Source organism: Synechococcus sp. BO 8801 (assembly GCF_002252675.1).
Lineage (GTDB): Bacteria > Cyanobacteriota > Cyanobacteriia > PCC-6307 > Cyanobiaceae > Cyanobium.
The window spans coordinates 1-165117 of the sequence record NZ_NQKY01000006.1; the positions used below are offsets into that span (position 1 = coordinate 1).

The window sequence follows — 165117 nt, forward strand, 5'->3', positions numbered from 1 at the left end:
CGCGGGGCTGGCGGCCGCCGCGGGGCTGAGCCTGTGCCAGGCGGCCGTGGCGGCGCACTGCAGGCGGATCGGGGCCGATGCGGCGGCCCCGGGAGCGGCGGGCTCCTCCAGGCTCTGACGGGGCAGCGGTTCCTGCAGATGGCGGCGGAAGAAGGCCAGCAGCTCGCGGTCGAGTCCTCCGCGCCAGTCGAGATGGCTCCAGGCGCCGATGACCAGCCGGGGGTCGCCGCCGGCGCTGCGGGCCCGCAGCCAGAGGTCGAGGACCCCACGCAGATGGGGATCGTGCCAGCCGCCGATCAGCAGCAGGGGCCGCCGCAGCAGGGCCGCCGCCACGGGGTGCACCGTCCAGCCCTCCGGGCGGGCGGGGTCGCGCCGCAGCCAGCCCAGGCCCATGCCGCCGGGATCGTGGCGTTCCAGCAGGGACAGCCCCTCCTCGGTGAAGTCCCCGTGCTGGAGGCTGAGGCGGATCTGGCGCCAGCCGGCCGCGTCGCCCCGGCGCCGGCAGCCCTCCGCCGCCAGCTGCAGGGCCCAGCCCAGCCCCAGGGCCCACCAGTGGGCTCCCCCCTCGCTGGCCCAGTGGAGCCGCTCATCGAGGCCGCACATGGCCGGGGCGAGGCAGTCCGGCAGGGACGGGTCGTCGTTCGCCCCACCGTTTGCCTCGGCTTCGGCCTCGCCGCCTGTGTTGAGCAGCTGGGTCAGGCCCTGGTAGGAGAAGCCGTAGGTGCCCACCCGGCCGTTGCTGCCCGCCAGGGCCCGGGCCCAGCGGATCGTGGCGGCCCCATCGGCCGCCTCCTGGGCGAAGCCGCCGAAGTCGCCCTCCGATCCACCGCGGCCCCGCACGTCCTGAACCACCACCAGAAACCCATGGCCGGCGTACCAGCTGGGATGGGCGTAGGTGACGGTGGAGGCGATCGCCCGCCCGTAGGGCTGGCGCATCACCAGAACCGGCCAGGGGCCCTCCCCGTCGGGTTGCCAGACGCGGCTCACCAGCCGGACCCCATCCGCCAGCTGCAGGGTGGCGTCCCGGGCCCGGACCACGGGGATCAGAACACCGTGGAGCAGTGCAGGCCGATCACATAGGTGGCCAGCACCTCCGCATCCATGGGGCTCAGGCCGCGGCTGCTGGCCAGGCTGGCGATCGACGCCTTGGAGGTGGCCGAGACGCCCTGGGCGTTCAGCTGCTGGAACTGCTGGCAGAGGCTCTGGGCCAGGGCCGGGTTCTGCTTCACCGATTCCAGCAGCGCGGACTGGGCCCGTGCGGTGGGCACCGCCACGGCGCCCAGGCAGGCGGCGCAGACGAGGGCGGTGAGGAAGGGGCGCAGTCGGGTGCTCAGGGGGTGGCGGCGGTCGTCGCGAAGGGGGTGGTTCGTGGCTCTGGGGGGAGAAAGTCGGGTTGTTCGGGGCATCACTGCCTCCGTCCGTTTCCCCTATTCCAGTCACCCCCGCCGGGGCAGCGCAGGAGCGGAGGGTCAGTTCGGGGAGCGACCGGAGGCCGCCCGGGCCCGGCGGATCCAGGACAGGACGAGGGGCAGGTCGACCGGGGGGACGGCCGAGCCGGTGAGACGCCGCTGCAGGCGGCCCAGCTGCAGCAGCAATTGCTGCGGATCGGCGGCGGCGAGTCCGGCGGGGCTGGCGATGCCCCCATGGAGCAGCAGGGCCGCCTCCTCCGGGGCGAGGCCCACCGCGCTCACCAGCCGGGCCTGGCCGCGCAGGCGGATCAGGCGGGCCTCGCTGGCCTCGCCCGAAGCGGCCAGGTCACGCAGGCGGGCGTCATCCAGGCCGGCCACCTCCTCCCAGCTCGCGATGCCCTCCCGGCGCAGGCGCTGCTGCTCCCTTTTCAGGTGGGCCGCTGGCCGGAAGGGGTGGGCCACCGGGGTTCAGGCGGCGTCGCCGGGGCTGCGGGCCGCCAGATCCCGGGTGGTTTCGGCCAGCACCACGGGCCGTGCCAGCCCGGGCTCGACGGCTTCGACCCGGCGCAGCCGCACCCGCACTTCGCCGCCGCTGCCACGGCCGCCGCCGCGCAGGTTGCGGGCCACCTGGTCGAGGGTGGGGGCCACCGCCTCGGCCTCAAGGCTCGTCGGTGCGGCGGCGATGACCAGATCGGTGCCGTTGTCGAACACGACCGGCACCTGGATCGCCCCCGGCACGCTCACCCGCGGGTTGTAGCTGATCGAGAAGGCGAGGCAGGAGAGCGCCAGCAGGGCCGTGAAGCTGGTGATCCCCACCAGGCGGAAGCGGATGCCCCAGCGGGCGAGGAATCCGGCGATGGTGAGCACCGCCAGCACCCCGCTGGCGGCACCCAGCCAGGTACCGGCCACGAGCAGGATCGGATCAGCGGCCATGGGGCTGGGGAAGGCGTGACAAGCCCCCTATATTGCGGCCGCCCATGGACGGCGACCGACCCCGGTGGATGCGATGGAAGCCTGACAGTCGGCCCTGGCCTGCCCGCCGGCGTGTGTGGAAGGGGCTTCTCGCCGTCGGTTTCCTGGGGGCGGGCCTGGGGGTCGGGGTCTTCTGGTTCGATCGCATGGTCGCCGGCCTCTACGGCCGCTTCCGGCCCACCCTGGAGCGTCAGATCGGCACGGCCATGGGCCGTCCCATGGTCCTTGGTCCCTACCGGGGCCTGAAGGCCGACGGTCTCTGGGTCGGTCCCAGCCGCTTCCTGCCCGGTCCCCGGGACGCCTCCACCGTCAGGGTGGAGGGCGTGCGGGTGCGTCTCGACCCGCTGGCCAGCCTGGGGCTGCGCGGGCTGGTGCTGGATGTGGGGCTGGAACGGGCCCGGGCCGAGCTGCGCCGCAACGCCACCGGCCAGTTCTGGGTGCTGGGCTCCGTCCCCCCGGGGCGTGAGCCGCCGCGGATCGACCTGCGCCTGGGCCTGCTCCAGCCCGCCGACCTTCGGGTGCGGGGCGCCGGAGCCACGGCCCTGCCCCTCGACCTGAAGCTGTCCGGCCAGGTGGCTGTGCGCCTGCACCGCCGCGAGATCGATCTGGGCCTGCGCCTGGCGCCCCCCGCCGGCCAGGGCGGCGGCTCGCTGCGGCTGGACGGTGAGGGCCAGTGGCAGAAGCAGACGTGGCAGGGCCGGCTGACGGCCCGCCGCCTGCCGCTGGCCCTGCTGCGGCCGCTGCTGCCGGCGGGGGATCGGGCCGGGGGCAGCCTCGCCGGGGAGGCCGATGGACGGGTGGGGCTGCGGATCCAGCGGGGCCTGGCCCGCTGCGAGGGGGGCCTGGAGCTGCGGGACGTCCGCTGGCGGCTGGGGACCGGCGCCACGCCCCTGACGGCCCAGCGGCTGCCCCTGAGCTGCCGTGACCGGGCCCTGATCCTGCCCGCCAGCGCCTGGCGGTTCGGCCCCTGGGGCGGCCGCCTGACGGCCAGGGCCGACGCCGATCGCCGCCTGGCCGTGCAGCTGGAAGCCCAGCCGCCGCCACGCCATCCGCTCGGTCGCCAGCCCATCAAGGCCGATCTGCAGGGGAGCTGGGGACAGGGTCTGCTGCGCCTCACCCGGCTCGATGGCCGGCTGGGGAGCTCCAGCGTGCGGGCCAGCGGCAGCGTCGGCCGCTCCCTGGCCCTGGAGGCCCGCTGGCTCCTCGATCCCGACGACGTTGCCGCCGCCTCCCGCCTGCCGGTCTGGGCGCGGCAGCCCCTGGCCGGTCGCCTGCGGGTGGACGGCCCGCTGGCGACGCCGCGCCTGCGGCTGGAGACGGGCCAAGCGTCCCAGCGGCTGCTCGGCCCCTGGCAGGCGGCGCTGGTGTGGAGCGACCGGCTGCTGCGGCTGGAGCGCTTTCGGGCCGACCGCCTCGCGGCCACGGCCCAGCTGCCCCTGTCCTTCCAGCCGGGCAAGGGACTGGTGGCCGGTACGCTGCTGGCCCGGGTGGATGTGCGCAACTACCCACTGGCCCGCCTCGACCCCCTGCTGGGCACCACCCTCCAGGGCCAGCTGGATGCGGAGGGGACGATCGCCGGGCCCCTGGCGGAGCTGCGCCCCGACCTGCAGCTGCGTCTGCAGCAACCCGGCGCCGGCCCCCTGCTGCTGCGGGAAACCTGGCGTGGCCGCCTGCGGGACCGTTCCCTGGATCTGACCACGGTGGCGCCGACGCCGAACGGACGCCTCACGGCCCTGCTCGACCGCCGCTGGCAGCCGGTGCGGGCCGCCATCGAACGGGACGGCGGTGTGCTGACCCTCGAGGGCCGGCCGGCGGACTACCGCTGGCTGGCCCGGGCCTTCCCCCTGCGGGGTCTTGCGGTGGCCACCGGCCCGCAACGCCGCCTGCGTTCCCTGCAGGGGGACCTCAGCGGCAGCGGCCGGCTGGGGCTGCAGCCGCTCGGTTTCGACGGCCGGGTGGAGCTGCTCTCGCCCGAGTTCCTGGGGGTGGGGGGCCGGCGCATCCAGGCCGACGTCCAGTACGACGACCGCCGCTACCAGGTCAAGGGCGTGATCGAGCCCCTGGGCGAGGGCACAATCGCCGCCACGGTGTCGGGACGCTGGCGGGGCCCCTTCCGGGCCCGCTTCGAAGCGCGCCAGCTCTCCACCCTGCTGTTCCGCCAGTTCACCGACGCCTGGCCCATCTGGCGCGGGGCGCCGCCGCCGGCCCGCGGCCGGGCCAGTGATCTGGGCAGCCTGGTGATCGACACCATGGCCGGCACGGTCACCGACCAGCTGGTGGCCCTGGCCCGGGCCGAGGTGCGCGTCGCCGCCCGGGAGCAGGCGGCCAGTCGGGCCAGCCGGGCGGAACGGCTGGACCGGTTGCAGGCCCGGATCGATGCCGATCTGCTGCTCAGCGGCCCGGACTTCGCCCGCACCCGGGCCGACCTCAAGGCCACCGGCCACCTCTGGTTCAACCAGGGCGACCGGGCCCAGTCCCTGGCCGGCAAGCCGTTCGAGGTGCGCCTGGAGGGACCCCTCAGCGGCGGCAGCGGCCGCTTCAGCCTCGCCGACCTGCCCCTCTCCCTGCTGGCCCTGCTCACCCCGCTGCCGGACAACCTGCGCGGCAGCCTGGCCGCCAAGGGGCGTTACCGGCTGGGGGGGGCCCGCCCCGAGCTCAGCCTCGACCTGGCCCTGGTGGAGGGGCGCCTCGGGGAGCAGGCGCTGGAGCTGGAGCGGGGGAGGGTGGAGCTGAAGGACGAAGGGATCGGCCTGGATCTGGCCCTGCGGGCCGAGGGGGCTTCCCGCAGCGTCGACCTGGCGGGCACCATCCCGCTGGTGGCCTCCCAGCAGGGGCTGGAGCTGCGCCTGGCCACCCGGGGCGATGGCCTGCGCTTCCTCACCCGCCTGGGGGGTCAGGCCTTCGAGTGGCAGGAGGGCGGCGCCGACCTGCAGCTGCTGGTGCGCGGCAGCCTCGACGACCCCATCGCCAACGGCTTCCTGCGGCTGCGGGAGCTCCGCTGCCGCTTCATCGGCCAGGAGGTGCGGGAGGTGGACGCCACGATCCTGTTCGACTTCGAGCAGCTGGTGGTGCAGGAGTTCCGGGCCCGGGTGGGGCCCCAGGGGCTGGTGGGCGGCGAGGGCCGTCTGGGGCTGTTCCGGCCCCTCGCCCAGGACCGGACCCTGGTGATGAAGCTGGAGCAGGTGCCCTTCAAGGTGCCGCGCCTGGCGGCGGTGGGGGACGGCCAGCTGCATCTGAGCGGCAGCCTGCTGGCCCCCGTGCTCGGCGGCGACGTGGCGATCAGCCGCGGCACCATCAACGTCCAGCCGGGTCAGCTGGCGGCCAGCGAGCCGGTGTCCGACCAGCCGGTCCAGCCGCGCACCATGCCCGAGCTGCTGGAGTCGAAGTGGAACTTCCAGCAGCCCCTGGTGCTACTGGGCCCCGATGTGGAGTCCACCACCGCCGAAGCCCTGCGGGCCTCGGTGCCCCGCTTCCCCTACCTGGCCTTCGAGGACATGATCCTGCGGCTGGGGCCGGATCTGCGGGTGGTGATCCCCAACATCGCCAACTTCACCACGGCCGGCCAGCTGCGCATCGCCGGTCGGCTGGATCCCTCCCTGCGGGCCTCCGGGGTGGTGCGGCTGCTGGGGGGACGGCTGAACCTGTTCACCACCAGCTTCAGCCTCGACCCCGACGCCCCCAACGTGGCGGTCTTCACCCCTTCCCTGGGGCTGGTGCCCTACCTCGACATCGCCCTGCGCACCCGCATCTCCGACAGCCTCAGCGTGCTCTCCCCGTCCGGGGTGGGCGACCTGGGTCCCTCGGTGCAGAACGCCCCCAACCAGGCCGGCCTCTCGGCCCTGAACCAGCTCAACCTGATTCTGGTGGTGGTGTCGGTGAGCGGTCCCGCCGACCGCATCGCCGAGAACCTCAAGCTGCGCAGCAGCCCGCCCCTGCCCCAGGAGCGGCTGGTGGCCCTGATCGGCGGCAACTCCCTGGCGGGCCTGAGCGGCGGCGGGGCCGGAGCGGCCCTGGCCACGGTGGTGGGCCAGACCCTTCTCTCGCCGCTGCTGTCGTCGCTGAGCGATGCCTTCGGCCAGCGGGTGAGCCTGGCCCTCTATCCCACCTACGTGAACCAGGCGATCGACACCCAGCAGGAAGGCGCCCCCCGGCGGCGGGTGCCGCCCCAGCTGGTGCTCGGCGCCGAGGTGGGTGTGGACATCACCAACCGCTTCAGCATGTCGGTGCTGGCCGCCCCGAACCGCTCCGATGTGCCCCCCCAGGTGACCCTCACCTACAAGGCCTCCGACACCTTCAACCTGCAGACCTCCGTCGACACCGAGGGGGCCTGGCAGTCGCTGCTGCAGGTGTTCCTGCGCTTCTGAGGGACGGCGCCCCCACGCTGCTGGCGCCCCCCCGCTGGGTAGGGTGCGCCGATGGCGTCGTCCCGCGAACGACCTCCCGGTGAGGCCCAGCTGATCGGCATCGATCTGGGCGGCACGGCCATCAAGCTGGCCCGCTGCGACCAGCAGGGCACCGTGCTTGCCGAGGCCGAGGTGCCCACGCCCCAGCCGGCGGTGCCGGGAGCGGTGTTCATGGCCCTGGCCGAGGCGGTTGAAGCCATCGACCCCGACCGCCTCGCCGACCGGGTCGGCATCGGCCTGCCGGGGCCCTGCGACGCGGCGGGTCGGGTGGCGCGGATCTCCATCAACCTGCCGGGGTGGCGGGATGTGCCCCTGGCGGCCTGGCTCGAAGCCCGGCTGGAGCGGCGGGTGGTCATGGGCAACGATGCCAACGGCGCCCTGCTGGGTGAGGCCTGGCTGGGGGCGGCCCGGGGTGTGGGCGACGTGCTGCTGCTCACCCTGGGCACCGGCGTGGGCGGGGCGGTGATGCTGGAGGGCCGCCTGTTCACCGGCCACGGCGGCGCGGCTGCTGAGCCTGGGCTGATCGGCGTGGATCCTGAGGGGCCCCCCTGCCGCAGCGGCAACCGGGGCTCCCTGGAGCAGTTCTGCAGCATCGGCGGCCTGGCGCGCCTCAGCCCGCTTGATCCGCGCGAGCTCTGCCGCCGCGCCGACGCCGGTGACACCGAAGCCCTGGCGGTGTGGGAGGCCTACGGGCGGCTGCTTGGGGTGGGGCTCAGCTCCCTGCTCTACGTGCTCACCCCGGAGCTGGTGTTGATCGGCGGTGGCCTCAGTGCCGCCAGCCACCACTTCCTGCCGGCGGTCTGGCGGGAGGTGGAGGAGCGGGTGCTGGCGGTGAGCCGGGAGGGGCTGGCGATCCGCCGCTGTGAGCTGGGCAACGGTGCCGGTCGGCTGGGGGCGGTGCGGCTGGCCCTGGACCGCTTGGGATGATGGGGGCCATGAGCCAGACCATCACTTCTCCTGCCAGCGTCGTGCCGGAGCCCGACCCCCAGCTGCTGCAGCGGGCCGCGGCGGTGCGCCGGGCCGCCATGGCCCTGGGCCAGGCCAGCGACGCCGAACGCACCGGCGCCGTGGCGGCGATGGCCGACGCCCTCGAGGCCGCCAGCGACGGGATCCTGGAGGCCAACCGCGCCGACCTGGCCGCCGCCGATGCCGAGGGGCTGGCGCCGGCCCTGGTGGCGCGCCTGAAGCTGGATGGCCCCAAGCTGGCGGGGGCGATCGCCGGGGTGCGCCAGGTGGCGGCCCTGGAAGATCCTGTGGGCCGACGTCAGCTGCACACCGAACTCGATGACGGGCTGGTGCTGGAGCGGCTGAGCGTGCCCCTGGGGGTGCTGGGGGTGATCTTCGAGGCCCGGCCCGATGCGGTGATGCAGATCGCTTCGCTGGCGATCCGCTCCGGCAACGGCGCCCTGCTCAAGGGGGGCCGGGAGGCCAGCCGCAGCTGCCAGGCGATCGTGGCGGCCCTGCAGCGGGGCCTGGCCGGCAGTGCCGTCGACCCCGGCTGCCTGGAGCTGCTCACCAGTCGCGAGGAGAGCCTGGGGCTGCTGCGGCTAGACGGCCTGGTGGACCTGATCATTCCCCGGGGCTCCAACGCCTTGGTGCGTTTCATTCAGGACAACACCCGCATCCCCGTGCTCGGCCACGCCGACGGCATCTGCCATCTGTTTGTGGATCGGGCCGCCGACCCGGCCCTGGCCCTGCGCATCGCCCTCGACAGCAAGACCCAGTACCCGGCGGCCTGCAACGCCATCGAGACCCTGCTGGTGCACCAGACCATCGCCCCCGCCTTCCTGGAGGCGGCGCTGCCGGCCTTCGCCGCGGCGGGGGTGGAGCTGCGCGGCGATGCCGGCGCCTGCGCCCTGGGGGTGGCTCAGGCCGCCGGGCCCGGCGCCTGGGACACGGAGTATTCGGATCTGATCCTGAATGTGAAGGTGGTGGAGGACCTGGAGGCGGCCCTGGAGCACATCCGCCGTCACGGCTCCCGCCACACCGATGCCATCGCCAGCACCGACCCGGTGGCGGCTGAGCGGTTCCTGCGGGCGGTGGACAGCGCCGGGGTGTTCCTCAACTGCTCCACCCGCTTCGCCGACGGCAACCGCTACGGCTTCGGCGCCGAGGTGGGCATCAGCACCCAGACCCTGCCGCCGCGGGGTCCGGTGGGGCTCGAGGGGCTGGTCACCTACCGCTACCGGCTGCGGGGCGAGGGCCACATCGCCGCCGACTACGCCGACGGCACGCGGAGCTTCAGCCACCGCCCCCTGCCCCTGTGACCGAGGCGATCCACGTGCGCGGCCTGCGGGTGTGGGCCCATGTGGGGGTCTACGAGCAGGAGCGGCGCCACGGCCAGTGGTTCGAGCTGGCCTTCTCCCTGGGGGCGGATCTGGCCGCCACGGCCCGCAGCGACGACCTCAGCCAGGGCTACGACTACGGCCGCGGCATCGCGGCGCTGCAGCAGCAGGCCCGCACCGTCCGCTGCCTCACCCTGGAGCACTACAGCGAGCAGATCCTCGACGCCCTAGAGGCCTGCTACGGGCCGATCCCCCTGGCGGTGGAGGTCAGCAAGTGCCAGGTGCCGGTTCCCGGCTTCGATGGCAGCGTGGCGGTGAGCCGCAAGCGTCGCTGGGAGTGAGGGGTCGGGGGCTGGACGGCGGTGTCGCCATGGTGCCCATGGCTGCTTTCTGCGGGCAGTTCAGGATTCCCTGGCCAGCATGCTTCCACTTGCTGGACGCAGCTGTTCTGAGCGTCCAGGACCAACGGCCGCCCATGATTGAGGGGTCAGGCGCCGGCACCCTTTCCGTCGGCCTCCGGATGCGCCAGGTTGGTGACAGCGTTCTCCACGCTCCTCAATCTGGGCTCGGGTCTGAGCGGGCAGCTGCGGCCGATCGCATGTGCCAGGTCAGGTTGCAACGCCCTGTCGGGATCCCTTTACCGAATCTTAGCCATTTCTATACCTGGAACGATGTGATCGGAAACGATGTATCCCTCCTTACGCCATGCCGTTGACACGGCAGAATTGTTCACCTAGTCTTAAGTAAAATTCAGTGTTGGACTGGATTCATGCTTCTAGAGCCGAGCGCCGACCACGTGCAGTTCGACCAGCAGGTCAAGGATCGACGGGGTTCCTTGCGACAAGTTCTGCCTTCGGGAGTTCCTGCCAGTATTCACCTGCCCTCGGGTCGTTCAGGCTTTGTCACGCTAGGTGATATCAGCAGAGCTGGAGCCTGCATTGTACGTTCCGGATCGCTGGAAGTTCAGCCCAACGACCAGATCTTCCTCAGCATCAGCGATCACGGACTTTTCCGAAACGTTTACCTGTCGGCTTGCGTGAAGTGGATGACCGTCTTGAACCAGAAGATTCGTATGGGTCTCGCCTTCACGGAGGGTCCATTGTTGCCAGGAACCATCCTGGATCAATACTTTGATAAAGCTCTCCTGGCTCCCGGATCCTTTGATGTCTGAAGTGCCCTGCACGGATTGATCGGCTCGTCTGTGGCATCCGTATCCCTGCAGGTTTCGCCGGGCCTTGGGTCACTGCATGGTGCTGTTCCACTCGGTCGCGGTTGTGTTCCCGGGACTCGTAGGCTCGATCCCTGTTCTGTCGGCCGGACCATGGACTAAAGTCATGGGGACGGGGCGTGGCGCAGCTTGGTAGCGCGGGTGCTTTGGGAGCACTAGGTCGCAGGTTCGAATCCTGTCGCCCCGATTGGGTTTTCAGGGATTGGCCTCATCTCCCGGTTGGACAGAGGTTGGACAGAAGCCTTGTCAGGCTGGAGCAACGCCCACTACCTGATGGGCTACGCAGCATCCCCATCTGAGCCAAACAGTTGAGCAGTGGAAGAAGCTTCAGAAGGAGGGGTGGAGTCACGTCGAATTGCGGTAGTTGATCAGATGACCCCATTGGGGCTGCTGCGGTCCAAGACCTCCAGCAGCTCTGCCATCACCAGCCGCAAGTCCTGTACCTTCTCAGGGTCGAACTCGTATTCCATGAGAACGGCGCCCGACACGGGCGCCCTTGGGCCGGTTGCAGGGTCTGGGCTCGCGCTGCCCTGGTCGTGGCCTCAGATTCATGAATAGATCCGCCTGCCTGCTTCTTAGTACGGCAAGCCGATCCAACCTCGGTGCCTCATCGAAAGGCTGCCGGATCAGGTGTTCTGGATCAATTGGAGTCAGCTGGAAAAGCCTGATGGCAGGCCGCAGTCAGGCCGCAGTCAGGCCGCAGCGGCCTTGATGATCGCCGTGGTGGAGGCTTCCACCGCTCGGGCCACCTCCCGCAGGGAGGGATCGGCCGAGAGGCCAGCAAGCATCGCCTCGGGGCGGATCATGCCCAAGCGGGTCTGGCCGGCTTCGGTGTAGACGGAGATCCGGCAGGGCAGAGCCATGTTTAGCGCCATCGTGGTGCTGAGCACCGCGGCGGCCTGCTGGGGGTTACACACCTCGAAGATGCGGCACTGCTCCGGGAACGGCAGGCCCTTGCTGCGCAGGGTGTTGCCCAGATCATGGACGGCCAGCACCCCGAAGCCCTGGTCCACCACCGCCTCCTGGAGGGCGCTACTGGCCTCCTCGAAGGATTTCGGCGTGTCGCGAATGAAGAACGGATCCATGGCTGACATCAGGACGTTCCGTACCAGCTGCGATACCACTGCGCCATCTGCTCGATCTCCTGGCTCTGCACCCGAACCATGGCCTGCTGCAGCTCCCGCAGCTGCGGATGCTGGCTGTTGGTCTGGGCCATCGAGGCCATCATCACGCCCATGCGGTGGTGGGGAATCATCTGTTCGATGAAGGCGCGATCGAAGTCGGCGGAGTTCTTCAGGGCGGCCAGGCTGGTGCCCATCATTCCCATTCCGCTGCAGCAGCCCATGCCCATGCCAGGACCCATGCCACCACCCATACCCATGCCCATCCCCATACCGCCCATGCCCATGGCTCCTCCGCTCGTCCAGCTGGGAACGTCCACGCCGAACCACTGCCGGTACCAGGTCCGCATCTGAGTGTTTTCACTCGTCTGACTGGCTTTGATGCTCTTGGCCAGCTCTTTGATCTCGGGTCGCTTCGCGCGTGTGAGGGCGAGATCTGCCATGGCAATCGCCCCGTCATGGTGAGGAATCATCATCACGATGAAATGCTGATCCATCGACTGGGAGCCCATCCGCCCCGGACCCATTTGACCAGCTCCCATTCCGCCTGCAGGGGCCGCCACCTGGGGAGCCTGAGACAGAGCAGGAGCTCCAAGCCAAAGGACGAGCGCCCCAAGTCCTGCTGTCGTCGCGAGTCGGTGCTGGATCATCAGCGTTGCTCCTTGGCGTCTGCCTGTCATCAGCATGGGGAGGGAGCAGGACGCTGGACGCAACTCCGGGTCATTGCTTCACCTGGCCGCGGTCACACATGAAGATTGGGGCAGATCACTTCGTCGTCCTTGGCGGGATCGCTTTGCCAGCCGGCCAGCAGCTCCTTCAGTTCCGTTCTGAGTTGCCGCAGTTCCTTGATCTGGCCATCGATCCGCTCGATCTGCCGCCCCAGCTGGATCTCGATGTCGCCGCAGGGCAGATCACCGGCATCATGGACCGCCAAGCAGCCCTGGATCTCCTCCAGGCTGAGCCCAAGGGTCTTGAGGCGGCGGATGAACTCCAGACGGCGCAGGCTTTCCTCTGCAAAGAGGCGGTAGCCGCCTTCGCTGCGGCCGATCGCCGGCAGCAGGCCCAGGTCCTCGTAGTAGCGCAGGGTCTTGACCGGCAGGCCACTGCGCGACGCCAGCATGCCGATCTTCATTCCAGCAGTGATGCCGATGGACGCCATGACCTTGACTCTCCAGTTATGGGGAGACTCTAAGCTGCTCATCTGCTCTGCCTCGGGTCTCCCGTGAACCGCCTTTCCTTCTCATTCCTGCTTCTCTCAGGCATTGTCCTTGCTCCCATGGCCGCCAGCGCCCAGGACTACGACATGTTCCCGAGCAAAGCCGCTGCGGAACAGCGTGCCAAGGAGTTGAAGTGCAGCGGTGTCTTTGCGATGGGCAAGGACTGGATGCCATGTCAGAACTTCGATGCGTATCAGAAGGCCGTCTCCAAGGAGAAATGACCCGCTCTCGCGCCCGTTTCCTTGACCCCCGCAGCATCCACCCGATGAGCCAGCGCCACACCGGTCGCCTGTTGCCCTGCTACCGGTGGGCCCTTCTGGCGTCCTTGGCAGCGGCAGCCTTCTGCCCGCTTCTCACCATCCCACCGGCTGCGGCCCATATGAAGGGCATGTTCAAGACCAAGCAGGAAGCCGAAAAGCGCGCTGCTGAGCTCAAGTGCAAGGGTGCTTTTGCGATGGGCTCCCTGTGGATGCCTTGTGCCAATGAGCAGATGCTGCACAAAGCGCTTCAGAACGAATGAACCGCCGACACTTGCTACGACGGGTGCATCGCAGCCTCGTGCCCATGGCCGCTCTACCACTGCTGATCACGGCCCTGTCCGGTTCGCTCTATGGTGCCCTTTCGGCCCGCGACATCGAAGCCTTCTGGTTGATGAAGCTGCATACGGGCAACTTCGGGGTCATCAATCTTCAGCCCTATTACTCCACAGTTCTCGGAGTGCTCACCCTGTTCGTCGCTTGCTCAGGGATTGGTTTGTTGCTGGCTCCCTGGACTCGAAGGACGTCGGCATCGCCGCCGCCCAACTGAATCAGGCCGACCGAAGGGAATCAAGGAGACTCATGAAAGCTACACGAACAAGAAGGTTGCAGTTGTGAACTTGCGGCCGCTGTCAGAGGCGAAAAATTGCCATACGCTTCGGCATGTCCAGGCCCACGGTTAGGCCCGCCTTGGACAAAGCGAACCGTACCTGCTGAGCGCATTCAGAGAACAAACAGGGCGTCGTAGCGGTTATACTCCGGCTTGCGCAGGCCTTCGGTGGCCAGCATTCGTCGCAGTTCGATGATCTCGGCCCGCTGGGCCACGATCACGCCGTGAGCAAAGCGCCGAATCGTGCTGTTGGTGCTCTTGGCCAGGGCGTCGTGGGCCATGATCAGCGCCCCGCCGTGGTGCTCGAGCATCCCCTCCAGGAACCAGACCACCCGGTTGTCCTTGGTGGGTATCTCACCCATCATCCGCATGCCATCGATCTGGGCCTGGCTCATGCGGGTGAGGCCGGCGAGGCTGTCGGGATCGCCGCCGCTGGCTAGGGCCACGGGATACACGGGCGCCTGGGGATACCAGGCCTTGCGCCAGAGCCCCATGGCCCGGATCTCGCCCGCCTGATCGCGCCAGATCGTCTTGCCGAGGGCTCCCACGCCAGGTGCACCGATGCCGAAGACGAATTCACTCATCCGCAGCGCGCCGGTGTGGTGCTGCACCATCCCATCGATGAAGCGCAGGTCGTAGGTGGCACCGGCGGGACCCACGTCATGGGCGTGGCCGGCATGGGCCGGGGCGGATCCGGCAGGGGCAGACATTCCAGGCCTGTTCATCATCCCTGGCATGCCTTGGTGCCCTTCATGATTCATGCCGCCTGGCATCTGGGCCAGGGCAGGAGCCGCCAGGCTGAGGGCAGAGGCGAGCCCAATCAAGGTGGCGGTGAAGCGTGGTGGGCGCATGGCGGCAGGGTCACAGCAACTCACCGTATGGTCTCCCCTTGGCGGGAGAGTCAAGGACCAGGGCCACAGCAAATCTGCGCCGGCCTATGCCAGCCCTCCAGGGCTTGACTCTCCTCCTGACTGGAGACCTTAAGGTAATGGCAAGCCTCATCGTCATTCCATGAACACCGATCACTTGTTTCGGTCTTCGCCTCTCTTTGGCTTGCTGGCCGGCATCAGCGCGCTCACAGCTGTCACCACAGGAGTTGGCTCAACCCTGCCAGTGGCGGCGGCCACCGCTCCGGTGCCCATCACCTCGTATCGCTCAGCCAGTTGTGGGTGCTGCAAGGGATGGATCCAGCACATGCGCGACAACGGCTTCCAGGTGCGAGATGTCGTCATCGCCGATTCCGACAGTGTCAAACGTCGACTGGGAGTCCCCAGTCAGCTGGCGTCCTGCCATTCCGCCCAGGTCGCTGGATATGTCCTCGAGGGCCACGTTCCGGCCGCCGATGTCAAGAGGTTGCTTCGGAGTCGCCCCTCGGTGGTGGGCCTTGCCGTACCGGGAATGGTGTTGGGTTCTCCTGGGATGGAATCGGCCAAAGCAACAGAGTCTTACAGCGTTCTGGCCTTCTCCTCCACCGGGCGCACCAGTGTTTTCTCGCGTCATTTCCCCTGAGGTCTCCCAAAGACCTTCTGCCGCAACCGGAGCACATGCCCCGCTTCTCCCAGCCCCATGCCATCGTGATGGGCTTGGGGCTGGGGGGCGTGATCAATTTCCAGCCCTTCGATCCCGATCGGATGGATACCCGAGATGGCCGCGACCAATCCCAGCGCCGCTGAAAAGACACGGTGCTGGTGCGCTCGGGGGAGAAGGTGCGCCTTCAGGTGAGCTTTCTCGATTTCGCAAGTCGCACTCTCTCTCACTGCCACAAGCTCGATCAGGTTGATCCGTTCATGCGCCACGTCCTGACCCTGTCGCTGGCCTTTTGGTGGCTGGCGGCTCCGGCGATGGCGGCGGATATGGAGGTGTGTCGGAACCTGCTGGAGCAACGCCATGCCCTGGCCGAGCAGGCCATGAAGGCCGAAATCGCCCTGGTTCGCACCACCCGCGAACGGATCTGCCCGGTCCTCAGCCAGCAGGCCGATGGGGCCAATGCCAACGACCGCAACGAGACGACCATCGACTACCAGGCCCTGATCGAGTGCCGCCACAAGGCGGAAGAACAGCTGCTGCGCAGCCGGCGGGTTCTCTACGTCAACATCCAGCAGTTCAGGTTCTACACGGCGGCTGGAGCCAAGCTGGCCCGGCAAGCCGATGGGCTGATGCAGCCGTTGCGGGATCAGGAGTGTCCCCAGCTGCGTTGATCAACAGCCTGTGGACACACAGCCCCAACCCACCCTTGACCCTGGAGTGACTACAGGCTGTTTGCTGGGGCCTGGATGACCTGACCATGGCGGAACATTGCTGCAACACCGGAACCAGCGGGCAGAACGCTGGAGCCACCATGGAGCCGCAGCCGGAGCTGGCATGCGCCAGAGAAGCGCGGTTTCGGATCAGCGCCATGGATTGCGCCACCGAAGAAACCGAGATCCGCCATGCCCTCGCAGGTGTCGACGGCATCCGCGGCCTGAGGTTCCTGCTGGCCGAGCGCGTTCTGGCGATCGATGCCGAAGCCGCAGGGCTCAACTCCGCCCTTGCTGCGATCCGCCGGCTGGGATTCAACCCGGAGCCGATCAGCTCCGATCACCGGCCTTCTGCCGCCCAGACCCGCGCCGAACGGCGCCTTGAACGGCTCCGCCTGGCGGGCTCCCTGGCACTGGCGCTCACGGCGGAGCTGCTGCATCTGGTCGTTCCCGCCTACCCGGGCCATGAGCTGGTGGAGATCGGGATCGCCATCACCGCGATCGCCCTGGCGGGCTTCTCCGTGTTTCGCAAGGGCCTGGCCGCCCTGCGCCAGGGCCGGCTCAACATCAATGCGTTGATGAGCGTGGCGGTCACGGGCGCCTTCCTGATCGGCCGCTTCCCGGAGGCCGCCATGGTGATGGCGCTCTATGCCGTGGCTGAGGCGATTGAAGCGCGGGCCGTGCAGCGGGCCCGCCAGGCGATCACCAGCCTGATGGCCCTGGCCCCCGATGAGGCGGAGATCCGCCAGAGCGATGGCCGCTGGCAGCGCGTGGCCGCCAGTGCTGTGGCCATCGGAGATGTGGCGCGGGTCCGCCCGGGGGAACGGCTGCCGCTTGATGGCACGGTGCTCAGCGGCGAGAGTGCGATCAACCAGGCCCCGATCACCGGCGAAAGCCTGCCGGTTGACAAAGGCCCTGGTGATGAAGTGTTTGCGGGCACGATCAACCAGGGCGGCGCACTCGAGATCCAGGTGACGGCACCTGCCTCGCTCAGCACCCTGGCGCGCATCATCCAGGCCGTGGAGGAAGCCCAGGCCTCCCGTGCCCCGATCCAGCGCTTCGTCGATCGCTTCGCGGCCCGCTACACCCCGGCGGTGTTTGTGGTGGCCCTGGCCGTTGCCCTGCTGGCGCCGCCCTTGCTGGGATTCACCCCCATGCAGGCGATCTACAAGGCCCTGGTGCTGTTGGTGATCGCCTGTCCCTGTGCGCTGGTGATCGCCACACCGGTCACGGTGGTGAGCGGCCTGGCCACCGCCGCCCGCCGCGGCATCATCATCAAAGGCGGCCTGTACATCGAGGAGGCCCGCAAGATCAAGGTGCTGGCCCTCGACAAGACCGGCACGATCACCCTGGGCCAGCCCCAGCTGGTGGCCTTCTCCCCACGGCAAGAAGGGGCAGACGCTGGAACTCTCAAACAGTGGGCCAGCAGCCTGGCGGAGCGCTCCGACCATCCGGTGTCGCGGGCCATGGCGTCAGGCCTTGATGGCGAGCGGCTGGCCGTGGAGGCCTTCGAGGCCCTCCCCGGAAGGGGGGTGCGCGGCGTGATCGCGGGGCGGCCGCTGATGCTGGCCAACCACCGCTGGATCGAGGAGCTGGGACTCTGCTCCAGCGCACTGGAAGCATCGATGCAGGTCCACGAGCGCCAGGGCCGCTCCCTCAGCCTGCTGGCGGATGACAGCGGCGTGCTCGCCCTGATCGCCGTCGCCGACACCGTTCGGCCCAGCTCGGCGGCGGCCATGGCCGCCCTGCGGGCCCTCGGCGTCACCCCGGTGATGCTCACGGGTGACAACGCAGCCACCGCCGGTGCGATCGCGGCCGTGGCCGGCATCGAGCAGGTGAAGAGCAACCTGCTGCCGCAGGAGAAGCTCGAGGCGGTGGCCGATCTGCAGGCCCGCTATGGATTCGCGGCCATGGCCGGCGATGGCATCAACGATGCCCCGGCCCTGGCCCAGGCGGACATCGGTTTCGCGATGGGGGCCGCGGGCACCCACATCGCCATCGAAGCGGCCGATGTGGTGATCATGAACGACGATCTGATGCGCGTACCGGAAACGATCGCCCTCTCTCGCCGCACCTTCGGAATCCTGCGCCAGAACATCGAGCTGGCCCTGGGAATCAAGGCCATGTTTCTTGTGCTCACCGTGGCCGGAAATGCCACGATGTGGATGGCGGTCTTCGCGGACATGGGCACCAGCCTGATCGTGATCGCCAATGGACTTCGACTGCTTCGCACTCCCACGCTTGGCAAGACCAAGGGTTGAGCCTGGTCGGAAGCGATCAGATCTGAGCCTTATCGATTCCAGCCGAACGGTTCAACTCCATGAGGATGCCACAGGTCTTCACCTCATCCGGCTGCTGACAAAACCCTCTGAGCTGCCGTAGCTGATCCTGGAGTTTGTGCAACTCATTCACGCGGGCATCGACCTCGGCGATCTTCTCGTCCAGCAGGGCATTCACCGTCAGACAGCTTCCGGACGGTGTGTCGAGCACCCCGATCAGGAGGCGCACCTCCTCCAGGCTCATGTCAAGGCTGCGGCAGTAGCAGATGAAGCGCAACTGCTCCACATCCCGCGGCGAATAGAGGCGATAGTTGCCATCGGTGCGCTGCGGCACCGGCAACAACTGCTCGCGTTCGTAATAGCGGATGGTTTCGATCTTGACCCCGGTGGACCGTGCCAGCTCGCCGATCTGCATGGATTCATCCCCCTGGGTTGGCAACTCGGGCGGACAAGCCTCCCTGGCGCAACGCTAGGCCCTTGACCCTGAAGCCACTTCAGGCTTTTCAATGACCGCATCTCCAGCCTTCCCCCCCCCCCTTGTGAGCAGCGCCACACCATCCAAGCTCCTGTCCAGTCGTCGGGCCGCCCAGGAGCCAGGCCGGCCCTGGGTGCGCCTCACCATGGCCGTGCTCGCCACGATCGGCATGATCGACACCGGCTCGATCACCGCCAAGCGGTGGGGTTGGATCGGCAGCCTGTCCTGTCCGGGAGGTAGCGATGGCTGCGACAAGGTGCTCGGCAGCGCCTGGGGCACGCTGCTGGGCCAGCCGCTTTCTCTCTTTGGATTCCTGGCCTACGCCACGGTCCTCCTGCTGGCCCTGATGCCGTTGCTGCGAGGGGGTCGGCGGGCCCCTGCCTCGGAGGGCAACTGGTGGGCTCTGTTCCTCGTCAGCTGCGGCATGGCCGTCTTCAGCCTGGTGCTCATGGGGCTCCTGGTCTTCGAGATCAAGGCCTTCTGCACCTTCTGTGTGGTGTCAGCCGCCCTCAGCCTGGCGCTGTTCCTGTTGAGCCTTGTTGGAGGTCGCTGGATCGACCTGGGCCAGCTGATCTTTCGCGGAGTGATGACAGCCCTCCTTGTCGGTCTGATGGGGCTGGGCTGGGCAGCCTCGGCGGACCAGCCTGTCGCCGCAGGCGGACGGGCGGCTCCCGCTGTGGTCAGCGCCAGTTCACCCGCCAAGATTGCCCTGGCGGAGCATCTGAGCAGCGTCGGTGCCCGGGTGTTCACGGCGTACTGGTGCCCTCACTGCCATGACCAGAAGGAGGCCTTCGGCAAGGAGGCCGCCGCCAAGCTCCAGGTGATCGAATGTGCCGAAGACGGTGCCAACACCCAGGCGCAGCTGTGCAAGCAGCAGGGGGTTCAGGGCTATCCCAGCTGGCAGATCAAGGGCGTTATGGATTCGGGCGTCAAGCCGCTGAACACCCTCGCCGATCTCAGTGGCTACACGGGTCCTCGCGACTTCTGAGCAGGCAATCACCCTGCCAGGCCAGCCATTCCCCGATAAGGGACCAACGCCACCCTCGCCCTAACCTCCAGCTCCGCTGGCATCGCTTCATGCCTGATGCACCCCTCGGCACCGCCGCCCGCATCGACACGCAGGCCGTGGAGGTGCCTGCCGGCCTGGGCACGCTGCGCACGTTCCTACGGGTGCTCGGTCCCGGCTACCTGGTGGCCGTGGGCTACATGGATCCGGGCAACTGGGCCACGGATCTGGCGGCCGGCTCCCAGTTCGGCTACCGCCTGCTGTGGGTGATCGGACTCTCCAGCCTGATGGCGATGGTGCTCCAGTCGCTCTGCTGCCGGCTGGGGATCGCCACCCGGCTCGACCTGGCCCAGGCCTGCAGCCGCCTGCTGCCGCGCTTCTGCCGGATTCCCCTCTGGCTGCTGGCCGAGGTGGCGATCATTGCCTGTGACCTGGCCGAGCTGGTGGGCAGCGCCATTGCCCTGCAGCTGCTTTTCGGTCTTCCTTTGCCCTGGGGGGTGGGCCTCACGGCCGCCGACACCCTGTTGCTGCTGGCCCTGCAGCGCTTCGGGATCCGCCGACTGGAGGCCCTGGTGATTGCCCTTGTGGCCCTTGTGGGCGGCTGCTTTGCGGTGGAGATGTTCTTGCTGCAGCCCAATTGGAGCCAGGTGGGCATGGGCTTTCTTCCCCAGGCCGCCAGCCTCAGGGACGGCCAGCAGTTGTTTCTGGCCGCCGGCATTCTCGGGGCCACGGTGATGCCCCACAACCTCTATCTGCATTCCTCACTGGTGCAGACCCGCCTCTGGGCCGGCGGCCGCGGGACGCAGCGCAGGGCGCTGGCCTTCAGCACCTGGGACACCCTGATCGCCCTCAGCCTTGCCTTTCTGATCAATGTCTCGATCCTGGTGCTGGCCGCCGGCAGCTTCTACGGACGACTGCCGCAGCCGGTGACGGACCTGAGCGAGGCCTACCGGCTGCTGACGCCGATGCTGGGCACCTCGCTCGCCAGCGTGCTGTTCGGCGTGGCCCTGCTGGCGGCGGGCCAGAGCTCCACCCTCACCGCCACCATGGCCGGCCAGATCGTCATGGAGGGGTTCCTGCAGATCCGGCTGCCGGACTGGAAACGGCGGCTGCTCACCCGAGGCCTGGCCCTGATCCCGGCGATGGCCACGGTGATCCTGTTCGGGGAACGGGCCACCACGAATCTGCTGGTGCTGAGCCAGGTGGTGCTGTCGCTGCAGTTGCCCTTCGCGGTGATCCCGCTGGTGTGGTTCTGCGGGCGGCGCGGTCTGATGGGCGAGCTCAGAGCGCCGCTCTGGCTTCAGGCAGCAGGCTGGCTGTGCGCCAGTGTGATTGTGATGATCAACCTTTCGTTGCTCACCACGGTGCTGCGGGGCGGCTGAACTGTTGACTGCAGCCTCTGCGAGGGCCCATGCCGCAGCCGGCGGACAGCAAGAAGCCCGAGGGTGGCTTCCGCGTACAGGAGCGCCGCGATGCTCAGGGCTGAACCCTCCCCTGCGAGGGTGCTGATCAGGGGGGCGCTGCAGCCGAAGAGGACGGCGGTAGTGATGGCTGCCAGCTGGCCTTTGTGTTGCTGAGCGATCAGCTGCTCCATCGCTTGATCAGTCCTGAAAGGGGACAGAAGATCCAAGCCAAGTCCGATGGCTCAATACTCGAGCAGTTTGGCGAGGTCTGGGCCAAATTCCTCATGGGATCCCAACCGGCCGGGGAGATGGAGGACCCGGCTGGCTACCGCTGACAGGGCTGTCATCGCCGCCAGGGATTTCGGTGGCGATTGATCAGCGATCACCACGGTGAGGGGTTGCTGCAGGGCGGAGGCCGCAATCAGCCAGCCATCGGGGCGACCGAACGGATCCAGTCCCCCGGTCACGAAGGCAGCACTGGCAAAGCGCGCACCGGGCTGGCGGGCAATCCGTTGCCGTGCCTCCAACCCAGCTTGCGTCAGGCCCGGACCGGTCACATCCACATGACGCCGGCTCATCCAGCCCAGCACTCCTGCAGAAGTGTTTAGGCGGTAGAGCAGCGAACCGATCAGGGGTATTTCCACCAGGAAACGGATGGCGTTGAAGGCCCGACTCCGCCGCCCCGCCATGGTGGGGAACGGCCCGCGCCAAGTGGGGGCAACCACGACCCATTCCTTTGTCTGCAGACCGCGTGTGGCAGCCAGTAGGGCGATGCCGGCTCCATGGCCAGCGGCCAGCAGACCACAATCCACCGGGCAACAGTCGCGGCGGAAGTCCACAAGGAAGGCAGCCAGCAAATCAGCGTCGTAGGCAAGGCGCCGCCGCTCGCTCCCCCCGAAGCCCGGCCAGTCCACGCTGATCAGGCGGGGTAACGAGTCGGCATCGCCAGAGCGGCCACAGATCGCCTCGATGAACGGCTGCCACTCCTGGCGGCTGGAGATGGTGCTCAGCGCGGGTAGCAGCAACCAAGCAGGGCCATCGCCGCCAGAGATCCCGTAGGCGACGCGGATGGTCTGGCCTTCATGGGACCAGACGTAGGTCAGATCCCGATCGTGAGACGCCTTCGCCGAAGCCTCGGTGGGACCAAGGGGAGCCTGGGCCATGGGCAAGGAGGAAGCTGTATTCATCAAGGCTATTGTGCACATTCACACACTAAGGCGATGACCCCAGAGCGAGGTCGCTGCTCCTCCAGCCGGACAGGGAAGGTGATGCTCTCCTGCTGGATTCCAGAAGCTCTGCGGATGGAACTGGACCGGGTCTGGGCCGCCAAGGGCCTTAGGCCCCATGGCCGCACCCAGCAAGGGATGGAGGACATGATCGCCGCCTACCTGGCGGCCCAGCAAGAGGAATAAACGTGAGTAATCGACACCGCAACCAAAGCGGGCACGACCATGTGCACGTTCACGATCACCACGACGATCATGGTCACCGCAGCAGTGCCCCCGGGGCATTTCGCTGGAGCATCGTGCTCAACAGTGGCCTCACCGCCCTGCAGTTGGTGATCGGCTTTGGCTTTGGCTCAGTGGCGCTGATCGGCGATGCCCTCCACAACCTGGGGGACGTGGTGGGCCTCTTCCTTGGCTGGGGGGCTGAGCGTCTCAGCCAAAGGCCCGCCTCCGGCCGCTTCACCTATGGCTACGGGCGCAGTTCCCATATGGCTTCCCTGGTGAATGGACTTCTTCTTTTCTCTGCCGGTGTTGTGGTGGTGGTGGAAGCCATTCAACGGCTGGTGCATCCTGTGCCCCTCGTAGCTGGCCCGGTCGCCTGGGCTGCCGCCGCCGGCATCGCGGTCAACCTCATCTCAGCTCGCCTGTTCGGGCAGGACCACCACCACGACCTCAACCAGCGGGCCGCTGTGCTGCATCTGCTCACCGATGCCGCCGTGTCGGTGGCGGTGCTGGTCAGTGCCGTGCTGGTGGGTGTTACCGGCTGGCTCTGGCTCGATGCAGTCACCGCCATTGGTGTGGGGGCGGCCGTGATCTGGAGCGCCAAGGGCCTGCTGGCCGAGGCCATCGCCGTCAATCTGGATGCCGCTCCACGGCACATCGATGTTGATCGGATCCGCCAGGCCCTGCTTGACCTCCCGGGTGTGGTTGAGGTGGAGGAGTTACACGTGTGGGGGGTGAGCACCTCACGGACCGCGCTGACCGCTCACATTCTGTGTCGAGCGGCAACGTTCACAGACGCCGGCGAGTTCCTTGAGCAGGCGCGCCGCCGTCTGGCAGAGATGGGCATCCGGAAGAGCACCCTGCAACTGGAGACAGCCGGCGACTGCTGAACCAGTGGAAGATGCACCCTTCGGGTCCATGCCACCTTCGCGATCGCCCGCAAGCTGCAGGGCACCCGGGGCTGCACCGTCTCGGTGATCTGAGCCCCAAAAGCACCAGCCCCATGGGCCTCAAGGCTCCCTTTTTCGCCGACGGCTCTGGGCGAGACACCAGCAGGGGAGGGGGCGGCCCTCCTCAGCAGCACTCAGAAGGTTCCTGCTTCACTTCTGGCGCTGATACTTAACTTCGCCACAAGGACAGAAGCCGCCCACAGGTTCATGTCAACACATGGCCTGAAGATCCATGATAAAGCCGTGTGAAAATCTCACTTGAGATGGTTGAGTCAATCTCAGTGTCAGCAGTAACGATGCGCCTCAGCCTCCCTGGCGATGACCATGGCGGTGATGAACATCACTGACGTGGGCGTGCTCGTGTTCGATCGGTGCGTGTTGATGCTCATGGGCATGCCAATAGGCCTGCTGAGGGTCTCTTGAGAGCTGCCCATCCCCGGAGTGGTCGTGGCTGTGGTGGGGGTCGCCGCCGGTCGGATCGTGCCTGTGACGATGCGCATGGCGGAACGCGTCATGGCGATGCCAATGGGCATGGTCTTCCTTGAGCAGAACGGCAACGCCAAGCAGCATCAGGGTTGAGGCCATCGCCATGCCGCTGGTGAATGCCTCGCGTAGCACCACTACGGAGAACAGAACGCCCACGAACGGCGCTGTTGAAAACACCACGGATTCGCGCGCCGCACCCAAGTGGCGAAGAGCGAGCAGATCCAGCCAGATCGAGAGGCCGTATCCCAGCGCGCCAATCACCAGCAGCCCGAGAAGAACGGGCCAGGCCGGCAAGGATTGGCCGGCCGCCAGGGCCAGCAACAACATGGGAACTGAGGCTCCGATCGCCTTCAGCAGCGCGATCTGGAGGGGGTCGCGCAGGCTGAGCCGTTGGCTGAGGTTGTTGTCGATCCCCCAGGCCAGACAGGCTCCACCGATCAGCAGCGTGCCCAGCAGACTGGCGCCGTTCAAGGAACCTTCCGTGAGCAGCACGGCACCGGCAAGGATCAGAACAGCCGCGAACAACCCCTTGCGGCTGAGATGTTCACGGCCGATCAGCACCGCGATCAGCAGCGTGAACACCGCTTCCAGGTTCAGCAGCAGCGAGGCTGAACCTGCCGAGAGCAGGGTGAGCCCCTGCACCAGGCAAATCGCACCGACCATCCCCCCCAGAACGGTGAGCCCCAGGAGCGGTGGAAGGTCACGGCGCTGAACCGGTGTCTCCTCCTGCCGATGGCCAAGAACCCCCCGCACCAGCAGCAGCGCGATGGCAGCTCCGCCATAGAGCAGCGCGGCGATCATCAGTGGCGAGCCTTCGCGGCTGACGACGCTGATCAGAGGCGCGCTGAGGCCGAAGAACACGGCGGCCAGAAGGCCAGCGATCAGCCCCTGCCGCTGTGGGTTTGCTTTGGTCCCCGAGGAAGGATCACGGCCCATGGCATCAAGTCTCGCGCAGGGCTGGCTTGAGGCGAGGCAGCAACCAGCCGCCAAAACGGGCGTAAAGGGCCGGCAGCACCAGCAGGGTGAGGATGGTGGAGGTGATCAAGCCACCCAACACCACAATCGCCAGAGGTTGCAGGATCTCGTTGCCCGCTCCGAAGGCCAGGGCCAGCGGCAGCGTGCCCAGAGCCGAGGTGAGGGCCGTCATCAGGATCGCGTTGAGGCGCTGCAGGCTGCCGGCGCGGATCACCTCCTTGAGCTCCAGCCCTTCCGCATGGCGGCGGTTGTAATTGTCCACCAGCAGCAGGCCATTGCGGACCGCCACCCCGAACAGGGTGATGAACCCGATCAGGGAAGCCACCGAAAGAACGCCGCCGGTGAGCAGGATGGCGACCAGGCCACCGACCAGGGCCAGGGGCAGGTTGAGCAGGATGGCGATCGTGGCCGGTAGTGATTTCACGGACACGAACATCAACACGGCGATGACCACCATGGCCAACAGGCTGTAGATCACCAGGTTGGCGGTGGCCCGCTCCTCCGATTCGAACTGACCGCCGTAGCCGATCAGATAGCCGCTGGGCAGTTTGATCTTGCTGTCGATGGTTTTCTGGATGTCGCCGACGACCGTTCCCAGCGGCCGGCCGCTGACGTTGGTGGACACCACGATCAAGCGGGAAACATCCTCCCGGTTGACCACATTGGCCCCTAAGCCGTAGTCGATGCTGGCCAGGCTTCCCAGCGGCAGCATGGTGCCGGCGGGGGTGGCGATCGGTATGGCACGCAGCGCATCGAGGCTGTTACGCGAGTCCTCGGGCAGCATCACCACCACATCGGTGCGATCGGTGCCGTTGCTCACCACCTGGCCCACGGTCTTGCCGTTGAGGGCGACCTCCACCGCATCGGCGAGCTGCTGCATCGACAGCCCGTTGGCAGTGGCGGCTTGGCGATCGAAGGCGATCTGCACCTGCTGGATCGGCAGCTGGGGTTCGAGCTGCAGATCCACCACCCCCTGAATCGGTTCGATCGCATCACGCACCTGCTCGCCGATCCTGCGCAGCTCCGCCAGATCGGGCCCGTAGATCTTGATCGCGATGGCGCTGCGAACCCCCGAGAGCACTTCATCCATGCGGTGGGAGATGAAGCCACCGATGTTCGGAGCCACACCGGGCAGCTTCAGGAAAGCTTTTCGGAGTTCGGTGATGGCGGCAGGGCGATCCTTCATCGCCTGATCACTCAACTCCACATCCACATGGGCCAGGTTGACGCCTGCCCCATCGGCATCACCCGGGGCCCGACCGGTCCGTACCTGCACCCACTCGAACAGGGGGTTGGCCATCAAGGTCTTGGAGAGGGCCAGGCCGGCGCGGTTGGTCATCTCCAGCGACACGCCGGGGTAGAGCACCATCGAGTTCACCAGCGATTTCTCGCGGAATTCCGGCAGAAACACCCGCCCGAGGCTTGGCAGGATGGCGCAGGCCACCACCACGAGCGCCAAAGCTGCGGCCAGCACTCGCTTGGGGGAGATGAGTGCCATCTCCAGCAGGGGCCGGTAGGTCTGCTCCGCCCAGGTGGAGATCCAGGTGTTCTCGGCGGGGAGACGCGTGTTGGCCAGCAGGATCGCGCAGAGCGCTGGCGTAAGCGTGAGCGCCACCAGGCTGGAGGCCGCGATCGAGAACAGGTAGGCGAGGCCCATCGGCGCGAAGATCCGCCCTTCCACTCCCGTGAGGCTGAAGATCGGCGCGAAGACCACCACGATGATCACCGAGGAAAGGATCACCGGCTGGCGCACCTCCACCGACGCCTCGAACACCACCTGCAGCGGATTCCTGGGACGGGCGGCGGCCTGGTTGCGACGCAGCCCCGTGTAGACGTTCTCCATGTCGACGATGGCGTCGTCGACCACCGAGCCGATGGCGACCACCAGACCACCGAGGGTCATGGTGTTGATCTCCAGCCCAAAGGCGCGCATCAGCATCAGGCCGATCACCAGCGAAAGAGGGATGGCACTGAGGGTGATCACGGCGGTGCGCCAGTTCATCAGGAACAGCACCATCACCACCGAGACGATCACGATCCCTTCAATCAAGGAAGTGCTGACGTTCTTGATCGCGGTGTCAATGAAATTGGCCTGCCGGAAGGTGCGTTTCACCTGAATGTCACCCGGCAGGGTCTTGCTGAGGGCGGCGATCCGCTCCTCCACCTCCCGGGTGACTCTGGGGGTGTCGATATCGGGTTGTTTGTTGATCATCAGCACCACCGCCGGCTTGCCGTTGAAGCTGCCATCGCCGCGCTTGAGAGCGCTGGCCAGCCGCACTTCGGCGACATCACCGAGCCGGAGCGATTGCCCTTTGCTGCCTGTGACCACCGAATCGGCAAGATCCTCGCTGCTGCTCGCCTGGCCGCTGGCGCGGATCAGCTTCTCCTGCCCGCCTGCGATCAGAAAGCCGCCCGGGGCGTTGGCACTGGCGGCAGCGGCCGCATCGGCCACGGCCTGCAGCGACACATTGCGGGCCTGAAGTTGCTGGGGATCGATCTGGATCTGCTGCTGGGCCTCCTCACCGCCGTAGAGGGTCACCTGGGAAACACCGGGCACCGCCAGGATCTGGTTGTTGAAGGTGGTGGCGACGATCCGCCGCAGCTCCATCGCTGAGGTGGGTCCGCCGACTTTCAGCGTGAAGGCGTATTGCAGGATTGTGCCCAGCGGCGAGACGAGCGGCGAGATGGCCGGGGCACTGGCATTGGCGGGTAGTTCCGCCTCGATCTGCTGCAGGCGTTCCGCCACCGATTGGCGGGCCCGGTTGATGTCGGCGTTCTGATCAAAAACCACCTGCACCATTGAGAGCCCCACCTTGGAGGAGGAGCGCACCGTCTCCACTCCCGGCAGACCGTTGACGGCCGATTCGATCGGCACGGTGATGCGTTGTTCCACCTCTTCTGGTGCCAGACCATCGGCTGCGGTCTGCACATCCACCTGGGGAGGGGCGAACTGGGGGAAGACATCCAGGGGCATCCGGCTGATGATCGACAGCCCCCAGAGGGTGATCAGGATGGCGGCAACCACAACCAGCCAGCGCCTGGCGATCGAGGTGCGCAGCGTCTGGTTGAGCAGGCGTTCAAACATGGGAATGGGTTGAGTGGCGGTAGAAAGCGCAGGCTTCGGGTGTCAGTTCTTCTTCCCCAGGCGGGAGGCCACGATCACACCGCCCACCACCACCACCGCAGCACCGGCCCCGATCACCAGGGGGTTGAGGCCTGCGGCGGCCGAGGGCGCGGCCACGGCTGGGGTGGCTGGGGCATCAGAAGCAGCGGCGGGGGTTTCCTCACTGGCGGCCACGGCGCTTTGGCTCTTCTTGGATTCGGCGTAGAGCGAGAGGGCCCCCTGGGTCACCACGTCGTCTCCCGGCGAGATGCTGCCGTCGGTGATTTCGATCTGATCGCCCTTGCTGGCGCCGGTCTGGAGGAACACCGGGTCGTAGGTGGTGCCGCTTTTCACGAAGGCCAGCGGCTTGCCATCCGCATCCACCACAGCGGCGACGGGTATGGAGACCACACCGCCGGCTTCGGTGGCAGGGGCGGTGGTGATGCCCAGCATGGAATCGATCTCGGCGCTGGCCTTCACCTGGCGCACGTTCCCCTGCTGCTGAAACTCATCGCCATGGCCCACATGGGCCACGGCCGGATCGAGTCCGCCGAGGGCCAGGGATCCGAGGCTGAGGCTGGTGGCCAGAAGAAGGGCGCGCATTCCGCTGCTGCCGCAGGAGGCAGGACAAGGACCCGCCGAGGATGCCGCAATGGGGATGAAAAACAGGTGAAACCGTCTGCGCTGCCTAGGATCGGCGGCAATCAGCGCCTTCAGGCCCTTGCCGCTGCGCATCCTGCTGGTGGAGGACGAGACCGAACTGGCCGGCGCCATTGAGGTGGTGCTGCGCGCCCATCACCACGTCGTTGATCACGTCGCCGAGGGGCTCGGCGCCTGGAGCCTGCTCCGCAGCGACCTGGCCAGCCATGACCTGCTCATCGTCGACTGGATGCTGCCGGGTCTGACGGGTCCGGAGCTCTGCCGGCGGGTCCGCGGGGCCGGGATGACCCTGCCGGTGCTGATGCTCACTGCCCTGGCCGACACCAACCATCGGGTGCAGGGCCTCGATGCCGGCGCGGACGACTACCTGAGCAAGCCGTTTGCGATGGAGGAGCTGCTGGCCAGGATCCGGGCGCTGCAGCGGCGTCAGCCAAGTTACCGCGATCCGCTGCTCCGCGCCGGCAGCTATGTCCTCGATCCAGCCGAGGGTTGCCTCACAGTGCAGGAGGAGGGGGGAAGCACGAGGATTGCGTTGTCGGCCAAGGAACTCCAGCTGATGGCCTACTTCATGGAGCATCCGCGCCAGATCATCCCGGGATCAAGGCTGCGGTCCCAGCTCTGGTCGCTGGACGAGGATCCGATCAGCAATGTGGTGGCGGCCTAGGTGCGGCTGCTGCGGCGCCGGATCGCCAGCCACGGGCTTCCCTCTCCCATCGAGACCGTGCCCTCCAAGGGGTATCGCTTCGATCCGGAACCGGAACCATAGGCACCTCCGCCATGGCCTGGCCCGGTCCCATTCCCAGCAGCCGCCTGCGGCTGGCGTCGGTCTATCTGGCGGTGATCGGCGTGATCCTCTACGGCGCCGGCTATGGGCTGTTCGGCCTGTTGATGCGTGCCAACTGGACGGCCGTCGAGCGGGAGGTGGAGACCCTGGCCGGCACCCTGCATGACAGCCTCAAACCCTTGCTGCCGCCGGAAGCCAGGCCCTCACCTCAGCTGGCCAGGGTGCTCCCCGGGCTCTGTCTGGTGGGTGAGCCCTGTCCGAGTCCGCCCTCCCTGCTGCCGCGCCATGCCGTCAGCATCACCGATCCAGAGCGCTTCTACGTGCGTCTGCTGGATCGTCGTGGCGCGCTGATCGCCCACTCCCCCGGCTCTCCGGGTGACGCACCCAGGGCGAAGGTGGCCCGACCCGACACCGTCTGGTCGGTGGTGACGGGGCAGGGCGGTGAGCGCTTCCTGCAGTATGCGATTCACCTGCACCGTTCCCACACGCCGGCGCATCAGGGCGCGAAGCCGACGGAGCTGGATTGGGGCTATCTGCAGATCGGCCGCAGCCTGCGCGGGCTGGAGACGGAGAGGGAACGGCTCTGGTGGGCCACCCAGACGATCGTGGTGCTCGCCCTGCTGGTGGCAGCCCTGGCCAGCTGGTGGCTCTCCGGCCTGGCGATGCGGCCGCTGCTGGCGGCCTACCGGCAGCAGGAGCAGTTCACCGCCGATGCGGCCCATGAATTGCGGGCACCGGTGGCCAACCTGCTGGCCGTGGTGGAGGCCCACAGCACCCAGGCACCGGCCGACCAGCCTGCCACCAGGGAGATGCTGGCGGTGGTCCACCGGCAAGGGCAACGGCTGAACCGTCTGATCAGCGATCTGCTGCTGCTCGCCCGTTTGGATGCTCCTGAGGCGGCTGGGCCATCGGAGCCCTGCTCCCTGGTGCAGATCGCGCGGGACCTGATCGAAGAAACCGGCGAGGCGGCGGCGGCGGCAGGGCTGGATCTGCAACTGGTGGGGGGTGAGCAGGACATCACCGTGCAGGGCACGGAATCTGACCTCTATCGGCTTGTGTCCAACCTGCTGCTCAACGCGATTCAGTACACACCGTCAGGAGGTGAGGTGGTGCTGAGCCTGAGGCGCGAGAGAGGCCAGGCGGTGTTGGAGGTCCAGGACACCGGCATCGGCATCAACCCAGTGGATCAGCAGCGCGTCTTTGATCGTTTCTTCCGCAGTGATCCAGGGCGATCCCGTCGTCAGGGCGGGACAGGCCTGGGGCTCTCCATCGTGGCGGCGATCGTCCGTCGCCATCGCGGCGAAATCTTCGTGGTTTCCAAGCCGGGTTCTGGGAGTGTCTTCACCGTCAAACTGCCCTTGGCCATAACGCCGGCACCGCCAGCAGGATCAGCGGCCGGCCGCCGTTGAGCGCATGGGCGGCTTCTGAGGCTGTGCCGGGGCCACCGCCGCCGCAGACCACCACCGCGCGCAGCTTGCTCATGCAACCTCAGGACACCAGCCCCGCTGGCGCGTCAGGTCCTCCGTCCAACCCTGGCAGCGGCGGGTGAGATGCTCGCCATGGGCGAGCAGGCCCTGGTGCAACTGGCAGGTGAGCACAGGAATGCAGTTCACCCCGGCGTGGTGGCGAAACCAGTGGCAGGTCATGCAGACCTTGCGGCTCCGGCTGCTCTGCAGCACCTCCTGATCCAGATAGGGCCACTCCTCGATGGGCTGCTCGACGGAGCCACCCGCTCCCGAGGTGGAACGGCGCAGGTGATAGCCCATGGCAGCTCTCGATAAGTACGCCCGTACTAGCATGGGGATTCCATCTCTGCTGCTCTCCTGGCTCCCTCAAGCATTGCTGGGCGGAGCGCCTCGATGCGGCTCGCGAGCTCCTCGAAGCGGAGGCCTTCCCCATAGGTCCGAATCAGTGGCTGGAGCCCGATCGAACAGCGGTCGCCATGCAGCATGGCTGTGGGCACTGTCCGACGACAATCTGGTTGAGCGCCCGTCAACCTGATTGAAACGGGACACCCCGAGACCGATAGATCTGGCCAGCGGGCTTGGGCCAGCGCCGGAAGACCTGACGGTAAGTGCGTCGAACTCGGGGGGGGGGTGTGGGGGCACAGTGGATTCCCGGAGGCCTGAACAACGATGCCCGAGCCTGACCCTCGCAATGTCCGGCTGGTGGAGCTGAGGGAGCAGTTGGCCACCCTCCTCAGCAAGCTTCAAGGTCTGGAGCCTGGGAGCCCAGAGCAGCTGGAGGCCTTGGAAAGCTATGAGCCGGTCCAGGCGGCAGTGCTGGCCCTGGCAGAAGAGCTGGGGGCCTGAGGTCTTTCCGGTTGTTTGCAGTCAACCACGACAATCTGAGGTGGGAGCGACGGGGCGACCAGCCAGGCGGTTCAATCTTCTTCGTCAGCCCCACCAGCAGGAATCAACCTGATCTGCTTGCGGCCGAGCTTGATCTCGAACTCATCGCCGGGCCTGAGATCCAGCATGGCGGTGTAGGCCTTGCCCACCAGCAGGTTGCCGTTGCCCTGCACCGTGGCCACGTAGCTCAGGCTGCGGCCACCTTTTCCCTTCCCGTTGCCGTTGCCTTCCCCAAGGCTCACGCCCTTGGCCTCCAGCAGGGCCTCGTAGAAGGCGGTGAAGTTCAGCCGTTCGCTGCCATCTTTCTTGGTGCTGACGTAGCCGGCAGCCCGCACCAGGTCGGACTTGGAGGCATCGCCCTGCTCCTTAACTTTGGTCAGCAGTTCAGATCCAGTGAGGGCCATGTTGGTGCAGCATCGATTAGCTCGACCATAACGAACCTGCCGATGTCGGCCAGAGCAGCAAGGTGCGGTTGCCCGACCATTCAGCGTAGCGCCTCGCAGGCTTCGCCATCACTGTCTCCATCCAGATAAGTGTGTCCTTCTCTCAGCAACTGCTGGGCATGCTCCCAAGACCCCACAGTTCTGCAGTACCAACGCCTGCCTGATCGCGTGCTGGCTCCGCCGTTGATGATCGTGAGGTTCACCGGTCGCTGAGGTCTTGCTACCGGCTGGCTCTGGCCTCCACGCTGGGCAGCCCTCCAATCCCAAGGGCGCTGGATCCCGCCGTCGAACCTCCAGACCCCTACGCGGTATCGCTGAGCAAGCTTCTCACGATCGAGATAGGCCCACTCGTCGCACTGCTTTAGGTACTGGCGGTAGGCGAAAGCGTTGCCCTGCTGCACCAGGGTTAGGCCTGCATTGGCCCCGCTCTGGGTGAACACCTCGGCGACGGTCCGCCCGTAGCGGTCCTTGGTCTGGGCTTTCAGCGTCACGGTGGAGCTGACAGGGAGAAGAGTCTGGAGGGCTTCCCTCGCCTGCTGCCCGTAGGGCGACTGCGCCATTTCTGGGGCATCGATGCAGGCCACGCGGATCGTGAGCTTCTTCCCGCCATCGAGAACGCGGAGCGTGTCGCCATCACCGACTGAGATCACCGTGGCGGCTGAGGCCGACAGGGGGGTGAGTAGAGGGAGGAGCAGGGCCAGGCCATGGAAGGAGAAGAGTGGGACGACCCGCATCAGGGCTCGGGGGTGGGGGGCTGGAGTAGTTGAGATCTTGGCGGGCTGTGGCGTGGAGAGGGAGCATCGTGTGGGTCAGATGCTCAACAGATGGTGGCGGGAGAGGGTCAGGGTCGCTCTCGGGGTTGGTGTCACTCCCCCTATCAGCAGAAGCTCGCTGAGCAGCCCACCCCATCCTGCTCCGGACCACCCGGACACCCCGGACAGGGGGGGCTTGGCCCACTCAAAGTTCTCTTCTATGCAAGAGGAGGAGGGACCTCTCCCTAATTGTCTTGTGATGGTGTGTCCGCCCTGTCCGGGCAGTCCGGGGTGAGGCGGCGACTGGTGAGAGGCACGATGCCCTGCCCTGTCCGGTCCTTGATGACAACCTGTCCGCCCTGTCCGGATCCACCGGCGATCGACTCACCGGGCTGCTGGATCTATGGGATCGCGTGCTCGGGGGGCAGGAGGGGGGCAGGACTGGAAATAAGCCCTGGCGCTGTCCGCCCACGGGAACCCTCTAACCAGCAGCTCCACCACCATGCCCCGCTACCTCTGGCACCTCGACGCCGACGGCTGGCCTCTCGAACGCATCAACACCCTCACCGGCGAGCATGTCCCGGTCTTCACTGGGGGGCCTGAGGAGTCGCTCCACCTCCAGGTTGGCGGGCGCCCAATGGCCTGCTCAGTTCCCAAGGTCTCGGGGGTGGTGTGGGTCTTCGGTGGTTACGCCCACCAAGTGGAAGGCTGAAAGCATGGAAGGATCGGCGACCATTTTGGGTCACTGGTGAGTGCTCATACAGATATCAGCGGCAAGCTATTGAGAACCCGACGACGTTCTTCCCAATCCGGTAGGTGAGAATCCAGCAGCGTAATGAACTCTTCGCCATGGCTCGCCACCCGTAGATGGGCGAGTTCATGGAGAACGACATAGTCAAGGCAGACCATTGGCTTCTGAGCCAGCTGAGTATTCAAACGGATATTCCTTGACTTTGGGTTGCAGCTCCCCCATTGACGGGTCATTGCCTGAACAAAGAGCCGATTTGCTTGTACGTTTAGTTGTTGTTCCCACTTGTCGATCAGGATCGCAGCCTCTTTTCTGAGTTGATCTCGGTACCAGGACGCCAAGATGCTCTGGCGCTTCTCTGATGGTGAGCCTGGTCGAACAAGTAGAACCAGTCGCCTGGGATGAACTTCAACCCTTGGAGGCGCTTCTACCTCCTTGATCTGCAGCAGCAGGCGGCGCCCCCAAAGATGATGGGATTCCCGTTCTACGACCTGCCTGGGACTTTCCCTCTGCTGGCCTTCAAGCCTTGACTGCTGCTTACGAATCCAGCCCAGTTTGCCAATGGCATAGGCCCTTACATGGTCTGGGCTCATCCCTTCCGGCGCTGAGATGCGCACAGATCCATGGGGTGGGACCACCGAAAGGTGCAGATGCTTGATCGGCTTGACGGTGACCTCCACCGACAAGGACCCGATCACAAGCTGATGGCTGGGAAAAGCCAGGGTCATCAGTATTCAGGCTGGGCCACGAGGATGGGCAACAGGCGCTCCACTTCAGCCGCGTCTTGCAGCACACCGAAGAGAGCTGCCTTGATCAGTTGCTCCTTGGCCTGGACACCACGCCAGCCATCGGGCCGGACCTGGCGCACGGTGCTGTCAATGCGGAGAGCCAGTTCAAGATTGTCATTCAAGTTGCTCCAAAGTGCTCGCTTGCCAGGAGTATCAAGCTCTTTTGGTGTACTGTCAGCAGCTTGCTGGTTGAGCTGACGAGCCAGATCCGCAACGCGACGGAGGTACTCCTCGTAGGCCTCAGCTTGCTGTCTGCGGAAGCGGATGATCTCGCCAAGAACCTGCGACATGCGGTCGTAGAAGGCGGGGTCATTGGCACGCTCGCTAATGATCGTTCGCCGGATGTTGTTCTCGATTGTTTCTGCAACAGCCTTTCGGTTGTTGGCCCTATTGCCAAACTGCTGTCGAATGGCTTCCGCAACACCCGTCTTGATGATCAGCTCCAGCAGGCCGATGTCGTCGAAAGCTGATATCTTTCTTGGGAGATCAGCCTCAATGTAGGAGTCAATCAGATAGCGCATGTCGGCCTCGTAGGCCTTGAGATCGAGGTTCTCGCCTGCCGCAAGCCGAATCACCTGCCTCCATTCCAGAGCCTTGTCCCGCTGGCGTGTGATCCGGTTGGCTTCTGAGGCAGAGTAGCCCGCATCAGAAAGCTCGTTGGCCAAGGCTGCATAGGCCCTTGTCAGCTCGACCACGGCCTTGTAGTAAGCCATCCGGATCGGTTCACGCTCCTGCAGATCATCAGAGCTCTCGGTGTTGCCGCAGAAGTGATGCAAGACCGCCAGATCATCCATTGGAGGCGGTACGGGTTCGGCGAGCAGTGCCTCCTGCTCCAAAGCCTCCTCTAGGCGCTCCCTTGCCTTGGTGATTCGGTCCTGAAGGAGGACATCGGGATCAACGCCGCCGGCTGAGTGATCGAGGTCATCGCTGGAATACACCGCAATGGCGTTCTCGACTTTCTTGAAGAGATCCTTGTAATCGACGATGCAGCCATAGGGCTTATCGTCGCCATCTAGGCGGTTGGTGCGGCAGATAGCCTGGAAGAGGCCATGATCCTGCATCGACTTGTCGATGTAGAGCACGCTGCAGGACGGGGCATCGAAGCCGGTGAGGAGCTTGTCGACCACGATCAGCAACTTCATCTGAGCAGGTTGATGGATGAAGAGTTGCTTGGCTTGCTCCTCGTAAGTTTCAGTGCGCGTCAAGCCTGGTTGGCTCGCCATACCTTCAAGCAGTCTGGTATAAATGTTGTAGATGAACTGCTTCTCGGTTTCGGTGTTGGCGCCCACCTCTTCCTTCGTAACGTCTTTGGCCTGGGGGTCGTAAGAGGAAATGACCGCACACTTGCCCTTGAGCTCGGTCTGGTTGAACAGCTCGAAGTAACGGCAGGCCTCATAGATGCTGGAGGCCACCAGGATGGCGTTACCGCGCTGGCTCGCCAACCGTGGTTGCACGGAAAAGTCGAAAAGCATGTCGGCCACGATCCGGTTCATCCGTGCCTTGGAGCTGAGCACGCTCTGCAAGGTTCCCCACTGACGCTTGAGTTCGCGTTGCTGCCAGGGATTGAGCCCAGAGGTCTTGGCATCGAACCACTGGTCCACCTTTTCCTGGGAGCTGAGGCGCTGATCGATGTCGCGGGCTTCGTAGACCAGATCTAGAACAACCTGGTCTTCTACACCTTCGCTGAACTTGTAGGTGTGGATGTAGCCGCCAAAGACCTCAAGGCTGGTGGCTTTGTCTTTCTTGAGAAGTGGGGTGCCGGTGAAACCGATGAAGACGGCATCGGGTAGCAACGCCTTCATGACCCGGTGTAGCTTGCCGCTCTGGGTGCGGTGGCACTCATCGACAAAGATGAACAACTCGCCTACAGCCGGGCTGGGTTGGGACTGGAGCTGCTCGAGGAAGGTCTCGAAATCGTCGACACCCTTTACGCCAAACTTGTGAACCAAGGAGCAGAAGAGGCGGGGTAGGGGCTGACCCAGAGCTTGCATAAGATCCCTGCCACTGCTGGTGCGCTTAATCGTTTCGCCAGCGCCACCGAATACGCCTTCGATCTGCTTGTCGAGCTCATCGCGGTCGGTGATGACCACGACGCGAGCGTTGGGGTTGTTGGCCAGGATCCACCGGGCTAGGAGCACCATCACAATGCTCTTGCCGCTGCCCTGGGTGTGCCAGATGATGCCGCCGTATCGTTGCTGCACATGCTGCTGAGCAGCTTTGATGCCGAAATACTGATGCACCCTGGGCAGTTTCTTGATGCCGGCATCGAAGAGAACGAAGTCGCGCAGCAGCTCGATCAACCGATCCTTTCGGCAGATTTTGATCAGGTACTTGTCGAGCTTGGGGCGGCTGTTGTCAGCTTCGTCTTCCTTCCAGGTCAGGAAGTATTTCTCGGGCGTGAGGATGGCTCCATAACGCAGGCCTTCGGAGTCATTGCCAGCAAACACCAGTTGGTTGGTGGCGAAGAACCAGGCGTTGAACTCGGGTTTCTGGTTGGAGAGATTTTGACGTATGCCATCGCCGATACTCACGCGACTGCGCTTGAGCTCGATCACTCCCACCGCAATGCCGTTCACGTAGAGCACCAGGTCGGGGCGGCGCTCCTTGGGGCCCTTCAGGGTGACTTCTTCAGCAATGGCGAAGTCGTTGGCGTCAGGTGTGTACCAGTCGATCAGGGCCACGGTGCTTGTGGGCTGGTCGGCGGCTGCCTTCACCTGCACCCCATAGCGGAGCAGGGAGTTGACCCTGCGATTGGCCTCATACAGGCCGACCTGGCTGGTGTCGGCAGCAATCCGGAGATGATACAAGGACCCACTGATCTCTGCCGGGATGTAGCCACGACGTTGGAGGTAGCCGGTAAGGATCTCCTCCTCGATGTTGCTGTTGCCAACTCGGTCCTTCCAGTCGCCCAGGTAGCGATAGCCGAGCTCCTCATGGAACAGCTTGATCACCCTGCTTTGGGTGAGGCGCTCAGGGCCGATCCCGCTCATGCTGTTGCCTCCACGCTGAGGATCTCCCGCTCCACATAGGACCGGAAGGCGGATGGCGAGGTGAAGCAGCGGAACCCGGCGGCGCTGGCCAGGGCCAGGGTGGCGGGCTCTTCGTTGAGCAGCACGGCCACGGGCTGGCTGAGCTCCGCCTGGATGCCGGTAGGCCAGGCCAAATCGAACACGGCGCGCTGTTCGCCGGTGGCTGGATCGGCGAAGTCGTAGGCAATGGTTCCTAGGGGGAGCGCCTGATCGGCCATCCAGGCGTTGAGGCGCTGCAACTCGGCTTCCTCCTCCTCGCTGGTGATGCCGCCCACCGTTTCGGTGGCTTGTTGACGCAAGGCAGCCGCCGGGCCGGACAGCCAGCGGGTGTCTCCATGGAGCAGCTCCTCCAGTCGGGCGTTCACTTCAGCCGCCAGCAGGGCCTTGCGGGCCTCCAGGAAGGAGCGGAAGTTTTCGAGCTTCCATAGCTCTGGATCGGGCGGGATCCACTGGGAGGCCAGGGCACGGGGGTGTGCGGCCTCAATCTCCGGGAAGTAGGCCTCTGGCAGGCGATCGGTGATCTTGATGTTGGTGTCTTTTGTGAGGAAGCAGAAGTTGGCCAGGGCGTTGACCTCCGGCCTGCGGTAGTCGGCCTTGTAGAGCTGGGCATTGGGGAAGATGTGATGCACCTCCAAGCGGCTCATCTTGCCGAGCATCCCGGCTTTGAGCGGCAACCCGGTGCCCCAGTCGCGGGCTGCGCCCATGCGGGTGAGCAGGTAGAGCACCGGGTAGAAGCGTGCTCCGAGGCTCCAGCCGGTGAAGTGCCCGGGTTCCACCCGTAGCCCGCCATGCCAAAGGCGCAGCTGCTCCAGCAGGCGCTCCAGCCCCTCCCTCTCGCCTTCGAGGGCGGCGAGGTCTTGGTCGATGAAGGATTCGGTAGATCCGGAGAAGCGGCCCCACATGCCAGCCTGCACGAACCAGAACAGCCGCCGGTCGCGCTCCACTTCATCCATAGGGCCGCTGCGCTGATCGAGGTAGCGCACCATCACCGGGATCCCGAAGCGCCCGAAGAACACCTGGTCGTGATCGAGGCCGAGGCGGCCCGCGATCAGGTTGAGGCAGGTGTCGATGTGCCTGGTGGCGCGCCTGAGGGCGTCCTGGATTTCGGGGGTGCTCTTGTCGTGCAGGTAGAGGAACTTGGCCTCGCCGGTGAGCACCGTGTTCACCGAGCGAAGCAGCCAGTCGAGGTTGAAGTTGTAGCCCTGATCGCTCCATTCCTTGAGCTTGGCCTTCATGGCATCACGGCCTTCCGGCCAGTCGGCGCAGATCTTGGCGAGAGCCAGATCGCCCTTGGAGAGCTTGGTGCCGCCGCTGTTGACGAGGTTGAAGATGTCCACCACCACGTCGAGCGACTTGTCTGCGCCGGTGACTTCTTCGACGTGAAGGTCGATGTCACCGATGCCCAACAGCTGGCTGAGACGGCCGATGAACTCGCCAACCCGTGGGGCCAGCTCAGGGTTCTGTCCGAACTCGGCGGCCAGCTGGCCGAGGCCGGCGCTGCCCAGCCCGAGCAGGTTGGTGACATCGATCCAGAGGGGATCGTCCTTCATCTTCACCGGTTGGTAGAAGGCAAACACTTCCTCGCCGAGATGGAAGCGGAGCCCGTTGAAGGCCTGGGCGTTGCCATCGAAGAACTTGGGAGGCTTGCCACGCACCACGCCATAGAGGGAGGTCATGCGCTGCTGGCCATCGAGCAGAAGCTTCACCACACCAGCTGCCAGCGGGCCATCACCGCGATGGGTGGCGGTCTTCGACTCTGTGGCCCAGACCAGCAGGCCGCCAACGGGATGGCGTTTGTAGAGCGAATCAAACAGCCCGCGCACCTGATCGCGATTCCAGACGTAGCCCCGCTGGAACTCGGGCAGGGCCATATGGCCGCTGTCGATGTGGTCGAGGATGGTGGAGATTTTCATGAGTAACCAGCTATATCGAAGCTGGAATACAGCGTGAAAGCCCCTGCTGCAAGCGGCCGGCAGACCATAGAGAGTCAACAAGGTTACCCCAGGCCTCAGCCAGAGCTGGGTGCGCATCCCGATAGGCAGTTGCGATCTTTCTTAGATCTTTTCCTTTTCGCCTGACAAACTTCGGTTGTTTCCCCTCCAAGGCCACAGCAGGATCCTTTAGGCATTCCACACATGCAGGAGGCAGTGGATTGGTGAGACAACTGCGAGATTCGGGCAAGTCAGGGAAGATGGCACGCAACAGCCAAGCTTCGGTTGCCATGCCAGGAACCCAGATCAGAACATTCTCAGGGAGATTCACCAGACCAAGCCAACCCATGACTAAAGCCTCAGCGGCTAAAATATTATTCTCCGGCGGTGGACATAGTCCTGCAGCGTCATGCTCTTTGTCGAGCACGATATCAGCATCGACATGAATAATTAGTAGATGAACGTCTGGCCTTAGTGCTCCAATAGCCTCAAGCCCTCCGGCGGCTTGCACAGATTTGCACCAACCGCGTACTCCTTTCCAGCCACCACCATGGGGGCCTGCATCGCCACCATACAGAGATTCATCTGGCTGAATTCTACTGAGTCTGAATGAGGGTTGCTTGAGATGAGCAAACAGAACGGCCTCCAAGACCCTTTGGTCTGTAATGCCTTCACACACCAACCGAATGTTATACATTCGCGATACCCCCCAGATGCCCCGTCACCCAGAGGCGTGAAAGTGGCCAGCCTTCCTGGGCCTTGCCAAGCAGGGCCTCGTCCACAACCACACGATTAATCGTGGTCATCCCCCCGAATGATCTGTCAACCGCAAATAGCCGTACTCGCTCATCCTGGAGTGAGAGGCCATCGAGAACAAGAGGATTGTGGCATGTAAGTAGAAGTTGGCGCCCATTTGTAATAGACCACTCAGCCAGTTTGGCTGTAAGTGACCGGACTAGCCGTGGGTTAAGCGTGGCATCAAAGTTGTCGATGGCCAAGAGCCTAGGGGCGTCGGGGTGGACTGCGAGAACAGCCGCGAAAAGAACATATAGTGCGCCCTCGCTAGCATCATAAGCGCTTAGTACATTGCGCCGATCGGCCATGAAGCGATCGCGGAAGAACAAGACCTGAGATGGTCTTGGGATGGATGGTGAAAGGAGTTCAGCTGAACCGGGTCTAGATCCGAAGCTGGCTACCCAGTCAACTAACTCAAGAATGTCCTCAATGACCTCTTCAAGTGCTTCAGTCTTGCGTGCAAGCCGATGCAACTCTTCTACCGCCTCAGCGAGCCGCCCCCCGCTGAGGCCGACTGGTTGCCGGGTCTGGGGATCCGAGACAATGCCTCTGAGTGTTGCCGTATTTGGAGCATAGATGGAATAGTCTTGTAACAGAGAGAGTAGCGTAGAGCCTTCTGTGTGACCCACTGACTCTACATCTTTTAAGGCTGCAAGGCCTCGGAATGCATCAAGTGCTGGAAGCTTTGTAGAACGGGGAGAGCGGCCTACAATTTTCTTACCACTACTGATCCATTTTTCGGTTTTAAAAGCCCATGCTGTAGATTGGGTGCTTGGATTATTGAGCTCCACCTCGTAGCTGCTTGTCCCCGTGTGGGCACCGAAACGAATGGCGTTTCGTCTTGTGTGACCCCGAAACGACGTTTTGTAGAGATCAGGCAAACCAGGGCGCACGCCCCTGCGCAAGAGTGATTCATCGTCGACTCGACCAAAGGCTGCCGAGCCAAGAACGCCAATCGCTTCGAGGATGTTTGACTTACCGCTACCGTTGGCCCCGACAAACACATTAAAAGCACCCAACTCCAGGCTGGCCTTCTGGATGGACTTGAAGGCATGAATGTCGATTCGCTGGATCAGCGTCATGGCTTGGGAGAGTGGCTGTAGGCCTGGCAGCGGAATCTATGTCGATGAAGGGTAGCCAAAGCCACCATGGCCGCCAGAGCTGGCGGCTGGGCTGATCGGGGCGTTGGGATGCGGTGGAGTGTCATCGCAGGCGGATTCGGCCGGTGAGGAGCTGTTGCTTCATGGCTTGCTTGAGAGCGCGTGTTTTATCGAGCCTGATGTTTAGTGTATTCAGCTCATCATCCAGTGATGATAGGCACTCTGAAATCGCCAGTTGCTCAGCCAATGTGGGCCATTGAATGCTCAAGGAAAGCAGAGCCTGTTTGGAGATGTTCTTCATGCTTCCACTTGTTCCCGTAGCCAGCTCCTTGATGCACGTTCTGTTTTGATCAAATGAAAGCGAATATGCAAGCCACCGAGAGGAGACGGCATTAGGGTTTCTGTAAGCCACCCTCCATAAGCGGTCTGGCAGGAACAAACCTGGGTAATCCGATTCAGAGTATCCGCATTCGCCTACTAGCGCAGGCGTATTCATCCTACTGATAATCAGGTCTCCCTTCCGGATCGAAGTCTTGGCGCGCGAAAGATCAGCGGCTGTAATTTCCTTGCTTTCCGAGGCTATCACCTGGCCATTCGTTACCGCTGATGTCTTGAGAACGAAGCGGCCTGTGCCTGGGTGATCATTGCCTGGCTGAGACACAACACTAACGCCTGCTTCTAGATTACTGATCACGCTGCCAAGCCTCTTCACCACCCACTCCCCCTCGAACCCCGGCAGCCGCCGCTTGCCGGTGAGCAGCTCCTGCATGGCGGCCTGCTTGATGTTGCGCTTTTTGGCGATGAATCGCTCCAGCGCGGTTAGCATTGCATCCGCATCGCTCAACGCCGCTGCAATAGAGCGCTGCTCTGTCACGCTCGCAGGAATATGAATCGGGCACTTCTGGAATGCGTTGTTAAGCAGGTGTGTCTGGCTAACACCGTCATCAAACCTGAGAAAGTATGGATTGCGATTAAGGACGTAAAACAAGTACTTTGGCCAATCGTTGTACGCAGTTAGTGCGCATACCCGTTGGTTGACTGCATAGGTGTCGTCCGCCTCCACAAAGTAGGCTCTCGCAAGAGCGCGGCCATTTGGAAGGTCGCTCATCACCATCAGGATGTCTTCTTTTTTAGCAGGGCTCAAGTTTTCTCTTGAATACTTGCGAACGCTGCCGTCGGTTGATATGAACTTGGAGTTTACGCAGACGAAGGCCCCTGTATCAGATATGAACTTCTCGTGTGCTTTGCCACTGCGGAAAAGCAAGACATCAGGCAAGAGTTTCACATCCCACTCCTCTGGGATTACGCCCACCTCTGTCTGTTTGTAGCCCGGCTTCAATTCCATGCGAACCCCATCCGCTGCAGATGCTGGGCCACCCGTGCTTCCAGTTCCTCCACTCGGTCGCTGATCACCGGTAGGGCCTCGCCGTAGCGCTCGCCCAGTTGCTTGAGGCGGCTGGTGAGGGCCTGGCTCACCCGTTCCACCTCGGAGGCCACTGCCTGCTCCAGGCTGACCAGCCACTTGCCCTCCACAACAAGCTCCCGGATCTCGGTCTTCGTGAGGCTGTCGTAGCGGCCGTAGGACTGGTCGTCGAGCTCGGCCTCGGCGGCCTTTAGGGCCCTCTTGGTGGAGGCTTCCTCTTCGCTCACCTCCAGCCATTCTTTCAGCACCGCCAGCTCCTCAACGGCCTCGGGATCCTTGCGGATCTCCTTGATGCGGGCATTCACGTTGGCCTTATTCACCTTCTCCAGCTCGCCGAAGGCACCTTCCTCGCCACCGTGTTCCTCCTCCAGCTCCGCCAGGCGGCTGCTGGCCTCCTCCAGCTGGGAAAGAAGCCCCTCAATCAGCTCCAGGTCATCAGCAAACAGGTGCCGCACCAGCAGCTCCTTGGGCACCAGGTCGCATGCCCAGCCCTTGTCCTTGCTATTGCCCTTCTTGTCAATTTCGATCACGCGGGTGGGCTCGGCCTTCCAGCCCTCGGCGCTGATCGCATATACATCGTCCTGCATCGTCTCGGCCCACTGGTCGAGCAGCAGCTGGTACACGGCGTAGGCATCTATCAGCGGCTGGCCCAGGTAATGGGCCAGCAGGCCCTCGCTCAGCTCGCGGATCACCGCCTTGGGGTGGCAGCCCGGCTCTTGGGTCCGCAGCTGGGCCGCCGCCTGCTGCCGCCAGGCATGAAAGTGCTCGGCCATTCCCGCCAGAAAGTTGGTAAACTGGGGATGTGCCGTGATCGTGGCCTTCAGCTCCCCCGGCGCCACAGCCAGCTCCAGATACCCGGGCCGCAGGGGCCTAAACAGGGCCTCCCGCAGCTGCGGGCACACCTGCCAGTAAGCCTCCAGGGCGTCGATGTCGCGCTCGGGAATGCCGCCGCGCAGGTGGGCCTCGATGTCCTGCAGGTCTTCTGCTTCTGAACTGTCGATGTAGCGGGGCAGGTTGAGATTGTAGTCGTGACCAGCGATCTCCTCATTGCGCACGAAGCGCGAATACCCGGGGATCTCAAGCTGGCGGGTGAACACATCCACGATCTTGTGGATGTCGCGCTCGCGCAGGCGGTTCTTGGGCCCGTCCTTGATGAACCCCTTGCTGGCATCCACCAAAAATATCCCCTCGCGGCTGCCGGCATCGCGCTTGTCGATCACCACGATGCAGGCGGGAATGCCCGTGCCGTAGAAGAGGTTTGCCGGCAGGCCGATGATCCCCTTGATCAGGCCCCGCTGGATGAGGTTTTTGCGGATTTCGGCTTCGGCGTTGCCGCGGAACAGCACACCATGGGGAAGGATGCAACTGCCACGGCCGGTGCTCTTGAGCGTACGCACGATGTGCAGCAGGTAGGCATAGTCGCCCTGCTTAGCCGGTGGGATGCCGAAGCCCTCAAAGCGCCCGTAGCGATCCTTAGCCGCATCCAGGCCTGTGCTCCAGCGCTTATCGGAGAACGGCGGATTGGCCACCACAAAGTCGAACTGCTTGAGATGATCACCCTCGGTGAGCTTCGGGTCGGCGATCGTGTTTCCTTGCCAGATCGTGGCCGTGGGGTTGCCGTGCAGGATCATGTTCATCCGCGCCAGGCCGCTGGTGGCCGCGTCCTTCTCCTGGCCGTAGAGCGTCACCGGCGTGCGGGCCTGGGCCGCCACCTTCAGGAGCAATGACCCCGATCCACAGGTGGGGTCGCACACCGTGGTGTCGGCGGAGGTGGCCTCCTTGTCGATCTCCAGCACCTGGGCCTTGATGCGGCTCACCTCCGCTGGTGTGTAGAACTGCCCCTTGCTCTTGCCGCTTTCGCTGGCGAAGTGGCGCATCAGGTATTCGTAGGCATCTCCAAGGATGTCGTCGTCGTCAGCCCGGTTGCGCGAGAAGTTGAGCTCCTGCTTCTCGAAGATGGCGATCAGGTTGGTGAGCCGCTCCACCAGCTCCTTGCCGCTTCCGAGCTTGGCTTGGTCGTTAAAATCGGGAAAGTCGCTCTGGCTGAGCTGTTGGTTGGCCGCCACCAGCGGGGCGATGATCTCCTTGTTGATGCGGTCGCCGATCTCCACCTTGCCCTTCAGGGCCACCATGGCCTCAAAGCCGGAGCCCTCGGGGATCACCAGCGGCGCATAGGGCTGGCCGGCGTACTTGTCGCTGATGTACTTGAGGAATAGCAACACCAGCACATAGTCCTTGTACTGGCTGGCGTCCATGCCGCCTCGCAGCTCATCGCAGCTGGCCCAGAGACTCGAATACAGCTCGGATTTACGGATCGCCATGGTTCAGGCGGCCTCCGCGTTTGTTTCGGTCAGTTGAGTGTTGAATACTTGAGTGTTAACTGAATCAAGCTGCATGGCCATCGAATCAGTACGTCGCCACATGGTTTGGATCCATCGCCTTGGCGTGCTGTATCCGAAGATTGATTCAACGGTCAGGGACAAGGTGTCCCGCCCTACGAGTCCGCTGAAGAGGGCACCAGGCCTTTTGTCAACCTGCTTGGTCATCGGATCTTCGCAGCCTGCTTGGCACTCTGGAGACCCTTGACCGGCATTGCTCTTCCCTCCCTGCGAAGAACGAGGCGACCTTTGAGGCACAGAAGCAGAGGGACCACTGAAGTGCAGTTTGACCTGTGTTGTGCCGCATTGGGGGTTCCAAGGGGGCAATCATCAGAAGCAATTCCGAAACGGCAGGTGGTGCAGGCGTTCTGGGCGCTCTGGTTCAGAGGCATCGCCAGGCGTATCCGTCCTCTGAGGGTGACGCCCTTGGGAGAACGCCGCCAGGGAGCTCTCGGCGTAGGCGGAGGTCTGCGCCTCGATGCTGCTGACGGTGGTGACGGCCTTCGAGGCTTCGATCACGCCCAATAGCAGAATGCCGAGGCTTGTGGCCACATGCCAACAGAGGCTCCCGAGCGCCATCCGGTACCGGCATTGATCGGACATGCCGAAGGCTGTGCCGGACAAGGGTCGGACAGGGCAGCGCATTTCCGCTCTCCTCAAGCCACCCCTCACCCCGGACTGCCCGGACAGGGCGGACACCTCCCACAAACAGCTTATTGATGAAACCTCCCTCTCCCCTGCATAACAGGGAACTTTGAGAGGGGGACAGCCTGTCCGGGGTGTCCGGGCTGTCCATGGGGGGAGGGGGATGGCATGGTCATTGGGAGATCAACGTCCCAGGGCGGGCGTTCTTCCTCAGTTAGCAGCGCAAGCCCCTGCACCTCGCGCTCGTCAACCTGATGCTGCACAAGTACGCCGAGAAGGGTCGGTTGCCGGTGGCGGTTCATCCCCACATAGCGCCACGGCTGCAGTTTTGCCTTCGCCGACCAGGGCGCAGACAAACGGCTCATTCAGGGCTATCTCGGGTGTTCGGGCACCGCAACATTCAGCACACCGTTCGCTACACCGCAACAAACCCGGCGAGGTTTGTGAAACTGTGGCGATAACGCTGCCCCTCAGCGGTTGAGCAAGAGGCTTTCACTATTGGTAGAGTCCTCAGGGCTTAGCGTCCGCTGCATGGATTGGTTAGGCGTAATGCGAGTCCATTATGCTTTTGAGTCGTTTGTATAAATCATTGCACAGATTTCTGTAACCCTCTTCATTTGGAAGGTACTTCAAGGCGCGATGATGCCCCAGATCAGAAGGAATATCATCAATCGACTGCGTAATAGGAATAACGGTCTTCCCTAGTGTGTGCGCAATCCCGGTTTCATACATCACATTTGGATTCCTGCCAGTGAAGTCAACGACAACGACACGTGCGCTGAATATTAGATCAAAGATGTCTTGCATGAAAGTAGCGTTGTCCCAGATGTCGTCGGCGCGCAGGCACTCCAGCGACATGTAATCAGCCACCTTCTTGATTGACTGATATGTTCCTCGAAACCCCGCATTAAAGGGCATCATGACGGAAACCAGCTTCGGGTTTACCGACTTCTCAGGCACTTTGAATATCTCTGGCTTGAAAGTCAGTAGTCGCTCTGTAGGTGGCGTGTCGAATGCAGTCGAGATGAACTCCCCGCTCAGCGGACATACGCGAACTAGGCCAGTTGGGAGTTCAGCGATTGTCAGGCTTGCGGATTCTAGACTGGTCTTGACGGCATCTATTGCCTTAGTTCGATCAAGTCTTGGATCAAAGAGAAAGTGATCGGGATGGAGCAGGTGCTCAATGATAGAGATGATTTCCCGCGAGGGTAGTCTAGGCGCTGCGGGCTGTTTAGCGTTTAGCTCTGCAAGAACTTCTTCAACCCAGACATTTCTTGTTGAGCCATCGTGGGTGTAGTCGAGGTCTATCCCGATAAAGAAGCGAGTTAGATAGCTTGAACTTCGGTAGCGGAAGTAAGTGAACGGCTCGTTGCCGCAGATCATGTCTGCAAGCCGGATGAGGGTCGGTTTACTCAGCATGTGTGTCACGGACAAATTGGTGAACCCTAATGCTCCAGATCAGATGCGGGACGAGATCTCGGCATAGAACCTAGCCTCAGCAACCGTCTTCTGAATCAGGATTTTCGCTTGGTTGGTTAGTTCTAAATTGAGCTGCAATCTCATTGAGATTTCGTGTGACCGAGTCAACACACAGCCCCCAAGCACCTCTTGCCTGCGTCTGAGATGAACCGCCCATTAGGCTCATTGAAGCATCTATGTCTATAGACCCAATATGAGCGTCAACAATCCTTAGATCATAAAGCCCAGCAAACGGAGCGGTTAAGCCCCTGGATTCTTCAATAGACAGTCCAATCAGTATGAGACCTTTCTCCAACAACTTTATCTGCCGCAGTTTACTGTCGACTTCTTGACCAAGGGTAAGGCATACAGTTCTGAGTGCAGGAATTGACATGGTTTCAAATATCCATTTGTATAATATCTTTGCCAGTGTTGCGACTTCAGAGAAATCATTCAGCAATGGACCAACGCTTAGCATTGCCCTTTCTTTCTCTGAAGGTTCATTGGTATCAAAGAGTTCCACCCCGAACCTAGATTCAACAACTGCTCCCAGGCAGTCTCTTGCTTCGCGTATCAGTTCAGTGGTGCTAGGTGACAAAGGTGGATTACATTGCATCCGAGTTTGAAAGAGTTCTTCGCACACCTCACCGCTTGGATACGAGGAGAATGAAGCCCAGTAGGCTTGTTCTTCAGCAGGCAACTGAGCAATGTCAGGTGCAAATGCTGTAACCAGTCCCAATGAGTTGATTCCCACGTCAATCTCGCCCCTTTCCCCAGGAAGTGACGCTTGCCCCCAATTCCTCATACAGAAATAGATACTATACCTGGGCGTATTGAGATACTTCCTTAGGACTTCAGCTCGAAACCAGAGATAGCCATATTGTCCTATTCCATTGCGCATATAGGCGTTCAAGTCTCCAGATGGTAGAAGCTTCTTCTTTGTTCCTTCGTCATCTACAATGAAAAGGGGCAGCTCTTGATGTTCGATTGGGTGCTCAATACGTGAGAAATACCAAGGACTTCTATCATATCGTGGCTCATCACAAGGATCAACGATTAGAGTTCGTAGAAGAATTGAGCGACCTCGAAAGAATTTCCCGTGTGTTGTTTCAGGGCTTTGGATCGATGTACAGATAGATTCATGCTCCTCTGGCTGGATTTCATCATTCTGCATGATGCCCAAGTCGGCTTCTGCTTCAGAGTTCGCAAATCTATTTACCACAACCGAAATTATCAACGACATCTCACCTGCAGACAAGAAATCGCGTAAAAAGTCCCTGTGGATGACGACCTTGGGGGTAGGATCAAAAATTGTGTGCTCGACAACCGAGCATTGCGCGACTAGTATTTCTGCCACTGGGTGATAATACTTCCCAGCTTCCCGCTCCTCAAGGGCGTGGTATCTGCAGAAGTCTTTACTTGGAGAGACAGCTAGTATCTTGGATATTGGGTGCAGAAAGATATCGGATATTGGATAGATGACTGCATCGCCAAGTCTGCGATGGTTTCCAAAGTCAAATTTGTCGGCACAAGACCATCCCTGCTCAAATTCTAAGTAGTCGGGTGATCGGGCTAGCTCTGCAACTAAGGCAGCATCATGGACCGGAGTAATCGCAGATCGAATGAGCCACTCTTCTTTCCTCCAAGTTGGCTGATCGAATGACCCATCTTCTTGAACGTGAAAATCGACCAGGTTGATTTCAGCTCCATGAAATGGATTGAAGTGGGCGTTTATGCGGTCTTCATACCGCAGCCATTGGTCAAGATTCATTGGTTCTTGAGGCCCTGAAATGGACTGCAATCTGATCATAGGGGAATTTCTGATTCAAGCTAACGCTTGCCATCACCTGGCCGCCGTGCCCCAAGGTGTTAAAGAGAGCTTTTGGAGGCGGCTCAGGTGCATGGCATGGTTAGGCCTTGCTTGAACAAGTGTCCTAGTGGCAACCAGGTAAGCATGCAGCGACCTGCGCCCAGTTGCTCATCCAAAAGGAGTTTTTGCTAGAAACCAAGGACAAATAAAACTCGCCTCCCTATGGCAAGAATATTCCAGCCGAGCCGGCACCAAAGGTTAGGCACAATGATACTGCCTTGGTCTATCCTGAAAGACAACGGCCACTGCACCTGACAACCCATGGCATACACAGGATTTATTAGAATTCCTCCATTATGCCCAATCTATGAAATACCGATGAGGTCTATATCTAAGAATCCTGCACTCCAGTTCTTTCTCCTTTGCGTTGTTACTTCAGTCATATATATAGCAGGAAGTATTTGTCCGGCGAGCGCTCAAACTACAATCACGTTCCCTCAAGGCAAGACTGCCGCAGGCTGGTCAGGATTTGTTAAACAAGACCATGTATTCAAGGTTTTTGGCAAGCAGGGCCAGAGAATCTACGTAGAGGGAGGAGATTTGTATACATATGCGATAACTGCGCCATCTGGAAGGGTGTTAAACTGCGACATGGTTCCTTATGACAAGGAAGTATGCGAGCTGCAGAGATCTAGGTTGCTGCCCGAGACCGGGGTGTATACAGTTCACGTTCTTTATAGAATGGGCGGCTACCCTGGTGGGCGTGAAGTAAGCACTCTAATAACAGTCAGGGACGACTAACGATCTATCTTTTCCAAAGCAGCACTCGTCGCATCATCAGATCAGCGGGGAATAAACTCTGGTTTTTGTCAAGACCTGCTGGAGCAGGCCTAATGTTCGAGATAACATGCCTGCGTGGGCAAACGGAGCTTGGCTGCGGAAGGCCTGCTCCCATATAGATTTGGGGCGGCCAAGAGATCGCTGCAGTAGCGGATCAACTTCGGCAATCGGTTAGGCCGCACTTAGTCGAACTTGATGGTCTTCTTCATCTCCGCAAGCTTTGCAGCCTCTGCGTTGCGCTTTGCTTGCTCTGCTTGGAGAGCGGCCTCTCTTTTCGCATAGAACGTTGCGTACGCAGCGTTGGTTTCTTCAAATACAGTGCGAAGCTCCGGCAGATGGGTCTTTTCCAGTTCGTCCAAGATGCAGTCAATCTCTAGGCACTTTCCGCTTACCTGCGCGCGTGACTTCTTCATGTAGATGTGCTGTTTCCAGCGATGATTGAAGTACTCTGCCCAATCTGGTGGAGCTTGCTCAGACAGATCAAGAACGACACGCATCATGTCGGCTCCTTCATCTGAGGAGCTCGACGCCTGGTCATTGAGCCCAATGATCTTTATCGGAGTGAATGCTGCAGTCATGTCGGTCCGTTGGCAGTGGCGCTGAACCAAATCAGTCTAGGCGCCAGATTTCGCACCTAGCAAACAACTCGCGCCGAGACTTGTCAGGAGGGTTTGTAGGCCGAACTACTACATGGGCGGTTACGCATAAGTGCGAAACACGACCCGTTCCTGCCGCGTTAGAGCGGTCGGCCCTGAGGGAAACACTGTCAAACCCCTGTCATGGCTCTGGTTCTTGGACGAGATCCTCCAAACCCAGGCGCCTTATGCGGGTCCGTAAAAAACCTTTCCAGTAGTTACACAAAGTCAGTACGGCAGAATATCCAGGGAAGGCCTGGTGAAGGGGCTTTCCGAAAACACCCTGAATCAGAGCGACCGAAGCATTCCCTGAGGCGCCCCTGACATCGGAGAGGAGCTGCCGCTGTACGCAACCCGCCCCTGTGGTGTATGGCTGAGCACAGGCCTCTTCATGGTGCGTGTGGCCTCAAGGGCTGCGCAAGTCCGTCTTTCTATTTTGGCTCGGCTGCGCCTCCCTTTCACAGCCTTGGCGGCTCCTTGACACCACCGGAAGGGATTTGGGTCCTTTGCTGCGGCCCTCATTGGGAGCCCTGATGGCAGTTGCGTCCTGGCCATGCCCTGACGACCGCCTACATCGGCACCCAGCTGCTGATGGACTGCACGGTGAGCCTGCAGGAGATCGAGGCCCGCCTCACGTCGCGGGTCTTCGCTGTGGTGCACCACCCGGAGCACAGCCCTGCAGCGCGAGCGGTGCTGGAACAGCTGCTGGCGGTACTGGATGCCACCAGCCCGGGTGGGGTGATCTGAAGCGCCGAGTTCGTTCCTTGACCTGCTCTGGGCCCCTGCTGGCTGTTCCCCCGGCGGATGGGGCGTGGACGGAATGTTGGCGGAGCTGGCCAAGGGCATCCCGCCCCGGCCCGTTGAACCGATCAGTCACTGAACGGCTGGTGTCAGCTGATGTGGCCCCCTATCGGAGCGCTCCGCCACGGGGGGCTTCATGGCTCATCTTCTTCGTCCTCGGGGGGAAGCAGTTGCAGTTGGTCCAGATCGAGTCCTGCTCGGAGGGATCGTGTCCCGTGTTCTGCTCGCTCGATCGCCGCAGCCGTCTGACCGATGCAATCGAGCAAGGGGCCGCTGATCGGCGCAAGCTCGCGACAGAAGGTGGCGACAGTGGTCCAGAAGTTGGGTTCGTAGGAAGTCATGGGAAGGATGTGCACCGTTCAAGTGCTGGAAGGTTTCGGAACGAGTTGGTTGGGGATTGGTGCCTGTGGGTGGTTAGCTCGCCAGCGGATGCGACCTCAGTAGGGGGCTGGATGCGCTGGTCGACAGAGGCAGGACGCTGCTGACGTGCTCGGGGGCAATGGGCACCGCCGCCACGCCCCAGGTGGTTGACCAGCGCCAGAGCGCCAGGAGCTACGGGCTCGGGGGGAAAGCGCCAGACCTGCCAGCATCAAGGGGCGCCAGTGGTCGTCACAGCGCCGCTGGTGTGGACACAGACCGGGCAAGGAGTCAGAGCCCTTGCCCTTTTCCTTGCCTTGCCTTGCCTCGCTTCGTCCCACCCCTGGTCGTAGGCCCCCTCCCTGCCGCAGGCTCTCAGCTGCGGGTGGCCGCCAGCGCCAGCTCATGGGCCTGGGTCAGGGTGGCGGCGGCTTTACCGAACCACAGCCCCTCCAGCCGCTGGCGGGCCGCCTCGATCGGGTCCCTCGATCTCCCGGCCTCATGGCTCAGATGCTCGGTTACCGACTGGTAGGCGGACCACATCGTGCCCTGCACGCCGGGGATGTCGCTGCCGATGGCCTGGCCTTCGAACTTGGCGGAAAGGCCCTCCCAAGCGGGAAGATCCTCCAGACGCCGGGGCCGGCTTGTCGTTGCATCGCCTCGGCGGTCGTTGATAGCCCCCCGCAGCTGATCGGCGAAGAGGGTTTCGACGTACTGGCGGAACTGGGTGGCGGTGCAGGGGGCGGCGGCCATGGCGCGGAGTTCGGCCAGGCCGCCGTTGAACTGCTGGCGTTGCAGATCGATCAACTCGGGGAGCCGGCTGATCAAGGCGTTGGCATTGCGGGTGTGGCGGATGCGGCAGCCCTGCTGGCGCCGGCTTCTCGCTGATGAAAGCCCCAGGGCAGCAGACAAAGTGTTTTGGCACACCACCCGGATGGGTGAGAAGAAAACGGAGAAAGCGATCGTCCCGTCATGGCTGGTGCAGCCAACCAGGTACTGATTCACCGGATCACCCGGCAGTACCTCTCCTTCCGACTGCCGCACTCGGGCCGTGAAGGTCACCTTCTTGCCACCGGCCAGGACGCAGACGGCATCCATCACCGCGTCGCTGTGGAGTGCCTCGGCGACACGGATCAGTTGCTCATTCTGGACGATCTCGTAGGTGCTGTTCATCACCGAGAGGGTGGAGCCTGTATCTGTGCGGCTGATCGCTTGATAACCCTCGATGGGCTGCATGTCGGCGTCGTACACGGGGCGGCCTGCGAGATGGAAGTCGGCGCCACCGAGGCGGAACGCCTCACGGGCCGGGAGGGTGCCGTCGAGAACCAGGCCGAGTCGGTGCCAGGCAGGGCGGCTGTTGAGGAAGACGCCAGAGCTGAATTGATGGGACATGGGTAAATCGCTGCGGCCGGTAGGCCGCCGCCAGAGAGGACAGAAAAAAGCCGGCCTCACAGGGAGAGACCGGCAAGTGCTGGGGCGGGGCTCACACCCACCCTCCCGTGTGGACGGATCAGCTTTCGAGTTGCTTGGCCGGCAGGTGGATCCGGTCGGCCACCAGGCGTACGCCGCAGTGGTTGCCGCACAGCCGCCCCGAGGCCGCCAGTCGCATCCCGGGGGTGGCGTTGTCGCTGAGCTCCTGGGCTTGCTTCCCCCAGACCTCGATCAGAAGGGAGAAGCCTCCGGCGGATTCCTCGTCCCAGCGGGGGGAGACTCCAGAGACCATCAGGAGCACCTCAGCGCGGATGGCGCCGCAATCAAAGAAGGTCAGCTGGACAGGAAGGGGGGCAGTCCCTGTAAGCACGGTGACGTTCATGGCTTGTGGGCCCCGTTGGGGCAACAGGCGGGGGAATCGAGGAAAGAGAAGACATCGTTCAAGTCCTGCTCGCTGGGCGCCGGCACGCTCACCGGATCGAGGGGGCCTGCTGGGCGGTTCATGTCGGCCACAGGGAGGGCATGCCCTCCGCTGGCGTGCTCGGGGATGGGGTCGATCAAGAGCTGCAGGCCGTAGAGGTTGCCGTTTTGATGCCAGGCGATCTGATTGCCCATGGCACGCAGGAACGTGACGGCGGAGAAGATCTCGGTGTCCTGGTGGAGGACGACGAACGGGGGGAGGAACACACCATCGGGCATGCGGATGGTGATCTCACTGCGGAATTTCATGAAAAAAGCCTGCGCTGCAGGCGGTGAGGGGGCGGAGCAGAAGTCGGGAGCCAGAGTCCTGGCCGAAGGTCAGGGGCCGTTCTCGGGGAAGCAGAAGCGGAGCGCTTCGGCCGCCTCCTCGAAGGAAGGGGAGACGTCGAGCCATGGGGATCGGATGCGGGCAAAGGCGCCAGCTGGGAAGTAGCGAGAGAGGCTGGAGTAGGAAGCGCCTCGGAGGCGATCGGCTGGCAGGACCAGGCCGGCGGTGGCGTTGCCGCTGCGGGCGCACCGGAATCGGACCTTGCAGTAGCCGCTCATGGCAGCGCCTGCGGCGCCGGGGACCCAACGGGGAGAGCCACAGCCTGCACAGCAGGCGGAGCCTGCAGGAGGAAGCGATAGACAGTGCAGTCGGATGCCTTGCAGTAACCGGCAGCGTCGTGATACCGGGTGAAGCCGTACTCTTCATCGGCATCGACGCAGGTGGCGGATTTGGTGGAGAAGGTCTCCGCCCACCAGGCATCGGCAGCAGCAATCTCGTCGTCTTCTAGACCTGAGGGGTCATCGTTAATGAAATAGCACGCCCAATGTGTGGGGAGGAGGTGGCTGACCAGGGAGGGATGGCGTGCATCCCGTTCGCTTCGTTTGAGGAAAACGGGCTCGGGGGGGCACAGGGGTGGATCTGGCAGGTAGAGGCTGGAAGTAGCCATAAAAGTCACAGCGTCAGAGGGACACAAAAAAGCCCCGCACAGAGGCGGGGCAAACCAATCCAGGCGGATTTGAACCGCCATACAGCAAGGCGCCCCCTGGTAGGGACACAGGGGGGCGCTCGCTGCGCCTTGCCTGCTACGCAGAGACCTCCAAGAGGTCTGGAATGCATGCAGGTGGATTGGGGATTTGGATGGTATTTGTCGAGTGTTGTTGCTCTTCTTTTCAGTCCCATCCGGAGACTGGAAGCCGGAGTTTCACCGCATCCCTGGTTAACCATCCTTGGGAAGATGGAAAGAGGGATGGAGATCGTGCTCGATCTCGCTGCGACGGCTACACCGGGCCCCAATGGGCATAGGAAGGGAGTAGCGCGTCAGGTCCGCAAGGACCCGCAGGAGGAAGACTTGGCGTCTATTGTTACTGTCCTGCGCATGTATGGGCGCCTGTTGTGTTTTGGCGCAACGCTGGGGAGACTTAGTCACGGGAAGCCTGTTGACCCGCACAAAGGTGCGCACCGGCTCGATCCGTCTTCGGGCATCTGCTGCCCTCGTCCTCCCGCTAAACCCCTCCGTCGTTTGGCCGAACGAGTGTCTCTACTGGGCCGCATGCCCTGCGCTGAGCGGATTGGATACCGTCAGGCGTCTCGTTTGCACCTACCGGTTGACGTCACAGCAGCCGCTGAAGGCTGCAGATCCGTACAACTTTGGGGGAGCGTTTCTATGTTTTGGCGCAGCACAATCGGCCGCTAGCAATCCTGCATAGGCATGGTGCGCAAGTAGCGCTGATGTAGTGAGAGGGATTAGGCTATTCGGCTGTCAGCATCAGGGCTGCAAGCCTGACCGGTGAGAGTGAGCGACTGCGGCGCAGTCCTGTCTCATCGGTTGAAAGCAACATAGGGGGTAGTTGGTGGATAAGTCAAGCGATTGGGGAGGACTAGGTGACTGTGGAGAGGGGATGAGTTGAAGCGCAAGATGAGGTCTAAAGAGGGTAGATAGACTTCCAGGTACTAGTAAATGTATAAATGTGAAAGAGAAGAGCTGGAAAGATTAGAGAGGAAGATCTTATTGACTGAAGAGCTGGAAAGAAGTTGGCACTGCCTTCGAGGGCCCGCCATCCCTTCTCATTGAGTCAGCCATGTGAATGGTCAGACGAAAATGTCTGGATCGAGACATCCAGCGGCTCAATAGGATCAAAAAGCAACTGTTCTGACCCTTAGCGCCAGCTCAAGATAACTTCCAGTTTGCGATTTGGAATGCTGTGGGCATCGACCGCCCTACGGGTCTAGTCGATATCGACCGCCGAGGGCATGACCTCAATCAGTGCCAGGCGCTGCTCCAGGACCTCCATCTGCTCCGACATTTCTGCCCAGCGGGCTGCCGACTCACGCCGCTCAACCACATGGTTCATGGTGTTGATGATCAGCTTGGCTGCGCCTAAGGCGATCGACTCGGACTGAGAACTCAGCAGCTCTCTGGCTTTTCGAACCGCATCGCCGTAGCCCTGCTGCAACTCCTTGGTTGCCTCCGACTCCAGTTGCTGCAGGGCTTCATCGACCGCGCGGACATAGTCAGGGTTGCGTCCCCATGAGAGAAGCGTTGTGTAGCCAATGTTCAGCTCCTGCGCGATCTGGCGCAGCTGCATCCCCTCCGCCGTCATCAATACGGCCTTCCTTTGACGGGGTTTCAGGGTTGCTGAGGTCATAGAAGTTTCACTTCTGGTTGGAATTCGTCAACTTTGGCGCGTATTCCAGTAGTTGAAATATCTTGGACTGCTATCTCAATCGAGCTGCTGCGGGTCACCGCTTCAGCCTCAGCCCGCTGGTCGTCTTGGCTGATGAGTGGGTAGGAGTGCTGGATGCTGAAGACATGCCATGGCTCCAGACGCTCACCAATCAAGCGGCGAACCAGAATCTGATGGCAAAATCTACCCCCGTCCTGGCCTGGCGCAAACGTTCTTTGCCGCTCGCGATCGATCTTTCATTGTGCTCGGGGGAATGTGTTGTGGATCTCAGGCGATCAGAGCGAGTAATGGCTGGGGTTTCACTTTGATCGGATGGGGATCGCACCTGAAGACGGAGACCCGTGGTTTCGCCTCGTCAGCGGCTGGAGGATCGATCGCCCTGGTGAGTTCAACAAGATCGTGAAGGAGGTCCAGCCTTCTCTGATCGTGATCGACTCTCTGGGATCGGTTTCCGACCTCGGGGATGCGAAGGAAAACGAGGGGGCTTATGCAGCGCCGCTCTACGACATCTCTCGGAGGAATAGGGCGCTGGATCTGGAGGATGGCTTCCCGGCTGCAGCGATCATCTGGATCCACCACAAGAAGAAGGACGGGTCGGACTTCAGGGGGACGGACAGGCTGCTCAATGCGGTGGAGGAGACCTGGGGGCTCAGAGAGCTCACCGAGGAGGAGGAGGCTGAGCACGGGGTCAACAGCCGGATCCTGACGATTGGGAAGAGCCGGTTTGATCGCTCTCGGGACAGGCTGCTGGTGACCCGGGACCACAACCTGAACTACGAGATCAAGGATCTGACGGCGACGCTCCACAGGATGGGTGTGAACCGGAATGGGGACCTCGACCCGGCGGGGGTGGTCCTGGAGGTCCTGAGAGCGGCCGAAGGACCGCTGAGGGAAGAGGAGGTCCGGGAGGAGGTCAAGGCGTACCTCCAGGCCGAGGGGCACGACCGGATCCCCAAGAGGTCAGCGGTCAGGAAGTACCTGCAGGGGTGGGTGGTCGACGGGATGGTCCGGGTTGAGAAGGTGAAGGGCTCGGGGCAAAGGGGTCAGCCGCCCAAGGCTTACAGCCTCGCGTGTGCGGGGGGAGAGGGAAACCGTGTCTTTATTGATTTGGACAAACGAGACTCATGGCCACCACAGGTTTCTGCATTTCTGACACGGGGCGGTGAGAATCGTGTCAGTAATCGAAAATCCGAGGAGCGTGTCAGTATTCCGCCTCTCTCCCCCGAGGACGCTGGGAATACTGACACCAAGGCCCAGGAGCCTAATACTGACACGGGGTGTGTCAGTATTCAAAACCCCTGCGCCGCAACGGTTCCCGAGGACGCTGGGAATACTGACACGGACACCTCTGCACCCCACGCGAGGCGGGATGGCGGGCCGGTTCCGGAGGGGCAGACCTGGGGCGGCCCCGAGGGCGAGGAGACCTTCATCCCGGCTCCCCCCGAGAACGTGGGACTCACGGATGAGACGGATGAGGACCCGTGGCCCAGGTTCGACTGAGTCGGCGTGATCAGTTCATCTGCAGAGAGGAGACTCTGACTCAGAACGCCTTGCGGAAGTTGGTGAAGGCATACCTGCATGCCGAGGGGCACGAAGGGATCCCAAAGAGGTCATTCTTCAGGAAGTGCCTCCACAGGTAGGTGGTAGATGGGATGGGCTGGTTCGAGACGGTGAAGGTCTCGGGGCAAAGGGGTCAGCCTCCCAACGTTGTCAGCCTCGCGTGTGCGGGGGGAGTGGGGACTAACGCATTTATTGATTTGGACAACCGAGACTCATGGCCACCACAGATTTCTGATTTCTTTCGCGCTGGCGTGAGAATCGCGCACTTATCCGACCGCGCACTTATTCCGGAGGAGGGAGAAGGAGGCCCAGGCACCACTCCCCCCGAGGACGACCCAATAAGTGCGCGGCGGAGGCCGAGGGGAATAAGTGCGCGGACCACGCACTTATTCCGAACCTAGTTGCGGCAACGGATCCCGAGGACGATTCCAATACGTGCGCGGACACCTCTGCACCCCGCACGCGAGGCGATGGAGGCCCGGTCGAGGAGGGGCAGACCTGGGGTGGCCCCGAGGGCGAGGAGATCTGGGTCGGGTGGACGGAACAAGCTTGGACCGGTGCTCCCCCTGAAAACGATGGTTGGGGTGGGAAGGAAGACACCGCACATCAGCCATCCAGAAAGCCCGGGAAGGCGAGCTAATGGCTGGGATGGCGCCATTTGCCTCACGGATGCACCCGGAGGACCTGAGGGCCTTAGGACGGGCGCTGACGCTGCAAGGGGGTGTGCTCCTCGACCGGTCTCGTCGGGATTTGAAGTGCTCGGGGAAGAGCCGGGGAGGCCCCCTCTTTTCAGCTCAATGACCTCGCGTGTGCGGGGGGAGAGGAAAACAGTGTCTTTATTGAATTGGACAGACGAGACTCATGGCCACCACAGGTCGCAGCATTTTTGACACGGCCTGGTGAGAATCGTGTCAAAACCTCCATTTCCGCCGAGCGTGTCAAAACCCCAGAGGTGGACGAACTGGTGTCCCCCGAGAACCCTGAAGGTTTTGACACACAGGAAGGCAAGGGGGGTTTTGACACGCACTGCGTCAAAACCTCGGACTCAGGTGCTGCAACGGATCCCGAGGGCCAAGAGGGTTTTGACACGGACACCTCCGCACCCCACGCGAGGGAGGATGGCGGGCCGGTCGAGGAGGGGCAGACCTGGGGTGGCCCCGAGGGCTTGGAGATGTTCACGGTCCAGGTCGACGGGATCCAGCAGGGGCCTGTGCTGCCTCCCGAGAGCGATGCTCTGAGCGATACAAACGGCTCCGCACCTCAAGACTGTCGCTGACGCTTCAGGGTGGGTGCCTTGGTCTGGGGTTGATGGGGTGGTACGCACCTCGGGGAGAAGGGGGGTGGTCGCTCCACCAAACCCAACGGCCTCGCGTGTCCGGGGGGAGGGGGAAACCCCACAGAAATTGATTTGGACAATCGAGACTCATTGCCCCCACTGGATTCTCGATTTATGCGCGACGGAGTGAGAATCGCGCAGAAATCCCTTTCGGAGGCAACCGCGCAGAAATCCCCAACAGTGCTCCCCGAGGACGGTGGAGATTTCTGCGCGTGCGAGGGAGAGGGAGATTTCTGCACACCCCGCGCAGAAATCTCTAGCCCAGGTGCCGCAATGGATCCCGAGGACGCTGAGGATTTCTGCGCGGACCCTCCTTCACCCCACGCGAGGCAGGATGGAGGCCCGGTCGAGGAGGGGGCGACCTGGGGTGGCCCCGAGGGCTTGGAGACGTTCGTGGTCTAGGTCGAAGGAATGATGCAGGGACCAGCCCTGCCCCCCGAGAACGATTGTCGGGGCATGACGGAAGACTCCGCACCTCAGGCATCCATACGGCTCAGGAAGGCGGCCAGGCAGCAGGGAGGCTGTCTTAGGCATCAAGGGTGGTTCTGGAGGCCCTGACGGCATCAGAGCGGCCCCTGACGCTTCAGGAGATGTGCGTCACAGTTTGGGGGCGACGGGTTGCTACGTGCTCGGGGGGAGAGGGCGGGCGGGTGGTCCCTCCACTCCATCAAGCTCACTGGCCTCGCGTGTGTGGGGGGAGAGGGGAACCGTGTCTTTATTGATTTGGACAACCGAGACTCATGGCCACCACAGCTTTCGAGGTTTTGCCACAGTGGGGTGAGAATCGCGGCAAAACCCCCTATGACCCCGAGCGTGGCAAAACCTCCCCCGAGGACTTCGTAGGTATTGCCACGCTTGCAGAGGTAGGAGGTTTTGCCACGGAGAATGGCAAAACCTCCGTTCCAGTCCCCGCAACGGATCCCGAGGACGAAAACGGTTGTGCCACGGACCGTCTCGCACCCCGCACACGCGAGCCGGGCGGCCTGATCGAGGAGAGGGTGACCTGGGGTTAGGTCCAAGGAGTCAAGGAAGTGTCACAGCCTCCAACTGAAAACGAACCGAGCGAGGCGGATGACCCAGCGCAGCAGGCATCTACACGGTCCAGGAATGCGGCCAGGTAGCTGGGAAGGCAGCTAGGCACAACGGTTGGTCATGGAAGCCCTGAGGGGCCTCAGAGCGGGCGCTGAAGCTTCAAGAGATGTGCGTCATGGTTTGGGGCCGAAGGGTTGCTACGTGCTCGGGGGGAGAGAGAGGGCGGGTGGTCCCTCCACTCCATCAAGCTCACTGGCCTCGCGTGGGTGGGGGGAGAGGGGAACCGTGTCTTTATTGATTTGGACAACCGAGACTCATTGCCACCACAGGTTTCTCGATTTGTGACGCGGCCTGGTGAGAATCGCGTCACAAACCCAATTTCCCCCGAGCGCGTCACAAATGAGCGAGTGCCCCCCGAGGACGCCCTGATTTGTGACGCAGCACCTGAGCCAGGCATTTGTGACGCACCTCGCGTCACAAATCAGAAGTCAGTCGTAGCAATGGATCCCGAGGACGAGATCGTTTGTGACACGGACCCTCTCGCACCCCGCACGCGAGTGGATGGCGGCCAGGTCGAGGAGGGGGTGACCTGCGGTGGCCCCGAGGACGCCTTGATTTGTGCCACGACGGGCGACCCAGGCATTTGTGCCGCACTGCGTGGCACAAATCAGAATCCTGGCCAGGAAAGGGATCCCGAGGACGGAGACATTTCTGCCGCGCACACCTCTGCACCCCACGCGAGGGAGGCTGGCGGGCCGGTTGAGGAGGGGCAGACATGGGGTGGCCCAGAGGGCGTGGAGACGTTCATGGTCAAGGTCGACGTGATGCTGCAGGTACTGGTGCCCCCCCCCACCTGATCAACCGATCCGGTTCTGCAGGAACAGCCTGGTCCCTGTCGTATCAGTCATCCGCCAGGGGACGTCGATGAACGCCTCCGCCGCGAACCCCACGCGGCGTTCTCCGCTGGCTGTGGGATGGCCACCGGTAAGGGAGCGCACTCCAGCGGGTGCCCCTACGGCGATGGCGCGAGCGACGGTCCACAGCACCTGACGGCCCTGGTGGTGACGCTCGAAGCGATAGCCGTAAGCCTCATGCCCGCTGCGCCAGGACGTCACCCCCTGACCCAGGAGGGCTGCCAGATCGGTGGTGGTGAGGACCAGGGCGTTATCGGCAGCCTCAGCCAGCCCCCGAGCCCGCAGTAGGGGATCCGAGCCTGGGCCTGACGCCGCCTCCCTGATCGCCCCCACCAGGGCCGCCAGGTCGCTGCCAGGGGGCTTCACGATCGCCATGGAGTCTGCTGGTGTCGCTGCAGTCGCACTGCCATCAACGGGCCCCGGTTTCAGACCAGGGAAGGTGCCCATGGGCTGTCCCGACTGGAGATGGTCGTGGAGCCTCTCCCCGAGCTCGATGAACGCACCTGGCCAAGTGGTGAGGGTGGAGGAGACGCGGATCAGATCGACCCCGAGAGCGCGGGCGCGGGCCTTGAGGCCGTTGCGGCTGATCCCCCATCGCTGCTCCAAGTCCCTGATAGAGACATCGGCGGGCGCCACGTCAGAGGGTGCTGTCATGGTGTCGCGGTGCTGGCTCGACAGCAGGATGCCGCGTATGCGGGGTGCTGTCGAGCTGTCGCAGTGCCATCACGCCAGATGGAGGAGTGGAGTTGGATCAGGTGGAGAGGATGGAGGTCTCGGCGGGCCAATCCCCAAGTGATCACAGCAAGCCAATCCATACCGCCCCAGTCCCAATGTGACGCCAGCAGAAGCTCAGTAAGTCCCAACCTTGCCTGATCTGGGTCGAGGACCTGACTTCCGTCGGCAACCGATGCTTTGACTCTTTCGTAAACGACAGCTCAATCAGCGCTAAGCAGATCAAACCTCCCCCCGTTTATAGGTTTCGCCGATAAGCGCCTCATTTCGCTTACGGGCATACTCTCTCAAGGCTTTCTCAGTCGCGGCAACGTCCCATGTAGTTCGACGTCCCTGGAGGATGAAGTGCTCTCCAGCCAAGAAAACGCCAGCGCGGCGCAGTTCGATAAATCGGTTACGGCTGATCCTGAACCGCCGAGCGATCTCGGTGGAAGTCAGCCACTCTGTAGTGGTGCTCATGGCATAAAGAAGAGATCACCGCCAAGCTCAATAGCTAGCAGTGGTTTGTAAGTGATCTCGCTTTAAGTGCCTGTGGGATTGTTCCTCGGCTGGAAGGCCGACCTGCAGCGCGGTGCAAGCTCCGATCGCGGGCTTTTGGGTGATGGCTGACCAACCGGAGAGCTTCCACCCAACCGACTGACCGCAGAATGACAAGCGCAGGTCATCCGCTATTGAGAACACCTTAGAGCACCCCTCAACACTTTTGCGCATCCTGTTCGGTTTTCTCTCCCCCGAACGCAGCCTCGAATGCCGCTGCCGCTGCTCCGTGGCTGACGAACCGTGCGTAGCGGCGCAAGTGGGTCTCCAGCGAGTGACCCATCGCCTCAGCGATGTACTTCGGCGGCACGTTGTTCCGGTGACAGGTGGCGGAGTAGTGGTGGCGCAGTGAGTAGGGAACCAGCTCCTCTCCCAGGTGATCCGCTTCCTCGCATAGCTGTTGCCAGATCACCTGGCGCCTAAGGAACCTTCCCATCCGATCGCCAGCGAGGCACGGATCGACGACCTGGGGTAGCCGCTCACCGCCTCGAAGCCTCTCCTCCAATCGCCATACCATGGGGGTTCCGTCAAGATCGAGCACCGGCGCAGCGAGCAACTGCCTGGGCCTGGTGGTCCCGCCCCCTGACTTCTTGCGGTAGTCGCACCAGAGTTGATCACCCTTAAAACGGAGATGGAACAACTCGGTTGGCCTCAGCCCGTAGACAGCGCAGAGCTGTACCGCAAATGCCCACCGGTTGGCTTCATCGCTGCCGATTGACTGCAAAGCCTGCGCCAGCCGTATGACCTGGCCGTCGGAAAGAGCAAACTGTTCGCGAGTGGGGGCCCGACGTCCCACGACCGTAGCGAGGTTGTGCGGGGGCGCCCAGGTCCTTGCGCTGACACCCTGCCGCTCGACCGCATAGCGGAGAAAGGCAGCACCGTTCTGGGTTGCGATCTGGCGACTACGGCTACCCAGATCCCATTGACGGACGGCCGCTTCTAACAGGTTGGGACTATTGGCTGGTGCTCCCTGACCCTGCATCAGATCTACCATGCGCCAAACAACGGGAGCGTATTTCATTCGCCAGGTCGTTTCACTGACCCCAGCACCGTGCTCCCTCTTGTGCTTCTCAAACGCGGCGGCTATAGCCGGCCAGTTGTAAGACGCTTCGCTGCTAGCCCCGTTGGCGAGGGTCGCTGCAGATCGAAGCTCCTCCCCCTGGGCCATGTAATTCGCGATCACCCGTAGTCGCTGGATCAGATCGTGCTCGTTCTCGTGGGACCAGGCGTAGGGAAGTGGGACCGAAACGCTTTTGATCCGCCCGTCCTCTTTGACGAATCGCTGTTGCAAACGTGCCTGGCCGGTTTTGTCGGGACCGAGGTTGCATCGAGCGGGCAGGTGCTTCCGCAAATGGGCCCGAACACGGGTCTCCCACGTCGCTTCAGTAGGTGCATGGTTGGCCACCGGTTGGTCAGCGGTTGGACAGGGGTTGGACGGAACGGAGCAGAAGCGAGCACTCCTGAGCAGTCGCGTCCCGAGCAAGAATGCCCAGATCCTATGCTATGACAAGCGGCAAAGCAGATCAGAGCACTTGGGAACAGATGGGAGCAGTTGCAGTTCTGTCGCTTTGGGAGCACTAGGTCGCAGGTTCGAATCCTGTCGCCCCGATTGACTTTTCAGGGATTGGCCAAGGCCACTGGTTGAAAAACCATTGATAACTGGCACTTCCTGGTCCGTTGATACAGGCAGGCCCTGTCCTGATCAAGCGACTGTCAAGGGATGACGCCAGCCGCAAGTCACTTTTTCTGAGCTTCTCTTGGAACGGACTCCCCCTGAGGTCGTCATACCTCAGGACGCCACTGCAGGCGCAGGCAACTGATGGAAGGCTTCAGGCAACGAGTAAAGGCCCGGCAGATGCGTCCTCGGGGGGGCACCCTCCAGCAGCTGTTTCTTCCACTGGTCCCCAATGAGAAGGGCGCCCCGTATCTAGCGCCCTTGGGCCGGTTGCAGGGTCTGGCTCGCGCTGCCCTGGTCATGGCCTCTGATTCATTGATAGATCCGCCTGCCTTGGTTGTCAGTACGGCAAGCCTAAAGAGGCGGTATGAGCAAGGCTTTGAGGGAGCCAGATCACCACTTGGGGCCGCATGGCGTCCAGCCCGCCTGGCGCTTCTCACCCCAGAGCTTCAGGGCCTCAGCCCGGCTCAGCTCCCGGCGTGATTTCAGCAGGGGGATCTCCTGATCGGGGAGCAGCTCGCCGCTGGTGATCTCCAGAAGTTGGATCCAATGCTCCCAGCGGGTCGGGCGAAAGCGCAGGACCTGGCGGCCATGGATCAGCCAGCCCTCTTTGGGGGTCAAGGGGACACGCAGCTCACGCTGGCTCATGCCTTGCGGAGCCTGGCCTCGATCAACCGGCAGCACTCCTCCACGTCCCCGGCGCACTCCACCCCCCCTCCGAGCGAGCAGAAGAAGTCCCTCCACAACACCAGCACCGCCAGCAGAACCAGCGGCCTGCCCGCATTGAGCGAATGGGCGGCTTCTGAGGCCGTGCCGGAGCCTCCGCTCCCGCAGACCACCACCACATCGGAGCTGAGAACGTTGATCACATTGCGGGCCTTGCCCATGTCGGTGAACAGGGCCAGATCCAGGTCCGCCGTGTTTTGCGACTCGTCGCCGTTGCCTTCATCGGGCAACACCCCCACAACCAAATGCCCGTCCACCCGCGCCGCGCCGCGGCTGGCCGCCGCCATCACCCCCGCCGGGCGACCACCGGTGAGCAGCACCCAACCCTTGCGGCTGATGCACTCCCCCAGCTCCTCGGCCAGGGCCACAGCCTCAGCGGAGGCGCCCACTCCGGCACCCATCACGCCCACCACCGCGCGCCGGTTGCTCATGCCACCTCCGGGCACCAGCCCCGCCGGCGTGTCATGTCCTCAGTCCAACCCTGGCAGCACCGGGTGAGGTGCTCCCCATGGGTGAGCAGGCCCTGGTGCAACTGGCAGGTAAGCAACGGGATGCAGTTCGGTCCCGTGTGGTGGCGAAACCAGTGGCAGGTCATGCAGACCTTGCGGCTGCGGCTGCTCTGCAGGACCTCCTGATCCAGATAGAGGACCACTCCTCAATTGACTGCTCAAGGGAGCCACCTGCTCGCGAGGTGGAACTGCGTGGGTGGTACCCCATGGGAGCCCTCTGCAAGTACACCCGTACTAGCATGGGAGATCCATCTCTGCTGCTGCACGGGATCCTTCCGGAAGGGCTGGGCGGAGCGCCTCGATGCGGTTCGCGAGTTCCTCGAAGCGGAGGCCATCCCCATAGGTCCGAATCAGGGCTTGGAGCCCGATCGAACGGCGGTCGCGATGGAGCTTGGCTGTGGGCACCACCCAGAAGAGCCATTGGCTCAGGTCTTGTGGATTCACCAGCGAGGGGTCCTGCTCTGCCAATAGGCAGAAGACATAGCCGGTCGCTGCTCGCGGCTCGATCGGGAAGCTGATCGTGCTCGGGCGCGCCTGCTGCCAGGACTGGACGAAGGCGGCCGACTTCACCTCCAAGGTGATGGAGCTGAACGTCACATCCACCTCAGCCCACTCGACACGGTGCTGACCAGGATCGAAGCCGAGAGCACGGTGCACAAGCCACTCGGCATAGGCACCACGGGTGCGATTCTCCAACAGGTGGCCGGAGTTCCAGCGGAGGAACGCGTCGAGATCCGTCATGTTGAGCTCGCCACTCGGGGGAAACGCATCACCCTGAGAGACGCCTTCATGTATCTAGAGCTGATGAGGAATGCTTCAGGGCCATTAAAAGAGTCTCCTGGAACGGATATCCTGGGGGCGGGCAGGGAGCGTGGTGGATACTTGGGTATGTAGAAAGCGTGGAATAGTCGACGAATATGGCAGGCCAAAGCCTCTGATGGACTTGCTTGGCGCTGCAGTTCTTGAAGTGTCTAGGTATATCAGGCAACAATCTCCTTTGAGAGTCGCTATGACATTCTCGCCCTGTTTCAGCGATTGAACTTCCATAACTGCTCGCTCTCATGCTCTATCCTTGCTATGCGCAGACGCTCTTGCGGTGAGGCATTGAATCGCATCAGGTTTTGGATGTCATACAAAAGAGCCTCGGCTTCAGCATAGTAGCTATGCCCGATGAAATCGATATTGAATTCTGGCACTACCACAGTGTCAATCCCTGCGGCTATTGTGTAGGGTGCATAGTAACCAGCCCGTGGGGCATTATGCAATAAGGACGAGATCGCCAGCGCCCTATCCGCCCTTGATGCATAGAGAGTAGTTCGGTCGCAGAATTGGGAATAAAGATTAGCCAGACTGAGGAAGAGATCCCGGTCCACATCAGGAGCGGCAAGGAAGATCTGGCCGAACTTTACATCTGATCGAGACTCCGTGTTCGCAGCGATGCGCTGAAGCGAACGCAGCAGGCCGCGGTTGCCCATGCTGTGAGCGATCAAGTGCACCTTCTCTGCACCGCAGTGGCGGGTGAAATCGATTAGGAAGTTTGTGATTGCCGGCTCACTGGCCTCGATAGTGGCCTCATCGGCGGGATAGGCGGAGATGCTGCCGCGCGAGGGCCAGCTGAAGAACGCCGTGGCGCCGGACACCTTGAGGTCCTCATCAAGCTGGGCCGCGCGGATGGCCGCCTCCTGGAAGCTGACATTGAAGCCGTGCAGATAGAGCAGGGCATGGGGGACCTCGCCTTCCTCACGGACGCTTTCCATGGCAGCGCGGATTTCGCTGAAAAAGGCGTCATGCTCGCGGCTTTCCACTGCCTGCAGGCGGAGACGATCGTCACGCAGATCGAATCGTCGCAACCGCCGCCAGAGGTTGCTGCCCGTCTCCCCGAAGCGATGGGCCTCTGGCACATGAACCAGTACCCGCCCATATGATGTGTAATTGTGCCGTTCATTTCCAAACGTTTCGCCCTCTGGCCTTCGGTCTGTAGCGAACCAGACCGGCACCACTCGGTCGCTCATAGAGGGTGATACTGGCTTCAGTTCACCCATTTCTTCGGCCTGCACAGGAACTAACAAGATCTGCTTGCGGCTCAACTTGATCTCAACCTGATCGCCTGGCTTGAGGCCCAGTAAGTTGGTGTAAGCCTTGCCAATCAACAGATTGCCATTTCCCTGAACAGTTGCAACGAAACTGAGCTTGGTTCCGCTCCTAATAGTGGCAGTCTTGCCACCACTTTCACCAAGCCTCACACCCTTGGCCTTCAACAAAGCTTCATAGAAGGCAGTGAAGTTTAGTCGCTTGCTTCCATCCTTCTTCGTGATGACGTAGCCAGTCGAGCGAACCAGTTCCGACTTGGATACATCACCAAGCTCTTTGACTTTTGCGAGTAGATCGGATCCAGTGAGCATCATGTGTTCAGGCGGTATGCTACTCAAAGAGAGATCGTAAAATCCTGGGTAACGAGGTAGATGACTTTAATTGGACAGATTCGGCCCCTGGCATCGTTAACTCCGGGCGGAAGGAGCAGAGATTGATCCCAGTGTAGACCTCATGGGGAGTTATGCCCCAGGAGAGTTGAGGTGTCTTACACGGGAATACCTCCAGAGGATGCGGGCGAGGCTGATCTCGGTTTCCCAGCCATCGCTGTATGCACGCAGGTACACCTCCTTTGAATTGACGCTGCGCCACAGCCTCTCCAACAAGATGTGTCGTAGCAGCGTCTACGGCCCCACCAGCTGATCAGGATCTCGTCTGCCTTGAGTCTGCCCACCAAAGCTCACGAGGTGAACTGCAGAACCGATCGAAATGGAAGATCTGGTATCTGGTGCTCGCAACCACTAATCGCCTCCATAGCGACCCTGGCCTTGAACTCGGGGCGATTAGTGCGGCGTTTGCTCATGGGTGGGAGCCCCCTATCAGGGGCGGTGCCCCGCCTAACAGGTTAACGATGGGGCCTGTCTAGAAAAACCAGAACACCTTAATGGTCGAAGCTAAATGGCAACTGATGGCGACAACCCACAACCTGCTGAAGTTGCTTCGGTTCTGGCGATCTGAGCAGGAGCAGACGACAGCGGTTTCATGAAGGCAAGAGCGACCCTTACCTGTGCAGCCAAGGCTGAGTGAGATCCATATCGATACGGCTCAGGGAGCAGGAGCTCTACGGGAAACAAACTCTGAGATGCCAGGTGACTCGGTCAAGAGTGCTCTTGACTGTGGTAGGGATTGGAATTCATGTCCTTGTCGTTTCAGCTGATGACTGGTATGTGACATTGCAGTGGAAGGCTGCTTCGCTCGGACCGGTCGGATCATGGAATGACATAACCTCAAGAAAAAACAGGAACATTTGACTCCGGGTTGTCGGCGAAAATTGCTCCCCTGGCCCGCAGGTTCATCCTTGTAGATTCGGAAACCCCCTTATTGTCACAAAAGACAGTCCCATCGACAGAAGCTGTAGATAGATCAATATCTGACATATCTACCCTTGAAAGCATGGCTTGGCTGAGGTTGGTCCCGCTTAGGTCGGCCCCGCGGAGGTTGGCCCCATTGAGATTTGCCTTGCTGAGGTCGGCCATGGTGAGGTCGGCCCAGCTGAGGTTAGCCTCGTTGAGCTTGGACCCACGGAGCGCGGCCTTGCTGAGGTCGGCCCAACTGAGGTTGGCCCCACTGAGGTCGGACTCCAGAATGTGGGCCTCTTTGAGTTTGGCCCCATTGATTTTGGCCCCGCTGAGGTCGGCTTCAATGATTTTGGCCTCGAAGAGCGTTGCTGAGCGGAGGGTTGTACCGATGAGTTTGGCCTTGCTGAGGTCGGCCATAGTGAGGTCGGCCTTGGTAAGGTCGGCCCAACTGAGATCGGCCTCACGGAGCCTTGCCAACTTAAGGCTGGAACCGCTCATGTTGGCCCCGTGGAGGTTGACCCCGTGGAGATTCGCCTCGAAGAGGTTGACTTCGAGGAGGATCAGGGGTGAGCGATAAGGAGTTTCCCAATCTAAACTGTCGTTCCAAATTGTGGCCCCCTCAAGGTCGGCCCAGCTGAGGTCGGCACCACTGAGGTCGGCGCCTCTGAGCTTGGCAAATTTAAGGCTGGTGCCCCTTAGATTTGCTCCCCTGAGGTTGGCACCTTTGAGGTTGGTCTCGCCAAGATCGGCATCATGAAAATCAGCGTCTGACAAGTCAGAGCAATGGAGATCTATCTGACGTAAGAAAGCCCCAGCAAAATCCACTCTGGGATTCAAACCAGCAATTATGGCGAGCTCGATAAGATCGGAGGTGTCGGCCGAAAGAACTGCCGCTATCTTGGTCTCGAGATCACTATCATCGCTTTCGGGAGATCCGATAACCATTATTCCTGCTCTCCGGCGGTGAAGCCTGCTGAAAACTTGCCGCAGCTCAATGGAGATATCACTTTGTCCATTTCTAATAGCTTCTTGACCAAGAGTAAGTCTATAACGGCGAGCTTGTTGCGTTCCATTTCTATTGGAGGCCAAATTGCACCAGAGCCGCGAACGAAAAGATCCTTTGGCATAAATTCAAAGGATAAAATGGCTTCCCAATTCTCCGAATGGATGGAAACTGACCCTAGTTCCTCTTCTTGTATAGTTCCAAGAAGAGGAGTTTTCAATGGGTCTAGGCTTCGGAATACCCATGCTGGCTTATCAGCTGAACCAGAGCAGGAAATAGTGTTGAATATTGCAGCTGATTTCTTCGTATCTTTCGTAGCGTGCTTTGCGCCCGCTTTGGTGCCACTTGAATATCCCAACGTAAATTGTTGCTCACTAGCGCTTTCAGATGAGACTTCTTCTGTCCTCGAACGTACCAACTCCCCGCATAGCCTGCGATCTTTCAATGCCATTCCAGCGTTGTTAAAGATGATGCGAAGCACGCCTGCTCTTAAGCTAAAGACAACTGGAAACCCTCCTGCGAGGATGTGTTCTTGTTCAAAAAACGAAAGTGAAAGGTAGATCTTGGCGTTGCCCTGCGGTGCTTCCGGTATTTCTGCATACACCTCAATGTTAAGGCAGTCAGGATGGAAGTTATTGATATTGACCTTATGCCTTGTGCATTTCTTTCTAAATAGCATGTTAATTATGCTTGATGGTTTTAAGAAGGAGTGCTAGTCTCATCGAATGGTCTGGAGTTTTCGTCAAGATCCGTGGATTCTTTATCTATAACCCAACATTAGCACCTTCCTTCCACGATAACTTTCCCCGATCAGGGTGAGGAGCCCTCCTTCACCATCGGCCACATGCCTGGCTTTGGTTTGCCGCTAGTTAGTTCATGGTTTCCTCAGGGCGCCCCCCGGGGGAGGAGTCGGACAGCACCGCCAGTTCGATACGTCCATCAGGGAAGCCATAATTCGCTCACATGGCCTCCAGGAACCCGAGATCACGAGAAGCCAGGCCTGGATTATCCTTCGACAGGCCGGTCCCCACTCCGTGGGCGGAAGGGTCGTAATCCTTCCTGTCAGTCACTGTCCCAAGACCTCACGTCCCATTCATCGCCAACCCAAGGCCCGACTGACACTGATCGGTCGGTCACGCTTGATCCGCCGGAGCATCTCGATGAGGGCGTCCTGCTGATTGCACCTACTCTCAGGCTTCCACTACTGGCCCAAGGGCACTGGCCTGATCCAACGTTCTCGGGGGGCAGCCGTACCTAGCGGGCCTGTTCACCAGCTCTTACCCAGTGGACGCAGCAGTTGGTTAACCATGGGAGCCCAGGGAAGGTAAAACTATAGATAGGATTGTCGGCGGCGATCTCTTGGAGCGTCTTGCGGCCACATATCGCTTCCATGGGGCCCTTAGCCTTGTACTCGGGGCTGTGGGTGAGGCGTTTGCTCATGTGTGGGAGCCTATGTGAGAGGCGGCAACCAGCCTCTGAAGTTGAAGATGGACCATATCTAGAAAAAGGACATCATCTGAATGTCCATCATTGTTGTTCGTTTATGACCTCCTGGTCCCAGACAATAGTCTGATCCACGTTTGCATGATACCAATCGACGTCACTTCCTTCAAAGAAGTAACCATAAGGCACTGATTGAGCACGTGCTCTCATCCATTCCCGAATCAGTTCAGTGCACAGCTGTCTATTCTGACGAAAGACTAGAATACTTTCTAGATTCTGTGATGCCGATGGAGCGAGGTTGAAGCTGCCGTATATTGCTGACAATTCTAGCCTATCCACTAGTTCAGAAATGCTGCGCCTACCATTGGCATCTGCGATCTGACTTGGATTGGATAAGCGAAGTAAATGGTCATTTAGCGGCAGTCCATTCGGGTCGTTATGCTTAATGCCTATCATAAACTTATGGTGCATTAGCGCAGGGTATCTAAGTCCAGCAGGAAGATAGTAAAATACATAAACTGGTGACTTAATGCACTCCAGAAGAAATTGATGAATCGCTTCATTGTCAGCTAGTTCGGGGTTGCCCGCATCAAGGAACTCACCTATGAACTCGTCGATTGCATTTGGGAATGCCTTCATTGCAGAGTATGCGAGAAGAACTCTATTCCTCTTATCGGGATCCTTGGAGTCAGGCTTCATCCAGTCTTCACCATTGACCACAAAGTTGCAGAATTGCAATCTACCAAGTCGATCTAGGATCTGCTGCTCCCAGAGATGATATTGACAACCAATTACGCCGTCCTGCTCATCAAGCCACTCTGTGATTGCTTCATAACAGTCGAATCTCAGCTGAGGCTCTAGCGATCGACCAGGGTCATGGAGATCTCTTTGATAGAGCTGCACCCTCGTCAGTCGTTCTTGATTATAGTTAATGACACCATCGTTAGCCCCTCCTGTTCTAGGCGTTCGCGCAGCCATACTCAGCAATAGAAGGTCACTATGAGATACATGCTACCAGCCAGGTTCAACATATAGCAGCTCGAAATGCGTAATGATGCGATATCAGGCATGTCCGGGCTGGCCCTGATGAAGTTTGGGCTGGTGAGAGCCAAGCTGGCCTCACCTGTCCGCCCTGCCATAGCTTGCCAGCGACCGATGCCCAGGCCCTTTGGTCAGTGAGATCGTGTGCTGGGGGAAGGGGGGCAGGAAGGGAAATGAACCTTGTCCCTGTCCGGCCACGGGAACCCTGTAACCAGTCCTCCCACTCCACCACCATGACCCGCTACCTTTGGCACTTCGATGCTGATGGCTGGCCCCTCGAACGCATCGACACCGAGACCGGCGAGCACGTCCCTGTCTTCACTGGCGGGCCAGAGGAGTCGCTCTCCCCCGAGGAAGGTGGGCGGACCTTGGCCTGCTCCATTCCGAAGGTCTCGGGGGTGGATTGGGACTTCAGTGGTCAAGGAGACACTTGTGGGGATTAGGCGCTCATCATCTGATCAGAGTGGTGAGTCACCATGACGATGATGAATTGACACCCTCCATGTGGACCTAAAACCTCATCGGCCACGTCTCACTCGTCCTCATCGGCTCCGCCAACAGGAATCAGCCGGATCTGTTTCCGCCCGAGCTTGATCTCGAACTCATCGCCTGGCTTGAGATCGAGCATGGCGGTGTAAGCCTTGCCCACCAGCAGGTTGCCGTTGCCCTGCACCGTGGCGATGTAGCTCAGGCGGCGGCCTCCCCTGCCTTTGCCGTTGACGCCACCGTCGCCAAGGCTGACACCCTTGGCCTCCAGCAGGGCCTCGTAGAAGGCAGTGAAGTTCAGCCGTTCGCAGCCATCCTTCTTGGTGCTGATATAGCCGGCGGCTCGAACCAGGTCGGATTTGGAGGCATCGCCGAGCTCCTTGACTTTGGCGAGGAGATCGGATCCTGTGAGGGGCATGAATCTAAGGCGTCTATAGAGGCAAGGTAACGTCCTGGATGAACCACGCAAGCCTGAGAAGATTGTGCGGATGGCCGTCCCTATGCATGCGAACTCTCGAGGGTCTCTGGAGCTGGTGCTACCCCGAGAACTTTCTCTCTGGGAAATGACAGTCGCCAGTAGAGCGATCTTGCTCAGGCTGAGCTGGGCATAGGGGTGAGTGTGCTCGGGGGAGTCTGGCGATGTCGGGGGACTGGCAAACAGTGATGAACCTCAAGAGGTCCCGGGTTCGTACTCGGGTGAGTGGGCTGAGATGGCGCGGCTGAGTAGGGGATGCGGGAGGGGCAGCTGGCGGGGCCGATCATCGTGGTTAACCAGCTGTGCGGGTCCCCACCCCCCACACCCCCGAGGACGTTCCAGCGTTGCATCAACGGATAGCTTCCTCCTCAGCCTCACTTCGATTGGGCGCACCGACTGGTCGGCCGCGATCTCTTGGAGCGTCTTGCGAACCCTGATCGCCTCCATAGCAACCTTGGGCTTGAACAAGTGGCTGGGGGAGGGTGACGTTTGCTCTACGGGTGAAGTCTCCCTATCAGGGAGGTAGCCCGCCTCAGAGGACAACGATGGGCCCTGTCCAGAAGGCCCAGTCCACCTGAAGCACGCGCTGAGAAAGACCAGCTGTTGACAGTTCCGTAAGAAGCACTAGCAAATAGGGGAGATCTGACGTCAGCCCATGGCCCTTACGGAAGCAGACCTGCCCCTAGCCAGCAGTGCTGTCCAGCGGGTCCTTGAGTTGGGCGTCTCGGGGGACAAGGATCAAGAGAAGTTTCTGGGGAACCTCTCCGCGCTGGCATCGCGTAACGGAGATCTCTGGCTGGGTGGCGATGAAGGAAACAGTCTTTATCAGTTGAAGGATGTCGGTGAGGAGCACTATGGCGACCCCATCGAGGTGGATCTCAAGGATTATGGCCTAGCCGACGGCGATGACGATGAAGATGGCGAATCGGATATCGAGGGTCTGGCCTTCGATGGTGATCGGCTCTGGTTGGTGGGCTCTCACAGCCTGCGGCGCCGCAAGCACGACGAGAACGAGAACCCGCTAAGGCTATACAGCAAGAAGAAGCAGAGCACCAACGCTCATGTGCTCGGCTGCCTGCGCTTGGATGAAAACGGACAGCCGGTGGCAGGGCAGCGATTGGCTTTCGATTCGGAGGCGCGCTGTGACGCCCTTACCCACGCCCTGGAAGATGATCCGCTCATCTCTCCGTTCCTTTCGACCCCCAGCAAGGAAAACGGTCTCGACATCGAAGGTATCGCCGCCCGTGGCTCCCGGGTGCTGGTTGGGCTGCGGGGGCCGATCCTGCGGGGTATCGCCCTGGTGCTCGACCTGCAGATGGGCGGGCTTGATGGCGATGGTCCCACACTCACCCTGGACGACCATCACGTCCGCTACCTCTCCATCGGCGGCCTGGCGGTACGCGATCTAGCCGTGGTGCCAGGAAGTGACGACGTCTTGATCCTCGCTGGGCCGACGATGACCCAGGTGGGCCCCTGTTTTATCTACCGCTGGGGAAAGGCTCTCAGTGCAGCCAGGAAGGAGCCCGATCCGGACGTCATCACTCTGGAGACGGTGGAGCCTCTGCTGTGGATCCGTGATGGGCGTTCCGGTAAAGCCAAAGAGGGCAGTGACAAGCCAGAAGGCTTGGAGGTGCAACCACATGGTGGCCGTCTGCTGGCTTGGGTGGCCTATGACGACCCCACCAAGGCTCGTCGGAAGGGAAAGGGTGCCAGAACCCGCCTCGATGGCTTTGTGTTGCCGGAATGATTCGGCTCGACATAGAAGTAATTCACTGGGCAAGCTTGCCTATCCCGGGCACTACATTGACTGGGCTCCTTCCTACGAGCGGAGAACACGTAAAGATGTGTAGCGATTAACAGGCTCTTAAAGTTGAATTCGTAGCATCGGCATACTTAACTGTTGAGAGCGTTTCATGACTGGCTACGACGAGTCTTTTCTCTCCGGAATTGTGCTGCCCATCCCTAAGTTCAGAACTGAACTAACCGCGGAACTTTTACGCAAGGGGAAGGTCTTTCATTATCCGAACTATTCCGTTGTCATGAATGGCTCGCCAGGCAAGCGATCGCCAGTGATTGTATGCCTGAACATCGACCAAGGACAGCTAAAGGAGACAAAGAGAAAGAACAACTGGCGTATTGACCCAAGGATCGGGGTAACTCATCAGCTTGACAATGACTACTACGAGAAGAATCCATGGGACAAGGGGCACATGGCACGTCGGGCTTCCGCCGCATGGGGAGGTACAGCAAGAGATGCACAGTATGCATCGGACGAAACATTCTATTATTCCAATAGCACCCTTCAGCATGCAAATCTAAATCAGGATGAATGGTTAGGACTGGAAGACTGGGTTCATCAACTAGATTTGGACAAAGATGGGAGAATAACATCCATGTGCGGTCCAATTTATGGAAGCTATGATCGGACTGTTAGCCCGTCTGGTCGGCAGATCGCGCTAGTTCCTGCTGGGTTCTTCAAAATAGTTTGCTTCATTAACAAGGAAACTGACAAGCTAGACGTTCGTGCCTTTATCATGTATCAAGACGCGAAGGCATTAGCTGACAAGAGCGGACGCAATAGATATGACAACCAAACCTATCAGGTCACTATCACCGAGATCGAAGAGAAAACAGGGTTAATGTTCGAAGACTCGATCTTTCAAGCAAATCCACTATACTTCTCCGACACCAATACAACCCCAGAAGAGAATGTCATCATCCTCCCAGAAGAGATAGAAGTTGCTAAGCCTCAAGACCTCATCGCAGCAGGGGACAAGCGGCAGACGGTTTTGGACGATATTGTTGATATCTTTATCGCTGTTGCCATGCCTGACCCTCCCGGTGATGATGCAGGTAATGAGTGGGTCTCATTAATTAACTTGGGAAGTGAGACGGTGGATCTAACGGGCTGGAAGCTCTGTGATAAGTCCGACAATGAGATTCTCATAGATTCCATTATTGCTGATGCAGCCTCTCGTTCTCTAAGCCCTGGAGAATCCCTTGTCCTCAAAGGCCTTGAGCCACTTAAGCTAGCAAATAAGGGTGGAGTGATCAAGCTCTTCAACGCTGCCAACGAGCGGATTGACTGGGTGAACTATACGAAGAAGATGGTGTCGCCAGGCAAACCAGTGCATTTTTTGGCGCCACGAAACACGTTGGAAGTGATGTAGGCAATAGATGAAGTTCTACGATTATTTCCGGCGTATGTTACGGCATGGCTCGCTGGCAGGATGGTTTGTTGGTAAATCCATCGTCTCCTGATTTCTCCGTCCATTCAACATTTTTGGTAACTGACACCTGAACTGCGGCAGGGGCGCCAAATTTCTAGCAGGTCCTAGATCTAGTGCACCAAATGCCCGAGGGCGATCGCTCAGAACGCCACGTAACGAGAGATCGCATCAATGGCAACCCTGGCCTTGAACTCGATGCAGTGGGTCCGGCTCATACTTTTCAGTTGCAGAACCTCTTCAAGGGTGGTGAGCAATCACAGAGAATGTCGACTTGGGCTGTCCAGCAATACCAGTCAACCCCTGAAGCGGCCAATATCCTCGTGTTAGTAAACAACATACTGAGACTAGATAACTAGAAAGCAAGAAACTCAGAGTCTACTTATAGGGATTTTTGCAGTGGACACATGCAAGCGAATACGCTAGCCCTCAGACCACTGGCAATGCTAGAAAGAACCAAGGTCTAGAAGAGAAAAGCCCCAAAAGAGCAGAGGGCAAAGTGAAGGAGAATGCAAAGTATCTTGAAAGCTTACGGTTAGAATGCAATCTCTCTAAGTATTTCTTGAGTCGGATTTCGTCCGCCCTTTCCTTCCCATGGAGCAGTTGATTGATGCCATGCTTCGTTCCATACAATGGAGGTGTGAACAGCTTGTTAGCAATCTCGTCGGCAAGGCTCATAGTCTTCGGTTCATGCAGGAGATCCAGAGACAGATTTGTCAAGTATCGTCAACTTACACAAGGCAAGTCAAATTGACAATTCTGGAGACTGCGTTGGGACCTGTAGACAGGGCCGCTTTCGCTGAGCACCCGTCGGCAATCGATTCCCAGTCTGACGAACCAAGCCACCAATTCACTCAAGAAGCCCACCGTGGTCGGAGCCTACTCGTCAGCTAAGACCTTTACGTAAGACAGGCAGGTGGCGTCATCCACTGCAAACTGCACCTTCTCGTAGCCCCGCCCGAGGAGCTTCCCTAGCGTGGATCACCGGTGATCCGGTGCCCAACACGGTTGAACCGGGCCAGCTGTTTGATGTCGACATGGATCATGTCGCCCGGTTGCTCCCACTGGTATCGCTGCACCGGCGGCTTGGGGTCGAGGTTCCGCAGCCGACTCAGCCCCAGGCGCCGCATCGCCCGGGCCAGGGTGCTGATCGGCACCAGCAGCAGCCGGGCGATTCTATGGAGGGTGCAGCGCTGGTGCCTGAGGTCCACGGCCTGCTGCAGTTGCGGCGGATCGAGCGTCCGCCGCTGGGTACGGCGCAAGCTGCGACGATCCGCCAGTGCTGTTACACCACCCTCTAGGTATCGGGCCAGCCACATGTAGGTGCTGCGCAGGCTTATGCCGGCTTGCGCTGCCAAGGGCTTGAGTGGTACGCCCTTATCAAGAGGCCGACGGATGATGCGTTCCCGACTGATGGGCTTCAGACAGGCCAGTGTGTGGCTATGCATGGATGGTGAGGTCTTGGGACGGGAGGTGACACCCCGACACTGGTGACCTCACACCCAATCGTCAGATTAACAACGTAGTGGTTCTACACACTTAAGCGACAGAAACGTGATAGGGTTTCCTCACATGCTCAGCCGGAGCATGCTGGCGCGACAACAACGCTGATTGATGCCGCCCCTCATTCCGGGGGATGTGAGAATTCAGGCCCACCGGATTGAGGCCGATGGGGGCGAAGACAGCGGATTTAAGACCGACTACCCCCAAACCATTCAGGAAAAGCCCATGTGGATGTTTGCACCCACTGCCAACCTAAAGGATTTTGAGCGTGTCCCCGGCCTCACGGAAGCCTGGAGCGACTTCATTAGTGACCAGTATGAAACCAACCTCTACGGCAAACCCAGCGATCGTGTCGAATCAGCACTCGAAGAACTGCAACGGTGGGGACGCTCTGACAGCGATTTGCGGGTCTACAACCCGGCTTCGATGCCCATTCCGGATCCTTCTCCATTGCGAAATGTCACCTGGTCGGCATTGCCCACCAGCTTTGATGAGCAATTCAATACAGTTCGCGAAAGGCTGACCTTTTTGGATACTCCGCAGCTTTTTAATGCCTCCCTACGAACCCGTATCCAGGATGAATACTGCGAATGGGTCGTCCAGCGCAATCCCAGTGGTGCCATTACCGAGGTCCTCTTTACCAGTGAACCGCCGGAATATTATGATTTTTTGTTTGTCAAGTCCCAAGCCTCCCGCGATCTTCTGGTGACGCTTTATCGGGAAATCACAGGGGTTGCGTCTATCACCCTCAGTGACCTGGTGGATGCACGGGGGGATTACGACTGGTACAACCGGTATAACAATGAGTATGCGGTTCACATGCAGCAGCCCAACAACACTCTAAGCGCTCAGATCAATATTGTGTCGCGGTCTTGCCTGCTGCGTATCAACAGTCTGGGGACGCCCATTGTGGATGCCCTAGGCCTGATACGCTGTGGGCGCTACGGTGACCCAGCCCGTCAAAGTGACCCTCGCATTGGAAGTGCCATCAATACCTTCACCCGTGAAAACCGGTTCATCACCCTCGAAAATCCGGTGGGACTGTATATGAGCGGTGTAGACTGGAACGGCTGGGAAACTCCAGACGGTACCCCTGCCCAAACCTTTTGGAGCGTGCTGCGGGGCACCCAAAACGCTGACCCAAACCTCTCATACATCGCCAGGGCGCGGTTTGCCGTGCCGCCAGAGATGGGCTACACCGTCTCTGACCTCAAAATTGGCGGCGAACCCATTGAGTTTGGTGCCCAGATTGCGGCTCGCCTAAACATCCGCGTGGGAGTTTACGTCAGTGATCCGGCGAACGTCCCGCCGCCCCGTGCGATTGGCTGTACAGGCACGACGCCGTTTCCCCTAGCCAGCGGGGGACTGTCGATGGCGATGTCTTCTGGAGGCGGTGGCACCCGTACGGGGGGAGGTCAGTAGATGATAGAAGAACCTGTTTTGGCGCTTGATGACATTCAAGGGGATATCATTCCCGGATTTAAGAAGGACAGCCAGCATTTCTTGTTTTTTCGCATTGTCGATCCAGTTCTCGCCAAGCGCTGGCTCCACGGCCTTGCACCGCGCCTGTCCACTGCGACGGAGGTGTTGGCGGCGCATGCCCTTTGGAAACAGATGCGATGTCGGCTGGGGCGCGACCCGGATACCCTTGATTATCTCCTCCTGAACTGTGCGATTTCAGCCCAAGGATTGAGGATGTTGGGGGTTCCCGATGTGGATCTCTTCGATGATATTGCTTTTAAGTTGGGACTCGAAGCCCGCGCTACTTCCATTGGCGATCCGCCTAAGGGTAGCGGTCTTCCCGGTGCGCCTGAGACTTGGCTGTTTGGGTCAGGCGATCGTCGTCCTGACGTTCTCTTGATCCTGGCAGCAGACGACCTGGACTGGGTTCTGAGCGCTGAGCAAACGCTCATTGCCGAGGCTCAGCAGCAGGGCTTGGAATGGATTCATGGCGATCGCGGACGAGTGCGTCCCGGTGCGATGGCAGGCCACGAACACTTTGGTTTTAAGGATGGTATTTCCCAGCCCGCCATTCGGGGTCGCAAAGGAGAGGGTGCTGAAGATTATCTGGAACCGCGCATCTGGCCTGCAGATCCTGCCTTTGATCCAGAGCGGAGCCGATTTGCCGCCCCCGGCCGTCCCTTGGTGTGGCCGGGACACTTTCTGTTTGGCTATCCGCGCCAGCTACGAGACAATCCCGAAACCCCGCGATCTAACTCCCACCCTGTCGGGCCCGACTGGTCGACAAATGGCTCTTTTTTGACCTATCGGCGCTTGAACCAGGACGTACTGAAGTTCCGTGACTTTATTGAAGCCACCACTGAAGTCTTTCGTCATAATGGGTTTGATCCAAACCTAACCCCAGAACGAATGGGGGCGCTGTTTGTGGGTCGGTGGGCATCCGGCTGGCCTATTGCCCGCGATCCGTTGACTGATCGCGGCAGTAGTGCGGGCGAAAACTACTTCCGGTTTGTGGAAGCCACCACAGTCCCTTTGCCGGATGACCCCCTACCCCTGAATGTTGCGGATCCAGGCGGGCAGATTTGTCCCTTTGCGGCTCATATCCGCAAAGTCAATCCCCGGGATGACGACACCGATCTGGGTCCGAAGGAGCGCACCTTCCAAAAGTACATTATACGACGGGGCATTACCTTCGGCCCGGAGGTGGACGAACAGCCCGAGGCAGAGCGGGGGTTAATCTTTGCTGCTTTCCAGTCTTCGATTGTGGATCAATTTGAATTTCTAATGAATGACTGGGTGAATGATGCCGATAAACCTCACAGTAATAGTGGAGTCGATCCGATTCTCAGCACCCGCACGAACACGACCATCCAGCTCGTGCGAGATAATCAACCCTTTCCCTGCCCTGTTTCTGGCGGATGGATCACCGCTAGCGGCGGCGAATACTTCTTTGCCCCCTCAATTCTGTTTTTTGCTCGTACCTTGGCCTGAGGAAGCTCTGGGGAGCGTTCCGCGTTTCGGCGGTAGCGGCTACCCGTGCGGCAGCCGGCAGGTTGCGATGTATGCGTCGATACCCTGATCGGCGCAGACCTTGACGTTGTCCTCTCTCCAGTAGCCCGCATCAATCGTCATCACCGTGGGCACCTCTCCGGCGTTGGTGCCGATGTGCTGCATCATGGTTTCCAGGTGCTCCACATCCGGTGGCTGGTCGCTCACGCCCACCGCCAGGATCACCTGATGGTCGCTGTCCAACGCCACCTGACAGGTGTAGCCCTGCAGATAGGTGCCGCCTAATTGCATCAGATGGCTGTCGGCATCGGTGAAATTCCGCTGGCTCTTCTTAGTTGGCGTGCCGTCGGCTTTCCTGGCCAGACGACGGCGTGGCATCGCATCAGCAGCGAGCGGTTCCAGATCCGGAGGCTCCAGGCCGGCTCTCTCAGCTGCCTCGAGGGCCTTCTCTCTGGCGGCCTTGGCCTTGGCGGCGGGTGCCACGGTTTTGTTATTCAACTCGGCCTGCTCAGCAGCGGGTGCATCGGCCTCGAGTGCAGCCGCCGCTTTGGCGCTGGCTTCCTCTGCTTCCTCCTGCCGCTGCCTTGCAGCAGCCGCAGCGGTCTACGCTTCCATCTCCTGAAACGCTTGGCGGATCCTTGCCAGGCGACTCTGCTTACGCCGCGGTCAATCAGGCAGATCACTGCCGGGATTCTCCTTGCCGTATGTCAAGCGACATTGAATACCGAGCCACTGGCGACATCGAAAAGTGAGCCACCTCCGGCCCGGTTCGGGCCGGAGGTTTGGTGGCGGTTTCGTGTCCTTGCCTGTGGTTGCTCATGGTTTCTGCGATGGCGTGATGGTTCTGCGTCGTTGCTGCTGGTCCTCAGTCCCCCTTGGCAGCAATCGGCGGTGAGGTCCCGCCCGTCTGCGGGCGAAACAGGCCTGAGCGGCGCTTTTCCCTGAGCCGGTAGCTGTCGCCGCGGATCGTCACCACATGGCTGTGTTGCAGCAGCCGATCAAGGATTGCGGCAGCTACGACCTGATCGCCGAACACCTCGTCCCACTCCTCGACGGGGCGGTTGGAGCTGATCAGCACGCTGCCCTGCTCGTAGCGCCTGGAGATCAGCTGGAAGAACAGGTGCCCTGCCTGGGGTTCGAGCGGCAGGTAACCCAGCTCATCGACGACCAGCAGTTTCGGCTTGCTGTACTGCGCCAGCCGCATCTCCAGGTTCCCCTGCTGCTGGCCTTTGACCAGGGAGCCGAGCAGCTCCATCGCCGTGGTGAACTGCACCGTGTAGCCCCGGCTCACCGCCTCACGGCCCAGGGCCACCTCCAGGTGGGTCTTGCCCACACCGGGCGGACCCAGCAGCACCACGTTGTCACCATTGGCGACCCAGCGGCAGGTGGCCAGATCGCGGATCTTGGCTGGATCGATCGACGGCTGGGCCTCGAACTCAAAGCTCTCCAGCGTGCGCACAAAGGGGAAGTGGGCGATGGTCATCGCCATCGCCAGCCGCCGCTGCTCCTTGCTTGCCACCTCGGCAGCGCAGAGCCAGGCCAGGGCCTCGCGCAGGTTCAGTTGCCGCCGGGCCGCTTCCTCCAGTAGCCCATCGAGCTGCTCGCGGATGGCACCGAGCCGCAGGCGGCTGAGCATCCCGTCGAGATCCTCCACCAGCTGAGCGATGTCGCTCGCCTCAGCGGCAGCAAAGCCGCTCGCCGTGGACACGGTTTCAGGTAGCGGTTGTTTGCTGCGTGCCATCAGCCCACCTCCGCGACGACAGCCGCGTAGTCACTGAGCGGCCGGGCCAGTGACGAACGCCGCACCGCATCCAGCTCCACCACGGCGGCTAACGCGCCGTTATCTGCCTGGGCAGCATCAATCACCCGCTGCGGCACCAGTCCGGCCCAGTGGCCGGCGATCACCTGGCGGGAGCGCTGGTTGGCGTCCTGGCGGCAATGGCGCGCCACGATCCGGCCCCCTTGGCGGATCAGCACCTGCTGGTCGCGGATCTGCACCGTCACGCTCTGGCGCACCAGGGCGGCGGGCACGCTGTACCAGTTGCCCTCCACCTGCACGCAGCAGTCCTTGGCGACACGGCGGCTGAACTCCTGCTCCGCCAGGTACGACGGCCCGCCGTTCAGCGCCAGCAACGCCGCTGCCTCGGCCCGCAGGAAGCGCTCCAGCGGCCGCTCACCGGTGGTGCCGTGGATGCGCAGATCGGCGATCTCCCGGTTCCACCAGTCCAGATGGCCCTCCATCTGGCCCCAGGTGTCAAAGCGGTGGCCGGCCAAGCCGCTGCGTTTCACGTAGCCCACCCCACGCTCGTCCTTGCCCTTGGTTTGCGGCCGGTGGGGCCAGCAGGCCTTGGGTATGAACCCCCAATGCCGGGCAAAGGCGGCAAACACCGGATTGATCACCAGCTCCCCTGTCGCCGGGTTGTGGAGCGTGACCAGGGCTTTGGCGTTATCGATCAGCACCTGCTCGGGCACCCCATCCCAGAATCGGAACGCCTCCTCCAGCGCCTGCAACCAGTGGCGCTGCCGCTGCTGGCGGAACACCCGCACCACCTGCCGGCGCGAGTAGCCCAGGGTCAGCACGCAGAGATGCACTTTGGTGCGCACCCCGCCGATCAGAACCCACAGCTCACCAAAGTCGGCCTGCAGTTGCTGGCCTGGCCGGGTCTCGTAGCGAACCGTGGCCTGACGGCTCTGGCGCAGCGCCTGGCGCCAGGTCTGCACCGCCCGTTCAACGGTGCGCAGGCTCACCTCGATGCCCTTGTGTTTGAGCAGCTCCTGCCGCACCACCTCGGCGTTGCCGTGGTGCTGCTCAAACTGCTGCTGCAGCCAGGCCTGGTGCCCGTCGAGCTGGCTGGCGCGGCTGCTGCTGTCGTACGGCTGCCAAGTGCCCAGCGCCAGGTAACGGCTCACGGTGTGGCGTGAGATGCCGAGCTCCCTGGCGATGCGGCGTTGACTCCAGCCCCTCTCCAGCAGCTGGCGCATCACCGCCACCTCCTCCGGCGTTTGCATCACGCCCTCCAGCCCAGCCATCGGGCCAGCTGTATGGGCGCTGGCCATGGGCGCCAGCCCCTTGCCGGCGGAGGCGGTCAGCGGCTCAGTCGGTGGTGCGCTGCCAGATCCGGGGTGGCCCAGTTTTCGTGTCGCCTCTGGTCCAGTTTTCGTTGTCGCCTGAAACCGTAGCGGCGATCCTCCTGGGCATCCAGGATTTCGGCTTTGCGTATCAAGGCGTTGATCTCCTTGTCCAGCTCCTTCTCCGCCCTGAGCATCCGCTCATGGCCTTGTGATTGGAGGAATTGGCCTGAACCCTGGTGCCATCCAGCGCCACATGCTCCAGGCTCACCATCCCGGCTTTCTGACAGAAACGAAGGATCTGAACGAACATACCCTTGAGGGCGACAAGGTTTCGGCGACGGAACTCACTGATGCGGCTGTGCTCCGGCTGCTGATTGGCCGTCAGCGCCCGGAAGGCCAGATCCTCATCGCAAGCGCGCTCAAGCCTGCGGGAAGTGACGATGCCCACGCAGTACGCGTAGAGCAGCAGCAGCGTCAACATCCGCGGGTCAAAGCCCTTCTCCCCGCGTGGATCCTTGGCCTGAGCAGGGATCAGGAGCTGTGAGAGATCCAGCTCATCCACAAGTTCCAGCAGGAAATACACCTGATGGACATCCGAGAGCCACTCCCGGGGGGATGGCGGCAGCTGGGTGTTCTGCTCAGGCTGCCAGGGGCGGAAAGTCTTGCGCTTCTGCATGCCCCATTCACTCGGACAGATCGAATGCAGTCGCTGGGTTCCAGGCAGATTCAGGAGGGCTGTGGAGAGCGCAGGCGATCTATGCGCAACACGCTCCTAGGAGAGGAGTTGGCAACCCGCATCAGGGCTTTGGGGCTGGAGGTGTCAAGATCTTGACAGGCTGTTGACTGGACAGAGGAGGACAGCGTGTGGATCTGATGCTCAACCGATGCTGGCGGGAGGGGGTTCCTCACGGGGATGGGTTACTCCCCCACTCGGCGAAAGCTCGCTCAGTAGCCCACCCCCACCTGCGCCGGACCACCCGGACACCCCGGACAGGGGCTTGGCGCACTCAGAGTTCTCTTCTATTCAAGGGAAGGAGGGACCTCTCATAATTTTCTTGTGATGGTGTGTCCGCCCTGTCCGGGCAGTCCTGAGTGAGGTTGGGACTGGGGTGAGGGAGCGGCGCCGCCTTGTCCGGAGCTTGTCCACCCTTGTCCGAGCCTGCCTGCAATTGATGCGACGGTTGCCGGTGGCGGTGGGTACGCGTGCTCGGGCGAGAGGGTGCGACGGGTCATGCTGAGTGGAGAACCGAGCAAGGCATGGGGCTGCCCTGAGTAGTTAAGCATTAGGGACTTGTGCGGAAATCATGGGCCATGTCAGACCCCACTCTCCAGCTGCCCCCGAGATCGACGTCACAAGTGAGGGCCATTACTCACGGCCAGCAGCTGAACTCGAAGCTGTGGGTTCGGCACTTGCTCATGGGTGGTAGCCCGTCTCAGGGGCGATGTCTCAACTGATGGGTTTACGATACGACCTTCCTGAAATTCAGACCATCGCAGAATCGCTATCGAGCGCATCCGGCGCGTCGTCCGTGCCGCCAATGCCGCAGGCGGTTTCCTCGCCAGACGGAGGGAATGAGCGTCGAAGTGGTGCAGAGCAAGAAGCATTACTCTCTCAAGGTCGCGTTTTGCCGCAGGGCCAACCGGTGGCGATCCCACTTAGCGATCGCCAGGCATATTAGATGACTGGTCGCATCCGGCCGCGCAACTTGGCGTTGCACCCGAAGTAAGGGTGTAGGCCCATCGTGCGCTAATTACATGCGCGCGATGCGCAGGTCCTAGAGATAGGCGATGAGACGACTTTACTTGGCTTGAACTATGACGAACTAATGTGGAAACAAAGCAAGATTTATCCAGAATGAACGGAGGCTTTCTAGCCCTCCGAATGCGGAACTCCAAAGGGTGGCGTCACAGACTAAAACTGTCCCTGAAACCCCGTCGGGGCGCACTCTAAGGAGGGCGTCGAAGTACCGGTTCCCTGCGTCGGTGAATGGATGCCTTGGTGCGAGAGGGTTAATGGGCTGGCGGGCCAGTACGTCCACGTGGCTGGCATACTCCGGAGGTACGGAGAGGTGAGGAAGGTGGGGGTGGAGATTGAAGGTCGTCACCCCGCGGAGTATCGCCTCCGCAAACGGAAGGTCGAAGTTCACGATCAACGGCGCCGGCCCTCCGTTGGGCGCTCGGGAGGGGTTCAAGCCAAACCGGTTCTGCACTGGGACGCCGAGTCCCGCCAAGATCGATCTTGCAAAACCCCCGATCTTCTGCCGCCCGGGGATCGTATTGTCTCCATGGTGGATATGCTCAAGTTGCTGCGACTGAAGAGATTCGTCCATGCCGATGTCATGATGAGGGCAAACGACTAAGCACCTCCCCTCCTGCCCAAGGAACATGCGGATTGCCTCGACCTCGTCGGCAGCGGCACTTTGTTCTGTCCGGAAATGGTCAAGGCTGACTATGACTAGTGTGTCAAGCTCGCGGAGCAGATCATCGTCAAGAAACTGCAGCGGAGGGGCGCCGGTCTGCCGCTGGAAGATAGCCACCTCATTCCCGGTCGCTTCCTTCACGACTGCTCGGAATTGGTCGAAGTCTGGCAGAATAATGTGATCTAAGAAGCCTGCTACGCCCTGGTTGAACTGGGCAGGGTCCTTAAAATGCTCAAGCGATGGCCACACCGCCCTACGAAACTCGAACAAACTCGGGTACCGATCTTCCAGCACCCCCAACGGAGAGCTTAACTCCAACTCTGCAGGTACAGCGTATTCTCCAGGACGACTCCAGGAGAAGTAGAGTCCGACACGACGACCGGCCATTGTCAATACCCCGTAGCAAATGTGTGACGGAGTTCTCCAATGGTCGCAACTGCGGCGTTGCGAAACTCCGACTCCAAAACATCTATGAACGACCCTTTACTAGTTTCCGTCAACCATGGATCCATGATAACCGACCTAAGTACGGTAACTATCCCTCCCGGAGACCCGCCAACCCCTAGTCGACGTTTGTAGTCGTCGATATATGTCGGACCATACGCCGCTACATCGAAGTCTGTAGTACTGACCACCAATGGATACGCATAGATGTCGTCGCCTGGGTCGATGCTAAGCCGGCCATAGAGGGCCCGGTTCAGCCGGTTGGCCGCCTCCAGATCAGTATTTAAGGTACCATCCGGCAGGTAGAAGTTGAACGCATACGACAGAATATTCTGGTCGGGGCCAATTTCCCGAAGTAGTGTCATCGCGTCTGCGTCAGCGCGAATAGCCTCGCTGGATCGACGGTCAATCAGTTCGGCTATTGCTCGCCGTTGATCTGAAATGGCATCGGAACTGCCGCTTGACCGCTCCGCCGGCAACCGTGGTACAGGGACAACTTTAAACCCGTGTTGCGGTTCGTCCATGGCCAACAGACGGGCGTATAGCTTGCGGCAGCTGAAGAGTGCCTGCCCGATGATCTTCCCATAACCAGATCGGGTAGGGCGGATGACTCGGTGGCTTAGGTAGACGGAAGCTGCTGCCGCCCCGGGCTTCGACCCTTCGATCCCATATATACCCACCGTTGGCTCAGCCTCACCATGGAAAACAACCGGGGCACTGAAGGTGACCAAGTTTCTCATAGACGCATTCCGATAACATAGGGTGCCAGCCGGATAAGGAATGTACCCTGACTTATGCGGGTCCACAGTGATAGAATCTGCATGTCCGAGAACTCCGAACTGCTCTTCGACATGTCGATTGAGCATGACCGCTGGGGGCGGAATGCCGAACGCGTCTCCCGGGCCAGGTAAGTCGAAATCCTCGTTGAGGACAGCCCGATGGTATCCGCCCCAGGCAGCGTCTGCATGGACATGAAATACAAGACCCTTTTCAGCATACTCGTCTCGCATCTTTATGATTTCAGACAGAGGGTCTACAGCACTCTCTTCGGTTGTGCCGATGACCGCCACGACGGCCACGACCGGGCGCTTTTCAGCCAAGTAGCCATCGAGCCGCAGCCTCAAGTCGTTGAGATCTTGGCGGGCGTCGAGGTCGAGCGCCACGTCAATCATGTTGGCCGCTCCATAGCCCAGGACCGCGGCGGCCTTTGGGAACGAGTAATGCTTACTGCCCGGGACGGTGAACACCGGGTCGGGGACATCCCTCAGGAATTTCTGCCCGAAACCAAGCCACCCGAGAGCCTGGAGGGAATGCGGGGCGAGCGCGTCGGCGGTCGTTCTTGAGGTGATGCCAAATTCTCTCTCGAGCCTGACTGGCAGTGCAAGTACATCGTCTGAGTGCAGGTTAAGGAGCTCCCAAGGGGATAGATCGGTGATTCGGGCCGCGGCCCCGGACGGGGTTCTGATCTCGATGCTGCGGGCTGGGGCCATCGAGGCACCGGCAAGTGCTGCCTTGAAGGCCAGTGGATAGAACTTGAGATTACGGGCCGCCCAGAGTGCCTCGATATTCGCCACAGTGCCGTCGCAAGTGATGTGCCCCCAAGGACGAATCTTGCCGGCTTCCACCTCGTCGGGTGTAGGAACGGCATACCCGAGCATCCGGCATAAGTCATCGCCAACAAGGATCTCGAGGACAGTGGTTGCCGTGGACCCCTCGAAGGCAACGTTGTTTGGGTTATACAGCATCGCGGCAAAGTAGCCGGCAATCCCGGGCAGGGTCAGGTCCCAGTTCATATGCCCCTGATAGCGCATGCTGAAGAAAGGGACCGACTTCTTCAGGAACGCGAGGAGTTCGCGGAACCCGTCTCTTAGCTCCCCAACTGCGTCCAAGTAATCTGGGGACCTTTTCAACGACTCGGTAATGTGGGTTGGGTCACCGGGGAAATAGTTTCGCCGCCAGAAAGCCTGGTCGCGGATGGCCTCAACTACCAGCCGCTCAAGTTCCTCCGCGTTCTCGGCCTTTGGTCCGAGGAACCATGCCTCAAGCGCGCGGCTGCCGGAGCTGTCGAGCGTGGGTGTATTCGGGGACGCGGCGAAGCGAGCAAACCCTGCCCGTGTACGAGCAAACTGAGGACTGACCTCATGTTGAGGGTTGTCGTTGAACTGTTCGTCAGGTGGGGATTGGGAAGCCAATTCGTTATTGCGGCGAGGACTAGGGAGAGGGATCTTGTCCGTGGCTACATCGGGCGGGCAGAGTAGATATCAGAACCCTGGTGGAATTGTGGTGTCGGGGATGATTCCGTCAACATCGTCAGCATCATCGGAGAAAGCGTTCGCGCCCATCTCGAAGTGTGCGAAGGACTCCCAAGCCGCCCGCCGCGCCAGGGTAAACATCGCCGGCGGGAGTTTTTGAGTAGCGGAAAGGTCGGTCAGGGCACGCATGATGGCATCGCGGCCATCGAGAAACGTAGGGTTGACAGGGGTCAACTTCAACCCGTCACAAACTATCGCCCAAGCAAGGCGGTACCCCTGCTGCTTGTTGCCTAAAGCCGTCACCAGCCTGCGAGTCATCATCATCAGTGCGGCACACCATACCTCGCCGATATCGTGTACTTCTGGGGACTTGCTTAGGCTGCCGTACTTGAAGGGATAGTTGTCGTCGTATGGGGCACGACGAATGCCGCTGCTCCTACCCACCACCCAATCACCTGTTACCACCCGCTCGCTTGAAAGGAAGTAGTTTTGCACGGTCAGGGCGAAGTAGTCGCTCCAACCTTCTCCCATACCTCCACTCTGAAGCTTATCCAGCGCGTGGGCGTTCAATCGCCCGCCAACCAAACGGTTGGTCAGCCCGTGAACGTACTCGTGGAACACAACATCGGCGTCAAAAGCAGTGTGCCTACCCTCGATTAAGGCGCCTGTGTTGGGATCTTGCTTCAAAACAAGTAGTCCCATATTCATCAAGGGCGGGAGCCCGTCTGGCCCGGTGGACATATTGGCCGTACCGTTCACTGGGCCGCTGTGGGCGCGTGCCCGAACCGGATCTCCACCTGCCCCCAAGTTAGTGAAATTCAATTGCTGGAAGTTCCCACTCGCCTCGTCGAACCCGAGAATGTATAAGAAGTCGTGCATGTAGTTGCAGAAGTAAAATATGTTCAACAACTTTTGGTCGTCATCCGTCTCGTCCGCTGGGTCGAATTCAACAACCTTTCCATTCAGCGTTCCCTTGAGCGTGGTAGCGGTTGAGTTCAGAGTGGCACGGGTCGAATTTCCGAACGTCAAGTCAGCATCGACCCAGTCGGCCGGGAAACCGATCAGCGGGCTTGTGGGCATGGCTGGATAGTCGGCAAGTGGGCGGGGGAAATCGATCATCCGACGGGAGGAGAGCCCCGGGCTGAACTCGAAAACTTTGCCTCTGGCCGCCGCCCTCAGCATGGTGCTCTTGGAATACAGGATTTCCCCGTTCTGTTCATCGGCAGCGACGATCACTGTGTACTGATCGACGTACCCTGGAAGGGTGAGCACAACGTGCCAGCCAAGCCGCGCTTGGCCTGGCTGATAGAAGACTAGGAGATACGTCGGGATTAGATTTTCGAACGGCCCACGGTCTAGGACCGTCGGCCGGGACGGGAGCGGAAACCCTGAGACCACCTCCGGCTTGAACCCCTGAATATCCACCGTAGGGAGCGGGGCTTCCTGTCCGAACTGGTCCCGCACACGCTCCCCAACCCCGGACGATGCAATATGTTCAGCCGCCTTCAACACTGCGGCTTCGGGCGTGAGGCGTGGTTCAATACTTAGGCTTGATGGGACAGGGGCGGAATCGCCGGCCGCGTCGACCACCTGCCCGGTCGGGTCAAATCTGACCATGCGTGACATCTGGAACACGGTAAGGCCGTGGTACATCTGCTTAAGGTTGACAGCAGTGCTGCCGCTGGTAGTCCTCTGTGTGGTGACGTCGGGGGCGAAGTCCGTAGCTTGCCCAGCCTGAAACCCAAGTCCAGCCTCGTTCCGCTTGGCGAATTCAAGAGCCCTCTCTATGAGAATCCCGTCGGCTGAAGCCTGCTCGGCCTCGGCGAGCAACGAAGGAGAGCCAGTCAGAGCATTTTTGACTGTGCGAGGCCGTGGGGGAAGGGTCAGTCCCGCCTGAGTGGCAGTTGTGCGGGTGTCTAGTTCGCGGGGCAAGGGCATTGGGACCTCGTCGGATAAAGTGAGGATAAATAAAAGGCTACAAGCTTCAGTTCAGTTTATTTGATTAGCTGTGACCCATGCAGCGGCGGTGACTGCCCTGGCGATTGCTGCGGTGTACTCCGTGTCGATAACTACGTCGCCATGCCGATGGTAATTTGGGTTCGCGTCTGGTTCTTGGCCGCCTGGCACGTCGACGAAGAAGTCTTCGGACACGACGCAAGCACTGTACCCTTGGGCTTGAAATGAGAAATGGTCGCTCCGCCCGTCGGCTGGATCGCCGCCTGGTGCGGCGCTGTGCAGAACTTGCACAGGCTCAAGTTCTGGAGAAACCTGCGGTGCGACTGCTGATAGCAGTTTCGCCAGGATTCTCGACCTAGCCTCCACGGCCGGGGACGTCTCGAATCCTGCATGTACCTCCCACGACAACGGCGGGACTGCATTAAACCCGACCATGTCCATCTGCCAGACGGCCGCTATCGCCTCCCCACGGGCTTTCGATCTCTGAGCGTAGGCCTGGCTTCCGGCCAGTCCCTGCTCCTCGGCGTTGAATAAGACGAATCGCACAGTCCGACTCGGCAGCGATGAGGAGAACAAAGCGACGAATCGTTCCGCGGCGGCCAGGACGGCGGCCACACCGCTAGCGTCGTCGTCAGCGCCTGGAGCCGGGCTGGTCATCGGAACAAAGTCGTCGTCGGATGCGGCCGTCGAGTCAAGGTGCGCGGTGACCAGGACGAGCTCAGGGGAACCGCCAGCGAGTTCGGCTTCCACGTTATGGAGCGTTTGCCCTGCGTGGAGGAACTGGTGTAGTCGGACTGTCAAACGGCCTCCACCGATCTCATCGAAATCGGCCGCCAACTGGGCGACTGCCCGGGCGTTCCCTCCCTCCAGTATGTGTCGGCTTTTTAAAGCCGTCCCGCCAGGGCCGTCCAGCGGCTCGAGCCCGCTATATTTCCGAACCGTTCGGCCGATCTCTGCAGGATCGACTTTCCCTAGTTCTGTAATGACCTCAGCGGGGAGGATTGGGGCAGCAGCAGCGAAGCCTGACACCGGCACGGCCGCACCGCCCCAGAGCAGCAGGTCGGGCGTGAGCTTCAAGGTATGCCCGTGCCGGGCACTGTCGAAGTGGAATGCGTCCACACCCTCGGCAATAGTGGGCGGGACTGCTACGACCAGCCCCTCGGGTGTGGCCGAAAGGACCAAGTGCGCTACGCCTGGGTCCCCGAATACACGTGTTGACTCACCACCCGAGACAAGAAACCCGCTGGTGCGGGCCAAGTCGTCTCTGAGAAGGAACAGATCAGTAGTGCAGGGCAGGTCAGGATCGCCTAGCAGATCAACCCCGAATTGCAGGTTAAAGAGTTCGAGCGCAACGCGCTGGCTTGTCAACCCGTACAGCCTCATGCCCTGCGGGCCCGTCAAGTACTGGGGTACGAACGCACGCCGTATCAGTTCGTCTCGCCACGGGGTAGCAGCAGCGTAGGCGGGGATAGTTAGCCGCAGATAACGAAGTTGCTGACCGTCAAGCACCTCGTCGACGAGGTGCGGGTGTGGGCATACGACCCAACCGGCGCTAGCCGCGACGGCACGCTCGGCTGCGGACTCACCGACAAACAGGCATTGCTCGGGCGGCATTCCGGCGCGAGAAGCAGCTAGGTCGAAGATCTCTGGTGACGCTTTCGTGATCCCCTCGTCCCCGCTGTACACGAGCAAGGCAGGGTTAAATGGTGCAAGAAGCCCAGTCGGGGTCAGCACCGCCTCGACGGCAACCTTCTGCTCGTCCCCGGTGTTCGAAATCAGCCCGAGTTGCAGCCCACGGTCTCGCAGACCGGTGAGTAGTGAGGGGACAAAGGGGAATATGTCGAAGCCAATGAGACGCGGCGGGGTGCCGCCTACAGTCGCGGCCCCAAGAGTGTCACCGAGGTCGAAGAATATAGAAGTAGGTCTATGAATAGACAACGAATCCACCACCTAACGTCCCGACTCGGCAAAGCTATCACGAAAAACTATGTAGCGTAAGCGGGCTGCAAAACATCGTCGCCCAGCCAACGGACTGATAGCCAGGAAAGAGGACACCCGTTAGCACCAATTGTGGCTAGTCCGACCATGAGTAGAGGAAGCGTAGCTTCTCTTAGCATGAATCAGTTTATGAGTCTACATAGCCCTTAACTATTTGTAAAGCGGTTGGAAGCGATCCTGTGATGACGTGGACCCCGGCAATCGGCCCAGGGTGAATAAGAGCCCTCAACCGGACAGACTGGGCCGGAGACTCCACCAGGAAACACACCGGACACACAGCGGAGCAGATCATCCGCAACCTCAAGACCGCCGAGCAGCTGATCGCACAGAGCGAGACCGCCACCGACGGAGGTGGTCTGGATTTGCTGGACAGCTCCCATCGTTGTCCTCTCAGGCGGGGCACCGCCCCGGAAAGGGGCCCCCACCGATGTTCAAACGACGCAACCTCAGCCCCGAGTTCGAGGCCAGGGCCGCCAAGGAAGCGAGCAGTGGCCGCAAGACGATCCAGGAGATCATTGCTCATCCCGTGTTAATCAGGTTGATGGGTAGCGTCAATCTGGCTGACTGGAAGGGCTGGGCGGAGCGCCTCGATGCGGCTCGCGAGCTCCTCGTAACGGAGGCCATCCCCATAGGTCCGAATGAAGGGTTGGCGCCCGATCGAACGGCGGTCGCTATGGAGCTTGGCGGTGGGCACCACCCAGAACCGCCACTGACTCAGGTCCTGAGGGTTAACCAGCTCGGGGTCTTCCTCCGCCAGCAGGCAGAAGACATAGGCTGTGGCCACGCGCTGCTCAATCGGGAAGCTGATCGTGCTCGGGAGCGCCTGCTGCCAGGACTGCACGAAGGCCGCCGACTTCACCTCCTAGGTGATGGTGCCGAACGTCACATTCTCCTCGGCCCACTCGACACGGTGCTGCCCAGGATCGAGGCCAAGAGCCCGGTGCACAAGGCACTCGGCATAGGCGCCGCGGGTGCGGTTTTCCAATAGGTGGCTGGAGTTCCAGCGGAGGAACGTGTCGAGGTCTGTCATGGTGGAGAGCCCCCAAGTGCAAAGGATTCGAGGAGAGCGTCTCTCGTCAAAGACGAAGCTCCTTGAGTCGCTCTCTCATACGCTCAGCCTCTTGAGGCGATAAACCATAGAAGTCCGCCAAGCTCTCTAGGGCAACTTGAAAACTGACAATAAAGTCCCAGCAACCCTTTGGACTGTGATCTGAGCGTCCAGATTTGACGAGACCGCCTGCAGAATCCGCAACTCCAGAGAACTGAAAATGAATGCCGTCTAGGCTGTGAGTAATCACCCAGCTCAGTTCAGTGATCAAACGAATGTCGTCCTCGGGCGGTTCACGCCGATCCCACTGGTCTTCACCGAATGATTCGCCAAACTCCCCGAGAACGTCGCCGTGGGCGGATCCCATGATTGTTGGAGACTTCCAGACAGTCTTGTGGATCTTGAGCAGAGCGCGAGTGAATGGATAGATTTCGATCCAGCCGCCTCTTTGCGGTAAACGAGAGGACTGTTGAAAGGACCGCAAGGACAGACAGCCGTCCCAAGGTAATGAGCAGGAGAAGCTTTCTGCCATTGGTATGCCATTCGTAGTGATTAGGCCATTCACGATGACGGCCTTAGGCTCTAGCGGATAAGGAGGCCAGGATCGGAAGGCGATTAAAGATGGATGCCATTCGAGAGCGACCGCCAAGCGCCGAAGCTCCTCTACAAGGAGGTCACCTTCCCCGGCCTCAAAGGCAGCAATGCTCGATACTGGTACACCAGAAGCGTCTGCAAGCTCATAAATGTTGAGCTTTCGAAATTCACGCGCAGTACGCAGCCCATCGGCTGGCGTGAACCGTTCCATGCTTGGATCGGAAAGAAAAGAGGACATGGCAATGGAAGGATTAGCTCGATCGTGGTTAGTCCGCTTCTGGCTGCAACACCGTGATCGGCCCGATCTTGAGCAGGGTTTCAATCAACGTGATAGCGATAGAAGATGGAATGGTCGAGTTCCTACACCTCATCTGCTTTCCGGAAATGGAGCATGACTCAGAACTGGCGCCGATCCTCCAAGGTGCAGGGAGCCCTCGGGGAGACGAACTCATGATCCACCGGAAGGGCCACGATGAGACCCCTCCCCCCCTGAGCCGGACACCCGGACACCCCGGACGGGGGTTTCCCGCCACCTCTCTTCGTTGGCTGCTCTGCAGAAGAGGGGGGGGGGGCACATCATTTGTCTTGTGATGGGGTGTCCGCCCCGTCCGGGAAGTCCGAGGTGAGGTGTGGACTGGGAAGAGGGGGGAGGTGCTGCCCTGTCCGGAGCCTGTCCGGCCTTGTTCGAGACGGACGGCGATTGATTCCTGGCTGGCGGCGCCCAATGGGATCGAGTGCTCGGGAGGAATGTGCGTCTCGGGCGCTGCGACCAGGGGCCAGAAAGGGTACGCGGGTTCAACGTCAGTGGAACACACCGTTGCGTGTCCCCCAAGCCCGTTAGATCGTTGACAAACCGGTCTGCTGCATCCACTGGCTCCCCTGGATCGGGCGCTTCGCGTCCTCGGCGGCGATCTCCTTGAGTGTCTTGCGACCACTGATCGCCTACATGGCGACCTTGGCCTTGAACTCGGGGCAGTGGGTGCCGCGGATGCTCATCGGTGGGAGCCCCTTTCAGGGGCGGTTCAGCGCCTCAGAAGTTAACGATAAGCCCTGTCCAGAAAAACCAGGCCACCTCAGTCATAGAGTAGTGGCAGGTATGGCAGGGGGAACTGCGTTATTGGTTGGGTTGATATAACCAGTTTCTAGCAAGAACGCTCGCAAGGCTTCAGGAAAAGAATGATAGACGACTTCACGTCCGAGGCATTTACCTCTTTCATCCACATCCCCCTTACACTCTCTTAGTCCCCAGTCTGATGATGGATCATAGCGCTGTGTCATTCGATCCCATCCGTCAAAGAGTTCACCAACTAGTGCCTTGGAGGCAACATAACCGGCAAGGAAACCATTCGGCGAGCCAGTATCTTTCTGCTTAAACCAGCTCGCCATTCTCTGGAGGTTACGCCTATGTAATGGGACAAACTCAGGCTTATGCGTCACATCCACGAAGCTCTGCCCTTGAAGCTGCCAGATGCGAGCGGGCGCAGTACTGCATGCATAGCAGCCAAAGCGGTACAGAAAACGGTTATCTACATCCACAATTAAGAAACGCCCGTTTCGGAGAGGGTCTTCGGCCGAAGATGGGCCACCGTCAAATGGTCCAAGAGAGACCTGCTTCCAGCTTTCACCTGTAGAATCACTGGTGAGAACCTTAATGGCATTGCAGCAGTGAGCACCTCCGGTAAAAGTGGACAGCAATACTTCCGGATAGGGATTGCTGGGGTCCATCTCGGCAATCTGAAGGATGCTTCCTGGTGAACCACTTTCAGGTCCAGTCAGCTGACCGACACTAATTCCCTTCACACGTACCGCGACTGTCGGCTGGACAACATTTCTCCCCTCTTCATCGATTCGTCTTCGATGCACTACTGTGGCCTCGACCGAGCCGCTCCGCAACGCCCCATTGACTTTTTTGGATGCATAGTCCATCTTCAGGACTTGGGCCTGCACAGAGGAGCCTGCCAGCAAACCCGCTGCGACAAAAGTTGCTGTGAAGAGATGTGATAAATACACCAACCACTCTAGATCGAAGACACATTGAACTTTAGCTGAGACCTGACTACTTTGCCGAAGTCGTTAAGTACCTCAATATCTGGCTTATCCAGCAACTAGTGGAATATGGTTTGAAAATACACGCAGAGCGATCAAGCGTGGCCTGAAACTGCCGCGTGGATCAAAGCATCCGTGGTCAAGCGGCAGAGGAACTCGGATCTGCCGTTGCTTTGCTGAACCTTCTTCTAACAGAAGTCACTGGGAGAGGGCTGTCTTTGGGAGACGACCTTTGCATCGGCTGGTAACGGAACCAGTGTGAGGGTGGCCAAGGCCGTTGCAAGCCGGGCAGGGAAGCGCATCGTGCGAGTGTGGGTTTGGGTCATTCTCGCTGACTTGTCCGCGGTCGGGACTCCTGTGACCAGCAGCTCAACCACCATGCCCCGCTACCTCTGGCACCTGAATGTCTACTGCGGGCCCATCGAACGCGTCGACACCGTCACCGGCGAACATGTCCCGGTAGTCACTGACTGGCTGACGAGTCGCTCCGCACCCACGACGGTGAGCGTCCCATGGCCTGGTCCATTCCCTTGGTCTCGGGGGAGCTGTGGGACTCGGTTGGTGACGGCGATCCACGGGTAGACGGGGCCATGCTCGGGGGGATGAATGAGGGGTGGGGCTGAGAGCACCGGCAAAGAAGAGCAGGGCTGATCTCCTTGCTTAACCATTGGAAATGTCACCCCCCACGCGAGAACGGTCCACACTTTGACTCAATGCCTCGTACCCCAGCCCCGGATAGCGGGTTACAAGCGGGTTCTTTGGGTTGCGGCTTCTACAAGCCCACCTGCATCAGGCGCTCAACGCCATTGGCAGCGATCTCATGGAGCGTTTTGGGGCCACTGATCACCTCCACGGCAAAAGTGTCCTTGAACTCGGGGCTGTGGATGTGTCTCTTGCTCATTGGTAGGATCCCCTTTCAGGGGCGGTACCCCGCGTTAGAGATTAACGATGGATCCTGTGGAGAATAGCCAGTGCAAGTCAATACGTATTGCAAGGACTGAATACAAGCACCGATGGTTTTCGAATGTCGATTCGGAAATCCCAAATAACATGTAATTGACATCCATGCCGTTACAGTCAGATATGACTCATTTACCGATTGGACAGATGCGTGAAGCTAGTACAATGACTAAGGAGTGTCGGCTTAGTAATTGAGAGAATCTCCACCTTGGGATCCTTTTGTCTAAGATATGGATAATCCGGCCTTCGAATCTGAGCACTCAGCGACAAAGCGATGCAAAAGCCACCCCCGCCCCCGCCCCCGCCACCGCCACCCCCTCCCTCAATTAGCTTTCTAATTGAACGATCCGAATACGTAGCATCTCTTCTAAGGCAGTGCAAGGATACGTATGGATGGATTGCAGTGAGGCGAATGAAAACTACGGAACTCATATTGCTTCTCCAACGTTTAGGTTCTGAGCCAATGGATCGAGAAGTCGTTTCAGCCTACGAGCCGTTGTTTCGAAATGGCCTTCTGGATCTCATATCGACTCCACGGAAGCAGCGTCAAACAGAGCTTCATGGTTTAGCTTCGAGGCTGAATGCTACCCCGGTAGAAACAGACGCTCTTCTCTCCCGGATTGAAAATCGGCTCCACCTTAGTCGTGCGGATAAACATTTATCAAACTTTAGCACGAAAACAAGGACTGTAGTTACGGTATCTCCATGGAAAAAGTATAAATGGCTGATAGTCGCCGGAAGTCTGTTGCTTTTGAGCTCTGTTGGAATCAGCATTGCCTTCCAGCTTCATCGGACACGAGTCGAGTTGTCGCGGCAAATAGAGAGTAGCCAGAAGCAGAAAGATGATATCGAAAGACTTAAAAAACAAATTGCCGACCAGAAACCCGCTTTGGCAAATGAGGGAGAGGTCGCCGCAGATGCATCTATTCAAGAGGGGAATTCAAGTGATTCCAGAATTCCAAGTTCATCTGAAACTGGCTCACCTTCCTCACCTATAACTGATTCACCTAACATCAGAAGCGCGGAGGCAGATAGCAGACCAGCAGAAGTTTCATCCCCAATTCGCTGGGATGGATGTGAAGTGAATCAGGGGAGCGCAAGTAGACCAAGTCAAGGAGATGTTTGGTGGCCTGTCGTTGCACCCGCCTCAGCCTTGGAGAAGGTCAGGATCCATTGCCGAAGCGATGCCTTTCTTAACCGTGACGGCAATGTACAGGTTGCCAGCTTTGACAGTCGCGATCAGGCAGAAGAGTGGGCAAGGCGTGTAAGCGCCGACGACAAACACCCCTATAGACTTTGGGTAGGCGATTCGACAGTTTATGGAGTACAACCATGAATGAGACTAAGATGCTATTGGAGTTACCGAGGCGTCGTTGGATTCCAACAAGTAGTCTACTATCTGTGGGTATCGGTGTTGTGCTTACGCTAGCAGTTGTAGTGATAGCACTTCCATTCGAAACAACGGCTGTAGGTGCTTTCATCCTTGGTCGAGGTCTTACCCAGCCAATAACTCTTGCAATCGCGTTCACAGTCGCCCACTACTGTATAAGGAGATGTTTTGTGGCGCGTAATGAGCAGCGCCATGTCGACCGAGACTGGATTCCAAGGGGAATGATCAATATTCAACCATCGGATGTAGATATTGATATTCTCTTGGGATTGTTTCAACAACGACAGACTTTAATCGGTAATCGACTTACTCGTCTCCTCATGTGCTTCCGGGATTCGCGATCAAGGGAAAATACCCGAGAACTCCATCAGGATGACGTCGCGCTGACTCAAGCAGATATAGAGAGTGGATTCTTAGTGACGCGCACCATGATCTGGGCGTTGCCAATGCTTGGATTCCTTGGCACTGTGCTCGGGATTTCAGTGTCGATTGGTGGCTTTTCCGGTTTACTAGCCAATGTTGAAGATCTTGATAAGGTCAAAAGTAGCTTGACCCAAGTCACGGGTGGTCTTTCAACGGCCTTTGATACCACACTGCTTGGAATCATTGCCGCCATCATTTGCATGCTCTTAATGAGCATCACAGAGAAAGCTGAACAAAGACTGGCCTGTGACATTGAAGCCACAATCAACGATGAGCTCTTTCCGCGTCTGGGGAACTATGAGACGTCTTCGACGTAAGTCTTCAACCTCGGTTGACCTGATCGGGTTCTTAGATATTCTCAGTACTGTAATGGTGATAGTACTGATTGTCATTTCTGTTTTGTCTTTATCTCTTGGTGTTAGTAGCAACAAGCAAGCCGACCGGGCACGAGAGATCTCAAGGCAGGAAGTTCAAGATAAACAAGATATAAAAGAGGAAGCCCAGGCATCCCAAGTAGAGCTAGTGACCATAGGTGGTCAGCAAATCTCGGGATCCGCCGCCTTTCTTCTCTGCCGTGACGGGCAGATTGAGATCCATGATCCCGGTGCCAGGACTATATTGAGCAAATGGGACTTATCCATATCAGCACCACATTCAATTATTGAGACAATTCGGTCACGCAACGCTTATATAGCTGTAGCAGTCAGTTGCTTTAGTCAGATTGAGGGGATTGTCAACGAACTTCGTTCTTCCGGCATCCGAGTAGGATACGAACCGATTGCAGACAATGCAAAACTGCCATGGGAGTAAGACGACATAAACAGCGCGGAGATGTCGGGCTGTCAATGGATAGCCTTTTAGATGTTTTTATGAATGTAATAGGAGTATTGATGATTACCGCTGTTGTCTTAGCTCTCTCTGTGCGCGAGCAAAGCGAAGGTGCTGCCGCATCTATTTCCAAAGTCCCTATTAAAGATTCGCAACCCTCTAGACAAGAGACTCCACGCAAACCAATTAGACTCATATTGCCTGAGGCGGAGGATGTTAACACGCTTCCCTTGTACCTCTTGGTTACTGGTGAAGGAATTAGACCAGTTAATGGAGACAATTCGGACGTCACTGATCGATACTTTAGCAGAAGCTATAATCAGATCACAGAGTCACTTGTCCTTGACCCTATTCCTGGCTTGGTGATTAGTCGTGAAGAGCTTCAGGATTGGTTGAGAAGTCATAATCCCAGCTCATGGCACGTGATGGCAATCATCACACCGGGTGGTACCCGTTACTATAGAGACTTGCGCAAGTTAGTAACGCAAGAAGGTTTTCGTTCAGGGTGGACGCCTCATGAAGGGTCTCAGATTGTTTTCGGTAGTGAAGGCGACGATGGCCGTACAGTTCAATGATAATCGGCTAGAGATTTACTAGTTATGACACTCTTTACATCTAGCCGCAGTTTAAGCTGATTACCGAAGGCAATGAGGGTGCTTCTCTATGGCGTTACAGTACATGGTTAGCAAGCCATACATTAGGGACACTTCTTCGCAATCTCTCTCATCTTCCTGGTTACTGAAAGCGTATACCCATTTGGCAGCCTGACCGATCTATCACGCATCTCTTGTTCTATATAGATCTGGTTCTCATCAATCTTTTGTTGAGCTCGAACCGCTGCCATCTCAACGCTCAGGCCATAACCCTTCATCTCGCAGAACTCATTTGCATATACCCATGCATATGTATCATTCGCTTTAACTGGAGTTGAGAGAAGAATGCTAAGAATAGACGATGTAGTCAGAAGCCTCGGTCCGAATAGTTTTGACATGGCTAGCACCTGCATAGACAAGGCAACTCAATAATTATAAGGCAGGCTGGCAGTCTTTTCAAGTTTTGACCTTGCAAGTTAATTGCACCGTCGCCTAGCTGATATTGATAAGTTGCTCATGCTGTACAGAGATAAGTTCAAGCATTGGCACTGTCTTAGGTATGCGCCATATCTACCTGAGTCCTTCCCAGTTCAATCACCTCAACGCTTCATACGCCCTCCCATCTCCATGACCACTAAATACGTAGGCCACTCTCGCAGCCGCCTCTGAGCCGCCCTCTGCCAGGGAAGTTGAAGCCTATCCATCCCGACCACTTCAACGACCAGTGGTGCTGATGGCATAAATCAATGCGTCGTGACAGCGAGGCCGTCAAGACTGATGACCGCCGGCTGTTAAGCCGCTGAAACCGCCAGGTCAAGGCCCTGAAAAAGAGAAGCAGTGACAGATATCCTTTCAGCCCTCCAGCTCCTCAGCCAAGGCGAGCACCCCCGCCAGCACCTCCCCGTAATTCTCCGCGAGGGAATCACGCTCCTGCGAGCCAACAGGCGCCGCCTTGCCCCTCCGTGCCAGTTCGGCCAGTTGTTGCCGAAGCTCGGCAAGACGAATGCGGCGTGGATCCGGTTCTGGCATCGTTTCAGCGCAACGCCTCGCAGGCTTCACCGTCCCCATCGCCATCGAGGTAGGTGTGCCCCTCCCGTAGCAGCTGCTGGGCCCGCTCCCATGACCCCACGTTCCTGCAGTACCACCGCCTGCCTGAGCTCGGTCTGGCTTCACCGTTGATGATCGTCAGGTTAACCGGGCGCTGAGGTCTTGGCGCTGGCTGGCTCTGTCGACCCCGCCTTGCAGCCCTGAAATCCCAAGGGCGCTCGATCCCGCCCTCAACCCTCCAGACCCCTACGTGGTAGCGCTCTGCCAGCTTCTCCCGATCGAGGTAGGCCCACTGCTCGCACTGCTTTAGGTACTGGCGGTAGGCGAAGGTATGGCCCTGCTGGACCAGGGTGAGGCCGGCGTTCCGCCCGTCGGCGGTGAAGACCTCGGAGACAGTCCGGCCGTAACGGTCCTTGGTCTGGGTCTTCAGTGTGACCGAGGACCCGACCGGCAGCATCTGCTGGAGGGCAGCCCTCGCCTGCTGTCCGTAAGGCGCCTGCGCCATCTCTGGGGCGTCTATGCAGGCCACTCGGATCGTGAGCTTCCGGCCCGCTTCCTCGACCCGCAGGGTGTCGCCGTCGCCGACGGAGATCACCGTGGCGGCAAGGGCGGCCAGGGGTGTGAGCAGAGGGAGGAACAGGAAGCCCAGCAGTGGGGTGAGCCGCATCAGTGCTCGGGGCAGTGTCGGGATCTTGGCAGCTCAGATACTGATTAGTGGGAATGCTGCCGGCGCAGGGCGATGTGCTGGGGGGGGGCGTGAGCTTGCAAGTTGGCAAGAACCCAGGCTTGCCAGGGGGAGCCATCGCCCGTAGACCGCTCGCTGGCCCACAAGAGGGACTAAATAGTGCCCATGGCGTTTCAGCCCATCCAATGGCCGCCTCCACCGGTATTGAGGTGTGTGCCCTTGGTTCAATGCCCTCCCCCCTCCAACCCCTGTTTCGCAGGGCCGCCACCGGCGGACTGATAGCCGTCGGTCTGCTGGCTGCTGGACTGCTGGCCGCCTCTGGCGTCCCCCGGCTGCAGGCCGCCTCCGCGAAGGACCTCCCCGACCCAACCGTAGCCAAGCCCCCTGCCAGTCGTCCGAATGCAACCGCCACGGCGGTGCTGACTGGGGGGTGTTTCTGGGGCATGGAGGCTGTGTTCGAGCACGTCAAAGGCGTCAAGGAGGTGGTGACCGGCTACGCGGGCGGCACGGCGGACACCGCCGACTACGAACGAGTCAGCAACGGCGACACCGGCCACGCCGAAGGCATCCGCATCACCTACGACCCCTCCCAGGTGAGCTATGGCCAGCTGCTGAAAGTGTTCTTCGCGGTGGCCCACGACCCAACGGAGCTGAATCGCCAGGGGCCCGAGGTGGGTACTCAGTACCGCTCGGCGATTTTCCCCATCGATCCTGAGCAACGGCGGGTGGCTACGGCCTACATCGCCCAGTTGAACCGTTCAGGGGTCTTCCCGAAGCCAATCGCCACCACGGTGGAGAGCGGGCGGGGCTTTACCCCAGCCGAGGCATATCACCAGGACTTCGTTGCCCGGAATCCCAACCATCCCTACGTGGTGTTCCACGACAAGCCCAAGGTGGCCCGACTTGAAGCGGAATTCCCTGGGTTGTACCGATAGGGGCTATGCCCAGGGCTGGAGAAGATGTTGGTGGAGGTGGCTCGCCCTCGGGGGAAGGCTCGTTCCATCCACCGGTACCAGTGATACGCACTAACCGCCCCCCTTCAAAGCCGCACAACCGGACAGGCCGGACAACGGGGGGCTGCCTCCTTTCTTGGATGTCTGCTTTGCAAGGGAGGGGGGGATCTGATCAATGGTTTTTATTGAGGGTGTCCGCCCTGTCCAGCGCGTCCGGCGTGAGGTGGGGACTGGGGAGAGGGAAGCTGCCCTGCCCTGTCCGGACCCTGTCCACGCGCTCACCGCGCCTGTCCGACCACCACAGCCCTGGCCGTTAGGTCATACCCCCCCGACCTGGCTAGGGAAGGGTGTCCCCCTTTGGGGGGGGCATGGCGTGAAGTCCGACTACTGACCCTGTCCGCCCATGGGAACCCTGTAAGCAGTCGCTCCATCGCCATGCCCCGTTAGCTCTGGCACCTTGATCCTGACGGATGACCCTTGGAACGCATCGACACCGAGACCGGCCAGCACGTCCCCATCTTCACTGGCGGGCCACAGAAGTCGCTCTATCCCAGGACGGTGGCAGTTCCATCGCCTGCTCCATGCTTAAGGTCTCGGGTGAGTGGGGCTGGCGGGTCTAAATGGGGATGAGGAATGGGCGGGCTGGGACGATCTTCGGGGTTAACCAACTGTGCGGGTCACCCCCGAGGCCGCCACGGCGTTGCGTCGATAGCCTGCTTCTCCGACTTCCTCACATGGATCGAGTGCGCGCTTGCCCAGCGGCGATGATCTTGAGCGTCTTGTGCCCACGGATCGCCTCCATGGCGACCTTGGCCTTGAACTCGGGACCGAGGATGCGGCGTTTGCTCATGGGTGGGAGCCCCGTGCAGGGCGGGTGCCCCGCCTCTGAGGTTCACGATGGAGCCTGTCCAGAAAAACCAGTCCCACTCAGATCCGCCTGGCGAACCTGCTCAGCCCGAGGGAGGCGCTGTCCTGAACCGAGCAGTGAGGGGCGCAAGGGTTCGATGCAGTGCTCCGCGAGACGAGCGGAGGCCAGCCGGAAACGTCCGATCGGCCGAGCGAACGTCCCAGATGGTGCCGGCCATCGCGCACGCTCACGGGACCAGCGCGACTGCACTCGGTTGGGCCACTATTTCAGCGGCCTCTTAGAACCGGCATGTTCTCCGAGAGCTTTGCGATCTTTTGCTAGTTTGTCCCAGAGGTCTCTCTGGCTCACCGCTGTTATGCAGCCTGTTTGACTAGATTTATCGCCGTTCCCGTGCAATCAACAGGCTCGCTGATTTGTTATGGTACCATTAATTTCAGCGTCTTGTATCATGAGCCAGGGGAAGCTTCCCTCTGTAGGGAGTGGGTCTGTTCCATTGATTAGACAAACTCCGCCGCGAGTTCTATGTCCATAGGATGATGCCCCTACAATTGACGTACGTCCATAAACCCAGGTTACCTCAACAGGCCCAGCAACCTGAAGTCCTGTGGAGCAGTCGACAAGCCCAGAAACAGAGATCTTCGCTTCGCCTAAGAAGTGACAACCAGAAACTACGTTTTGACAATAGTAATTGGGCTCAAATGTCTTGACAAGACTCCTTGCATCGCCATCTCCACCAACAACTTCGAGATGGGTGCAACGCAACCTACGATTCTCCCCATGTAATGAGACTTGCGAAAGACCTCCACATCTCTCAAGAATCGTATTCCTGTGTGTATGAGCCCTCTCGCCGACATACTTAGAAGCCACAAACGTACCATTCTTCACGACTGGAATTCTGCCAATTGGCACCCCATCGTCATCAAGCCCATATCTGCGTGGATGGATGGCGAATACTTGGAGCCACTCTCCACCAACTCGCCAATTAAGAGCAGGTATAAATGACTCTACAGCGTGTCCTATTACTTCGTGAAGAAGAACGGCAGCTACATTTGGCGAGATTAATAGCGAAGCCGTTTGGGGAATAATCCTCGAGCAACTTACTTCATTGGCAGCGAGCTGATCGATCCCAAATCTTAAGAGCATACAAGAATGATATAATGATCGCGATATCATTTCCATCATAGGTGACAAAAGTCTACCCCCATCTCTTAGGATAATGTCACTAAATGATACTTCTGCTCTCCATTCAACAAAGAAGCTATCCTGGGTATCAGCTAGACTATTCTTATATCGCCTAAGCGCCTTGACAACTCGTAGCCTTATGCGCAGTTGATCCTCACCATTCCCTATAGCAGAATAGAGAGTCGCGCGAAGTTCGTCAATCCATGACTGTGAGGTGTCTCCCCAGAATTCATGAATTAACTCCGTGGCGATGGGAGATTTGTCACTTATACTAATCCTGTCAAGGTCTGAGGACCAATCAGACTCCTGAATTCTTATCGTACGCCTTGCTGATCGAGAGAGCGTAGATGTATTCGGCAACAGAAGGTATGACTCAAGAACGCTGACATCCTCAATCTCATCTGTAAAACATTCCCGGCGATAGTTTGTCACTTCTTTTCAATTAGCCTACAGATCAATCATTTGATTAGTGAGAGCAAAAGTCGCTTGGCATTAAGAACAACAGTGCAGGGATCGCACAAATCATGATATGCATTCTGTTTTATCCAATGTGATAACGCAGATTGCAGCCGTGCGGGGAAGTCCGCATGTCTTAGAAGATACTCAATCGCCTCAGATTGCTCCTCATCGGAGGATGATAGATAAACTCTCAATAGTATCCTATCTAAACTTGGGTCTATACTCAATGGTTGACTATACCATTCAAACTGTTCTGATAGTCTTAAGATATCCAAGGCTGCCTCTGTTCTTCCTGTCTCAGCGAGATTCAACGCAACAATACGCGGATCTTTAGGCGAACGTCTCCAAGCTACCGTTGATATTCTGTCAAAGAGTTGAGGGTCAATGTTTCTCTTCTCAATATAAGAGTCGTTTATCACAAGAGCATCAAGCTTAGAAACGATAAAGAGACGGATTGCATCGCATGGAGTCTCGACAATAGGCTCACCAAAGAAGTTGTAAGATGTATTAATTAGAATTGCGGGGAGGTCTAGTTTACTAAGAGCTGCCAGGAGTTGACTAATTCCACGCATCGAGTGTTTCTCGACTGACTGGAGACGAATACTCCCATCGACATGTGCGATCTTACTCAGTCGATCATCTTTGGCATATCCAACAGATAGCATATAAGGTAAAAGGGATTTAGGACAGCTACTCACATCTATATAGTCCTTGAGATCCTTAAGAAAACCAAGGACTCCATAGGGTCGATAAGGCTCTCGATGCTTAACTCTCCAGTTGAGATCATCTCTAACTCCATCAATTAGTGGGTTAGCAAAGATGCTTCTTGCTCCTAAAGCACGTGGTCCCCATTCGGAGCCGCCCTCAAACCATCCAATTACATCTCCTGTACAAAGACGAGATCCTACGTATTCATAACAGACAGTTGACCTAAATTCACTCAGCCCATAGTCTTCAATCACTTGATGAATGCACGAACTATCATAGTTAGATCCAAGAAATACGTTAAACTCGCGCTGTCCATCCCGATTCGTTAACTTATTTACCGTTCCATTTTCAAGTACTCTACAACCCATAAATGCTAAGCCTACGGCACAGCCGTCATCTCCAGCGGCAGGATGAATAAACACATCCTTGAATCCAAGTTCCGAAAGACGAGAGTTCGCAACACAGTTAAGCGCTAGACCGCCGGAATAGCATAAGTTATCTGATGATGTCATTGAGCGAAGAATCTCAGCACACCGCATGACAAAGTGTTCTAATGCCCTTTGGGCCCCACAAGCCAGGCTGGCTGAAACCTGGGAGTTAAGAACACATTTATTAAATGAGCTTAAGAGCCCCATACATGTATTTGGGCGCACTAGACTTGGGATTATGGGTGATACTCCTATCTCTTGCAACCAAGCTGAAACTGAATCAACTGTAAAGCCGAAGGATGTTTCTGATTCATCTAACTCCAAGTATCTACATGAATCTATGCTGGCATATGGTGTCAGACTACCAGCCAAAGCCATAAGCTTTCCCCCTGAGGGAAGACCACCTTCAGATAAGCAAAGCAGAGTTGCGCATAAATCAAAGAACTGACCACCTGTAAGTCTCTCTGTAGTTGTGATCCCGGAAAATATAGGGTTGCACTGTCCTTTACTCATTTCATAAAATGAGCATCCCTCAACACCATGATCCAATTTTGATCCTTGTTCATCAAGCACTAGCCCAGCAGCGCTTTCAAAAGGCGAAGTTGCTACAAGGCTTAATGCATGGGAAAGGTGATGGTAGGGAACGGATGGCTCATATACTAATGATTCATCAACAGAATAGGCCCTGAGGAAATCGTCGCGGCAAGTTCCTGTTGATCTTCCAACGACAAACATATCAACATCACTTAACTTTAGGTTGCTCGCCTTTAGAACATAGTTTATTGCCGCGAATGGAGGTAGTGTTCCATCATTACCTCTTCCACAACCACCACTCCATGAATGTTTTCTTCGATCAAGACGTTCCTCACTGATAGCAGAGAGAATACAGTTGTCCTTGACTAAACAGGCCGATCTATCGTGGATAGACATGGAGACACCGACTACAATCATTACGATATTTCTCCAAGTCTTCCGAGAATCAATAGCTCAATGCTTTCGAGATCAGGGCCTCTCCCGCAACGCATTGATACACTGTGGTATGCCTCCTGAATTAACGATTGAGAAAGCAAATAGAGAATATATGCAGTATTTGCGCTGTAATACTTGGTTGTACTCGTAGGATAACCTCCTGATTCAAGCATCCACTCAGGTCCGCAATTGATAACAAGCCCATACTCATGTGGGTTCTCACCATAGGCTGTGCCAGGATGAGGACAGAAGACATAAGTGTTTGCTCTCCATATCTGTCTGCAAAGCAACTTCTGATAAAGGTAGGCTATGGCTTTTATGGTGTCTCTAAGCGATGAGTTAGGGAGCCCAATAGCGTACTCAAGCTGAACATTGAGCCCACCCCGCATACATTTAGCAATCATATCATCGATCATCGCAAGTGACTGTCCTTTTTCTCGCTTACCTGTGTCAGCTTCAAATACGCCCTCAATCCCAAATACAACACTTTCAGATAAGGTAGAAAGCTCCGCTATCTGCATATCACTCAATTGGCTTGCCTCAGTATAGAACCCAAGAAGTTTGTCTCCAGAGGAACTAATCACTTCTGCCACCTGACTTACATGGACTTTATTTACAGTAAATAGCTCATCTTCAAGAAAGACAATCCTTCCCTGTCCGCCAATATGCCGTCTAAAAGACTCTAGATCAGCAGATAGTCTTTGAGCAGAGCGGAACCTTAGGTTGTGCCAGCTTGGCACACCAGCACAATATCTACATGCGAATATACACCCAGCAGACGTCCTCAGGCTAAAAGGTATCTGACCAAGATATCCTGAGATTCTTGAGTACAATTCTAATGCTGGTTGAACGAGATCAAAGGCGGGGACCGGTAGTTCTGATAGATCGCTGATAATAGCTGGATTGTTAGCCATTGCCGGATTAGTTCGGCTGTTCACAGATGGGTGGTAAACTTCATCTCCGTCAAGCAGACCCTTGACATAGCATGGCAACAGAAGATCGACCTCTCCATTACCTACAAAATCAACTTGAGGAATATCTTCCAAAAGATGAGTATTCATTACTGTCGCTAGACGACCTGTTACACCAATCCAAGCATCACTAAAAAGCTCACGAATGATAGAGGAAACAATTCGAACTCCGAAAATCGTAGCTGATGACCTACTTGCGATAAAGTGATCTCCACAGAATATATAGACCCTGGATCTGAACTGCGACACTATATGAATCAAGAGGCTACGATCTCTTTCCTCTATATATCCAGGAAACATACTCTGAAGTGGAAGATAGTTTACAGAAAATCCGTACTGCTGAAAGCAAGATGCCAAGGTTAGTCCGGGAGAATCCCATGGCTCGAGGCTAGTCACTTGTGAACTCAGTAAACCACGGAAAGTTGGCCTTCTGAATGGCATGACTATGGTTATGTCAAACATGTTGGCCACTTTTAATATGCTAGCTTGGAGATACTAAATCGCTTGCCCTAGGACAGAATGGATCCATTGATAAGGTAGACCCCATCAGCCAAAAGGATCTCGCCTTAGAACCGCCGCGGCATTGTCTGACTATTAAACATGTTGAACAAGCAGGGTACGTGAGATATGGCTTAGGCTTTTGGAATTGTTGAAATATACTAGAGTTCTGAATAAAATTAAGATCTGAGTTAAGGATGTTACCCAATCTAGCGGACTGTAGTCCTGAAAGCAGTACGCTAGGATATATATCTCCATTAGAGTCTATTGCGATCTCGGTTATTCCAGTAGTATCTGAGGTATCACATGCCTCTAAGGCGTCAAATCTAGAAGGTGTAGAATAATGCCATAGATTTTCGCATTCCGCCAGTTCAATCCCCATCTCAGCTAGTGGCAGGTAAAACTCCCATGGCGAAATAGTGGAAATCCGCATAGCAGAGAGAAGGCCTTTTGACTTCTGCTCAGTCCAATAAAGCAAGCGTTCTTTGAACTGGCTATAGGGCAGTCCTTGGCCATCAGATTTGCTTCCTCTGCCTATATTTGCACAGACAATCAATAACAAGCCAGCAGCGCCAAGCCTTTTAACCACAAAAGTGTATAGCTCCTCTATTTCAGGCGCGTTAGTAGATGTCAGAACTGTGTTAACACTCCATGAAATGCCCAACATTCCTAACGCTTCTGCAGTGGCTATTGCAGATTCAAACGAATAGCTTGAGCGATATCCTTGGCGTGGTGGCCGTGTCAGATTAAACTTTGCCTGCTCATAGTGGTCAATACTTAAACTTATCGAAAACTGATGCTCTGAAGTTGGCAACCTTTTCAACAGGTCATGATTAAAAGCTCCACCTGTAATTAGCGCAACGCGGAACGAAGGCAAGCTACATGCATAATTCACTAATGGAATAACCTCTGGGTGCAGCATTGGCTCACCACCGGCAAAGCTTATGCTCTGAATTCCAGACTCATGCAATTTCTTTATTGCTCTGATCCACTCTGATTGACTCAGCTCATCCTTCTTTGGCTGACCTGATGATGAATGGCAATATTTGCATCTAAGCTCACATCTGTTGGTCAAGTTCAGGTCGGCATGATAAATCATGAATTCAAGACTATAATTGACGATGCTTTATGGGTTATCTAATTCCTCTAATCCGGTAAGCTCGATGCGAATCCTTGCCTTTATCCCATCTGGAAATGCCTTTTGACCCCTTGCTTCGCTGATGTCTTGTTGCATTTTTTCGAGTTCAGAAGCTACAAATTCTTCAATGCGGCGAATTAAATCACTTTTTAAGTTTCGCTGATGAAAGTCATTTTGCTGAGAGCGGTGCAAATCAACATCAATAATAGTGCGATTCCATTGTTTAGAAATAAAGAACTCGTCCATTTTACTTGCCCTCAAGGTTGTCAGATTCTACGATCATAACACCGACTTCTACTGGAGGGCAGGTGCTTGCCCACGCGTCTAGGCTTCGGATACGACTTCTATAAGCTCTGATACTAGAAAAGGAAAGTAGATCAATGCCCGCATGGTCACAATTAGAAAGACTAGACATGATGGCGAAATCTGCAATGTCTATTGCACTACCTGTTACATAGTCATTCTTCTCTAAATGAGTATTTAGTATACCAAGCACTCTCTCAGAGCTAGTCCTGGCCTCTCTAATGCGTTCATCTTCGAATGAATTTTCTTCGCTTCCGCTAATGCCTGGATTTCCGTGCATAACTTTAACAAGCATAGTTTCTATTATCTTATCGATTGGGGGGGAGAGCTCTGCGATTTGCCAGCTCAGCCACTGTATATTTTTTACTAGGCGATCATTGGTGAGTTCGCCGTTAGCACTCGTATTAGAAGCTTTTTGCGCCAAATAAACTAATATTGCAATTGTTTCCCATACCACTTTTTCGCCATCCACCAATACTGGAACTATCCCGTTAGGATTAATCTGCAAAAAATCGGCGCTCTTTTGCTCAAGGGCTACTAGATTCACTTCGGCCAAATCCAATGATAGGCCCAGATGCTTCGCTGCTGCCTGCACGGATCGAGACTTTGGCGATTGCTGGAAAGAATAAAGCTTCATTTCTGTGTATGAGCTGTAAGTTCAAGATTGATTAGATTTACAATATTTCCTTGGTTTGTTGAGCTCTTCGTGGAAAGCATGCATCCAACAAAGCTTAAGGGACAATCTCGCACTTGCCGGTTGAACAGTGTAGTGGCCTTCACATCTTTTAACGCCATCTTGCCTGATGAGTCTTGATGGTGGTCTTTCATTTCTTGTCTTCCTGCGTTAATCTCCAGGATTGAATCCACCGTCGGCTTCCAGTTAAACGGGGCTTGGTCTTGTTGTAACCTGCCAACAACTGCTCGATTTAGGCGATCAGCTCTTTGACACCCATCTTTTGTCTGATGATGGTGTGCCCGCCCTGTCCGGGCAGCCCGGGGTGAGGTTGAGACTGAGGAGAGGGTGGAGGCGCTGCCCTGTCCGACCCTTGTCCGAGCCTGCCGGCGATTGATGCTCTGGCTGGCAGGGCCAATGGGATCGCGCGCTCGGGGGAGTGGGGCTGGCGGGGCTGACTGGGGATGAGGAAGGGGCAGGCTGTACAGATCTCCGTGGTTGACCAACTGAGTGATCCCCCGAGGTCAATGAAGATCATTGCCTCGGGGAGCCGATCCCCGGGGAGCCTGCGCTGCTGAAGAGGCGGGAGCGGTTTCCTCGTAAGCATGCGGTTGAGCGGTGGCAGAAGCTTCAGAAGGAGGGGTGGAGGCGTGTGGAGCCGCAGTGGTAGTTCAGATGACCCCATCAGGGCTGGTACGGTCCAGAACCGCCAGCAGCTCTTCGAGCACCCGCCCGACCTCCGGTCTCTTCTCAGGTGTGTGCACCGCGCCGAAGGCACGGGCCGTCTTGCGGCCCTCGATCTCCTGGAGGGTGTTGGTCGTGTCCATCAGCAGCTGGATGGAGATGTCGGCTGTGGTGAAGGGCATGGGTCTTAAAGGGGCTAAGTACAGCGTTCCCGGGTACGGTCAGCTATCGACAGGGACAAGATGTCCTTTCAGTGGCTCGACCACTTACCCCCGAGGACGAAGCGCTTAGAGCTCTTGTGGAAAGCGGATCGGCTCGGTGACGGCGCTGCTGAAGTGATCGGGGCTGTGGGTGCTGCGATTGCTCTTGTGTCGGAACCCCATTCAGGTGCCCTCGGGCGATGGCTCGTTCCATCCACCGGTACCAGCGACAGGCACTACCCCCCCTTCAAAGCCGCACAACCGGACAGGCCGGACAACGGGGGGCTGCCTCCTTTCTTGGATGTCTGCTTTGCAAGGGAGGGGGGGATCTGATCAATGGTTTTTATTGAGGGTGTCCGCCCTGTCCAGCGCGTCCGGCGTGAGGTGGGGACTGGGGAGAGGGAAGCTGCCCTGCCCTGTCCGGACCCTGTCCACGCGCTCACCGCGCCTGTCCGACCACCACAGCCCTGGCCGTTAGGTCATACCCCCCCGACCTGGCTAGGGAAGGGTGTCCCCCTTTGGGGGGTGGGGGGGATGGCGGGGATGCGCTCTGAAGATCCAGTCCGACACCGGGAACCCTTTGAACAGCCTCACCTCCACCATGCCCCGCATCCTCTGGCACTTCAACGCCGAAGGCTTGCCCCTCGAACGCATCGACAGCCTCACCAGCGAGCACATCCCCGTCTTCACAGGCGGGCCTGAGGAGTTGCTCCACCCCGAACAGGGTGTGCGCTCAATCGCCTGCTTCATTCCCGAGGTCGCAGGGGTGGAGTGGATCTTCGGTGGTGACAGCCACTCCTCGGGAATCCGGCGAAGTGCTCGGGGGAATGCGTGAGAGGGGCAGCTGAGAGGACCGCCCGAGAATAAACGGGCCGGTCTCCGTGGTTAACCGACGGTGCTGTTCCCCCCGAGAACGTTCCACCCCTTGCCTCAATGTCCTGCGCCTTCTTGCCCCTGGTGAACAAATCGCTGTCGGCTGCCTCCATGGCCTGCCTCGTCCCCTGGCTCGTCTTGATCAAGCGCTCCCCGCCTTAGGCGGCGAACTCCTGCAGTGTCTTGCGGCCGCTGATAGCCCTAATGGCGACCCTGGCCTTGAAATCGGGGCTATGGTTGCGGCGTTTGCTTATGGGTAGGAGCCCCTGGTCAGGGGCGGTGCCCCGCCTCAGAGGTTAACGCTGGACCCTGTCCAGAAAAACCAGACCACCTCAGATTCACATTCAAGGCATAAAATTTAGCCAGGCCAAGCAAGCTGGCTGGCATGAGTCAAGATGCTCAACCCTGCTCTTATTCAGGGATGGACTAACTCCAAGAATTCATTAAAGAATCGAATAGAAATTCACTTCGCCATTCTCCAAGAAATATATCCTCACTTCCCCGTCCGAACTAATCTTAGTTGGATATCCTCCCCATTTTAATGCGGATATCGCCGCACTTGTACGCGCTCCGAACTGATTTCCAAGATCAGGGTGCAACTCAATCATTGCTCCATATGCGGTAATATTTTTCCCATTAAAGATCAACGCTCCATCCATGGAGGCAACTTCATTTACAATCCAGGACTTCCGTGACTTATAATTACTAATGCCTAAGCCGAGATCCCAGATTTTCTCTCCGATTACTCGTCGCAGATCATTGCTTGGCGCCTGGACATCAAAATCGATAATCGCATGCTTATTCACTACCTTTCTGATGACTCTACTATTTGGATCTGCGATCAACAACGCGCCATGACGTTTGTAGCTCAACTCAAAGAGGTGAGCGTATATATTACATGCGATCCGATAGGAGTCAGGAAATGGGTACAGATCGAAAATGCAATTCTTTAGCGTCGGTGCATCGTACAGCCTCCACTTATATTGACGTCTAGTTACGGCAATCGATTCACTCCCAATAATAATATCTCCCTGCCGAGTTAATACGGCTGATATTGCAGACGGGCTAGTCTTGCTATACACTGGAGAAAGAAACTCTGGATAGAACTTATATTCACTTGTTACATTAATCTGATCCCAGCCTACTTGTTCAATATCAACAAAATTTCCCCATCGATCGACTCGAATAACTGTGTTCATCGCACAACCAATCGGATCTACGATCTTTTGGAAGCTATCGCTAAACAAACTATGGATTCCAATTGCGGTCGTGTCTATCAATAGATTCTTATTAATTTGACTGTTTTCGTAAGTCCTAAGTGCCGCATTGCATAGATAGTCAACGATGGAGGCCCATTCAACCCCAGGATAAATGTCATCTAGATAGTTGATTGCAACTATTTGCTGGATCGTTGATATATCGTGTATTGACTTTGTGCTACCAGCGCGCGATGCCAATTTTTGAAAGTTATTGTTTACGTAGTCTAGATGTCTTGACAGTGCAGGGGTAGGTGCTCTTTTTGAATGAAAGAAAATGCAGTTTTGCGAACTGCCAATTGCACGGCGGTTCAGGCTTGGAATCTTAGAGACGTACCACTGTGGAACCATCTCCAATAGTGACAGTTCGACGCTCATTGCCTAATGCTTCATGGCGCTGCAGCTTAACATCATGATTGGCAGATACAGGTCATTCACGCTGGGATCAGATAACGGGCTGCAAGCGAGGGGGCTTATGAAAGCTGGATTCACCAATATCAATGGCTCAGCGCCTTGACGTTATACTTCATGCACGACTAGTTTCTCGCATTCTGATGCTCGAGAGATTCTCGACGACTCGAAGATAGCTTCTATATGCGATTAAGTCTCGCTGTTCATACACTGCATTGAGAGCTCTATGCGTCAACGGCTTGATGGCCACTATCTTACCCCACTCTGCTGTGCATGATACGGCAGGACTTTGCATCAGCAATCCTATATGCCAACTTATCTCAGCTGCAAACGCTTTCGCACTCTAGCTGACACAGAAGATGCTCATTAGACTCACCAGCCACATGCCGCATCAAAGCAAGCATGCGTACGAGACTGAACAATCGTGGATATAAGTACTGACCGATCGTTCTTCAGCCTTTGTTACCCTCGCTGGAATGAGGCATCAGCCTATCTTCGAGTTCTGGCTTTGGAATGATCGAGCATGACTTATAACCTGCTCGATCGACCGCTGCAGCGGTCTGACCAATCGAATCGAGCAATGCGCCGCTGACAGGAGCCAGCTCACGGCAGAAGGTGGCGATGGTGTTCCAGAAGTTGGGTCCGTAGGAGGTCATAGGAGGGATGGGCACCGTTTAGGTGCGGAAGGTTTCGGCAATGGTCGGAAGGGGATGGACTTATCGGATCGGCTTCGCTGCTTTGGGGCTCGGGGAGGGGGGGCTTCGCTTGCAAGCCAGCACGACTCAGGTGGTTAACCAACCCTTGGGGGTGGAGCTGGCGTCCTCAGGGGGAGGCAGGACGCCACTGGAACCAGCATCAGGAATGCAGTTACGCCACTCCCAGATCCCCCCCGGCGGGAGCCCTCTGCAGATCCGATCCCCAGAAGTCATGGCAGCATCAAGCCGCACTGGTGGTCGTCACAGCCCGCTGGTGTGGACAAAGCCGGGCAGGGAGTCAGAGCCCCTGCCCCGTTCCTCTTCCGGCTTCGCCCCACCCCCTGCCGTAGGCACCTCTTGGCCGAAGGCCGGCCTCAGCTGCGGGTGGCCGCCAGCGCCAGTTCATGGGCTTGGGTGAGGGTGGCGGCGGCTTTGCCGAACCAGAGCCCCTCCAGCCGCTGGCGGGCCGCCTCGATCGGATCCCTGGCCCGGCCTGCATCGTGGCTCAGGTGCTCCGTCACGGCCTGGTAGGCGCCCCACATCGAGCCCTGCACCCCTGGGATATCACTGCCGATGGCCTGGCCTTCGAACTTGGCGGAGAGGCCCTCCCAGGCGGGGAGATCCTCCAGCCGCCGGGGCCGGCTTGTCGTGGCATCGCCGCGGCGATCATTGATGGCCCCCCGCAGCTGATCGGCAAACAATGTTTCGACGTAGCGGCGGAACTGCATCGCCGTGCAGGGGGCGGAGGCCATGGCTCTCAGTTCGGCCAGTCCTCCAGTGAATTGCTGGCGCTTGAGATCGATGAGCTCTGGCAAGTGGCTGATCAAGGCATTCGCGTTCCTGGTATGGCGGATTCGGCAGCCCTGCTGCCTGCGGCTTCTCGCGGATGCCAGCCCGAGGGCAGCAGACAAAGTGTTTTGGCACACAACCCGGATCGGAGAGAAGAAGACCGAGAAGGCGATGGTCCCGTCATGGCTGGTGCAACCCACCAGGTACTGATTCACCGGATCGCCGGGGAGCACCTCTCCTTCTGATTGGCGCACTCGGGCTGTGAAGGTCACCTTCCTGCCACCGGCCAGGACGCAGACCGCATCCATCACCGCGTCGCTATGCAGGGCTTCCGCCACTCGAATCAGCTGCTCGTTCTGGACGATTTCATAAGTGCTGTTCATCACCGAAAGGGTGGTGCCGGTATCGGTGCGGCTGATCGCCTGATACCCCTCGATGGGCTGCATGTCGGCGTCGTAGACGGGGCGTCCGGCGAGATGAAAATCGGCGCCACCGAGGCGGAAGGCCTCACGGGCCGGCAGGGTGCCGTCGAGGACCAAGCCGAGGCGATGCCAGGCGGGCTTGCTGTTCAGGAAGACGCCAGAGCTGAATTGATGGGACATGGGATTACAGCTGCGGCGCGGACGCCGCCAGAGAGGACAGAAAAAAGCCGGCCTCACTGGGAGACCGGCAAGTGCTGGGGCGGGGTTCACACCCGCCTTCCCGTGTGGACGGATCAGCTTTCGAGTTGCTTGGGGGGTAGATGGATGCGGTCCGCCACCAGCCGAACGCCACAGTGGTTGCCGCAGAGGCGCCCTGAGGCCGCCAGTCGCATGCCGGGTGTGGCGTTGTCGCTGAGTTCTTGGGCCTGCTTCCCCCAGACCTCGATCAGGACCGAGAAGCCCCCGGCGGATTCTTCGTCCCAGCGGGGTGTGACGCCAGGGACCAGGAGGAGAACCTCGGCGCGGATGGCGCCGCAGTCAAAGAAGGTGAGTTGAACCGGCAGGGGGGCAGTCCCTGTAAGCACGGTGACATTCACGGCTTGTGGGCTCCGTTGGGGCAGCAGGCGGGGGAGTCGAGGAAGGAGAAGACCTCGTTGAGGTCCTCGGGGCTGGGCGCCGGCGCGCTGGCGGCTTCGCCGCCGACGGTCTCGGGGGGAGGGGTGACCTGCAGTTGGAGGCCGCTGATCTCGCCATTGCGATGCCAAGCCATCTGGCGGCCCATGCTTTGGAGAAAGAGGATCCCGGAGAGGATGTCGTCGTCGTCGTGGATCAGTCCGATCGGGGGGAAGTGGGAACCATCAGGGCGGCGAATGGTGATCTGGCAGTGGAAGTGCATAAAAAAAGCCTGCTGAGCAGGCGTTGGAGAGGAGGGGTGGAGGCAGGTGGTTAACCAGCAGGAGAAGAAGGGCCGTCAGGAGGCCGTAGGCCCTGGCCCGTTCTCGGGGAAGCAGAAGCGGAGGGCTTCAGCCGGCTCATCGAATGGAGGGGAGACATCCAGCCAGGGGGAGCGGATGCGGGCGAAGGCACCGGCTGGGAAGTAGCGGGAGAGGCTGGAGTAAGAGGCGCCTCGGAGGCGGTCAGCCGGCAGGACCAGGCCGGCGGTGGCGATGCCGCTTCGGGCACAGCGGAAGCGGACCTTGCAGTAGCCGCTCATGGCTTCGCCTGCGGCGCCGGGGACCCAACGGGGGGAGCTACAGCCGGCGCAGCCGACAGGAGGAAGCGGTAGATCGTGCAGTCGGTGGCCAGGCAGTAGCCGGCAGCGTCGTGATATCTGGCGAAGCCGTACTCCTCGTCTGCATCGACGCAGGTGGCGGAACGGGAAGAGAAGGTCTCCGCCCACCAGTCATCAGCGGCAGCGATCTCGTCCTCATCGAGACCGGAGGGGTCGTCGTTGATGAAATAGCAGGCCCAGTGGGTGGGCAGGAGATAGCTCACCAGGGAGGGATGGCGGGCATCCCGCTCCGCCTTCGTCAGGAAGACGGGCTCGGGGGGAGAAAGGGGTGGATCTGGCAGGTAAAGGCTGGAAGCAGGCATGACAGTCACAGCTCAGAGGGACACAAAAAAGCCCCGCACAGAGGCGGGGCGAACCAATCCAGGCGGATTTGAACCGCCATACAGCGAAGCGCCCACCGGTAGGGGCACTGGTGAGCGCAGGCTGCGCCTTGCCTGCTACGCAGTGACCTCCAAGAGGTCTGGAATGCATGCAGGTGGATTGGTGATTTGGATGGATTTCGTCGGGTGTTCTTGCCCTTCTTTTCAGTCCCATCCGGAGACTGGAAGCCGGTGTTGCACCGCAGCCCTGGTCAACCATCATCTGTAGAGATGGAGAGAGGGATGGAGATCGTGCTCGATCTCGCTGCGACGGCTACACCGTGCCTCAATAGGCATAGGAAGGGCGTAGCGCGTCAGGGCCGCAAGGCCCCGCAGGAGGAAGACTTAGCGTCTATTGATACTGTCCTGCGCATGTATGGGCGCCTGTTGAGTGTTGGCGCAACGCTGGGGAGACTTAGTCACGGGAAGCCTGTTGACCCGCACAAAGGTGCGCACCGGCTCGATCCGTCCTCGGGCATTGGCTGCCCTCGTCCTCCCGCTAAACCCCTCCGTCGTTTGGCCGAACGAGTATCTCTACTGGGCCGCATGCCCTGCGCTGAGCGGAATGGATACCGTCAGGCGTCTCGTTTGCACCTACCGGTTGACGTCACTGCAGCCGGTGAAGGGTGCGGATCCGTACGACCTTGGGGGAGCGTTTCTATGTTTTGGCGCAGCACAATTGGCCGCTAGCAATCCTGCATAGGCATGGTGCGCAAGTAGCGCTGATGTAGTGAGAGGGATTAGGCTATTCGGCTGTCAGCATCAGGGCTGTAAGCCTGACCGGCGAGAGTGAGCGACTGCGGCGCAGTCCTGTCTCATCGGTTGAAAGCAACATAGGGGGTAAGTGGTGGATACGTCAAGCGATTGGGGAGGACTGGGTGACTGTGGACTAGGCAGTATTCGAGGGCTTGAATGAGGACTACAACGCAGGACTAGATATACACACAATAGATAATGTATATCGAGTGAAGGTGCTTGTCACAGAATAGATGAGGGTTCACATTGGCGTGAGAGCTTGATGGAGGATGCCCCGACCTCTCATGCTCAGGTTTCTTGTCTCATGAGCTCGATCAATAAAAGCACCACAGGACTCGGGACAAAAGATTGGAGCATGCCATCCCATGGCGAAGTACTATCAAAATGTGAATGGACTCAGATTCATTGCGGCTGAGCCCGGTAGAAGCACAGGAAAACAGCCACCAAGACCCGTTTGGTAGTGCGGCTCGCGTCTATCCCCCTTGGGTCTAATCGATATCGACCGCAGAGGGCATGACCTCGATGAGGGCGAGACGCTTCTCCAGGACCTCCATCTGCTCCGACATTTCTGCCCAGCGGGCTGCCGACTCACGCCGCTCAACCACATGGTTCATGGTGTTGATGATCAGTTTGGCTGCGCCTAAGGCGATCGACTCGGACTGCGAACTCAGCAGCTCTCTGGCTTTTCGAACCGCATCGCTGTAGCCCTGCTGCAACTCCTTGGTTGCCTCCGACTCCAGTTGCTGCAGGGCTTCATCGACCGCGCGGACATAGTCAGGGTTGCGTCCCCATGACAGAAGCGTCGTGTAGCCAATGCTCAGCTCTTGCGCGATCTGGCGCATCTGCATCCCCTGCGCCGTCATCATGACGGCCTTCCGTTGCCTGGGCTTCAGGGCTGCTGATGACATAGAATCGTCAGTTAGAAATAGAAATCGCCAACGTTACCGCTTTTCTAAGCCATGGTATATGCCGAGTGGAGATCAGAGTCTCGCGAATACGACTCACCTCTTCAGCCTCAGCAAACTGATCGCATTTACTATTGACTGGCTCAGCGAACGGGTCGCTGATGGCATGCAACAGATCCGAGGGACCGCGGCTCAAGCTTCGCGACAGAATCTGACAATCAAAGGATACCCCCGGCCCAGCAGCCCAAAAATGTTGATTGCCTTGCTCAGGACAGGAGTTGGAGACCACTGTTCTGTGGCTTAGCTCTCGGGGGAAACATTGGTGACCAAGTCAATGCAGAGAGACAGACAGCATCTGTACTGCATGACAGACCGGCGCATTCTCATCCAAGTCAAGGGTTTCAGCGGTCAAACGACATGAGTTATGACTGGCTGAGCGAGCGACGCCTATAGACCGCATCTAAAGGGATATATCTAGGCACTTGTGCTGGATGTTGTCTCATGGATCTTTGTCCATGCAAGAAGCCCAGGAGGGATGAAGACCAGCACTGACCAGGGACTTCATGGCAGAAGAACCACTGCATATGGCAGATGGGATATGCAGCAAGTGATGACAGAAGATGCCAATAACCATGTCCACTCTAAACCTAACCCGACGAAGATGAGGTCTAACAGGGATGGTTAACCACCGTCAGTAGCTTTTCGGGGTAGTGAGCCCTCCCGCCATGACTCCGTCCGAAGGACTACTCAACCATTCCATTGACAAGGTGTCCTCCTATGCCACTCCCTCTGGCCGCCGACCAATGCTAGGGGTCCGTCTTGGCAGAACCGAACTGCAGGCGCTGGAGCGGCTCTGCGTCGTTCTCGGCTGCAGCAAGTCTCGTCTGGCCAGGAATCTCATCTGCTTTGGGTTGAAGAACAAAGAAGTCCTGATGTATCACCACTATGTAGTCCAAGACTGATCAGCAACTATGCCCGTCTCCCCCATTCCCCGTACATCTCTGATCATGACGACTACATCGCCGGTTCAGCCTTCAGAACAACTTCCAGAGAACCCCATCATGCAGACGATCTCCACAGCCAACGACATAGACGAAGCTGTGTTGACTCCACTGGTTGCAGAGGCTGAAGCGGACGCACCGACATTCCAGGAGAACCTGGCCGCAAAAGCGGCTCATGAGATCCAGAGAGAGACAGCAGCGGAGACGAACGCCGAGGGGAAGGAGCTGCCGGAGGGGTGGCGGGGGTTGCTGGCTGTGCAGATGGCGCAGAAGAAGGTGTTCCCGAAGGAGTGGAACCTGATGGGGGTGAAGGGGAAGGATGCTTTCAAGAAGGGGTGGAATACAGAGCCAAAGAGGCAGGCTGATGCCATTGCAGATGTGCTGACCTATAGGAGCGCCACCGGGATGGGGGTGGTGACGGGATCGCTCTCGGGGGGATTGGTGGCGATTGATCTGGACGGTTGGGTCGCTGACAAAGCGTATACGGCAGCGGCGGGGGAGGAATATGAGCCGTATGGGGAGGAGAAGACGATGTCGTGGACATCGGGTAAGGAGGGGAGGAGGCAGTTGCTTTATCGGGTGCCGGAGTATCTGCTGCCGTTGTTTTCGGAGATCACGACGCTGACGGCGACGTGGAATGGGAGGTTCTTTAATGATGTGAAGAAGACGAAGCACAGTATTGAAGAGGGGAAGCTGGGGGAGGACTTTGTTATTCGGTACAACAAGTCTATGAGTGTGCTGCCGGGGAGTATTCATCCGGACACGAAGAAGCGGTATAGGTTCCTGAGTTACAACGGGGGGATGCCTGCAGAGGCGCCGCAGTGGCTAATCGACGTGATGAAGTCGAATGCCACAGGGGCTTTTAAGTTTCTGGATGCGGAGGATGTCAAGGATATCAAGCATGAGACTGCCAGGACGAAGGTTCCGCCCAATCAGATCAGAGGGTGGTTCTTTAATAACCATGATGTCCGGATGGCTCTCATGCCCCGGCTGCAGGAGTTGGTATTCAACCATCCGGAGTTTGATAACTACACCTGGGTGGAGGGGAGTGGGGATAATCCGCAGATGCAGAATGGGTGCCCCTGGCATAAGAGCAGTTCAGGGACGGCTTTTCAGTATGCGAAGAACGCGGGGGTGTGGGATTGCAAGGCTTGCAAGGTCTCGGGGGATGAACTGGACTTCATCCATAAGGTCAGGACGGGGGATATGTATGCCGGGAGGCCGGATCCAGAGAGTCTGGAGACGTATGTCAGTGAGATTGCGGAAAAGCTGGGATTCAAGTATCCGGAGGATCTCCAGGCTGCTCAGAAGACGATGGAGGTGCCGAAGGAGGAGATCAGCGTTAGGCAGTTCCTGGATCGAGCTAGGAAGATCATCAAGGAGGTGACGAATCCTGCTGAGCAGTCGGTCGAGTTGATGGATCTTGCTGAGCGGTGCGGGAGGTACAAGTACAAGGCGTCGGATATTAGGGCTTTGATTGCTCGGGATAATGAGTTTCAGCGGAACAAGGACAACACGCTCAAGCGGCCGACAGAATGGCAACTAAACGTGTCTCCAGAGGAGTACATCATTCCTGGATTCCTGAGGAGGCCGTCTCAGGTGTTGCTTCACTCCAGAGGTGGGGTCGGGAAGACGGAGTACATGCTGGCGTTGGCGAAGGCTGTAGGCCGAGGTGAGGTCATGGACATCCGAGGGATCCCGGTAAAATGTGCTCCAGGGAATGTGTTGTGGATCTCAGGGGACCAGAGCGAGACACGGCTGGCGGCCCAGTTGGACCGGATGGGCATCGAGTCTTACGGGAAGGACTCCTGGTTTCACCTTGTAAGTGACTGGAGGATCGATCTTCCTGGTGAGTTCAATAAGATCGTGAAGGAGCTCGAGCCTTCTCTCATCGTCATCGACTCTCTTGGATCGGTTTCCGACCTCGGGGATGCGAAGGAGAACGAGGGTGCCTATGCGGCGCCGCTCTACGACATCTCTCGGAGAAATGGGGCGCTGGATCTGGAGGATGGCTTCCCTTCTGCAGCCGTCGTCTGGATCCACCACAACACGAAGGACAACGTGGGCTTTCGGGGGACGGACAGGCTGATGGGGGCGGTGGACGAGACCTGGGAGATCAGGGAGCTCACGGAGGAAGAAGAGGCTGAGCATGGGGTCAACAGCCGGATCCTGACCATTGGCAAGAGCCGGTTTGATCGGTCTGGGGACAGGCTGCTGGTGACCAGGGACCACAACCTGAACTACGAGATCAAGGACCTGACGCCGACGCTGCACCGGATGGGGGTGAACAGGAATGGGGAGCTCGATCCGGCGGGGGTGGTGCTGGAGGTGCTGCGGGCTGCGGAGCAGCCGATGACGCAGGACGCTGTGCGGGAGGGGGTGAAGGAGTACCTCCAAGCCGAGGGGCACGACCGGATCCCGAAGACGGGGGCCATCTACAAGTACCTGACCGGCTGGGTGGTGGACGGGATGGTCAGGGCCGAAGCGGTGAAGGGCTCGGGGGCAAAGGGGGGTCGCCCCACGAAGTACTACAGCCTCGCGTGTGCGAGGGGAGAGGGGGTTAATGAAATAACTGATCTGGACAACGTAGACTCATGGCCCCGCAAGGTCTTTGAGTTTTTTCACGGGGCCCTGAGAATCGTGAAAAAACCCTCCTCGGCCACAACCGTGAAACAACCCCCTGGTTCATCCCCCGAGAGCGAGGAAGGTTCTTTCACAGGGACCTCTGCTGGAGGTTGTTTCACGGGCCATGAAACAACCTCGAACTCGGATACAGCAGTGGATCCCGAGGACGAAAACGGTTGTTCCACGGACCCTCCCGGTCTTCGCGTGGGAGAGGCTGGAGGGCCGGTCGAGGAGGGGCAGACCAAGGTGTCCCCCGAGGACGAGGAGATCTGCACGGTTCCGGCTGATCTCTGCACGGTTCAGGTCAATGGGATCCTGCAGGGCCCAGCACTGCCCCCCGAGGACGTGAGACTCACGGATGAGACAGATGGGGATCCGTGGGCGAAGTTCGACTGAGTGGCTGTGACCTGTTCATGAGCAGAGGAGGGCTCCTGCGGAGCAATACCCGCCCGCCGCAGGCATCCCCCCTCCCCTGCCTTCCCCCTGCTCAGCCGATGCGGTTCTGCTGGAACAGCCGCGTCCCCGTCGTATCAGCGATCCGCCATGGCACATCGATGAACGCCTCCGCAGCAAATCCAACGCGCCGCTCACTGCTGGGGGTTGGATTGACTCCAGACAGGGAACGCACCCCAGCTGGGGAGCTGGGAGTAATGGCGCGGGCAACCGTCCACAGCACCTGTCGGCCCTGGTGGTGCCGCTCGAAGCGATAGCCGTAAGCCTCATGCTCACTCCGCCAGGAGGTCACCCCCTGACCCAGGAGGGCTGCCAGATCGGTGGTGGTGAGAACCAGGGCGTTATCGGCAGCCTCCGCCAGCCCCCGAGCCCGCAGAAGGGGATCCGCCGCTGGGGCTGATGCCGCCTCCCGGAGGGCCGCCACAAGCGCAGCCAGGTCGCTGCCAGCGGCCTTCACGATCGCCGTGGAGTTTGCTGCTGTCACTGCCGTCGGACTGACATCACCTATCGCCGGCTTCAGGCCAGGGAACGTGCCCATTGGCTGGCCTGACTGGAGGTGGTCGTGGAGTCTCTCCCCGAGCTCGATGAACGCACCTGGCCAAGTGGTGAGGGTGGAGGAGACGCGGATCAGATCGACCCCGAGAGCGCGGGCCCGGGCCTTGAGGCCGTTACGGCTGATCCCCCACCGTCTCTCCAGATCGCGGATGGAGAGATCGGGGGGTGCCACGTCAGAGGATGCTGTCGAGTCGCGGTGCCATCACGACAATAGGAGAGGGGGGATAGAGCGCGGTGGATCGAGCGGGCTCGGGGGCGGCATCCCTCAGCACTGATCCACTGGCTAAGAGGGGCAAAAGCTTTGTCAGACGTGATGAATGAAGCTCTCCAACCTCACCGCCATAAGGCATCTCTGCCCGAAAGGTAAGTCCATACCGCACTCGCCAAGGTCAATTATTTCTTCTGGTATATGTGGCTGAATATCGTTGTTCCAAATTCAGCTCCCGATCTTCTGGACAAACCTCTTAGAGACCCCCGATAGAAGCGCTCATCTGAGTTGTTACGTAGCCGCTCAGCTTGGTATGTCCCCACACGGGTGATCATCGCGACGGTATTTGTGTTGGGGTGTACCTCCATACAGAGTGCGAAGGGCGTATGATTCCAACGCTTTTCCTCCCTACTCCAAGTTGTAGATCTCGGGGAGAGCGCGTGTACGTGCGCGAAGAGTTTCTTCAACCGCGGCAAAGTCCCACAGCAAAGGTGGCTTCGGGCCTGTCCCCTTTGTGATGTAGTGATCGCCCGGGAGAAGTACGCGTTCCTTACGAAGTTGGCGAACTGTTGTGTGGCTCAGCCGCAAGAAGCGATACAATTCACTGCTGGTAATCCAGCGGGGCGCCTCAGGCGCTGTTGAAGAGCGGGTCGTCATCGGAGGGCGAGGCAGATCCACAATGCCCCCATTGGGGATGTGGGGTGGATAAGTTCGCTCTGCGTCTGCTGTTTGCCGCTGCTTCAAGTTGCAGCATCCCGTCTCACACGGAACTCATAGGCCATTTGCCTTCAGCGCCGGACCTGCTTGAAGGTTTGCGACGCTGGTTTTCCCGCTGGGCTGTCCACGGTACTTAACCCAAATTGTAGAGGATCATCGCAAGAATGGCAACCCTTTCGCCTCACCCTGCAAGGTGATCGAAGTGGGTGGCGACAGCCTCGGCATCCTGCCACTCCGAATATGACCGCAGATGAGATTCAAGACTGTGGCCGCAGGCTGCAGCAAGCACCTTCGGAGGAATACCGCGAAGTTGTCCGCGCTTAACGTAACTGTGGCGCATGGAGTACACCACCAGCTCGTCACCTCTTTGAGCAACTTCAGCACGCAGCTGCTTCCAGATCAGCCGACGTTTCAAGAACGTGTTTAACGCATCACCGGCTTTGCCGGGCGCGCCGAGTGGTGGGAGGGTCTCACCTGCAGCGAAGCGGGACTGAAGTTGCCAGTCGATTGGCCCGTCCTGCCCATGAATGAGCAAGGGGTGGAGTTGACGAGGGCGAGTGTGGCCACCTCCACTAGCCTTGGAATACAGGGACCACAATTGGCCCTGGCGCAAGGAAAGATTAGCCAAATCAGCGGGGCGCAGGCCGTAAACAGCCATCAGCTCTAGAGCAAAGCGCCAGCGAGGATCATCAATGCCACCGATCAAACGTAGAGCCTCAGAGTCACTGAGTGGGTAGCCGATTCGTTTGGCATTACGGCTCATACCGACAATCGACATTGTGTCAGTTGGTGGTAGCCAGGCACCACGCCGAAACCCATGTCTTTCGACTGCAAAAAGAAGTAGCTGGCAAGTGTTCTGTACGGCGATCTGTCTTGACCGACTGCCTGGCTGCCAATTGCTGCAGATGGACTCCAGTAGGGGTCTGGCGTCAGTCGGTGGTTTCGGTCCCTTCATGAGGCGTTGAACACGGTCAAAGTGTGGCTCGTACTTCGAGGCCCAGGTTGACTTTTGAATCGGCACCTTGCCGTGGTGAAGTTTGTGCTGGCGAAACTGGTCTATCAACGAGCTCCAGTCCTCTTGATGGTGTGAACTGGATCCTTCAATTTCTGTCGATGCTGCCTGCAAGGTACGACCGCCAGCAAGCATGGATGCGCGAATCTTCTTCACCCGCTCAAAGATGTTGGCGCGTTCGCTTGCAGCCCACCGATACGGGAGCCTGACAATCTGGGCGGACTGGCCCTTCGGCCGGAACTGGAGGTAGGTCGTCCCTGAAGGCATAACTCCGATAAACCAGCCGGGCTCGGGCTTGCCATCCGTCCCTATGAACAGCTCCTTCACCTCCTGGCGAAGGAACTGGACCCATGGCTCCTGGGTGGATGCCGATCGCTTCATGGGGTGGAGGCCCTGCTGGTTGATAAACCATTGATAACGGGGTTTCAAGAGGTTGAAACGTCTCGACCTCTTTCGACCGCTGATGGCTTAGAAGGCAGCCTACAACAGGGTCTAGGTGGTTGGGTGCAGGGGTCGACTCCATGGCTGCCAACCGCTTTGGGAGCACTAGGTCGCAGGTTCGAATCCTGTCGCCCCGACTGACTTTGAACAATCCACCCCATTGGGCACGTGCCTGATCTGCGGAACTGATGGAATGCGTCTCCGTCCGTTCACTGCAGATCAGACTCCTGATCATTCAAGAAATGGGTGGTACGTCGGGTGATGGTGTTGGCGGAACAGTCGCCCCATAGTCGATGCCCCCATGCCACGGCGTCAGAGCAGCCTCAACGAGGATCTGATCACCACTTCTTGTAGGGCAGAAACTTTCCGCACATAGTGACTTTGACCCTGTTGCCGGCTGGATCCTCCACTTTGTCCACCTCCATGGTGAAGTCGATGGCGCTCATGATGCCATCACCGAACTTTTCCTGGATCACATCTTTGAGCGGCAGGCCGTACACCTGCATGATTTCATAGAAGCGATAAATCAATGGATCGGTCGGAACCTCCGGATCCAGGCATCCCTTCACGGGCGGGGCTGTCAGCTCGTTGGCCAGCTCTGGATCCAGATCCAGGGCCGCCAGAAGCTTCTCCGCCTCCTCTGGAGAGGCCGTGGCCTGTCCGTACAGCAAGCTGGCGATCCATACCTCATCGCGTTGGAGAAGTGTTTCCAGCTCGGCGAAGCTGACCCCCTTGCGGCGCTTGGCGCTCAGCAGGGTTTGGCTGAGAGGGGTCAGTGGGCTCATGGCACGATGCTGATGGGCGGAATGGGGCGACCAGGTGGCGGAGGCCCGACAGAGGTTAGCCGTGCTTTCCCACCAGGTCGTTCATGCCTGCAGCTGTAAGCGCCGCTGCTGGGGGTTGAGGTTCCGCAGCGCGCTCAGTCCCAGGTGTCGCATCGTCATGACGACATCATGAGCATCATTTCTTCCACCCATTGCATCAAGGCTGATTCGATTTCTGGACACTCTTGACGTGGACCCCGGAAACCGCTCCAGGGTGAATGAGAGTTCTCAGCCGGCCTGACTGGGCCGGGGACTCCACCATGAACGCACCAGGCACACAGCGGAGCAGATCATCCGCAAGCTCAAGACCGCCGACCAGCTGATCGCCCAGGGCAAGACCGTCGCCGACGTCTGCCGCGTCATCGAGGTGACGCAGCCCACGTACCACCGCTGGCGGCAGCAGTACGGGGGCATGCAGGCCGAGGAGGCCCGGCGACTGACCCAGCTGGAGAAGGAGAACGCCAGGCTCAAGAAGCTGCTGGCGGAGGCGGAGCTGGAAAAGGCGATGCTCAAGGATCTTGTTGCGCCGTGAGGCGCACCTTGCGGTGCGACGGGACACGTCTGAGCCCGGAGCGTCGACGCAGGGCTGTCACGGTCCTGCAGGAGCGTTACCGGGCTTCTGAACGCCTCGTCTGCCGGGTGGTGGGCCAGCACCGCAGCACCCAGCGTCATCCCGGCAAGGTCGTCTCGGCTGAGGAGGCCAAGCTCCGGCAGCGTCTCCGGGAGATCGCCGCTGAGCACATCCGCTGGGGCCGCCGGATGGCCTACCGCCTCCTGCGGCGCGAGTGCTGGACGGTGAACCACAAGCGGATGCAACGGCTCTGGCGGGAGGAAGGCCTGCAACGGCCCACTCCCAGGAAGCACAAGCGGGCACGGCCCGCCGACGGCTCGGTGCGCCGCCACCGGGCCGAGCATCCCCACCAGGTGTGGGCCATGGACTTCCAGTTCGACGCCACCGCCGATGGCCGCAGACTCAAGTTCCTGAACGTGATCGACGAGCACAGCCGCCTCTGCCTGGCGATCCGTGTGGGCAGACGCTGCAAGGCCAAGGATGTGGTGGCGGTGCTGGAGGAGCTCACCAGCCTCTACCCGGCGCCAGCGTTCATCCGGTCCGATAACGGGCCGGAGTTCATTGCGCAGGCTCTACGGGATTGGTGTGAGGCCAGCACCACCACCAGCACGGCCTACATCGCACCGGGATCCCCATGGGAGAACGGCTTTGCCGAGTCGTTCAATGGCCGGTTCCGGGATGAGTTCCTCAACACCGAGCTGTTCGGCACAGCCCCAGAGGCGCAGATCCTGGCCGATCGCTGGCGCTGGGAGTACAACTCGCTCAGGCCGCACTCGGCCCTCCAGGGGCTCACGCCCCTGGAGGCAGCTCAACAAGGAGCTGCAGCATGACGACACCCACCCACCCTCATAAGCCCTGGACCGATAAGGGGGGTCACGTCAGACGTCCGGCCCTTGCTTGGGCCCTATCGACACCCGCCCCACTCATCCATCTGACGCCTTGGGACCGCGTTGCGCTGAAGCAAGCTAAGACTCTTTCGATCGGGATCTCCAGACGTCGCACCAGGCCGCAACCATCCGGTCTGCCCTGCCGGGTCTGGATCGTATCTGGCCTTCAGTGATTCCACCGGAAGCCGCCGCATGCTCCACGGCGCATGGAGAAACCTACCGAGAAAGATCACAGACTGGCAGCTTGAGTTACTGTTTCCCTGATCGACCGTTTGAGGGAGAGCCATTGTTTCGATGGAACCCAGCTGCTCTTGGCGTCGTTGTACTGGCGTCCTCCGGCGTGTGTAGCTATGGACCCCCTGCTTCAGCATCGATCCCAACGATGGTGATCTCGAGCAACGCAGGCTCAGCCAAGAGAACTGTCGATGCCATCCTCAAGCTGGAAGAACTCACGGATGCTAACGCGGCGCACCTCCTGCTGGAGCTAGGCAATAAGTCCATGGTCGTTGTGTATTCCAGTAAGGAAAGCAGTCCCACACAGACGGCCCAGCTCGATTTGATCGCTCGCGACAGCAATAACTATGTTGGGGCTATCAAGTTCTACCGGCTTGACCAGGCCAAGTACCCGAAGACATGGAGTGATATCAGCCACAACGAAGTCTGGAGGCGTGGCCCAATCTTCATGCTCGTCAACAACAATCCGAAGATGATCGGCACTGTTAAGGATCTCAAGGATGGTGCCGAAGTCACGGTTCATTCCATCTCAACCGATCGTCTGCGCGCTGAAATCACCCGCTTTCTGAAGATCCGACCACTGGTTTATCATGTCACTGTTGATGAGGTCGACCGGCTGATTCTCAAGCCTGGTCTGCCGACCTTCATCATGGCTTACCGGAACAAGGGTCCCCAGAATATGCCCACGCAGTTCCAGCGCTTTGCCTATGAGTCACAGCTCTATGCCGGTCGTGTCAACTTCGTGCTGATCGACCTCGACCAAGGCGATCCTTCGGCCCAACTCGGGTTCACCTTTCCCAAGCAGGACGACCCCTATTATGTGGTCTACAAACCAAAGGATAAGGTCGGTCTTCTCATCAACAATCCCCTGCTGTCCGAGACGTTGATGGAGGATGCCATCCGTAGCTACTTCGGCCCTGGCCACGAGCCCGCCAAGGTGATTCCTTAGGCCCACTTTTCCTTGGCGAAGAGAGCCTGTCCGTCCCACATCCCTGTGGGTCATCGGATCAACCTTCTCGCCATCCTTGGCCCCCTTTCAACACGCCACCAGCGCGACAGGTCGATGCGCTTGCCGCCAGCGGCGTCGCAACGCGATCACCTGGCTGCCAGCCTGGAGACTGCCCCGGATGACGCTGCTTGCTCCCCGACCCCGCCACCCTTCGGCCCGTTCCCAGCACAGCAGCGGTGAGCGGGGTGCTCGAAACCCTCGCCTTTTTCCGCGATCCGGATTTTGCCGGCTCACGCTTCGAGCGTTACGGCGATGTCTACGAAACCAGCCTGCTGGGGCAGCGCACCGTGTTCATCCGTGGTGGGCAGGCCATTGCCGACCTGTTCGCCCAGGGCGACGCGGTCGAGGGCTGGTGGCCGGACAGTGTCCGGCAACTGCTGGGGCCGCTGTCCCTGGCCAACCGCAACGGCGCCGACCACAAGGCGCGCCGTCGGGTGGTGGGCCAGCTGTTCGCCTCCGCCGCCCTGAGGCGCTACAGCCCGGCGATCGTGGCGTTGGTGGAGGGCCTCAACCAGGAGCTGCTGGCTGCGCCAGCCCCCGTGGCCCTGGTGCCCCGGTTGCGGCGTTTCGCCTTCGCCGTGATCGCCACCACGGTGCTCGGGCTTGATGGTGCCGATCGCGACGCCCTGTTCACGGACTTCGAAATCTGGTGCCGGGGCCTGTTCTCCTTTCCGCTCGCCCTGCCCGGCAGTCCCTTCGCCGGCGCCCGCCAGGCCCGTCAGCGCCTGTTGCGGCGCCTCGGGTCCGTGCTTCACAAGGCCCAGGTCTCCTCAGCCTCCGGAGCGCCCCTCGTGGCCGGCGGCCTCGACCTGCTGGCTGGCGGGCTGGATGAAGCCGGCCTCCCCCTGGCCGACGACGACGTGGCGGAGCAGTTGCTCCTGCTGCTGTTCGCCGGCTACGAAACCACCGCCTCCGCGCTCAGTTGCCTGCTGCTCACCCTGCTGCAGCATCCCGCCGAGCTGGCCTGGCTGCTGGAGGAACTCGACGGCCTGTCCTGGCCCCCTGCCGGCGGGGACGCCGTGAGCGCCTACGACGCCCTGCGGGCGCCGCGGCTGGATGCGGTGGTGAAGGAGGTGATGCGGCTGACACCACCGGTGGGGGGCTTCTTTCGCCGCACCCGGGAGCCCATCGCCCTGGCGGGTGTGCTGGTGCCGGCCGATCGGGTGGTGCAGGTGAGCATCACCGCCAGCCATCGCCATGGCACGGACCCGGAGGATCTGGCCGCCTTCCGGCCCCAGCGCCATCTGGGGGGAGCCGAACCGGTGACCCTGCTGCCCTATGGAGGCGGTGAGCGCGTCTGCCTGGGCAAGGCGCTGGCGGAGCTGGACATCCGTCTATTGGCGGTGGGGCTGCTCAAGCAGCTGAGTCTTGCCCTGGAGCCGGATCAGGACCTGACGCTGCTGGTCATTCCCAGCCCCTCCCCGAGGGATGGCCTGCTGGTGCGCCCACGTCGCCGAATCAACGCTGCCGGGTCTTAGATCGTCAGTCCCCAAACGTCTTGTCCAGCCATTGAGTCGCCACATAGACACCAATGAACATCGGAAGATAGGCGATCCACATATTGGGAAGGTTCAGCTCCGAGTTGTTGATCAGAACAAGACCCAGATAGCTGATGACGCCATAGATGGATGCCCTGCGCAGTGGCCCGATGAGCTGTTTCAAGTCTGATCAATTGCTGGTTTGACTCTACGCAGCCTCGTCATCGGCCGCCGCGAGGCCGCACCAGGCGGTCGAGCCGCAGCTGATGGTCGGCACTGGTGAGCCGTGCGTAGGCCAGGCCCACGACGCCGAACACCCCCAGCGCCGTCGCCGACGCGATCATGAACAGGATCACGATCTGGTAGCGAACCGCCGCCGCCGGTGCCGCCCCCTGGAGGATCTGGCCGGTCATCATCCCGGGCAGGCTCACCAGGCCCATCACCATCATCGAGTTGATCGTCGGGATCATGGCCACGCGGATCGCCTCGCGCACCACCGCCTGGCAGGCCTCCCAGCGGGTCGCCCCCAGGGCCAGATCCGTTTCGACCTGATCGCGGCCGCTGCGCAGGCCGTCCATGAAGCGATCGAGCCCAAGGGAGATGCCGTTGAGCGTGTTGCCCAGCACCATCCCCAGCAGGGGGATCAGATATTGGGGGTTGTACCAGGGCTGGGGCCGGATCAGCCCCGTCACCGCCAGGCCCGTGACCAGCGCCGAGGAGGCCATCACCGACAGCAGGCTGTTGAGGTAGATGCCGGCAAAGCGGTGCCGGGTGCGCTGGACGGCGGACACGCCGGCGATCATCGCCATGGCCGCCCCCACCAGCAGGATCAGGGGCGCCTGGTCCTGGTGGAACAGCCACTCGAGTACGAACCCCACCAGCAGCAACTGCACCACCATCCGGATGGAGGCCACCAGCAGGCTGCGGGACAGGCCCAGGCGCAGTGCCGCCGACAGCCCCACATTCACCAGGATCAGCAGGCCGGACAGGGCCAGGCGGCCATCACTGATCGTCAGGGCGCCGGCGCTCGAGGGGGTCATCGCTGCAGCTCCAGGGTGCGGGTGGCGAAGCGTTCGATCTGCTCGCCGTCATGGCTGATGAGCACACAGGCGCGCGCACCGGCGGCCAGCCAGTCGCTCAGCAGGGCCTCGACGGCGGCGGTGGTGGCCCCGTCCAGGGAGGCGGTCGGTTCATCCAGCAGCAGCACGGTGGGATCGAACTGCAGGCCCCGCAGCAGGGCCAGCAACTGCAGCTCACCGCCGGACAGTCGCTCGGCGTCGTAGTCCAGGAATGAGGGATCGCGCCCCAGGGCCGCCAGCCAGCCGGTGATGCGCCCGTGGCTCCAGCTGCCCTGCCCGCGCCGCTCCCGGAACCGCCAGGGCGCGCGTAGGTTCGCCGCCACGGTTCCCCCACCGGCGACGGGCCGCTGGGCCAGATACAGCACCATGGCCCGCCAGCGCGGCAGACCCCAGGCCGCCGGCGAACGCCCGAGCAGGTGAAATGTTCCCGCCTCGGGGGGATCGAGCAGGGCCAGGGTGCGCAGCAGCAGGGTTTTCCCTGCCCCCGAGGGCGCCACCAGCCCCAGGCGATCACCACCGGCCAGCGCGAGATCCAGCTGGCTCCAGAGCAGCCGATCCCCCAGTCGCCGCTCGAGGCCGGCGGCGCTCAGCAGCTGGGGGCGGTCCAAGGGTGAGCGATGACCAGCCATCCCTCACTTTGACCCCGTCACGCACCGGCCGGCGCCGATTGGCAGCGGGTGCCTTTGGAGGCCAGCCACAGCTCCACGGTGCCCTGGGGGACGGAGCGTGCGTACCTCCATGTGCTCAGGTCGATGGGAGAGATGCCGGGCTTTGTATTCCCGGTTCCGGCAAGAAGGGCGCGGACCGATGGCGAGGTTGTCTTGAGGGCGCTGATCTGGGCGATCAGCTTCTCGGCCAGGTCGTTGTCGGCCTTGTGGAAGAAACGAACGGAGTTGTATGGACCGCAGCTGCTCGATGACGGTTCCACGAAGCGCACGCCAGAGACGATGTACCAGCGCTTGGCGGAAAGCTGGACCAGGATGGGTTTCAGTTGCTCGGCGATGGACGGATTGTCCAGATGGACGGTGACGACGGCCAGACTTGGTTCGGTGTAGGCACTTTTGGCCCGAGCCGTTTCGAGCCTGACGGCATTGAGCTGGTTGACCACCCTGGCCTGGGCCAGGGAGCCCGCCACCAGCCTGGGATCGACGATCGGGTCCTGGGCCAGCTGGGAGACGCTGACCGACTGTTCGCCATTGCTGTCCTTGCCTTCCACCTGCTTGCGCAGCGCTTCGATCGCCAGCGCCCCGGCCTCACCGCAATCGGCCTGGATGTCAGCAGCCGGCGTCAGATCCTGGCCACCAAGTTTCAGATGGAGGTTGAACACCTGTTGCTGGTAGTAGTCATTGCAGGCTTCGCCGGAACTCTGAACCAGACGGTTCAGCACCCTCGCGGCCTGGTCGACACCATGGTTGAACTGGGTCTGGGTGGCGGACGCTTGGCGGGAATTGTTGTTCTGGGCATTGATCGACTCTTCCCCGGATGACCCCTCGATCAGCAGGATCGAGATGCGTGCGAGCAGTAACTTGTCTCGAGGAGCCTTGTCTTTTCCTGGCTCCGTGTTGAGCATGTGCTCGATCGCCAGCAGGGAGATGTCTCTGCCAAGTTGCTTTGATGTGAGTTTATCGGTGAGATCACCAACCAGTCCCGCCGTGCGTGATTGCTGCGACAGCTTGTTGACTTCGTTGGAGGTGATCGTGGCGACAATCAATCCGATGGTGCCGGCGATGGCGGCGATGCCTGAGACGATATTGTTGAATGTTCTGCCCCGTTCGGAATCTGCCATTCGCGTTGTCTGAGGCCATCATCTGGGGCCCAGTCTCAATGGCACATCAGAGCGCCGAGGAGGCGGTCCCACATTTCTTATTGGTGTGCAAGGTGGCATTCCCTGGGCACCTTTCGATGTCACGATGGTTTCTGCCACCACTGGATTGGGATGGGCCCATCGGTCGAGCGTCGCCAGCCGATCCGGACGGTGCGGCTGAGCCACCGAGGCGGGATGCTCCATGCGGAGGAACGACGGGGCTGGCACCGCCACTGGCGGGAGCCCTATCGTTTCATGCTGGCCATTCCCTGGCCGGGCTTTCTGCTCAGCATCGCCGCCAGCTATCTGCTGCTGAATCTTGCCTTCACGCTGCTCTATGCGCTGGATCTCGATGGCATCGGCGGGGCTCCCGATGGCCAGCGCCTTTCTGTCCTGGATGCTTTCTTCTTCAGCGTCCAGACCCTGGGCTCGATCGGTTACGGCGTTCTCCATCCCAGCAGCCTCTGGGTGAATCTGGTGGTCACGGTGGAGGCCTTCTTCGGGCTGCTGTTCATCGCCGTCACCACCGGCCTGGCCTTTGCCCGCTTCTCCCGCAGCCGGGCCCGCCTGCGCTTCAGCCGCGTGGCCACGATCGAACCCTGGCAGGGGCACCCCACCCTCACCTTCCGGGTGGCCAACGTGCGCCAGAACAGCCTGGTGGATGGGCGGATCCGGGCCTCCCTGGCCATGAACGAGGAGAGCGGCGGCCGTCGGATGCGCCGCCTCGTTTCCCTGCCGCTGGTGCGTGATCAGTCGATCAGCTTCCAGCTGATGTGGACCGTGATGCACCGCGTCGACCAGCACAGCCCCCTGTTCGGCCTCAGCCGGGAGGAGCTGGAGCGGCGCCAGGCTGAAATTCTCGTGGCCTTCCAGGGACTCGACGAAATCCTGCTGGCACCGGTGCACTTTCGCTGCAGTTACGGGGCGGCCGATCTGCGGCTGGGGGAGCAGTTCCGCGACATGGTGCAGATCGACGGCCCCGACAGCGTGTTCCTCGATTTCAGTTGCTTCGATGTGACCGATCCCCAGGATCCGCCGCCGCTCCCACCAGCTCCCGGCCATGGGGAAGGAGATAGTCGATCGCCGGACCCACCGGCACAACACCCGTGGGGTTGATCATGGTGTGGCTCTGGTAATAGTGGCGCTTGATGTGCGCCATGTTCACGGTGTTCGCCACCCCCGGCACCTGGTAGAGATCGCGGGTGTAGGCGAACAGGTGGGGGTAGTCCACCAGCCGTTTCAGGTTGCACTTGAAGTGCCCCACATAAACCGGATCAAAGCGCAGCAGGGTGGTGAACAGGCGCCAGTCCGCCTCGGTGATCGCAGGTCCCAGCAGATAGCGCCGGCCGGCCAGGTGCCCCTCCAGCCAGTCGAGCGTGGCGAACAGGGGACCCAGCGCCTCCTCGTAGGCCTCCTGGGTGGTGGCGAAGCCGCAGCGGTACACCCCGTTGTTGACGGTGGCGTAGATCCGCTCATTGAGGCGGTCGATCGCCTCGCGCAGCGCCGCCGGATAAACGTCTCCTTCGCGGGCGCCCAGGTGATCGAAGGCGCTGTTGAACATCCGCAGGATCTCGGAGGATTCATTGCTGACGATCGTGCGCCGTTGCTTGTCCCAGAGCACCGGCACGGTGACCCGGCCGGAGTAGTGGGGATCGGCCACGGTGTACAGCTGGTGCAGGGCTTCGGCGCCCTCGTTGGGGTCCGGCACCACCCCCTCCGCCGCGTGGAACGTCCAGCCCCCGCTCGCCCATGAGCCAGTGCACGACGGAGAGCGGGATCAGGTCCTCCAGCCCCTTGAGGGCGCGCAGGATCAGGGTGCGGTGGGCCCAGGGGCAGGCCAGTGACACATAGAGGTGGTAGCGGCCGGCTTCGGCGGCAAAGCCGGCCTCGCAGCTTGGACCGGCCGATCCATCCGGGGTGATCCAGTTGCGGAACGCCGCCCGCGAGCGCTCGAAGCGGCCGGCGCTGCTGCCGGTGTCGTACCACTGGTCTCTCCAGACCCCGTCCACCAGCAGGCCCATCACGGTCGCCATGACGCCCGCGGACCCTAACGGGCCTCCTGCGCCACCTGTTCACCCGGCGGACCCTGGGCGCCAGGGCGGGAAATCGCCCCCATCGTGGAGGGATGAGCGGCGCCGATCCCTGGATGCCATGGCCGGTTTGAACCGACGCGGTCCCCTCCGCGGGATCGCCCTGCTCCTCAGCGGGGTCCTGCTGGCTGGGGTGCTGTCAGGGGTGCTCGCGTGCCTGCCGCTGCTGTCGCCAGCGGCGAAAGCCCAGGACCAGCCGGAGGAGCTGCGGGGGGTGTGGCTCACCGCCAACGACATGCCCGTGCTGCGGGACCGCAGCCGCATGCAGGCCGCCGTGGATCAGCTGGCGGAGCTGGGCTTCAACCGGCTCTATCCGGTGGTCTGGAACGGCGGCTTCGCGTACTACCCCAGCCGGGTGAGCGAGGCGCGCCAGCTGCAGGACTTCAGCTTCCGCGGCCTGCAGGGCCAGGACATCCTGGCCGAGCTGATCAGCGCCGGCCGCAACCGCGGGCTCAAGGTGATCCCCTGGTTCGAGTTCGGCTTCATGGCGCCCCCGGAGTCGCCGCTGGCGCAACGGCACCGCAGCTGGCTCACCCAGACCCGCGACGGCGGGCTCACCTCCACCAGTGCCGCCGGCCGGGTGGTGTGGCTGAATCCCTTCCGGCCGGAGGTGCAGCAGCTGATCACCGACCTGGTGCTGGAGGTGGTGAACGACTGGGGCGCCGATGGCATCCAGTTCGACGACCACATGAGCCTGCCGCAGGAGTTCGGCTACGACCTCTTCACCAGGGCGCTCTACCGCAAGGACACGGGCAAGGATCCACCGGCCAACCCCGAGGATCCGGCCTGGGTGAAGTGGCGCGCCGACCGGATCACCGCCTTCCTCGACCAGCTGGCCAGGGCAATACGCGCCGCCCGCCCCGGCGCCCTGATCTCGATCTCCCCCAACTACTACGACTTCGCCTACAAGCTGCAGCTGCAGGACTGGCGCGAATGGGTGCGGCGCGGCATCGCCGATGAGCTGCTGGTGCAGATCTACCGGCCCGATCTGGAGAGCTACGGGCCCCACCTCAGCCGGGCCGAGGTGCAGGAGGCCCGCCAGCGCATCCCCACCGCCATCGCCGTGTTGAGCGGCCAGCGCAACCGCCCCACCCCCCTGGCCCTGATGGCCGAGAAAGTCGCCGCCAACCGGGCCCGGGGCCTGGGGGTGGCTTTCTTCTACTTCGAGAGCCTGTGGAGCCTGGGCCCCGAGCCGCCCGCCGAGCGCATCGCCGGGCTGGCGGAAATGCTGGGCCCCCGTCGGCAGGCGCTGGGGGCCTCCGGGGGCCGCGGAGCTACATCGCCGCCCCTGCCGCCGCCGCCTCCCTAGCGAACGCCGGGAGCTGACGTTGACACCCCCCGACGCCCCACTACCAAGGAAAGAAGCACCCGCCTTCCCCCCATGCCCGAGCCGGCCGCCGACCTGCCCCTGGCCGTCCCGACCCACCAGCGCCTCCTGGAGCTGTCCCCCGCCAAGGACACGGACGCCGAGGAGCTGCGGCAGAACCTCTCCGCCCTGGTGGCCCTCGACCGGGTGCTGTGGCTGGGGGGTGATGAGGGACGCAGCCTGTACCGGTTGGACCGCCTCGGCGATCACCACTACGGCAACCTCAGCGCCGTGAAGCTCAGGGACTTCGGTCTTGCCGGTGGCAAGGACGACGGCGAATCGGACATCGAGGGGCTGGCCCGTGATGGTGATCGCCTCTGGATGGTGGGCTCCCATTCCCTGCGGCGCCGCAAGTACGACGCCAAGGCAGGACCCCTGAAGCTCCACGACAGGCAGAGCCGCAACGCCCATGTGCTCGGCTGTCTGCGGCTGGATGGGGAGGGCCGGCCCGTGGCAGGGCAGCGGCTGGCCTTCGATGCCGCCGAGGGCCGTGATGCCCTCACCGAGGCCCTGGCGAGCGACCGGCGGATCGCCCCGTTTCTGGCGATCCCCGGCAAGGACAACGGACTCGATATCGAAGGCATCGCCGCCCGTGGCGAGCGGGTGCTGGTGGGGCTGCGCGGACCGGTCCTGCGGGGCATCGCCCTGGTGCTCGACCTCAGCCTGGGCGGCCTCGATGGCGACGGCCCCACCCTCAGCCTGGAGGCCCATCGCTGCCGCTACCTGTCGCTCAGCGGCCTGGCGGTGCGGGATCTGGCCGTGGTCCCCGGCAGCGACGACGTGCTCGTGCTGGCCGGGCCGACGATGGACCTGGCGGGCCCCTGCTACCTGCACCGCTGGCGCAACGCCCTTGGCCCGCAGGGTTCATCCCAGCAGGACGGCGTCACCCTGGAGAGAACGGAGCCCCTGCTGTGGATCCGGGATGGCCGCCCCGGTCGCCCCGGCCAAGGCAGCGACAAACCGGAGGGCCTGGATGTGCAGCGCCATGGCGACCAGCTGCTGGCCTGGGTCGCCTACGACGATCCGGTGGCCGCCAGGATTGGCGAGCAGGGAGTCAGCACCCGCCTGGATGGCTTTGTGCTGCCGGACTGACGTCAGCCCAGCTCCACCCCGTCGAACAGGTGGCGGCCGGGGGCCTCCGGCGAGGGATCGAACCAGTACTGCTCCACCAGCGTCAGGAAGGCCTGCCGTGGCAGGCGGCCGGGGGGCAGCCCCAGCGCGGCCAGCATCCGGTTGAGGTTGGCGGCGATGCCGGCGGTGGGATGGCCGTAGGCGGCGGCGAAGGCGGCCAGGTCGTCGAGCTCGAGCTGGCCATCGCCATCGAGGTCGAGCACGTCGAAGAAGCCACCGGCGGAGCGGGCCATGAACTCCCGCGCGGCCTGGGGATCGGCACCGAAGGCGGCGAACACCCGGCCATGGGAGGCCAGGAACTCGTCCTCATCCACCGTGCCGTCGTGGTTCTGGTCGCGGCGAGCGTTCTCGTGCCGGTAGGTGTCGAGCAGCAGCCCCAGCAGATCCGGGAAGCGGCTGGGCCGGCCCTGCCAGCGCCGCGCGATCCGCACCGCCACCGGTTCGAAGTCACCCTCCAAGGTGTGGCGGCCGTCGCCGTCGCGGTCGTAGAAGCTGAACAGCCGGCGGTAGCGCCGCATCAGCTCGGCCGGCAGGGAGACGCTCGACATCCACCGGGCCGCAGAGGATCTCGATGGTACGGGGCCGCCGCTGCCTGCGCCTCTGGCTGCCGCTGCATGCCCCTGCGGCCATGCTTGACGTCAACCGTTACAACCTGTTACAATTCACGAAACAAACTGAAACACTCATGACCGACTCCTCCGCCCGCTTCGGCTTCGTCGCCTTCGCCGAAACCTGGAACGGCCGTCTCGCCATGCTCGGCTTCGTGATCGGCCTCGGCACCGAGCTGCTCACCGGCCAGGGAATCCTCACCCAGATCGGTCTCGGCTGATCGAGCAACGGCCCAGCCCTTTTCCTTTCCTTTCCCTGCCCGACCCATGACCAACACCCCCGCCAACGACGCCTTCCTCCAGGGCGACAGTGAGCGTTCCATCCACATGGAGCAGCTCAAGCGCGTCGAACTCTTCAACGGCCGCGCTGCCATGCTCGGTCTTGTCATCGGTGTGCTCACCGAAGCCATCACCGGCTCCGGCATCGCCCACCAGATCGGCCTCGGCGCCCTGACCGACGGCTACGCCGCCTGCCGCACCCAGTTCCTGCCCTTCTGCTTCTGATCGTTCCGCTGCCGATGCTGCTCCTGCCCCCCTTGTGTCCCTTCACGGCGGCCCGGATCGCCGGTCTGCAGGCCACGGTGCTGCTGCTGCTCACCCTGCTGATCAAGGCCCGGGTGCAGATCAAGGCGGCTTCGGCCCTGGGCCTGTTCCTGCTGGCCCTGCAGACCCTGGTGTTCCTGGCCGCAGCCGGAGCTCTGGGCCTGGTGGCCATCGGCGGAGCGGCCCTGGCCCTGACCCGTCCCCGCTCGGCCGCCGCCTGAGAGACCCCCTTCCATGACCGGCCTGCTGCAGCCACCGCTAGGGGAAGACGCGCTCCGGGCCCTGTTCACCAAGCCCTACGGCGCCCCGGGGCCCACGCCAGAGCAGTGGCGGGCGCTCTACGACGGGGCGGTCCACTTCACCGACCCCACCCAGGAGCGGCAGGGCCTCGAGGCCTACATCGTGGCCCAGGAGGGCTTGCTGCAGCGCTGCGATGACGTCTTCCTTGAGCCAGGTGCCGTGGCCCTCAGCGGCGATGTGGCCTTCGTGGAATGGACGATGGGCCTGAAGATCAAGGGCTTCGAATTCATCTATCCCGGTACCAGCCGTCTTCGCCTCGGCGCCGACGGCCGGATCGTCGACCATCGTGACTACTTCGACTTCGTCGGCCCCACCTTCACCCCGGTGCCGCTGGTGGGAGGTTTCGTGCGCTGGCTCTACGGGCGTTTCGTGGCCTGAAGGTTCCGATCAGCCAGCACCTGTGCCTGACGAAGGAGGGGGCAGACGGCGCGATGCAGGGTGCTCACGCCGGAATGGCATCCATCCCGCTCAACGGCCGGAGCCTGCGACGGGCGCCTGGCTCGGCCTTGCTGATCGGTGATGCCGGGACATCCGGGCCGGGCGACGCCCGGTGAGTCGCGCCAGCCGGGCCAGGGGCGTGCCGGCGCGTCGCGAGGCCTCGCGCTGCAGCTCGCGCCACGGGCGATCCACCGCTTCCATGGCCTCCGGGTCGTTGTGGTCGTGGACGCCGAAGAGCAGGGCGATAATCCGCTCCGCATCCATGGCCTCGGCGGCGGCTTCCTGCCAGAGGCGCTCACTCAGGGAACGGTCGCCCCGCCGGAACTGGGCGTCGGCCAGCTGTCGGGTGAGCGCGAACACCAGCTGACGCTCCTTGAAGGCGGAGAAACTGCCCTCGAACTGATGGGGGAAGCAACCGCTGGCCATGGGGGGTGCCCTGCTTCTGGAGTTCTGCTTTCAACTGTATCTGCTGCTACAGATTCTGACGCCACTGCCCTGCCGGTCCTCGCCCGCGGGCGCCCGCGTCACCAGGGTGGGAGTTCCTCCTGCGTTGAGGCCATGTCCCCCTTCCCATGGCTGGTGATCGTCCACGCCCTGGCTGCCACGGTGTGGACCGGCGGCCACCTGGTGCTGGATCTGGGCGTGCTGCCGAGGGCCCTGCGGGAGCAGAGCGCTGAACGCATCCGTGATTTCGAGGCGATCTTCGAGCCCCTCGGCCTCACGGCCCTCGCCATCCAGGTGATCACGGGCCTCTGGATGGGCTCGATCCTGCTGCCTGGCTTCGATGGACTGTTCAACCCAGCGAGCCCGATCGGCGTGCTGGTGGGCACCAAGCTGCTGCTGCTGGGCGCCACTGCCGCCCTGGCCGTGCATGCCCGGCTGCGGCTGATCCCCAACCTCACGGACACCAACCTCGGCGGCCTGGCCTGGCACATCCGCGGCATCACCGCCCTGGCGATCGCCTTCGTGGTGGTGGGTGCCCTGATCCGGCTGGGTGGCGTGCCGGGCTGAGCGGGTCCATTCGTTCTTCGCAGGAGAATGGACCCCAACTCCCCATGCCCGGTGGAAGGTGGCTGCAGAACGACGTCATGTCCTTGCCGCCCATGTCCATCCCGATGATCGATCTCCCCTTTCTGGCGCAACTGCTGGTGGCCCTGTTCGTGGTCGCCACCCTGGATGGCCCGCCGCCGGTGGAACCCGCCCAGGATCCGCCTCCCAGGGAGCCGGAGCCGCCTGAGCCGTTGCCGGGTGGCTGGTCGGCGGAGACCGACCTCCACGCCCAGCGCCTCCTGCGGCTCGAGAAACGCCGTGACACCTTTGCCTCCCAGCCGTGACCGGCCAGACGGATCAGGTTCCTAAAGTCTTTCAGCGATCGGCCACGCACGAGGGAGTGGGCGCCATGCTCGAAGCTGTCGACCAGAAGGCGCTTTTTGATTACTGGCACGACCGTGTCCGGCTGAAGAACCTGCCGCGCATAGGCGCGCAGGACCACGTGCCGACCCAGGTGCTGCGGCATGAGTGCACCAACTACGACGAACTCAGACACCTCAAGGCCGTTCAGGACCTTGACGAACTGGAGCGCTGCCGTGTCATCGCCATCATCAAGTACGAGTGCACCGCCAAGGTGCTGCAGCGGCGTACGGGACTGCTGAGGGATTACGCCCGGCAGTGTGAAGCCAACAGCCTGACGCAGCAGAAGGAACGCTCGCGCCTTGGCGCCCTGCTGCAGAAGCTCAAACAGGCGCTGCGGGGCCAGCAGGTCAAGATCGATCGCCTCGAAGCCCGCCTCCAGGCCCTGGAGGCGGAAAATGCCGCGCTTCGCTCCGAGCAGCAGCAGTCGAAGGCCGAGCTGCAGTTGCAGAAGGAGCTGCTTGCCCTGCAGCGGGCCCTCGATGCCGAGGTGGAACGTCGCCGGCAACTCGCCAGGAACAACCAGAGCCTCGGCGGCCGTGTCGCCCACACCGATCGTTACCGGCGTCAGCGCGACGAACTGCGGGAGGCCCTCAGGGCCGAACGCCAGACCACCCGGCAGCTGCGCGGGGAGCTGGAACGGCTCCGGGCCGGGGAGCAGCTGGGCCTCGGCCTGGCCGAGTAGGGCCATGGCCAGACCACCATCCCCCCGCTCCGCGACTGCCCGAGTCAAGCCGCCCACCATCACCGAGCTGAAGCGCGAGGTCCTGACCCTGGCCGGGGTCTCCAGCACCCGGGAGCTCAAGCGCACCAACCAGGACCTGCGCCATCTCGATTTCCGCCTCAAGGCGAGCTGGCGTACCGCCCTGGAGGTGCTGCAGCAGGCGGCGGCCGCCTATCCACACTGGGACACCCAGCCACCCGAGGAGTTCAGGGAGCTGTTCGCGGCCATCGATGAGGCCAATGAGGCCTATGGCCAGTCGATCGAGGAGGGCCTGAGGCTCAGCGCCCAGCTCCAGAAGGCGGCCGACGATCTGGAGTCCCTCTCCGGCGAGCTGCTGGAGGAGGCCGACGAGCTCAGGACTGTCCAGGCCGCCTCCCGCCGTCAGGCGCGCCAGCGCCGGCTCAACTGAGCGCGCCGCGAGGGATTTTGGTTCCGGTCCATTCGGCTGAGGAAGCGGTAACTGGCGAAGCCGATCACCACCATGGCGAGCATGAAGGCCGGATAGGAGATGTGCCAGTTGCGGGGGCCTGTGATCATCGTCCACTCGGACATGCCGCCGATGCCCGCCAGCAGGGTCAGCGGCATGAAGATCGTCGTGATCAGTGTCAGGCGCCGGACGGTGGCGTTGGTGTCGTTGGCGGCCTTGGCCATCTGATTATTGAGCATTGACAGGTACATCTCCATCAGGCTGGTGACGATGTCCCGGTACGACTCGGTGACTTCATAGAAGCGCACCAGATGGTCGTAGATATCGCGATAGTGGTAGATCGCCTTCTTGGATACCAGGGGGAAATCTCCCCGGCAGATCTTGCTGAGGATCTCCCGTTCATGAAACAGGCTCTTGCGCAGCCGCAGCAGGTAGCGCCGGAACCGGATCAGCTCGACCGGCTGAAAACTCGCCGGATCCGCCATCAGGGCTTCTTCCACTCCATTCAGCTCATCTTCGAGGGCCTCGATGGCCACGAACTTCTGATCGACAACCTGATCGAGGATCAGGTGCATGAGATGGGACGGGCCCTGGCGGGCCTCTTCGATGTCCCTCTCGACCATCTTTTCCACCCCATCGAGGTAGGAGCGGTGACTGGAATCCAGGTGGCTGATGCTGACAAGAAACCGCTGACCGAGGAACAGGTTGATTTCACCCACCTCAAGGACACCGTGGCCGTACTGAAATGTGTTGAACAGGATGAAGGTGTTATCTGGATAATCGTCGATCTTGGGAATCTGATGATCATCGAAGCAATCCTCGATCGAGAGCGCATGCAGGCCCAGCAGGCCGACGAGCTGGTCCAGATCGTCCCTGCTGGCCTCGCGGTAATGCAACCAGGCGAAACCATCCAAATCGCTGACGCTCACCGCCTCGATCGCCGACGCCACCCGCTTCACCGGGCCCGTACGGCCGATCCGATAGAAGCTGGCGTCAGACATCGGGTCCATCGTGTCACGGAAACGGCTTCGGTTTTGGCAGGCTGGCTGCTTCACTCCCTGACCGGATGCCCCACCACGGCGATCGCCCCACCAAGACCTGCCCGGTCTGCGGCCGACCCTTCCAGTGGCGCCGGAAGTGGAAGCGGGTCTGGGAGGAGGTGCGCTATTGCTCCGAACGCTGCCGGCGCCACCGCAACCGCGCCCGCCCGGATTCCAGCGAAGGCCCTCAGATCTCGAATTCCGCCACCAGCGCCGCATGATCCGAGCCCGGATCGGCGACACGGTCCGACGGTGATTCGGAGATCGACGGCAGATGGTCGCCGGCCAGCACCGTCCGGGCCACGGGGATGTTGCCGGGATTCACCAGCCGGTGGCTGGCCAGGATGTGGTCGATCAGTTCGCCCCGTCCCTGGAAGCGGCGGCTGAAGGGGGCCTCGCCCGGGGGTTCCCCGTTCGGCCCGACATTGAGGAGCGGTGCCAGGTTCCAGAGGCGGTAGCCATCGCCCTTGTCGCCCCGCCGGAATCCCTCGGTGCCCAGTTCGGAGCCGCTCGGCCCCTGCAGGATCTGGGTGGTGGCGGCGTCGGTCGCATCGTTGAGATCGCCGCAGACCACCACCGCCTTCTGGCGACCCAGCCCTTCCTCCGGATCCGATGATCCGGCGCAGCCGGAGAGAATCTGGTTGACCCGATCCCGCAGCGTCAGCGCTTCGGTGGTGCGCCGGTACAGGCCGTAGGCGGCATAGCGATGGCGTTCGTTCTCGTCGTTCGGGGCGAACTGGCTGCCGTCCACCAGCCCCTTCTGGCGCGCGTAGGAGATCAGCTTCGACTTGAAGTGGGCGGTGATGATCCGCACCGGGTGCCCCTCGATCTCCACCACCACCTCCAGGGCGCCGCGTCCCAGGGAGGCGGTGAGGGACTCATCCGCGGGGGTGGCGGGATCATCAAACACCGGATCCCTGGCCTGGACGGGGAAGATCATCTCCGGAAAGGCCACGATCGAGCGGCTGGTGCTGAAGGGGTAACGGGACAGGACGGCCACGCGGATGCCCCGGCCGTCGGGTCTGCCCTCGATGGCATGGGGCAGGGGGTTGGTCAGCGCCCCCTGCAGTGCCTGCATGGCCCCGTCCGGGCCGATTTCCTGCAGGGCGAGCACGTCGGGCCGCTGGCTGTCGATCACGGCGGCGAGCGTGGCGAGCTTGGCCTGGAAACGGGCGTGCACCTGCTCGCTGGCGCCGGCCTCGGGGAGGAACAGGTTCTCCACGTTCCAGCACATCAGGGTGAAACTGGCCATCGGCTGTCTCGGCAGGGGGTCAGGACAGGATCAGGTTGGAGGCTGAGAACTGGACCGGTCCCATCAGCATCACTTCGAAGTCGCTGGTGCCGTTGCCGTCGAGATCTCCCTGCAGGAGGGCGTTGGTCTGCCAGCGATTCTGTTCCAGCCGCAGCTGGCCCGCCTCCCCGTAGAACGCCCTGGAGCCGATCCAGGTGAAGGACTGAAGGCCAGCTCGGCGGCTGTCGGCGTCCACCCTCGAGAGGTCGATCCTGTCGTCGGCGGCGAAGTCGGTGATGACATCACGCCGCTCCGGGCTGCTCAGGCTGCTGTCGGCGCGGACATAGACGAAGGTGTCCCGGCCGCCTCCGACCAGACCTTTCCACTGGGCCGGCGCTCCGGGCAGACCGAAGAACGCCAGGTCGCGGAAGCTGTTGGGGGCGGACCAGTTCGGGGCCAGAGGGGCGCCAGCCAGCCAGTCAGCTCCGTAGCCACCCGAGATGATGTCGTCGCTGCCGCTGCCGACGATGCCGTCATTGCCGCTGGTGCCGATGCTGGACGGGGCCAGCGCTCCGATCGTGAGGCTGACATTGGCGATGGCGGCAACTGTGAAGGTGCCGTAGTAATCGTCCTTGGAAGCGGTATAGAAACCGACGAAGTTCGGGTTGCCGGCTGTGGGTGATGTCCCGGCCGTGTCGGGGAGTCGCCCGGCCGCCTTCTCCCGCGCCGCCTGGGAGCGGAGGGTCGTGGTGTAGGCGTTCGATTCAAAGGAATAGTTCGGATTCGGTTTGTCGGCGCTTGGATCGGCATTGGTGTAGCCGTAGTTCCATACATTCCAGTTGTGGGCGAAGAACTTCTCGCCCGTTGGCTGGGGCACCAGCGCCCCCTGCTTGCCATTCATGGCGGTCCAGGAGGTGTTGGTGGAGAAGTCGAAACCGAAGGCCGGATAGGTCTGCTGGGGATTCAGGCTGCTGGCGCCGGCGGAGAGCGGGTAGCCGAAGGGGGAGGGCCCGTAGGGCACCTCCTGGAGGAACTGGATCCAGCCCGCGGGGGCATTCGGCGGCCAGTAGGCGGGTTGCCCCAACTGAACGGCATTGGCCATGATCACCTGCTGCTGCCAGAGCCGCATCGGGCCGACGAACCGCCGGTTCGGGGCATCCCAGAGATTCGAGGCCGTCCCGACACCTGTTCCCGAGGCGGCACTGGTGACGAATCCACCCGGCGGCAGGGCGGCGAAATCCGTGGCGATCGCGGCCGCGTTCAGGAAGCCGAAGTTGTGGATCGTCCCCGAGCTGTCGGTGATGTTGGTCTGGATCGGATAGGCCCAGTCATCGATGTAGGACATGTCAGCGGAAAAGCCGCTGCCATCGATCGTGTATTCGTAGAAGGAGAAGGGCGCTGTGATGTTCCAGCCGATCGGTTCCTGGCCAGGGTTGGCGAACAGCGTGGCGGAGCTCGAGACGTAGATCCTCATCTGAGGAGCCGCCAGGATCTGAACGCTGTTCAGACCCGGGGAGAGGGTGTTGCTCTGGCCGGGCTGGAGCGGCTCAACGCTGAACCCTGGGCCGACGACGTAGTAGTAGAGGCTGCCTCCTGACTGGTTGTTGATGGTCAGGGAGGCGGTGGCCATGGTCCAGCTCGATACCCGGATCCAACGTAGGTGTCACCGGATGGACGTCAGCCAGCGGGCGCTGCGTTGCAGTCCTTCGTCGCAGTCGCCCTGCATCAGCAGGCCCGCCCCACCCCACAGCAGCCGCGGGGCCAGATCCAGCGGGCCGCCAGCCAGCTCCCGCAGCGGCGTGAAGCCGAGCCGCCGGAAGTAGCGCACCAGCCGCCGGTGCTGCTGCTCCCCATCGCGGATCGCCAGCAGGCGCGCCGAGCGGCAGGGCGTCTCCTCGAGGGCCCAGGCGAAGGTGGCCGCCCAGATCAGCGGCCCCACGGCTTCGCTGCGCTCCCCCTGCACCCGCATCGTGTCGAGGCGCAGGCCATCGGCCAGCGGCAGGCACCAGCCCTTGAGCTCCCCCAGCAGCAGGGGCGGCTGCTCCGCCCGGGCCCGGGCCACCCCCACCCGCAGCCCCCGCACCCCCGCCAGCCCCTGCACCTGCAGCCGCAGCAGCAGGCCGCGCTCCCGGGCCTGCTGCTCCAGAACCTCCAGGTTCAGCATGGTGCGTCGCCCGGCGGCGGTGGCGCAAAGAGCTCGGCGGCCAGCACCGCCTCCAGCGGCAGCGGCCCGTGGATGTGGGGGAAGCATTCGCCGCTCTCCGGGGCCGGCTCCCAGAGCAACGGCGCGGTCAGGCGCCGGGGGTCGATGGTCAGCAGCAGCACTTCCCCCGCATCGGCATAGAAGCGCCCGTAGGTGCCTTCCACCTGGTCGGCGCCGCTGGCATGGATGAAGCCCACCTCCTGCAGCGACTGGCCGCGGGTCGAGCGCTCGTACACCCCGCGGGCTTTGGCGTCCCGCCAATCGTTGGCCAGGGCCAGGTGATAGATCCAGTGCTCGGAGCGCCAGGGCCGGCGGGGCGCCCAGGGCCCGGCCATCACCGCCGCCAGTTCGGGTCCCTGCAGGAAGCGCTGCAGCCAGTCCTGCAGTGGAGCCAGATCCTCCTGCCGGTCGAACCCCTCCGGATCGGCGAGCCGGAACTGGCGCACGAAGGGCAGCAGGGCCACATCGGCCAGGGATGGCCGCCCCCCCACCAGCCAGCCGCCGGCCTCCAGGGCGGCGCTCCAGCCGCGCAGGATCGCCAGCGCCTCGGGGCGGTGCTGCTCCCGGTCGCCGCCGGGGTGGCGCTCGGGGTACTTGAAGCGATCGAGATGGTGCTTGAACGAATCGTCGTTCTCAGCGATCAGGGCGGCGATCCGGGCCCGCTCCCGCGCAGCGGCTTCGGTGCTCCCCTGGCGCCGCAGGTCGCCGGGGTCGTGGCGCTCCAGGGCCCACGCCATCACCGACAGGCTGTCCGGCAGCACCCGGGCGGCCCCCTGGGGATCGTTGCCGGCGTCGGACGGCAGCACCAGGGCCGGCACGGTGGCGGCGGCGGAGGCCTCCAGCAGTTCGGGGGGCTTGCGGCCCAGGTGCACCTCCCGAAGCTCGAGATCCACCCCCGGCGTCAGCCCCGCCGCCGCCAGGGCCAGCCGTGCCCGGATCGCATAGGGGCAGCGCCGGAAGCTGTACAGGATGGGCAGGCGCGGCGCCATCCGCTCAGCCGCCCACGCAGGGCATCACCCGGCCGATGTGGGTCTCACCGGATGCCTTCGCCCGTCCCATCTGGCGCTGGCGTTCGGCGAACCGCTCCCGGTCGGCGTCGGAGAAGCGACCGATGCAGTGGCGGCAGCTCACCCCGGCCACGTAGCTCTCCAGGGCCAGGTCGGCGGGGGCCAGGGGCAGGCCGCAGGCATGGCACACGTGATATGTCCCCGGCTGGAGCCGGTGGTCGAGGGCCACCCGCTGGTCGAACACGTAGCACTCGCCGTGCCAGCGGCTCTCGGCCTCCGGCACCTGTTCGAGGTAGTTGAGGATCCCCCCCTGCAGCTGCAGCACGTTGTCGAAGCCCTGGTTCAGCAGGTGGGCGGTGGCCTTCTCGCAGCGGATGCCGCCGGTGCAGAACAGGGCCAGCCGCTGCGGCCGCTGCTGGGCCACGAGGGGCCGCAGGTGCTGCTCCACCCAGGCGGGAAAATCCCGGAAGTGCTCGGTGCCGGGGTCGATGGCGCCAGCGAAGCTGCCCAGGGCCACCTCGTAGTGGTTGCGGGTGTCGATGGTCAGGGTGCCGGGATCGTCCAGCAGGGCATTCCAGTGCTCGGGGGGAACCGGAACCCCTGTTCCCCGGGACGGCTGGGCCGAGGGCTCGGCCATCGTCACGATCTCGGCCTTCAGGCGCACCTTGAAGCGGTGAAACACCCGCCCTTCGGCCTCACTGCGCTTCACCTCCAGGTGCGCCAGGCGTGGGTCGGCCTGCAGCAGCTCCAGCAGGGCGGCCACGCCGGAGGCCGATCCGGCGACCGTGCCGTTGATGCCCTCGGTGGCCAGCAGGATGGTGCCCAGCAGGCCGGCCTCGCTCCCCAGCGCCAGCAGCCTGGTTTGCCAGTCGGGCAATTCCTCGCTGGCCAGGGGGACGAACCTGTAGAAGGCGGCGACCTGCACCCTCAGCGGCCGGCGGCGGCCGCCAGCTGCACCCGCACCCCGGCGGCCCGCAGCAGCTCCTGGTCGCTGGCCACCGCCGGGTTGGAGGTGGTGAGCAGGGTGTCGCCGTAGAAGATCGAATCGGCCCCCGCCAGCAGGCAGAGGATCTGGGCCTCCCGCCCCAGCTGCTCGCGCCCGGCGCTGAGCCGCACCCGGCTGTGGGGCATGAGGATGCGGGCGGCGGCCACCATCCGCACCAGCTCCAGGGGGTCGACCGCTGGTAGACCTTCCAGCGGGGTGCCCTCCACCGCCACCAGGGCATTGATCGGCACGCTTTCGGGATGGGGATCCAGGCAGGCGAGCACCTGCAGCAGCCCGGCCCGGTCGTCCGGCGTCTCGCCCATGCCGATGATGCCGCCGCAGCAGAGGTCGATGCCGGCGCCCCTCACCCGCTGCAGGGTGTCGAGCCGCTCCTGGTAGGTGCGGGTGGTGATGATCCGGTCGTAGTGCTCGGGGCTGGTGTCGAGGTTGTGGTTGTAGGCGGTGAGTCCCGCTTCCGCCAGTCGGGCCGCCTGGCCGTCTGTGAGCATGCCGGCGGTGACACAGGCCTCCAGGCCGAGCTCCCGCACCCCCCGCACCATGGCGAGCATGGCGTCGAAGGGGGCACCATCACGGATCTCCCGCCAGGCCCAGCCCATGCAGAAGCGGTGGGCGCCGGCCGCCTTGGCCTGCCGGGCGCGCTCCAGCACCGGCTCCACCGCCAGCTCCGGCCGGCCGCCCACGTCGCTGGGGTTGTGCATCGACTGGGGGCAGTAGGCGCAGTCCTCCTCGCAGCCCCCGGTCTTGACGCTCAGCAGCGACGCCAGCTGGACGTGGTAGCCGGGATTGGCGCTGCGGTGCACCGCCTGGGCCTGCCACAGCAGATCCATCAGGGGCAGGTCGAGCAGGTCCTGGATCTCCTGGCGGGACCAGTCGTGGCGCACGCTCATGGGGTGGTCTCCACACCGTTCTGGACGCCACTCTGCACGCCACCGAAGCGGCGCTGGCGCCCCTGATAATCCAGCAGCGCCGCCAGCAGGGCCTCGGTGTCGAAGTCGGGCCAGAGCACGTCGGTGATGTGCAGCTCGGCGTAGGCCAGCTGCCAGAGCAGGAAGTTGCTGATGCGCTGCTCGCCGCTGGTGCGGATCAGCAGATCGGGGTCGGCATCGCCGGCGGTGAACAGCTCGGCAGCGAAGATCTCCTCGTCGATGCGGGCCGGATCGAGCTCGCCGCGGGCCGCCTGCTCGGCCAGGCGGCGGGCCGCCCGCACCAGCTCACTGCGGCCGCCGTAGTTGGTGCAGACGTTGAAATGGATGCCGGTGTTGCCGGCCGTGCGCTCGGTGGCGTCGTTGATCAGGACCCTGAGACCCTCCGGCAGGGGGTCGAGGTCGCCGAGGAAGCGGATCCGAACCTGCTGGCGCTCGAGCGCCTCGAGCTCCTTGGCCAGCACCCGTTCGAACAGGGCCATCAGAAAGGCCACCTCCTCCCCGGGCCGGGTCCAGTTCTCGGTGGAGAACGCATAGGCGGTGAGGGCGCCGATGCCCCAGTCGCTGCAGTGGCGCAGGGTGCGCTTGAGCACCTCCACCCCGGCCCGGTGTCCCATGGCCCTGGGCAGCCCCCGCTGACGGGCCCAGCGGCCGTTGCCGTCCATGATCACCGCGACGTGACGGGGCAGCCGAGCCGGATCGAGCTGGGCGGGCAGCTGATCGGGATCGGACGATGGAGTGGTCGCCAGGGCGCGACTCATCCGCGATGTTCCGGCGGGTCCGCAGCCACGCTACGCCCCGTGGGAGCGGTGGCCAGGGCGTCGGTGAGCAGGTCGTGAAGCCGGCTGCTGGTGATCGGCCGCTCCAGCCGCCCCTGGGAGGCAAGCGAGAGGGTGCCTGTCTCCTCCGAGACGACGATGCAGAAGCAGCCGTCATGGCGCTCGGTCAGCCCCATGGCGGCCAGGTGGCGGGTGCCGTAGCGGTTCAGGCCCTGGCGCGAGAGGGGCAGGATCACCCCGGCGGCCACGATGCGGTTCTTCTGGACCAGCACGGCGCCGTCGTGCAGGGGCGTGTCCACCGCGAAGAGGTTGAGCAGCAGGTCGACGGAGAGCTGGGCGTCGATGCGGATGCCGGGGTTGAGGAAGTCCTCCGGGCGCAGATCACTGCCCAGGTCGAGGACGATCAGGGCGCCGCAGCGCGCCTGGGAGAGGCGGCCGGCGGCCTCGGTCAGCAGGCTCACCGACCCCGAGGCCAGCTGGTCCCGGCTGCGGTCGGCGAACAGCACCCCGAGGCGTCCGGTGCCCAGCAGTTCCATCAGGCGCCGCAGTTCCCCCTGCCACAGGATCGCCAGGGCCAGGCTGCAGGCCAGCACCAGCGCATCCACCAGGCTGCTGGTCAGCGGCAGGTTGGCGTAGCGCTGCACGAACCAGGCCAGCGCCACCAGAAACAGGTAGCCGCGCAGCAGCCACAGGGTGCGCGCCTCCGTGACCCTGCCGAGCAGCAGGAGCCCGAGCAGGGAGGCGAACAGAAGATCCAGCAGCAGGCGGAAGTCGATGAGCCGCAGCCAGATCACAAGACAAGGGAGGGGCAGGCCGGTTCAACGGGTGGCCGCCTGACCGGCTCAGGATACCGGCAGGAGCCGGTGGGGCAGGACGTCGTAGCGCAGTAGGTCTTCCGGCTGCTCGCGCCGCTGCACCACGTCCGCCACGCCGTCGTGGACGAGCACCGCCGCCGGCCTGGGGATGCGGTTGTAGTTGGACCCCATTGCCGCGTTGTAGGCGCCGGTGGCGAACACGGCGAGCACGTCGCCGGGGCTGGTGAGCGGCAGGCGGACGTCGTGGAGCAGCACGTCGCCGGACTCGCAGTGCTTGCCGGCCACGGTCACCGCCTCGGTGGCCTCCGCCAGCGGGCGGTCGGCGAGAGCGGCCGTGTACAGCGACTGGTAGGTGATCGGCCGGGGGTTGTCGCTCATTCCCCCATCCACCGAGATGTAGGTGCGCAGGCCGGGGATCTCCTTGCGGCTGCCCAGCGTGTAGAGCGTCATCCCCGCCGTCGCCACCAGGGACCGGCCGGGTTCGCACAGCAGCCGTGGCAGCGCCAGCTGGCGCTGGCCGCAGGCCTCGGCCACCGCCGTGGCCACCACCCGCACCCACTCCTGGATGCTCGGCGGGTCATCGGAGCCCACGTAGCGGATGCCGAGGCCACCGCCGACGTTGAGGTCGCCGCAGGGGTGGCCCAGGGAGCGGGCCAGGCCGAGGGCCTCGGCCATCACCCCGGCCAGGTCGCGGTGGGGTTCGAGTTCGAAGATCTGGGAGCCGATGTGGGCGTGCAGGCCATCCACCCGGGCCCAGGGGCAGGCGGCCAGGTGCCGCAGCACCGCCTCCAGCTGGTCGGGGTCGAAGCCGAACTTGCTGTCGAGGTGGCCGGTGCGGATGTACTCGTGGGTGTGGCACTCGATGCCCGGGGTGAACCGCACCAGCACCCGCACCGGCGCGGGGCGTCCGGCCGCCAGGGTGGCGAGCAGGGTGATGTCGTTCCAGTTGTCGAGGATCACCGTCACCCCCCGGTCGACGGCGAGCTGGAGCTCCTCGGCCGATTTGTTGTTGCCGTGGAAGACGATCCGCTCGGCGGGCATGCCGCCCTGCAGGCCGGTGAGCAGCTCGCCGGCCGAGACGGCATCGAGGCCGAGACCCTCGGAGGCCACCAGGGCCGTGATGGCGAGGGAACTGTTGGCCTTGGAGGCGTAAAGGGCCAGGGCCTCGCCGGGGTAGTGGGCGGCCAGGGCCTCCCGGTAGGCCCGGCAGGTGGTCCGCAGGGTGGCCTCGTCGAGCACGTAGAGCGGCGTGCCGTAGGTGCGGGCCAGGTCGCTCAGCAGGCAGCCCCCCACCTCCAGGCGACCCAGGGCGTCGAGGCGGGCGGTGAGCGGGGCCAGGTTGCGGTTGGGGCTGAGCGGATCGCCGCCGTGCTCAAAGGGCCCCCCGGGGGCGATCGGCGCCGCGGGGACGGGAGCGACCGGATCGGTCGCCGGGGAGGCGCTGGTCACCATGGCGGCCTGTGCGGGGAGGGGGTCAGGATGTCCGATCGTAAGGATGTTCGTGTCCAACGGCCGTGCCGGCACCACCTCCGCCACCGCTGCCCGCCCCGACCCTGTGCCCGCTGGTCCCGGCCGATTCCGTGGACTGCCTGGCCCTCGACCGGGCCGCCCTCGGCGGCCTCTGGAACCTGGAGCAGTGGCAGCGGGAGCTGGAGGAGGAGGGCCGGCCGGGCCTTGGGCTGCGCAGGGGCCCCGAGCTGCTGGCCATGGCCAGTGGCTGGCTCGTGGTCGACGAGCTCCACATCACCCTGGTGGCGGTGGCCCCGGACCAGCGCCGTCGGGGGCTGGGGCGCCGGGTGCTGCAGGAACTGATGGCCACCGGCCGCGCACGCGGTGCCACCCGCGCCACCCTGGAGGTGGCGGCCGGAAACGGGCCTGGGATCGCGCTGTACGGGGCCCTGGGGTTCCGCACCGCCGGCATCCGTCATGGTTACTACCGCAATGGAGAGGATGCCCTGATCCAATGGGTCAACCTGACAATGTGCTCCTGACAATGTGACAGGGGTGTGGATAACCGTAGATTGCTATACCTATTTCTGCTGATTCCTGGCGTTTCGTTTGTGTTCTGGTCCGTCTGAGCGCCTGCGGCACATGGGTTTCGCCTGAGAGTGCTCCCCAGCTCCCACAGGGCCCTTCAATCCTGATAGGTTGGATCCACTTGCATCAGGTCCCGCCCCATGTTCGAGCGGTTTACCGAGAAGGCCATCAAGGTGATCATGCTGGCCCAGGAAGAGGCCCGCCGCCTCGGCCACAACTTCGTCGGCACCGAGCAGATCCTGCTGGGCCTGATCGGCGAGGGCACCGGTGTCGCCGCCAAGGTCCTCAAGTCGATGGGGGTCAACCTGAAGGACGCCCGGGTCGAGGTCGAGAAGATCATCGGCCGCGGCTCCGGCTTCGTCGCCGTCGAGATCCCCTTCACCCCCCGGGCCAAGCGGGTGCTGGAGCTCTCCCTGGAGGAGGCCCGCCAGCTGGGGCACAACTACATCGGCACCGAGCACCTGCTGCTGGGCCTGATCCGCGAGGGCGAGGGCGTGGCGGTCCGGGTGCTCGAAAACCTCGGCGTCGACCTGGCCAAGGTCCGCACCCAGGTGATCCGCATGCTGGGCGAGACGGCCGAAGTGGCCTCCGGCAGCTCGGGCAAGGGCTCCACCAAGACCCCCACCCTCGATGAGTTCGGCAGCAACCTCACCCAGCTGGCGGCCGAGTCCAAGCTCGACCCCGTCGTGGGCCGCCAGAACGAGATCGACCGGGTGATCCAGATCCTCGGCCGCCGCACCAAGAACAACCCCGTGCTGATCGGTGAGCCGGGCGTCGGCAAGACCGCCATCGCCGAGGGCCTCGCTCAGCGCATCACCCAGGGCGAGATCCCCGACATCCTCGAGGACAAGCGCGTCCTCACCCTTGACATCGGCCTGCTGGTGGCCGGCACCAAGTACCGGGGTGAGTTCGAGGAACGGCTCAAGAAGATCATGGAGGAGATCCGCTCCGCCGGGAACGTGATCCTGGTGATCGACGAGGTCCACACCCTGATCGGCGCCGGTGCCGCAGAAGGCGCCATCGACGCCGCCAACATCCTCAAGCCGGCCCTGGCCCGGGGCGAACTGCAGTGCATCGGCGCCACCACCCTCGATGAATACCGCAAGCACATCGAGCGCGATGCGGCCCTGGAGCGCCGCTTCCAGCCGGTGATGGTGGGCGAGCCCTCCGTCGTTGACACGATCGAGATCCTCAAGGGGCTGCGCGAGCGCTACGAGCAGCACCACCGCCTCAAGATCAGCGATGAGGCCCTCGTCGCCGCCGCCACCCTGGGCGACCGCTACATCAGCGACCGCTTCCTGCCCGACAAGGCCATCGACCTGATCGACGAGGCCGGCAGCCGCGTGCGCCTGCTCAACTCCAAGCTGCCGCCGGCGGCCAAGGAGGTCGACAAGCAGCTGCGCGGCGTCCAGAAGGAGAAGGAGGACGCCGTCCGCCAGCAGGACTTCACCAAGGCCGGTGAACTGCGTGACAAGGAGGTGGAGCTGCGCGACCAGATCCGCACGATCCTCCAGGCCCGTCGCGACGACGAACCCGCCGGCACCTCCGGCGAGACCGACACCCCGGCCCTGCTGGGTGGCCCCGTTACCGACGACGCCAGCGAGGAAAGCCGCTCGCCCCTGGTCACCGAGGAGGACATCGCCCAGATCGTCGCCTCCTGGACCGGCGTGCCCGTCCAGAAGCTGACCGAGAGCGAGTCGGTGAAGCTGCTGAACATGGAGGAGACCCTCCACCAGCGCCTCATCGGCCAGGACGAGGCCGTCAAGGCCGTGTCCCGGGCCATCCGCCGGGCGCGGGTCGGCCTCAAGAACCCCAACCGCCCCATCGCCAGCTTCATCTTCTCCGGCCCCACCGGCGTCGGCAAGACGGAACTCACCAAGGCTCTCGCCGCCTATTTCTTCGGCAGCGAGGACGCCATGATCCGGCTCGACATGAGCGAGTTCATGGAGCGCCACACCGTCAGCAAGCTGATCGGTTCGCCTCCGGGCTACGTGGGCTTCAACGAGGGCGGCCAGCTCACCGAGGCCGTGCGCCGTCGTCCCTACACCGTCGTGCTGTTCGACGAGATCGAGAAGGCCCACCCCGATGTCTTCAACCTGCTGCTGCAGCTGCTGGAGGACGGCCGGCTCACCGATTCCAAGGGCCGCACGGTCGACTTCAAGAACACCCTGATCATCATGACCTCGAACATCGGTTCGAAGGTGATCGAGAAGGGCGGTGGCGGCCTCGGCTTCGAGTTCGGCGGCGGCGACGTGGAGGAAACCCAGTACAACCGCATCCGCTCCCTGGTCAACGAGGAGCTCAAGCAGTACTTCCGCCCCGAATTCCTCAACCGTCTCGACGAGATCATCGTCTTCCGCCAGCTCACCCGCGACGAGGTGAAGCTGATCGCCGAGATCATGCTGCGGGAGGTCTTCGCCCGCATGCAGGACAAGGGCATCGGCATGTCCGTCACCGAGGCCTTCAAGGAGCGCCTCGTGGAGGAGGGCTACAACCCCAGCTACGGCGCCCGTCCCCTGCGCCGTGCCGTGATGCGCCTGCTCGAGGATTCGCTGGCGGAGGAATTCCTCTCCGGCCGGATCGGAGAGGGCGATGCCTGCCTGGTGGATGTCGACGACGACAAGCAGGTGGTGATCCGCAAGCAGACCATCACCCCGCCGCTGCCGGAGCTGGCCAGCGCCAGCGCCTGATCGATCGCGACCCGGATCGGCCGACTTCTACATTTCATCCATGAGATGGCGGCCATGACGGATCCCCTGCAGACCCAGGCCATCGCCCCGGCGGCGGTGCTCCGTGGGGAGGGTGCCTGGCTGCAGGCCCTTCCCCGCATCGTCGCCCTGGGCCGCAGCCCCCTGCTGCTCGGCCGCAGTGCCTCCACCTTCGGGCTGCGCCAGCAGCTGGCGGTCGATCTGGAGCAGGCCGGTGCCCGCCCCGTGGCCAGCCAGGGTCTGCGCGACTGCTGCGACGACGACCTCGGGCCCCTGGCCCTGGACGCCGCCGCCGCCGGCTGTGATGCAGTGATCGCTGCCGGTGGCGGCAAGGTGCTGGATGCGGGCAAGCTGCTGGCCCAGCGGCTCGGCCTGCCCTGCATCACGGTGCCCACCAGCGCCGCCACCTGCGCCGGTTGGACGGCCCTGGCCAACCTCTACACCCCCGAGGGGGCCTTCCTGGGCGATGTCGCCCTCGACCGCTGCCCGGACCTGCTCGTCTTCGACCACGCCCTGGTGCGGCAGGCGCCGGCCCGCACCCTGGCCAGCGGCATCGCCGATGCGGTGGCCAAGTGGTACGAGGCCTCGGTGAGCAGCGGGGCCAGCGGCGATGGGCTGGTGCAGCAGGCGGTGCAGATGGCCCGCCTGCTGCGGGATCTGCTGCTGCTGGAGGGGGAAGCCGCCCTGGCCGACCCCCATGGGGAGGCCTGGGTGCGGGTGGCCGAGGGCTGTGCCCTCACCGCCGGTCTGATCGGCGGCATCGGTGGTGCCCGCTGCCGCACGGTGGCCGCCCATGCCGTCCATAACGGACTCACCCAGCTCGCCGCCACCCACGGCTGCCTGCACGGCGAGAAGGTGGGCTTCGGGGTGCTGGTGCAGCTGTGGCTGGAGGAGCAGCTGGCGGGCAACCGCCTGGCGGCCCAGGCCCGCCGCCAGCTGCTGCCTTTCTTCCGCACGCTGGGGCTGCCCACCGATCTCGAGGCCCTGGGGCTGGCCGGCGCCAGCCTCGACCAGCTCCGCCAGGTCTGTCGCTTTGCCTGCCGGGAGGGCTCCGACCTGCACCGGCTGCCCTTCGCGGTCGCCCCCGAGGATCTGCTCGCCGCCATGGTGGGCGCCACCGCCGAGCGGCAGCAGGCGTGACGGACGGCCCCTCCAGCGGCCGCGACCTGGTCACGGCCGCCACCGCGTCGCTGCTCGATCCCCTGGGCCGCGACCTGGCCGCCCAGGTGCAGTGGTGGGAGCTGCCACAGCACCCCGGGCAGTGGCCCGTGGCCGTGCTGGGGGAGGGACCGCCCCTGCTGCTCCTGCATGGCTTTGACAGCTCCTTCCTGGAGTTCCGCCGCCTGGCCCCCCTGCTGGCCCAGCGGCACCGGCTGCTGATCCCGGACCTGCACGGTTTCGGCTTCTGTCCCAGGCCCGCGGAGCGCGCCTACACGCCCCAGGCCGTGCTGGCCCACCTCGATGCGCTGCTTGAGGCGCTGGAGCAGCGGGAGCCCGCGGGCGGGTGCAGGCTGGGCCTGATCGGCGCCTCGATGGGTGGTGCGGTGGCCGTGGCCCTGGCCCGGCGCCATCCCGACCGCTTCGAGCGCCTGCTGCTGCTGGCCCCGGCCGGTCTCACCGGCCGGCCCATGCCCCTGCCGCCCCTGCTGGACGGGCTGGGGGTGCGCTTCCTGGCCCTGCCCTCGGTGCGCAAAGGCCTCTGCCGCAGCGCCTTCGCCGACCCCGACCGGGATGTGGGTCCGGCGGAGCTGGAGATCGCCTCGCTGCACCTGAAGTCGCCGGGCTGGGCCGGCGCCCTGGGCCGTTTCGCCCGCAGCGGCGGCTTCGCCGGCTGCGGCGACCCCCTGCCCCCCCAGCCCCTGGCGGTGCTCTGGGGCGCCGACGACCGGATCCTGCGGGCTCCGCAGAAGCGCGCCGCCCAGGCCCTGCTGGGCCCCCGCATCACCGAGCTGGCGGCCTGCGGCCACCTGCCCCACATCGACCAGCCCGAGCAGGTCGCCGCCGCCTGGCTGGGCGCCCCCTGCGCCCCCATCCCCACCCACCACCCATGACCCCCGCCTTCCGCCTCTGCCTGCCGCGTCTTCTCGCCGGCCTGCTGCTCGTGCTGCTGCTCGGGGTCCCCGCCCTGGCGCTTCCCGGCCGGGCCGAGGCCTCCCTGCTGCACCTGGAGGGACCGGTGCCGGAGGATCTCGGCGTGCACGGCGGCTCCCTCTCCCCCTGTGCGGCGCCAGCCCACTGCGCCCGGGCTGACTGGCCGATCACCGATCCGGAAGCGGCCCTGAGCGCGTTGGTGCCGATCCTGGAAACCACCGAGGGGGTGCGGATCCTCGAGCGGGACGGCCGCTACCTGCACGCCACCGCCACCAGCCGGTTGTTCGGCTTCGTCGACGACCTCGAGTTGTACGCCCAGCCCGCCGCCGGCATCCTGCAGGCTCGCTCCATCTCCCGGCTGGGGGATTCGGACCTGGGCGTCAACGGCCGCCGGCTGGCGGCCCTGCGGCAGGAACTGCCTGGCAGCTGAAGCTCTCGATGGCGCCGCGGCGGTGCAGAAAGCGGGGCTGGGCCGGATCCTCGAGGCTCCACCACCAGATTCCGTCGGTGTAGCTGGGCGGACCGGCGTTGTTGGTGCGCGGCAGCTGCAGCCGCAGGTCGCGCCACTCCAGCAGCACCGTGGCGCCGGGCACCGTGCCGGCGGCGGTGTTGGGGATCCCCGGCGCATCCACCGCCCCGTTGTCGCTGGTCGCCAGCAGCAGGTCGCCGTCGCAGCGGTAGGGGACGGCCGTGGCCGCCGCCGCCGTCGCCGGGCTTCCCAGGGCGAGGCAGAGCAGCAGCACCAGGGCCAGCAGCCGGCCCGTCAGGGACTGGGCACTGCGCAGGGCCCCCTCGATCCGGCCGAAGCCCGGCCCCGCGATGAAGTCGCCGCAGAAGGCCACCCGGCTGCGGGGGCAGACCGTGGCGGCGGCCGGCAGGCCGGGGGCCGTGGGGAAGGCGGCCCCCCAGCGCATCAGCTGACGTCGCTCCACCCCCGCCAGCGCCTCGCCGCCGCCGTGCCGTTCCCCCAGCCAGGGGGCCAGGGCCGCCGCGACGGCCGCCTCCAGCGCGGTGATCGCTGCAGCGTCATCGGGCTCCTCCTCCAGAACCCCATGGGCCACGACGGCGCAGCGGCCATCGGCCAGGGGCTGGATCGACAGCCGCCGTAGCCCCCAGCGCCGCTGGGCGGGGCCGTCCAAGCCCAGCAGCCGGAAGGGCAGGGCCAGCCAGCGGGCCGCCGCGGCGGGCTCGATCGTCAGCATCAGGTTGGTGCGCACGTCCATCTCCATGCTGGCGAGGGCCGCCAGGGCGGCCTCCAGCTCGGCGTCGCCAAGGCCCTGCGACGCCTGCAGCAGCGGCACCTGCGGCCAGTCGAACCGCTCAAGGGCCCGGGGATGGGCCAGCAGGGTGCCGGTCAGCACCAGCCAGTCGGCCTCCCCCAGCACCGCCCCGGTGGCATCGGCCAGGCGCCAGCCCCCTCCGGGCCGGGCCTCCAGGTGGCGCACCAGGGTGCCGTAGCGGCCATCGAGGCTCCCCGCCGGTCCCTGGGCCTCCGCCAGGGCCAGCAGCCCCCGGGCGAGGTCGTCCATGCCCTGGCGGCCCCGGTAGAGGCGGCCGCGCAGCAGGGGATCCCCATCGGCCGGCCCCAGGTTCCCTGCGCTGTCCAGCACGGCCGCCGGCTCCCGCCAGGGCTCGATCCAGCCCCCCGCGAGCAGGGGCGCCACCAGCTCCGGTTCGGGGCCCTCGAGCAGGTTGACCAGGGGTGCCCCGTGGTCGATCTGCCAGCCGGGGTCGTGGCGGGAGCGGCGGGTGGCGGCCCGGCCACCGGGACCCCGACCCGCCTCCCAGAGCACGATCGACCCTCCCCAGCCGCCCCGGCGCAGCCCCGCGGCCAGGGCGCAGCCGGCCACCCCGGCACCGATCACCGCCAGCGAGGGCGCCGGTCGCCCCTGGGGCTGGCCAGACTCGGCGCTGGATCCAGCCATGGAGCGACCCCGATGACGCCTGACGACAAAGCCATCCTGGCGGCGTCCGCCCCCTGGCTGGGGGCCCTGCTCAACGTCGTGCCCGGCCTGGGCACCGGCTACATCTACCAGCGCCGCTGGCGTGCCTACTGGATCACCACGGCCCTGGCCACGGGCTGGTTCCTGCTGGGGGCGGTGCTGGGGGGCGCCGGCACCGTGGCGGACCCGTCGACCGCCGATCCCACCGACCAGCTGATCGGCCTGGGGGGGCTGCTGCTGCTGGCGGCGGTCACGGCCGCCGAGGCCTTCCGCGCCGCCCGCCAGGCCCGGACGGAGTGAGAATCTGGGGAGCCCTGTCCCCTGGTGGCGGATGAGCGAGACCCCGGACGGCGAGCGACCCAGCGAGCGCCCCAGCGAGGAGATGGCGCCCGAAGCCTCCGAGACCACCGGCGGCCCGGTGATGGGCCTGCTGGCCCGGGGGCTGGAGCTGTGGCTGCGCCAGCAGTGCGACGCCATCGAACGGCTGGAGATCCGCCTGGAGGGCTCCGGGCTGCGGCTGCTGCGGGGGCGGCTCGACGGCGTGCGGCTGCGGGCCCGGCGGGTGGTCTACCAGGCGATGGAGATCGAGGAGGTGGAGCTGCGCTGCGATGGCATCCAGGTGCGCATGGGTTCCCTGGTGCGCAACCAGGCGGTGAAGCTGGAGTCGCCCTTCCGCATCCAGGGACAGGTGAGCTTCAGCGGCGATGGGCTGAGCCGCTCCCTGAGCACCCCGGCCTGGCGCAGCCTCGGCGACGGCCTGGCCGACGACCTGCTGGGCCTCACCCCCCTGGCGGGGCTGCGCATCCGGGAGGACCGGCTGCTGCTGCGGGCCTTCGCCAGCGGCGACCGGGAGCCGGTGGAGCGGGAGGTGGCGGTGCGGGCCGATAGCGGCACCGTGGAACTGCGCTGCGCCGAGGGCACCCCCCACGCCCGGCTGCCGATGGATCCCAACATCCGCATCGAGCGGGCCGAGCTCGGCGCCGGACTGCTTCACCTGGAGGGGGAGGCGCGGGTCTCTCCCTGAGGGGCCCTCAGCCCCGCTGCAGCAGGGGCAGCACCAGGGTCACCAGGGAATAGACCACCGCCGGCACGAACAGGTAGCTGTCGATCCGGTCGAGGATGCCGCCGTGGCCGGGGATCGCATCGCCGGAGTCCTTGAGGCCCGCATCCCGTTTCATCATCGATTCGGTCAGGTCACCCACCAGGGCGAACAGGGAGACCACCGCCCCCAGCACCGCGCCGATCAGCCAGCCCCAGCGCCAACCCAGCAGCACCCCGCCCAGGCCCCCCACCAGCAGGGCGCAGGCCACCCCGCCCAGGGCCCCCTCCACCGTCTTCCCCGGGGAGATCGGCGAGAGGGCGTGGCGCCCGAGGCGCCGGCCGATCACGTAGGAGCCGATGTCGGTGGCCACGATCATCAGGCAGGCCAGCAGGGTGAGGGCCATGCCCGGACTCCAGGGCCAGCCCAGCCCCTCAAGGGCGGGAGCCAGGGCGGGATCGGTGAGGTCCCGCAGCTTGATCCAGTGGCTGGGCAGGAAGCCCAGATAGAACAGGCCGAACACCGAGGCGGCGATGTCGGCGATGGTGCCGGTGACGGGCTGGAGGAGCAGCCAGCCGCAGATCACCGCCCCGGAGGCGGGCAGCACGGCCGCCGCCACGTCGCCCGCCATGCCGCTCCCCCCCCAGAGGCTGCCGGCGGCCACCTGGGTGGAGACCAGCAGCAGTTGCACCGCCACCAGGGTGGTTTTCACGGCCGGCCGGATGCCCTTGAACTGGGCCATGCGGAAGAACTCCAGCAGGCCCAGGTGCACGATCACCCCCACGGCGACGGTGAACCACCAGCCGCCCAGGCCCACCACCACCAGCCCGAAGCCACCCGCCAGCCAGCCGCTCAGCAGGCGGGAGAGGGACGTGGCGGGGCGGGGGGCGGGAGGCAAGGGTTCGGACTCAGCGCTCGGCGGCGATCACGAACAGCGGCTCGGCGGCCGCCAGCTTGGCCTGGCTGCCGCGGCGCTGCATGCGGTGCACGGTGGCCTGCACCACCTGCACATCGTGGGCGCCCAGCTGGGCGAGGGTGTCGGTGGCCTTCACCAGGCCCTCCAGGTTGACGGTGCTGATCACCAGCCGTCCTGAGGGCTGCAGCGCCCCCCAGACGGACCGCAGCACGTCCTCCAGGGGTCGCCCCACCTCCAGCAGCACCCGGTCGGGGTTGGGGGGGAGCAGGGCCAGGCCCTCCGGGGCCTCGCCGGCGTGGATGTGAAGGTTGTGGATGTCGAAACGCTGCCGGTTGCGTTCCAGCAGCTCGATCGCCTCCGGATCCCGTTCCAGGGTGTGCACCGCACCGCCGGGCATCAGCCGGGCGATCTCCAGGGCCAGGGCGCCGGTGCCGCCGCCCACGTCCCAGACGAGGGAATCGGCCCGGGGCCGCAGGTGGGCCAGCAGCATCACCCGCAGCTCCAGCGGTGTGGGGCTGAAGCCCGGGGCGTCCTCGAAGGCGCTGTCCGGCAGTCCGGGGGTGACGAAATCCCAGTGGAAGGGGTTCGGCAACGGGCTCACGAACCGGCCACGACGCTCACCGTATCAGCGATCTGACCGGGCCAGAGACGCCGTTGCGCCAGCAGCCAGTCGGCGCGGGCCGCATCGATCCGCTCCCCTGGCACCAGCAGCGGGATCCCCGGCGGATAGGGACAGATCGGCGCCGCCGCCACCCGGCCGGCGGCCTGCTCCAGGGGGACGGCCTCGGCGGGGCTCCGCCAGGCCACGCCGATCGGCAGCTCCGGTGCCGCCAGCAGCGGCAGGGGGGGCGGCGTGAACGGGGGCAGCGGCGGCCCGCCGAGGGCCCGGCGCAGACCTTCCAGCTGGCGCGGCAGGCGCCGCTCCACACCCCGGGGAGGATTCAGCCCCAGGCAGAAGGTGAGGGCGCCAGGTTCCGGCAGCTCCGCGATCACCCCCCGCTCCAGCAGCCAGGTGTCGGCCTCCAGGCCGTTGATCCCCAGCGGGGCCGTGGCCAGCACCAGGCGCAGGGGATCGCCGTTGGCCACCAGCGGCAGGCCCAGGTCCTCCAGCCGGCGGCGCAGCCGGCTCGCCCGGGTCACGGCCCGCTGGCGCTGGCGCTGGC

Annotated in this window: 153 protein-coding genes, 1 tRNA gene and 2 pseudogenes; 60 read left to right on the top strand and 96 right to left on the bottom strand. The window is 61.8% G+C overall.

Features of this window, described 5'->3' with window-relative positions:
- The 4 genes from CJZ86_RS06175 to CJZ86_RS06190 form a co-directional block, all read right to left on the bottom strand.
- Positions 1–1038, bottom strand: a 1038-nt coding sequence (locus CJZ86_RS06175) for a CocE/NonD family hydrolase (protein WP_143594054.1), incomplete at its 3' end; no start/stop codon positions are given.
- A gap of 5 nt (positions 1039–1043) precedes the next feature.
- Positions 1044–1406: a DUF8664 family protein gene (locus CJZ86_RS06180; RefSeq protein WP_353615214.1), complete on the bottom strand. Its 363-nt coding sequence runs from the start codon at positions 1404–1406 to the stop codon at positions 1044–1046.
- Between the two features lie 63 nt (positions 1407–1469).
- The gene (locus CJZ86_RS06185; protein WP_094585083.1) at positions 1470–1871 is read right to left on the bottom strand and encodes a DUF4332 domain-containing protein; all 402 of its coding nucleotides are present in this window, start codon (positions 1869–1871) and stop codon (positions 1470–1472) included.
- Between the two features lie 6 nt (positions 1872–1877).
- Complete coding sequence (locus CJZ86_RS06190) at positions 1878–2342, bottom strand: DUF2518 family protein (protein ID WP_094585084.1); 465 nt, start codon at positions 2340–2342, stop codon at positions 1878–1880.
- Positions 2343–2455: 113 nt separating this feature from the next.
- Here CJZ86_RS06190 and CJZ86_RS17490 point away from each other — a divergent pair, with 113 nt between their 5' ends.
- From CJZ86_RS17490 to CJZ86_RS06220, 6 genes are all read left to right on the top strand, one after another.
- Complete coding sequence (locus CJZ86_RS17490) at positions 2456–6745, top strand: translocation/assembly module TamB domain-containing protein (protein WP_094585085.1); 4290 nt, start codon at positions 2456–2458, stop codon at positions 6743–6745.
- 51 nt (positions 6746–6796) lie between these two features.
- On the top strand, positions 6797–7711 hold the full coding sequence (locus CJZ86_RS06200) for an ROK family protein (RefSeq protein WP_094585086.1): 915 nt from the start codon (positions 6797–6799) through the stop codon (positions 7709–7711).
- 8 nt (positions 7712–7719) lie between these two features.
- On the top strand, positions 7720–9051 hold the full coding sequence (locus CJZ86_RS06205; RefSeq protein ID WP_233133870.1) for a glutamate-5-semialdehyde dehydrogenase: 1332 nt from the start codon (positions 7720–7722) through the stop codon (positions 9049–9051).
- Positions 9048–9410 carry a dihydroneopterin aldolase gene (locus tag CJZ86_RS06210; RefSeq protein WP_094585088.1) on the top strand — a complete coding sequence of 121 codons (363 nt, stop codon included), beginning with the start codon at positions 9048–9050 and terminating at the stop codon, positions 9408–9410. The genes CJZ86_RS06205 and CJZ86_RS06210 overlap by 4 nt, the downstream gene beginning before the upstream one ends.
- A gap of 455 nt (positions 9411–9865) precedes the next feature.
- Positions 9866–10240 (top strand): PilZ domain-containing protein, encoded by a 375-nt coding sequence (locus CJZ86_RS06215; RefSeq protein ID WP_158219516.1) that lies wholly within the window; start codon positions 9866–9868, stop codon positions 10238–10240.
- Positions 10241–10410: 170 nt separating this feature from the next.
- Positions 10411–10484, top strand: a tRNA-Pro gene (locus CJZ86_RS06220).
- Between the two features lie 505 nt (positions 10485–10989).
- Here CJZ86_RS06220 and CJZ86_RS06225 read toward each other — a convergent pair.
- From CJZ86_RS06225 to CJZ86_RS06235, 3 genes are all read right to left on the bottom strand, one after another.
- Positions 10990–11382 carry a DUF302 domain-containing protein gene (locus CJZ86_RS06225; protein WP_094585203.1) on the bottom strand — a complete coding sequence of 131 codons (393 nt, stop codon included), beginning with the start codon at positions 11380–11382 and terminating at the stop codon, positions 10990–10992.
- Positions 11383–11390: 8 nt separating this feature from the next.
- On the bottom strand, positions 11391–11915 hold the full coding sequence (locus CJZ86_RS06230; protein WP_233133871.1) for a DUF305 domain-containing protein: 525 nt from the start codon (positions 11913–11915) through the stop codon (positions 11391–11393).
- A 245-nt stretch (positions 11916–12160) separates the two neighbouring features.
- Positions 12161–12577, bottom strand: coding sequence for a heavy metal-responsive transcriptional regulator (locus CJZ86_RS06235; protein ID WP_094585091.1), 417 nt, complete (start codon positions 12575–12577; stop codon positions 12161–12163).
- Between the two features lie 117 nt (positions 12578–12694).
- Here CJZ86_RS06235 and CJZ86_RS06240 point away from each other — a divergent pair, with 117 nt between their 5' ends.
- From CJZ86_RS06240 to CJZ86_RS06250, 3 genes are read left to right on the top strand one after another with little or no spacing between them, the layout of a single operon-like run.
- On the top strand, positions 12695–12856 hold the full coding sequence (locus tag CJZ86_RS06240) for a DUF3721 domain-containing protein (protein ID WP_233133872.1): 162 nt from the start codon (positions 12695–12697) through the stop codon (positions 12854–12856).
- Between the two features lie 44 nt (positions 12857–12900).
- Complete coding sequence (locus CJZ86_RS06245) at positions 12901–13155, top strand: DUF3721 domain-containing protein (RefSeq protein ID WP_094585204.1); 255 nt, start codon at positions 12901–12903, stop codon at positions 13153–13155.
- Entirely contained in the window at positions 13152–13442 is a 291-nt protein-coding gene (locus CJZ86_RS06250; protein ID WP_094585093.1) for a hypothetical protein, read from the top strand. Before CJZ86_RS06245 ends, CJZ86_RS06250 begins: the two co-directional genes overlap by 4 nt.
- Positions 13443–13615: 173 nt before the next feature.
- On the opposite strand, the gene CJZ86_RS06255 is transcribed toward CJZ86_RS06250, so the two are convergent.
- Positions 13616–14353, bottom strand: coding sequence for a DUF305 domain-containing protein (locus CJZ86_RS06255; protein WP_094585094.1), 738 nt, complete (start codon positions 14351–14353; stop codon positions 13616–13618).
- Positions 14354–14513: 160 nt separating this feature from the next.
- Between CJZ86_RS06255 and CJZ86_RS06260 the strand changes: the two genes are divergently transcribed.
- From CJZ86_RS06260 to CJZ86_RS06270, 4 genes are all read left to right on the top strand, one after another.
- Positions 14514–15011: a DUF411 domain-containing protein gene (locus tag CJZ86_RS06260; protein WP_233133873.1), complete on the top strand. Its 498-nt coding sequence runs from the start codon at positions 14514–14516 to the stop codon at positions 15009–15011.
- Positions 15012–15046: 35 nt separating this feature from the next.
- The gene (locus CJZ86_RS17495) at positions 15047–15175 is read left to right on the top strand and encodes a hypothetical protein (RefSeq protein ID WP_286145696.1); all 129 of its coding nucleotides are present in this window, start codon (positions 15047–15049) and stop codon (positions 15173–15175) included.
- A gap of 114 nt (positions 15176–15289) precedes the next feature.
- Positions 15290–15700: a hypothetical protein gene (locus CJZ86_RS06265; RefSeq protein ID WP_143594055.1), complete on the top strand. Its 411-nt coding sequence runs from the start codon at positions 15290–15292 to the stop codon at positions 15698–15700.
- A gap of 197 nt (positions 15701–15897) precedes the next feature.
- Positions 15898–18000, top strand: coding sequence for a heavy metal translocating P-type ATPase (locus tag CJZ86_RS06270; RefSeq protein WP_094585096.1), 2103 nt, complete (start codon positions 15898–15900; stop codon positions 17998–18000).
- A gap of 16 nt (positions 18001–18016) precedes the next feature.
- Here the strand turns inward: CJZ86_RS06270 and cadR are convergent, their stop codons facing one another.
- Positions 18017–18433 (bottom strand): Cd(II)/Pb(II)-responsive transcriptional regulator, encoded by a 417-nt coding sequence (cadR, locus tag CJZ86_RS06275; protein ID WP_094585097.1) that lies wholly within the window; start codon positions 18431–18433, stop codon positions 18017–18019.
- Between the two features lie 91 nt (positions 18434–18524).
- On the opposite strand from cadR, the gene CJZ86_RS06280 reads away from it, so the two are divergent.
- Both CJZ86_RS06280 and CJZ86_RS06285 read left to right on the top strand, forming a co-directional pair.
- Positions 18525–19481 carry a vitamin K epoxide reductase family protein gene (locus CJZ86_RS06280; RefSeq protein WP_502690419.1) on the top strand — a complete coding sequence of 319 codons (957 nt, stop codon included), beginning with the start codon at positions 18525–18527 and terminating at the stop codon, positions 19479–19481.
- Positions 19482–19570: 89 nt separating this feature from the next.
- Positions 19571–20881 carry an Nramp family divalent metal transporter gene (locus CJZ86_RS06285; RefSeq protein ID WP_094585099.1) on the top strand — a complete coding sequence of 437 codons (1311 nt, stop codon included), beginning with the start codon at positions 19571–19573 and terminating at the stop codon, positions 20879–20881.
- A 263-nt stretch (positions 20882–21144) separates the two neighbouring features.
- Here CJZ86_RS06285 and CJZ86_RS06290 read toward each other — a convergent pair whose 3' ends face one another.
- Entirely contained in the window at positions 21145–22065 is a 921-nt protein-coding gene (locus tag CJZ86_RS06290) for an alpha/beta fold hydrolase (RefSeq protein WP_158219517.1), read from the bottom strand.
- 57 nt (positions 22066–22122) lie between these two features.
- Between CJZ86_RS06290 and CJZ86_RS06295 the strand changes: the two genes are divergently transcribed.
- Positions 22123–22314 (top strand): hypothetical protein, encoded by a 192-nt coding sequence (locus tag CJZ86_RS06295; protein ID WP_094585101.1) that lies wholly within the window; start codon positions 22123–22125, stop codon positions 22312–22314.
- Between the two features lie 41 nt (positions 22315–22355).
- A complete protein-coding gene (locus CJZ86_RS06300; protein ID WP_094585102.1) occupies positions 22356–23240 on the top strand; it encodes a cation diffusion facilitator family transporter in 885 nt (294 codons plus the stop codon).
- Between the two features lie 363 nt (positions 23241–23603).
- On the opposite strand, the gene CJZ86_RS06305 is transcribed toward CJZ86_RS06300, so the two are convergent.
- From CJZ86_RS06305 to CJZ86_RS06315, 3 genes are read right to left on the bottom strand one after another with little or no spacing between them, the layout of a single operon-like run.
- Positions 23604–24722 carry a DMT family transporter gene (locus CJZ86_RS06305; RefSeq protein WP_094585103.1) on the bottom strand — a complete coding sequence of 373 codons (1119 nt, stop codon included), beginning with the start codon at positions 24720–24722 and terminating at the stop codon, positions 23604–23606.
- 4 nt (positions 24723–24726) lie between these two features.
- Complete coding sequence (locus tag CJZ86_RS06310; RefSeq protein ID WP_094585104.1) at positions 24727–27846, bottom strand: efflux RND transporter permease subunit; 3120 nt, start codon at positions 27844–27846, stop codon at positions 24727–24729.
- Positions 27847–27888: 42 nt separating this feature from the next.
- On the bottom strand, positions 27889–28467 hold the full coding sequence (locus CJZ86_RS06315) for an efflux RND transporter periplasmic adaptor subunit (RefSeq protein ID WP_094585105.1): 579 nt from the start codon (positions 28465–28467) through the stop codon (positions 27889–27891).
- A 118-nt stretch (positions 28468–28585) separates the two neighbouring features.
- Here CJZ86_RS06315 and rppA point away from each other — a divergent pair, with 118 nt between their 5' ends.
- Together rppA and rppB are read left to right on the top strand one after the other, a co-directional pair.
- Entirely contained in the window at positions 28586–29188 is a 603-nt protein-coding gene (gene rppA / locus CJZ86_RS06320; protein WP_233133874.1) for a two-component system response regulator RppA, read from the top strand.
- A 113-nt stretch (positions 29189–29301) separates the two neighbouring features.
- The gene (gene rppB / locus CJZ86_RS06325; RefSeq protein WP_094585106.1) at positions 29302–30717 is read left to right on the top strand and encodes a two-component system sensor histidine kinase RppB; all 1416 of its coding nucleotides are present in this window, start codon (positions 29302–29304) and stop codon (positions 30715–30717) included.
- A gap of 69 nt (positions 30718–30786) precedes the next feature.
- Here the strand turns inward: rppB and CJZ86_RS06330 are convergent, their stop codons facing one another.
- Positions 30787–31074, bottom strand: coding sequence for a galactose oxidase (locus tag CJZ86_RS06330; protein ID WP_094585107.1), 288 nt, complete (start codon positions 31072–31074; stop codon positions 30787–30789).
- Between the two features lie 369 nt (positions 31075–31443).
- On the opposite strand from CJZ86_RS06330, the gene CJZ86_RS16950 reads away from it, so the two are divergent.
- Positions 31444–31620, top strand: a complete 177-nt coding sequence (locus CJZ86_RS16950) for a hypothetical protein (protein ID WP_158219518.1) — start codon at positions 31444–31446, stop codon at positions 31618–31620.
- A 71-nt stretch (positions 31621–31691) separates the two neighbouring features.
- Here the strand turns inward: CJZ86_RS16950 and CJZ86_RS06335 are convergent, their stop codons facing one another.
- Positions 31692–32063 carry an AbrB family transcriptional regulator gene (locus CJZ86_RS06335; protein WP_094585108.1) on the bottom strand — a complete coding sequence of 124 codons (372 nt, stop codon included), beginning with the start codon at positions 32061–32063 and terminating at the stop codon, positions 31692–31694.
- Positions 32064–32143: 80 nt separating this feature from the next.
- Positions 32144–32836: a thermonuclease family protein gene (locus CJZ86_RS06340; protein ID WP_094585109.1), complete on the bottom strand. Its 693-nt coding sequence runs from the start codon at positions 32834–32836 to the stop codon at positions 32144–32146.
- A gap of 520 nt (positions 32837–33356) precedes the next feature.
- On the opposite strand from CJZ86_RS06340, the gene CJZ86_RS06345 reads away from it, so the two are divergent.
- Positions 33357–33566 carry a hypothetical protein gene (locus CJZ86_RS06345; protein WP_094585110.1) on the top strand — a complete coding sequence of 70 codons (210 nt, stop codon included), beginning with the start codon at positions 33357–33359 and terminating at the stop codon, positions 33564–33566.
- A gap of 44 nt (positions 33567–33610) precedes the next feature.
- Here the strand turns inward: CJZ86_RS06345 and CJZ86_RS06350 are convergent, their stop codons facing one another.
- The 10 genes from CJZ86_RS06350 to CJZ86_RS16540 all read right to left on the bottom strand — a co-directional run bounded on the left by CJZ86_RS06350 (position 33611) and on the right by CJZ86_RS16540 (position 48920).
- The gene (locus CJZ86_RS06350) at positions 33611–34330 is read right to left on the bottom strand and encodes a M48 family metallopeptidase (RefSeq protein ID WP_094585111.1); all 720 of its coding nucleotides are present in this window, start codon (positions 34328–34330) and stop codon (positions 33611–33613) included.
- Positions 34330–37380: a type I restriction endonuclease subunit R gene (locus CJZ86_RS06355; RefSeq protein ID WP_094585112.1), complete on the bottom strand. Its 3051-nt coding sequence runs from the start codon at positions 37378–37380 to the stop codon at positions 34330–34332. Before CJZ86_RS06355 ends, CJZ86_RS06350 begins: the two co-directional genes overlap by 1 nt.
- Entirely contained in the window at positions 37377–39332 is a 1956-nt protein-coding gene (locus CJZ86_RS06360; protein WP_094585113.1) for a GmrSD restriction endonuclease domain-containing protein, read from the bottom strand. The genes CJZ86_RS06355 and CJZ86_RS06360 overlap by 4 nt, the downstream gene beginning before the upstream one ends.
- 10 nt (positions 39333–39342) lie before the next feature.
- A complete protein-coding gene (locus CJZ86_RS16535) occupies positions 39343–39999 on the bottom strand; it encodes a hypothetical protein (protein WP_143594056.1) in 657 nt (218 codons plus the stop codon).
- Positions 40000–40039: 40 nt separating this feature from the next.
- The gene (locus CJZ86_RS06365; protein WP_094585114.1) at positions 40040–41227 is read right to left on the bottom strand and encodes an AAA family ATPase; all 1188 of its coding nucleotides are present in this window, start codon (positions 41225–41227) and stop codon (positions 40040–40042) included.
- A gap of 121 nt (positions 41228–41348) precedes the next feature.
- Positions 41349–42590, bottom strand: a complete 1242-nt coding sequence (locus tag CJZ86_RS06370; protein WP_094585115.1) for a restriction endonuclease subunit S — start codon at positions 42588–42590, stop codon at positions 41349–41351.
- On the bottom strand, positions 42581–44989 hold the full coding sequence (locus CJZ86_RS06375) for a type I restriction-modification system subunit M (protein WP_094585116.1): 2409 nt from the start codon (positions 44987–44989) through the stop codon (positions 42581–42583). The genes CJZ86_RS06370 and CJZ86_RS06375 overlap by 10 nt, the downstream gene beginning before the upstream one ends.
- A 387-nt stretch (positions 44990–45376) precedes the next feature.
- Positions 45377–45670: a hypothetical protein gene (locus CJZ86_RS06380; RefSeq protein ID WP_143594057.1), complete on the bottom strand. Its 294-nt coding sequence runs from the start codon at positions 45668–45670 to the stop codon at positions 45377–45379.
- A 561-nt stretch (positions 45671–46231) separates the two neighbouring features.
- Positions 46232–47119 (bottom strand): hypothetical protein, encoded by an 888-nt coding sequence (locus CJZ86_RS06390; protein WP_233133875.1) that lies wholly within the window; start codon positions 47117–47119, stop codon positions 46232–46234.
- Between the two features lie 67 nt (positions 47120–47186).
- A complete protein-coding gene (locus CJZ86_RS16540) occupies positions 47187–48920 on the bottom strand; it encodes a hypothetical protein (RefSeq protein ID WP_143594058.1) in 1734 nt (577 codons plus the stop codon).
- A 360-nt stretch (positions 48921–49280) separates the two neighbouring features.
- Here CJZ86_RS16540 and CJZ86_RS16545 point away from each other — a divergent pair, with 360 nt between their 5' ends.
- Complete coding sequence (locus tag CJZ86_RS16545) at positions 49281–49760, top strand: hypothetical protein (protein WP_143594059.1); 480 nt, start codon at positions 49281–49283, stop codon at positions 49758–49760.
- 221 nt (positions 49761–49981) lie between these two features.
- Here the strand turns inward: CJZ86_RS16545 and CJZ86_RS16550 are convergent, their stop codons facing one another.
- The gene (locus CJZ86_RS16550) at positions 49982–50377 is read right to left on the bottom strand and encodes a hypothetical protein (protein ID WP_143594060.1); all 396 of its coding nucleotides are present in this window, start codon (positions 50375–50377) and stop codon (positions 49982–49984) included.
- Positions 50378–50974: 597 nt separating this feature from the next.
- On the opposite strand from CJZ86_RS16550, the gene CJZ86_RS06400 reads away from it, so the two are divergent.
- Positions 50975–51181, top strand: coding sequence for a hypothetical protein (locus tag CJZ86_RS06400; protein WP_094585120.1), 207 nt, complete (start codon positions 50975–50977; stop codon positions 51179–51181).
- Positions 51182–51369: 188 nt separating this feature from the next.
- On the opposite strand, the gene CJZ86_RS16555 is transcribed toward CJZ86_RS06400, so the two are convergent.
- The 7 genes from CJZ86_RS16555 to CJZ86_RS06430 form a co-directional block, all read right to left on the bottom strand.
- Positions 51370–51576, bottom strand: a complete 207-nt coding sequence (locus CJZ86_RS16555) for a hypothetical protein (protein ID WP_143594061.1) — start codon at positions 51574–51576, stop codon at positions 51370–51372.
- Positions 51577–51967: 391 nt separating this feature from the next.
- Positions 51968–52984, bottom strand: a complete 1017-nt coding sequence (locus CJZ86_RS06405; RefSeq protein WP_094585121.1) for a DUF932 domain-containing protein — start codon at positions 52982–52984, stop codon at positions 51968–51970.
- 118 nt (positions 52985–53102) lie between these two features.
- Entirely contained in the window at positions 53103–53405 is a 303-nt protein-coding gene (locus tag CJZ86_RS06410; protein WP_094585122.1) for a single stranded DNA-binding domain-containing protein, read from the bottom strand.
- Positions 53402–53752, bottom strand: coding sequence for a hypothetical protein (locus tag CJZ86_RS06415; RefSeq protein WP_094585123.1), 351 nt, complete (start codon positions 53750–53752; stop codon positions 53402–53404). The genes CJZ86_RS06410 and CJZ86_RS06415 overlap by 4 nt, the downstream gene beginning before the upstream one ends.
- Before the next feature lie 69 nt (positions 53753–53821).
- On the bottom strand, positions 53822–54049 hold the full coding sequence (locus CJZ86_RS06420) for a hypothetical protein (RefSeq protein WP_094585124.1): 228 nt from the start codon (positions 54047–54049) through the stop codon (positions 53822–53824).
- Complete coding sequence (locus CJZ86_RS06425) at positions 54046–54438, bottom strand: DUF6926 domain-containing protein (RefSeq protein ID WP_094585125.1); 393 nt, start codon at positions 54436–54438, stop codon at positions 54046–54048. The genes CJZ86_RS06420 and CJZ86_RS06425 overlap by 4 nt, the downstream gene beginning before the upstream one ends.
- A gap of 1279 nt (positions 54439–55717) precedes the next feature.
- Complete coding sequence (locus CJZ86_RS06430; RefSeq protein ID WP_233133876.1) at positions 55718–56077, bottom strand: RNA polymerase subunit sigma-70; 360 nt, start codon at positions 56075–56077, stop codon at positions 55718–55720.
- 122 nt (positions 56078–56199) lie between these two features.
- Between CJZ86_RS06430 and CJZ86_RS16560 the strand changes: the two genes are divergently transcribed.
- Together CJZ86_RS16560 and CJZ86_RS06435 are read left to right on the top strand one after the other, a co-directional pair.
- Positions 56200–56484: a hypothetical protein gene (locus CJZ86_RS16560; protein WP_143594062.1), complete on the top strand. Its 285-nt coding sequence runs from the start codon at positions 56200–56202 to the stop codon at positions 56482–56484.
- Between the two features lie 4 nt (positions 56485–56488).
- Positions 56489–57676, top strand: coding sequence for an AAA family ATPase (locus CJZ86_RS06435; RefSeq protein WP_094585127.1), 1188 nt, complete (start codon positions 56489–56491; stop codon positions 57674–57676).
- Between the two features lie 3285 nt (positions 57677–60961).
- Here the strand turns inward: CJZ86_RS06435 and CJZ86_RS06450 are convergent.
- From CJZ86_RS06450 to CJZ86_RS06500, 11 genes and pseudogenes are all read right to left on the bottom strand, one after another.
- Positions 60962–61672 carry a hypothetical protein gene (locus CJZ86_RS06450; RefSeq protein ID WP_143594063.1) on the bottom strand — a complete coding sequence of 237 codons (711 nt, stop codon included), beginning with the start codon at positions 61670–61672 and terminating at the stop codon, positions 60962–60964.
- A 772-nt stretch (positions 61673–62444) separates the two neighbouring features.
- On the bottom strand, positions 62445–63692 hold the full coding sequence (locus tag CJZ86_RS06455; RefSeq protein WP_233133877.1) for a site-specific integrase: 1248 nt from the start codon (positions 63690–63692) through the stop codon (positions 62445–62447).
- A 663-nt stretch (positions 63693–64355) separates the two neighbouring features.
- Positions 64356–64583 (bottom strand): DUF1651 domain-containing protein, encoded by a 228-nt coding sequence (locus CJZ86_RS06460; protein WP_233133878.1) that lies wholly within the window; start codon positions 64581–64583, stop codon positions 64356–64358.
- A gap of 23 nt (positions 64584–64606) precedes the next feature.
- Positions 64607–65119 (bottom strand): SLOG cluster 4 domain-containing protein, encoded by a 513-nt coding sequence (locus CJZ86_RS06465; protein WP_094585133.1) that lies wholly within the window; start codon positions 65117–65119, stop codon positions 64607–64609.
- A gap of 312 nt (positions 65120–65431) precedes the next feature.
- Positions 65432–65938 carry a hypothetical protein gene (locus CJZ86_RS06475; protein WP_094585134.1) on the bottom strand — a complete coding sequence of 169 codons (507 nt, stop codon included), beginning with the start codon at positions 65936–65938 and terminating at the stop codon, positions 65432–65434.
- Between the two features lie 287 nt (positions 65939–66225).
- On the bottom strand, positions 66226–67239 hold the full coding sequence (locus CJZ86_RS17285; protein WP_353615215.1) for an alpha/beta hydrolase: 1014 nt from the start codon (positions 67237–67239) through the stop codon (positions 66226–66228).
- Positions 67240–67599, bottom strand: a pseudogene (locus tag CJZ86_RS17290) (AbrB family transcriptional regulator); the annotation flags it as partial.
- 915 nt (positions 67600–68514) lie between these two features.
- Positions 68515–69531 carry a pentapeptide repeat-containing protein gene (locus CJZ86_RS06485; protein ID WP_094585136.1) on the bottom strand — a complete coding sequence of 339 codons (1017 nt, stop codon included), beginning with the start codon at positions 69529–69531 and terminating at the stop codon, positions 68515–68517.
- A complete protein-coding gene (locus tag CJZ86_RS16565; protein ID WP_143594064.1) occupies positions 69531–70268 on the bottom strand; it encodes a hypothetical protein in 738 nt (245 codons plus the stop codon). The genes CJZ86_RS06485 and CJZ86_RS16565 overlap by 1 nt, the downstream gene beginning before the upstream one ends.
- A gap of 848 nt (positions 70269–71116) precedes the next feature.
- On the bottom strand, positions 71117–71935 hold the full coding sequence (locus CJZ86_RS16570) for a hypothetical protein (RefSeq protein WP_233133879.1): 819 nt from the start codon (positions 71933–71935) through the stop codon (positions 71117–71119).
- Positions 71936–72605: 670 nt separating this feature from the next.
- On the bottom strand, positions 72606–72977 hold the full coding sequence (locus CJZ86_RS06500) for an AbrB family transcriptional regulator (RefSeq protein ID WP_094585139.1): 372 nt from the start codon (positions 72975–72977) through the stop codon (positions 72606–72608).
- A gap of 712 nt (positions 72978–73689) precedes the next feature.
- Here CJZ86_RS06500 and CJZ86_RS06505 point away from each other — a divergent pair.
- On the top strand, positions 73690–74781 hold the full coding sequence (locus tag CJZ86_RS06505; protein ID WP_094585140.1) for a DUF3616 domain-containing protein: 1092 nt from the start codon (positions 73690–73692) through the stop codon (positions 74779–74781).
- A 166-nt stretch (positions 74782–74947) separates the two neighbouring features.
- The gene (locus CJZ86_RS06510; RefSeq protein WP_094585141.1) at positions 74948–76204 is read left to right on the top strand and encodes a DNA/RNA non-specific endonuclease; all 1257 of its coding nucleotides are present in this window, start codon (positions 74948–74950) and stop codon (positions 76202–76204) included.
- Positions 76205–77232: 1028 nt separating this feature from the next.
- Here CJZ86_RS06510 and CJZ86_RS06515 read toward each other — a convergent pair.
- On the bottom strand, positions 77233–77709 hold the full coding sequence (locus CJZ86_RS06515) for a helix-turn-helix domain-containing protein (RefSeq protein ID WP_233133880.1): 477 nt from the start codon (positions 77707–77709) through the stop codon (positions 77233–77235).
- Between the two features lie 166 nt (positions 77710–77875).
- On the opposite strand from CJZ86_RS06515, the gene CJZ86_RS16575 reads away from it, so the two are divergent.
- Positions 77876–79186, top strand: coding sequence for a DUF8225 domain-containing protein (locus CJZ86_RS16575; RefSeq protein ID WP_143594066.1), 1311 nt, complete (start codon positions 77876–77878; stop codon positions 79184–79186).
- Positions 79187–80716, top strand: coding sequence for a Dyp-type peroxidase (locus CJZ86_RS06520; protein WP_094585142.1), 1530 nt, complete (start codon positions 79187–79189; stop codon positions 80714–80716). It abuts the gene before it with no gap.
- Between the two features lie 39 nt (positions 80717–80755).
- Here the strand turns inward: CJZ86_RS06520 and CJZ86_RS16580 are convergent, their stop codons facing one another.
- From CJZ86_RS16580 to CJZ86_RS06560, 8 genes are all read right to left on the bottom strand, one after another.
- Complete coding sequence (locus CJZ86_RS16580) at positions 80756–81232, bottom strand: transposase (protein WP_233133881.1); 477 nt, start codon at positions 81230–81232, stop codon at positions 80756–80758.
- A 367-nt stretch (positions 81233–81599) separates the two neighbouring features.
- A complete protein-coding gene (gene istB, locus CJZ86_RS06530; RefSeq protein ID WP_286145697.1) occupies positions 81600–82442 on the bottom strand; it encodes an IS21-like element helper ATPase IstB in 843 nt (280 codons plus the stop codon).
- 32 nt (positions 82443–82474) lie between these two features.
- On the bottom strand, positions 82475–83764 hold the full coding sequence (gene istA, locus CJZ86_RS06535) for an IS21 family transposase (RefSeq protein ID WP_233133882.1): 1290 nt from the start codon (positions 83762–83764) through the stop codon (positions 82475–82477).
- A 190-nt stretch (positions 83765–83954) separates the two neighbouring features.
- Positions 83955–84482: a transposase gene (locus CJZ86_RS06540; protein ID WP_094585145.1), complete on the bottom strand. Its 528-nt coding sequence runs from the start codon at positions 84480–84482 to the stop codon at positions 83955–83957.
- Between the two features lie 1147 nt (positions 84483–85629).
- A complete protein-coding gene (locus CJZ86_RS06545; RefSeq protein ID WP_198960090.1) occupies positions 85630–86367 on the bottom strand; it encodes a hypothetical protein in 738 nt (245 codons plus the stop codon).
- Between the two features lie 248 nt (positions 86368–86615).
- Positions 86616–88862: a pyridoxal phosphate-dependent decarboxylase family protein gene (locus CJZ86_RS06550; RefSeq protein WP_143594068.1), complete on the bottom strand. Its 2247-nt coding sequence runs from the start codon at positions 88860–88862 to the stop codon at positions 86616–86618.
- 69 nt (positions 88863–88931) lie between these two features.
- The gene (locus CJZ86_RS06555; RefSeq protein ID WP_158219523.1) at positions 88932–90752 is read right to left on the bottom strand and encodes a M36 family metallopeptidase; all 1821 of its coding nucleotides are present in this window, start codon (positions 90750–90752) and stop codon (positions 88932–88934) included.
- A 159-nt stretch (positions 90753–90911) separates the two neighbouring features.
- Positions 90912–92825, bottom strand: coding sequence for a M20/M25/M40 family metallo-hydrolase (locus CJZ86_RS06560; protein WP_143594069.1), 1914 nt, complete (start codon positions 92823–92825; stop codon positions 90912–90914).
- 478 nt (positions 92826–93303) lie between these two features.
- Between CJZ86_RS06560 and CJZ86_RS16585 the strand changes: the two genes are divergently transcribed.
- Positions 93304–93864, top strand: coding sequence for a hypothetical protein (locus CJZ86_RS16585; RefSeq protein WP_143594070.1), 561 nt, complete (start codon positions 93304–93306; stop codon positions 93862–93864).
- Positions 93865–93952: 88 nt separating this feature from the next.
- Here CJZ86_RS16585 and CJZ86_RS16590 read toward each other — a convergent pair whose 3' ends face one another.
- Together CJZ86_RS16590 and CJZ86_RS16600 are read right to left on the bottom strand one after the other, a co-directional pair.
- Positions 93953–94756 carry a helix-turn-helix domain-containing protein gene (locus CJZ86_RS16590; RefSeq protein WP_143594071.1) on the bottom strand — a complete coding sequence of 268 codons (804 nt, stop codon included), beginning with the start codon at positions 94754–94756 and terminating at the stop codon, positions 93953–93955.
- A gap of 839 nt (positions 94757–95595) precedes the next feature.
- Positions 95596–96528 (bottom strand): hypothetical protein, encoded by a 933-nt coding sequence (locus CJZ86_RS16600; protein ID WP_143594072.1) that lies wholly within the window; start codon positions 96526–96528, stop codon positions 95596–95598.
- Between the two features lie 1408 nt (positions 96529–97936).
- On the opposite strand from CJZ86_RS16600, the gene CJZ86_RS16605 reads away from it, so the two are divergent.
- The 4 genes from CJZ86_RS16605 to CJZ86_RS16615 all read left to right on the top strand — a co-directional run bounded on the left by CJZ86_RS16605 (position 97937) and on the right by CJZ86_RS16615 (position 100740).
- Positions 97937–98860: a hypothetical protein gene (locus CJZ86_RS16605; protein ID WP_143594073.1), complete on the top strand. Its 924-nt coding sequence runs from the start codon at positions 97937–97939 to the stop codon at positions 98858–98860.
- Positions 98861–99135: 275 nt separating this feature from the next.
- Positions 99136–99654, top strand: a complete 519-nt coding sequence (locus CJZ86_RS06570) for a MotA/TolQ/ExbB proton channel family protein (protein ID WP_233133883.1) — start codon at positions 99136–99138, stop codon at positions 99652–99654.
- Entirely contained in the window at positions 99608–100147 is a 540-nt protein-coding gene (locus CJZ86_RS16610) for a hypothetical protein (protein WP_233133884.1), read from the top strand. Before CJZ86_RS06570 ends, CJZ86_RS16610 begins: the two co-directional genes overlap by 47 nt.
- A 35-nt stretch (positions 100148–100182) precedes the next feature.
- On the top strand, positions 100183–100740 hold the full coding sequence (locus CJZ86_RS16615) for a hypothetical protein (RefSeq protein WP_143594075.1): 558 nt from the start codon (positions 100183–100185) through the stop codon (positions 100738–100740).
- 870 nt (positions 100741–101610) lie between these two features.
- Here the strand turns inward: CJZ86_RS16615 and CJZ86_RS16955 are convergent.
- Both CJZ86_RS16955 and CJZ86_RS06575 read right to left on the bottom strand, forming a co-directional pair.
- Positions 101611–101787 (bottom strand): hypothetical protein, encoded by a 177-nt coding sequence (locus CJZ86_RS16955; RefSeq protein ID WP_158219525.1) that lies wholly within the window; start codon positions 101785–101787, stop codon positions 101611–101613.
- Between the two features lie 4 nt (positions 101788–101791).
- Positions 101792–102472 (bottom strand): thermonuclease family protein, encoded by a 681-nt coding sequence (locus CJZ86_RS06575; RefSeq protein ID WP_094585151.1) that lies wholly within the window; start codon positions 102470–102472, stop codon positions 101792–101794.
- A gap of 203 nt (positions 102473–102675) precedes the next feature.
- Here CJZ86_RS06575 and msrA point away from each other — a divergent pair, with 203 nt between their 5' ends.
- Entirely contained in the window at positions 102676–103425 is a 750-nt protein-coding gene (gene msrA, locus CJZ86_RS06580; protein WP_094585152.1) for a peptide-methionine (S)-S-oxide reductase MsrA, read from the top strand.
- A 2526-nt stretch (positions 103426–105951) separates the two neighbouring features.
- On the opposite strand, the gene CJZ86_RS16625 is transcribed toward msrA, so the two are convergent.
- The 5 genes from CJZ86_RS16625 to CJZ86_RS06605 form a co-directional block, all read right to left on the bottom strand.
- The gene (locus CJZ86_RS16625; RefSeq protein ID WP_158219526.1) at positions 105952–108018 is read right to left on the bottom strand and encodes a carbamoyltransferase C-terminal domain-containing protein; all 2067 of its coding nucleotides are present in this window, start codon (positions 108016–108018) and stop codon (positions 105952–105954) included.
- A 20-nt stretch (positions 108019–108038) separates the two neighbouring features.
- The gene (locus CJZ86_RS16630) at positions 108039–109103 is read right to left on the bottom strand and encodes a B12-binding domain-containing radical SAM protein (protein ID WP_233133885.1); all 1065 of its coding nucleotides are present in this window, start codon (positions 109101–109103) and stop codon (positions 108039–108041) included.
- 406 nt (positions 109104–109509) lie between these two features.
- Positions 109510–110625 (bottom strand): radical SAM/SPASM domain-containing protein, encoded by a 1116-nt coding sequence (locus CJZ86_RS16635; protein WP_143594079.1) that lies wholly within the window; start codon positions 110623–110625, stop codon positions 109510–109512.
- 27 nt (positions 110626–110652) lie between these two features.
- Positions 110653–110910 (bottom strand): hypothetical protein, encoded by a 258-nt coding sequence (locus tag CJZ86_RS16640; protein WP_143594080.1) that lies wholly within the window; start codon positions 110908–110910, stop codon positions 110653–110655.
- Position 110911: 1 nt separating this feature from the next.
- The gene (locus CJZ86_RS06605; protein WP_094585154.1) at positions 110912–111604 is read right to left on the bottom strand and encodes a glutathione S-transferase family protein; all 693 of its coding nucleotides are present in this window, start codon (positions 111602–111604) and stop codon (positions 110912–110914) included.
- Positions 111605–112193: 589 nt separating this feature from the next.
- On the opposite strand from CJZ86_RS06605, the gene CJZ86_RS06610 reads away from it, so the two are divergent.
- Positions 112194–112310: a DUF1651 domain-containing protein gene (locus CJZ86_RS06610; protein WP_094585210.1), complete on the top strand. Its 117-nt coding sequence runs from the start codon at positions 112194–112196 to the stop codon at positions 112308–112310.
- A 1-nt stretch (position 112311) separates the two neighbouring features.
- On the opposite strand, the gene CJZ86_RS06615 is transcribed toward CJZ86_RS06610, so the two are convergent.
- On the bottom strand, positions 112312–112506 hold the full coding sequence (locus CJZ86_RS06615) for a hypothetical protein (protein ID WP_094585155.1): 195 nt from the start codon (positions 112504–112506) through the stop codon (positions 112312–112314).
- Positions 112507–113104: 598 nt separating this feature from the next.
- On the opposite strand from CJZ86_RS06615, the gene CJZ86_RS06620 reads away from it, so the two are divergent.
- Positions 113105–113359, top strand: a complete 255-nt coding sequence (locus CJZ86_RS06620; RefSeq protein WP_094585156.1) for a hypothetical protein — start codon at positions 113105–113107, stop codon at positions 113357–113359.
- A 481-nt stretch (positions 113360–113840) separates the two neighbouring features.
- Here the strand turns inward: CJZ86_RS06620 and CJZ86_RS16645 are convergent, their stop codons facing one another.
- The 8 genes from CJZ86_RS16645 to CJZ86_RS06650 form a co-directional block, all read right to left on the bottom strand.
- A complete protein-coding gene (locus tag CJZ86_RS16645) occupies positions 113841–115031 on the bottom strand; it encodes a diadenylate cyclase (RefSeq protein WP_143594081.1) in 1191 nt (396 codons plus the stop codon).
- 485 nt (positions 115032–115516) lie between these two features.
- Positions 115517–115720 carry a hypothetical protein gene (locus CJZ86_RS16650; protein WP_143594082.1) on the bottom strand — a complete coding sequence of 68 codons (204 nt, stop codon included), beginning with the start codon at positions 115718–115720 and terminating at the stop codon, positions 115517–115519.
- A gap of 413 nt (positions 115721–116133) precedes the next feature.
- Positions 116134–117150 (bottom strand): DUF932 domain-containing protein, encoded by a 1017-nt coding sequence (locus tag CJZ86_RS06625; protein WP_094585157.1) that lies wholly within the window; start codon positions 117148–117150, stop codon positions 116134–116136.
- 113 nt (positions 117151–117263) lie between these two features.
- Positions 117264–117566, bottom strand: a complete 303-nt coding sequence (locus tag CJZ86_RS06630; RefSeq protein WP_094585158.1) for a single stranded DNA-binding domain-containing protein — start codon at positions 117564–117566, stop codon at positions 117264–117266.
- Positions 117563–117865: a hypothetical protein gene (locus tag CJZ86_RS06635; RefSeq protein ID WP_094585159.1), complete on the bottom strand. Its 303-nt coding sequence runs from the start codon at positions 117863–117865 to the stop codon at positions 117563–117565. Before CJZ86_RS06635 ends, CJZ86_RS06630 begins: the two co-directional genes overlap by 4 nt.
- Positions 117866–117940: 75 nt before the next feature.
- Positions 117941–118183 carry a hypothetical protein gene (locus CJZ86_RS06640; RefSeq protein WP_094585160.1) on the bottom strand — a complete coding sequence of 81 codons (243 nt, stop codon included), beginning with the start codon at positions 118181–118183 and terminating at the stop codon, positions 117941–117943.
- Positions 118180–118563 (bottom strand): DUF6926 domain-containing protein, encoded by a 384-nt coding sequence (locus CJZ86_RS06645; protein ID WP_094585161.1) that lies wholly within the window; start codon positions 118561–118563, stop codon positions 118180–118182. Before CJZ86_RS06645 ends, CJZ86_RS06640 begins: the two co-directional genes overlap by 4 nt.
- 1301 nt (positions 118564–119864) lie before the next feature.
- A complete protein-coding gene (locus CJZ86_RS06650) occupies positions 119865–120284 on the bottom strand; it encodes an RNA polymerase subunit sigma-70 (RefSeq protein WP_198960091.1) in 420 nt (139 codons plus the stop codon).
- A 1058-nt stretch (positions 120285–121342) separates the two neighbouring features.
- Here CJZ86_RS06650 and CJZ86_RS06655 point away from each other — a divergent pair.
- On the top strand, positions 121343–124303 hold the full coding sequence (locus CJZ86_RS06655; protein WP_158219527.1) for a bifunctional DNA primase/polymerase: 2961 nt from the start codon (positions 121343–121345) through the stop codon (positions 124301–124303).
- A 91-nt stretch (positions 124304–124394) separates the two neighbouring features.
- On the opposite strand, the gene CJZ86_RS06660 is transcribed toward CJZ86_RS06655, so the two are convergent.
- From CJZ86_RS06660 to cynS, 3 genes are all read right to left on the bottom strand, one after another.
- Complete coding sequence (locus CJZ86_RS06660) at positions 124395–125087, bottom strand: hypothetical protein (RefSeq protein ID WP_094585163.1); 693 nt, start codon at positions 125085–125087, stop codon at positions 124395–124397.
- Between the two features lie 934 nt (positions 125088–126021).
- Positions 126022–127179, bottom strand: coding sequence for a site-specific integrase (locus tag CJZ86_RS16655; protein WP_143594083.1), 1158 nt, complete (start codon positions 127177–127179; stop codon positions 126022–126024).
- Positions 127180–127631: 452 nt separating this feature from the next.
- Complete coding sequence (cynS, locus tag CJZ86_RS06665; protein ID WP_094585164.1) at positions 127632–128078, bottom strand: cyanase; 447 nt, start codon at positions 128076–128078, stop codon at positions 127632–127634.
- A gap of 280 nt (positions 128079–128358) precedes the next feature.
- On the opposite strand from cynS, the pseudogene CJZ86_RS06670 reads away from it, so the two are divergent.
- The 3 genes and pseudogenes from CJZ86_RS06670 (at position 128359) to CJZ86_RS06680 (ending at position 132296) form a co-directional block, all read left to right on the top strand.
- Positions 128359–129518: pseudogene (locus CJZ86_RS06670) on the top strand (IS3 family transposase).
- A 439-nt stretch (positions 129519–129957) separates the two neighbouring features.
- Entirely contained in the window at positions 129958–130758 is an 801-nt protein-coding gene (locus CJZ86_RS06675; protein ID WP_094585165.1) for a hypothetical protein, read from the top strand.
- A gap of 236 nt (positions 130759–130994) precedes the next feature.
- On the top strand, positions 130995–132296 hold the full coding sequence (locus CJZ86_RS06680) for a cytochrome P450 (protein WP_198960094.1): 1302 nt from the start codon (positions 130995–130997) through the stop codon (positions 132294–132296).
- Positions 132297–132300: 4 nt separating this feature from the next.
- Here CJZ86_RS06680 and CJZ86_RS06685 read toward each other — a convergent pair whose 3' ends face one another.
- From CJZ86_RS06685 to CJZ86_RS06700, 4 genes are read right to left on the bottom strand one after another with little or no spacing between them, the layout of a single operon-like run.
- Positions 132301–132480 (bottom strand): hypothetical protein, encoded by a 180-nt coding sequence (locus tag CJZ86_RS06685; protein WP_094585167.1) that lies wholly within the window; start codon positions 132478–132480, stop codon positions 132301–132303.
- A 37-nt stretch (positions 132481–132517) separates the two neighbouring features.
- Positions 132518–133336, bottom strand: coding sequence for an ABC transporter permease (locus tag CJZ86_RS06690; protein ID WP_094585168.1), 819 nt, complete (start codon positions 133334–133336; stop codon positions 132518–132520).
- Positions 133333–133983, bottom strand: coding sequence for an ABC transporter ATP-binding protein (locus tag CJZ86_RS06695; RefSeq protein ID WP_094585169.1), 651 nt, complete (start codon positions 133981–133983; stop codon positions 133333–133335). The genes CJZ86_RS06690 and CJZ86_RS06695 overlap by 4 nt, the downstream gene beginning before the upstream one ends.
- A 38-nt stretch (positions 133984–134021) precedes the next feature.
- The gene (locus CJZ86_RS06700) at positions 134022–135161 is read right to left on the bottom strand and encodes a hypothetical protein (RefSeq protein ID WP_094585170.1); all 1140 of its coding nucleotides are present in this window, start codon (positions 135159–135161) and stop codon (positions 134022–134024) included.
- Between the two features lie 150 nt (positions 135162–135311).
- On the opposite strand from CJZ86_RS06700, the gene CJZ86_RS06705 reads away from it, so the two are divergent.
- A complete protein-coding gene (locus CJZ86_RS06705; RefSeq protein ID WP_094585171.1) occupies positions 135312–136295 on the top strand; it encodes an ion channel in 984 nt (327 codons plus the stop codon).
- On the opposite strand, the gene CJZ86_RS06710 is transcribed toward CJZ86_RS06705, so the two are convergent.
- Entirely contained in the window at positions 136180–136887 is a 708-nt protein-coding gene (locus CJZ86_RS06710) for a glutathione S-transferase family protein (RefSeq protein WP_286145700.1), read from the bottom strand. The two genes, CJZ86_RS06705 and CJZ86_RS06710, sit on opposite strands and share 116 nt — an antisense overlap.
- Positions 136888–137330: 443 nt before the next feature.
- On the opposite strand from CJZ86_RS06710, the gene CJZ86_RS06715 reads away from it, so the two are divergent.
- Positions 137331–138578 carry a family 10 glycosylhydrolase gene (locus CJZ86_RS06715; protein ID WP_094585172.1) on the top strand — a complete coding sequence of 416 codons (1248 nt, stop codon included), beginning with the start codon at positions 137331–137333 and terminating at the stop codon, positions 138576–138578.
- 72 nt (positions 138579–138650) lie between these two features.
- Complete coding sequence (locus CJZ86_RS06720) at positions 138651–139727, top strand: DUF3616 domain-containing protein (RefSeq protein ID WP_094585173.1); 1077 nt, start codon at positions 138651–138653, stop codon at positions 139725–139727.
- Between the two features lie 2 nt (positions 139728–139729).
- Here CJZ86_RS06720 and CJZ86_RS06725 read toward each other — a convergent pair whose 3' ends face one another.
- A complete protein-coding gene (locus CJZ86_RS06725) occupies positions 139730–140314 on the bottom strand; it encodes an EF-hand domain-containing protein (RefSeq protein WP_094585174.1) in 585 nt (194 codons plus the stop codon).
- A gap of 137 nt (positions 140315–140451) precedes the next feature.
- Between CJZ86_RS06725 and CJZ86_RS06730 the strand changes: the two genes are divergently transcribed.
- Genes CJZ86_RS06730 through CJZ86_RS06745 form a run of 4 tightly spaced genes read left to right on the top strand, consistent with a single transcriptional unit; the run spans position 140452 to position 141595 of the window.
- Positions 140452–140595 carry a CAB/ELIP/HLIP family chlorophyll-binding protein gene (locus tag CJZ86_RS06730; protein ID WP_094585175.1) on the top strand — a complete coding sequence of 48 codons (144 nt, stop codon included), beginning with the start codon at positions 140452–140454 and terminating at the stop codon, positions 140593–140595.
- A gap of 46 nt (positions 140596–140641) precedes the next feature.
- The gene (locus CJZ86_RS06735; RefSeq protein WP_094585176.1) at positions 140642–140878 is read left to right on the top strand and encodes a chlorophyll a/b-binding protein; all 237 of its coding nucleotides are present in this window, start codon (positions 140642–140644) and stop codon (positions 140876–140878) included.
- 14 nt (positions 140879–140892) lie between these two features.
- Complete coding sequence (locus CJZ86_RS06740; RefSeq protein WP_094585177.1) at positions 140893–141138, top strand: hypothetical protein; 246 nt, start codon at positions 140893–140895, stop codon at positions 141136–141138.
- Between the two features lie 13 nt (positions 141139–141151).
- Positions 141152–141595: a nuclear transport factor 2 family protein gene (locus tag CJZ86_RS06745; RefSeq protein ID WP_094585178.1), complete on the top strand. Its 444-nt coding sequence runs from the start codon at positions 141152–141154 to the stop codon at positions 141593–141595.
- 90 nt (positions 141596–141685) lie between these two features.
- Here CJZ86_RS06745 and CJZ86_RS06750 read toward each other — a convergent pair whose 3' ends face one another.
- Positions 141686–142081 (bottom strand): hypothetical protein, encoded by a 396-nt coding sequence (locus tag CJZ86_RS06750; RefSeq protein WP_094585179.1) that lies wholly within the window; start codon positions 142079–142081, stop codon positions 141686–141688.
- 132 nt (positions 142082–142213) lie between these two features.
- Here CJZ86_RS06750 and CJZ86_RS06755 point away from each other — a divergent pair, with 132 nt between their 5' ends.
- The 4 genes from CJZ86_RS06755 (at position 142214) to CJZ86_RS06770 (ending at position 144198) form a co-directional block, all read left to right on the top strand.
- Entirely contained in the window at positions 142214–142666 is a 453-nt protein-coding gene (locus CJZ86_RS06755) for a CopD family protein (RefSeq protein ID WP_094585180.1), read from the top strand.
- Between the two features lie 104 nt (positions 142667–142770).
- Complete coding sequence (locus tag CJZ86_RS06760) at positions 142771–142989, top strand: hypothetical protein (RefSeq protein ID WP_233133887.1); 219 nt, start codon at positions 142771–142773, stop codon at positions 142987–142989.
- Between the two features lie 65 nt (positions 142990–143054).
- Positions 143055–143750 carry a hypothetical protein gene (locus tag CJZ86_RS06765; protein WP_094585182.1) on the top strand — a complete coding sequence of 232 codons (696 nt, stop codon included), beginning with the start codon at positions 143055–143057 and terminating at the stop codon, positions 143748–143750.
- 4 nt (positions 143751–143754) lie between these two features.
- Positions 143755–144198, top strand: coding sequence for a hypothetical protein (locus tag CJZ86_RS06770; RefSeq protein WP_094585183.1), 444 nt, complete (start codon positions 143755–143757; stop codon positions 144196–144198).
- Here the strand turns inward: CJZ86_RS06770 and CJZ86_RS06775 are convergent.
- A complete protein-coding gene (locus CJZ86_RS06775; RefSeq protein WP_233133888.1) occupies positions 144171–145271 on the bottom strand; it encodes a magnesium transporter CorA family protein in 1101 nt (366 codons plus the stop codon). The two genes, CJZ86_RS06770 and CJZ86_RS06775, sit on opposite strands and share 28 nt — an antisense overlap.
- Positions 145272–145282: 11 nt before the next feature.
- On the opposite strand from CJZ86_RS06775, the gene CJZ86_RS06780 reads away from it, so the two are divergent.
- Entirely contained in the window at positions 145283–145477 is a 195-nt protein-coding gene (locus CJZ86_RS06780; protein WP_094585185.1) for a DUF2256 domain-containing protein, read from the top strand.
- Here the strand turns inward: CJZ86_RS06780 and CJZ86_RS06785 are convergent.
- From CJZ86_RS06785 to lysA, 9 genes are read right to left on the bottom strand one after another with little or no spacing between them, the layout of a single operon-like run.
- A complete protein-coding gene (locus tag CJZ86_RS06785; protein ID WP_198960092.1) occupies positions 145444–146508 on the bottom strand; it encodes an endonuclease/exonuclease/phosphatase family protein in 1065 nt (354 codons plus the stop codon). The two genes, CJZ86_RS06780 and CJZ86_RS06785, sit on opposite strands and share 34 nt — an antisense overlap.
- A 19-nt stretch (positions 146509–146527) precedes the next feature.
- Positions 146528–148117: a M10 family metallopeptidase C-terminal domain-containing protein gene (locus CJZ86_RS06790; protein ID WP_094585186.1), complete on the bottom strand. Its 1590-nt coding sequence runs from the start codon at positions 148115–148117 to the stop codon at positions 146528–146530.
- A gap of 33 nt (positions 148118–148150) precedes the next feature.
- Positions 148151–148651 carry a hypothetical protein gene (locus CJZ86_RS06795; RefSeq protein ID WP_094585187.1) on the bottom strand — a complete coding sequence of 167 codons (501 nt, stop codon included), beginning with the start codon at positions 148649–148651 and terminating at the stop codon, positions 148151–148153.
- Positions 148645–149679, bottom strand: a complete 1035-nt coding sequence (locus tag CJZ86_RS06800) for a DUF952 domain-containing protein (protein ID WP_094585188.1) — start codon at positions 149677–149679, stop codon at positions 148645–148647. The genes CJZ86_RS06795 and CJZ86_RS06800 overlap by 7 nt, the downstream gene beginning before the upstream one ends.
- Positions 149680–149683: 4 nt before the next feature.
- Positions 149684–150628 carry an oxygen-dependent tRNA uridine(34) hydroxylase TrhO gene (trhO, locus tag CJZ86_RS06805; RefSeq protein WP_198960095.1) on the bottom strand — a complete coding sequence of 315 codons (945 nt, stop codon included), beginning with the start codon at positions 150626–150628 and terminating at the stop codon, positions 149684–149686.
- Positions 150625–151590, bottom strand: a complete 966-nt coding sequence (gene bioB, locus CJZ86_RS06810) for a biotin synthase BioB (RefSeq protein WP_094585190.1) — start codon at positions 151588–151590, stop codon at positions 150625–150627. Before bioB ends, trhO begins: the two co-directional genes overlap by 4 nt.
- Positions 151587–152387, bottom strand: coding sequence for an undecaprenyl pyrophosphate synthase (gene uppS / locus CJZ86_RS06815; protein ID WP_094585191.1), 801 nt, complete (start codon positions 152385–152387; stop codon positions 151587–151589). Before uppS ends, bioB begins: the two co-directional genes overlap by 4 nt.
- Complete coding sequence (gene cdaA, locus CJZ86_RS06820) at positions 152384–153199, bottom strand: diadenylate cyclase CdaA (RefSeq protein WP_094585192.1); 816 nt, start codon at positions 153197–153199, stop codon at positions 152384–152386. Before cdaA ends, uppS begins: the two co-directional genes overlap by 4 nt.
- A gap of 48 nt (positions 153200–153247) precedes the next feature.
- The gene (gene lysA / locus CJZ86_RS06825) at positions 153248–154672 is read right to left on the bottom strand and encodes a diaminopimelate decarboxylase (RefSeq protein WP_094585193.1); all 1425 of its coding nucleotides are present in this window, start codon (positions 154670–154672) and stop codon (positions 153248–153250) included.
- A gap of 62 nt (positions 154673–154734) precedes the next feature.
- Here lysA and CJZ86_RS06830 point away from each other — a divergent pair, with 62 nt between their 5' ends.
- From CJZ86_RS06830 to CJZ86_RS06850, 5 genes are all read left to right on the top strand, one after another.
- Positions 154735–155211 (top strand): GNAT family N-acetyltransferase, encoded by a 477-nt coding sequence (locus tag CJZ86_RS06830; RefSeq protein WP_094585194.1) that lies wholly within the window; start codon positions 154735–154737, stop codon positions 155209–155211.
- Between the two features lie 186 nt (positions 155212–155397).
- Positions 155398–157947 carry an ATP-dependent Clp protease ATP-binding subunit gene (locus CJZ86_RS06835; protein WP_094585195.1) on the top strand — a complete coding sequence of 850 codons (2550 nt, stop codon included), beginning with the start codon at positions 155398–155400 and terminating at the stop codon, positions 157945–157947.
- 54 nt (positions 157948–158001) lie between these two features.
- Positions 158002–159105, top strand: coding sequence for an iron-containing alcohol dehydrogenase (locus CJZ86_RS06840; protein WP_094585213.1), 1104 nt, complete (start codon positions 158002–158004; stop codon positions 159103–159105).
- Positions 159102–160016 carry an alpha/beta fold hydrolase gene (locus CJZ86_RS06845; RefSeq protein ID WP_094585196.1) on the top strand — a complete coding sequence of 305 codons (915 nt, stop codon included), beginning with the start codon at positions 159102–159104 and terminating at the stop codon, positions 160014–160016. Before CJZ86_RS06840 ends, CJZ86_RS06845 begins: the two co-directional genes overlap by 4 nt.
- A complete protein-coding gene (locus tag CJZ86_RS06850; protein WP_094585197.1) occupies positions 160013–160486 on the top strand; it encodes a DUF1499 domain-containing protein in 474 nt (157 codons plus the stop codon). The genes CJZ86_RS06845 and CJZ86_RS06850 overlap by 4 nt, the downstream gene beginning before the upstream one ends.
- On the opposite strand, the gene CJZ86_RS17605 is transcribed toward CJZ86_RS06850, so the two are convergent.
- Positions 160437–161981, bottom strand: a complete 1545-nt coding sequence (locus tag CJZ86_RS17605; protein WP_094585198.1) for a DUF8671 domain-containing protein — start codon at positions 161979–161981, stop codon at positions 160437–160439. The two genes, CJZ86_RS06850 and CJZ86_RS17605, sit on opposite strands and share 50 nt — an antisense overlap.
- Before the next feature lie 12 nt (positions 161982–161993).
- Here CJZ86_RS17605 and CJZ86_RS06860 point away from each other — a divergent pair, with 12 nt between their 5' ends.
- Together CJZ86_RS06860 and CJZ86_RS06865 are read left to right on the top strand one after the other, a co-directional pair.
- Entirely contained in the window at positions 161994–162299 is a 306-nt protein-coding gene (locus tag CJZ86_RS06860; RefSeq protein WP_094585199.1) for a DUF8646 family protein, read from the top strand.
- A gap of 31 nt (positions 162300–162330) precedes the next feature.
- A complete protein-coding gene (locus CJZ86_RS06865) occupies positions 162331–163023 on the top strand; it encodes an LmeA family phospholipid-binding protein (protein WP_233133889.1) in 693 nt (230 codons plus the stop codon).
- Between the two features lie 7 nt (positions 163024–163030).
- Here the strand turns inward: CJZ86_RS06865 and CJZ86_RS06870 are convergent, their stop codons facing one another.
- The 3 genes from CJZ86_RS06870 to CJZ86_RS06880 form a co-directional block, all read right to left on the bottom strand.
- Positions 163031–163936: a phosphatidate cytidylyltransferase gene (locus tag CJZ86_RS06870; RefSeq protein ID WP_094585200.1), complete on the bottom strand. Its 906-nt coding sequence runs from the start codon at positions 163934–163936 to the stop codon at positions 163031–163033.
- Between the two features lie 10 nt (positions 163937–163946).
- Positions 163947–164546, bottom strand: coding sequence for a precorrin-6Y C5,15-methyltransferase subunit CbiT (gene cbiT, locus CJZ86_RS06875; RefSeq protein ID WP_094585201.1), 600 nt, complete (start codon positions 164544–164546; stop codon positions 163947–163949).
- 5 nt (positions 164547–164551) lie between these two features.
- Positions 164552–165117 (bottom strand): Orn/Lys/Arg family decarboxylase (locus CJZ86_RS06880; protein ID WP_502690421.1); only part of this gene is annotated, 566 nt, incomplete at its 5' end.

Coding starts and splice junctions, on each gene's coding strand:
- CJZ86_RS06180 (WP_353615214.1), bottom strand. CDS start 1,406: ATGCCCCGAACAACCCGACTTTCTCCCCCCAGAGCCACGAACCACCCC.
- CJZ86_RS06190 (WP_094585084.1), bottom strand. CDS start 2,342: ATGGCCGCTGATCCGATCCTGCTCGTGGCCGGTACCTGGCTGGGTGCC.
- CJZ86_RS06200 (WP_094585086.1), top strand. CDS start 6,797: ATGGCGTCGTCCCGCGAACGACCTCCCGGTGAGGCCCAGCTGATCGGC.
- CJZ86_RS06205 (WP_233133870.1), top strand. CDS start 7,720: ATGAGCCAGACCATCACTTCTCCTGCCAGCGTCGTGCCGGAGCCCGAC.
- CJZ86_RS06225 (WP_094585203.1), bottom strand. CDS start 11,382: ATGGATCCGTTCTTCATTCGCGACACGCCGAAATCCTTCGAGGAGGCC.
- CJZ86_RS06230 (WP_233133871.1), bottom strand. CDS start 11,915: ATGGATCAGCATTTCATCGTGATGATGATTCCTCACCATGACGGGGCG.
- CJZ86_RS06235 (WP_094585091.1), bottom strand. CDS start 12,577: ATGGCGTCCATCGGCATCACTGCTGGAATGAAGATCGGCATGCTGGCG.
- CJZ86_RS06240 (WP_233133872.1), top strand. CDS start 12,695: ATGGCCGCCAGCGCCCAGGACTACGACATGTTCCCGAGCAAAGCCGCT.
- CJZ86_RS06245 (WP_094585204.1), top strand. CDS start 12,901: ATGAGCCAGCGCCACACCGGTCGCCTGTTGCCCTGCTACCGGTGGGCC.
- CJZ86_RS06250 (WP_094585093.1), top strand. CDS start 13,152: ATGAACCGCCGACACTTGCTACGACGGGTGCATCGCAGCCTCGTGCCC.
- CJZ86_RS06255 (WP_094585094.1), bottom strand. CDS start 14,353: ATGCGCCCACCACGCTTCACCGCCACCTTGATTGGGCTCGCCTCTGCC.
- CJZ86_RS06260 (WP_233133873.1), top strand. CDS start 14,514: ATGAACACCGATCACTTGTTTCGGTCTTCGCCTCTCTTTGGCTTGCTG.
- CJZ86_RS17495 (WP_286145696.1), top strand. CDS start 15,047: ATGCCCCGCTTCTCCCAGCCCCATGCCATCGTGATGGGCTTGGGGCTG.
- CJZ86_RS06265 (WP_143594055.1), top strand. CDS start 15,290: ATGCGCCACGTCCTGACCCTGTCGCTGGCCTTTTGGTGGCTGGCGGCT.
- CJZ86_RS06270 (WP_094585096.1), top strand. CDS start 15,898: ATGGATTGCGCCACCGAAGAAACCGAGATCCGCCATGCCCTCGCAGGT.
- cadR (WP_094585097.1), bottom strand. CDS start 18,433: ATGCAGATCGGCGAGCTGGCACGGTCCACCGGGGTCAAGATCGAAACC.
- CJZ86_RS06280 (WP_502690419.1), top strand. CDS start 18,525: ATGACCGCATCTCCAGCCTTCCCCCCCCCCCTTGTGAGCAGCGCCACA.
- CJZ86_RS06285 (WP_094585099.1), top strand. CDS start 19,571: ATGCCTGATGCACCCCTCGGCACCGCCGCCCGCATCGACACGCAGGCC.
- CJZ86_RS06290 (WP_158219517.1), bottom strand. CDS start 22,065: ATGGCCCAGGCTCCCCTTGGTCCCACCGAGGCTTCGGCGAAGGCGTCT.
- CJZ86_RS06295 (WP_094585101.1), top strand. CDS start 22,123: ATGACCCCAGAGCGAGGTCGCTGCTCCTCCAGCCGGACAGGGAAGGTG.
- CJZ86_RS06305 (WP_094585103.1), bottom strand. CDS start 24,722: ATGGGCCGTGATCCTTCCTCGGGGACCAAAGCAAACCCACAGCGGCAG.
- CJZ86_RS06310 (WP_094585104.1), bottom strand. CDS start 27,846: ATGTTTGAACGCCTGCTCAACCAGACGCTGCGCACCTCGATCGCCAGG.
- CJZ86_RS06315 (WP_094585105.1), bottom strand. CDS start 28,467: ATGCGCGCCCTTCTTCTGGCCACCAGCCTCAGCCTCGGATCCCTGGCC.
- rppB (WP_094585106.1), top strand. CDS start 29,302: ATGGCCTGGCCCGGTCCCATTCCCAGCAGCCGCCTGCGGCTGGCGTCG.
- CJZ86_RS06330 (WP_094585107.1), bottom strand. CDS start 31,074: ATGGGCTATCACCTGCGCCGTTCCACCTCGGGAGCGGGTGGCTCCGTC.
- CJZ86_RS16950 (WP_158219518.1), top strand. CDS start 31,444: ATGCCCGAGCCTGACCCTCGCAATGTCCGGCTGGTGGAGCTGAGGGAG.
- CJZ86_RS06335 (WP_094585108.1), bottom strand. CDS start 32,063: ATGGCCCTCACTGGATCTGAACTGCTGACCAAAGTTAAGGAGCAGGGC.
- CJZ86_RS06340 (WP_094585109.1), bottom strand. CDS start 32,836: ATGCGGGTCGTCCCACTCTTCTCCTTCCATGGCCTGGCCCTGCTCCTC.
- CJZ86_RS06345 (WP_094585110.1), top strand. CDS start 33,357: ATGCCCCGCTACCTCTGGCACCTCGACGCCGACGGCTGGCCTCTCGAA.
- CJZ86_RS06350 (WP_094585111.1), bottom strand. CDS start 34,330: ATGACCCTGGCTTTTCCCAGCCATCAGCTTGTGATCGGGTCCTTGTCG.
- CJZ86_RS06355 (WP_094585112.1), bottom strand. CDS start 37,380: ATGAGCGGGATCGGCCCTGAGCGCCTCACCCAAAGCAGGGTGATCAAG.
- CJZ86_RS06360 (WP_094585113.1), bottom strand. CDS start 39,332: ATGAAAATCTCCACCATCCTCGACCACATCGACAGCGGCCATATGGCC.
- CJZ86_RS06365 (WP_094585114.1), bottom strand. CDS start 41,227: ATGACGCTGATCCAGCGAATCGACATTCATGCCTTCAAGTCCATCCAG.
- CJZ86_RS06370 (WP_094585115.1), bottom strand. CDS start 42,590: ATGGAATTGAAGCCGGGCTACAAACAGACAGAGGTGGGCGTAATCCCA.
- CJZ86_RS06375 (WP_094585116.1), bottom strand. CDS start 44,989: ATGGCGATCCGTAAATCCGAGCTGTATTCGAGTCTCTGGGCCAGCTGC.
- CJZ86_RS16540 (WP_143594058.1), bottom strand. CDS start 48,920: ATGAATCTTGACCAATGGCTGCGGTATGAAGACCGCATAAACGCCCAC.
- CJZ86_RS16545 (WP_143594059.1), top strand. CDS start 49,281: ATGGCATACACAGGATTTATTAGAATTCCTCCATTATGCCCAATCTAT.
- CJZ86_RS16550 (WP_143594060.1), bottom strand. CDS start 50,377: ATGACTGCAGCATTCACTCCGATAAAGATCATTGGGCTCAATGACCAG.
- CJZ86_RS16555 (WP_143594061.1), bottom strand. CDS start 51,576: ATGACTTCCTACGAACCCAACTTCTGGACCACTGTCGCCACCTTCTGT.
- CJZ86_RS06405 (WP_094585121.1), bottom strand. CDS start 52,984: ATGTCCCATCAATTCAGCTCTGGCGTCTTCCTCAACAGCCGCCCTGCC.
- CJZ86_RS06410 (WP_094585122.1), bottom strand. CDS start 53,405: ATGAACGTCACCGTGCTTACAGGGACTGCCCCCCTTCCTGTCCAGCTG.
- CJZ86_RS06415 (WP_094585123.1), bottom strand. CDS start 53,752: ATGAAATTCCGCAGTGAGATCACCATCCGCATGCCCGATGGTGTGTTC.
- CJZ86_RS06420 (WP_094585124.1), bottom strand. CDS start 54,049: ATGAGCGGCTACTGCAAGGTCCGATTCCGGTGCGCCCGCAGCGGCAAC.
- CJZ86_RS06425 (WP_094585125.1), bottom strand. CDS start 54,438: ATGGCTACTTCCAGCCTCTACCTGCCAGATCCACCCCTGTGCCCCCCC.
- CJZ86_RS06430 (WP_233133876.1), bottom strand. CDS start 56,077: ATGCAGCTGCGCCAGATCGCGCAGGAGCTGAACATTGGCTACACAACG.
- CJZ86_RS06435 (WP_094585127.1), top strand. CDS start 56,489: ATGGGGATCGCACCTGAAGACGGAGACCCGTGGTTTCGCCTCGTCAGC.
- CJZ86_RS06450 (WP_143594063.1), bottom strand. CDS start 61,672: ATGACAGCACCCTCTGACGTGGCGCCCGCCGATGTCTCTATCAGGGAC.
- CJZ86_RS06465 (WP_094585133.1), bottom strand. CDS start 65,119: ATGAGCAACCGGCGCGCGGTGGTGGGCGTGATGGGTGCCGGAGTGGGC.
- CJZ86_RS06475 (WP_094585134.1), bottom strand. CDS start 65,938: ATGACGGATCTCGACGCGTTCCTCCGCTGGAACTCCGGCCACCTGTTG.
- CJZ86_RS17285 (WP_353615215.1), bottom strand. CDS start 67,239: ATGGGTGAACTGAAGCCAGTATCACCCTCTATGAGCGACCGAGTGGTG.
- CJZ86_RS06485 (WP_094585136.1), bottom strand. CDS start 69,531: ATGGTTATCGGATCTCCCGAAAGCGATGATAGTGATCTCGAGACCAAG.
- CJZ86_RS16565 (WP_143594064.1), bottom strand. CDS start 70,268: ATGCTATTTAGAAAGAAATGCACAAGGCATAAGGTCAATATCAATAAC.
- CJZ86_RS06500 (WP_094585139.1), bottom strand. CDS start 72,977: ATGCCCCTCACAGGATCCGATCTCCTCGCCAAAGTCAAGGAGCTCGGC.
- CJZ86_RS06505 (WP_094585140.1), top strand. CDS start 73,690: ATGGCCCTTACGGAAGCAGACCTGCCCCTAGCCAGCAGTGCTGTCCAG.
- CJZ86_RS06510 (WP_094585141.1), top strand. CDS start 74,948: ATGACTGGCTACGACGAGTCTTTTCTCTCCGGAATTGTGCTGCCCATC.
- CJZ86_RS06515 (WP_233133880.1), bottom strand. CDS start 77,709: ATGCATAGCCACACACTGGCCTGTCTGAAGCCCATCAGTCGGGAACGC.
- CJZ86_RS16575 (WP_143594066.1), top strand. CDS start 77,876: ATGCCGCCCCTCATTCCGGGGGATGTGAGAATTCAGGCCCACCGGATT.
- CJZ86_RS06520 (WP_094585142.1), top strand. CDS start 79,187: ATGATAGAAGAACCTGTTTTGGCGCTTGATGACATTCAAGGGGATATC.
- istA (WP_233133882.1), bottom strand. CDS start 83,764: ATGGCTGGGCTGGAGGGCGTGATGCAAACGCCGGAGGAGGTGGCGGTG.
- CJZ86_RS06540 (WP_094585145.1), bottom strand. CDS start 84,482: ATGCAGAAGCGCAAGACTTTCCGCCCCTGGCAGCCTGAGCAGAACACC.
- CJZ86_RS16585 (WP_143594070.1), top strand. CDS start 93,304: ATGTTCAAACGACGCAACCTCAGCCCCGAGTTCGAGGCCAGGGCCGCC.
- CJZ86_RS16590 (WP_143594071.1), bottom strand. CDS start 94,756: ATGTCCTCTTTTCTTTCCGATCCAAGCATGGAACGGTTCACGCCAGCC.
- CJZ86_RS16605 (WP_143594073.1), top strand. CDS start 97,937: ATGAAAACTACGGAACTCATATTGCTTCTCCAACGTTTAGGTTCTGAG.
- CJZ86_RS06570 (WP_233133883.1), top strand. CDS start 99,136: ATGATCAATATTCAACCATCGGATGTAGATATTGATATTCTCTTGGGA.
- CJZ86_RS16610 (WP_233133884.1), top strand. CDS start 99,608: ATGAGCTCTTTCCGCGTCTGGGGAACTATGAGACGTCTTCGACGTAAG.
- CJZ86_RS16615 (WP_143594075.1), top strand. CDS start 100,183: ATGGATAGCCTTTTAGATGTTTTTATGAATGTAATAGGAGTATTGATG.
- CJZ86_RS16955 (WP_158219525.1), bottom strand. CDS start 101,787: ATGCCAGAACCGGATCCACGCCGCATTCGTCTTGCCGAGCTTCGGCAA.
- CJZ86_RS06575 (WP_094585151.1), bottom strand. CDS start 102,472: ATGCGGCTCACCCCACTGCTGGGCTTCCTGTTCCTCCCTCTGCTCACA.
- msrA (WP_094585152.1), top strand. CDS start 102,676: ATGGCCGCCTCCACCGGTATTGAGGTGTGTGCCCTTGGTTCAATGCCC.
- CJZ86_RS16625 (WP_158219526.1), bottom strand. CDS start 108,018: ATGTCTATCCACGATAGATCGGCCTGTTTAGTCAAGGACAACTGTATT.
- CJZ86_RS16635 (WP_143594079.1), bottom strand. CDS start 110,625: ATGATTTATCATGCCGACCTGAACTTGACCAACAGATGTGAGCTTAGA.
- CJZ86_RS16640 (WP_143594080.1), bottom strand. CDS start 110,910: ATGGACGAGTTCTTTATTTCTAAACAATGGAATCGCACTATTATTGAT.
- CJZ86_RS06605 (WP_094585154.1), bottom strand. CDS start 111,604: ATGAAGCTTTATTCTTTCCAGCAATCGCCAAAGTCTCGATCCGTGCAG.
- CJZ86_RS06615 (WP_094585155.1), bottom strand. CDS start 112,506: ATGCCCTTCACCACAGCCGACATCTCCATCCAGCTGCTGATGGACACG.
- CJZ86_RS16645 (WP_143594081.1), bottom strand. CDS start 115,031: ATGAGCGTCGAACTGTCACTATTGGAGATGGTTCCACAGTGGTACGTC.
- CJZ86_RS16650 (WP_143594082.1), bottom strand. CDS start 115,720: ATGACCTCCTACGGACCCAACTTCTGGAACACCATCGCCACCTTCTGC.
- CJZ86_RS06625 (WP_094585157.1), bottom strand. CDS start 117,150: ATGTCCCATCAATTCAGCTCTGGCGTCTTCCTGAACAGCAAGCCCGCC.
- CJZ86_RS06635 (WP_094585159.1), bottom strand. CDS start 117,865: ATGCACTTCCACTGCCAGATCACCATTCGCCGCCCTGATGGTTCCCAC.
- CJZ86_RS06640 (WP_094585160.1), bottom strand. CDS start 118,183: ATGAGCGGCTACTGCAAGGTCCGCTTCCGCTGTGCCCGAAGCGGCATC.
- CJZ86_RS06645 (WP_094585161.1), bottom strand. CDS start 118,563: ATGCCTGCTTCCAGCCTTTACCTGCCAGATCCACCCCTTTCTCCCCCC.
- CJZ86_RS06650 (WP_198960091.1), bottom strand. CDS start 120,284: ATGTCATCAGCAGCCCTGAAGCCCAGGCAACGGAAGGCCGTCATGATG.
- CJZ86_RS06655 (WP_158219527.1), top strand. CDS start 121,343: ATGCAGACGATCTCCACAGCCAACGACATAGACGAAGCTGTGTTGACT.
- cynS (WP_094585164.1), bottom strand. CDS start 128,078: ATGAGCCCACTGACCCCTCTCAGCCAAACCCTGCTGAGCGCCAAGCGC.
- CJZ86_RS06675 (WP_094585165.1), top strand. CDS start 129,958: ATGGTGATCTCGAGCAACGCAGGCTCAGCCAAGAGAACTGTCGATGCC.
- CJZ86_RS06690 (WP_094585168.1), bottom strand. CDS start 133,336: ATGACCCCCTCGAGCGCCGGCGCCCTGACGATCAGTGATGGCCGCCTG.
- CJZ86_RS06700 (WP_094585170.1), bottom strand. CDS start 135,161: ATGGCAGATTCCGAACGGGGCAGAACATTCAACAATATCGTCTCAGGC.
- CJZ86_RS06705 (WP_094585171.1), top strand. CDS start 135,312: ATGGGCCCATCGGTCGAGCGTCGCCAGCCGATCCGGACGGTGCGGCTG.
- CJZ86_RS06715 (WP_094585172.1), top strand. CDS start 137,331: ATGGCCGGTTTGAACCGACGCGGTCCCCTCCGCGGGATCGCCCTGCTC.
- CJZ86_RS06720 (WP_094585173.1), top strand. CDS start 138,651: ATGCCCGAGCCGGCCGCCGACCTGCCCCTGGCCGTCCCGACCCACCAG.
- CJZ86_RS06725 (WP_094585174.1), bottom strand. CDS start 140,314: ATGTCGAGCGTCTCCCTGCCGGCCGAGCTGATGCGGCGCTACCGCCGG.
- CJZ86_RS06730 (WP_094585175.1), top strand. CDS start 140,452: ATGACCGACTCCTCCGCCCGCTTCGGCTTCGTCGCCTTCGCCGAAACC.
- CJZ86_RS06735 (WP_094585176.1), top strand. CDS start 140,642: ATGACCAACACCCCCGCCAACGACGCCTTCCTCCAGGGCGACAGTGAG.
- CJZ86_RS06740 (WP_094585177.1), top strand. CDS start 140,893: ATGCTGCTCCTGCCCCCCTTGTGTCCCTTCACGGCGGCCCGGATCGCC.
- CJZ86_RS06745 (WP_094585178.1), top strand. CDS start 141,152: ATGACCGGCCTGCTGCAGCCACCGCTAGGGGAAGACGCGCTCCGGGCC.
- CJZ86_RS06750 (WP_094585179.1), bottom strand. CDS start 142,081: ATGGCCAGCGGTTGCTTCCCCCATCAGTTCGAGGGCAGTTTCTCCGCC.
- CJZ86_RS06755 (WP_094585180.1), top strand. CDS start 142,214: ATGTCCCCCTTCCCATGGCTGGTGATCGTCCACGCCCTGGCTGCCACG.
- CJZ86_RS06760 (WP_233133887.1), top strand. CDS start 142,771: ATGATCGATCTCCCCTTTCTGGCGCAACTGCTGGTGGCCCTGTTCGTG.
- CJZ86_RS06765 (WP_094585182.1), top strand. CDS start 143,055: ATGCTCGAAGCTGTCGACCAGAAGGCGCTTTTTGATTACTGGCACGAC.
- CJZ86_RS06770 (WP_094585183.1), top strand. CDS start 143,755: ATGGCCAGACCACCATCCCCCCGCTCCGCGACTGCCCGAGTCAAGCCG.
- CJZ86_RS06780 (WP_094585185.1), top strand. CDS start 145,283: ATGCCCCACCACGGCGATCGCCCCACCAAGACCTGCCCGGTCTGCGGC.
- CJZ86_RS06785 (WP_198960092.1), bottom strand. CDS start 146,508: ATGGCCAGTTTCACCCTGATGTGCTGGAACGTGGAGAACCTGTTCCTC.
- CJZ86_RS06790 (WP_094585186.1), bottom strand. CDS start 148,117: ATGGCCACCGCCTCCCTGACCATCAACAACCAGTCAGGAGGCAGCCTC.
- CJZ86_RS06795 (WP_094585187.1), bottom strand. CDS start 148,651: ATGCTGAACCTGGAGGTTCTGGAGCAGCAGGCCCGGGAGCGCGGCCTG.
- CJZ86_RS06800 (WP_094585188.1), bottom strand. CDS start 149,679: ATGGCGCCGCGCCTGCCCATCCTGTACAGCTTCCGGCGCTGCCCCTAT.
- bioB (WP_094585190.1), bottom strand. CDS start 151,590: ATGAGCGTGCGCCACGACTGGTCCCGCCAGGAGATCCAGGACCTGCTC.
- uppS (WP_094585191.1), bottom strand. CDS start 152,387: ATGAGTCGCGCCCTGGCGACCACTCCATCGTCCGATCCCGATCAGCTG.
- lysA (WP_094585193.1), bottom strand. CDS start 154,672: ATGGTGACCAGCGCCTCCCCGGCGACCGATCCGGTCGCTCCCGTCCCC.
- CJZ86_RS06835 (WP_094585195.1), top strand. CDS start 155,398: ATGTTCGAGCGGTTTACCGAGAAGGCCATCAAGGTGATCATGCTGGCC.
- CJZ86_RS06840 (WP_094585213.1), top strand. CDS start 158,002: ATGACGGATCCCCTGCAGACCCAGGCCATCGCCCCGGCGGCGGTGCTC.
- CJZ86_RS06850 (WP_094585197.1), top strand. CDS start 160,013: ATGACCCCCGCCTTCCGCCTCTGCCTGCCGCGTCTTCTCGCCGGCCTG.
- CJZ86_RS17605 (WP_094585198.1), bottom strand. CDS start 161,981: ATGGCTGGATCCAGCGCCGAGTCTGGCCAGCCCCAGGGGCGACCGGCG.
- CJZ86_RS06860 (WP_094585199.1), top strand. CDS start 161,994: ATGACGCCTGACGACAAAGCCATCCTGGCGGCGTCCGCCCCCTGGCTG.
- CJZ86_RS06865 (WP_233133889.1), top strand. CDS start 162,331: ATGAGCGAGACCCCGGACGGCGAGCGACCCAGCGAGCGCCCCAGCGAG.